The sequence below is a fragment of the Variovorax sp. 770b2 genome, assembly GCF_900115685.1.
Lineage (GTDB): Bacteria > Pseudomonadota > Gammaproteobacteria > Burkholderiales > Burkholderiaceae_C > Variovorax.
This window is the reverse complement of the sequence record NZ_FOXJ01000002.1, coordinates 275341-498894: the sequence shown is the minus strand read 5'-3', so window position 1 is coordinate 498894 and position 223554 is coordinate 275341. Positions and strand designations below refer to the sequence as shown.

Sequence of the window (223554 nt, the reverse complement as noted above, 5' to 3'; positions counted from 1 at the left end):
CTTGCAGATGTGGTCCAGCTTGGCTTCCTGCGCCTCGGCCAGCGTGAGCTCGGGCGTACGGAAGTAGGCACATGAATAGACCCGGCGCGCATCGAGCCACAGCGCGTAGAAGTCGTCCGAGACGTCGTAGTGGAATTCGATCTGCGCGGCGTCCTTGCGCAGCGAATGCGAGCCATGCGACTTGGCTCGGTGCTGCAGCCGGCTCCACCAGCCGGTGTCGGTTTCGGCCGGGTTGCCGGGCAGCATGCCGACGGTGGCGTCGATCAGGTCGCGCATGGCGCCTTCGATCTGCACCTTGCCCTCGACATAGGCCTCGCCAATGGCGCCCACCTGCCGGGCGGCCAGCTTGGCCAGCACCGTCCACTCCTTGAAAGCCAGCGTGACGCGGGCCCCGGCCTGCGCCACCCGCCGGCCATCCGGCAGCTCCAGCGCGATGGGGACAGGCAGCGAAGCCAGCTGCGACTCGATCTTGGGTATCAAGTTTTGCATGGGGCCCATGGTATTGATTTTTGCAAGTGTTTGCATCCCTGCCGGCACCGGGCTCGGGCAGGCCCCGTTACGAAACCAGCATTGACAGCAGATTGTTTATGCCTAAACTATTCAACCATGAACAGCCTCAGCCCGGTCAAAACCGCTCCCGCCTCGGACCTCCAGCGCATCCTGTGCATCGGCGGCGGCCCGGCGGGCCTGTACTTCGCCCTGTTGATGAAGGCGCGCAACCCCGCGTTGCAGATCACGGTGGTGGAACGCAACCGGCCCTTCGACACCTTCGGCTGGGGCGTGGTGCTGAGCGACCAGACGCTGGGCAACCTCAAGGCGGCCGATGCCGACACCGCGGCGCTGATCGGCAACGAGTTTCATCACTGGGACGATATCCAGGTCTTCTTCAAGGGCCGCCAGGTGCGCTCGGGCGGCCACGGCTTCTGCGGCATCGGGCGCAAGCGCCTGCTCAATATCCTGCAGGAGCGCTGCCTCGAACTGGGCGTGGACCTCGTGTTCGAGACCGACGCCACCGACGACCAGGCGATCGCCGCGCAGTACAACGCCGATCTCGTGATCGCCAGCGATGGCCTCAACAGCCGCATCCGCCAGCGCTATGCGGACGTGTTCAAGCCCGACGTGGACCTGCGCAACTGCCGCTTCGTGTGGCTGGGCACGCACCAGACCTTCGACGCCTTCACCTTCGCGTTCGAGGAGACCGAGCACGGCTGGTTCCAGGCGCATGCCTACCAGTTCGACGACAAGACCTCGACCTTCATCGTCGAGACGCCCGAGGCCGTGTGGAAGGCCCATGGGCTCGACCAGATGGAGCAGCCCGAGGCCGTCGCCTTCTGCGAGAAGCTGTTCGCCAAGTACCTGGGCGGCCACGCGCTGATCAGCAATGCCACGCACCTGCGCGGCTCGGCCAACTGGATCCGCTTTCCGCGCGTGGTGTGCGAGCGCTGGACGCACCGCATCGACGTCGAAGGCCGCTCGGTGCCCGTGGTGCTGATGGGCGACGCGGCCCACACGGCGCACTTCTCGATCGGCTCGGGCACCAAGCTCGCGCTCGAAGACGCGATCGACCTTGCCAACGAGTTCGCGCAAGGCGGCACGCTCGACCATGTGCTCGAAGGCTACGAGGCACGCCGCAGCGTCGAGGTGCTGAAGATCCAGAACGCCGCGCGCAACTCCACCGAGTGGTTCGAGAACGTGCCGCGCTACACGGGCATGGAGATCGAGCAGTTCGCCTACTCGCTGCTCACGCGCTCGCAGCGCATCAGCCACGAGAACCTGCGCGTGCGCGACACGCAATGGCTCGGCGGCTACGAGCAGTGGCTTGCGGGCGGCAAGGCGATGGCGCCGATGCTCATGCCCTACAAGGTGCGCGGTCTCACGCTGAAGAACCGGATCCTGGTGTCGCCGATGGCCACCTACAGCGCGGTCGACGGCGTGCCTCAAGACTTCCTGCTGGTGCACCTGGGCGCACGCGCACTCGGCGGTGCCGCGATGGTGTTCGTCGAGATGACGAGCCCGACGCCCGAAGGCCGCATCACGCCGGCCTGCACCGGCCTCTACAACGACACGCAGCAGGCGGCTTTCCAGCGCATCGTCGATTTCGTGCACACGCAGTCGAGCGCGAAGATCGCGATGCAGCTCGGCCACAGCGGCCCCAAGGGTTCCACGCGCGTGGGCTGGGAAGGCACCGACGAGCCGCTGGAAGACGGCAACTGGCCGGTGCTCGGCGCCAGCGCGCTGCCCTACGGCGAGCAGAATCAATTGCCGGCCGCCATCACGCGTGCCGAGATGGACACGCTGCGCGACCAGTTCGTCGATTCGACCCGCCGCGCCGCCGAATGCGGCTTCGACTGGCTCGAACTGCACTGCGCGCACGGCTACCTGCTGTCGGCGTTCATCAGCCCGCTTACCAACCAGCGCACCGACGAATACGGCGGCGACATCGAAGCGCGCTGCCGCTATCCGCTCGAAGTGTTCCGCGCGATGCGGGCCGTGTGGCCCGTGGACAAACCGATGAGCGTGCGCATCTCCGCGCACGACTGGGCGCCCGGCGGCAACACCGATGCGGATGCAGTCATCGTCGCGCGCCTGTTCAAGGAAGCCGGCGCCGATTTCATCGACGTGTCGTCGGGCCAGACCACCCGCGCCGCCAAGCCGGTCTACGGCCGCATGTACCAGACGCCGTTCTCCGACCGCATCCGCAACGAGGTCGGCATCTCGACCATCGCCGTGGGCGCGATCACCGAAGCGGACCAGGCCAACAGCATCATCGCGGCGGGCCGCGCCGACCTCTGCGCCATCGCACGCCCGCACCTCGCGGACCCCGCATGGACGCTGCACGAAGCGGCCAAGCTACAAAGCCGCGACGTCGACTGGCCCAAGCAATACCTGAGCGGCCGCGACCAGATGTACCGCGAGATCGCCAAGCAGCAGCAGATCGCCGCGGCCAACGCCGCATTGGCCATGGCGCCGAACCCCGAGGAGACACACTGACATGGACCTCGAAGCGCGCGCGCACAGCGAACACCCCGAAGCCTTGCGGCTCTGGCTGCGGTTGCTCACCTGCACCCAGCTGATCGAGAAGCAGGTGCGCAACGAGTTGCGCTCCCAGTTCGCCACCACGCTGCCGCGCTTTGACCTCATGTCGCAACTGGAGCGCTCGCCCGAGGGCCTGAAGATGAACGAGCTCTCGCGCCGGATGATGGTGACCGGCGGCAACGTCACCGGCATCACCGACCAGCTGGTGACCGAAGGCGTGGTCGAGCGCATCAACGTCGAGGGCGACCGCCGCGCCTGGCGCGTGCGGCTCACTGCGCGGGGCCGCAAGCTCTTCAACGACATGGCGCAGCAGCACGAAGACTGGATCGTCGAGGCCTTCGCGGGCCTCAGCAGCAAGGAGATCGGGCAGCTGCACAAGCTGCTCGGCAAGGTCAAGCAACACTCACACAGCCAATTGGCGGAGACCTCATGAAGCATTACATCGGCGCGGGCAATCCCATGCGCGCGCAATTCGAAGCCAAGGCCGCCTACAAGGCCGAGCACTTCGCATGGAGTTATGAGGCCGGCGTCGGCACCGTCACGCTGAACCGCCCCGAGCGCAAGAACCCGCTGACCTTCGACTCGTACGCCGAACTGCGCGACCTGTTCCGCGCGTTGAACTACGCGACCGACGTGAAGGCGATCGTGGTGACCGGTGCGGGCGGCAACTTCTGCTCGGGCGGCGACGTGCACGAGATCATCGGACCGCTCACGGGCATGCGCATGCCCGAGCTGCTCGAGTTCACGCGTATGACGGGCGACCTGGTGAAGGCGATCCGCGCGTGCCCGCAGCCGATCGTGGGCGCCATCGACGGCGTGTGCGCCGGTGCCGGCGCGATGATCGCGCTGGCCTGCGACCTGCGCTACGGCTCGCCGGCCACGCGCACCGCATTCCTCTTCACCCGCGTGGGCCTCGCCGGCGCGGACATGGGTGCATGCGCACTGCTGCCGCGCGTGATCGGACAGGGCCGTGCCTCGGAACTGCTCTTCACCGGCCGCGCGATGACGGCACAGGAGGGCCACGCCTGGGGCTTCTTCAATGCACTGCACGAAAGCGATGCGCTGCTCGACGCAGCCACCAAGATGGCGCGCGAACTCGCCGAAGGCCCGAGCTTCGCGCACGGCATGACCAAGACGATGCTCGCGCAGGAATGGTCGATGACCATCGACCAGGCGATCGAGGCCGAGGCGCAGGCGCAGGCGATCTGCATGCAGACCGAAGACTTCAAGCGCGCCTACGAAGCCTTCGCGGCGAAGCGCAAGCCCGTGTTCGGTGGGGACTGAAGCCATGATGACGAAGATCCCCGCACCGCCTTCGACGGTGCACCTCGCACTGCCGTTCTTCGACGAAGCCCATCGCTCGCTCGCGCGTGACCTGCTGCCCTGGTGCGCGGCGCAAGAGATCGACGAGCGCGACGACCGCGCGGCCTGCCGCGAATGGGTGCGCCGCCTCGGCGATGGCGGCTGGCTGCGCTACGCCGTGCCCGGCAGCGCGGGCGGCGCGCTGGAGCGCCTGGATTCGCGCGCGCTGGTGCTGCTGCGCGAGACGCTCGGCTACCACTCGCCGCTGGCCGACTTCGCCTTTGCGATGCAGGGGCTGGGCAGCGGCGCGATCACGCTCGCGGGCACGCCTGAGCAGCAGTCGCAGTACCTGACGGCTGTGGGCAAGGGCAACAAGATCGCGGCCTTCGCGCTCAGCGAACCCGATGCGGGCTCGGACGTGGCCGCGATGGCCATGCGCGCCGAACCCACGGCCGACGGCTGGCTGCTGAACGGCCAGAAGACCTGGATCAGCAATGGCGGCATCGCCGACTTCTATTGCGTGTTCGCGAAGACCGATCCGACAGGCGGCACGCGCGGCATCACCGTGTTCATCGTCGATGCGACGACGCCCGGCCTCGATACCTCCGAGCACATCGACGTCATGGCACCGCACCCGCTGGCCACGCTGCGCTTCGAGAACTGCGCCGTGCCGCGCACCGCGCAGCTGGGCGACCTGAACGGCGGCTTCAAGCTCGCGATGCGCACGCTCGACATCTTCCGTGCGTCGGTCGCGGCTGCGGCACTGGGCATGGGCCGGCGCGCGCTCGCCGAAGCCATCGCGCATGCAAAGAGCCGCCGCATGTTCGGCCAGACGCTCGCGGACTTCCAGCTCACGCAGGCCAAGCTCGGCGAGATGGCAGCGCTGATCGACAGCGCGGCACTGCTCACCTACCGCGCCGCATGGATGCGCGACGACGCCGAGCAACGCGGAGCAGCGGCGGTGGGCGATGTGTCCGCCGCGGCGGCGATGGCCAAGATGTGCGCGACCGAAAACGCGAGCCGCGTGATCGACATGGCATTGCAGATGCACGGCGGCCTCGGCGTGAAGGTTGGCACGAAGATTGAAAGCCTCTACCGCGACATCCGCTCGCTGCGCATCTACGAAGGCGCGACGGAAGTCCAACAACTGATCATTGGCAAATCCGTTCTGCGGGGATAAATACCGTGTCTGCCCAAGTCGACCGCTTCGTTCACGACCGCCTGCCGCCTGCCGAGCAGTTGCCGGTCTTTCGCTACGACCTGCCCGAGCTGCAGTTGCCCGACCAGCTGAACCTCGTGGAGGAACTGTTGGACAAGGCGGACGCCAAGGGCTTCGGCGACAAGCCGATGCTGCGCTCGCCGAGCGGCACGCTCACGTACAGGCAGGCTGCTGTCGAGGTCAACCGCATCGCGCAGGTGCTGACCGAAGACCTTGGGCTCGTGCCCGGCAACCGCGTGCTGCTGCGTGGCGGCAACTCGGCAGCGATGGCGCTTGCATGGCTCGCAGTGGTGAAGGCCGGGCTGATCGCGGTGGCGACGATGCCGTTGCTGCGCGCCAAGGAACTTGGCGAGATCATCGAGAAGGCGCGCCCCGTTGCCGCGCTGTGCGACGGTCGTCTGCTCGATGAATTGGCGACTGCGCAGACGGAACATCCGGTGCTTGCGACGGTGATCGCATTCAACAAGCCCAATGCGGCGGACTCGCTCTCCGCGCGCGCCGCGGGCAAGAGCGGCGTGTTCACTGCGTGCCCTACGGCCGCGGACGACATCGCACTTCTCGCCTTCACCTCGGGCACCACGGGCAAGCCCAAGGCCCCCGTCACCACGCACCGCGACGTGCTCGCGATGTGCGAGACCTGGCCGCGCCATGTGCTCAAGGCGCGCAGCGACGACATCGTGGTGGGATCGCCCCCGCTGGCCTTCACCTTCGGCCTGGGCGGCCTGCTGGTGTTCCCGATGTGGGCCGGCGCATCCGTGTATTTCGCCGATGCGCCGTTCACGCCCGAAGGCCTGGTGAAGCTCATCAACGAGATCGGCGCGACCATCTGCTATACCGCGCCCACGTTCTACCGCCAGATGGCGCCTTTCGTGAAGCAGCACGGCATGCCGGGCCTTCGCATCAGCGTGAGCGCAGGCGAGGCCTTGCCCGATGCGACGCGCCAGCTCTGGAAGGAAGCCACCGGCATCGAGATGCTCGACGGCATCGGCGGCACCGAGGTGTTCCACATCTACATTTCCGCCGCGGGCGACGACGTGCGCAAGGGCGCGGTCGGCAAGGCGGTGCCCGGGTTCACCGCGAAGGTGGTGGACGACAAGGGCAACGAAGTGCCGCACGGCACCGTCGGCAAGCTCGCGCTGCAGGGGCCTGTCGGCTGCCGGTATCTGGACGATCCGCGCCAGGTCGACTACGTGAAGAACGGCTGGAACTACCCCGGCGATTCGTTCGTGCAGGACGACGACGGCTACTTCTTCTACCAGGCGCGCGCCGACGACATGATCATCACGGCCGGCTACAACGTCGGTGGGCCGGAGGTCGAGGACGCCCTGCTCAAGCACCCCGCGGTGGCCGAGTGCGGCGTGATCGGCAAGCCCGACGCCGACCGCGGCATGATCGTGAAGGCCTTCTGCGTGCTCAAGCCCGGCAACGAGGGCGATGCCGTCCTCGTGAAGGCGCTGCAGGACCATGTGAAGGCCACCATCGCGCCCTTCAAATACCCGCGGGAGATCGAGTTCGTGACGGTGCTGCCGCGCACCGAGACCGGCAAGCTCCAGCGATTCAAACTGAGACAACTCAACAGCACACCATGATCAACAAACTCCTGCAGCCCGAAGGCTGGCTGCCCCCCAAGGGCTATGCGAACGGTGTCGCCGCGCGCGGCACGATGCTGTTCGTCGGCGGCCAGATCGGCTGGAATGCGCAGCAGCAGTTCGAGTCGGACGACTTCATCGAGCAGTGCGGCCTCGCGCTGCGCAACATCGCCGAGGTGCTTCGCGCAGGCGGGGCGGGTCCCGAGCACATGGTGCGGATGACCTGGTACGTGACGGACCGCGACGAATACAGCCGCCGGCTTGCCGAACTGGGCCCGGTCTATCGCGATGCGATGGGACGCAACTTTCCGGCGATGACCTGCGTGCAGGTGGCGGCGCTCGTCGAGCACCGGGCGAAGGTGGAGATCGAGGTCACGGCGGTCATTCCGGACTGATCGCCTTCTTCGCGCATCACGCCTTCATTCGACGGCGTGTGCGTAGCGCTTGCGGTACTCCGCCGGCGTGATGCCGACCTGGCGCTGGAACGCGCGCCGCAACGTGTCGGCATCGGCAAATCCGCATTGGGCCGCCACCTGCTTCGGTGCGGCATCCCCGGCCTCGAGCAGGCGGCGCGCGGCGGACACGCGAATGCCTTCCACCCAGGCGGCCGGTGTGGCTCCGACCTCCTGCGTGAACAGCCGTGCGAAGTGGCGCGGGCTGAGGCTCATGCGGCCGGCAAGGTGGGCCACGCTGTGGTCTTCTGCAGGGTTCGCCGCGATCCAGCGTTGCACCTCCTGCAATGCCGATCTGCCGGTGGGCGCGGCTTCGCCCTTGCGGCTGAACTGCATCTGGCCGCCGGGGCGCTTGAAGAACATCACGAGCTGGGCGGCGACTTTCATCGCGATCTCGCGGCCGAGATCCTCCTCGACGAACGCGAGCGACAGGTCGAGCCCTGCAGTCACGCCAGCGGCCGTGCGCAGGCGGCCGTCGCGCACGTGGATGGCGTCGGCATCCACCTGCACTGCGGGGAAGGCCTGTGCGAGTTGATCGGCCACCGCCCAGTGCGTCGTGACTCGCCGGCCGTTGAGCAACCCCGCCTGCGCCAGGACGAAGGCGCCGCTGCAGACGGAGCCGAAGCGGCGTGCCTTGGGCGTGAGCTTGCGCAGCCACGCGGTGACATCGAGGTTGGTCGCCGCGCTCGCAGCATGCGGCGTGCCGGCCACCAGGAGCGTGTGAATCGGTTCGCCGATGTCCTCGCCGATGACGGCGTCGGGCATGAGCCGCACGCCCGATGAACTGCGGATCGCCCCGGGCTGGCTCGCGATGACGCGCAGCCGGTAGGCCTCGGTGCGCGCCTGCACGTTCGCCTCGGCGAACACGTCCAGCGGGCCGGAAACGTCCAGCAGCTGGACGCCGGGCATGGCGAGGATCGCGATGGTCTTCGTGGTGGGCATGGCTGTTCTCCGTGTCTCTTTCGTGGAGGCAATGGCAGTAATTGCCGCCTCACGTTCATTGAAGACACTGTAGCCGACTCCTAAAGTTGCTCTCACACACACAGGAGAAATCCACATGGCTTTGACGACGACGATCGACGGGGTTCGCATCCCCGACAGCAAGCTCGCAAACGAGATCACGGAGCTGGTCCGGGACACGGCACCTTCGCTGCTGTTCCACCACTCCAGCCGGGTCTATTACTTCGGCGCGCTGGCGGGCAAGCGCCGCGGCCTCACCTTCGACCCGGAGCTGCTGTACGCGGGCGCGATGTTCCATGACATGGGGCTGGTGAAGGCGCACAGCAGCGCGAACGAGCGCTTCGAGGTCGATGGGGCGAACGTGGCGCGCGATTTCCTGCGCGGCCATGGGATCTCGCAGCAGGACGTCGACCTGGTCTGGACCGCGATCGCACTGCACACGACGCCGGGGATCCCGCAGCACATGCATCCGGTGGTCGCGCTCGTGACGGCCGGCGTAGAGATGGACGTACTGGGCTTGACCTATCCCGAGTACAGCGAAGCCGAGCGCACGCAGGTCGTGCATGCACACCCGCGCACCGAGCACTTCAAGGAAGACATCATCCAGGCCTTCTACGACGGCATCAAACACAAGCCGGAGACCACCTTCGGCAACGTGAAGGCCGATGTGATCGCGGACAAGGAACCGCATTTCCACCGGGGCAATTTCTGCAGCGTGATTCGCTGCTCGGCCTGGCACGGCTGAGAAATCCGGGAAATAAAAAAGCCCTCGAAGCGAGGGCTTTTTCTATTCAATTCATCGACCAAAGAAAAAAGGCCCTTTGAAATTCAAAGGGCCTTTTAAATTGGTTGCGCGAGCAAGATTTGAACTTGCGACCTTTGGGTTATGAGCCCAACGAGCTACCAGGCTGCTCCATCGCGCGGCAAGATGGAATTATACCTTATTCAGCAGCGCCTTGGTCAGCATCTGCTTCTTTAATTTCAGGGCGGTCGACCAGTTCGACCAGGGCCATCGGCGCGTTGTCGCCGACGCGGAAACCCATTTTCAGGATGCGCGTGTAGCCGCCCGGACGTGCCGCGAAACGCGGGCCCAGATCGGCGAAGAGCTTGACGACGCTGTCGCGGTCGCGCAGGCGGTCGAAGGCCAGGCGCTTGTTGGCGAGCGTGGGCTTCTTGGCGAGCGTGATCATCGGTTCGATGACGCGGCGCAGTTCCTTGGCCTTGGGGACCGTGGTCTTGATGACTTCGTGCTCGATGAGCGAATTCATCATGTTCTGCAGCATCGCAAGGCGGTGCGAGCTGGTGCGGTTGAGTTTGCGAAGTCCGTGTCCGTGACGCATGGTGCTTTTCCTTTACTTTATTCAACAGGCAGCCGTATCAGGTACTGCCCGGGCACGAGCCCTCAGGGGCTCAATTCAAAACAAAAATCAACGCTTGTCGAGACCGGCCGGCGGCCAGCTTTCAAGCTTCATACCCAAGGTCAGGCCGCGCGAAGCGAGGACTTCCTTGATTTCGTTGAGCGACTTGCGACCCAGGTTCGGGGTCTTGAGCAGCTCGTTCTCGGTGCGCTGGATCAGGTCACCGATGTAGTAGATGTTTTCGGCCTTCAGGCAGTTGGCCGAACGCACGGTGAGCTCGAGCTCGTCGACAGGGCGCAGCAGGATCGGATCGAATTGCTGTGCGCTGCGCGGTGCCGGTGCATCGAATGCAGCCAGTTCGCCGCCTTCCAGCTGTGCGAACACTGCCAGCTGCTCGACCAGGATTTTAGCCGAGGCACGAACTGCGTCTTCAGCGGTGATCGCACCGTTGGTTTCGATCTCGACCAGGAGCTTGTCCAGGTCGGTACGTTGTTCGACACGGGCGCTTTCGACCGTGTAGCTCACACGCTTGACGGGCGAGAACGACGCGTCGAGGACGATGCGGCCAATCGACTTGGTCGGCTCGTCGGCGTAGCGGCGCATCGTGCCGGGCACATAGCCGCGACCCTTTTCGACCTTGATCTGCATGTCCAGCTTGCCGCCTTGCGACAGGTGCGCGATCACGTGGTCGGGGTTGATGATCTCGACGTCGTGCGGGGTCTGGATGTCCGATGCCAGGACCGGGCCTTCGCCGTCCTTGCGCAGGCTCAGCGTGACTTCGTCGCGGTTGTGGAGCTTGAACACCACGCCCTTGAGATTCAGAAGGATGTTGACGACATCTTCCTGCACGCCGTCGATCGACGAGTACTCATGCAGAACGCCAGCGATCGTGACTTCGGTGGCCGAGTAGCCAACCATGGACGACAGCAGAACGCGACGCAGCGCGTTGCCGAGCGTGTGGCCATAGCCGCGCTCGAAAGGTTCGAGCGTGACTTTCGCCTTGTTGGCGGCAAGTTGCTCGACCTGGATGGTCTTGGGTTTCAGCAGGGTGGTTTGCATGCAGACTTCCTCTCAATACCCCCGGCTCGTTACACCGGTAAGGCTGGTGAAGCACCTGACCCGCAACAAAGCACGGGGCAGGAACGTGAACAACAAAAACTTGTATCCCACACACGCGAGGTGTGCGGGAACAAAAAAATCAACGCGAATAGAGTTCGACGATCAGCGATTCGTTGATGTCGGCTGCGAATTCGTCGCGATCGGGCACCTTCTTGAAGGTACCTTCGGCCTTGTCGGCGTTCACATCGACCCAAGCCGGGATACCGACTTGCTGGGCGAGTTGAAGGGCTTCGACAATGCGGTTCTGCTTCTTGGACTTGTCGCGCACGGCGATCACGTCGCCGGTCTTGACCAGGTACGACGGGATGTTGACCGACTGGCCGTTCACCGTGATCGCCTTGTGCGACACGAGTTGCCGTGCTTCAGCGCGGGTCGAGCCGAAGCCCATGCGGTAGACGACGTTGTCCAAGCGCGATTCGAGGATGAACAGCAGGTTGGCGCCGGTGTTGCCACGGCGACGATCGGCTTCTTCGAAGTAGCGGCGGAATTGCTTTTCCAGCACGCCGTACATGCGCTTGACCTTCTGCTTTTCACGCAGTTGGAGGCCGTAGTCGGAGGTACGCTGACCCGAAGTACGACCGTGCTGGCCGGGCTTGGAATCGAACTTGGCCTTGTCTTGAATCGAGCGACGGGCGCTCTTCAGGAACAGGTCGGTGCCTTCACGGCGGGAAAGTTTGGCCTTGGGGCCGAGGTAACGTGCCACGATTTTTCCTTTGTGTCATCTGCCGCAGTTGCCTGCGGGAGCCATCGGCGGAACGCGGATGGCGGTGGGCTTAGTTAAAAAACAAATGCGCAGCCGCTCGAAAGCTGGCTGCGCCTTGCGAACTGACGATCAGATGCGGCGACGCTTCTGGGGACGGCAGCCGTTGTGCGGAACGGGCGTCACGTCGGCAATGGAATTGATCCGGATGCCGAGCGCAGCCAGTGCGCGCACCGACGATTCGCGACCGGGGCCCGGGCCCTTGATCTCGACGTCGAGGTTCTTGATACCTTGTTCGACAGCAGCACGGCCGGCAACTTCGGAAGCCACCTGCGCAGCGAACGGGGTCGACTTGCGCGAGCCCTTGAAGCCCTGGCCACCCGACGAAGCCCACGACAGGGCGTTGCCCTGGCGATCGGTGATCGTGATGATGGTGTTGTTGAACGAGGCATGCACGTGGGCGATACCGTCCGCAACGTTCTTGCGAACCTTCTTGCGAACGCGCTGTGCGGCGTTGTTTGCAGGTGCTTTAGCCATGCTGGTCTATCCTTATTTCTTCAGGGACTGCGCAGCCTTGCGCGGACCCTTGCGGGTGCGGGCATTGGTGCGCGTGCGCTGGCCGCGCATAGGCAGGCCGCGACGGTGACGGAAGCCGCGATAGCAACCGATGTCCATCAAACGCTTGATGTTCATCGTCGTCTCGCGACGCAGATCGCCTTCGATCGTGAACAGAGCGATCTGGTCACGGATCTTCTCGAGATCGCCGTCGGTCAGATCTTTGATCTTCTTCGAATATTCGATGCCGCTCGCTTCGCAGATTTGACGGGCGCGGGTGCGACCGATACCGAAAATGGCGGTCAGGCCGATTTCAGCGTGCTTGTGCGGCGGGATGTTGATGCCAGCAATACGTGCCATGTGCGTCCTCTAATACTCTTCAATCAACCCTGGCGCTGCTTGTGGCGCGGGTCGGTGCAAATCACACGCACCACACCTTTACGGCGGATGACCTTGCAATTACGGCAGATGGTTTTGACCGAAGCCGAAACTCTCATTTCATTCTCCTAAAACTGTTTAACGTGGCGGTACACCGCCCACTTACCCAATATTCTCAATACTGAAACTCACAGCCCTACGATGTCTTGAAGTTAGCCTTCTTCAGCAGCGATTCGTACTGCTGGGACATCATGTAGTTTTGCACCTGGGCCATGAAGTCCATCGTGACGACCACGATGATCAGCAGGGAGGTACCACCGAAGTAGAACGGTACGTTGTACTTCAGGATCAGGAACTCGGGCAGCAGGCAGACGAAGGTGATGTACACCGCGCCAGCCAACGTCAGGCGAACCAGAATCTTGTCGATGTAGCGAGCGGTCTGGTCACCCGGGCGAATGCCTGGAATGAATGCACCACTCTTCTTCAGGTTGTCGGCCGTTTCCTTGCTGTTGAACACGAGTGCCGTGTAGAAGAAGCAGAAGAAAACGATCGCAGCAGCGTACAGCAGCACGTAGATCGGCTCGCCCGGACGCAGTGCGCCGGCAATGTCCTTGATCCAGCGGAAACCACCTTCGCCGGTGCTGAACCAGCCAACCACCGTTGCGGGCAGCAGGATGATCGACGACGCGAAGATCGGCGGAATCACACCGGCCATGTTCAGCTTCAAAGGCAGGTGCGACGACTGGCCGCCATAGACCTTGTTGCCAACCTGGCGCCGCGCATAGTTCACGAGGATCTTGCGCTGGCCGCGTTCGACGAACACCACGAAGTAGGTCACCAGGACCACGACAGCGATGATGAAGAGCGCGACGATCGGATTCATCGCACCGGTGGTCACCAACGAACCCAGACCTGCCACGGCGCTCGGCAAACCTGCCGCGATGCCTGCAAAGATCAGGATCGAGATGCCGTTGCCCAGCCCGCGTTCGGTGATCTGCTCGCCGAGCCACATCAGGAACATCGAACCTGCCGTCAGGCTCACCATGGCGGTCAGTCGGAAGCCGAAACCGGGTGCGATGACCAGACCGGCCGACGACTCGAGTGCCACTGCAATGCTGAACGACTGGAACAGTGCCAGACCCAGTGCGCCGTAGCGCGTGTACTGCGTGATCTTGCGGCGGCCGGCCTCGCCTTCCTTCTTCAATTGCTCGAAGGTCGGAAGCACGTAGGTCATCAGCTGCATGATGATCGACGCCGAGATGTACGGCATGATCCCCAACGCGAACACGGTGAAGCGCGACAGCGCCCCGCCCGAGAACATGTTGAACAGGCTCAGAATGCCGCCCTGCTGGCCCTGGAAGAGCGCGGCCAGCTGGTCCGGGTTGATACCCGGCACAGGAATGTGCGCACCAATCCGGTAGACCACGAGCGCGAGCAGCAAAAAGACGAGCCGACGACGGAGGTCGCCGAACTTGCCTGTTTTTGCGATCGTTGCCGCGTTAGTTGCCACGAAGAACTTCTTTCAGTCCGATGGTGATCAGGCGATGCTGCCGCCGGCTGCTTCGATCGCAGCCTTGGCGCCAGCCGTTGCACCCACGCCCGTCAGCTTGACGGCCTTGGTGAGTTCACCGGTCTTGATGATCTTGACGACCTTGGCGAGCTGGCCCACGAGGCCGGCTTGCTTCAGTGCCAGGACATCCACTTCGGCCAGGCCGAGCTGCTCGAGGGCAGTCAGCGTGACTTCGGCGTTGAACTTCAGCAGGTGCGACTTGAAACCACGCTTGGGCAGGCGACGTTGCAGCGGCATCTGGCCGCCTTCGAAACCAACCTTGTGGAAACCGCCTGCGCGCGACTTCTGACCCTTGTGACCGCGACCTGCGGTCTTGCCGATGCCAGAGCCGATACCACGGCCAACGCGACGCTTGGCGTGCTTGGCGCCGGCTGCCGGCTTGATGCCATTGAGTTCCATATCAGTCTCTCTTACAGAACTTTGACCAGATAACTGATCTTGTTGATCATGCCGCGCACCGCCGGGGTGTCTTGCAGCTCGCTCACGCTGTTGAGCTTGCGCAGGCCGAGGCCACGCACGGTCGCGCGATGCGATTCCTTGGTGCCAATCGGGCTCTTGACCAATTGCACCTTGAGGGTTTGTTGTTGCGTCGTCATTTGAATGCTTCTTTCAGGCTTGCGCTTAAGCGAAGATTTCTTCGACGGTCAGGCCGCGCTTGGCAGCCACTTCCGACGCGGTCGTCGAGTTCTTCAACCCGTCGAGCGTGGCGCGAACCATGTTGTAGGGGTTCGACGAACCATGGCTCTTGGCCACGATGTCGGTGATGCCCATGACTTCGAACACGGCGCGCATCGGGCCGCCGGCGATGATGCCGGTACCCTTCGGGGCAGGGATCATGACGACCGAAGCGGCGCCATGGTGACCCGTCACGCGGTGATGCAGCGTGCCGTTCTTGATCGAGATCTTGGCCAGGTTGCGGCGAGCTTCTTCCATCGCCTTTTGCACGGCAGCAGGCACTTCCTTGGACTTGCCCTTGCCCATGCCGACGCGGCCTTCGCCATCGCCCACGACGGTGAGTGCTGCGAAACCGAGGATACGACCACCCTTCACCACCTTGGTGACGCGGTTGATCGCGATCATCTTCTCGCGCAAACCGTCTTCAGGGCCTTCGTTCTGCGTTCTTGCTTGAATCTTTGCCATTTTGAATCTCGTGTCCGGTTAGAACTGCAGACCGGCTTCGCGAGCCGCCTCGGCCAGCGCCTTGACGCGGCCGTGGTACGCAAAACCAGCGCGGTCGAAGGCGACCTTCTCGACGCCGGCAGCCTTCGCCTTTTCAGCGATGCGCTTGCCAACGGCGGTGGCTGCAGCGGCATTGCCGCCCTTGCCCGAACCGCCGCCGAGCGAGGTACGCACTTCGGCTTCGGCCGTCGATGCGGTTGCGATCACCTTGGTGCCGTCGTCGGAGATGACGGTGGCATAGATGTGCAGGTTGGTGCGGTTCACCGTCAGACGGGCCACGCCCTGCGTCGCGATGCGAATGCGGGTCTGGCGCGAGCGGCGAAGGCGCTGTGCTTTTTTGGTCAACATCATTTTGCTGCCCCTTACTTCTTCTTGGTCTCTTTGATCACGATCTTCTCGTCCGAATAACGGATGCCCTTGCCCTTGTAAGGCTCAGGCGGACGAACAGCGCGGATCTCAGCGGCGATTTGACCAACGCGCTGACGGTCAGCACCCTTGATCACGATTTCGGTCGGGGTCGCGGTGGCCACCGTGATGCCTTGCGGCATGTCGATGTTGACCGGGTGCGAATAACCGACTTGCAGGTTCAACTTGTTGTTGGACGCTGCGGCCTTGTAGCCGACGCCGACCAGGTTGAGCTTCTTCTCGAAGCCCTTGGTCACGCCAACCACCATGTTGTTCACCAGCTGACGGATCGTGCCGCTCATCGCATTCGCTTCACGCGATTCGTTGGCCGGCTCGAAGTTCAGCTTGCCGTCATTGCTGACGACCTTGACCAAGGGGTTGCGTGCAAGGTTGAGCGTGCCGCCCGTGCCCTTGACGCTGATCTGGTCTTCCTTGATCGACACATCCACGCCTGCGGGGATGGTGATCGGCATTTTTCCTACTCGGGACATTTCAGTGACTCCTCGATGTCTCGGTTAGGCGACGTAGCACAGGACTTCGCCACCGACACCGGTAGCGCGTGCCTTGCGGTCGGTCATCACGCCCTGGGGGGTCGTGACGATCGCAACGCCGAGGCCGTTCTGGACTTGCGGAATGGAAGCACTGGCCTTGTAGACGCGCAGGCCAGGACGGCTCACGCGCTCGATGCGCTCGATGACCGGACGGCCAGCGTAGTACTTCAGGACGATTTCAAGTTCGCTCTTGCCGGCTTCGGTCTTGACCTGGAAGCCGTCGATGTAGCCCTCGTCCTTCAGGACTTGTGCGATCGCGATCTTCACCTTGGAAGACGGGACCGACACGGTGGGCTTCGCCACCATCTGCGCGTTACGGATACGCGTCAGCAGGTCGGCAATGGGATCACTCATGCTCATGTTGTTTGCTCCTGCCTGGCTTACCAGCTGGCCTTGGTGACACCGGGGATGTCGCCAGCGAAAGCCAGTTCACGGATCTTGGCGCGAGCCAGACCGAATTGACGGAAGGTGCCACGCGGACGACCGGTGATCGCGCAACGGTTGCGTTGGCGGGTCGGGTTCGCGTTGCGCGGAAGCTTTTGCAGGCCCAGGCGGGCGGCTGCGCGTTCTTCGTCGCTCTTCTTCAGGTCGTTGGAAGCTGCCTTCAGTTCAGCGTGCTTCGCAGCGAACTTGGCAACCAGCTTGTCGCGCTTGAGTTCGCGCTGGATCAAAGATTGTTTAGCCATGGTTCGCCTCAGTTCTTGAACGGGAAACGGAAAGCAGCGAGAAGCGCCTTGGCTTCTTCGTCGGTCTTGGCCGTCGTCGTGATGCTGATATTGAGACCGCGCAGGGCATCGACCTTGTCGTACTCGATCTCAGGGAAAATGATCTGTTCCTTGACGCCGATGTTGTAGTTGCCACGGCCGTCGAACGCACGGCCGGAGATGCCGCGGAAGTCGCGAACACGCGGCAGCGCGATGGTCACGAAACGGTCCAGGAACTCATACATCTGCACGCCACGCAGCGTGACCATGCAGCCGATCGGCTGGTTTTCGCGGATCTTGAAACCGGCGATAGCCTTCTTCGACTTGGTGACCACGGGCTTCTGGCCGGCGATCTTGGTCAGGTCGGCGACAGCGTTGTCGAGAACCTTCTTGTCGGCGACTGCTTCACCCACACCCATGTTCAGGGTGATCTTGGTGAGGCGGGGGACCTGCATCGGCGACTTGTAGCCGAACTTTTCCGTCAGGTCTTTCGCGATCTTTTCGCGATAGTGTTGTTGGAGACGTGCCATGTGAGTACCTCTTAGGCGAGCTTGATTTCGTCGCCGCTGGACTTGAAGACGCGAACAGCCACGCGCTTGCCGTCAGCACCCTGGGTGATCTTGATGCCCACGCGATCGGCCTTGCCGGTCGCGGCATTGAAGATCGCCACGTTGGATTGGTGAATGGGCATGGACTTCTCGACGATGCCACCGGTCGTACCCTTGAGCGGGTTCGGCTTGGTGTGCTTCTTCACGAGGTTCAGGCCTTCGATGACGATGTGCGCGTCGTCCTTGCGGAGCGACACGGTACCGCGCTTGCCCTTGTCACGACCGGCCAACACGATGACCTGGTCGCCTTTGCGAATCTTGTTCATGGCGTTGTTGTCCTTACAGAACTTCGGGTGCCAGCGACACGATCTTCATGAACTTCTCGGTGCGCAGCTCGCGCGTCACCGGTCCGAAGATGCGGGTGCCGATAGGCTCCAGCTTGGCGTTGAGCAACACGGCTGCGTTGCTGTCGAATTTCACGAGCGAGCCGTCGGCGCGACGGATGCCCTTGGCGGTGCGGACCACCACTGCGCTGTAGATCTCGCCCTTCTTGACGCGACCACGCGGAGCGGCTTCCTTGATGCTGACCTTGATGACGTCGCCCACGCTGGCATAACGCCGCTTGGAGCCACCGAGCACCTTGATACACAGGACGGATTTCGCGCCCGTGTTGTCGGCCACTTCGAGCCGGGATTCAGTTTGGATCATTTCTTGATATTCCCAACTTGTACCGATGAGCCTCCAGGAGGGAGACACCGCGGTCAGTCTTGGGCCCGTCGTCGGCACCTCGAACCACTCGAGGCACTTCCGCTTTGGGCTGAAAGCTTCGCCTTTTGGAAGCGAAGCCCGCGATTATTGCAGGCACTTCTGCCGATGTCAACCGACTCATTACACCACTGCGTGCTGGCACTAGACTCCGAGGCGTGCGCGCCGCTGCCAAAACCCATCTTTTGCTCCCCCTCCCCAGTCGCCGCAGCCTCCTGGGAGGCGCGGCCGCCGCGCTGGCGCTGGGCCTGGCCGGCTGCAGGAGCGCAACGCCGGTTCCGGACACAGGGCGCCTGCGGCGCATCGCCGAGGCGCGCTGGTCGCACAGGTTGCATATAGAAGACACCACGGCGGGCGGCCTCTCCGGCATCGACTACGACGCCAAGCGAGGTGAGTACCTGCTTATCAGCGATGACCGGTCAGACCTGGCGCCCGTTCGCTACTACACCGCTCGCTGGCCCTCACCGCAAGCCGCCCAGCCAGAGCCGACGGGCGTTGTTCAACTGCAACGCCCCGGTGGTGGCCCCTGGCCCGACCGCCGCCACGCGGTCAGCGGGCTCCCAGTTCCGGATCCCGAAGCCATCCGCCTGCGCCCATCCACCGGCACCTTGCTCTGGACCAGCGAAGGCGACATCGCCCGAGGTTTCGGCCCTGCGCTGTATGAATCGGCGCGTGACGGCCGCTTCTTGCGCGAATTCGCCCTGCCCGCCATGTTCACGCCCGATCCGGCCCAGCGCCGCGGCCCGCGCGACAACCTGACTTTCGAGGGCATTGCCCTCACGCCCGACGGCCGTTTCGCCTGGCTCTCGATGGAAAACGCCCTGGTCCAGGACGGCCCCATTCCCACCATCGGCACGCCCGGCGGCCCCTGCCGCTTCACCCAGGTCGACCTGGAGACCGGCCAGGCCACCCGCCAGATCGCCTACGTCCCCGACGCCATCCCCCTGCGCCCCCTCATCCCCGGCAGCTACGCCGACAACGGCGTGAGCGAGGTGCTGATGCTCGATGCGCATCGCATGCTGGTGCTCGAGCGCGCCTATGCCACGGGCGCCGGCAATTCGCTGCGCCTCTACGAAATCGACACCCGCGCCGCCAGCGACGTCTTGGCCATCGATGCGCTGGCGCCAGGCAACCACCAGCCCGTCGCCAAGACCCTGGTGGCCGATTTCGCCGCGCTCGGCCTGTCCCGCCTCGACAACACCGAGGGCATGTGCTGGGGACCGCCGCTGGCCAACGGCAACCGCCTGCTGGTGGTCGTGAGCGACGACAATTTCAATCCGCTGCAAGTGACCCAGTTCGCCGCCTTCGAATACATCGACCGACCATGACCATCGCCGTGACCTTCCTGCCCCGCACCGCCCCCGCGCCGCTGCCGCCCATCGCCTTCATCGGCGGCGGCAACATGGCCAGCGCCATCATCGGCGGACTGATCCAGCAAGGCACGCCGGCCGGCGCGTTCGATGTGGTCGAGCCTTTCGAGGCGGCGCGCACGAAGCTCGCGCAGTCCTTCGGCATCACGGCGCAAGCCGAGGCGAGCGAGGCACTTTCGCGCTGCGGTGTCGTCGTGTGGGCCGTCAAGCCGCAGGCCTTCGCGGAGGCCGCCAAGTCGGTGCGCGCTTTCGCCGCGGACGCGCTGCACCTGAGCGTGGCCGCAGGCATTCCGTCGGACAGCATCGCCCGCTGGGTCGGCACCGAACGCGTGGTGCGCGCCATGCCCAACACGCCCGCACTGGTCGGCCAGGGCATGACCGGCCTGTTCGCGCGGCCGGACGTCACCGGTGCAGATCGCGCGCTCGTCGGGCAACTGCTGACGCCCACGGGCGAACTGCTCTGGGTCGATGCCGAACCGGCGCTTGATGCGGTCACCGCCATGTCCGGCTCGGGCCCGGCCTACGTGTTCTATTTCATCGAGGCGATGACCGAGGCCGGTGTCGAGATGGGCCTCACGCCCGACCAGGCCCAGCGACTGGCCATCGGCACCTTCACCGGCGCCTCGGCGCTGGCGCACAGCGCGACCGAGCCGCCCTCGGTGCTGCGCGGGCGGGTGACCTCCAAGGGCGGCACGACCTACGCGGCGATCACCTCGCTGGAAGGCGCGGACGTCAAGGCGCAGTTCAAGACCGCCATTCGCGCCGCGCAGAAGCGCGCTGCCGAGTTGGGCGAGGAATTCGGGCGCGACTGAACCCGGTCAAACAGGCAATGCGCGCGGCCCGAGAAAGAACAGCCACTCGGCCGCCAGCGTGACGGTGCCGTCCTCGAGTTCGAGCAGCACATCTTCCTTCAGCAGAAAGCTGTCATCCGCCTTGGGCGTTGCGCCCAGGATGCGCACCCGGGCCCGGAAGCGCGCGCCGACCGGCATCGGCCTCACGAACCGCAGGCGGTCGAAGCCGTAGTTCAGCGCATGGTTCGCATCGAAGGGCAGCAGCGTGCGCATCGCCTCGCCGGTCAGCCGGATCAGGTGCGACACCTGGAAGAAGCCCGGCACGATCGTGCCGCCATAGCTCGCCTCGCGCGCCGCGCGCTCCGGGTCCAGGTGGATCCACTCGCCTTCGCCGTCGCCCGAGAGCGCCGCGTAGCGGTCGACCATCTCCTGAGTGATGGCATGCCATTCGGACAGGCCTTCCTGGCCGATCTTCTGGGTCAGGCGGTCGAGCATGTGCGTCCCTTCAACGGATGGCGTAGCCGGCCACGACGCCGGCGAACACGGTGAAGCCCAGCCAGTGGTTCAGCCGGAAGGCCTTGAAGCAGCCATCGCGAGTCCGCTCGCGAATCAGCCACCAGTGCCAGAGCGCCTGCCCCGCGGCGATGGCGATCCCCGCGAAGAACAGCACGCCCAGCGACCGGCTGGCACCGGCCCACGCCCAGGTCGCCAGGAAGATCGCGTAGCTCAGCATCACCGCCGCCACGTCGAAGCGGCCAAAGGTGATGGCCGAGGTCTTCATGCCGATCTTCAGGTCGTCGTCGCGGTCGACCATGGCGTATTCGGTGTCGTAGGCCAGCACCCAGAACAGGTTGCCGGCCAGCAGCCACGCGGCGAACGCGGGCACGGTCGCCTGCACCGCCGCAAAGGCCATCGGAATGCCGAAGCTGAAGGCGATGCCCAGCACCGCCTGCGGGATCGACACGAAGCGCTTGGCGAACGGATAGATCAGCGTGATGGCCAGCGCCGCGAACGACCACAGCACCGTCACGCGGTTGGTGGTGAGCACCAGACCGAACGCCATCAACGCCAGCACGGCACCGAGCGCGAGCGCTTCCCTGACCGATATCGCGCCGCTGGTCACGGGCCGCTGGGCGGTGCGCTTGACGTGGCGGTCGAAGTCGCGGTCGGCCACGTCGTTGATGCAGCAGCCCGCGCTGCGCATGAGGAAGGTGCCGAGCGTGAACACCACGACCAGCTGCCAGCCCGGCCAGCCGTCGGCCGCGAACCAGAGCGCGCCCAGCGTGGGCCAGAGCAGCAACAGCCAGCCCGCCGGGCGGTTCCAGCGGATCAGGTCGAGGTAGAGCGCGAGGCGACGGGCAAGCATGCGGCAAGAAAAAAAGAACGAAAACGACGGACGAAAAAAGAGCGGCCATTGTGCCGCTCTCGGTTTTCGCTTCCCGGATTCCGGGACGCCTGTTGACTCAATCCTCGAGCAGCGAGCGCAGCATCCAGGCCGTCTGGTCGTGCACCGTGCAGCGCGCGGTCAGCATGTCGGCGGTCGGGTCGTCGCCGGCCTCTTCCGCCACGGGGATGAATTCGCGCGCGATGCGGGAGACCGTCTCATGGCCCTTGACCAGGATGCGCACCATCTCCATCGCCTTGGGCGGGGTCTGGGGCACGTCGGGCACGGTGGCGATCTTGCTGAACTCGGCGTACGAGCCCGGCGCGTAGTGGCCGAGGGCGCGGATGCGTTCGGCAAGCACGTCGGTCGCGCCCCACAGCTCGGTGTACTGGCCCATGAACATCGCGTGCAGCGAGTTGAAGTGCGGGCCGGTCACGTTCCAGTGGAAGTTGTGGGTCGTGAGGTACAGCGTGTAGGTGTCGGCCAGCACGCGGCTGAGGCCCTCGGCGATGGCCGCGCGGTCCTGGCGCTCGATGCCGATGTTGATGATCGGCGCGTTGCGGCTGCCGGACTCCTGCGCGACGACGGTACCGCCCTTCTTGGGCACCTTGCCCGAGGAGGGGGTGGACGCTGGCTTGGTTTTCTTTGGAGCTTTGGCCATGGCGAGTGGTCTTTCTTCAAGTGGAGAGGAACATGTCGATTCTCGAAGCCGGCACGCGGCTTCGCAACAGCGTCACTCTATCCCAGCGATCAACGATTCAAAACCGTCGGCGCGTAGGTCAACGTCGCAAATCGTTGCGACAAACCGCTATGACAAGCGCTTGACGCCCGGCAGCTCGCAGGCATAGATCGCATTGCGCAGCGCCGCGATCGCCTCGTAGCGCGTGAAGGTGCGCCGCCACGCCAGCACCACGCGGCGCGTGGGCGGGTCGCGGTCGTGTGCATCGCGCACCGGCAGGTAGCGCACCATTTGCTCGGAGTCCTTGCGGCCTTTGCCCTTGGGCTTGAGCGCCTCGGCCGGCACCGACAGCCGCGGCACCAGCGTCACGCCCATGCCCGAGGCCACCATGTGCTTGATGGTTTCGAGCGACGAGCCCTCGAAGCTCTTGCGGATGCCTTCGGCATTGCTGGAGAAGCGGGCGAACTCGGGGCACACCTCGAGCACATGGTCGCGAAAGCAGTGGCCGGTGCCCAGCAGCAGCATGGTCTCGTTCTGCAGCTCGTCGGAGGTGATCGATTCGCGGCTGGCGAACTTGTGGTTGACCGGCAGCGCGGCCATGAAGGGCTCGTCGTACAGCGGCGCCATCGCAAGGCCCGTGTCCGGGAAGGGCTCGGCCATCACGGCGCAGTCGATCTCCCCGGCGCGCAGCATTTCCAGCAGCTTGGCGGTGAAGTTCTCCTGCAGCACCAGCGGCATCTGCGGCGTGCGTGCGATCACCTGGCGCACCAGGTCGGGCAGGAGGTACGGGCCGATGGTGTAGATCACGCCCAGGTTCAGCGGGCCGGCCAGCGGGTCCTTGCCGCGCTTGGCGATTTCCTTGATGCTGGCGGCCTGGTCGAGCACGCTTTGCGCCTGCTGCACGATCTGCTCGCCCAGCGGCGTGACGGTCACTTCGCCGGCACTGCGCTCGAAGAGCTTGACCTCCAGTTCGTCCTCCAGCTTCTTGATGGCCACCGAGAGGGTCGGTTGGGAGACGTAGCAGGCCTCGGCCGCCTTGCCGAAGTGCCGTTCGCGGGCTACTGCGACGATGTATTTGAGTTCGGTGAGAGTCATAGCTTGCGTCAATTATGCGCAAGCCTCCGTGACCCGGCGTTGTCAGGGGTCGATGCCAGCGTCATCCTTGCCCCCGACGGACGCTCCTGGATCGCCCCCTCACCACTTCACGCGCATCCCCAGGCTGGCATTGATGCCGCTCTTCACGCGCGCGCTGCCGCCGGAGGCGAACAGCTTGCCCGCTTCCGCATAGAGGCTGGTTAGCTCGCCGACGGCCAGGGTGGCGCCGGCTGCGAGTTCGGTGCTGGTGCCGCCCGTGCGGGTGCCGATGTCGGTCCAGCCTGCAGGGCCGATGAAGCGCGCCACGTCCGTGCCGCTGGAGGTGCGGTAGACGTTCAGCCGCGCATACGGCTGCAGCACGCCCGCCCCGGTGGCGATCTGGCCCTTCACCCGCACGCCGGCGCGAACCGTCCAGCCGCTGTCGGTGTCCTGCGAGACGCGAGCGCCGAAGAGCGTCACGTCCTCCAGGTTCACGCGCTGGTGCACCAGCTGCAATTGCGGCTCGATCTTCCAGTCGCTGCCGAGCGCGAAGCTCTGGCCCACTTCCAGCGACAGCAGCGTGCTCCTGCCCTTGCCGGAAGCAGACGGCGAGCTGTCGAACGGGCCCGTCGTGTAGCGGTGGCGGCCGCCCTGCAGCACCGCGTCGGCGTAGAAGCCCGCGTCGCTCGTGAAGTTGCCGTACAGGCCCAGGTAGTCGCTGCGCAGGTCGTTGCTGCCGACGGCAAGGTCGAACACGCCGCGCGCGAAGCCACGGGTGCGGGCATCGCCTTCGAGCCGGCCGACGTACACGCCGGCGCGCCAGTTGCGGTCGGCCCACAGGTCGGTGCCGGCCTGCAGGCCCGTGAGGCGCCCCTCGCTCCTCGGGCTCACCGTGCCTTGCTGGCTGATATCGATGTTCGTGCTGATGACCCGGCCCCAGGCGCTGCGCAGCGGCACGCCGGTCTCCTCGCCCGCATCGTTGCGGCCGACCCGGGCGTCGTCGTCGCCCATGCGCACGCGCGAACTGCCCAGCATGGCGAGGTTGCCCTGGCGCAGTTGCTCGGGCAGCGCGGCGAGCATCGGGACCTCCGTGCGGTAGGCCGGCAGTTGCGATCCTGGGAACGGCGCCGTTGACCGCAGATACCAGTTTTCACCCGCGCCATTGACGTCGGCCGCGTGCAGCCTGTATTCGTAGGCGCCCGCATCCACGTGACCGCCTGCGAGCGCGAAGGCATCCTTGGTGGTCTGCGCCGTTGTCGTCGCACCATTGATTGCGCTGATGAGTTCGACGCCGTTGCCGATGGTCATGGCGCCGAGGCTGCCGAAGTTGGCGATCTGCACCGACGTACGGCCGCTGGCGCTTGCACCCACGCCATCAAGGACGAGCCGGTCGCTTGCGGGGCTACCAAGGCCCGGGACGATGCCCAGCCGCAGCGTGCCGTTGTTGCCCACATAGGCGCCGGTGATGGTGAGCGTCGTTCCCGGCGCGGCGCCAACCAGCGAGACCACGCCGCTGTTCGCCAGCGAGGGCAGCTTCTGGCTGAAGCCCGCCAGGTCGAGCGTGCCGCCCGCGCCCACGCTGTGCGCGGACGCACCGCTGAACGCGTTGACCGCTCCCGCCTTGAGCGTGCCGCCGTTCACCGCGGTGCTGCCCGTGTAGCTGTTCTGGCCGCTCAGGGTCAGCGTGCCGGCGCCCAGCTTCTCCAGGCTGCCTGCGTAGACCCGCGTGCCGCGCGCGGCTTCGCGGGCCACGCCCGTGGCGTACTCGCTGCGGTCCGCATCGCTCGCGCCGCCGGGCAGGCCCGCGGTCCAGCCGCGCGTCTGCTTGGTCGCTTCCCAGGCGGTGGCCTCGGCGGCGTCTTCCGCGCGGCGCGCCCTGATCGCGACATCGGAGATGTCGTTCGACCAGGTGTCGTTCTGCCCCTGCGTGTCGATCGCGAACGGCCCGATGAACTGCCCCGGCCCGTTCATCGCGCGCCGCAGGCTCGGCGTGCCCCAGCCGTTGACCACGTCGGGCACCTTCACCTGCTGGCCCGCCTCGGGGTTGGCCATCGTGCCGGTGCCGGCCGCGTCGACGATCGTCGCGTTCTGCGTCGCGGTGGTCTTGAGCACCGTGAGCACCTGCTCGTTGGTCATGTAGCTGAAGCGCTCCATGATCAACGCGAGCGCGCCCGACGCATGCGGCGCGGCCATCGAGGTGCCCGACAGCGACGCGTAGCCGCCGGCCAGCACGGTGCCGTTGATCTGGAAGCCCGGCGCGGTGACGCAGGTCCACTTCGCCACGCCGCACTTGTTGTAGCGCTGCGTGCCGGGCACGTTGACGGAGCCGTCGGCATTGAAGGTCTGCCCGATATTGCTCAGCGCGGAAACCGCGAGCCAGTTCGTCTCGAGCTCGGGGTTGAAGTACGGCGCGGCCGCCCGTGGGCTGGGGTTGAGCCAGCCGCCGTTGCCCGCGCTGAACACCATCAGCGTGCCCGTCTTCGCGGCATCGAACGCGCCCTGGATCCAGGTGTTGTTGGCCACGTAGTAGCCGTTGGCGGTGTGCAACTGCGCGAGGGTGTTGTACTGCTCGCCGGTCGGCGGACTGCCCCAGCTGGTGCTGATGATGCGCACGCCCTGCGCGTTGGCCGCGCGGTAGGCATCGGCGATGTGCTGGTTGTCCACCGTGATGACCGGCGAATCGCCGGGCAGCGGCCGCCCGAAGTTGGCGCCGTCGGTCTTGGCCGTGTTGGCCACGAAGAGGTCCGCGTTGAAGGCCACGCCATGCATGTTCTCCACAGCGGTCCCGCCATCGCGGTTCGCAGCGATGGTGCCGCCGACATGCGTGCCATGGCGGTCGTTGTACGCGCCGTTGTAGGCGCCGGGAATCGCGCCCACCGGCACGCCGTGATAACGCGAGACCGGGAACTCGGGATGCGAGGCGTCGTAGCCCGAGTCGACCTCGCCGATCCTGATGCCCGCGCCGCTCACGCCTGCCGCGTAGGCGTATTCGGTGCCCATCGCGACGAGGCCCCAGTCGCGCATGAACTCGGCGGTGCGCCAACTGGCCGGCGCACCGATCATTCCCGGGTCGCCGGCGTAGGTCTGGATGGCCCATGCCTGGTGCGATGCGAGGCCGGCAACGGCCATGGCGAGCGCGAGTCTGTTCATCCTCTTCGAAGTCATTGCGACTTTCCTCCGTGCAGTGTGTTGTTCGAATAGTCAGCGCGTGAACCGCGCTGCGAAACGCGTGCAAGACGCGGACCAGTAGCGAAAAAGTCTGAAGAAAAAAGCAGCCCCGCACCGCCATCGAAAGCCGTGCGAAAAGGCATCGCGGCGCAGTCTAGAAAACAAGCCGCGCAACAAGAACCCCGCGTAAACACCGTGGCGCTAATGCAGCGTTGTTGCATCTGCAGGCTTTCGTCGTACACATCGCGAAGGCTGCGGATAATGGCGAACCTTCGTCATCGCGGTTATCTACGTAGCAGGATGCAACCATGAGCTTGTCCACCTATCTGTTGTTTCTTCCGGCCTGCTTTGCCATCAACATGGCCTTCGGCCCCAACAACCTGCTGTCGGTCACCAACGGTGCGCGGCACGGCGTGTCGCCCGCAGTGATCGCGGCCGGCGGGCGCCTGGTGGCCTTCGCACTCATGATTGCCGTCGCGGGCCTGGGCATGGGCGCGGTGCTGGTGGCCTCGGAGCTGGCCTTCGATGTCATCAAGTACATCGGTGCCGCGTATCTCGTGTGGATCGGCATCCGCCTCTTGCGCGCACCGGCGCCCACGGCCGATGTGCAATCGCTGGGCACCGCCGCACCGCCTTCGCTGCGCGCGCTGGCGCGGCAGGAGTTCACCGTGGCGGCCGGCAATCCGAAGGCCATCCTGGTGTTCACCGCGTTCTTCCCGCAGTTCGTGGTGCCCGGCGCGTACGCCTCCAGCTATGTGCTGCTGGGCGCGACCTTCCTGGTGTTCGAACTGGTCGCGATCGCGCTCTACGCCATGCTCGGCGCGCGCATGCGCCGGCTGGCGAACGGCAGCCGCGCGATGCGCTGGTTCAACAAGGTGAGCGGCAGCATGATGGTCGGCTTCGGGCTGATCCTCGCCTTCACGCGTCGGCCCTCGGCGTAAACAGCGCGAGGCCGCTCAGGCCTTCAGGTACTCGGCCTTGGTGCCGAGCCAGCGATCGATGTGGCGCTGGGCCAGCTCGGCGTGCTTCTCGAGCATCACGGGGGCGAGTTCGCGGGCCCAGTCGAGCAGCAGCGTGTCGGTGGTCAGGTCGGCGAAGCGCAGCAGCGGCGCCCCTGACTGACGCGCACCCAGGAATTCACCGGGCCCGCGAATCTCCAGGTCGCGCCGCGCGATCTCGAAGCCGTCGCCCGTTTCGGCCATCGCCTTGAGCCGCGCGCGCGCCGCCTCGCCCACGCGGCCGCTGTCGCCCGGTGCGTAGAGCAGCACGCAGGCCGAGGCTGCGGCGCCGCGCCCCACGCGGCCGCGCAGCTGGTGCAGTTGCGAGAGCCCGAAGCGCTCCGCATGTTCGATCACCATCAGCGAGGCGTTCGGCACATCGACGCCCACTTCGATCACCGTCGTGCTCACCAGCACCTGGATCTCGTTGGCGGTGAAGGCCGCCATCACGGCCTGCTTCTCGGCCGTCGGCATGCGCGAATGCAGCAGGCCGACGTGGATGGCCTCGCCGAGCGTGCCGGCCAGTTCGTCGCGCGTCTCGGTGGCGTTGCGCAGGTCGACCGCTTCGCTCTCTTCGATCAACGGGCACACCCAGTAGACCTGCCGGCCCTGTGCGATCTGCGCCTGGATGCGGTCGATCACCTCGTCGCGCCGGTGATCGGCCACCAGCTTGGTGACGATGGGCGTGCGGCCCGGCGGCAACTCGTCCAGCGTGGAGACGTCCAGGTCGGCGTAGTAGCTCATCGCCAGCGTGCGCGGAATCGGCGTGGCGCTCATCATCAAGAGGTGCGGCTCGAGATGGCCGACGGCCTTGCCGCGCAGCGCGAGCCGCTGCGCGACGCCGAAGCGGTGCTGCTCGTCGATGATCGCGAGCGCGAGGTTCTTGAAGCGCACCTTCTCCGAGATGACGGCATGCGTGCCGATGACCAGCGCAGCCTCGCCGCTCTCGACCGCGGCCGACATTGCATCGCGCTCTTTTTTCTTCTGGCTGCCGGTGAGCCAGGCCACGCGCAAGCCGCGTTCGGCAAGCAGCGGATCGAGCCAGCCGACCAGCTTGCCGAAGTGCTGGGCCGCGAGGATTTCGGTCGGCGCCATCAGCGCGCATTGAAAGCCCGCATCGATGGCGCGCGCCGCCGCGAGCGCCGCCACCACGGTCTTGCCCGAGCCCACGTCGCCTTGCAGCAGCCGGTGCATCGGGATCTCGCGGCCGAGGTCGCGCGTGATCTCCTCGCCCACGCGCTGCTGCGCATCGGTCAGCCCGAAGGGCAGCACGGCGAGCAGTTGCGCATGCAGCGAAGTCGCCACGGGTTCCGGCGACGAAGGCAGCACCGGCGCGCGCTGGGCCGCACGTTCCAGCCGGGCCTGCAGCTGCGAGAGCTGTTGCGCGAGCAGTTCCTCGGCCTTGATGCGCTGCCACGCCGGGTGGCTGTGGTCTTCGAGCGTCGCCATCGCCACGTCGGGTGTGGGGTAGTGCAGAAAGGTCAGCGAACTGCGCAGGTCCCACGCGCCGCGCAAGCCGATCTGCACCGGAATCGTCTCATCGAGCACCGCGCGTGCGAGGCCCGAGCGCACCTCGCGCCGCAGCACCGGCTGCGCCAGGCCCGCGACGGTCGAGTAGACCGGCGTGAGCGCCTCCGGCAGCGAAGTGCCCGCGGCCTTGACCGTGGGATGCATGATCTGCCGCCCCACGAAACCACCGCGCATCTCGCCCCGCACGCGCACCCGCGCGCCGACCGCGAGCTGCTTTTGCTGCGAGGGATAGAAGTTGAAGAAGCGCAACTGGCAGGTGTCGCTGCCGTCGTCGATGGTGCAGATCAACTGGCGGCGCGGGCGAAACACCACCTCGCACTCGGTGACCACGCCCTCGACCTGCGCCATGTCGCCGTCGCGTGTGTCGGCGAGCTTGACGATCCGCGTTTCGTCCTCGTAGCGCATCGGGAGGTAGAGGGCGAAGTCGATGTCGCGCACGAGGCCCAGCTTGCGCAGGGCGCGCTGCACGAGGCTCAGGCCCGAACCCGGCGCGGCGGGTGCGGCAGCAGGCGCCGCAACGGGCTTTTCAGGGGGCAGGGACTTCGCGGCAGCGGGCATGGGACAATTCTGCCCGGCTCCCGCCTTCTTTTTCTTCTTTTCCCATGCCTCCTTGGCACGGGCCCGTCCGGCCCTCAAGCACCATGCGCGCCTTCACGCTTTCCGATTTCGATTTCGACCTGCCCCCCCAATTGGTGGCGCAACACCCGGCCACCGAACGCACATCCTCCCGTCTCCTCGACGGCACGGGCGACGCACCGGCCGACCGCATCTTCAAGGACCTGCCCTCGCTGCTGCGCGAGGGCGACCTGCTGGTCTTCAACGACACGCGCGTGGTCAAGGCGCGCCTGTTCGGCGAGAAGCCGACCGGCGGCAAGCTCGAACTGCTGGTCGAGCGCGTGCTGCAGGGCCACGAGGTCGTGGCGCACATGAAGGTGAGCAAGAAGCCGCCGGTGGGCACCACGCTGCAGATGGTCGGCGGCTTCCGCGCGACGTTGCTCGGCCGCTGGCCCGAGGAAGACGGCGCGCTGTTCCGTTTCGGCTTCGAGAGCGATGCGGGCGAAGACCCCTACGCATTGATGTCGCGTTGCGGCCACGTGCCGCTGCCGCCCTACATCACGCACACCGACTCGGCCGACGACGAGAGCCGCTACCAGACCGTGTTCGCGCGCGTGCCCGGCGCGGTGGCTGCGCCGACCGCCGCATTGCACTTCGACGAAGGGCTGCTGGCCAACCTCGAAGCGCGCGGCGTGCAGCGCGCCAGCGTCACGCTGCATGTGGGCGCCGGCACCTTCCAGCCGGTGAAGACCGAGAACATCGCCGAGCACACGATGCACGCCGAGCGCTACGAGGTGCCCGAGGCCACGCAGCGCGCCATCGCCGAATGCAAGGCGCGCGGCGGCCGCGTCGTTGCCGTGGGCACGACCACCGTGCGCACGCTCGAATCGTGGGCCAGCAGCGGCGAGGCCGCGGGCGACACGCGCATCTTCATCACGCCGGGCTTCGCCTTCGCGCACGTCGATGTGCTGGTGACCAACTTCCATCTGCCCAAGAGCACGCTGATGATGCTGGTCTCGGCCTTCGCGGGCTACGAGCGGGTGATGGCGCTGTATGCCCACGCCATCGCCAACCACTACCGCTTCTTCAGCTACGGCGACGCGATGCTGCTCGCCCGGCAAGTGGACTGAACGGACTGAACGACATGCTGAACTTCGAACTCCTCAAGACCGACCCCGACAGCCACGCGCGCCGCGCCACGCTCACGCTCAACCACGGCAAGGTGCAGACGCCGATCTTCATGCCCGTGGGCACCTACGGCACCGTCAAGGGCGTGATGCCGCGCAGCCTGGAAGAGATGGGCGCGCAGATCATCCTGGGCAACACCTTCCACCTGTGGATGCGCCCCGGCCTGGACGTGATGGCCAGCTTCGGCGGGCTGCACCAGTTCGAGAAGTGGACCAAGCCCATCCTCACCGACTCGGGCGGCTTCCAGGTGTGGTCGCTGGGCGCGATGCGCAAGATCAGCGAGGAGGGCGTGAAGTTCGCCTCGCCCGTCAACGGCGACAAGCTCTTTCTCACGCCCGAGGTCTCGATGCAGATCCAGACCATCCTGAACAGCGACATCGCGATGCAGTTCGACGAGTGCACGCCCTACGACACCAAGGGCCACATCACGACCGAGGCCGAGGCGCGCATCTCGATGGAACTGAGCCTGCGCTGGGCCAAGCGCTGCCAAAGCGAATTCACGCGACTGGAGAACCCCAACGCGCTCTTCGGCATCGTGCAGGGCGGCATGTTCGAGAACCTGCGCGAAGAGTCGCTCGCCGCGCTGGTCGACATGGACTTTCCCGGCTACGCCATCGGCGGCGTGAGCGTGGGCGAGCCCAAGGAAGAGATGCTGCACATCATGGGCCACACGCCGCACCGGCTGCCCGCGAACAAGCCGCGCTACCTGATGGGCGTGGGCACGCCCGAGGACCTGGTGCAGGGCGTGGCCGACGGCGTGGACATGTTCGACTGCGTGATGCCGACCCGCAACGCGCGCAACGGCACGATGTTCACGCGCTTCGGCGACCTGAAGATGCGCAACGCGCGCCACAAGAGCGACCCGCAGCCGGTGGACCCGAGCTGCACCTGCCATGCGTGCGCGGGCACCTCGGGCGTCAGCTGGAACGACGGCGGGCGCGAAGGCTTCAGCCGCGCCTACCTGCATCACCTGGATCGCTGCGGCGAAATGCTCGGGCCGATGCTGTGCACCATCCACAACCTGCACTACTACCTGAACCTGATGACCGAGATTCGCGCGGCGCTCGACGCGGGCACGTTCACGGAATTTCGCGCGCGGTTCAAGTCCGAGCGCGCGCGGGGCGTCTAGCGGCGAAGGCGGCACGGCCTCCCCGGCGCTCCGTCTATTTCGCGGCGCCCGGCGCCTTGATCGCCAGCGGCGTGGTGTACGGCTCGATGCGCAGCAGCTCGTTCCTGAAGACCACGACCTGCCGCAGCGGCGCCTGCACCAGCGCGCCACCCTCGCCGTGCTGCGAGGCGTATTGCCAGAGCGTGAGCTGGCCCTTGTCGGCCAGCATCGCGGCCAGGCGCTGCACGGGCGGCGTCGCGCCGGCGCCGAGCTGGGCCGCCTCGATGCCGACGACGACGTCGTCGCGCGGCGAGACCACCTTGAACAGCAGGATGGGCGCCGCCGCCTGGGCGCGCACCTGCCGCGCCACGATGAGGGCGGGGAGCAGCGCAAAGCTGACGAGGGCGCGGCGATGGAAGGAGTTCATGCCGGCAAGCCTATCCACGCCGGGCCTTCCTGCACACATGCCGGAAGCCATACGCCGGGCGGAAGCCCGCGTTTCCACCATGGCCGCCGCATCCGGTACGCTCGTGCCCTGTTTCCACCGCCGTCGTCTTCATTTCCCATGACCACAGCCTCTCCCACTTCCCCCTACACCGCCCGCTATCCGTCGCTCGCCGGGCGCACCGTCTTCATCTCGGGCGGTGCCAGCGGCATCGGCGAGGCGCTGGTGCGGGCCTTCCATGCGCAGGGCGCGAAAGTAGGCTTCTGCGACCTCGATACGGCGGCCGGCACCGCGCTCGCCGCCCAGCTGCAGGGCGAATCGCCCGCGATGTTCACCGCCTGCGACGTGACCGACGCCGCGGCGTTGGCCGCCACCATCGCCGGTGTGCGGGCGCGCTTCGGGCCCATCGGCGTGCTGCTGAACAACGCGGCCAACGACCGGCGCCATGAAATGGCCGATGTCACGAGCGAAGATTTCGACCGCCTGGTGGCCGTCAACATCAAGCACCAGTTCTTCGCAGCGCAGGCCGTGGCCGGCGACATGCGCGCGCTGGGCGGTGGATCGATCATCAACTTCGGCTCGATCAGTTGGATGATGAAAGGCCGCGGCTACCCGGTCTACCAGGCCTGCAAGGCCGGCGTGCGCGGCCTCACGCGCTCGCTGGCGCGCGACCTGGGCAAGCAGAACATCCGGGTCAACACGATCATGCCGGGCTGGGTGATGACCGAGCGGCAGATCAAGCTGTGGGTCAAGCCCGAGTCGGCCGCCGAGATCGATGCCGCGCAGTGCCTGCCGGGGCGCGTGATGGCCGAGGACATTGCGGCGATGGCGCTGTTCCTGGCGGCTGACGATTCGAAGATGTGCACCGCGCAGGACTACGTGGTGGATGCCGGCTGGACCTGAAGCCTTTGGCTTCCTTTCTCCTCTTCGTCGAGGCAGGAAGCAAGAAAGAGGCAGAAAGCAAAAAAGCCCGGCATGGCCGGGCTTTTTCGTTGGCGTGTTCCGGGGACCGGATCAGTCGCGCAGTTCGGCTGGCAGCGTGCCGCCATTGGCTGCGATGCGGCTCATCACCTGCTTGTGCAGGCCGATGTTCCATTCTGCCGAACCCGGCTCGCCGTCGCTGTAGAGAATTTCGCTGGCCAGTTCCTTGCGCGCGGCGAGGCTGCTGTCCAGGCCCAGCAACTTGAGCAGGTCGACGATCGAGGTGCGCCAGTTCAGGCCGGCGGCACCAGGCATCGCGTCCAGGATGGCGGGCACGTCGCCCAGCGGGATCGAGGGCGGTGGTGCCGCAACGGCCGGTGCGCCCGATGCAGCCGCCGGCGGTGCGGCGACGACTTCAGCGGCGTTGGCCGACGGAAAAATCTTGGAAAAAATCTTGCCGAAAAAGCTCATGGTAGGAGGTCCTCGTCGTGCGTGGTAGAGGCCGGGCGACGCATGAAAGTGAACGCCGGCTGCGTGCGAAATGCAGCGCAGGCCAAGGTTCTAACACCTTGCGGCGACAGCTTCGCCAAAATTGGCCATGCAGCGTGCGGAATACCCGCTTGCGTTGGAAAGATGCAGCGCCCCCGCGCGCCCTCAGGCCGGCGCTGTGCCGCCACCGGGCCCCGCATGGGCCGAGGTGCCGCAGGCATGGCAGAACTTGGAGAACGCGCTCTTGCGCGCCTCACAGACACCGCAGTGGTCGAACAGGCCGATGCCGCAGTGCGGGCAGAAATCGATCTCGCCGTTCTTCAGGTCCACCGGCCGCTCGCAGCCGGGGCACACGCCCTTGCCCAGCCGCGCGAGCGCGACGTCGTAGCTCAACTCTTCGCGGCGCACCTGGTCGGGCTGCTGCTCGGCGAGCTTCTGGCGCGCAAGGTACGCGTTGAGCGCGACGATCGCGTAGCGCCCCACCAGCACCGTGAGCACGATGCCCACCACGTAGCGCACATAGCCGCCGTAGCTCGGCAGGTACGGCACCAGCTCCACGAAGAACGCGAACAGCGCAAAGAAGATGAAGCCCCACACGAACGGCCAGTAGGTGCTCTTGCGCTTCTTCGCGAACAGCCAGCCGGCCACGATCAAAAGCGGCAACGTGAGCGCCAGGCGGTAGGCGAACACGCGCAGCTCGACGCGGCGGTACTCGGCATCGAGCTTCACCTGCGCGGCGCGCTCCAGTTCCGCGAGCGTCGTGCGGGCGCGCTGCTCGGCCTGGCGCGCGTCGAGCATGATCTTCTGCTGCGCGTTGACCTGGCGCTGAACGGCGTTTTCCTTCTGCTTGAACGCATCGAGCGCCTTGGTGCGCGCGATCAGCTCGGTGTCCTGGTCGGGCTGCGCGGTGGCGCGGCGGGTGGCGATCCAGTTGCCGAAGGTCTCGCGCGCATTGGCGCTGGCCTGCTGCGCGGCGGTGAGCTGCAGGCGGATCTGGTCCAGGTCGCGCGCGGCCTGCTCCTCGGTGGCCTCCGACGCCTTGATGGTGCCCCGCAGCGGCTCGGCCGCGCGCAGGTCGATGAAGTCGTCGATCCCGCGCACGCGCTCGACCTGCGGCAGGTCGCCGACGACCGTGCTGCCCAGCCCGATCAGGAAGCTCGCGAACACCAGCGCCACGAGCCAGAGGCCGCGGCGGAACCATTTTTCGGACAGGCGCAATGACTTGCTCATTCGATGCTTTCTTCTGGATTTGTAGTTACTGCAGCTTGAACGCCACCGGCGCCTCACCCAGCCCCGCGCGCGGCATCCACGCGAAGACCGAGTCGACCGTCACCGTCTCGATGCGGTCCGAGAACCGCTTCTCGTTCGGATGGTCGTCGAAGGCGATGTTGGCCGAGCCCACGCGGCCGCCCAGGCGCGTGAGCGGGCCCAGCTTCAACGTGGTCGGCTCGTAGCCCTTGAACTGCATCCACGCCTGCGCCTGCGCGCGGCTGTGGATGGTGGCCGGCTCCATGGCCGCGGCCAGCGTCTCGATGGCCCACTGGTTCGACTGCTGGTACTTCTGCCCCCAGGCGTAGCTCACGATGCTGTAGGGCGCCACGTTCAGCCGCACGATGCGGGACGGCGACTCGTTGAGCGCGGCCAGCAACTGCGCCTGCACCTGCGGCGTGGGCACGACCCAGGCGGCCTCGTAGCGCCACAGGTCGTCCAGGAAGAATTCGCCGAGTCCCTGGCGGTAGACCGCGGCCACCGCGGTGCCGCACTGGTTCAGCTTGTGCACCACGCGCCACGGGCCTTCGTCGGTCTTGTAGGCGATGCCCAGGTGCGAATAGCGCAGGCCGTACTTGCTCAGGTCCTGGCCGGCGCGCGCCAGCAACACGACGCGCGCGCCGCTCGCGTCGAGCTGCTGCGAGGTGCGCTCGGCGAGTTGCATTCCCCGGACGATGAGCCCCGGGCTCGGCTTGACCTGCTCGCAGGAGCGCCCCGCCTGCGCTTGCAGCGGCAGCACCACCGCGAGCGCAAGGAGCAGGGACGCAAGCACCCCGAGCGCGCGCTTCATGACAGCCTCTCGTTGTGCAGCAGCGCGCGGCCGATGGCGTTCGGAACGAAAGCCAGCACCTCGCCCGCGGCCGACAGCACGACGCCGCTGCCGATCACGCTGACCACGACAGCCGTGCCCACAGAGGCGGAGACGCCGTTGGCCGCGCGCCCCATCACCTTGACGCTGGCGCGCGCGCCGTCCGACGCGCGTTCCAGCACATAGACGGTGCCGTCGGCCGACGCCTCGATGGCGACCACGGCGAGCGTCGAGCCGCCCACCGACAGCGCCGCGGGCACCGCGACCACCGCCGTGGCGGAAGCGCCGACGACGGACGCCGCGCCGATCACCGAGGCGACCGGCAACATCGAGAGTGCGATCGAGGCATCGCTCTGGGCCTGTGCGTGAAGAGGAACCGCGACACCCGCGAACGCGGTGCAGACGGCGAGAGCGAGCGTGGCAATCGACTTTTTCATGACGTTCTTTCGTTGGTTGACGGTGGTTGGAAAAACGGCGGCGTTCATTCGGCCGAGACGGAAGCGGCGGCTTCCTGGCGGGCGGCGCGGCGGCCTTGCAGGCGGGCGTCGATCAGGTCGGCTTCATGGCGGTCGCGCAGCGTCTTGGCCAACGTGAAGGCCGAGCTGATGAGAAACAGCCAGCTCACGCCCAGGAAGGCCTTGTAGGCGTCGTTGATCTCCATGCGGACCAGGCCCCAGCCCGTGAGGCCCATGGCGGTGAAGAAGCTGCCCCACACCACGAGGCGCCACATCGGCACGTCGCGGCTGGCACTGTTGCTGCTCGCTTCTGCCTGCTGGCTGTCACGGATGAACTTGGCCAGCATGAAGGCGGTGCTCAGGCAGAACACATAGCCCATCACCATGAACGCCCGGTCCAGCGCCTCGCCCGGCAGCCAGCTCAAGCCGGTGGCGCAGAGGAAGACGGCGATCGCGAAAGAAGCCCAGACCTGGAACTGCCAGGCCCGCGTGTCGCGCTGGATCGAAACGGTGGTGGATGAGAAGGGTTGCATGAGTGCCTCGCGGCGTTGTGAAGGTGGGCGAATGATGGTTCGCCACCGCACCGCGGGACTCGAATGCTTCGACCAGTTGCGGTTTGAGCCGCTACCGGTATCTCACAAGGATACTTTTCAGGCCGCCAGCAACCCGCTCACGCGCTGCTGCAGCGCCTCGGGCTGCACCTCGGGCGGCGGCACGGCGTGGCCGACGTTCAGGCCCACGCGGCTGTAGAAGCCGCGGCGGAAAGGCTTGGCCATGGCGACCTGCTGGCCGCCGCGCAGCTCGATGCGGCTGAAGTACGAGCCCCAGAGGTTGGTCAGCGCCATCGGGATCACCGGCGGCTCGATGCCTTCGGCGCGCGCGCTCTCCACGATCTTCATCACGCCGCCCTTGAAGGGCTGCAGCGCGCCGTCGCGGGTGATGGCGCCCTCGGGGAAGATCGCGAGCAGGTCGCCCTCGCGCAGCACGGCCAGCGCCTTGGCGAAGGCCGCTTCGTAGGCCGCCGGGTCTTCCTTTTGCGGCGCGATGGGAATCGCCTTGGCCAGCTTGAACAGCCAGCCGAGCACCGGCACCTTGAAGATGCGGTGGTCCATGATGAAGCGGATGGGCCGCGGGCTCGCCGCCATCAGCAGCACCGCGTCGATGAAGCTCACGTGGTTGCACACCAGCACGGCCGCGCCCTCGGTGGGGATGTGCTCGTCGCCCTTGATGTCGAAGCGGTAGACGAAACGCGACAGCACCCAGGCCACGAAGCGCAGCAGATACTCGGGCACCAGCATGAAGATGTAGAACGCCACCACCGCGTTGGCGATGCCGGTGAACAGGAAGATCTGCGGAATCGTGAAGCCCGCGCCCAGCAGCGCGCCCGCGATGACCGAACTGCCGATCATGAACAGCGCATTGAGGATGTTGTTCGCCGCGATGATCCGCGCCCGGTGCGTGGGCTGGCTGCGCAGCTGGATCAGCGCGTACATCGGCACGCTGTACAGGCCCGCGAACAGCGACAGCAGCCCCAGGTCGGCCATCACGCGCCAGTGCGCGGCCTGGTGCACGAAGGCGCCCAGGCCCATCTCGGCCACCTGGGGCAGCGCGCGCGAGGCAAAGTACAGGTCGATCGCGAACACGCTCATGCCGATGGCGCCCAGCGGCACGAGGCCGATTTCCACCTGCCGGCGGCTGAGCGTCTCGCACAGGAGCGAGCCGACGCCGATGCCGATGGAGAACACCACCAGCAGCAGCGAGGCCACCTGCTCGTCGCCATGCAGCACTTCCTTGGCGAAGCTGGGGAACTGGCTGAGGAACACGGCGCCGAAGAACCACATCCACGAAATGCCCAAGAGCGACCGGAACACCACCACGTTGCCGTGCGCGAGCTTCAGGTTGCGCCAGGTTTCGCTGAAGGGGTTCCAGTTGATCACCAGCCCCGGGTCGGTGGCCGGCGCCTGCGGAATGGCCTGCGCCACGCCGCGCCCGACCAGCGCGAGCAGCACGCAGGCCACGGCCACGCTCGTGTGGCCGATCTGCGGCACCGCCACCAGGAGGCCGCCCGCCACCTGGCCCAGCAGGATGGCGACGAAGGTGCCCATCTCGACCATGCCGTTGCCGCCGGTGAGTTCGCGCGAATCGAGCACCTGCGGCAGGTAGGCGAACTTGACCGGCCCGAACAGCGTGGAGTGCAGCCCCATGAGGAACACGCAGCCCAGCAGCACCACCGCATTGGCGGTGACGAAGCCCCAGGCCGCGATCAGCATGATCGCGATCTCCAGGTTCTTGACGAAGCGGATCATCTTCGTCTTGTCGAACTTGTCGGTGAGCTGCCCGGCCGTGGCCGAGAACAGCAGGAAGGGCAGGATGAACAGCGCCCCGATCGCCAGTCCCGCCATGGCCGGCGGCATCCAGCTGAGTTGCAGCTGGTAGGTCACCATGACGGTGAAGGCGAACTTGAAGAGGTTGTCGTTCGCCGCGCCCGCGAACTGCGTCCAGAAGAAAGGCGCGAAGCGCCGCTGCTTGAGCAAGGCGAACTGGTTGGCGTGGGCGTTCGCTTCGTGAAGCGCCACGGGGGTGGCGGCAGCGGCGGGGGTTGTCATTCGAAGCAATCTCCTCTTGGTTTTCTACTGCACCTTCGGGAAACACCGCGGAACCGGCTTTGCCGGGCCGCTGGTGGTGCCCCCTCCAGGGGGTTGGCACAGCGACACGCAGTGCGCCAAGCCTGGGGGTGGTTCCATTTCACGCCGTCAGGGCGGCTGCGTCGGGATTGTGCCGCAGCAGCCTGGCTTCCCAGCCCTTCTCCAGCGTGCGCAGCGCCAAGAGCACCGGCAGCCCCGCCAGCGCCGCCGTCAGGTGCTTGAGCGTGTGGCCCGAGACCAGGTGCTGCGTCGCCTCGTAGATCTGGCGGTCGCCCAGCTCGAAGCCCTTGGCCAGTGCGTAGAAGAAGATCACCCAGCCCAGCTTGAGCCCCACTGCCCCGCGCATCGGCGCGGCCAGCGCCAGGGTGAGCACCAGCGCCATGCCGCCGAACTGCACCAGCGCCCAGGGCAAGACGTTGCCGGATTCCTGGGACACCTCGGCCGCCAGCAGGCCCGCCGTCAGGATGAACCACGCCGCCGGCCAGCCGGCGCGCTGGCTCACCCGCTCGCACACCGCGATGCCGATCAGCCCCGCGAAGGCCACCGCCATGCCGGCGCGGTCCGCGGCGAGCCGGGGGGCGTCGGGCATCAGGTGATAGAAGGCCGAGCCGGCGGCGGTGGCGATGAGGCCGGCGAAGAAGAGCCAGGCGCAGTCCAGCGTGTTGTCCGGCGGATCGTTGGCGGGCGGGGCGAGCGGGAACTCGGACAGCGCCTCCTGGTGCGAGCGGTCGATCCGGTTCAGGCGGTACAGCCCGAGGAAGCCGATCACCACGAAAGGCAGGTTGCTCAGCACGTCCATCGCGTTCGGCAGGCCGTGCCAGCCCCGGTCGTCGGCAAAGACCGCGGCGAACGCCACCTCGGCGGCCGGCAGCGCCGGGCCGAAGAAGGCGATCAGCGTGAGCAGCGCGAAGGTGAAGAACAGTGCGCGTTCACGGCGGCTGAAAGTGGGCAGGAGCATGGCGGACCTCGGTTGGGTGGGTAACGAGCCGCGGAATTTAGTTGCCAGTCGCTCTGCAGGCATCGAGAATCGATACGAGGCACTAATTCACACCCTACGGTATCCTTTTCTAATACCCACCCAGCGCCCCGCACCCTTCATGAGCACCACCGTCGACCTCGTACTCGCCCTCAAGAACGAACTCAAAAGCGCCCGCATGACCTACGCCGACCTGGCCCGGTCGCTCGACATGGCTGAATCCAGCGTCAAGCGGATGCTGGCCAAGAGCGACATGCCCCTGTCGCGCGTGGACGCCATCTGCCGCGCCCTGAAGATCGATTTCGCCGAACTCGCCCGCCGCGTGGCCGACGCCCAGCCGCTGCTCAAGGAGCTCACGCACGAGCAGGAGAAAGCGGTGGTCAAGGACAAGAAGCTGCTGCTGGTGGCCATCAGCGTGCTGAGCCAGTGGACGCTGGAGCAGATCGTCGCGGCCTACCGGATCAGCGAGGCCGAGTGCATCGGTTGCCTCGCGCAGCTGGACCGCATCGGCATCATCGAGCTGCGCCCGCTCAACCGGTACCGCCTGAAGCTGGCCAAGACCTTCCGCTGGCGGCCGCACGGCCCGGTGATGGAGTTCTTCCGCGAGAACGTGGTGCTGGACTACTACCGCGGCGGCTTCGACGGCCCGGCCGAGGGCCTGCTGCTGGTGCACGGCTCGATCAGCCGCTCGCTGGCGCCGGCTTTTCTGGAGCGCCTGCAGCGCGTGGCGCAAGACTTTGCGCAGCAGCACCAGACCGACCAGAAGCTGTCGGCCAACGACCGCGAGGGCTACACGCTGCTGCTGGGAATGCGCAATTGGGAGTTCGAGCTCTTCACCCGCCTCCGGAGAGCCTGACGGCTCAGGGCTTGGCGGCTTCCAGGGCGTCGCGGGTCGCGCGGGCCGCGTTCTTGGCCGCATCGGCGAAGTCTTCGCCCGACGAGGCATAGATGATCGCCCGCGACGAGTTCACGATGATCGGCGCGTCGGCGCGCCAGCCGGCGCGCACGGTGGCGACCGCATCGCCGCCCTGGGCGCCGACGCCCGGAATCAGCAGCGGCACCGTCGGCGCGAGTGCGCGCACCCGCTCGATTTCCGCCGGGTAGGTCGCGCCCACCACCAGGCCGAGTTGGCCGTTGAGGTTCCACGGCCCCTGCGCCAGCTTGGCAACGTGCTCGTAGAGAAAGGGCTGGCCCTCGATGTCTGCCAGGCGCTGCCCCTGCAGGTCGGCGCCGCCCGGGTTGCTGGTGCGGCACAGCAGGAAGGCGCCCTTGCCTTCGTGCTTGAGGTAGGGCGCCACGGAGTCGAAACCCATGAAGGGCGAGAGCGTCACCGCGTCGGCGCCGTAGCGCTCGAAGGCCTCGATGGCGTACTGCTCGGCGGTCGAGCCGATGTCGCCGCGCTTGGCGTCCAGGATCACGGGCACGTGGGGCGCATTGCGGCGCATGTGCTCCATGAGTTTCTCGAGCTGGGCTTCGGCGCGGTGCGCGGCGAAGTAGGCGATCTGCGGCTTGAAGGCGATGACCAGGTCGGCCGTCGCGTCGACGATGCGCGCGCAGAAGTCGTAGATGCTGGCGGCGTCGTCCTTGTATCCCCCGGGGAACCTGGCCGGCTCGGGATCGAGCCCCACGCAGAGCAACGAACCGTTTTTTTGCTGTGCGGCGGCCAGCTTGTCGAGAAAAGTCATGGGGCCTGATTTTAAGGACCCCATTCGTCAGTCCTGGCTCGACGGCGTTTGCTGTTCCGCCGCGAGGCAGAGATCGGCCCAGGCGCGCGCCTTGTCGGCGGGGTTTCGCAGCAGGTACGCGGGGTGGTAGGTCGCCACCACCGGCACCCCGTTGGCCGATGCCAGCGGCACCGCGCGGCCGCGCAGCTTGCCCAGCGGATCGCCGCTCTGCATCAGGCTTTGCGCGGCCAGCGGGCCCATCGCCAGCACGACGCCGGGCGCGAGCGCCGCAGCATGTTCCCCGAAGGCTTCAGCCATCTGGCGCGGGCTGCCGGGCTGGCCGGCGGCCACGCCGCGGTGCGTGCGCATGAGGTGAACCGGCGTCCTGCCGTCGTGCAGCTTCAGGGCGCGCAGCATGTTGTCGAGCAGCCGGCCGGCGTCGCCCGAGAACGGCTCGCCGTGGCGGCCGTCGGCCTCGGGGGGCATGTCGGCCACGACGAGCCAGCCGCCTTGCGCGGAGGCCGGGGCTTCGGCCGCGTCGGCATAGAGGCGGCAGGGCGCTTCGACGAACACTTCGGCGCCGTGCATGGCGGGCGTTGGCGTCGCGACCGGGCGCGCGACCGGTGCGGGTGCCGCCGCGGGCCTTGCAGCAGGCGCCGGCGCAGCGACCGGCGCTTGCGGCACATGCCGTTCGGCGACCGGCTCCGGCGCCACGTCGACCGCGTCCTCCACCACGGGCGCGGCCTCGACCACTTCGGTCACCTCAGGCACCGGCCACCAGACCTTCACGCCCATCTCGTCGAGCATCGCGCGCTGGCGCGCATCCAGCTTCAATGTCTGCACCGCACTCATTACTTCAGGGCTCCCCAGGCGGAGCCTGTTTCGTTCAAACGCAAACTCATCACGACCGCGTCTTCGCGCTTGCCCTCGAACGCCGGGTAGTAGCCCTTGCGCACGCCGACGCTGCGAAAGCCCTGGCGCGCATAGATCTCCAGTGCGCGCCGGTTGCTCTCGCGCACCTCCAGCCAGAGCCACTGCGCGCCCTCGGCGCGCGACCAGCCGGAGAGCGCCTCCAGCATCAGCGGCGCCCAGCCCTGGCGCTGGAAAGCCGGCGCCACGGTGATGTTGAGCAGATGCACCTCGTCCACGCCCTTCATGGCGACGAAATAGCCGATGAGCGTTTCGCCCAGGCCCGTGACCGGCGAGGTCACGCCCTTCGCCAGCCCGGGCGCCAGCAGGCACTGGCAGTGGTAGCCGACGGCCATCGAATCGGTGAAGTTCGCGCGCGTCCAGGGGTGCGTGTAGGCCGTCAGCTCGACCGCGCAGACGGCGTCGATCCGCTCGACGGTGAGCGGCTCGAGGCGGGCTTCGACGGACTGGAGGACGGCGCTCATGCGGTGGTGGGTGGCGTAACGGCTGCTGCGGCAGCGGCCGCCTTGATGGCGGCGCGCTCCTCGGTGGTTTGCGCCACTTTATCGCGAACATAGAGCGGCCAGGCCTCGGCCGCCGGAACGGTTCGCCCGGCCGCGAGCAGCGCGGGGGCCAGCCGCAGCATCGCGGTGGCGGTGGGCAGCACCTCGTGGCGGGCGGCGGCGGACGCCAGGCGCGGGCCGTAGGCGGCGAAGGCATTGCCGGCGATCGACCAGCCGGGGGGCACCTCGAGCGCCTCGGGCGAGAGCAGCAGCGGCTCGCTGTCACCGCCGCCGCCGCCGAGCGGGCCGGCGGCATCGAAGTCGCAGCGGGCGGCGTAGAGCTGGTCCATGCGCGCATCGAGCACGGCAACGACCTGCCGGGCGCCGAAGGCGTGGCGCGCCTCCTCGGCCACGGCCAGCAGCGTGTCGACCGGCAGCAGCGGCACGTTGGCGCCGAAGGCCAGGCCCTGCGCCACCGAGCAGGCGGTGCGCAGGCCCGTGAACGAGCCCGGGCCGCGGCCGAAGACGATCGCATCGAGATCGGCCAGCTTCAATCCCGCATCGGCCAGCAGCTGCTGGATCAGCGGCAGCAGCGTGGTCGAGGCCTGCGCGCCGCCCGCGCCGCTGTGCGCGAACAGCCGCTCGCCGTTCTGCACCGCCACGGACAGGTGCTCGGTGCTGGTGTCGAAGGCGAGGAGGCGGGACGCGAGAGGCATTCCCCGATTATCGAGGGCGCCCCGGGGCCGCGCCCGTCCAAGGCAAATCAGCCTGCACCCGGGTCGTCGCTGCGCAGGATCGCGAGGCCCGCCTTGCGCAGCGGCGCCAGCGCCTTGGGCGGAGCGTCGGGCGATACCAGCAGGCTCGTCGCCGCGGTGACCGGGTTGATCACCCAGGCCGACGCCACGCCCAGTTTTTCGGACGAGGCCAGCACCACCGTCTCGGCCGCGGCGGCCATCAGCGCGCGCTTGATCTCGGCCTCCTCGATGTCGCCGGTGGTCAGCCCCGCCTGGGCATGCACGCCCGCGACGCCCATGAAATAGGTGTCCGCATGGACCCGCGCGATGGCGCCCATGGCCGCGGCACCGACCGCCACCAGCGAATGCTTGAACAGGCGCCCGCCGATCAGCACCACCTCCAGCTGCGTGTGCGAAACCAGCTCGATCGCCACCGAGGGGCTGTGCGTCACCACCGTCGCCTGCAGGTTCTTCGGCAGGTGGCGCGCGAGCTGCACGGCCGTGGTGCCGCCATCGATGAAGACCACCTGCCCCGGCTTCACCAAACGCGCGGCGGCGCGGCCGATGGCCACTTTCTCCTCGGGCGCGAGCTGCTGGCGGCTCGCGAAATCGGTGTCGGCCGGCGCAATGGGCAACGCGCCGCCGTGCACGCGCTGCAACAGGCCTTCGGCCGCCAGCTCGCGCAGGTCGCGGCGGATGGTGTCTTCGGAGAGCGCCAGTTCTTCGCTGAGCGACTTGGCGACGACGTTGCCGTCGCGCTGCAGGACCGAGAGGATGTGTTGCTTGCGCTGGCGGGTGAGCATCGGTCGATGGTATCGGGCCTGCACGATTTCTGCACGAATTTTCTTGTTATTGCACGAAACTGAATTTATGCTCGCCGCCCATGACCCTCCAAGACCGCGTCCGGGTGCACGAAGTCACCCTTCTTTCCGACAACTGGTACGTGCTTCGGACCACCCGCTTCGAGTGGCTGCGCAACGACGGCCAGTGGCAGCGCATGGACCGCGAGACCTACGACCGCGGCAATGGCGCCACGCTCCTGCCCTACAACCTCGCGCAGCGCACGGTGCTGCTGACGCGGCAGTTCCGCTACCCGGCCTTCGTCAACGGGCACGACGACCTGCTGATCGAGGCGGCCGCGGGCCTGCTCGACAACGCGGCGCCCGAGGAGCGCATCCGCGCCGAGGTCGAGGAAGAACTGGGCTACCGGCTGGGCACCGTGCAGAAGATCTTCGAGAGCTTCATGAGCCCCGGCTCGGTGACCGAGAAGCTGCACTTCTTCGTCGCGCCCTACGAGCCCGCGATGCGCATCGGCAGCGGCGGCGGGCTGGCCGAGGAGGGCGAGGACATCGAGGTGCTGGAACTGGGCATCGACGAGGCGCTCGCGATGGTGGCCGAAGGCCGCATCGTCGATGCCAAGACGGTGATGCTGCTGTATCACGCGAAGCTGCACGTCTTCGCGCCAACGTAGCCGAACGCCCTTCAGCGCAGCCAGCCCGCGGGCACCAGGATCAACTGCGGAAACAGCACGAAGAGAAACATCAACGCCGTCAGCGACAGCAGGAACGGCCACACGCCCTGGATCACGCTGTCCAGGCTCACGCGCGCCGTGCCGGCCACGACGTTGAGCACGGTTCCCACCGGCGGCGTCAGGAGGCCGATGGCGTTGTTCATGATGAACATCACGCCGAAGTACACCGGGTCGATGCCCGCCTTGGTGATCACCGGCATCAGGATGGGCGTCATGATCAGCACCGTGGGCATCAGGTCCAGCGCGGTGCCCACGACGATCACCAGCACCATGATCACGAACATCAGGAGGATCTTGTTGTCGACAAAGGGCTCCAGCAGCTCGGTCACCTGCGCCGGGATGTTGGCGATGGTGATGAGCCAGGCCGACACCAGCGCGCAGGCCACCAGGAACAGCACCGTGCTCGATGTCTTGGCGGCGCTCAGCACCAGTTCGGGCATGCGCCTGAACTGCAGCTCGCCGTAGACGAAGCGGCCGACCACGAAGGCGTAGACCACCGCCACCACCGCGGCCTCGGTCGGCGTGAACACGCCGAACTTCATGCCGCCGATGATCACGACCGGCAGCACCAGCGCCCAGATGCCGTCGAGCAGGCAGCGCCCCAGCTCGCGAATGTCGAAGCGGCGCACCTCCACGTTCTTCTCCTTCTTCGCGCACAGCCACCAGGTGGCCGTGAGCGTCAGCGCCATCATGACCCCGGGGAACAGGCCCGCCAGGAACAGCTTGGTGATCGACACCTGCGCGACCACGCCGAACACCACGATGGCGATCGACGGCGGAATCACCGGCGCGATGATGCCGCCCGCGGCAATGAGCCCCGCCGCGCGCGGCACGTTGTAGCCCGCGTTGCGCATCATCGGGATCAAGAGCGCCGCGACCGCCGCGGTGTCGGCCACCGCCGAGCCCGAGATGCTCGCGACCACCGTGGCCGCGATGATGGCCACGTACCCGAGGCCGCCCCGCACATGGCCCACCATCGCATCGGCCACCTTCACGATGCGCGACGACAGGCCGCCCGCGTTCATCAGCTCGCCGGCGAGCATGAAGAAAGGCACCGCCATCAGCGGATAGTTGTTGACGCCCTCGAGCATGTTCTGCGCGAGGATCTGCGTGTCGAAGCTGCCCAGGTGCACCATCAGCGCCACGCCGCACACGAGCAGCGCGAACGCGATGGGCATGCCGAAGGCCATGGCCCCCAGCAGCGAGGTGATGAAGACGAAGATGGTCATGGGGGATGTCTCGCGGCCTCGTTCATTCGCCCGCGCTGGCGGTGTCGTTCACCAGCTCTTCGCGCGTCATGCGCCCCGTCGCGAGGCGCCAGAGCGAGCCCGCCAATATCAGCGCCATGCCCGCGCTGCTCACCAGGAGGCACGCGTACACGAGGCCGATCGGCACGCCGGTCACCGGCGCGCGGTCGTCCATGCCGATGGCCACCAGCTTCCAGCTGCCGTGCACGAGCATCAGGCAGCACGCGAGCGCGCCCAGGTCGGCCACGCCGCGGCACACGCGCTGGCCGCGCTCGCCCAGGCGCGCGACGATGGTGGACATGCCCAGGTGCGCGTTGTCCTTCATCACCAGCAGCGCGCCGATCAGCGTGAGCCACATGAAGACGAAGCGTGAGGCTTCCTCGGAAAAGACGATGCCCGAGTTGAAGGCGTAGCGCAGCACGACGTTGCCGAACACGAGCGCAACCATGACGGCCATCATCGCGATCATCAGCAGGTTGGCGCCGCGCTCGAAGAGGCGGGAAAGCATGGGGGGATGTCTCCGGTTGTCGTTGTTTTTTCAGCGGCCGCGAAGGCCGATGGCTTCTGCCGGATCGATGCGGTAGAAGCGCATCGCGTTGCCGCGCCAGACCGCGTCGCGCGCGTCGTCATCGAGGGCTTCGAGGCCTTCGGCCACGGTGCGCACCACCTCGGCCATCGGCGCGCGCAGCCCCGACACCGGCAGGTTGCTCGCGAACATGCAGCGCCCGGCACCGAAGATTTCGACCGTCTCGCGGACCACGCGCACCGTGCTGGCGGCGTCCCATGGCGCATCGGGCAGGCCGAACTCCGAGAGCTTCACGTGGACCTCGGGCAGCGCCGCCAGCGCGGTCATGCCGCGCCGCCAGATCGCCAGGCCCGCCTCGCTGCGGTCCCACGGCAGGCCGGCGTGTTCGACCGCCACCCGCAAGCCCGGAAAACGCGCGATGGCCTCGGCCGCTTCCTCCAGGTGCCAGTACGGCACACGCACGTCCCACAGCAGGTCGTGGTCGCGCAAGAGGCCGAGGCCGGCGAGCCAGCGTTCGTCCTGCAGCGTGCCCGGTTCGCCGCGAACGCTGTGGCCGGGTGCGCGCGCGATGCGCGGCTTGCAGCGCACGCCGCGCACCAGCGGCCACTCCTTGTGCTGGTGCATCTGCGCATCGGCATCGGGCGCGAGGAACTCGACGTTCGCGATCACCGCGTTCGGAAAGCCGTGCGCCGCATGCACGGCGTGCAGCCAGCGCGTCTCGGCCAGCGACTCGGCGCGCGAGCGCTCGGCCTCGACGTGCACGGTCGCCACCACCGGCAGGTCTTCGACGGCCGTGCGGTAGTCGTCCACGCCGAAGTCGCGCCGCAGCACAGCGTAGTCGCCGAGAAAGAACGCATCGGCGTCGTAGCCCTCCTGCAGCCACGGGAAGTGGCCCTCGGACAGGTGCCAGAGATGATGGTGCGCGTCGACGACGGCGCGGGGCAGCGTGCTCATGAAGTTCTGCGCCTCGCGTCAGGGTTGCGCATCCATCGCCTTGAGCACCGCATCGCCGTTCTTCTCGATGTAGAGCTTGCGGGTCTCGTCGCGCACCACATTGCGGATGCTCGCGACGTCGGGGGTCTCGTTGATCTGCATGCCCTTGGCGCGCAGCTGGGCGATGGCTTCCTTCTCGCCGTCGTTGTTCAGCTTGCGCTGGAAGTTCGCGGCGCTCGCGGCCTCCTCCAGCACGATCTTCTGGAACTCGGGCTTGAGCGCATCGAAGCGGGCCTTGTTCATGATCACCACCAGCGGCGTGTAGGCGTGGCGCGTGAGCGAGAGGTACTTCTGCACCTCGTACATCTTGGAGGAGAGCATCAGCGTGGGCGGGTTCTCCTGCCCGTCGACCGCGCCCGATTCGAGCGCGCCGAACACTTCGGCAAACGGCATCGGCTGCGGGTTGGCGCCCAGCAGCTGGAAGGCCTTCAGGTGCGACGGATTCGGCGTGGTGCGGATCTTCAGGCCCTTGATGTCGCCCGCGTTGTTGATCGGCCGCTTGTTGTTGCCCAGGCTTCGAAAGCCGATCTCCCAGAAGGCCAGTCCCTTGATCTGGTGCGCCGCGAGTTCGTCGAGCAGCGAGCGGCCCACCGGGCCGTCGAGCGTGCGGTAGGCCTGCTGCGCATCAGCGAACTGATAGGGCAGGTCGAGCGCGTTGAGCCGCGGCGCCAGGCCCGTGACGAACGGGTTGCCGGTCGCGCCGATGTCGATGGTGCCGCTGCGCACGCCGGTCACCAGCGTCACGTCGTTGCCCAGCTGGCTGTTGGCGAAGACCTGGATCTCCACGCCGCCCTGCGTGCGCTCCTTCACCCGTTTGGCGAATTCGAGCGCGGCCTTGTGCTGCGAATCGGTCTCGGGCACGGTGTGGCTGAAGCGCAGCTTCACGGGCGATTGCGCAGCGGCGGTGCCTGCTGCACCTGCAGCAAAGGCCATCGTCGCCGCCAGCAGCACCGATGAAAGCGCCTTGAGGTTCTTGTTCATGTCTCTTGTCTCCTGTCGTTGAAATCCGCGGGCACACACACTCTCTCTCGGCTCAGACCGTGACCTTGGCTTCCTTCACCACCTGCGCCCACTTGTCCTTCTCGGTGGAAATGAACGCCGTGAACTTCGCGGCCGTGCCGCCGCCGTCCTCCGCGCCGTAGCTCGCGAGCTTGGCGGCCACGTCGGGCATCGCGAGCACATGGTTGAAGTCGTCGTTCATGCGCTGCACCATGTCGGGCTGCATCTGCGCCGGCCCGACCAGGCCATACCAGGTGCTCGCGTCGAAACCCGGGTAGCCCAGTTCGGCGACCGTCGGCACCTGCGGGTGCGCCGGGGAGCGCTGCAGGCGCGTCTGCGCAATCGCCACCAGCTTGCCGCTGGCCACGTGCGGCGTGGCCGAGGTCATGGTCTCGAAGCTGTAGTCGATCTGCCCGCCGATCAGGTCGGTGAGCATCGGCCCCGAGCCGCGGTAGGGCACGTGCAGCGCATCGACCTTCGCGCGCAGCTTGAAGAGCTCGATCGCCATGTGCTGCGAGGCACCGGTGCCCGACGAGCCGAAGGTCACCGTGCCGGGCTTCGCGCGGCACAGCGCCACCAGGTCCTTCACCGTGCGCGCCGGCTGGCTCGGGTTGCAGATCAGCAGGTTGGGCGTGACGCCCACCAGCACCAGCGGCGTGAAGTCGCGCTCGACCACGTAGCCCAGCGTGGGGTAGAGCGCCGGCGCAATCGCATGGTTGCTGATGTTGGTCATCAGCAGCACGGTGCCGTTGGCCGGCTGCTTGGCGACGTACTCCGCCGCGATCACCCCGCCCGCGCCGGCCTTGTTCTCGACCGTGACCGGCACGCCCCATGCAACGGCGAGCTTCTGCGCCATCACGCGCGCCATCACGTCGGTGCCGCCGCCGGGCGGGAAGCCCACGACGATGCGCACCGGCGCGGTGGGCAGCGGCGATGCCGCGGCGAAAGAGGGAACGGCCGCCGCGGCGGTTGCCGCGAGGCCCGAAGCGATGAAGTGGCGTCTTTGCATGGTGCGTTTGTCTCCGTCTTTTTTGGGAATGAATCCGTTGGCCACGTGCCGGCCCGCGCCCTACATCGACGCGGCCAGCATCGCCTCGTAGTCGGTGGGGCTCGCCTCGCGCGGGTTGGTCTTGTGGCAGTGGTCCTTGAGCGCGCCTTCGATCACGCGCGGAAAGATCGCGGGCGAAACGTCCAGCGCCGCGAGCCCGGTCGGCAGGCCGAGCCGCTGGCTCATGGCGTGGACCGCGGGCGCCACGTCGTCGGCGCCGGCCAGGCCCATGGCCTGCGCCATGCGCGCGAGCCGCTCGTCCTTCTGCATCGAGGGCGCCTCTGCGTTGAAGCGGATCACCGCGGGCAGCAGGATGGCGTTGAGCGTGCCGTGGTGCAGTCGCGGCACCAGCCCGCCCATCGCATGGCTCAGGCTGTGCACGCAGCCCAGGCCCTTCTGGAACGCGAGCGCGCCCTGCATCGAGGCGCTCATCATGTTCAGCCGCGCCTCGCGGTCGCCGGGCGTGGCGGTCGCGCGCTCGATGTGGCGCCACGCGCGGCGCAGGCCATCGAGCGCGATGCCGTCGGCCGGCGGATTGAAGGCGGGCGCCATGAAGGTCTCCATGCAGTGCGCGATCGCATCCATGCCGGTGGCCGCGGTCAGCATCGGCGGCAGGCCGAGCGTGAGCTCCGGGTCGCACAGCGCGACGCGCGGCACGAGGTACGGCGACAGCACGCCGACCTTGCGGCCGTCGTCCAGGATCAGCACCGCGCCGCGGCCGACCTCGCTGCCGGTGCCGGCAGTGGTGGGCACCGCGATGACCGGCGCGGTCGCGGCGGTGATGCGTGCGGCGCCGCCTTCGATAGCGGCGAATGACTTGAGCGGCCCCTCGTGCGTGGCGCACACCGCCACGCCCTTGGCCAGGTCGATGGCCGAGCCGCCGCCGACCGCGACGATGCCGTCGCAATCGTGCGCCGCGTACATCGCCACGGCGGCGCGCATCGCGGCCTCGGTGGGGTTGGACGGCGTGCCGTCGAACACCACGAACGCCCGGCCCGCGCCGAGGTGCGCGGTGACGCGGTCGAGCACGCCGGCGGCGCGCACGCCGGCGTCGGTCACGACCAGCGGGCGGCGGATGCCGATGTGATCGCACTCCTGCGCGAGCAGTTGCACCGCGCCGAAGTCGATCTGGATCTGGGTGATGTAGTTGATGAGGGCCATGCGGTGTCCGGTTCGCTGTGTTCGAGGTACTCGAGGGTTCGTTGTGGGGCGCGAGTCTAGGAACGGGGCGGTGGCGCGGCAACGTGGAATTACTTGAAGTGCGGCCGAGAAAATTTCACAAGGCCGGGCCCCTGTCATGACGCGAGTTTTTCTTGAACGCTGCCCCAGTTTTTTTCGTTTGGCCGCGGCCTGCGCGCTCCCTAGACTTCGCCGCATTCGCAACCCGGCCTCCTTGCCGCAGGCCCCCCAACGAAAGAGACACGCCCGCATGACTTCCCTGATCCAGGTCGAGCGCGACGACCGCATTGCCACCGTCGTCCTCAACAAGCCCGACAAGATGAACGCCATGGACAAGTCCATGTGGCAGGGCCTGGCGGACGCGTTCGCCGAGCTCTCGGCCGACGACGAACTGCGCTGCGTGGTGCTGCGCGGGGCCGGCGGCAAGGCCTTCTCGGCCGGCGCCGACATCGAGGAGTTCCGCACCAGCCGCGCCAACGCGGCGCAGGCCGCGGCCTACGGCGAGATCACGCACCGCGCGATGCACGCCATTGCACACAGCAAGCACCCCACGGTCGCGGTGATCGAGGGCGCGTGCGTGGGCGGCGGGCTGGAGATCGCCTCGGTGTGCGACATGCGCATCTGCGGCACCGCCAGCCGCTTCGGCGTGCCGGTCAACAAGCTGGGCCTGGTGATGTCCTTCGGCGAACTGGGCGGCCTGGTGAGCCTGGTCGGCAGCGCGACCGCGCTGGAGATCGTGCTCGAAGGCCGCGTCTTCGACGCCAGGGAAGCGTTCGAGAAACGGCTGGTCAACCGCGTGGTGGAAGACGCCGAGGTGCTGGAGCAGGGCTACGCCGCGGCGCGGCGCATCGCCGCGGGCGCGCCGCTGGTGGCGCGCTGGCACAAGCAGTTCGTGCGCCGCCTGGCCGAGCCCGCGCCGCTGACCGATGCCGAGAACGCCGAGGCCTACGCCTGCTTCGATACCGAGGACTTCCAGATCGGCTTCCAGGCCTTCCTGGCCAAGACCCGGCCGGTGTTCACCGGCCGCTGAGCCGTTCGTTCGCTCCACACAACCCCACGGAGTTCCCGCGTGCCCCTTCCCCTTCCTCTCTCCCGCATCAAGGTCCTGGACGTCAGCCAGATCATGGCCGGTCCCTTCTGCTGCATGCTGCTCGGCGACATGGGGGCGGACGTGATCAAGGTCGAGACGCCCGGCATCGGCGACCAGACGCGCCGCTCCATGGGCTTTCGCCTCAAGGGCGCCGACAGCGGCGGGTTCCTGGCGCTCAACCGCAACAAGCGCAGCGTGGAGATCGACCTGAAGAACCCGGCCGGCCTCGAAGCCTTCTACGCGCTGGTGAAAGACGCCGACGTGCTGGTGGAGAACAACCGCCCCGGCGTGGCCGCGCGGCTGAAGATCGACTACCCGACGCTGCGCAAGCTCAACCCGCGCCTGGTGTACGCGAGCATCTCGGGCTTCGGCCAGACCGGCCCCTGGGCCAGGCGCCCGGGCCTGGACCTGATCGCGCAGGCCATGACCGGCGTGATGAGCGTGATGGGCCACGCGGGCGATGCGCCGGTGAAGTCGGCGATTCCGCTGGCCGACCTGGGCGCGGGCCTGTTCGCGGCCTACGGCATCCTGAGCGCGGTGATCGGGCGCGGCATCACGGGCGAAGGCCAGTTCGTGGACGCCTCGCTGTTCGAGACGGCGATGAGCCTGTCGGTGTGGGAGTCGGCCGAGTACTGGGGCACGGGCGAGGTGCCGGTGCCCATCGGCAGCGCCAACCGCATGAGCGCGCCCTACCAGGCGGTGCGCGCGTCGGACCGCCACTTCGTGATCGGCGCGGCCAACCCGAAGCTGTGGAATGCGCTGTGCACGGTGATCGGCCGCGACGACCTCACCAAGGACGCGCGCTTCACCGACAACGTGCTGCGCATCCGCAACCGGGGGGTGCTGATCGAGGAACTGGAGCGCGAGTTCGCGCGCCGCACCGCCAGCGAATGGGTCGACGCGCTCCTCGCCGCGGGCGTGCCGGCCGCGCCGATCCTCGACTACGCCGAGGCGCTGGCCAGCGAGCAGGCGGTGGCGCGCGAGATGGTGCTGAAGATCCATCACCCGGTCGAAGGCGAAACCCGCGCGCTCGGATTTCCGGTCAAGCTCGGTGGCACGCCGCAGCAGGTGCGGCATCCCGCGCCGCTGCTGGGGCAGCACACCGACCAGGTGCTGGGGGAAATCGGCATGACGCCAGCGGCCATCGCAGCCTTGCGCCAGAGTGGCGCCTTCGGGGCCGTGACGGCCGAAGCGAGCGCGGCGGCAGACTGAAGACGCGCCAGCCGGACAGCACACAAGAACATGCGACGGAGACAAGACAACCAATGAACACTGCATCGACAGACCCTGCGCGCCGCCGGCTGCTGCGCGCCATTCCTTCGGCCCTGCCCTTTGCGCTCGGTCTGCCCCTCGCAGCGCTCACCGGCGCCGCGTGCGCCCAGGGCGGCACCTATCCGAACAAGCCGATCGAACTGGTCGTGCCCTGGCAGGCCGGCGGCGGCGCCGACGTGGTGGGGCGCTCTTTCGGCGCGGCCGTCGCCAAGTACCTGCCGCAGCCCCTCGTGGTCATCAACAAACCCGGCGCGAGCGGCGTGCTGGGCCTGGGCGACGTGGTGAACGCCAAGCCCGACGGCTACCGCATCGTGCTGTCGTCCACCGAACTGACCTTCCTGAACCACCTGGGCCTTGCAAAGTTCTCGTACAAGGACCTGCGCCCCATCGCACGGCTGAACGCCGATCCGGCCGCGGTGGTGGTGCGCGCCGACGCGCCCTACGCCACGCTGGAGCAGTTCGTCGAGGCCGCGCGCAAGGCCGACGCGAACATCCGCGTGGGCAACGCCGGCCACGGCTCCACGTGGCACATGGCGGCCGCGGCGCTCGCCGAGAAGACCGGCGCGAAGTTCAACCACATTCCCTATGCCGGCGGCGCGCCCGCGGTGCTAGCGCTGCTGGGCGGGCACATCGACGCGGTGACGGTGAGCACGGCCGAGGTGTCCAGCTACGTGGCGGCCGGCAAGCTCAAGGCGCTCGCGGTGATGGCCGACCGGCGCGTGGCCGATGGCTTCGAGAAAATCCCGACGTTGAAGGAGCGCGGCATCGACCTGTCGATCGGCATCTGGCGCGGTCTCTCCGCGCCGCGCGGCACGCCCGACGACGTGATCGCCGTGCTGAAGGCGGCGACGGCCAGGGCGGTGAAGGAGCCGGTGTGGCTGGACGCCCTCAACAAGCTGCACTTCAGCACCGACACCTACGCCGACGACGTGGCGCTCGAAGCGGTGATGGCGCGCGAGAGCGATTTCTTCAAGGCGCTCGCGGGCAAGATCAACCTGACGGGCTGAACGCCGAAAATCCGGCGATGAATTCGATGGACAGTGTCTTCACGTTCGACGAACCCTTCGTCGACGCGCACCAGCACTTCTGGAATCTCGCCCTGCACCCCTACCCCTGGCTGCAGGACGAGACCGTGCCGAACTTCCGCTACGGCGACTATTCGGCGCTGCGCCGCAACTACCTGCCCGCCGACCTCGCGCGCGACACGCGCGGCCACGCGCCGGCGCTGACGGTGCACATCGAGGCCGAATGGGAGCGTAGCGACCCGGTGGCCGAGACGCGCTGGCTCACGGCACTGGCCCTGGCCGCTACCGAAGGTTGGCCTTCGGCGATCGTCGCGCACGCGGCGCTGGACCGCGACGACGCGCCCGAGGTCCTCGCCGCGCAGGCCGGCTTCGCGCTGGTGCGCGGCATCCGCCACAAGCCGGTGACGGCCACGTCGTCGGCAACGGCCCGGCGAGGCCTCGCGGGTTCGATGGACGACGCGCGCTGGCGCCGCGGCTATGCGCTGCTGCAGGCGCACGGGCTGTCGTTCGATCTGCAGGCGCCGTGGTGGAACCTCGACCAGGCCGCGGATCTCGCCCGCGACTTTCCGCGAACGCTGCTCGTGCTGAACCACACCGGCCTTCCATCCGACCGCAGCGACGAAGGGCTCGCGGGCTGGCGCCACGCGCTCGAAGGCCTGGCCGCGCAGCCAAATACAGCGATCAAGATTTCCGGGCTGGGCCAGTCCGGCCTGCCGTGGACCGAGCAAGCGAACGTGCCGCTCGTCCGCGATGCGGTCGCGATCTTCGGTGCCGGGCGCTGCATGTTCGCGAGCAACTTCCCGGTCGACAGCCTGGTGGCGGACTACGCGACGATCTTGCGCGGCTTCCTGGCCGCGATTGCCGATCGCCCCGCGCCGCAGCGCCGGCAACTGCTGCACGACAACGCCGTGCGCTTCTACCGGCTGGGCTGAAGCGCGCGCCTTCGCGAACTCAGGCCGGCGCGGCGCCCGCGTCGCGCTCGATCTCCTCGTGCACCCAGGCCACGAAGGCCGCGATGCGCGGGTCGGCGCGCCGGTCCTGCGGGTACACCATGAAGTAGGAAAACTCCACCGGCAGCGCGAGCTCGAAGGGCCGCACGAGCAGGCCGTCGGCCAGGTCCTTGAGGACCCAGTTTTTCTTCGCCAGCGCAACGCCGAGTCCGTCGATGGCGGCGTTGATGACCAGGTGGCTGGGCCAGAACGAGGGGCCGCGCGTCGCGTCCACGTCGGTCACGCCCGCGCGGTCCAGCCACACGCCCCAGTCGGGGTTGCTCACGTCGCTGTAGGTGCTGTGGTCGTGCAGCAGCACGTGGTGCCTGAGGTCGGCCGGCGTCTTCAGCGGATGCGGGCCCTGCATCAATGCGGGGCTGCACACCGGGAACATCTCCACCGGCAGGCACAGCTCCGAATGCAGGCCGGGGTAGATGCCGCGCCCGTAGCGCACGGCCATGTCGAAGTCCTCGCGGGTGAAGTCGACCATGTGCTTGGAGGTGGAGATCTCCAGGTCGATGTCCGGGTGCGCCTGCATGAAGCGGCGCATGCGCGGAATGAGCCACTTCACCGCGAAGGTGGGCGGCAGGTTGATCTTGAGCGAGGGCGTGCCCTGCGACTGGCGCAAGCGCTGCGTGGCGTAGATGACCTGCTTGAAGGCCTCCTGGATGCCGGGGAGGTACGCCTTGCCCGCCGCGGTGAGCGTGAGCGACTTGGTGTCGCGCACGAACAGCGCGATGCCCAGGTTCTCTTCGAGCGTCTTGATCTGGTGGCTCACGGCCGAGGGCGTCACGAAGAGCTCGTCGGCTGCGCGCGTGAAGCTCAGGTGCCGCGCCGCGACCTCGAAGGCCCGCAGCGGATTGAGCGGAGGGATGGGACGCGACATGGTCTGGCGGTTCTTTCGGGAGCGAATGAAAAGCGGGCAGGGGGCGGGCAGGGAGTGGACTGGAAGGCGCGACGGCGCTTCAATATTTTCTCGGCAATCGTTCGAGAAAAACTCGTTTGCCGCAGTGCGCCGACGTTCCTAGACTGCCTCGCAGAACGACACGCAACCAGTCGGGACAACGTCAATTGACGCGCCGGCTCCATCGGAACATCGCATGAAAAAAGAACTGCACCCCGGCGCCACGCTGCAACGCGTGCTCGCGGTGGACCGCGCGCGCACGGTCGACTTCCTGGGCGAGGACCTGCGCATCTACGCGACTCCCGAGCTGGTGCGCGACGTGGAGCAAGCCTGCCTGGATTTCCTGCTCGCTCACGCGGACGAAGGCGAGTCTTCCGTCGGCACGGCCATCGCGCTCAAGCACGTCGGCGCGACGCTGCTCGGGCAGACGGTGCGCATCGATGCACGCGTGCGCGCAGTCGAAGGGCGCGGCGTGGACTTCGATTTCAGCGTGCACGAAGGCGACGAGGAAGTTGCCAGCGGCACGCACAGCCGTTTCATCGTGAACGTGGCGCGCCTGCGCGCCAAGGTGCATGCGAAGGTGCAAGCGGGCCGCGTGCAGGCGGCGCCCGCGCACTAGGCATCCACCGCCTCTCCAACTGCCCGCGGCTGCGCGGGCCACCCCGTGTCGAACATCGGCGCGCCGGGATCGATTCCCGGTGCGCGGGCGTTCGCCTTCCGCGGCGCGAGCCGCAACCGTGCATCCGCTGAGATTTTCATCACAACGAAACGACAAACCATGTTCATCAAGACCATCGCATCCACCCTGTTCGCCCTGGCCACGGCCTGCGCGGCGCTTGCCGCCAGCGGCTCGGCCATGGCGCAGGACCTGACCGGCAAGGTCACGCGCACACCCACCGGCTACCTCATGGTGCTGCGCAACGGCGACGACGTCATCGCGCACATCGAGAGGCTCGCGGTGGTCGAGCAGATTCCGAGCGCCACCATCGTGGGCATCGGCTTCATGCGCGAGGCGACCTTCGGCTTCTACGACTTCGCAAAAAAGGTCTTCAACCCGAAGACCTTCAAGGACGTGGAGCTCGCCAACCTCACCGGCTCCATCGCCTGGAAGGAGGGCAAGCCCTCGATCCATGCGCACGGCATCGTGACGGACGGCACCTTCATCGGCGCGGGCGGGCATCTGCTGGGGCTCACGGTGGGCACGGGCTCGTGCGAGATCACGGTGATCCTGCATCCGCAGCGGCTGGAGCGCTTCGTCGATCCGGCCATCGGCGCGAACGTGCTGGGGCTGCATCCGGGCGCGCGATGACCGGGGGGCTGTTTCGGGCGCGGTCCGTTCGCGCCGGGATAATCGCCGGATGCCTTTCGCCACCCGCCTGATCCCGTCACTCTTTATCTGCCTCGCCGCGCTGGCCTCGGCCAGCGCCTTCGCCCAGCAGGCCCTTCCCACCGAAGTCGAAGCCGCCTTGGCGCGCGCCAAGGTGTCGCGCGACACGGTGACGATGCTGGTGGCCGATGCCGACGGCATCCGCCCGGCGCGCCTGGCCTGGCGCTCGCAGGTGCCGGTGAACCCGGCCTCGATGATGAAGCTGGTCACCACCTACGCGGCGCTCGACCTGCTCGGCCCGGCCTACAGCTGGAGCACGCCGGTGTACGTCGAGGGCACGGTGAGCAACGGCGTGCTCAACGGCAACCTCTACATCAAGGGCCAGGGCGATCCGAAGCTGGTGCTCGAGCGCGTGTGGCTGATGCTGCGCCACGTGCAGGGCCTGGGCATCACCACGGTGAGCGGCGATATCGTGGTCGACCGCAGCGCCTTCGAGAACACGGTGGAGAACGACCCGAGCGCCTTCGACGGCGAGCCGCTGCGGCCCTACAACGCATCGCCCGATGCGCTGCTGATCAACTTCAAGTCGGTCAACATGACCTTCGCGCCCGACCGCGCCGCACAGATCGCGCGCGTGAGCTACGAGCCGCCGCTCGCAAGCGTGGCGATGCCGGCCACCGTGCCGCTTTCGCCCGGCGAATGCGGCGACTGGCGCACGGCGCTCAAGACCGATTTCAGCGACGTCAACCGCATCCGCTTCAACGGCGGCTTTCCGGCCGCCTGCGGCGAGAAGAGCTGGGCCGTGGCGTATGGGGATCCGCGCACCTACAGCCTGCGCGCGCTGGGCGGCATGTGGGCCGAGATGGGCGGGCGCGTGGGTGGCCAGATGCGCGAGGGCCGCGTGCCCGCGGGCCTGAAGCCGGCCTTCGAGTTCGAATCGCCGCCGCTGGCCGAGGTGGTCCGCGACATCAACAAGTACAGCAACAACGTGATGGCGCAGCAGGTGTTCCTCACCATCGGCGTCACGCAGAAGAACCGCGGCAACTTCGAGGCCTCGCGCAGCGCGCTGGGCCAGTGGTGGCGCGAGCGCATCGGCACCGGCGAGGCGCAGCCGGTGTTCGAGAACGGCTCGGGCCGCTCGCGCGACGAGCGCATCAGCGCCGCCGCGCTGGGCAAGATGCTGCAGGTGGCGTGGCGCTCGCCGGTGATGCCGGAGCTGATGTCGTCGCTGCCCGCCTCGGGCGTGGATGGCACGCTCAAGAAGCGCGCGCTGCGCTCGGGCGGTGCCGCGCACCTGAAGACCGGCACGCTGCGCGATGCCTCGGGCGTGGCCGGCTACGTGCACGGCGCGAGCGGCCGGCGCTATGTGCTGGTGGCCATCGCCAACGGCGAGAACGCGGGCGCCACGCGCGCCGCGTTCGACGCGCTGGTCGACTGGGCCGCGCAGGACAACTGACCACCAACGGCTGCATCAGCCAGGGATGTACTGAAAACTTCTGTAGGCGTACGCCGCTTGCGCGTGGCCATGGCGCTGCCCAGAATCGGACGCTCGTTCGATTCATACACAGCGCCACCGCGACACAGCAGGAGACACGCCTTGAACACGCCGCAACGACAACAACGACCCTCCACCCCGCTGCACAAGGTGGCGGCCCTTGCCGGTGTCACGCTGCTGCTCGCAGCCTGCGGTGGAGGAGGTGGTGGCGGCGGCATCGGCGTGGGTTTTCCGCCGCCCGTCACCGACACCGGGCGCGGCTCGGTCGTCACCAATCCGCCCGAGCAGGTCACGCGGCTGTCGGTGGACCAGTTCAAGACGCTGCTGGGGGCCGACGACAAGGGCCGCGCGCTGCTGCAGGTCTCGGGCACGCCCAAGTGCGGCATCGACACGCGCTACCTCGAATACCGCACCGTCGGCGGCAAGGGCGAAGCCACCACCGCGACCGCCGCGATCATGGTGCCCTCGGGCACCGACGTGGCCTGCAACGGCGCGCGCCCGGTGGTGCTCTATGCGCACGGCACCAACACCGCGCGCGACTACAACTTCGCCAAGTGGACCGACATCAACCAGGCCGCTGCAGGCGAAGGCGTGGTGGTGGCCGCCATGCTCGCGGCGCAGGGCTTCATCGTGGTGGCGCCCAATTACGCGGGCTACGACAAGTCGACGCTGGCCTATCACCCGTACCTGAACGGCGACCAGCAGGGCAAGGACATGGTCGATGCGCTCACCGCGGCGCGCAAGACCTTCTCGGGCATCGATGCGAACGATGCGGGCTCGCTCTTTATCACCGGCTACTCGCAGGGCGGCTACGTGGCGATGGCGGCGCACCGCGAGATGCAGGCCACGGGCAAGGCGGTGACGGCCTCGGCGCCGCTCTCGGCGCCCTCGGCCATCAGCCTCCTGACCGACTACACGTTCCTCGGCTGGCCGGCGCTGGGCTCGACGATCTTCGTGCCGCTGCTCTCGACCAGCTGGCAGCAGCAGTTCGGCAATGTCTACAACGCCACCAGCGACGTGTATGAAGCGCAGTACGCCACCGGCATCGACACCCTGCTGCCGAGCCTCACGCCCACCAGCACGCTCTTCGCCCAGGGCAAGCTGCCGCAGCTGGCGCTCTTCCCGGCCAATGCCACGCCGGGGCCGGTGAGCCCGGACCTGTCGATCTTCTACGGCGCCAACAACCTGATCCGCCAGAGCTACCTCACGCAGGCGGCCACCGACATCCAGTCGAACGCCTGCCCGGGCAACGCGCTGCCCGCGACGGCGGCATCGCTTAGCGCGACGTCGCCGCTCAATTGCAGCCCCTCGACCGGCTTTCGCAAGGCGGCGCTCGCCAACGACCTGCGCAACTGGGTGCCGACCCGGCCGGTGCTGATGTGCGGCGGTGCCAACGACCCGACGGTGAATTTCGTGAGCACCCGCGCCACGGCGGGCTACTTCCGCGCGAAGGGCATGCCGGCCGCCGCGCTGTCGGTGGTGGACCTGGAGGATTCGGCCGCGACCGACGCCTACTCGGCCGCCCGCGCCGGCTTCGCGCAGGCCAAGGGCACGCTGGCGCAGAACACGCCGGGCAGCGACGCCGACAAGGCACGCGCGGTCACCGCCGCGTACCACGGCACGCTCGCGCCGCCGTTCTGCCTGGCGGCAGCACGCGGGTTCTTCCAGGGTGTGCTGGCAGCCGGAGGCTAGGGCTCGCCCCCAAGGCGCGCGCACTTCGTGTCGCTTCGCCAACCCCCTGCCGGGGGGCAACACCGGGGCCCGGCACAGCCGGTTCCACGGTGTTTCCAGATCAGGCGGCCGAGGCTCTTTGCAGTCGGTCCCGCACGCCTTCCCATTCGGGCGTGTCTGGCGGCGTCTCGACCCAGATCAGCTTGACGCCCTCTGCATCGAACTCGCGCAGCACCGCGAACAGCTGGTGCGCGCTGGCCGCCGCGTCGTCGGGCATGCGCCGCTGCAGTACGCGCTGCGAGCGGCAGCGCAGGCTGCTGCGCGACCAGACGGCGATGTGCGCGGCATTGGCGCCCAGCACGTCCAGGCCGGTCTGCAGCGCCTTGGCGTCCATCAGCCGCAGCTTGGCGTTCGGTGCGTAGTGCGCCTCGAGCGTGCCCGAGGCGCGCGGGTCGGGGGTTTCGAGCACGTCGCGGTCGCTGAGCTTTTCGCCGCAGGCCGCTTCGATCTGCGCGCGCGTGATGAGGCCCGGGCGCAGCAGCACGGGCGCGCCGCGGCTGCAGTCGACGATGGTCGACTCGATCCCGACTTCGCAGGCACCGCCGTCAATGACCGGTACGGCCTCGCCGAACTCGTCGTAGACATGCTGGGCCGTGGTCGGGCTCACGCGGCCGAAGCGGTTGGCGCTCGGCCCCGCGACGCCCGGCACGCCCTGCTCGGCGCAGGCTTCCAGCAGCGCCTGGGCCACGGGGTGCGAGGGGCAGCGCAGGCCGATGGTGTCCTGCCCACCGGCCGCCGCGGCGCCCACGCCGGGCTGGCGCGTGACGATCAGCGTGAGCGGACCGGGCCAGAAGGCCTGCACCAGCTTCTGCGCAAAGAGCGGCAGCGGCTGGGCGAAGCGCGAGAGCGCCTCGGTGCCCTTCATGCCGGCCGCGACGTGCACGATCAGCGGATGGTCGGCGGGCCGCCCCTTGGCCTTGAAGATGCCGGCCACGGCCATGTCGCTGCTCGCGTCGGCGCCCAGGCCGTAGACGGTCTCGGTCGGAAAGGCGACCAGCCCGCCCGCGCGCAGCACGCGCACGGCCTCGGCGATGGCCTCGGGGGATTGGCCGTCCAGGATCATGCGAGCCCGATCATGCGAGCCCCGTCACGTCCACCGCCGGCAGGCCCAGCAGCAAGGCGGCCTGCGAGGCGTTGGCGCGCACGCTCTCCAGCGTGGCGCCGGTGAGGGTCAGGTGGCCCATCTTGCGGCCGGGGCGCGGCTCGATCTTTCCGTAGAGGTGCAGGTGCACGCCCGGCAGCGCGAGCACGTCGCTCCAGCGCGGCGAAACCGGCTTTTCTTCGCCGGAGGTGAACCACAGGTCGCCCAGCAGGTTCAGCATGATCGCGGGGCTGTGCTGGCGCGGCGGCGCGAGCGGCAGGCCGGCGAGGGTGCGCACCTGCAGCTCGAACTGCGACACGTCGCAGGCTTCCATCGTGTAGTGGCCGCTGTTGTGCGGGCGCGGCGCCATTTCGTTGACCACCAGCGAGCCGTCGGCCAGCGCGAAGAACTCGACGCACAGCACGCCGACGTAGCCCAGGCCGTTGGCGATGCTTTTCGCGGAATTGACCGCGCCCTGCGCCACCGTCTTGGGCATGTTCAGCGCATGCACCTCGGTGACGGCCAGGATGCCGTCGCGGTGCAGGTTGCGCTGCGGGGGAAAGTGCACGATCTGCCCGTCGCGGCCGCGCGCAAGAATCACCGAGCATTCGAATTCGAGCGGCAGCAGCTTCTCGAGCACGCAGGGCACGCAGCCGGTGGCCTGCCAGGCCTCGACCAGCTCGGCGCGCGTCGCGACGCGCTGCTGGCCCTTGCCGTCGTAGCCCAGGCGCGCGGTCTTCAGGATGCCGGGCAGGAGGCGGTCTTCGACGGCCGCGAGCTGGGCGGCCGTCTCGATGGCCGCATAGGGCGCGCAGGGCACGCCGCAGCGGGTGAAGTGGGCCTTCTCGGCGATGCGGTCCTGCGCGATGGCGATGGCCGAGGCGCCGGGCGCCACCGGCCGCGCGACCGCCAGGTGCTCCAGCGAGGGCGCGGGCACGTTCTCGAACTCGGTCGTGACCGCGTCGGCCAGGCCGGCCAGGCGGGCGAGGCCGTCGACATCGGCGTAGTCGGTGTGGATGTGGTGATGGCTCACCCGGCCGGCGGGGCTGTCGGCATCGGGGTCGAGCACCGCCGTGAAGTAGCCCATGCGCTGGGCCGCGTGCGCGAACATGCGGCCCAGCTGGCCGCCACCGAGCACGCCGAGCGTGGCGCCCGGGAGGATGGGCAGGTCGCCGTTCTGGGTCACAGGGCACCTCCGCCTTGCGGCGAGAAAGGGGAAACGGCGGGAGGGGCCGCAGGGGCCTCGCCGGCGGGGGCCGGCGGCAGCGTCATGGCTTCGGCGGCGGCGGTCTGGGCCGTGCGGAAGGCGTCCAGCTTCGCGCGCAGCGCGGGATCGTTCACCGCCAGCATCGCCACCGCGAACAGCGCGGCGTTGGCCGCGCCGGCATTGCCGATCGCAAAGGTGGCCACCGGCACGCCCTTGGGCATCTGCACGATGCTGTAGAGCGAATCGACGCCTTGCAGGTGGCGGCTGGCCACCGGCACCCCGAGCACCGGCACCGTGGTTTTGGCGGCCAGCATGCCCGGCAGGTGGGCCGCGCCGCCCGCCCCGGCGATGATCGCGGCCAGGCCGCGCCCGGCGGCGCTTTCGGCGTACGCGAACAGCGCATCGGGCATCCGGTGGGCCGAGACCACCTTGGCTTCGTGCTTGATTCCGAATTGCTGGAGAATCTCGACCGCGTTGCGCATCGTCTCCCAATCGGAGTTCGAGCCCATCACTACACCGACCTGAATGGTTTCGTTCATGGTTTCAATTTTACGTTTCACCCCCAGCTGGTTCCGATGATCGACATCACTCTCGAAAATTTCCAGGCCGAACTGGTCGAAGGCTCGGTCGCCACGCCGGTGCTTCTCGACATCTGGGCCGAATGGTGCGGCCCCTGCAAACAGCTCGGACCGGTGCTCGAAAAACTCGAGGTCGAGTACGCCGGCCGCTTCACGCTGGCCAAGCTGGACGCCGACAAGGTGCCGCAGATTTCGTCGCAGCTGTCCGAGATGTTCGGCGTGCGCAGCATCCCGTTCTGCGTGATGTTCAAGGACGGCCAACCGGTGGACGGCTTCGTGGGTGCCATTCCGGCCGAGAAGATCCGCGAATTCCTGGACAAGCACGTGCCGGGCGCCGACGAGGCCGAAGCAGCCTCGGAAGAAGCCGCCGCCCAGGAAGCGCTGGCCGAGGGCGACACCCTGGGCGCGCTCGAGAAGCTGCAGCACGCCGTGGTCACCGACCCGGCCAACGACGACGCCCGCTTCGACTACATCAAGCTCTTGTTGCAGGAAGGCCGCCTGGACGACGCCAAGGTCGCCTTCGCCCCCGTGATCGCCAGGACCGGGCTGGTGCGCCGCTTCGATGCGCTGCAGCGCTGGATGGACGCCATCGATTTCGCCGCGCCCGTCACGGGCGCCGCACCCGCGATCGCCGAGTTCGACACGAAGATCGCCGCCAACAAGCGCGACTTCGACGCCCGCTTCGGCCGCGCCCGGCTGCTGATGGCCGAACAGCGCTGGACCGACGCGATGGACGAGCTGCTCGACATCCTGATGCGCGACAAGAGCTGGAGCGAAGAGCTCGCCCGCAAGACCTACATCGCGATCCTCGACGTGATCGAGCCGCCGAAGGTGAAGGTGGCCGACGGGCAGATTCCGCCGGACGACCCGGTCGTGGCGACGTACCGCCGCCGCCTGAGCAGTGTCGTGCTGAGCTGAAATCACAAAATGCGCAGTTTGATGCGCATTTAATTGAAAAAGCGACTCAAGGGTCGCTTTTTTATTGTCTTCTTGGCCTTAGATAGATAGCATTGCTACTCAATCTGAAGAAAAAGCGTACGCCAATGCTCCAACTGACCGAAGAACTCGAAAAGGCCCGCAAGGCCGGCGGCCTGAGCCAGGAGGCGCTGGCCACCCAGGCGGGGCTCTCGCGCATGACGGTGCAGCGCATCGAGAGCGGCCAGATCGATCCGCGCCTGTCGACGCTGCTCGAAATGGCGCGCGTGCTGGGGCTGGAGCTGATGCCCGTGCCCGCCACCTTGCGCCCGCAGCTGGAGGACTTCGTGCGCTCGGGCGGCCGCCTGCTCGGCCAGCCGGCGGGCGTGGGCGCGCCGCCTTCGATCGCGCAAAGCCTGGCTGACGAAAGCCGGTGAGCACCAGCGCCGCCTTCAACACCGGCATCCGCTACCTGCGGATGTACCTGCATGCGCCGGATGGCGATGCACAAGGCTCCCGCGCTTCCGCACTACCTGCCGGCGCGGCCCCCCAAGGGGGCTCGCCCGCCCCGGGGCGGCCCACCGGCGGCGGGCGGCGCGCCATCGGCTACCTCTCGCAGTACGGCGACATCCTGCGCGTCTCTTTCGACGAGGCGTACATCGCCGACCCCGGCCGGCCGACGCTGTCGCTTGCCTACCGCGGCGCCGACGAGGCCGCAACCCGCGCCATCCTGGCCTCGGCGCGCGACACCCGCGTCTCGCGCAGCGACGGCCACTGGCCCAGCTACTTCCAGAACCTGCTGCCCGAAGGCCACAACCGCGAGCGCCTCGCGCAACAACGCGGCTGCGCGGCCGACGACGAGTTCGAACTGCTCGCCGCCGCCGGCCACGACCTGATGGGCGCGCTCGAGGTCGAGCCGGTGCCCACGTCCGAAGGCATTCCCGACACCGTGCGCCACTGGCACACGGCGCTCGGCCTGGACGTGCTGGAGCCCGGCTTCGTCGAGATGCCGGTGGAAGATGCCGCCGCCATTCCGGGCGTCGTGACCAAGTTTTCAGCGGTGCAGGACGGGCGGCGCTACGTGGTGCGGCGCCACGGCGCGGCCGGCTCCTTCATCCTCAAGCTGCCGAGCACGCGGCATCCGGACCTGGTCGACAACGAGTTCACCGGCTATCGCCTCTGCGGCGCGCTGGGCCTGGACTGCGCCGAAGCCAGCGTGATCGGCCGCGCCGACGCCGACCTGCCCGAGCAGGTGCGCTTCGAGCAGATCCTGGCGGTGCGCCGCTTCGACCGCACCCCCGAGGGCGGGCGCGTCCACATGGAGGAGTTCGCGCAGGTGCTGCAGTACGAGCCCCGGCAGAAATACGGCCGGGGCCTGGCGCTCGACTGGCCCGCGATGCTGCGCGTGCTCGACCGGCTCTCGCCCAACCCGGTGGCCGACGTGCGCGAGTGCGTGCGGCGCATCGTCGCCTTCATCCTGCTGGGCAACAGCGACGCGCACCTGAAGAACTGGGCGCTGCGCTACCCCGACGGCGTGGCCCCGGTGCTGGCGCCGCTCTACGACCCGGTGTGCGTGGCCGCCTTCTTCGAGGACGTGCCGGCCGGCGACTACGGCGTGAACCGCGCGATCGACGCCAAGCTGCGCGCCTTCGACGGGGCCGCGCTCGACGCCCTGCTGCGCTCGGCAGGCCTCTTGCGCCCCGCGCGGCTCATGGCGATTGCCCGCGACACGGTGCGCCAGGCGCAGGCCGAATGGCCCGCGCTGCTCGCCCGGGACGGCACGCCCGCCAGCGTGCGGCGCTGCGTCCAGGCCCGGTTGGCGGGCGGCGTGGCGCTGGCGTCATTGGCGAGCTAGGCCGCGTCGCATACGATGGCGCCCGATTTCATCTTGTTGCAGATTCAAAAGGAAAGACTGGCCATGCGTTCCTTCGCCCGCCACATTGCGCTCCCCGTGCTTGCCACGGCGGCGCTGCTGACCACCTTGACCGGCTGCGGGAGCGGCATCAGCCTGGACGAACCCATCGAAGGCCCGGTGTGGCGCCTCGCACAGCTGGGCGACGAATCCATCACACCGGGTGGCGATGCGCAGATCCAGTTCGACCGCAGCAGCGGCCGCGTCAGCGGCTCGGGGGGATGCAACCGCGTGTCGGGCACCTACACCCGCAGCGGCATCACGTTGAAGATCGGGCAATTGGCCGCCACGCGCATGGCCTGCGCCGACCCGGTGCGCGGCGCCAACGAAGCGCAGTTCCTCTCGGCCCTGCAGAGCACCGCGAGCTACAGCCTCGCGCCGGGACGGCTGGCGCTGCTGGACACCGGCGGGCGGACCGTGGCGACGCTGAGTTCGGGAACGCGCTGAAGGCGGCGACCGCCGGGCTCGCCCCATGGCGAGCCGCGCCACCCCTCGGGAGTTACGCGCAGCGAAGCGAAGTGAAAAGCCGGGGGCCTGTAGCTCTACAGATCAGCCGGTGAGGCGCTCCAGCGCCTCGCGGTACTTGGCGGCGGTCTTTTCGATCACCTCGGCCGGCAGGCGCGGCGCGGGCGGTGTCTTGTCCCAGGGCTTGCCGTTGATCTTGGTGGCCTCGAGCCAGTCGCGCACAAACTGCTTGTCGTAGCTCGGCGGATTGGTGCCGGCAGCCAGCGCGGCTTCGTAGCCCTCGACGGGCCAGTAGCGCGAGCTGTCGGGCGTGAGCACCTCGTCCATCAGCACCAGCGTGCCGGCCTCGTCCAGGCCGAACTCGAACTTGGTGTCGGCAATGATCATTCCCTTGGTGAGGGCGATCTGCGCGGCGGTTTCGTAGATCGCGATGCTGGTCTCGCGGATCTGCTGCGCCAGCTTGGGGCCGACGATCTCGACCACGCGCTCGTAGCTGATGTTCTCGTCGTGCTCGCCGGCCGCGGCCTTGGCGGCGGGCGTGAAGATCGGGCGCGGCAGCTTGCTCGCGTTGGTCAGGCCCTCGGGCAGCGGCACGCCGCAGACCGATCGGCTTTCCTGGTATTCCTTCCAGCCGCTGCCGGCCAGATACCCGCGCACCACGGCCTCGACCGGGATCGGCTTCAGGCGCTTGACCAGCATCGAACGGTGGGTGACCTGCGGCACCTCGTCGGCGGCGACCACGCTCTCGGGCGCATCGCCGGTCAGGTGGTTGGGGCAGAGCGGGCCCAGCCGCTCGAACCACCACAGCGCCATCTGCGTGAGGATCTCGCCCTTGCCGGGAATCGGCTCGCCCATGATCACGTCGAAGGCGCTCAGCCGGTCGCTCGCGACCATCAGGATGCGGTCTTCGCCGACGGCGTAGTTGTCGCGCACCTTGCCGCGCGCAAGCAGGGGCAGGCTCTGGATGGAGGAGGTGTGGACGGTGGTCATGGAACAGGTGCTCTGGGGAACGGGAAAACGGGTGACGGGGAAAGCGGATTGTGCGCGCAGAAAAAAGCCACCGCGAACGGTGGCCTTCGAATCGCCGGGGAGTTTTAAACGACTTCCTGCGCCAGTTCGCCCTTGGCGTACTTGGCCGCCACGATCTGCAGCGTGTCGCCCTTGATCTTGGCGCCCTGGCCTTCGCAGCCGAACTCGATGTAGCGCTGCTTGCAGATCAGCCTGGCGGCTTCGCGCGCCGGCTTGAGCCATTCGCGGGCGTCGAACTTCTCGGGGTTCTCGGCCAGGAACTTGCGCACCGCGCCGGTCATGGCCAGGCGAATGTCGGTGTCGATGTTGATCTTGCGCACGCCGTGCTTGATGGCTTCCTGGATTTCCTTGACGGGCACACCGTAGGTTTCCTTCATGTTGCCGCCGTACTGGCGAATGATCGCCAGCAGCTCCTGCGGCACGCTCGACGAGCCGTGCATCACCAGGTGGGTGTTCGGAATGCGGCGGTGGATTTCCTTGATGCGGTCGATCGCCAGGATGTCGCCGGTGGGCTCGCGGGTGAACTTGTAGGCGCCGTGGCTGGTGCCGATGGCGATGGCCAGCGCGTCGATCTGGGTGCGCTTGACGAAGTCGGCGGCCTGCTCGGGGTCGGTGAGCAGTTGCTCGCGCGTCATGGTGTCGTCGGTGCCGTGGCCGTCTTCCTTGTCGCCCTTCATGGTTTCCAGCGAACCGAGGCAGCCGAGCTCGCCTTCGACGGTCACGCCCAGGCGGTGGGCCATGTCGGACACCTTCTTGGTGACGTCCACGTTGTAGTCGTAGCTGGCGATGGTCTTGCCGTCGGCCTCCAGCGAGCCGTCCATCATGACCGAGCTGAAGCCCAGGTCGATGGCGCCCTTGCAGACGTCGGGGTTCTGGCCGTGGTCCTGGTGCATGACCAGCGGGATGTTCGGGTACTGCTCGATCGCGGCCTGGATCAGGTGCTTGATGAAGGCTTCGCCGGCGTATTTGCGGGCACCGGCGCTGGCTTGCAGGATGACGGGCGCGCCGGTTTCCTTGGCGGCCTCCATCACGGCCTGGACCTGTTCGAGATTGTTGACGTTGAAGGCCGGAATGCCGTAGCCGTTGGCTGCGGCGTGGTCCAGCAGTTCGCGCATCGAGACGAGTGCCATGGAAATACCTCGCGGGAAATAGGGAAAGAAGAAGGCGGAAAGACGAGAGAAAACTACCGCAATTCTACCGAGGCCCCTTGTGGGACAGGACTGACGCCAACCCGAGGAAGTCCAAGACCGGCGGCAGCACCGGCCCTCCGAGCCACTGGATCGGCTTGGCGAACGCGCCGATCAGCGTGACGTGGCTCAGGTTGTCGAACAGCCGCACCTGCACCGGCACGCCGGCGGCGCGCAGTGCCGCGGCCATCTGGCCGGTGTTGCGGTCGGGATAGACCAGGTTGTCCTTCGATGCCGCCATCAGCAGCGCGCGGGGCGACGCGGCGCTCGCATGCGCGAGCGGCTGCGAGTCGCGCGGCGTGTCCGGCCAGTTGAAGGCGGCCTGCGCCTGTGGGTCGCCGATGGGCAGGAAGTCGTAGGGGCCGGCCAGGCCGATCCAGCCCGCGAGCTGCTTCGGGCTGGCGCCCAGTTCGCCGAGCCAGCGCTCGTCCAGCGCCACCATCGCGGCGTTGTAGCCGCCCGAGCTGTGGCCCATCACGTAGACCTGCCTGGGGTCGGCGCCGAGTTGGGCCGCGTTGTCGAGCGCCCATTGGACGGCCAACGCGCTGTCGCGCACGAAGACCGGGTAGGTGAAGGCCGGCGAGAGGCCGTAGTCGGGAATCACCACCACCGCGCCGCGCGCGGCCAATGCCTCGCCGACGAACTTGTAGCTGGCGCGGTCGCCGCTCGTCCACGTGCCACCGAAGAAGAACACCACGAGCGGGCGGGCGCCGCGGGCCGGCTGCGTGGCGGGCAGCGGCTGGTAGACGTCGAGCTGCTGCCGCGGTGCGGCGCCATAAGCGATGCCGCCCTGGAACTGGTAGGTGTCTTCGGGCACGAGGCCATTGAGCACCTTGATCGGGGAGCAGGCCGAGAGCACGGCGGCTGTGGTGACGGCAATGGCGGTGGTGATGGCGCCGCGGCGCCGGCGCAGGGACGCGAAGGTGGGAAAGCTCATCGCTCCAGTACGCACGCGGGCGCGCCGCGGTTTCGTCAGATCGGAAGCTGCGTGGTCGACAGCACCTGCTTCAGGACGACGAAGGTGCGGATCTGCCGCACGCCCGGCAGGTACAGCAGCTGCTCCGCGTGCAGGCGGTTGAAGCTGTCGTTGTCGCGCGTGCGCACCAGCATGAAATAGTCGAACTCGCCCGAGACCACGTGGCACTCGAGGCAGCCCGACACCTTCTGCGCGGCCTTCTCGAAATCGGAGAACGAGTCGGGCGTGGAGCGGTCGAGCACCACGCCGATCATCACCAGCATGCCGACCTCCAGCGCATCGGGATCGAGCAGCGCGACGATGCCCTTGATGAACCCGGCCTCCTTCAGCCGCTCGACGCGGCGCAGGCACGCCGGCGCGCTCAGGCTCACCTTGGCGGCCAGCGCCACGTTCGATACCGAGGCATCGCGCTGCAGCGCGCGCAGGATCGCGCGGTCGGTGCGATCGAGTTCCAGCGGTGGACGCAACTTTGTTGTGCTCATGGCGAATTCCTCAAAACGAAGACCGTTTATTGGCGCATCTTGCCTTCTTTTTTCCTGGAATCCATACGAACTTCGCAAGCACGTTGCGGGCCCTTCTTCCTACGATCGACAGCTTCCACCCACTCCGGAGCCGCGTCGATGAACCTGACGAAATTTCCCCGCCACGCCCTGACCTTCGGCCCCACGCCGATCCATCCGCTCAAGCGCCTCGGTGCGCACCTGGGCGGCAAGGTCGACCTGTACGCCAAGCGCGAGGATTGCAACAGCGGCCTGGCCTTCGGCGGCAACAAGACCCGCAAGCTCGAGTACCTGATCCCCGAGGCGCTGGAGGGCGGCTACGACACGCTGGTGTCCATCGGCGGCATCCAGTCGAACCAGACGCGACAGGTGGCCGCGGTGGCGGCGCACCTGGGCCTGAAATGCGTGCTGGTGCAGGAGAACTGGGTCAACTACTCGGACGCGGTGTACGACCGGGTCGGCAACATCGAGATGTCGCGCATCCTGGGCGCCGACGTGCGGCTCGATGCGGCCGGTTTCGACATCGGCATCCGCAAGAGCTGGGAAGAGGCCATGAGCGACGTGCGCAAGGCCGGCGGCAAGCCGTTTCCGATTCCGGCCGGCTGCTCGGAGCACCCGCGCGGAGGCCTCGGCTTCGTCGGCTTTGCCGAGGAAGTGCGCCAGCAGGAGGCCGAGCTCGGCTTCAAGTTCGACTACATCGTGACCTGCTCGGTCACCGGCAGCACGCAGGCCGGCATGGTGGTGGGCTTCGCGGCCGACGGCCGGGCCGACCGCGTGATCGGCATCGACGCCTCGGCCAAGCCGCAGCAGACCTTCGAGCAGATCGTGCGCATCGCGAAGAACACGGCCGAACTGGTCGAACTGGGCCGCGACATCACCGAGAAAGACGTGGTGCTGGACCGCCGCTTCGGCGGGCCGGAATACGGGCTGCCGAACGACGGCACGCTGGAGGCGATCCGCCTCTGCGCACGCTTCGAAGGCATGCTGACCGACCCCGTGTACGAGGGCAAGTCGATGCACGGGATGATCGAGAAAGTGCGGCTCGGGGAATTCCCGGCCGGCTCGAAGGTGCTGTACGCGCACCTGGGCGGCGTGCCCGCCCTGAACGCCTACAGCTTCCTGTTCAGGAACGGTTGAGCGGAGGCTTCAGCTCGCCCTGCAGATCTTCAGCATGTTGGTGCCGCCGGGGGCGCCCATGGGCTCGCCGCAGGTGATCGCGTAGACGTCGCCGCTCTGCACGATGCCGCGCTTCTTCAGGTGGGCTTCGGCCTGTTCGAGCGCGGTGTCGCGGTCGGTCTGCGAATCCATCAGGAGCGGACGCACGTTGCGGTACAGCGCGAGCTTGCGCTGCGTGGCCAGGCGCGAGGTCAACGCGTACATCGGGATGTGCGCGCGGTGGCGGCTCATCCACAGCATGGTGGAGCCCGACTCGGTCAGCGCCACGATGGCCTTGGCGCCCAGGTGGTGCGCGGTGAAGAGCGCGCCCATCGCGATCGACTGGTCGATGCGGCTGTAGGCACGCCCGCTGAAGTCGGCGTCGAGCGTCTTGTCTTCGGCGATTTCGGCGGCTTCGCAGATGCGGCTCATCTCCTGCACGGTCTCCAGCGGGTAGCGGCCCGAGGCCGTTTCGGCCGAGAGCATCACGGCATCGGTGCCGTCGAGCACGGCGTTGGCCACGTCGCTCACCTCGGCGCGGGTGGGCACGGGGTTGGTGATCATCGACTCCATCATCTGGGTCGCGGTGATCACCACCTTGTCCATGTCGCGCGCCATGCGGATCATCTTTTTCTGCAGCGCGGGCACGGCGGCATTGCCGACTTCGACCGCCAGGTCGCCGCGGGCGACCATGATGCCGTCGCTCGCGCGCAGGATCTCTTCGAGCTTCGGAATGGCTTCGGCGCGCTCGATCTTGGCGATCATGCCGGGCTTGTGGCCGAACTCGGCCGCGGCCACGTTGCACAGCTGGCGGGCCATTTCCATGTCGGTGGCGTTCTTCGGAAAGCTCACGGCCACGTAGTCGGCCTGGAAGCTCATCGCGGTCTTGATGTCTTCCATGTCCTTGGCCGTCAACGCGGGCGCCGTGAGGCCGCCGCCCTGCTTGTTGATGCCCTTGTTGTTGGAGAGCTCGCCGCCCAGCTTGACGGTGGTGTGGACCGCCTCGCCCTTGACGCCGTCGACCGTGAGCACGATCAGGCCGTCGTTCAGCAGCAGCCGGTCGCCGGGCTTCACGTCGCGCGGCAGGTCCTTGTAGTCCAGGCCCACGGCATCGATGTCGCCGAGCTCGGTGCGCGAGGCGTCGAGCACGAATTTCGCGCCCGCTTCCAGCAGGACCTTGCCCTGCGCGAACTTGCCGACGCGGATCTTCGGGCCCTGCAGGTCGGCCATGATGGCCACTTCGCGGCCCGTCTTGCGGGCGGCCTCGCGCACCATGAGGGCGCGGTCGATGTGGTCCTGCGCGGTGCCGTGGCTGAAGTTGAGCCGCACCACGCTGACCTTGGCCAGGATCATTTTTTCCAGCAGTTCCGGCGTGTTGGACGCCGGGCCGAGCGTGGCGACGATCTTGGTGGCGTGGCGGGGGATGCGATCCGTGCTCATGAAGTTGGTCTCCGTTTTGTATTCGCTACTGTATACACTTTGTGTGTCTGACGGAAGTCACCCCGATGAGATTTCCCCGCCGCCCAGGTCACCCCGCCGCGCGCTTGGCCAGGATCTCGAAGGCCGGCAGGGTCTTGCCCTCCAGCACCTCGAGGAACGCGCCGCCGCCGGTCGAGATGTAGCCGACCTGTTTTTCGATGCCGTACTTGGCAATGGCCGCGAGCGTGTCGCCGCCGCCGGCGATCGAGAACGCGCTGCTCTCGGCAATCGCTTGCGCAATGGCCTTGGTGCCGCCCGCGAAGGCGTCGAACTCGAACACGCCGACCGGGCCGTTCCACACGATGGTGCCGGCTTCGCGCAGTTGCGCCGAAAGGATCGCGGCCGTCTTGGGGCCGATGTCCAGGATGAGGTCGTCGTCGGCCACGTCGCTCGCGTCCTTGACGGTAGCGGGCGCGTCGGCCGCGAAGGTCTTGGCCGTGACCACGTCCACCGGAATCGGCACATCGGCGCCGCGCGCGCGCATGGCCTCGATCACCGCCTTGGCCTGGTCGACCAGGTCGGGCTCGGCCAGCGACTTGCCGATCTTCAGACCGGCTGCCAGCAGGAAAGTATTGGCGATGCCGCCGCCGACGATGAGCTGGTCGACGTTGGCCGACAGGCTCTTCAGGATGGTGAGCTTGGTGCTGACCTTGGAACCGGCAACGATGGCGACCAGCGGCCGCTTGGGTTGCGCCAGCGCCTTGGTGATGGCGTCGATCTCGGCCGCGAGCAGCGGGCCGGCGGCAGCGATCTTTGCGAACTGCGCGATGCCGTAGGTGGTGGCCTCGGCGCGATGCGCGGTGCCGAAGGCGTCGTTCACGTAGATGTCGGTGAGCGCGGCGAGCTTGCGGGCCAGGCCCTCGTCGTTCTTCTTCTCGCCCTTGTTGACGCGGCAGTTCTCCAGCAGCACGACCTGTCCGGGCTTCACGTCGACGCCGTCGACCCAGTTGGCGACCAGCGGCACTTCGCGGCCGAGCAGCTCGCCCAGGCGCTTGGCCACGGGGGCGAGCGAGTCTTCGGGTTTGAATTCGCCCTCGGTCGGGCGGCCCAGGTGCGAGGTGACCATCACGGCCGCGCCGGCGTCCAGGGCCAGCTGGATGCAGGGCACCGAGGCGCGGATGCGCGTGTCTTCGGTGATGTTGCCGTGGTCGTCCTGCGGCACATTGAGATCGGCGCGGATGAAGACGCGCTGGCCGGCGGCCTTGCCCTGCGCGCAGAGGTCGGTGAATCGAATGACGTTCATGGGTCTCTGGAGATAGTGGAAAACAGGTCGTCTTGCATTGTAGGTATCGCCCCGCGGCCGCTCTATGCGCCTCTTGCAGCGTTCCGATGCTTTTCAGCCCTTCGGCTGCGCCTTGGCGAAACGCTCCAGGAGCTCGACGAAGCTCGCCGCGGCCGGCGAGAGCGCGCGCCGCGCCGCGCGGTAGACGCACACCTCGCGGTGGAAGTCGGGCGACTCGAGCCGCACCATCTGCAGCCCATGGGCGCGCACAAGCGGCGCGGAATAAGTCGGGCACACGGTGAGCCCCAGCCCCGCGGCCACCATGCCGAGCGCGGTGGTCATGTACGACACCTCCTGGGTGCCGGGGCGCAGCATGAGCGCGCGGTCCGCCGGGGCGAGCTCGGGCAGCACGCGCTGGCGAAAGTCGCGCGTGGGCGCGATGAAGGTGTAGGGGCCGAGCTCGTGCCAGCGCACCTTGCGGCGCCTGGCGAAGGCGTGGTCGGGCGGGCAGATCAGCCAGTGCCGGTCGCGCAGCAGCGTGCGGCGCTCGATGGTGGCGTCGACCGCCACGTCCTGCCCCACCGCCAGTTCCACATCGCCGGCCGCGACGCCCGCGAGCAGGTGCTCGGGCAGCGTATCGGCCAGGCGCACCTCGACATCGGGATACGCCGCGCGATAGAGCGCGATCACGCGCGGCATCAGCGTGCAGGCCATGAGCTGCGGCGCCGCAAGCCGTAGCAAGCCTTTCTTCTTGTCACGCAGATCGGTCACACCGGCCACCGCACTTGTCAGGTCCCCGAGCAGGCGATGCACCGAGGGCAGGAACTCGCGCCCCGCCTCCGAGAGCTGCACGCGCCGGGTGTGGCGGTCGAGCAGCTGCACGCCCATCTCGCGTTCGAGTTCGCGCACCAGCACGCTGAGCGCCGACTGCGTGAGATGCAGCTGCTGCGCCGCAGCGGTGAAGCTGCCGGCTTCGGCGACGGCGGCGAAGGCGCGCAGTTGGCGCAGGGTCAGATTCATATGTTTATTTCATCAATCGATGAATTAATTTCGATTGCATCATAAGACGCGGCATCGCCCAATGACGGCTCACCGGAGACACGCATGCCGACGACGATTGCCAACACCGCCCCACCCCCTGTGCGCGGGCTGCACCACTTCGCCTGGCGCTGCCGCGACAGCGAAGAGACGCGCCACTTCTATGAAGACCTCCTGGGCCTGCCCCTCGCCCACATCATCCAGAGCGACCACGTGCCGAGCACCGGCGAGTACTGCCCCTACGTGCACATCTTTTTCCAGATGCGCGACGGCTCGTACATCGCCTTCTTCGACCTGGGCGACGACACCGCCGCGCTGCCCTCGCCCAACACGCCCGCGTGGGTGAACCACATCGCGCTGCGCGTCGACTCGGTGGACGACCTGCGCGCCGCCAAGGCGCGCCTGGAAGGCGCGGGCGTCGAAGTGCTGGGCGTGACCGACCACCACATCATCGAGTCGATCTACTTCTTCGACCCCAACGGCATCCGCCTGGAGCTGACGACGCCGACCGTGCCGCAGGCGGAGATGGATGCGCATGCGCGGCATGCACATGCGGACCTCGATGCGTGGACTGCGCGCAAGGCAGAAATGCGCGCAGCGAAGGGTGCCCCGAATGCCTGAGCTGCAACTCGCCGTCATCGACGTGAAGGCCGGCGCGGCGATGGAGAGCCAGTCGGGCCTGCAGCTATTGCGTCCGCGCATCTACGGCGCGTTCCGCGCGCCGCCGGGTCCGAAGAAGGTCGCGGCCATCGTGATGCACCCGACCAGCAACTTCATGGGCCACTACCTCATCGGCCCGCTGGCCGAACGCGGCATCTGCTGCATGGGGCTGAACTCGCGCTTCGTGGGCAACGACACGGTGCTGCTGATGGAGCGCGCCATCCAGGACCTGGGCGCCGGCGTGCAGCACCTGCGCGAAGCCGGCTACGAGAAGGTGATCCTCGTCGGCAACTCGGGCGGCGCGGCACTCGCGGCCTTCTACCAGGCACAGGCCGAGAAGCTCACCGCCACGCACCTGCCCGATGGCGACCCGACGCACCTGCACCCCAGCGATTTGCCACCGGTGGACGGCATCGCGCTGTGCGCCGCGCACCTGGGCCGCACGCGGCTGATGCGCGACTGGATCGATCCTTCGGTCACCGACGAACACGATCCGCTGTCGGTGGACTCCGACCTCGACATGTACGACCCGCGCCATCGCATGCCCTACGACAGCGACTTTCTCGCGCGTTTCAGCACGGCGCAGAAGGCGCGGCTGGATCGCATCGAGCAGTGGTGCATCGACCGCCTGGCGCTGCTGCGCAGCACGCCGGGCGCGCCGCGCGACCAGGCCTTCATCGTCTACCGCACGCATGCCGATCCGCGCTGCGTGGACCTGTCGCTCGACGCCAACGACCGCCTGCCCGGCAGCGTGTGGGGCGATGCGCGCCAGGTGAACTACTCGGCCAATGCGATGGGCCGCACCACCTCGCTGACCGCATTCCTCTCGCAATGGTCGTCGCGCTCGCAGGCCGACGGGCCGGCCAACCTCGCGCGCACCACGGTGCCCAAGCTGTTGCTGACCTACACGGGCGACCAGTCGACCTTTCCGAGCACGCGCGATGCCTGGATGGCCGCGGGCGGCGCGCGCATCCGCAATGTCGACATCGTGGGCGGCAACCACTATCTGGCGGGGCAGCCCGAACTGATCCCGAAGGCGGCGGACGCCATCGCCGAGTTCGCCCACGCGCTGTAGCCGAGCCATGGAAACCTTCGCGTTCGCGCCGGCCTACGAATTACCGGCCTGGCCCTTCACGCCGCCGCCCGAACTGGGCAGCAAGGAGATCGTTCGGCATCCGATCGTGATCGTCGGCGCCGGCCTCTCGGGCCTTACGCTGGCCTGCGACCTCGCACAGCGCGGCGTGCGCGCCGTGCTGCTGGACGAGGACGACACCGTCGGCGTTCGCGGCGCCTCGTCGCGCGGCATCTGCTACGCGCAGAAGAGCCTGGAGATCTTCGAGCGCCTGGGCATCCATGAGCGCATCGCGGCCAAGGGCATCACCTGGTCGTTCGGGCGCACCTTCTCGGGCGACCAGGAGGTCTACAACTTCAACCTGCAGGCGGCGAGCGTCTCCAGGCAGTCGCCGTTCATCAACCTGCAGCAGTTCTACGTCGAGTGGTTCCTGGTCGAGCGCATCCTGGAACTCGGGCTGACCGACGTGCGCTGGAAGAGCCGCGTGACGCAGGTCGAGCCGCTCGGCGACGGCGTGCGCATCGGCATCGAGACGCCCGCAGGCAGCTACGCGATCGAAGCCGACCGGCTGATCGACGCGACCGGCGCCCACAGCCCGATCCGCACGCAGCTGGGCATCGAGGCGCACGCCTCCCGCAGCACCGACCGCTGGTGCATCAGCGACGTGCGTTTCAGGAAGCCGCTGCCCACCGAGCGCTGGACCTGGGTCGACGCGCCCTTCAACGAAGGCCGCGGCGTGTGGCAGCACCTCATGGCCGATGGCGTGTGGCGCATCGACTACCAGATGCCCGAGGATTGCGACACGGCCCACATCAGCCGCCCCGAAGTGGCGGGCGCGCGGCTGCGCGAGCAGCTCGGGCCGGGCGTGGAATTCGAGTTCGTGTGGATCGGCCCGTATGGCTACCGCGACCATCTGCTCGAGCGCTTTCGGCATGGCCGCGTGTTCTTCATCGGCGATGCCGCGCACGTGGTGAGCCCCTTCGGCGCGCGCGGCGGCAACAGCGGCATCCAGGATGCGGCGAACCTCGGCTGGAAACTGGCGCTGGTCGCGCAGGGGCAGGCGGGCGACGCGCTGCTCGACAGCTACGACGCGGAACGGCAGCCCGCCGCGCAAGAGAACCTGCGGGTGACCAGCCGCTCGGCGCGTTTTCTCGCGCCGCGCTCGCCGGCCGAGCGCTTGCTGCGCAGCGCGGTGGTGGCGCTGGCGGCGCGCCATCCGTTCGCGCGTGCGCTGTTGAACACCGGGCGCATGTCGGTTGCCAACGACTACCCGGCCGCGCCGCAATTGCCCGAAGGCGGTCGCTCGATGCAGAACCTGCCGCTGCGCTGGGCCGATGGCGGCGAGACGACGTTGATGCAGTTGCTGGCCGATGGCACGCAATGCATCGGCCTGTGGTTGGCGCCCACGCGCGCCGACGCCGATGCAGCGCTGGTTGCAACGGCATCGCTGCCGCTGCGCCTGCTCGCGATCGGCGGAGACAGCGGCTTGCCGACGCTGCAAGCCGACGAGACGCTCATGAACCATCTCGGCCTCGATGGCGCAGGCTTCGTCCTCGTTCGCCCCGATGCCTATCGCGCGGCGACGCTCCCGCGCGTCACGCCCGATGCCATCGCCGCCGCGCTGCGCACGGCCCTCGCCCTGCGCTGAAGGCCTACCAGCGCGCCCAGAGGTGCAGCGGCAGGTACACCGCCATGCCGGCCAGCATCGTGCCGAGCACGCCGCGCCGCCAGTAGTAGTAAGCGCCGCCGACGATGGCCGCGTACAGGCGCGCGTCGTGCAGCGTGGTGATCAGGTGGCCCTGCGTCATGACGATCTCGGGCGCGATCACGCCGGCCAGCGCGGCCGCCGGCGCGTAGTGCAGCGCGCGGTGCGCCCAGTCCGGCAGGCCCCATGGGCGGTCGAGGATGAAGAAGAAGCAGCGCGTGAGCACCGTGATGAGCGCCAGGCCGATGATCACGCCCATCGTCCACAGGTCGGCGCCCCTCACTTGTCGTCCTCCGCGTTCGGGTCGAGCCCGAACTGCTTCTCGAGCCAGAAGCACAGCAGCACCGCGGCGCCGATGGCCACGACGATGTTTAGCTTGAGCGGCAGCGCATAGGCCGCGACCGCGGTGGCGCCGGCGATCAGCGCGGCCAGGATGCGCAGCGGGGTCGTCGCCATCGAGCAGACGATCGCCACCAGGCTCAGCACGCCCGCGAAGCCCAGGCCCCAGGTCTGCGGAATGAAGTTGGCCAGCGCAATGCCCAGGAGGCTCATGCCCATCCACGAGCACCAGGTCACGAAGTAGTTGCCGGTGAGGTAGGCCTCCTGCGACTGCTGCTCGGCGGCGGTCACGGGCGGCGCCGGGTACTGCTTCGTGAAGAGCGCGTAGCTCAGGTCCGCCGTCAGGTAGCCGTGCGTGAGGCGCCGCCAGCGCGGCATGTGCATGAGATAGGGCCGCAGGTGCAGGCTGAAGACCACGAAGCGCAGGTTCACGCAGAAGCCCGTCGCCAGGATCACCCACGCCGGTGCGCCCGCGAACAGCAGCGGAATGGCCGCGAGCTGGGAGCTGCCGGCGTAGACGAACAGCGTCATGGCCACCGCCTCCACCACGCTCATGTTCGACTTGACCATGGCCACGCCGGTCATCAGGCCCCAGGCGCCGATGCCCAGCGCGGCCGAGGACATGTCGCGGATGCCCTTGCGGAATTCGGGGCGCTGGCGGATTGCCGAGGAGAGAAACATCAGCCGAACACCTGCCCGGGCTTCAGGTCGAAGCCGCGCAGGAAATCGGCCACGGGCAGGCGCTTGCCGCCCGGACGCTGGAGTTCGGTGAGCATCACGCCGGCGTTGCCCGCATGACCGGCCGCCACCGCGACGCCGGTGTCGCTGACGGCCAGGATCGTGCCGGGCGCGGCCGGCGCGCCGGCAGGCACCGCGTGCGCGGTCCAGAGCTTGACGGTCTCGCCGTCGAGCGGGCTGTTGGCGCCTGGGAACGGATCGAAGGCCCGGACGCGCCGCACGATGGCCTCGGCCGGCTGGGTCCAGTCGATCTGCGCCTCGTGTTTTTCGACCTTGTTGGCGTAGGTGACGCCTTCGGCGGGCTGCGGCGTGCGGGTCAAGCCGCCGAGGTTCGCCAGGGCTTCGACGATCATCCGGCCGCCGAGCGCGGCCAGGCGGTCGTGCAGGCGCGCGGTGTTGTCGCTGCCGATGTCCACGGCTTCGCGCAGCAGCATGTCGCCGGTGTCCAGGCCCGCGTCCATCTGCATGATGGTGATGCCGGTTTCTGCGTCGCCGGCCTCGATGGCGCGGTGGATCGGCGCCGCGCCGCGCCAGCGCGGCAGGAGGCTCGCGTGGATGTTCAGGCAGCCGTGCGTCGGCAGGTCGAGCACCCACTGCGGCAGGATGAGCCCGTAGGCGGCGACCACCATCACGTCGGGTGCGGCCTTTTGCAGGGCGTCGCGACCGATGACGGCTTCGTCCGGGTACTTGCCATCCAGGCGGAGGCTGCGCGGCTGCGCCACCGGCCAGCCGTTGGCGACGGCGCACTGCTTGACGGGGGAAGCCTGCAGCTTCATGCCGCGGCCCGCGGGCCGGTCGGGCTGGCTCAGCACCAGCACGACCTCATGGCCGGCGGCGGCGATGGCCTCCAGCGCGACGCGCGCGAACTCGGGCGTGCCCGCAAAGGCGACCTTCAGCCGGCTCAATCCCGGACTCGCTCGAATTCGAGGTCATCCCCCGTGTGATAGCGGCGGACCACGCCGGTGGGATCCATATAGATATAGAGCATGCGGCGCTCGTTCACGGCCTTGTAGCGCCAGGTCCAGACCACGCCGTCGAAGGAGCTGACGCGGTCGATCTGGTAGGGCCTGCCGTAGAACGCCATGACATCGTTCTGGCGCCACTGGTTGACCTTGATGTCGTAGCCGAAGCGCGCCTCGCTGAGCACCTGCGTCACCGAGACGACCTTGCCCGCGGCGTCCACGTCGATGTCGGTGACCTCGAAGCCGGCCGGCATGCGCGAATACTGAAGGCGTTCGCCGCCGTTGTTGAGCGGATAGCGGCCGGTGGGCGCACCCAGGCGCTGCAGGGTGTCGGCGGCGGTGGCGCCGGGCTGGATGCGGGTGGGCTCGTTGGCGCAGCCGGCGATCGCCGCAAGAACCGTCAACGCCGCAAGGCAAGCGAGGCTGCGCATGGTCATGGCGGTCAGGCCCGTTCGCGCGTTTCTTCGCGCTGTTGCTTGAGCAGCTTGCTCTTGATGCGGTTGCGCTTCAGGGGGGAGAGGTATTCGACGAACACCTTGCCCAGCAGGTGGTCGAGTTCGTGCTGGACGCACACGGCCAGGAGGCCGTCGGCCTCGATGGTGCGCATGTCGCCGTTTTCGTCGAGCGCCTGGACCTTGACCGAGGTGGAACGCATCACGCCGTCGTAGATGCCCGGCACCGAGAGGCAGCCCTCTTCATTGAGCACCTTTTCGTCGCTCGCCCAGGTGATTTCGGGATTGATCAGCACGATCGGCTTGTTGCGCTCTTCGGACACGTCGATGACGACGAGCCGCTCGTGCACGTCGACCTGGGTCGCAGCCAGGCCGATGCCTTCGGCGTCGTACATGGTCTCCAGCATGTCGGCGACCAGGGCCTTGATGCGCGCATCGACGCCCTGCACCGGCTTGGCCACCGTGTGCAGGCGCTTGTCCGGGTAACTCAGAATGATTCGTTTGGCCATGAAATCGGGGGGAAGTTGTGGCTATTTTCGCCAATTCCGCGACGCCGGGCGCCCCGCGGGCCCGAAAACGTTGCCCTCTCAAGGGCTTCGGGCGCAGAATTCGTAGCAAATTGTGAGATTCGTATGCGCAACGATACGTCGTGCGCTCACCCATCCAGACATGAAAAAGCTCAGATCCACCGAACGCCAGCGCCCCAATCTCTTCGCCACGCTGACCGCCCTGGCGGTAATCGGCAGTTGCGGCGCCACCACGGCCTGGGCTCAAAACTACCCCGTCACGCCCCAGCAGCGCGCCACGGCCCAGCAGACCGCCCAGGCGGGCGTGCCGCTGAGCGAGCTGTCGCCCAAGGCGCCCGACGAGTACACGGTCAAGCCCGGCGACACGCTCTGGGCCATTTCCCGCCTGTACCTGCTGCGCCCCTGGCGCTGGCCGGAGCTGTGGGGCATGAACATCAACGAGATCGCCAACCCCCACCGCATCTACCCCGGCCAGGTTCTCTACCTGGACAAGAGCGGCGGCCGGGCGCGCCTGACCACCCGCCGCGGCGGCGTGAGCGGCGACGGCGGCACCATCAAGCTGTCACCCCGCACCCGTTTCGACTCGCTGGCCGGCATGGCATTGCCCACGCTCAACCCCAGCCTGATCGAGCCCTTCCTGAGCGAGCCGATCGTGGTGGACGCCAACACGCTCGAGAGCGCGCCGCGCATCGTCGCCGGCAACGACAGCCGCGTGCTGCTGTCGCGCGGCGACCGGGCCTACGCCCGCGGCAATCCCGAGTCGCCGCTGGTCGAAGTGCCGGGCCCGGTCCAGCACTTCCGCATCTTCCGCAACGCCACGCCGCTGAAGGACCCCGGAACGGGCGAGATCCTCGGCTACGAGGCGCAGTACCTGGGCAAGGCCCAGCTGCAGCGCGGCGAATCGACCACCATCGAGACGGTCGACGACAAGGACATCATCACCGTCGTGCCCGCCAGCATCGACATCGTGGCCTCGCGCGAAGAAATGCGCGCCGGCGACCGCCTGCTGCCCGAGCCGCCGCGCCAATTGCTGAGCTACGCGCCGCGCGCGCCTTCGACCCAGGTCGACGGCCGCATCATCTCGGTCTACGGCAACGCGGTGCAGTTCGCGGCACAGAACCAGGTGGTGGCCATCAACAAGGGCACGCGCGACGGCATCGACAGCGGCCACGTGCTGGCCATCCTGAAGAACGGCGAAACCATCCTGGACCGCACCGGTGCGCGCAAGGAAACCATCAAGCTGCCGAACGAACGCATCGGTCTCCTCATGGTGTTCCGCACCTTCGAGAAGGTCTCCTACGCCCTGGTGCTCGAGATCAACGACACCCCGAAGGCCGGCGACTACCTGGTCAACCCCTGATCGGCTTTCCGGCGCACACGTCCACGCCCGTACCCGTTTGGAACGCGCAGAACTCGCAGGCTGGCTGCGGCTTTCACTGACGCCGGGCATCGGCGACGGCGCCGCGCGCAAGCTGCTCGCGGCCTTCGGCCTGCCCGAAGGAGTCTTCGCGCAGGGCGATGCCGCGCTGCGGCAGGTCGTGAGCACGGCGCAGGCCGAGGCGCTCCGACAGCCGCCCCACGGCCTGCAGGCATCGATCGACCAGGCCTGGCAGTGGCTTCAAACGGCTGACATCGGCGGCGTCACCCGCCGCCTCGTCACGCTCGGCGATGCCGGCTACCCCGCCTCGCTGCTGGAGATGGCCGACCCGCCGCTGATGCTCTATGTGCTGGGCGCATCGGACTTCGACCTCACGCAATTGCAGAACAGCATCGCCGTTGTCGGCAGCCGCAATCCGACGCCGCAAGGCGCCACCAACGCACGCAGCTTCGCGCGCGCGCTGGGCGATGCGGGCCTGCCCGTGATCTCGGGCCTCGCGCTGGGCGTCGATGGCGCGGCGCACCAGGGCGCGCTCGATGCCGCCGGCGATGCGCCGCGGCTCGCCACGGTGGCCGTGGTCGGCACCGGACTGGACCGCGTGTACCCCGCGCGCCATCGCGACCTGGCGCACCGCATCACCTTGCAGGGGCTGATCGTGAGCGAGCTGCCGCTCGGCACGCCGCCCCTCACGCAGAACTTTCCCAAGCGCAACCGGCTCATCGCGGGCCTCGCGCGCGGCACGCTGGTGGTCGAGGCGGCACTGGCGTCGGGCTCGCTGATCACCGCGCGGCTCACCTCGGAGCAGGGCAAGGAAGTGTTCGCCATTCCGGGCTCGATCCACTCGCCGCAATCGCGCGGCTGCCATGCGCTGATCCGCCAGGGCGCCAAGCTGGTCGAGTCGGTGGCCGACATCCTGGAGGAGCTGCCGCCGCTGCGCACGGACGGCGCAGCAAGTGCCCAGCCCTCGAACGGCCGTGCAGGCAACGACACATCGGCCAGCGAAGACCCGCTGCTGGACGCGCTCGGCTTCGAGCCCGTGAGCCTCGATGCGCTCAGCGCACGCACCGGATGGAGCGCAGCCGCGCTGCAGGCCAGGATGCTCGAACTCGAACTGGACGGGCACATTTCACGCCTGCCTGGCGGGCTCTTTCAACGAATGGCATCCACCTAGCGGGTGGCCCCGCAGTCATTTGCGGGGCAACACACTAGCCTGGCTTGCACATTCGTGGGCTATATTGGGCTCATGTTCGAAGTGCTTGTTTTTGTCTACGAAAACTATTGGCGCGGCGATGCCTGCCCCGAACCCGAGCAGCTGGGCCGCAAGCTCAGCGCCCACGGCTTCGAGGCAGACGAGATTCGCGATGCCCTGCACTGGCTCGACGGCCTGAGCCTCGCAACGCAGGGCATACAGCTGGAGCTCGATCCCGACGACGATGCCGCCGCCACGGTCAGCTTCCGCGGCGCGCCCGAAGCCTCCCTGCCCCAATCGGACGACGCCATGCGCGTCTACTCGCAGGCCGAGCAGGAGCACCTGGGCGCCGAATGCCTCGGCTTCATCCGCTTTCTCGAATCGTCGAACGTGCTGTCGTGCGGATTGCGCGAGATCGTGATCGAACGCGCGATGGCGGCACCGGGCGATCCGGTGGCCCTGGACGAACTCAAGATCATCGTGCTGATGGTGCACTGGAGCACCGGCATCGAGCCCGATGCGCTGGTGCTCGACGAGTTGTGCGAAAGCCGCGAAGGCCGTATCGCACACTGAGCCAGCGGCAGCAGCCGGCTAGTTCAGCAAGCGCTCCGGATTGGCATCCAGCTTCGCCAGCGCCTCGCGCGTGGCGCGCACCGTGAGCGTCTCTTCCTCGGCCGGCACCAGGAGACCCGCCTGCAGGTACGTTGCCAATCGGCCCGCCTGGATCAGGAAGCTGCGGCCGTCGGCCGTCGCGAACAGGTGCAGCTGCTTCCTGTCGCTGCGCCAGACGAACTGCACCTGGCTCACGCGGTCGTTGTGGTCCAGCATGAACCAGTTGCCCACCTGCAGCTCGTGCGCCCAGGCCAGCATGTCCTCGGGCACCGGCACGCCCGCGGCATCGGGCACCACCTCGATGGAGGCGGCGTCCACGCCCAGCAGCAGTTCGATGCTGTGGGCATCGAGCGGCAGGTCGGCGGTACCGCCGATGTCGCTCACGAAATCTTCCAGGTGCGCCAGGCGCTCGGCCATGGCTTCGATCTTGGCCTGTGGAATGGCCTCGGTCTTCGAGAGGAACGCGTCGGACAGCGTGGCCCCGATGGTCTTGATGTGCGCCTCCTGCGGCTCGTCGACGATGCCCAGGAGCGCCATGCCCTGGCGCAGGCGCTGCAGGAGTTGCGGCAGGTCCTGGATGACGCGGGCGCGGTCGGTGCGGTTGGGCTTGGCGCTCGCGGCCCACACCAGTTCGGAGGCCACGCGCTTGAGCATGACCGTCTGCTCGCCCTGCGCGCCGTAGCGCAGCGCGGCGATCGCCAGCACCTCGGCCCAGACCTTGAACAGGAACTCGCGGATCTCGTCGCGCACCGGCATGTCGTTGAGCATCTTGCGCAACTCGATGGTGTACTGGATCGCCATCGTTTCCTTCTGCTCGACCTGCTGCGCCACGCTCATCACGCGCTGCGTGCTGTCGCTCTGCGTGAGGTAGCGATTGAGGAAAGCGACGAACTCGTCGAACACCAGCTTGAACACGCGCTGGCCGGTCTCGGGGTACTGCTCGATCACCTGCACCACGCGCTTGATCTCGCCTTCGAGCGCGCTGCCGGTGATGGCCGCGGCATCGAAGCCCATCACGCACGAACCCATGCGGTCGATCAGCATGCGCGCGGGATGCTGCAGCGTGCCGAAGAACTCGGGCTCGGCGATGGCCACGCGCAGCACCGGCATCTGCAGCCGCGCAAACCACACGCGCGCCGAGAACGGAATCCGCTCCTCGGCCAGGATGGCCTGGAACATGAGCGCGACGATCTCGACGGTGGCCTTGTCGGCCGTGGTGGGTGCGCGCTTCTTGAGTTCGGCGCTGCGCCGGCGCAGGTCGACCGCGGTCTGCTGGATCAGCGTGGCCTGCTCGCCCGACGCCTCCATGTACTGCGTGGCCGCCATGCGGTAGGCGGCCTCGGCGTCGGCAATGGCGCCGGCGAAAGTCCTGGAGAACGCGCGGGGCGCGGTGTTGCCACCGGCGCCGGCGCCGGCATTGCCGCCACCCGGGCCGGGACCGGTCGCGCGGCCCGCCGGGGCGGTGGCCGTGATCGAATTCTGGGCGGTGACGGTGGTGGTGTCCCCGCCGATGCGCGCGGTGACGAAACGCTTGAGGCTCAGGAGCGCGGTCTGCGCGCGCTGCCGCGCGACCGTCAGCGGGGAACCGCCGATCGTCGACGACGCGGCGGGCATCGGCACGGAGGCCTGCTGCTGTTGCGGCGCCTGCGCGCCGAAGCCGGGCCGCTGCTGGCCACCACCGTTATCCATCGTCGGCGCGGCCCCGCCCGCGAACGAACTGTTGAAGCCGCCGCTGTTGCCACCGCCGGCATTGCCGGCATTGCCGGTGCGCCGCACGAAACTCTTGAGGTCGATCTCCTGCATCACGCCATTGGCGATCAGGAAAGCATTGGCGCCCTCATAGGCCTTCACGACCACATCGAGCAGTTGCTGCTGCACCGTGTCCTGCACGCGGCTCCAGAGCTCGCGGCCGAGGCCCGCCGCGAGCCACTGCTCCACCAGGAGCTTGGCCAGCGTCTCGGGCTTGAGCACGTCCTTCGCATCGAGCTCGCTGGTGCCTTCCAGGGACTGGATGCGCAGGCGCAGGTCGCTGAGCTCGAAGCTCGCCTTGTCGTGGATCACCTGCGCCAGGCGCGAGGCGAGGATGTTGGTTTCGACCACCTCGTCGCCGATCAGCTCGAGCCGCAGCGCCGTGGGAAAGGTCGTGAGGCCGCCGGTTTGCGTGGAGGCGCCCAGCGCCTTGCGCCAGCCCGTCTGCGCGAGCGTCACCCACTGCGTGGCCTGCCCCTGGAACGCCACGAAATCGTCGCGATGCTCCTGCATCGCGCGGGCGTTGCTCACCTCGGAAGCCAGCTGCGTCAGCCGGTCGCGGATCGCGCGGGCCAGCGGGACGATGGCCCCTTCCGTGGCCAATACGAAACGCTCACGCGTCTCGCGTGCGAGCTGCAGGGAAGAGGCGGACCGCGCAATGCTCATTGAAAGATCGGGAAGGCCAAGGGGAACTGTTCGTCAGCAACAACCGCGAGCTTGCATCGGGAAACGCCACCGCACAAGTGCGGAGAATGCCCGGCGTTGCATACGAACAGCGGTGCGGCAGTGCCGCCCGCTTTGTTGAACCCTGAAGTATCCGTCAGACCACGGCGCCGGCGTTCGGGTCGTCTTCCGATTCGCCGTCGCGCTTGGTCGGGCCGCCCTTGATCAGGTCTTCGCGCTTCACGCCCAGCCACATCGCGATGGCCGCGGCCACGAAGCACGAGGAGTAGATGCCAAAGCAGATGCCGATGGTCAGCGCCAGCGCAAAGTAGTGCAGCGTGGGGCCGCCGAAGAAGAACATCGACAGCACCACCAGCTGCGTGGAGCCGTGGGTGATGATCGTGCGGCTGATGGTCGAGGTGATCGCGCTGTCGATCACTTCGGCCGTCGTCAGCTTGCGGTAGCGGCGGAAGTTCTCGCGCACCCGGTCGAAGATCACCACCGATTCGTTCACCGAGTAGCCCAGCACCGCCAGCACCGCCGCCAGCACCGCCAGCGAGAACTCCCACTGGAAGAAGGCGAAGAAGCCCAGGATGATCACCACGTCGTGCAGGTTGGCCAGAACGGTAGCCAGTGCAAACTTCCATTCGAAGCGAAACGCCAGGTAGATCATGATGCCCGCGACCACCATCGCGAGCGCCTTCAGGCCGTTGCTGGTGAGCTCGTCGCCCACCTGCGGGCCGACGAATTCGTTGCTGCGCAGTTCCACCGTCGGCTCGACCGCCTTCAGGGCGCCCATCACCTGGTCGCTCTGCTGGGTCGAGGTCATGCCCTTGCTCACCGGCAGGCGGATCTGCACCGAGGTGCCGAAGCTCTGCACCTGCACCTCCTGGTAGCCCAGCTTGGCGACGACGTCGCGCACCTTGCCGACGTCGGCCGACTGCTTGTAGGCCACTTCCATCACCGTGCCGCCGGTGAACTCCACCGACAGGTGCAGCCCGCGATGGAACAGGAAGAACACGGCCAGCGCGAAGGTGACGAAGGAAACGATGTTCAGCACCAGCGCGTGGCGCATGAACGGGATGGTCTTGTGGATCCGGAAGAATTCCATGGCTCTCTGCTGCCTCTTACTTGGTTTCGGCCACGGCCACGGCCACGGCGTCAGCGCCATCGGTCTTGGGACGCCAGACCGTGCCGATCGACACGCTCTTGAGCTTCTTCTTCTGGCCGTACCAGAAGTTCACGAGGCCGCGCGAGAAGAACACGGCCGAGAACATCGAGGTGACGATGCCGATGCAGTGCACCACCGCGAAGCCGCGCACCGGGCCCGAGCCGAAGGCCAGGAGCGCGATGCCCGCGATCAGCGTGGTCACGTTGGAGTCAAGAATGGTGCCCCAGGCGCGCTCGTAGCCCGCGTGGATCGCCGCCTGCGGCGAGGCCCCGTTGCGAAGCTCTTCGCGCACGCGCTCGTTGATCAGCACATTCGAGTCGATGGCCACGCCGATGGCCAGCGCCATGGCCGCGATGCCGGGCAGCGTAAGCGTGGCCTGCAGGATCGAGAGGATGGCCACCAGCAGCATCAGGTTGACCGCCAGCGCGATCGACGAGAACACGCCGAACAGCGCGTAGTAGATGCACATGAACACCATGATCGCGGCGAAGCCGTACATCACGCTGTCGAAGCCCTTCTTGATGTTCTCGGCGCCCTGCGTCGGGCCGATGGTGCGTTCCTGGATGATCTCCATCGGCGCGGCCAGCGAGCCGGCGCGCAGCAGCAGCGCGAGGTCGTTGGCCTCGGACACGGTCATCGCGCCGGACACCTGGAAGCGGTTGCCCAGCTCGCCGTTGATCGAGGGAGCGGTGAGCACTTCGCCCTTGCCCTTCTCGAAGATCAGCATGGCCATGCGCTTCTTGTAGTTCTCGCGGCTCACGTCGCGCATGATGTTGCCGCCCTTGGAGTCCATGGTCAGGTCGACCTTGGGCTGGTTGGTCTGCTGCTCGAAGCCGGGCTGCGCGTCGGTCAGGTTCTCGCCGGTGACCAGCACCTGCTTCTTCACGATCACGGCGCGGCCCGAGCGGTCCAGGAATTTCTCGGAGCCGAACGGCACCGGCCCCGTGCCCTGTTCGGCCGCGCGGCCTTCGGTGCTTTCGTCCACCAGGCGCATCTCCAGCGTGGCGGTGCGCCCGATGATGGTCTTGGCCTGGGCCGGGTCCTGCATGCCGGGCAGCTGCACGACGATGCGGTCGATGCCCTGCTGCTGGATCACCGGCTCGGCCACGCCCAGTTCGTTGATCCGGTTGTGCAGCGTGGTCACGTTCTGCTTGAGCGCCGCGTCCTGGAAGCGGCGCGCCGCCTCGGGCTTGATGCTCGCCACGATGCGCGACTCGGTGCCCTGTTGGCTCTCCACGGTGCTCAGGTCGGGCATCTGGTCCTGGATCATGCGCCGGGCGATCTCCAGGCTGTCGGCGTCGCGCAGCGTGATCTCCACGGTCTGGCCGTTGCGGTTGACCGCGCTGCCGCGCACCTTCTTGTCGCGCAGGCCCGTGCGGATGTCGCCGGCGAAGGACTCGGCCTTCTTGTCCAGCACGCCGCGCATGTCCACCTGCAGCAGGAAGTCGACCCCGCCGCGCAGATCCAGGCCCAGGTACATCGGGAAGGCATGCAGCGCCGTCAGCCAATGGGGCGAGCGGGACACGAGGTTCAGCGCCACCACGTAGGAGGCTTCGTCCGCATTGGGCACCAGGGCCTGCTGCAGCGCGTCGCGCGCCTTGATCTGGTCGTCGGTGGAGACGAAGCGCGCCCGCACGGCGGTCGGCTCGAGCGTCAGCAGGTCGGGCGCGAGGCCCGCCGCCTTGAGCACGCCCTCGACCCGGGCCTGGGTCGACGCATCGATCTTGATGGTGGACTTGGCCGCCGACACCTGCACCGCAGGCGACTCGCCGAAGAAATTGGGCAGGGCGTAGACGAGCCCCACGAGCAGCACGATCACGATGATCGTGTACTTCCAGACCGGGTAACGGTTCATGAGAAGGCGCTTTTCACAAGCGTTCAGAAAGGGGACACGGCGTGAATTGGGGCCCTGCGCCGCAAAGCGCAAGGATCAGCTCACGCCTTTATTTGACGGCGCCCTTGGGCAGGACCTGAACCACGGCGCTGCGCTGGATCTTGATCTCGATGCCGTTGGCGATTTCCAGGCCCAGGTACTGGTCGCCGATCGAGGTGATCTTGCCGAGCACGCCGCCGGCCGTGGCGACTTCGTCGCCCTTGGCCAGGGCCTCGATCATGGTGCGGGCTTCCTTCTGGCGCTTCATTTGCGGGCGGATCATGACGAAATACAGCACCACGAACATCAGCACCAGGGGCAGCATGCTGCCCAGCGAGGACAACATGTCGCCACCGCCGGTGGCTGCGGGCGCGGTCTGGGCGAAAGCAGAGGAAATGAACAAGAGAGTCTCCAGCAGAGAGATAGGGAATAGGAAGCGAGAGGAGTGCGGGCCGGGCCTGCCATTCCATCTCTTCGCGGCCACGGGAACGGGCCGCAAGTCAAAGCTCGGCGGGGCTTGGCGCCGCGCACAGCACCGGGCATTGTATTCGGGGCACGCAGCCCTTTCACCGGCTTATCCGGCGCGGCGGGGAGGGCTTTCCGGGTATCCGGCCCGGCCGTTCTTTGCTACGTTTTGAATAGCAAAGAGCGCCCATCGGGCGCTCTTTGAAGGCCAGGTCGGCTGAAAAATCAGGCCGCCGCGCGCTGCCCCTGCGGATTGCGCCACTTGGCCATCAGCTCGCTCCAGCGCGTGCGGGCGGCCACCAGGTTGCGGTCCTTCACGTGGCCGTAGCCGCGGATCTGCTCGGGCAGGCTCGCGATTTCCAGCGCCAGCGCGTGGTTGTCGGCGCGCAGGGCGCCGATCACCTCGTCGATGCTCGCGCGGTACTCGCCGATCAGCGCGCGCTCGGTCTTGCGCTCTTCGGTGCGGCCGAAGATGTCCAGCGCCGTGCCGCGCACGCCCTTGAGCTTTGCGAGGAACCTGAAGCCCGTGAGCATCCAGGGGCCGAACTTCTGCTTCTGCAACTGGCCCTTGGCGTTCTTCTTCGCAATGAGGGGCGGCGCGAGGTGGTAGTTGAGCTTGTAGTCGCCCTCGAACATGCCTTCGACGCGGTCCAGGAACGTGCGGTCGGTGTGCAGGCGCGCCACTTCGTACTCGTCCTTGTAGGCCATCAGCTTGAACAGGTAGCGCGCCACGGTTTCGGTCAGCGCCGTCTTGCCCGGCAGCGACGATTCCGCCTGCTGCACTTTGGCGACGAACTGCTTGTATTCCTCGGCATACGCAGCGTTCTGGTAGCCGGTCAGGAACTCGGCGCGGCGTGCCACCAGGCTCTCGACCGTTTCGCGCTTCTTGAACTCGATGACCTGGCCCGGGCGCACGCGCTTTTGCAGCTCCTCGGGACGAACGGCAGCCTGGCGGCCCCATTCGAAGGCGGTCTTGTTGTTCTCGATGGCCACGGCGTTCAGCTCGATGGCGCGCATCAGCGACTCGTGCGCCAGCGGGAGCCAGCCCTTCTGCCACGCGTAGCCCAGGATCATCGGGTTGACGTAGATGCTGTCGCCCATCAGCGTGGTCGCGGCCGCATCGGCGTCGAAGGTGCCGATGCCATCGATGCCGACAGCGCGCGCAATTTCAGCGGCGCAGGCGTCTTCGGGGTTCTGCCAGTTGGCGTTGCGCACGAAGGCGGCCGTCGGCGAACTGTGGCTGTTCAGCGCCACGTGCGTGCGCCCTTCGCGCATGCGCGCCATGGTCTCGCCGTTGACCGTGACCAGCGGATCGCAGGCCAGGATCAGGTCGGCCGCCGCCGTGCCCACGCGCGTGGTGCGGATGTCGTCCTGCGTGTCGCCGATGAGCACGTGGCTCCAGGTGGCGCCGCCCTTTTGCGCGAGACCCGCCGCGTCCTGCGTGACGATGCCCTTGGCCTCGATGTGCGCGGCCATGCCCAAGAGCTGCCCGATGGTGATGACGCCGGTGCCACCGACGCCCGCCACCACCACGCCCCAGACCTTGCCACCGTCCAGCGACGGGATCACCGGCTCGGGCATCAGGCCGAACTCGGCGGGCGTCGCGCCCTTGCTCTTGCTCTTTTTCTTGAGCTGGCCGCCCTCGACGGTCACGAAGCTCGGGCAGAAGCCCTTCAGGCAGCTCATGTCCTTGTTGCAGCTGCTCTGGTTGATGGTGCGCTTGCGGCCGAATTCGGTTTCCAGCGGCTCCACCGAAAGGCAATTGCTCTGCACGCTGCAGTCGCCGCAGCCTTCGCAGACCAGTTCGTTGATGACCACGCGCTTGGCCGGATCGACGGCCGTGCCCCGCTTCCTGCGGCGGCGCTTCTCGGTCGCGCAGGTCTGGTCGTAGATGATGGCCGTGGTGCCGGCCATCGCGCGGAACTCGCGCTGGATTTCGTCGAGCAGGTCGCGGTGCTTCACCTGCACGTGATCGCCCGGGATCGAGACGCCCTCGTACTTCTCGGGCTCGTCGGTGACGATGACCACCTTCTTCGCGCCCTCGGCATGCAGGCTCTCGGCGATCTGCAGCACCGAGTGCCCTTCGGGCCGCTCGCCGACCTGCTGGCCGCCGGTCATCGCGACCGCGTCGTTGTAGAGGATCTTGTAGGTGATGTTCACACCGGCCGCGATGCTCTGGCGAATGGCCAGCAGGCCGCTGTGGAAGTACGTGCCGTCGCCCAGGTTCGCGAAGATGTGCTGGTCGGTCGTGAAGGGCTGCTGGCCCACCCATGGCACGCCCTCGCCGCCCATCTGCGTGAAGCCGATGGTGGAGCGGTCCATCCAGGTCGCCATGAAGTGGCAGCCGATGCCGCCCATCGCGCGCGAACCTTCGGGCACCACGGTGCTGGTGTTGTGCGGGCAGCCCGAGCAGAACCACGGCTGGCGCGTGGCGTCGGCCACGCTGGTGGAGGCCTGCTGCACCACCATCGAACGCTCCTTGGCTTCCAGGATGGCCAGCTGCGCTTCGATGCGGGCGGTCATGTCGGCGCCGGCCGCGGCCAGGAGGCCGGTCTTCTTCAGGCGCGCGGCGATCGCCTTGGCGATGAGCGCGGGGTTCAGGTCGGCGTTGGCGCGCAGCAGCGTGTGCGCGGTCGGGTTGGGCATCGACCATTCGCCGCCGGAGTAGCCCTCGGCCACATGCACTTCGCCTTCGTCGAACTTGCCGACCACGTTGGGCCGCACGTCGGGGCGCCAGTTGTAGAGCTCTTCCTTCAGCTGGTATTCGATGACCTGGCGCTTCTCTTCGACCACCAGGATTTCCTGCAGGCCGGTGGCGAATTCGCGCGTGAGCTGCGCCTCCAGCGGCCACACCACGCCCACCTTGTGCAGGCGGATGCCCAGCTGGCGGCAGGCCGCGTCGTCCAGGCCCAGGTCCAGCAGCGCCTGGCGCGTGTCGTTGAAGGCCTTGCCGCTGGCCATGATGCCGAAGCGATCGTTCGGCCCCTGGATGACGTTGTGGTTCAGGCGGTTGGCGCGGATGTAGGCGAGCGCGGCGTACCACTTGTAGTGCATGAGCCGGGCTTCCTGCTCCAGCGCATGGTCGGGCCAGCGGATGTGCAGGCCGCCGGGCGGCATTTCGAAGTCGGTGGGAATGACGATCTCGACGCGCTCGGGATCGATCATGGCCGTGGCGCTGGACTCGACGATCTCCTGGATCGTCTTCATGCCCGACCACACGCCCGAGAAGCGGCTCAGCGCAAAGGCGTGGACGCCCAGGTCCAGAATCTCTTGCACGCTGGTCGGAAAGAACACCGGCGTGCCGCAGGCCTTGAAGATGTGGTCGCTCTGGTGCGCGGCCGTGCTGCTCTTGGAGATGTGGTCGTCGCCGGCCACCGCGATCACGCCGCCGAATTCGGTGGTGCCCGCCATGTTGGCGTGCTTGAAGACGTCCGAGCACCGGTCCACGCCCGGGCCCTTGCCGTACCAGATGCCGAAGACGCCGTCGAACTTGTTGGTGCCAGCAGGCGAGAAGCCCAGTTGCTGGGTGCCCCAGAGCGCGGTGGCCGCGAGCTCTTCGTTCACGCCCGGCTGGAAGACGATGTTCTGTTCCTTCAGGAACTTGCTGGCCTTCCACAGCGCCTGGTCGTAGCCGCCGAGCGGGGAGCCGCGGTAGCCGCTGATGAAGCCGGCGGTGTTCTTGCCGGCCTGCTTGTCGCGCAACTGCTGAAGCATGGGCAGCTTCACGAGGGCCTGGACGCCGCTCATGAAGGCGCGGCCGTAGTCGAGGGAGTATTTGTCGTCGAGCGTGACGGTCTCTAGCGCGCGGCGAATGTGCTCGGGCAGTGGGGCGTTCATGTGGTCTGTCTCCGTTCTGCGAATTGGCAGGGCCTTGTGGGCCTGGCTGGATTGGCTGTGGGTCTGTGCCCGGTAGGGCGCGAGCCCATGATCACGCAAAGTGTATGCCGGGGTCCGCGACAGGTGTTTGCGTTCTTTGCCCCGAAAAAGCAGGTTCCAGAAAGAATCTTGCTTAATATCGACGCCCATGGAAAGCATTGACAAGTTCGACCTCGCAATCCTGCAAGAACTGCAGGCCGACGGCCGCCTCACCAACGCCGAGCTTGCGCAGCGCGTCGGGCTCTCGGCCGCGCCCTGCTGGCGGCGCGTGCGGGCGCTGGAGGAAGCCGGTTTCATCAAGGGCTACCGCGCCGAGATCGACCGCCACAAGATCGGGCTGGGCGTGCTCGCCTTCGTGCGCGTGGACACCGAGCGCGTCACCAACGAGGCCACGCGCAAGCTGGAAGACGCGATCCGCAAGATGCCCGAGGTGGTGGCCTGCCACTACATCAGCGGCACCGGCACCTTCGAGCTGCAGGTGGTGGCGCAGGACCTGAACGGCTTCTCGGCCTTCGCGCGGCAGCACCTGATGAACCTGCCGAACGTGAAGGACCTGCACACGAGCTTCTCGCTGGGGGAGGTGAAGGCGAGCAGCGCGTTGCCGCTGGGGCACCTGGCCAAATAGCGGCGCAGCCTCGGTCCGACCCATGACTTTTGCCCGCTTCGCGCGGGTTTTGTGCGAGCCCCGCCCACAGGGGTGACCATTGTTTGCAGTGCGAAATCGGTGAGCCGACAAGACTGTGGAGCCCCGGCCGGGATGCGCCCGGCCTTCCACTTTCTTCATGGTTCGCATGATCCTCAGCCCACCCTTTCTGCCCGCCCGGACGTCGCAATCCGAAGCCGCCTGGCTCGACGCCGCGATGGCGCAGCCGACGTCCCGCCTCTGGAGCACCAATGCGCCCGAGGGCTCCTTTCCCCTCAGCCTCCAACTGGCCTGGCACAACGGCATCCACATCCAGGCGCCGCAGGAGGCGGGGGCGTACCTGCCGGTGCGTGCCATCGCCGACGGGACCGTCGTCTTCGCGCATCCGCCGACCGAACGCAACAACGACGTCACCCACGCGCTCAACTACAACCCCTTCCACAGCGACACGCCCAGCGCCGCGTGGACCAGCGACGGCTTCGTCGTCATCGAACACAAGGGCGAGATCGGCGCGGCGGGAACGGTGCCCACCGAGTTCGTCTACTACAGCGCGTGCATGCACCTGGGCAGCCTCGCCCGGCACGCGAGGACGCACGCGCCGCTCAAGGCGGGCGACCGGGTCTTCCGCAAGGAGGAGTTGGGCACGCCCGGACAGATCTACGGCCACGAAGGCCAGGTCCATTTCGAAATCTGCTGCGACGAAGCGAATCTCGAGAAGCTCACCACCCGAAAACGCAACTGGGTCGATCCCCTGGACCCCCGGCCGCCGACCGCGAACGGCCGCACCGACAGCGTTTTCGGGAGCCTCTACATCTATCTCCCGGCGGGCACGCCGACCCGCTCGAGCCAGCCGGCCAGCCACCTGCGCTCGACAGCCCATACGGGCGGCGCGGCGAGCGCCGCGACCGACCACTTCCCGCCCGACACCTTGCGCGCGGCGCAGTGGGTCCAGATCAGCTACGAGCGCGGAAGCGCGACCCTGACCAGCCATGACCGGCTGGGCGCGCCGATCGGCCACCCCCGCAACGACAGCCGCTACGACTACATCTCCGGTGCCGCAGCCCGCCCCGGCGCCTCGCAGAGCTTCGAGTACGACCTGTCCGCCGTCGCCAACGACCGGCACGGCTCCCTGGATGCGGCCACGCAAGCCACGAGCAGCCCGAGCGGCTGGTACGAGCTCCTGCGCTTCGGCCGCAACCTGGGGCCCGATGCATTGCCGGCCAGCGCCGCCCACTGGCGAAAGATCGTCACGCCAGACGGCGGCCTCTGGGTCGACCTCCACGCGCCGGGCACCTTCCAGTTCAGCGATGCCGATTTCCTGCCGGTCACGGGGTGGAACTGCATCGACGACGACCCGACGAAGAACGACCAGCGCTGCGATTCGCTGCATCTGAAGACCCTGATCCGCGACCCGGACCGGACCAACGACCGGCGCATGGAGCGCGCGCAACTGGCGCGGCGCCTGGGAGAACCGGAGGTGCGCAACAAGCTGCGCCGGACGATCTGCAAATTTCCAAGCGAGTGGGACCAGAAGGATGTCGAAAAACGGTATGGCTGGCTGGAGACGGAGGACTTCAAGTCAACGGACGACGACGCGACGGGGGCGCAGAAGTGGGAGCGGTTCGTGAAGCACGCGAAGGCGGTCACGTTTCTTGAATTACCTGAGGCTTTTCTGAAGGCAGACTGGCGGTTTCATCCGAGGGAATTCGTGGGGCACATGAGGAAATGCGGGTGGTTGAGCCAAAATGAAATGAAGCAAATCTATGGGAACCATGTTCGCTCCATAGATAAACCCTCAATATTTCTCGCGATCGAAAAATATCAAATATCTTTCAATCGAATGACGGAAAAATATCTGCTGAATACAAGAAAAAGGCTGCCGCACATTCTCGGCCAGGGAGCTACAGAATCAGATTTTCTGAGAGTCATGCAGGAAACGGCCATGTCCGGCAGTGCCGTCAACGGAGAGGTGCATGGAGTGGTGGGTGCAATCAACTCCCAATCTGCCGCCGATGAAAATCGATTCGGGCATTGGTGGGGATTGAATTCGAACGAACGCGTCGATTGGTATAACTCAAAAAAATTCAGCAGCACGGGGACTTTGATCGCAAGCTCCTACAACTGGCGGATGGGAAATCTCGGAGATCCGGACGCTCAAAAATTTCGCGGCAGAGGATTCAAGCAATTGACCGGCAGGGACAATTATGTTCAGTACTGGGTTTATCGAGGTTGGCTGACCACCACCAGCTTTGATGCGCATTGGTGGAGCGATCCACAGTACGTCGCCAAAAATCCTTCCGGCATGCGCAAGGTCCCGGGCGTGGTCGACAACCCTCAAGTCGTCGGGACGGTGCCTTATAACTGCATGGACGCCGGAGGTTGGTATATGACTTTCCAGCGCTCCGCCGTAATTCGAACGATGGACAGCGACATGGATTATTTTGCCGTCGGTCCCAGTGACCAAGCACAGGAAATGGGAATATCTAAAGCGGTCACTCGTGCCATCAATGGAGGAGAAAACGGCTGGAACCAACGCTTGATGAATACCAGAGCCGCAAAGAAAATTTTGCCCGATCAATGAGACTTGCAATGCCAAAAAGAATAATTCCCCTTATCCTGCTCCTTTTAATTCCTTCGTTTTGCTTTGCGCAAGAAATAGTCGCGACAAAAACCGATGTTCGAACGCTATCCCTCAAAAAAGGCTCGGAATTTCACAAGTGCCCAACTGAATTCAATTTCGAGAACTTCAATTATTCGAGTGATCACAATTTTTTGCTTTTCAATTATTTTGATGAAAAGTTGAACTCCATTCTTTTTCTAGGGTTCATAAAATTATCAACGGCTTACAACCAATGCAGCAAAAATATAAAAATCAAAATTTCACGCGACTCGGCCGGAAAAAATATTCTGGACATAAATGAAGCTGGCCAAATCTACTTGACCTACCTGCAAGACATGTATCGCGTTGGAGGCAACACACTGGGCGTTCGAACCTCCATCGCCGTCAAACATCTGAGCACTTCCAGAGAGATTATTTTCCCATTCAGCATCAAAAATCACGACTCCGAAAAAACGACAATGCGAAAAATTGATCGCATTGGAGGCTTGTCTTCTTTTGATCCGTCCGCCATTTCGTCAGAATTTCGATTTATATCAAAGGACGGGAAGTACATCGTGCCCCTTGGAACTTCATGCAGCATGGAAGATTTCTACATGGGTATTTGGAATGTTGAAACGAGAAAAGAAATTTCTGCAAAGGAAATCCGCGACCTGATCCGAAAAGGCTTTCGATGCAAGGACATGTTCGGCTGATGTCCTTCAGCGATATGCGAGCATCCACCCCATCACCGAGACAAGAAGAGGGAGCCGCATGCATCTCGACCCCAGCCGCCGCGCACTGGACCATCTGCAGGACATCCGCCTGCTGACCGACGCCGAACACACAACGGCCACCAACGATCCGGAGTTGCCCAACGCCCCGTTGCGCACGCCCGCCGAAGCCCTCGCCTGGGTCGTCGCCCGCGAGATCGTTCCGCAGGCTCAACTCGCCGGGCTCCCCACTCGCGCCGCCGCAGGCCGGGAGAACGAAGCCCAGGCCATCGTCTCCGAAGCCACCGACCTCATCAGCGGCGAATTCCCGCTGCCGCCCTGGGCGCAGTTGCATATCCGCCTGCTGGACCGCCGCGTGCAGGACGGCGTCAGCGCCAGCGCGCTGGACCAGTTGCTGAACCTGCAATTGATCGACGCGGCGCAGCACGCGCACAGCCTCTCCATGCTGCCCACCCACCAGGAAGCCTGGGCCGCGCCCGACTCGCTGCCCGCCACGCTCGCCTGGACGGTGCTCCGATCGGGCGCGCTGGGCGAGGACGAGCTCAAGGCGCTGGCCGGCCGCGGCGCGCACCAGGACATCGTCGCGGACGCCATCGCCCGCATCGACGGCGCGAAGACGACGAAGCGCGTGACATCGACCTCGACGACGTTCTCCCTCGATTCGCTGGACTTCGACACCTCGTCGTCCTCGTCGACGACTGCCTCGCCGTCCGTGCCGTTCACCCTGCCTTCGTCTTCCTCGTCTTCTTCTTCGTCGTCTTCCTCGTCTTCGTCGTCTTCGTCGTCCTCCACCTCGCAGACGCGGACATTCACCTGGACGTCCTCGTCCTCGACCTCGGCGGCAGCCCCGGCGAGCCGCTGGAAGCAGATGATCGGCGTCGTGGTGGTCGCGCTGATCGCGCTCTACATCCTCTTCGGCCGCTGAAACCGAAGACCCGGCGCCGCGTCAGCGCCGCTCGCTGCGGCTGGCCTCGCGCGTCGCACGGAACTCCGACCCCTGTCCCCATTCGGGCCAGCGCTTGCTGTTGGCCAGCATCTGGCCCACGCGATAAAGCAGCGGCAGGTCGTGCGCCATGCCGGTGAAGGACCAGTCGGCCCGCCACTCGTCGGCCGGCTGGTGGTAGCGGTCGGCGGTGTAGGCCTTGCTGGCCGCTTCGCCGGCCGCCAGACCGCCCGCCACCCAGTCGTCGCCGGAGTCGAAAGACAGCGCCGGCACGCCGCGCTTGGCGAACGAGAAATGGTCGGAGCGGAAGAAATAGCCGGCCTCCGGATGCGGGTCCGGCGCGTAGGCCAGGCCAAAGCCCTTGGCCTCATCGACCAGCAGGTCCTGCAGCTGCGACGCGGCGCTGCCCGAGGTGCTGAAGTTGCGCGACGGGCCTTCGGGGCTCAACGCGTCCATGTTGATCACCGCCACGGTTTTGGCCAGCGGATACAGCGGCTTGGCGCCGTAGTACTCGGAGCCCAGGAGGCCGCGCTCCTCGGCCGTCACGGCCAGGAAAACGACGGAGCGTTCGGGCTTCTTGGGCGCGCTCGCGAAGGCGCGGCCCATCTCGATCAGCGCCGCGAGGCCGGTGCCGTTGTCGACCGCGCCGTTGTAGATCCTGTCGCCCTTGGCATCGGGCGCGCCCACGCCCAGGTGGTCCCAGTGGGCGCTGTAGATCACGGTCTCGCCGGGGCGCTTGCTGCCTTCGATGCGGCCCACCACGTTCCTGGAGACGATCACCTCGCGCGCTATCGCGTACTCGGCCGTGAGGCTCGCGTCCTTCAGCACCTGCGGCTGGAATTCGCGCGTCTGCGCGAGCTTTTTCTGCGCCTCGAAATCCAGGCCCGCGCGGCGCAGCAGTTCGACAGCCACGTCGCGCTGGATCCAGGCCTCCAGCTTCGGGTGCACCGCCGCCGGCCGGTCGCGCTCGATGTCGAGCATGGTCGCGGTGTTGGAGTTCTTCACCGTCGCCCAGCCGTAGGCGGCGGGCGCGGTCTCGTGCACGATCAGCACGCCCAGCGCGCCGCGGCGCGCGGCCTCCTCGAACTTGTAGGTCCAGCGGCCGTAGTAGGTCATGGCCTTGCCGCCGAAATCGCCTTTTCCGGTTTCGAAGTCGGGGTCGTTGACCAGTACGACCGCGATCTTGCCCTTCAGGTCGACGCCCTTGTAGTCGTCCCAGCGCCGCTCGGGCGCGCTCACGCCGTAGCCCACGAACACCAGCGGCGCCTCTCGGATCGAGACGGCCGTGGAGCCGTCCATCGCAGCGCGCACCGCGATCTGCTCGCCCTGCACCAGCGCATCGCGTTGCGTGCCCACCTGCAGCGTGAACTGCGGCGCGCCGCGGAATTCGGTCTTCACGAGCGGCACCGATTGCGTCCAGCCGCGCTGGCCGCCTTCCAGGTCGCCGCCGGGCACGAGGCCCGCGGCCTTGAACTGGGCCACGAGGTAGTCGACCGTCCTGGCCTCCGCCGGCGTGGCCGGCGCGCGGCCTTCGAAGTCGTCGCCGGAGATGGTCTTCACGATCTGCGACAGGCGCTGCGGATCGAAGCGCGGCGCCGGGTCGGCAGCCAGCGCGCTGGCGGTGCCCCATGCGAGGCCGAGGCCGAGGCCGAAAAGAAACGATGAAAGGGCGGGCCGCAGGGTCATGCAAGGCTCCTGAATGGGGATGCCCCGGATGCTAGTGAGCAAGCCGCGGCCGCCGCGCTATGCCCTCGCTCGCTCCCGGAGAACCTTAGTTAGCTCGCGCGCCCTGGCACGCTCCGTGCGGGCGGTGCGATAGCGCAAGCCTAAAATCCCCGCCCACCACATGCATCCCGCCACCGCGGACAAAGAGGACCCTCGAATGAACCCCATCCGCCGCGCCCTGGCTTCCGGCCTTGTTGGCCTTGCCGCCGTCACGCTCGCCTTCGGCGCCCAGGCGCAGACTCCGAACCGCGAACTCACCGTCGCCTCCAGCGCCACCTACGCCCCGTTCGCCTTCGAGAACAAGGACAAGCAGATCGTGGGCTTCGACATCGACATCATCAACGCCATCGCCAAGCAGCAGGGCCTGAAGATCAAGATCGTCAACACGCCCTTCACCGGCATCTTCGGCGCGCTGAACAACGGCGACGTCGACCTGGTGATCTCGGGCGTGACCATCAACGACAAGCGCAAGCAGAGCTACGACTTCACCCCGCCCTACTTCGCGGCGCGCCAGCTGATCGCGCTTCCCAAGAACAGCACGGTCGCCTCGCTGAAGGACCTGGCCGGCAAGAAGATCGCGGTGGTGAGCGCCTCCACCGCCGACGACATCGCCTCGCGCGAGTTCGGCAAGACCAGCCCCAACATCCGCCGCTTCGAGAGCACGCCGCTCATCATTTCGGAGTTGGCCGGCGGCGGCGTGGATGCTGCCATGGGCGACAACGGCGTCATCGCCTACCGCGTGGCGCAACACGCCGACCTGAAGACGCTGGACGACAAGTCCTTCCCCGAAGAGGGCTTCGGCATCGTCGTGAAGAAGGGCGACAAGGCGCTGCTGGACAAGCTCACGGCGGGCCTGGCCGCCGTGCGCGCCGACGGCAGCTACGTCACGATCTACAAGAAGTGGTTCAACAAGGACCCGAACGTGCGCTGAGCCGCACGGCACCTGTGACCCGATCACGGCCGCCCTCGAAGCGGCCGTTTGTTTTTCAGACAGATGACGTGAAGGCAACGTGATGGAACAACCCATTCTCTTGTTCGGATGGTTCCGCTGGGACATCCTGGTCGAATACAAGGACCTGTTCTGGCAAGGCGCGTGGATGACGCTGCGCATGACGGTGGTGTGCGTGCTGCTGGGTTCGAGCTGGGGCCTGTGTCTCGCGCTCGCGCGCCTGGCGCAGCCGCGCCATGCGCCGTGGACCTGGGTCGCGCGTTTCTTTTTGCGCTGGCCGGCCACGGTGTACGTGAGCTTCTTCCGGGGCACGCCGCTGTTCGTGCAGATCCTCTTGATCCACTTCGCGGTGATGCCGGTGTTCATCCATCCGGCCACCGGCATCCTCATCGACGGCGAGCTCGCGCGCACGCTCAAGCAAGAGCACGGCGCGCTCATCTCGGGCGTGGTGGCGCTCACGCTCAACTCGGCGGCGTACATCTCCGAAGTGTTCCGCGCGGGCATCCAGTCGATCTCGCGCGGGCAGTTCGATGCGGGCCGCTCGATCGGCTTTTCGCCCGCGCAGGTGATGCGCTACGTGGTGCTGCCGCAGGCCTTCCGCCGCATGCTGCCGCCGCTGGGCAACAACGCGATCGCGCTGCTGAAAGACACGTCGCTGGTCTCGGCCATCGGCCTGGCGGAGCTGGCCTACGCGGCACGCACCGTGGCCGGCGCCTATGCACGCTACTGGGAGCCGTACCTGGCGATCTCGGTCATCTACTGGGTGATGACGCTGGTGCTCACGACGATGCTGCGACGGCTCGAGCACCGCCTGGCACGCAGCGACCGCGGCTGAGTAAAAAACCGCGCGCCACAATAGCGCCACATGCCACCCATAACGACCGAAGAGACGCCCCTTCCGCCCACGCGGCCGCAACCCTCGAAGTTCGCGGCCCTGGAGCCCCTGAAGCTCCCCGTGTTCCGCATGCTGTGGAGCACCTGGCTCATCGCCAACATCTGCATGTGGATGAACGATGTGGCCGCCGCGTGGATGATGACCTCGCTGACCACCTCGCCGATCTGGGTCGCGCTGGTGCAGTCGGCCTCCACGCTTCCGGTGTTCCTGCTGGGCCTTCCGAGCGGCGCGCTGGCCGACATCCTCGATCGCCGGCGCTGGCTGGTGGCCACGCAGTTCTGGCTGGCCGGCACGGCCATCGTGCTGTGCGCGGCGCTGGCGCTCGACCTCATGACCGCGCCGCTCCTGCTCGCGCTCACCTTCGCCAACGGCATCGGCTTGGCGCTGCGCTGGCCGGTGTTCTCGGCCATCGTGCCGGAACTGGTGCCGCGCCCGCAGCTGCCCGCGGCACTGGGCCTGAACGGCATCGCGATGAACGCCTCGCGCATCATCGGCCCGCTCACGGCCGGCATGCTGATCGCGAGCGCGGGGACCATCTGGGTGTTCGCGCTCAACGCGGTGCTGTCGGTGGCCTCGGGCTTCGTGGTGCTGCGCTGGCGGCGCGAGCACACGCCCAATCCGCTGGGCCGCGAAAAGCTCGTGAGCGCCATGCGCGTGGGCGTGCAGTTCGTGCGGCAGTCGCAGCGCATGCGCGCGGTGCTCACGCGCATCTCGATCTTCTTCTTCCACTCGACGGCGCTGCTCGCGCTCTTGCCGCTGCTGGCGCGCAACTTGAAAGGCGGCGACGCGGGCACCTTCACGCTGCTCCTGGCCGCGATGGGCTCGGGCGCGATCGTCGCGGTGCTGTTCCTGCCGCGGCTGCGCCAGGCGATGGGGCGCGACCAGCTGGTGCTGCGCGGCACGCTGCTGCAGTCGGGCGCCACGGCGGTGATGGCCTTCGCGCCCAACGCGTGGGTGGCGGTGCCGGCGATGTTCTTCGGCGGCATGGCGTGGATCACGGTGGCCAATTCGCTCTCGGTGTCGGCGCAGCTCGCGCTGCCCGACTGGGTGCGGGCGCGCGGCATGTCGATGTACCAGATGGCCATCATGGGCGCGAGCGCGATCGGGGCGGCCATCTGGGGCCAGGTGGCGACCGTCACGGCGCTGAACCTGAGCCTGGCGGTGGCCGCCGTGAGCGGCACGCTGATGATGCTCATCGCCCTGCGCTGGGTGACCGACGTGACCGGCGAGGACGACACCAGCCCCGCCGAAGCCGGCTGGACCGCCGGCCCGCCGGCCGAGGCGCCGCAGGAAGAAGGGCGCGTGGTGATCACGGTCGAATACCTCATCGAGCCCGCGCGCGCCGCGGCCTTCCACATCGTCATGCAGCAGACGCGCCGCGCGCGCCTGAGCCAGGGCGCCATCGGCTGGGAGCTGCTGCACGACATCGCGCAGCCCAGCCGCTACGTGGAGCAGATCGTGGACGACTCGTGGACCGACCACCTGCGCCGCTTCAACCGCGCGACGGCCAGCGACATGGCGCTGCGGGAGCGCCGGCTGGCGTTCCACATCGGCGAGACGCAGCCGGTGGTCACGCGCTACATCGTGCGGCGCTGAGGGGCGATACAGGGCGGACACCGGGCCGCGCCCCGGTGAGTACGGAAGTTCGTGTGTTTCCCAAATGTGAATTGCACTGAATAATCGATCGCTCCCGGCCCCTGCGGCCGTGCAAAAACAAGAAGGAGCAAGGACATGCGTCTGGAGCAGCGCGCCCGATCTTTCCGCCGCACGCCGGCATTTCCCCTGACCTGCATCGTGGCCGCCCTCGCGGGGCTGACGGGCAGTGCGGCCCACGCGGCGTGCGGCCCCACCGCGACGCCCGCCACCGGCCAGAGCGTGGTCTGCAGCGGCGCGACGACCGGCTCGGCCAGCGTGATCGCCGCGCCGGGCAGCACCGGCGTCGCCATCACCGTGGACAGCGGCGCCACGCTGACCACCAATGCCACGCAGGCCCTCCTGGTGCGCGATGCCAGCAGCATCACCAACAACGGCACCCTCACCGTCTCGGGCGGTTCGGGCTCGGCGCGCGCGGCGATGGTCGCCACGGGCAACGACAACACGATGACCAACAACGGCGCCATCCGCACCACGAGCGGCGGCACCTCGGGCATCCTGGTGACGTCGAACAGCAGCACGCGCACGCTCATCACCAACAACGGTTCCATTGCGACCACGGGCGGCAGCTCGCACGGCATCTCCACGCTGGGGCCGGGCAACACGATCGTCAACAACGGCACGATCACGACCAGCGGCAACTCGGCCAAGGGCGTCTACCTGCAGGGCGGCAACCTCGCGGCCAACCTCTTGGTCAACACCGGCACCATCGCCACCACGGGCGCCAATTCGCCCTCGGGCGGGGCCGACGCGGTGCATGCCAACACGCTGGGCCTGAGCTTCTTCTCGCGCGTGGAGAACCGGGCCGGCGCCCTCCTCTCGAGTGCCAACGGCTACGGCTACCGCGGCCAGAACGGCAACGACGTGCTGGTGAACGCGGGCACCATCGAAGGCCACGGCGGCGCCGGCAACAGCGACGCGATCTACATGGGTGCTCTCGGCAACGGCACGCTGATATTGCAGACCGGCTCGGTCATCCGCGGCGGCGCCGATGGCGGCAATGCGATCGCGAACACCTTTCTGGAAGGCAGCGGCACGGTGGACAACGCCTTCCGCAATTTCCAGAATCTGACGATGCGCGGCGCCGAATGGTCGTGGCTCACCGATGCGACTTTCTCGGACGGGATACGCATCGAATCGGGCCGCTTCAACCTGCCCGCGACGCTGACAAGCCCGGTCATCGCCGTGCTCCCCGGCACCACAGTCGCGGGCACCGGCACGTTCGCCGGCAACGTGACGAACCAGGGCACGCTTTTGCCCGGCCCGAACGACGGCGTGAATTTCGGCGCCTTCACGGTGCGGGGCAACTACCTGGGCAACGGCGCGCTGATGCAGATCAACACGGTGCTGGCCGGCGACAACGCGCCCTCCGACCGGCTGGTGATCGACGGCGGCGCAGCCTCGGGCGGCACCGCCATCCGCGTGCTCAACCGCGGCGGCCTGGGCGCGCCGACGCTGGCCGACGGCATCCTGGTGGTGCAGACGGTCAACGGCGGCACCACGGCAACGCACGCGTTCTCGCTCACCCAGCCGGTCGAGGCCGGCGCGTACACCTACCGGCTCTTTCGCGGCGGCGCGGCCGGCAACAACCCGGACAACTGGTACCTGCGCAACAACGGCTACCTGGTCGGCGGCGTGGTGGTGGGCTCTCTCGCCGAGGCGCTCGAAGTCATCGCCGAAACGCCAGGCGTGCCGGGCGCGCCGGGCGCGTCAGCGCCCGTCGTCGAGCAGGTCAAGCTGTACCGGCCCGAGGTGGCGCTCTACAGCAGCGTGCCGCTGGTGGTGCGCCAGCTCGGGCTCGCGCAGCTGGGCAGCTTTCACGACCGGCAAGGCGACCAGCAGCTGCTCGCGGAAGGTGAGCAAGGCGAAGGCCGGCAGGCCTCGTGGGGCCGCGTGTTCGGGGAAAGCACGCGGCAGCGCCTGCGCGGCGATGCGAATCCGCAGTTCGACGGCAACATCCACGGGCTGCAGCTGGGCCATGACTTTCTCGTAGGCACGGACGCCTCGGGCGGACGCCACCGCATCGGCGTGCTCGGCGGCTACACGCGTGCGAGCGGCGACACGAGCGGCGTGGCCGGCGGCGCGACCAACGCCGCCACGGGGCGCCTGAGCGTGGAGGGCTACAGCCTCGGCGCGTACTGGACCCGCGTGGCAACCAGCGGCTGGTACAGCGACGCCGTGCTCATGGCCACGCGCTTCAAGACCGAGGCGCAGTCCACGCTCGGGCGCGGCGGCCGGCCGCACGGCAAGACCATCACCGCGTCGCTCGAAGCCGGCTATCCCTTCGCGCTCGGCGACAACGTCTCGCTGCAGCCGCAGGTGCAGCTGATCTGGCAGCGCAGCTCGGTCGACGATTTCGACGATGGTCTTTCCACCGTGCGCTTCCAGCGCGACAACGCCGTCACGGGGCGCCTGGGCGCGCGGCTGGAGGGCAGCTTCAGCGCCGCGGGCGGCACCTGGAAGCCCTACCTCAAGGCCAACCTCTGGCACACCTTCAGCGGCACCAACGCGCTCTTCTTCGGTCCGACCGACCAGGTCGGCAACCGCCGCAACGCGAGCGCGCTCGAAGTCGGCGCGGGCGTGGTCGGGCAGGTGAGCAAGACGGTGGCGGTGTACGGCGGGCTCGCGTACACGCGGGCCATCGGCAACGACGGCGAGCAGTCCGGCATGCAGGGGCAGGTGGGGATGCGGCTGCGCTGGTAGCCGCGCGCCATTGACCAGTTGATCTGGTTTGGATGGCGATTTCGGGCGGGCGTACAGGCGTACGGGTAATTGCTGAGCTACTTTTTTTGACCGAATGGATGATTTAAGTCATCATCCGGCCGTCGCGTCACAAGGACCACCCCGATGAATCCGCCCCCCCTGCGCAGCCGCTTCTGGTCCGACCTGACCAGCGAAGAGTTCTCCCGCCTGGACCGCGAACGGCTCATCGCCGTGTTGCCGGTGGGCGCCACCGAGCAGCACGGCCCGCACCTGCCGATGTCCACCGACACCGCCACCATCGACGGCATGGTGCGCGCCACGCTCCCGCACCTGCCCGACGACCTGCCGGTGCTGTTCCTGCCCACCGTGCCCTACGGCAAGAGCAACGAGCATTCGCGCTACCCGGGCACGCTGACCGTGTCGGCGAACACGCTGATCTCGCTGTGGAAGGACATCGGCGCCTGCGTCGCGAAGGCCGGCGTGCGCAAGCTGGTGCTCTACAACAGCCACGGCGGCCAGATGAGCGTGATGGACATCGTGGCACGTGACCTGCGCGAGGAACACGACATGATGGTCGTCGCCGCCAACTGGTACACGCTGGGCCTGCCCGAGGGCCTGTTCACCGCGCACGAGGGCAAGCACGGCATCCATGCGGGCGACCTCGAAAGCTCGGTGATGCTGCACCTCACGCCCGACTACGTGCGGCGCGACCAGTTCCAGAACTTCAGCTCGATGACCGAGCAACTGGCCGCCGAGAACAAGTTCCTCTCGATCACGCCCAGCGGCAAGCTCGGCTGGCAGATGCACGACATCAACCCCTCGGGCGCGGCCGGCGATGCCACGCGCGCCACGGCCGAGAAGGGCGCCGCGGTGCTCGACCACGTGGGCCGGCGCTTCGTCGAATTGCTGCACGAGGTGGACCGCTTCCCCTTGTCGCGCCTCGCCAACGAACCCGCCTGGCGCTAGGCTCGCCCCCACCATGGAAAGCACCACGCCATCCACCCCGCCGCTGGTCAGCCTGCGCCACGTCAGCAAGCGTTTTGCCAACGGCACGCTCGCGCTGCAAGGCATGACGCTGGATATCGGCGAGCACGACTTCATCAGCTTTCTCGGCCCCTCGGGCTGCGGCAAGAGCACGGCGCTCAGGCTCATCGCCGGGCTCACGCGCCTGAGCTCGGGCGAGATGCACTGGTCCGGCGCCAACACCGGAAAGACACAGAGCGACCGCGACCTGGGCTTCGTGTTCCAGGAGCCCACGCTCATGCCCTGGGCCAAGGTGTTCGACAACGTGTGGCTGCCGCTCAAGCTGGCCGGCCAGGGCCGCGATGCGGCGGCGCCGGTCGTGCAGCAGGTGCTGGAGATGGTGGGCCTCTCGCGATTCGCCGACGTGTACCCGCGCGAGCTCTCGGGCGGCATGAAGATGCGCGTGTCGATCGCGCGCGCGCTGGTCACGCACCCGCGCCTCCTGCTGATGGACGAGCCCTTCGCCGCGCTGGACGAGATGACGCGCATCAAGCTCAACAACGACCTGCTGGCCATCTGGCGCGAGCACCGCTTCTCGGTGGTGTTCGTCACGCACAGCGTGTACGAGTCGGTGTATCTGTCCAACCGCATCGTGGTGATGGCCGCGCGCCCGGGCCGGGTGATCGACGAGATCCGCATCGACGAGCCTTATCCGCGCGGCGAAGAATTCCGCACCTCGAGCCGCTACAACGCGCATTGCACTGCTGTCTCGCAATCCCTGCACGGAGCCCTGCATGGCGTCGACATCGATCACTGAACCCGTCGCCCTCGCGGCCGTGGACACGGCGCCGTCCGAGGCCTCGCTGCGCGCGCATGAAGACAGGCTGCGCCGGCGCGAATCGTTGCTGCGCATCGTCGTGCCCGCGGCCATCGTCGCGCTGCTGCTGCTCGTCTGGGAATGGACGGTGCGCGCCAACAACATCCCGCACTACATCCTGCCCGCGCCCTCGCTCATCCTGAAGACGCTGTTCGACAACTGGGACACGCTCTCCAGCGCGTTGTGGTTCACGGTGAAGCTCACGCTGCTCGCATTGCTCGCGGCCATCGTCGGCGGCGTGCTGCTGGCGATCGCGTTCGCGCTTTTCAAGTGGGTGGAGATCGGCCTCTTCCCGATCGCGGTGATCCTGCAGGTGACGCCGATCATCGCGATCGCGCCGCTGATCCTGATCTACGTGTCGAGCACCACCGCGGCATTGCTGCTGTGCGCGTGGATCGTGGCGTTCTTTCCGATCCTGTCGAACACCGTCATCGGCCTGAAGAGCGCCGACAGCAACCTGCGCGACCTGTTCCAGCTCTACAAGGCCTCGCCCTGGCAGACCTTCCGCTACCTGCTCGCACCGAGCGCGCTGCCGTACTTCATGGCGGGGCTGAAGATCGCGGGCGGGCTGAGCCTGATCGGCGCAGTGGTGGCGGAGTTCACGGCCGGCACGGCGGGCAAGGAGACGGGTCTGGCCTCGCGCATTCTCGAATCGAGCTTTCGCACCGAGATCCCGATGATGTTCGCGGCGCTGCTCCTGGTGTCGTTGCTCGGCATCGTGATCTTCATCGTGTTCGCCGCGTTGTCGCGCATGGTGCTTGGGCACTGGCACGAGAGCGAGATGCGCCGTGAACGCTAGGACGATGCACACCGCCGCCATCGACTGGGATGCCGTGCGCGAAGACCTGCGCGGCCTCAACCTCGTCACCGCGCCGAGCCAGAGAAAGCAGCTGTCCAAGGACTTCTACTGGTACAGCCCCATCCTCACCGCGCAGCTCGCGGGCTGCGTGGCCGACCTCGTGGTCAAGGTCAGCACCGAGGACGACGTGCGCCAAGCCGCGGCCGTGGCCGCGAAGTGGAAGCTGCCCCTCACCGTGCGCGCGGGCGGCACCGGCAACTACGGCCAATGCGTGCCGCTCGAAGGCGGCATCGTGCTGGACGTGACGCTGATGTGCCGCGTGCTCGACATCCAGGACGGCCGCATGCGCGTGGAGGCCGGCGCGCGCATGCACGACATCGACCTCGCCGCGCGCGAGACCGGGCAGGCGCTGCGCATGTGGCCCTCGACCTGGCACGTGGCCAGCATCGGCGGCTTCATCGCGGGCGGGTTCGGCGGCATCGGGTCGTTTCGCCACGGCATCCTGCGCGACCCCGGCAACCTGCTGCGCGCGCGCGTGATGACGGTGGAACGCGCGCCGCGCGTCATCGAACTGCAGGGCGACGAGATCCAGCAGGTGCACCACGCCTACGGCACCAACGGCGTGATCCTCGACGTGGAAGTGGCATTGAGCCCGGCCGTCGAATGGGTGCACTGCACGGTGCTCTTCGAGACATATCGGGGGGCGCTCGACTTCGGCATCGCCGCGCAGGCGCCAACGCTCGATATCTTTTTGCTCTCCACGGTGGAGGCCCGCTTCTCGCCGTACTACACGGCGATGCGCGACCGCTTTCCGACCGACCGGCATGCGGTGTTCACCATGGTCTCGCCCGAGTCGATGGCCGAGTTCCGCGCGCTGGCCGATGCGCACGGCGGCACGATCTCCGTCGCCGGCACCGAGGCCGAACTGCTCGCCGACGGCCTGCCGCCCGCCTACGAGTGCGCCTTCAACCACACGACGCTGCAGGCGCTGAAGGCCGACCGCGGCTGGACCTACCTGCAGGTCGCCTATTCGCAGCCTTTCGATCCCTCGGTGGTCGAGCGCCACTTGAAGATCTTCGGCGACGACGTGCTGCAGCACCAGGACTTCGCGCGCGCGGGCGGCGAGTGCGGCACCTTCGGCATCCTGCTCGTGCGCTGGAAGGGCGAGGCGCACCAGTACGAGGTGATCCGCGAGATCGAATCGCAGGGCGGCTGCCAGATCTTCAATCCGCACGTGGTCACCATCGAGGACGGCGGCATGAAGACCATCGACACGCAGCAGATCGAATTCAAGAAGCGCAGCGACCCGATGGGTTTGATGAACCCCGGAAAAACGCGCGGATGGCATCCGGACATGGCCGTCGAACGCTGAGAAAAAGATTTAGTCTCCGCATCCCGTACTTTCAAAACCTCCACAGGAGCACGTCCCCATGCGCATCCCCGCTTTCAACGTCCGACCGCTCGGCAACCTTGCCATGGGCCTGGCGCTCGCTGGCGCCGCCTTCGCCGTGCAGGCGCAGGAAAAAGTGGTGTTCGCCACCAACTGGAAAGCGCAGGCCGGCCACGGCGGCTTCTACCAGGCGCTGGTGGACGGCACCTACAAGAAGTACGGCCTGGACGTGGACATCCAGCAGGGCGGCCCGATGGTCAACAACCGGCCGATGCTGCCGGCCGGCAAGGTCGACTTCCTCATGACCGGCAACCTGCTGCAGTCCTTCGACAACGTGAAGAACGGCGTGCCCACCGTGGTGGTCGCGGCCTTCTTCCAGAAGGACCCGCAGGCCATGTTCGCGCACCCGGGCCAGGGCTTCGACACCTTCAAGGACATGACCAAGGCGCCCGTGGCCTTCATCGGCAAGGATGGCCAGTTCAGCTTCTGGCAGTGGATGAAGTCCGAGCACGGCTTCAAGGATTCGCAGCTCAAGCCCTACACCTTCAACGTCGGCCCGTTCCTGGCGGACAAGAAGTCGATCCAGCAGGGCTACGCGATCTCCGAGCCGCTGTCGATCAAGGCGCAGGCCGGATTCGATCCGGTGGTGCAGCTCCTGGCGGACAACGGCTTCTCGACCTACTCGACCACCGTCGAGACGCGCGCCGACCTCATCAAGAACAAGCCCGAGACGGTGCGCAAGTTCGTCGAGGCCTCGATCATCGGGTGGAACAACTACCTCTACGGCGACAACAAGGCCGCCAACGAGATGATCGCCAAGATCAACCCCGACTCGCCCGTGGCGGCATCGCAGGGCTCCATCGAGCTGATGAAGAAGATGGGCATCGTGGACAGCGGCGAGTCGCTCGCCAAGGGCATCGGCGCGATGGACAAAGCCCGCGTGAAGGACTTCTACGACAAGATGGTCAAGGCCGGTCTCTACAAGACGGGCGAGGTCGATCTCTCCAAGGTCGTGACCACGCAGTTCGTGAACAAGGGCGTCGGTGTCGACGTTCGCAAGAAGCTCACCGGCAAATAAGCCGTCCCGCTTCATCATTGTTTTTCCCGTGGGCCGCGCGGGGCTTGCGCCGGGGTCAGATGCCGGCGCCTGGGTTGCCATAAGGCACCGCGCGGCCTTTTGTTCCTTGGGCTCTGACCCTGTCTCGCCGATAGGCGATGCGGCCCTTCTCATGAAAACGCTAGTCGTCCACTGCCATCCGAACCCTGACAGCTTCAATCACGCGCTCTATCGCACCGCTCTCGAAGCGCTCGAACCCCGCCATGCCGTGCGGGCCATCGACCTGTACGCCGAGGGGTTCGACCCGACGCTCACCTGCGAAGAGCGCATCGCTTACCTGGACAACCCCGACCTCATCCGCGAACGCGTGAAACCGCATGTCGAAGCGCTGCTGTGGGCCGAGCACCTCGTGTTCGTCTACCCCACCTGGTTCCATGGACCGCCCTCGATGCTCAAGGGCTGGCTGGAGCGGGTGTGGCTGCCGGGCGTGGCCTTCCTGCCTGCGGAGCGCAAGGGCCAGCTCGCCAAGTCGGGCATGCGTCACATCCGGCGGCTGACGGTGGTGACCACGGGCGGGTCGCCCCGCTGGTTCGTGCTGATGATCGGCGACCCGGGGCGGCGCCTGTTCACGCGCGCACTGCGGGCGCTGTTCGCGTGGCGCTGCAAGGTGACGTGGCTGCAGCTGCACGACATGAACGCCGTCACCGCGCGCGACCGCACGCATTTCATCGAGCGCGTTTCGCGCAAGCTGCAGAACATCTAAGCAGGGAGACAACAACCATGAGCCTCGAACGCACGCTGACCGTCCGCGTCGAACGCATCTCGCGCGAGACGCCGGAGATCCTGGCCTTCGAGCTCTCGCATCCGTGGGGCCGCGCGCTGCCGGTGTACGAGGCCGGGGCGCACATCGATGTGCACATGCCGGGCGGGTTCTCGCGGCAGTACTCGCTGGCACGATGGCCGGGTGCGCCGTCGAACACGCCGTCGAACACGCCGTCGAATGCGCCGTCGTATGTCATCGGCGTGAAGCGCGAGGTGGCGAGCCGCGGCGGATCGGCCTCGATGCACGAGCGCGTGCGCGAGGGCGACCTGATCGCGATCAGCACGCCGCGCAACACCTTTCCGCTGCGCGAAGAGGCCGCGCACCATCTGCTGATGGCCGGCGGCATCGGCATGACGCCGCTGCTTGCGATGGCGCAGGCACTGGCGGCGCGCGGCGCGTCGTTCACGCTGTGCGTGTTCGCGCGCAGCGAAGCGCACCTGGCGTTTGCCGGTGCGCTGCGAGACCCCGCGCTCGCGCCGCACCTGCGCCTGCATCTGGACCAGGGCGATGCATCGCAACGCATCGACCTGCAGGCGCTGCTGGCCGATCGCGCGCCGGACACGCACCTCTACGTCTGCGGCCCCGGCGGCTTCATGAAGGCGGTGCGCGACGCGGCTGCAAAGACCGATTGGCCCGAAGACGCGCTGCACACCGAGTACTTCGCAGCGCCCACCGATGCCAACACCACCACCGGCCTGCCCTTCACGCTGAAGCTCGCGCAGCGCGGCATCACGGTGCCGGTGGCGGCCGACCAGACCGCCGTCGATGCATTGCATGAAGTGGGCATCGACATTCCCGTGTCGTGCCAGCAGGGCCTGTGCGGCACCTGCGTGGTCGAGGGCGATGGCGAGGGCGCCGAGCACCGCGACTTCTGCCTCACGGGCACCGAGCGGCGCAGCAAGGTGGCGCTGTGCTGCTCACGCGCCAAGGGCCTGGAACTGGTGCTGCAGCTGTGAGCGTCGAGGAAGCTGACAGCGAAGCACCGGCCACGCGCGGCCGGTCGCGCAAGTACACGCAGGTGCTGGGCGTCATCTACCAGGCCGCCATCGAGGTGTTCGCGAGCGAAGGGCTGGCCGGCGCATCGACGCAGGCCATCGCCGACAAGGCCGGGCTCTCGAAGGCGCAGCTGCACTACTACATCGACAGCAAGGAGGCGCTCTACCGGCTGGTGCTGCAGGACATCCTCACCGACTGGATCGTGGTGTTCGGCTTCAGCGACGAAGCCTTCGGCCCGCGCAAGGTGCTCAGCGATTTGATCCATCGCAAGATGGTGTTCTCGTTCCAGCACCCGCTGCGCTCGCGCATCTTCACCGCGGAGATGATGCGCGGCGCGCCGGTGCTCAACACCATGATGGACACGAGCAAGGCGCGCACCGACCAGGCCGCCGCGGTGATCCAGAACTGGATGAACCAAGGGCTGATGGACAAGGCCGACCCGATGCTCGTGCTGTTCCACATCTGGGCGGTGACGCAGTTCTACGCGGACCACGCCACGCAGGCCGCGTACTTCCGCAACACCGCGCAGGACGGCGACGACAAGGACCGGCGCTACCTCATCGAGCAGGTGACGGATTTCCTGCTGAAGGGTGCGGGCGTCAAGTAGCTGCGCGTTGCGGAAGGTACATCGTGGCTTCGACTTCGATAAGCACCTCGTCGCCCGGCAGGAAGCGCGACACCTCGACCACCGTGCTCACCGGCGGCTCGCCCGGATAGAAGAGGCCGCGCACGCGGTTGTAGAACGCGTAGTGCGGCAGGTGGCGAAAGTACTGCACCAGCTTGACCACGTCGTCCATCGTGCCGCCATGCTCGGCGGCGATCTGGCGGATGCGCTCCAGCACGAACCAGCTCTGCGCGACGATGGCCGCCTCGAACACATCGACCGACATCTGGCCGGTGGCGTAGCCCACGCCCTGCAAGGCAGTGCGGGCTTCTTCGGGAATGTCGTCATAGCCCGCGACCGCGCGGCGCCTGGCCGGATCGACCGCGACCACGCCGCTCATGAAGACGAAATCGCCGACGCGTTTCGCGGCGGCGTAGTTGGCCATTGGCTTGCCCATGCTCATTGTGTTTTCTCCAGAATTCGACCGGCACGGATCACAGTGCGTTCGCGCCCCCGCGGGCCGACGAGCTCGTGCTCGTCGGTCGCCGCGAGCAGCACCAGGTCCGCGGGGCAGCCCGGCGCGATGCGGCCGTCCCACGCGAGGCCGAGCGCCTTCGCGGGGCTGACGGTGATCGCATCGAGCCAGTCGCCTGCGGGCGCGAGGTGCGCCATCTGCACGCCGAGGCCGAAGGTCTCCAGAAGATCGTAGCTGCCGTAGGGATAGAAGGCGTCCTGCACGTTGTCCGTGGCCAGGCTCGCACGCAAGCCCCGTGCCGCCGCCTCGTGGATGCGCGTGATGCCGCGCGGCACGGGGGTGCGGTCCCAGGCGCCTTGCAGATAGAGGTTGGTGGTCGGCAGCGCGACGATGTGGATTCCGGCGCCGGCGCAGAGCGCGAGCGTTTCGTTGGCGACGGCGGCGTCCTGCATGGCGAGCGAGCAGCAGTGGCCGCAGACGACGCTGCGCTTGAAGTCGCGTGCGCGCACCAGCTGGGCGATGCTGCGCAGGCCCGTGGCTTCGGCATCGAGCCCTTCATCGACGTGGAAGTCGAGGCCGAGGCCGTGCTGCTGCGCAAGATCGAACACGCGGCCCAGCTTGTGCACGATGCCTTCGTTGCGATAGACGAAGGCGCCGAGCACGCCGCCCGCGCGCTTCACTTCGCCGGCGATGCGCTCGCCCGCCGCGAGGTCCGCGAACACGTCGAGCGGCGTCAGCGAGACGAACTGCAGTTCGATGCGACCGCGCCATTCCTCGCGCAACGCCTCGAACACGGCCAGCGCGGCCGGGGGCTCCGGCTGCACCCAGTCGATGTGCGTGCGCAGCGCGCGCGTGCCCGATTGCCAGGCGTCGTGCAGCGCGCGTTCCATGCGCAGGCGCAGCGTTTCGCCGGTCCAGCCGGCGCGATGTTTCTCCATCCGTTCGATGGCTGCGAACAGGTTGCCTTGCGCGGCGCCCACCTCCTGCACCGTGTAGTTCTTGTCGATGTGCGCGTGCGCCTCGACCAGCGCGCTCAGCAGCGTGCCGCGCGCCTGCGTCTGCGAGGCACTGGGCACGATGGCAGCGACCTTGTCGCCATCGAGCGTGACGTCGAAGACCCGTGCATCGCCCGCCGCGAAGCCGCGCAGCGGCGCCGGAATGCGCAGCGCCTCCAGCTTCATGCGCGCTGTTGCAGTGCGCGCAGCCAGCCCAGGCCCGCGGAGGTGCCGCCGGGCTCCGCGCCGCGCTTGGGCTTGTACTCGCAGCCGACCCAGCCCTGCCAGCCGCTTTGCCTGGAGATCTCGTCGATCACGTCGAAGAGGTAGGCGTAGTTCTGCTCGCCGATGTCGGGCTCGTGGCGCTCGGGCACGCCGGCGATCTGCAGGTGGCCGACGCGGCCGGTCGGCAGGTACTTGCGCAGTTTCATCGCCACGTCGCCTTCGACGATCTGGCAGTGGTACAGGTCCATCTGCACCTTGAGGTTGGGCGCGCCGACGGTCTCGACGATCTCGTGCGCGTGGTCCTGCCGGTTGAGGAAGAAGCCGGGAATGTCGCGCGTGTTGATCGGCTCGATCAGCACGTCGCGGCCCGCCTTCGCGGCCTCTTCGGCGGCCCAGCGCAGGTTGTCCAGGTACACGGGCTGCACCGCATCGCGCTGCAAGTCTTGCGGCACGAGGCCGGCCATGACGTGGATGCGCGGGCAGTCGAGCGCCACGGCGTAGTCGATGGCTTTCGCGATGCCGTCGCGAAACTCGGCGTCGCGGCCGGGCAGGCACGCCAGGCCGCGTTCGCCGCCCTCCCAGTTGCCGGGCGGGCCGTTGAAGAGCACCTGCTGCAGGCCGTTGTGCTTCAGGCGCGCGACGATGTCTTCCTTGGCGAAGGCATAGGGGAAGAGGTATTCGACGGCCTTGAAGCCGTCTTTGGCGGCGGCGTCGAAACGGTCGAGGAAATCAAGCTCCGGATAGAGCATCGAGAGATTGGCTGCGAATTGGGGCATGGCTTGTTTCTACTACCAGCGCGCACCGAAGGTGGTGCGCAGTTCATCGATCTGAGCGGCGTCCAGCGGCGCGGGCCTTGCGGCGCCTGTGAGCATCTGGAGCCTGGCGGTTTCCTCGAGTTCCTCGAGTACGGCCATGGCGGCGGACGGCGTCTCGTGCCACACGTTGGGACCGAGGCGTTCGAGCATCACGGCGCGGATGGGCGTGCCCGCGGCGCCGAAGCGTTCGATGGCTTGCGCCACCTGCTCGGCCGCTTCTGGCGCGCCGGGGCGGTGGTACGGGATGAGCGGCACATGGCCGACCTTCATCACGAAGTACGGCGTGAGCGCGGGCAGCAATTCATCGCCCGGCGCGCTCAGCGTGAGCGCGACGCAGTGCGTGCTGTGCGTATGGATCACGCAGGCGGTCTGCGCATCGAACTTGCGTGCGGCTGCGTAGATGCGCGTGTGCAGCGCGATGGTCTTGCTGGCTCGGTCGCCGCCGACCTGCTTGCCATCCGCGTCGAGCCGCGCAAGCCGCACCGGATCGAGAAACCCGAGGCACGCATCGGTCGGCGTGATGAGGAAGCCATCGTCCAGTCGCACGCTGATGTTGCCCGCCGTCGCGTGCACGTAGCCGCGCTCGAACAGGCTGCGGCCGACGCGGCAGATTTCTTCGCGTGCTTGGTTCTCGGTCATGCCAGCACTGTAAAGGCCTTGGTGAAGAAATCGTCGCCGCCGAAGTTGCCGGACTTGAGCGCGATGTGCACGCCCGCACCCTGCTCGGCTTTGGCGGCCTCGGCGCGCGCGTGGCACCACGGCACGCCGGGGTCGATCTGCGGGCCGATCTGCATCTGCGCGATGCCCAGCGCCTGCACGCAGGCGCCCGAGGTTTCGCCGCCTGCGACGACCAGTTGGCGCACGCCCTGGTCGACCAGGCCGCGTGCGATGGCGGCGATGGCGCGCTCGACCATCGCGCCCGCTTCCTCGACACCGAGCCTGCCCTGCACCGATTTCACGGCGCCGGCCTCGGCGGTCGAATAGACCAGCACCGGCTGCTTGCCGACCAGCGGCGCAGCCCATGCCAGCGCTTCGGCCGCGACATCGACACCCGCCGCGATGCGCAGCGGATCGATCGCCAGCGCCGCACCGCCGCGCTGGATGAAATCGAGCACCTGCCGGTTGGTGGCGAGCGAGCAGCTGCCCGAGACCACCGCGCGCAGGCCGCTCGCTGCCGGCAGTGCACTGGCCTGCGAAGAAGGCGAGAGCCCGAAGTTCGCGGGCAGCCCGATGGCGACGCCCGAGCCCGCGGTGACCAGCGGCATCTTCGCGAGCGCCGGGCCGAGGCGCAGCAGGTCGTCGTTCGACACCGCATCGACGATGGCGATCGAGATGCCCTCGCTCTTGAGCTGCGCGATGCGCTCGGAGATGGCCGCATCGCCGCGCGCCACCACCGTGTGATCGATCAGACCCACCTTGCGCGTGCACTGCGCCTGCAGCACGCGCACGAGATTCGCATCGGTCATCGGCGTGAGCGGATGGTTCTGCATGCCGCTCTCGTTGAGCAGCACGTCGCCCGCGAACAGGTAGCCCTTGAACACGGTGCGCTTGTTGTCGGGGAAGGCCGGCGTGGCAATGGTGAAGTCGCATTGCAGCGCGTCCATCAGCGCCTCGGTGACGGGGCCGATGTTGCCTCTGACCTCGCCGGTGAACGTGCTGTCGAACGTGGAGCAGTACTTGAAGTAGATCTGCCGCGCGCCCTGTGCCTGCAGCCAGCGCAGCGCGTCCAGCGACTGCGCGATGGCCTCGGCCGGCGCGATGGTGCGCGACTTGAGCGCGACCACCACCGCATCGACATCCGCATCGAGCGGCGTGGCCGGCACGCCGATGGCCTGCACCACGCGCATGCCGGCGCGCACGAGGTTGTTGGCGAGGTCGGTGGCGCCGGTGAAATCGTCGGCGATGCAGCCGAGCACTAGCTTGCCCATGAATCAGTCCTTGGTAACGACAGGCAGAACAGGCAGCTTCACCGCCTGCGGGTTCTCGCGCACGTAGTCGCGCAGGATGGCATCGAAGCTCGCATCGGCCGCGAGGCCCAGCGCTTCGGCGCGCGCGGCGTGGATGCGGCTCGGCCAGCTGGTCACGATCTTCGCAACCTGCGCATCGGGCGTCCAGTCGATCAAACCCGTGGCGTCCTTGCCCGCGAGGCGTTCGAGCGCATCGGCCATCTCGCGCACGGTGGTGGTCAGCGCGGGCAGGTTGATGGCGGTACGCGCACCCCACTCGGCGGCGCTCGCGGCGGCCGCGCGCACGATGCCCGCGACGGTGTTGCCGGGCGAGGCCAATGCGACGGCCGTTTCCGGCGCCACGGGACAACGCGCACGCTCCCCGGCCAACGGTTCGCGCAGCATGCCGCTCAGGAAGCTGGAGGCCGCGCCGTTGGGCCGGCCGGGGCGCACGGACACCGTCATGAGCCGCACGTTGCGCCCCTGCACGAAGCCCTTGCGCGTGAAATCGGCCACGAGCTGTTCGCCGATGAATTTCTGGATGCCGTAGCTGTTCTGCGGCGTGGGCAGCGTGGTGTCTTCGATCACCGCGGGCAGACGCTGCTCGGGCGAATCGCCGAACACCGCGACCGAGCTGGAGAACACGAACACCGGTGCATGGCCCGCGCGGCGGCAGGCGTCGAGCAGGGCGCGGGTGGTGTCGAGGTTGCTGCGCATGCCCAGGTCGAAGTCGGCCTCGCATTCGCCGCTCACTGCGGCGGCGAGGTGGAACACGGCATCGGTGTCGGCCAGCGGCAATGCGCCGTTGGCGGCCTGCTCGTACAGGTCGCCTTGCACGAACCGGATGCGCGCATCGGCTGCAAGGTCGGCGGGCGGCGGCACGCGGTCTGCCAGCGTGATGCGCGTGATCTCCTTGGCCGCGCCGCCAGCCAAGGCGAGCGGGCCACCCGCAAGCAGTGTGCGCGCGAGCCGTGCGCCGAGAAAGCCGCAGCCGCCGGTGATGAGGATGTTCATGGTCTGGTGATTCCTTCTTCAGGCTTTCTTGTTCGGGGCGGGCAGTTCGATGCCCGGGAAGATCTTGATGACCGCGCTGTCGTCCTCGCGCGCGAAGCCCGCGGTCGATGCCTGCATGAACATCTGGTGCGCGGTGGACGAGAGCGGCAGCGGAAACTTGCTCGCGCGCGCCACGTCGAGCACGAGCCCCAGGTCCTTCACGAAGATGTCGACGGCCGACAGCGGCGTGTAGTCGCCCGCGAGCACGTGCGCCATGCGGTTCTCGAACATCCAGCTGTTGCCCGCGCTGTGCGTGATGACCTCGTAGAGCGCGTCCGGGTCCACCCCTTCGCGCAAGCCCAGCGCCATCGCCTCGGCGGCCGCGGCGATGTGCACGCCGGCCAGCAGCTGGTTGATGACCTTCACCTTGCTGCCCGCGCCGGCCGAGTCGCCCAGGCGGTAGACCTTCGCGGCCATCGCATCGAACAAGGCGCCGGCCCGGGCGTAGGCGGCGGGGGTACCGGCGGTCATCATCGTCATCTGGCCGCTCGCGGCCTTCGCGGCGCCGCCGGAGATCGGCGCGTCCAGGTAGAGGAGGCCCTGCGCGGCCAGGCGCGCCTCGAGCGCGACGGACCAGTTCGGATCGACGGTGGAACACATCACGAAGAGGCTGCCGCGCTTCATCGACGCTGCGCAGCCGGGGGTCGTGCCGTCGCCGAACAGCACCGACTCGGTCTGCGCCGCGTTGACGACGACGCTCACCACGATATCGCACTGCGCGCCGAGCGCGGCCAGTGTGTCGCACGCCGTGCCGCCATCGCGCGCGAAGGCTTCGGCGACGCCGGGGCGCACGTCGAACACGTGCGGCGCATGGCCCGCGCGGCGCAGCGATTGCGCCATGCCGTTGCCCATGGCGCCAAGGCCCACGAGGCCGACGACGGGGGTGTTGTCTTGGTTCATTGGCTCGGGCTCCATCGGATTTTTGAAAGATTGGACAACACGCAGTTGGGAGTTCCGCGAGGACCGGCTTTGCAGGCGTTGCCCCGGGGAGGAAATTCGCGGAGCGCCTCCGGTGCGCAAGGCGCAGAAAGGAGGCAAATGCAAGAAGCGAGGTCGCGTGTCGCCATCCCGCGCAGCCATCCAGATTTGTCAGGTCATCATACAAGTTGAGACCCCATTCGTTCAGCCGGGGCAAACCCGCAGGAACACTGCGCGCTCCTTGCCGGCTCACAGGCCGGCCTTGGCGCAGCGCCGCGAATTGGGCACCGGAAATGCGAGCCCGCACCCCACCTCACGTCCCCGCGAAGGCCGGTTCGCATGGCGTGCCGCGCGTTTCAGGAATGCGAGTAGACGAATGCGAGTGCACGCTCGTATTCTTTGGACACCCAAATCATTCAACGACTTGACTGGAGATCGAACGCATGGAAACCCGATTCAAAGGCCGTCCTCATTTCAGCGAGGCAGGCACTGCCTGAATACGCCGATGCTGTACACGACTGCCCTGATGATCCACACCGGCGCGACGCTCGCGGCACTTCTGTCGTTCATGGCCGGCGAGCTGCTTTTTGCCATGGCCCGCAAAGGCCAATGGCGACCCGCGAGGATGGCGCTGCGCGCCGGCCGCTCGGCACACTTGCTGCTGAACCTGGGGGTGCTCGCCGGCATCGTCCTGGTGTTCCTCGGCGGCTGGCCGCTGTGGACACCGTGGCTGCTGGCGGCATTCGCCGTCATCGCGGTGGCCGTGGCGGTGCGACACGGATTCGTCGCCCCCTGGGAACTGCGGGTCGAATCGGCGCTCGGCCGCGAGGCTTCGGGTGCGCAGATCGGGGCGTTCGCCAGCGAGAAGTCCGCCCTCGCTGCGCGCGTGGGCGTGATCGCCCTCTTCGGCGTCGTCGCGGCCTTGATGACGATGAAGCCGAGCTTGCCGCTCCTGTTCGGCAGTTGATCCCGGCGCCCACGCGCGGGGCCCGCACGGATCGACGGACCCGTGCGGGTCGCAGGCGCTAGCATGAGCGACGGCTCGCATTTTTTCATTCGTCTTCAGGAACGCCGACATGCCACGCAAGGCCATCACCAGACCCAGGAAACACGCCACGCAGGAGCGCTCCAGAGTGACCGTCGATGCACTGGTCGAAGCGACGGCCCGCATCCTGGTGAAGGAAGGTTTCGACAAGGCCAGCACCAACCGGATTGCCGAAGCGGCAGGCGTCAGCGTCGGCTCGCTCTACCAGTACTTCCCCAGCAAGGAGGCGCTCGTGGCGGCCGTCATCGATCGACACAACGAGGAGATTGCGCAGCTCGTGCGCGGTGCCATGGTGGAGGTCGCCACGCAGCCGGTGGCCAAGGCGGTGCGCAGGCTCGTTGCCGTGGCCATCGAGGCGCACCGCATCGATCCCAAGCTGCACCGCGCCCTCGCGGAGCAGATTCCGCACACGGGCCGCTTCGAGAACGCGGTGGGCCTCGTTCGCGAAACCCATTCCTTTTTCGTCGGCTATCTCCAGGCCCACCGCGACGAACTTCGCGTGACCGACCTCGAACTCGCGGCCTTCATGTGCGTGACGGCCATCGAAGCGCTGGCGCACACCGCGGTGTTGCACCGCGCCGAGATGCTGTCGGACAAGGCACTGAAGAAGCTCACCGACGAGACCACGCGCTTCGTGGTCGGCTACCTGCAATAGGCCTGCGCCCGGACGGGCTCGGCTTCGAGAAAGTCGGTGATTCCATCCCGGCTCGGCGTCATTTCCCTCAGTTGCAGAAGGGCCCCGGCATTGCCCCGGTGGTAGCTGCCGTGCAGGCACACATGCAGGATGATTTCGCCCCGCGTCATGCGCGCGGGCTTTCCGCTGGTGAAGACGAAATCGACCGGCTCGTCGGCGTCGCCGGCCGCGAGGCCGTCTACGTAAGCGACATACCAGTCGTCGACTTCGCGTGTGCCGTTCGCGAGCGCACCGATCTCGGGCAGTTCTTCAGAGCGTGCCGCTCGGAACGTGTGGGGCAACCCTTGCAGGTGGTGCTGGAAGATCCGGTCGACCGCATGCATATGGTCGAGGACGCGGCGCATGAGGACAGCGTCCTGCGGACTCAACTTCCCGAGATTCCGGTCCGCGGCTTCGTAGAGGCCGCGATCGGCCCAGCGCTTCATGGCGACCAGCTGCGCGTAGGGATGCGCAGCGCCGGCGGTTGCATGCATGCGCTGTGTGGATGCAATTTTCTCGACGCTCATGGTGACTCCTGTTCGTTGTGTCGTCAGGAAAATAATATGAGCGGAGACTCGCTTTGGATACTCGCGTTCGGAACGCGCCCGCGGACCGTTCTTCCTCTGATGGAAAACGGCGCGCGCCTTTTCACAACTCGCATTTCGCCCGGAAAAAAGGGCCGCAACTGACGCGCCAGAGGCGCGCCGAAGCTCAGGAGGCGGTGCCGAGCGCGTAGCGCGCGGCCCGCGCGATGCTCGCCGCGTCCACGCCGAAGAACGCGCGCAGCGCGGCGCGCGTGTCGCTGCGCCCGAACCCGTCGGTGCCGAGCGTGAGGTAGCGGCGCCCTTCGGGGAGGAAGGCGCGCACGCTCTCGGGCACGGCGCGCACGTAGTCGGTGGCCGCGACGATCGGCGCCTTGCCCTTGCCCAGTTGCTGCGCGATGAACGCTTCGCCGGCTTCTTCGCCGGCCTCTTCACCGGCGATGGCGCGCTGCTCGCAAGCCAAGCCATCTCGCGCGAGCTCGCTCCAGCTCGTGACGCTGAACACCTCGGCCTCGATGCCTTCGTCGGCCAGCAACTGCGCGGCTTTCACGACCTCGGTGAGGATCGCGCCCGAGCCCATCAGCGTGACCTTCTTCTTGGCCTTTCCTGAAGCCGGTGCGTACGTGCCGAAGCGATAGCACCCGCGCAGGATGTCGGCCTCCGCGCCCGCCGGCACATCGGGCTGCGCGTAGTTCTCGTTCATGAGCGTGACGTAATAGAAAACGTCCTTCTGCTCGACCATCATTTCGCGGATGCCCGCATCGACGATCACCGCCATCTCGCCCGCATAGGCCGGGTCGTAGGCCTTGCAGTTCGGGATGGTCGCGGCCACCAGGTGGCTGCTGCCGTCCTGGTGCTGCAGGCCTTCGCCGCCGAGCGTGGTGCGGCCCGAGGTGGCGCCGAGCAGAAAGCCGCGCGCGCGCTGGTCGGCCGCGGCCCAGATGGCATCGCCCACGCGCTGGAAGCCGAACATCGAGTAGTAGATGTAGAAGGGCAGCATCGCCAGCCCGTGCACGCTGTAGCTGGTGGCCGCGGCCGTCCAGCTCGCGATGGCGCCGGCTTCGCTGATGCCCTCTTCCAGGATCTGCCCGTCGGTGGCTTCGCGATAGCTCAGCACCGAGCCGATGTCCTCCGGCGCATAGCGCTGGCCCACGCTCGAATAGATGCCCACCTGCTTGAACAGATTCGCCATGCCGAAGGTGCGCGCCTCGTCGGCCACGATGGGCACGATGCGCGGGCCCAGCGCCTTGTCCTTCATGAGGTTGCCCAGCATGCGGACGAACGCCATGGTGGTGCTCATCTCCTTGCCTGCGGCCGCGGTCGCGAACTGCGCGTAGCTCGCGATGTCGGGCTTGGGCACGACGTCGCACGCGGTCTCGCGGCGCGGCATGGCGCCGCCGAGCGCTTCGCGGTGCTGGCGCAGGTACCGCATCTCGGCGCTGTCCTCGGCCGGGCGGTAGAAGTCCATCGCGGTGGCCTGCGCATCGGTGAGCGGCAGGTTGAAGCGGTCGCGGAACTCGATCAGGTCGACGTCGCCCATCTTCTTGTGCGAGTGCGTGGTCATCTTGCCCTGCGCGGCGCTGCCCATGCCGTAGCCCTTCTTGGTGTGGGCGAGGATCACGGTGGGCTGGCCCTTGTGCTTGGCCGCCGCGGCGTAGGCCGCATGAATCTTCACGAGGTCGTGGCCGCCGCGCTTCAGGCGGTCGATCTGCTCGTCGGTCATGCCTTCGGCCAGGCGTGCGAGTTCGGGGTTCTGGCCGAAGAAGTTGTCGCGGTTGAAGCGGCCGTCCTTCGCGGCGAAGGTCTGCATCTGGCCGTCGACGGTGTTGGCGAAGACGCGCGCCAATGCCCCGCTCACGTCCTGCGCGAAGAGGCCGTCCCAGTCGCTGCCCCACACGAGCTTGACGACGTTCCATCCTGCCCCTGCGAAGAGCTTTTCGAGCTCGTCGATGATGCGGCCGTTGCCGCGCACCGGGCCGTCCAGGCGCTGCAGGTTGCAGTTGACGACCCACACGAGGTTGTCGAGCTTCTCGCGCGCGGCGAGCGTGAGCGCGCTCATCGATTCGGGCTCGTCCATCTCGCCGTCGCCGAACACGCCCCACACCTTGCGCCCTTCGCAGTTCAGGAGGTTGCGGTGCGTGAGGTAGCGCATGAAGCGCGCGTGGTAGATCGAGCTGATGGGGCCGATGCCCATCGAGCCGGTGGGGAACTGCCAGAAGTCCGGCATCAGGTACGGATGCGGGTAGCTGCTCAGGCCGCGCGCGCCGCGGCCTTGCGTGAAGGCCGGCGCGGTGAGTTCCTGGCGGTAGTGCGCAAGGTCTTCTTCGCTCAAGCGGCCTTCGAGGAACGCCCGCGCATAGACGCCCGGCGCGCTGTGCGGCTGGAAGAACACGAGGTCGCCGCGGTGCTGCTCGCTGCGCGCGTGGAAGAAGTGGTTGAAGCCGGTCTCGAACAGGTCGGCCGCGCTCGCGTAGCTCGCGATGTGGCCGCCGAGTTCGCCATACGCCTGGTTGGCCTTGGCCACCATCGCGAGCGCGTTCCAGCGCATCAGCGAAGCCAGGCGCTCTTCCACCGCGAGGTCGCCGGGGAACGGCGGCTGGTCTTCGGCGGCGATGGTGTTGACGTACGGCGTTGCCAGTTCGGGCTGCCAGCCGATGCGCTGCTGGCGTGCGACGCGGGCCAGTTCGACCAGCATCTGTCGCGCGCGCTGCGGACCGTGCGCCTGCGCGAGCGCCAGGAAGGCATCGCGCCATTCGGCGGTCTCTGCGGGATCGGGATCGTGCGACATCGGGCTGTCGAGCAGCAGGGCGCGCATCTGGTCGGCTGAAATCGGGGCGTTCATGACGGCACTTTAAGCCGGCATGCGGAAAATTAGCTACCGGCGCCGGCAATCCCGCGCCGACGTCGCAGCATAAAATTCCGCCATCCCTCAATTTCGAAGCATTTCATGCAACTCGATGCCATCGACCTGCGCATTCTCGACGAGCTGCAACGCGACGGCGCGCTGTCGAACGTGGAACTCGCGCGCCGCGTGCACCTGTCGCCCTCGCCGTGTCTTGCGCGCGTGAAGGTGCTCGAAGCCCATGGCGTGATCGACCGCTACGTGGCGCTCGCGAGCGCGAAGGCGCTGGGCCTCGGGCTCAATGTGTTCATCTCGATCAGCCTCACGACGCAGAGCAAGCAGTCGCTGGCCGACTTCGAGCAGCGCATCGCCGAGCACGACGAGGTGATGGAGTGCTACCTGATGACGGGCGACAGCGACTACCTCATCCGCATCGCCGTGGCCGACATGGCGGCGCTGGAGCGATTCATCATGGAGCAGCTCACGCCGATTCCGGGCATCGAGAAGATCCGCTCGAGCTTCGCGTTGAAGCAGGTCAGATACAAAACGGCGCTGCCGTTGCCAGCAGCGCCGTCCTGAATCCTGATCGGCCGAGAGGCTGCCTTACTTCTTGAGCTTCGGCTGGATCGGGTCGGCCGTGAGGTAGCCGACGACGGCGCTGAAGCCTTCCTTGTAGTTGGTCTTGATGAGCGGACCGACCGCGTCCTTCACGCCCTGCGCCGTGGTGCCGATGAACTCGCCCGCGTGCTGGAAGTTGCTCATGATGTAGGTCCAGCCGTTGATCTCGTCCACGGCGTGCAGGCCCGTGCACTCGGCGCCGGCCGGGGTCGAGAGGATGCGGCTGAGCTTCTTCGTGTCGACGTTGTAGGCCCACAGGAAGTTGTTCACGTGGTTGCCGCTGTCTTCGCCGATGAACAGGGTGCGCATCTTTTCCGAGAACTTGATGTTGTCGGGGCTGGCGATCTTGTCCGGGTTGGCGGTGTTGCCCAGCGCGTCGGCGGCGATGTCCTCGCCCACGATCAGCGCCTTGGTCGAGAAGGGCACCCAGTCGCTGTTGATCGCGGTGCCGCCGATGTCCTTCTTGCCGCCGGCCATCGAGTGGGCCAGCACGCCGCCGGCCTTCAGAAGCTTGTCGAGCGAGACGTTCATCTCCGCGCGCCAGGCCTTGCCGTTCTTGACCATCGAGTCCTGGATGTTGGCCAGCGCCGAGTAGGCGACCTTGTCCTTGGCGTTGACGGTGGTGCCTTCCATCTTGGTGAAGGCCATGCTGGCGCCCACCAAGTTGGCGTAGCGGTGCGTCTCCAGGAACGCAGCCGCCTTCTCCATGCCGGCCACGAGCTTGACCCACTGCGCGACGCCGTCGGCGAAGATCTTCGTGTAGCTCGGATCGACCGGGTCGACGAACTTCACATCCATGATGTCGGTCGGGGCGATGGTGTTGGCCAGCGTCTCGATCTCGGCGCTGGTGGCGTGGCCCAGCTTGATCCAGGTCAGCTCGGCGCCGGCGGCGGCGGGGTCGATCGAGAAGCCCGTGCCGACCTTGGCGACGTACAGCGTGCCGGCCGAGAGGTCCTTCTCCTTGTCGGCCACGAACATGAAGAGGCCGCCGTTGGTGTAGTCGTCGCCCATGAGCGCGGTGCGGTTGTCGGGCATCACCTGGATCAGCTCGTGCGAGATGCGGCCGAGGCAATAGTGCTTCTTGACGCTGCCGGTGCCGTCGGGGTTCACGGTGACTTCGGGCAGGTGGCCGTAGTGGTAGGCGCGGGCGGTGGTCTCGCTGCCGAACACGTTCTTGCTGTAGGCCTTGAACTGCGCGTTGGTCGAGACGGTGAAGGCATCGGGCTCGTACTCTTCGCTGGACAGGTGCGTGCCCCAGGGCGAGAGGCTCGCGCCGCAGGTGATCCACAGGCCGTGGGCGCTGGACATGTCCACGTTGTGGTACTTCACCAGGTCGAGCTTGCCGGTGGCCTGGTCCTGGTCGAGCGTGAGCACGGCAATCGGCGAGGGCAGTTGGCCGTAGGTGCTGTCGCCCTTCTGGTTCTTGGTCGTGTATTCGAACTGGACGACGGCGAACACCGGCTTGCCCTTGACGCCGGGCACGTTGGCATTGGGCAGGCTCAGGAGCGAGCTGCCGTCGGGTGCGTCCGAGAAGAACTGGCGCTCCTTGCCGGCCACGGAGGCATCGACGATCGGCTTGTTCTGGATGTCGACGTAGCCGCCCGCGAGCACCTTGCCGCCGTTGCCGTCGGACACCATGTCGCCGGTCAGGAAGAAGGGCTGGTAGGCCAGCTTGTATTCGGTGGAGCTGCCGTTGTCGAACGACACCTTGAGCGTGGAGCCGACCGTGGTGGTGGCCATGGCGGCGGCGTCCGCGAGCGACGGTGCGGCCATGCTGCTGAACTCGGCCGAGACGAAGTTGACGGCCGGGGCCGGTGCGGGCGGTACCGGCGGGGGCGCGGGCGGCAGCGCGATGGGCGGGAATGCCTGGCCGCCGCCACCACCGCCACCGCAGGCGGTGAGGAAGGCGACGCCGCCCAGCGGGAGCATCGGGGCCGCGCTCATCAGCCTGAGAACGTGGCGGCGGGAGGCGGTGGGAGCCTTGGTGGATTCAGTCATTTGTTTTCCGCAGATCGTGGGGTGGTTGCGGTGAGGCTAAAAGTCAGCCTCCCGTCAGACCGTGGACCTTAAAAGGCGCCCGTGACGGAACCGTGCATCGCGCATGACAAAGCGATGACACCGCGCGCCCTGCAAGGACGCACGCACCAGCGGAAAGAGAAAAAGGGCGCGGGCTACTTCGGCCAGAGCGCCCACAGGCGCAGCGGCTGGTTCATGCTCGCGGCGAACCGGCCCGCATCGGGACCCGTGCCTGCGAAGTAATCGGCGCGCACTGCGCCCAGGATCGCGCTGCCGGTGTCCTGCGCCACCACCAGCTTCTGCAACTGCGCCGCCGGCCCGCTCGAGGCGAGCCACACCGGCGTGCCGTAGGGAATGCTGTCGCGGTCGACCGCGATCGAGCGCCCCGCCGTGAGCGGCACGCCCTGCGCACCGCGCGGGCCGAAGGCGGCATCGACCTCGCTCATCGTTTCCTCGCGGAAGAACACGTAGCGCGGATTGCTCCACAAAAGTTGCGACACGCGCTGCGGGTTCTGCACGGCCCAGGCCTTCGTATCGTCGGGCCACTTGCCGACCTTGCTCACGCCCTGGCTCATGAGCCACTGCTGCACGCTGCGGTAGGGCTGCTCGTTGGTGGCCGAGAAGGCCACGCGCACGGTGTGCTGGAACCCGTTGGCCTCGGTGATGCGCAGGCGCCCCGAGCCCTGGATGTGCAGCATGAGCGCATCGATGGGATCGGCCATCCACGCGATCTCGCGGCCGCGCAGGGCCGCCTGGGCTTCGGGCAGGGTCTCGATTTCCTGGCGCGTGTACCAGGGGCGCTTGGGCACCAGCCCGTCCGGCGCCTGGTAGAGGGGCACGTTGAAGGTGGCGTTCGGCATGCGCGAGGCTTCGTACACCGGCTCGTAGTAGCTGGTGAGCTTGCCTTCGCTCTGGCCCGCGAGCGATTCGACGCGGTAGGGCTGCAGCCGGTCGGTCATCCACTGGCGCTGCTCTTCGGGGGTCGCGATGGCCAGCTGGCGCACCTCGCGGCACAGCGGCGCGAAGGCGGCGTTGGGGCGCGAGCAGTTGGCCAGGAGCGCGATCCACGCTTCGTGCAGCGGGTCTTCGCCGAAGCCCGGGAGCTCCGCCCAGCCGACGGGCACCCAGCGGCTCTTGGGGTGCGCGAGCGAACCGGTCAGCGGCCCGAGGTCGCGCGGCGGGGTGGCGGAAGGGCGGGTGGGGGCGTCGGGCACGCGGGGGCCGACGGAACAGCCGGCAAGCGTTGCTACGATCGCAAGCCCGACCAGCCACTGGAGTCCATTTCTCATGGGTTTGATTCTGCTTGAAGCCCTCGCCGCGGGATTCGTGTTCATCTTGATCATCTGGTGGACCATGTTTTCCGGCCGCAGCAAGGGCGAATTGCACGACGACGCCGAGGTCGAAGCCGATCGCGCCGCCGATGACCGGAACCCGCCGCCCAAACCGTGAATTGCTTGTGTAGCCGCGGGCCGCGCGCACATGTCGGAGAAGTACCTGTTCGCTATTACTTTAGTAGCAATCATCGCAGCAAAGATGCGGAACGGCGAAGGTTTTCTTATTTTCCGTAGGGCCTTGAGCCCGTACCATCGCGTACTCTCCCGGGGCTAAGCTCTGGCCCGCTTGATTCAACATCGAAAGGGATCTCCATGAAAAAGTTCGTACTCGCCACCTGCGCCACCGCCATCGTCCTGTCCGGCTGCGCCGGCGGCATGACCGACACGCAGCGCAACACCGGCATCGGCGCCGGCATCGGCGCATTGGGCGGCGCCGCCATCGGCTCGGCCACCGGCGGCAACCGCGGTGCCATCGGCACGGGTGCAGTGGTCGGCGCGGCAGCCGGCGCGCTCGGCGGCTACCTGTGGTCGCAGCGCATGGAAAACCAGAAGCGCCAGATGGAAGCCGCCACGCAAGGCACGGGCATCGCCGTCACGCAAACGCAGAACAACGAGCTGAAGCTGGCCATTCCGAGCGACGTGTCGTTCGACGTGGGCCGTGCCAACATCAAGTCGAACTTCGCACCGGTGCTCGACCAGTTCGCCAACGGCCTGCGCAACAACCCGAATGCCGAGGTGCGCATCATCGGCCACACCGACAGCACCGGCTCGGACGCCATCAACAACCCGCTGTCGGTCGACCGTGCCACCAGCACGCGCGACTACCTGGTCGCACGCGGCGTGAACGCCGCGGCCTTCCGCATCGAAGGGCGCGGCTCGCACGAGCCGCTGGCCGACAACAACTCCGACGCCGGCCGCGCGCAGAACCGCCGCGTCGAAATCTACGTGGGTGAGCGCGGCCCGCAGGGCTGAAAAGGCACGCCCACAGGGGAAACCGGCCGCGTCGAACGGCCGGTTCCCATCACCGTTTTTTCAATGGTCCATTAGAGGGAAATCTCATGAGGAAGCTTCTTGTCTCGGGTGCAGCAGCAGCGGCTGCGTTGATGTTCATTGCAGGCTGCGCGTCGCAGTCGGCACCGCCGCCGGCGCCCGCGCCGGCCGCACAGCCGGCACCGCCCGCCAACAGCTGGACCGCGCGCCTGGCCGCCCTGAAGACCGACCTGGAAGCCTCGACCAAGGGCACGGGCGTGGTGATCGAGCAGACCGCCGACAACCAGCTGCACCTGGTCATTCCGAATGAGCTCTCGTTCGACACGGGCCGCGCCAACGTCAAGCGCAACCTCGCGCAGGTCCTGGACAAGGTCGCCGAAGGCCTGAAGACCGCCACCGCCGCCAGCGTGCGCGTGGTCGGCCACACCGACAACACGGGCAGCGAAGAAGGCAACGAGCGCCTCTCGGTGAGCCGCGCCGACAGCGTGCGCAACCACCTGGTGGGCCGCGGCGTGTCGACGACCGCCATCACGACCGACGGCCGCGGCTCGCGCGAACCGCTGGCCGACAACGGCACGCCCGCCGGCCGCGCCCAGAACCGCCGCGTCGAGATCTTCGTCGCGGAAAAGGCCTGATCTCCTAGAGATCCCGAAGTCGGTTGGCCAGCTCCACGGCCGACTTCACTTCCATCTTCTCGAACACGCGCGCCCGGTGGACCTCCACCGTGCGCACGCTGATGGCCAGCTGATCGGCGATCAGCTTGTTCGGCAGCCCCTCGACCACGAGCCGCATCACGTCGCGCTCGCGGTCCGTCAGTTCAGCGATGCGCCCGGCGAGGCTGCGGCGCACGCTCTGCACCTCCAGCGCCCGCAGCGAGGCACCGAGCGCCTGCTCGATGCGGTCGACCAGCGCGTTGTCCGAGAACGGCTTCTCGCAGAAATCGAAGGCGCCGCGCTTGACCGCATCGACCGCCGTCGGCACGTCCGCATGGCCGGTGAGGAAGATCACCGGCATCGCGTCCAGCAGGCCGCGCTCGGCCAGGCGGTCGAACAGCACGAGCCCGCTGGTGCCCGGCATGCGCACGTCCAGCAGCAGGCAGCGCGGCTGGTCGGGCAGCGGGCCCTCTGCAAGCAACTGCTCGAACGCCTCGGCACTGCCGAAATGCTCGCTCGCCAGGCGCCGCGAGCGCAGCAGCCAGGCCAGCGCCTCGCGCACGCTGGCGTCGTCGTCGACGATATAGATGAGTCCATCGATCAGCGGTTGCATATCAACAATTCCAGGAAGAGCGAAGGCAGCGAGCGCGTCATGTGCTCGGCAGGGTAAAGCGAAAGATGGTGCCGCGCGGCCGGTTGGGTTCGTGCATCAGGGCGCCGCCATGCTGCTCCACCACCGTGCGGCACAGGCTCAGGCCGAGCCCCATGCCGTCGGCGCGCGTGGTGAAAAAGGGCGTGAAGAGCCGCTCGGCGACGTCCTCGTCGATGCCGCAACCCAGATCGGCCACCGAGAACTCGAGCCAGCGCCGCGCGTCCTCGGTGCCCGGGCCGCCCACCGCCACGGCACGCGCCACGCGCAGCCGCAGCACGCGGCTGCCGATGTTGTCGGGGCTGTCCATCGCCTGCATCGCGTTGCGCGCGAGGTTGAGCAGCACCTGCTCGACCAGCGTGCGGTCGCACATGGCCGCGGGCAGCCGGTCTTCGAGCACCACCTCGATGATCACGCCGAGCTTGCGCGCCTGCAGCCGCACCAGCGGCAGCACCGCGTCGATCAGTGCCTGCGGCGCGACGGCCTCGCGTGTGCGGTCGCGCCGGCGCACGAAGTCGTGCACGCTGCGGATCACCTGGCCCGCGCGGTCGGCCTGCTCGGCGATGCGCCTGACGGCCATCGCGACTTCGCCCTGGTCGCCCTTCGCGTTCGGACCCAGCAGGTTGAGCGAGCCGCTCGCATAGCTCGCGATCGCGGCCAGCGGCTGCGTGAGTTCGTGGCTCAGCAGCGACGCCATTTCGCCGACCGTGGCCAGGCGCGCGCTGGCCTGCAGGCGCTCCTGGCTCGCGCGCGAAAGCTCCTCGATGCGGCGCTGCTCGCTCACGTCGATGAACGCGCTCATCCAGCCGGTCTGCACGCGGTGCGCGTTGATCAGCGGCGCCTCGAAGATCAACACCGGAAAGCGCGTGCCGTCCTTGCGCATGAAGACCGATTCGAAGCCTTCGCGCGGCGGCATGCCGCCGGCCAGCCGCCGCGCCTGTCGCTGCTGGTATTCGTGCGCGAGTTCGGTGGGCCAGTAAGGGGCTTCCGGCGCGTCGGCGTTGTCGGCCATGAGCTCGTCGGGGCTGAAGCCCACCATCTCGCAGAAGGCCGGGTTCACGTAGGTGATGCGCCCCTGCAGGTCGCGTGCGCGCAGACCGGTGATGACCGAGTCTTCCATGGCCTTGCGAAAGGCGAGCGCATCGGCCAGGTCGCGCTCGGCGCGCAGGCGCCGCCGCGTATCGCGCGCGAGCAGCACCAGCACCGACACCAGCGCGATCGAGATCGCGGTGACCAGCGCCGTGAGCATGTTGGGAAACAGGTCGGGCGCGGCGCGCCAGCCATCGACGCGCAGCATCAGCGCGGTGCCCGGCAGGTCGATCAACTGCTGCGAGGAGAAGACGCGCGTGCCGACGCGGCGCGAACTGCCCAGCGCCACCAGCCGCGTACCGTCGGCCTCGGTGAACGAAACCTCCTGCCCGCGTGTGAGCGTGGGGCCGACCAGCTCGATGAGCGCATCGCGCAGCGAATAGCTCGCCACCAGGAAGCCGCCGGCGTCGATCGGCACGCAGAACTCCATCACCTCGACACCGCCGCCACCGGCAATCGGCACGTAGTGGCTGGGCGAGTACGCGCCCGCGCCGAGCTTGCGGGCGGCCGCGCAGGCCAGCATCACGTCGGACTGCTCGGGGCCGCGGCTCGCCTCGTCGAGAAGGCGCATGCGGTAGGGCGTGTTGATGCCCTCCAGCGGGCGCAGGCCCGCGTCGCGCCATTCGAGCCTGAGCCATTCGCGGTGCTCGCGCAGCAGGGCGGCCGCGGCATCGTTCCATTGCGCGCGATCCGTGCCCGGCGTCTGCGTGGCGCGCAGGCTCTGCGCGTTGCGCTGGAAGCCGCTGCGCAGATCGGAAACGGCGTCGGCGGTGTCGCGGTCCAGCTGCGCCTGCACCTGCTCGACCTCGTGCCGCCCCGCCAGCCACACCACCGTGACCAGCAGCACCGACACCAGCACCGCGAGCAGCAGCCACAGGAACCAGCGCTGCCACAGCGAGCGCAGGCGCGCGAACGCGGAGCGCGCCCACCGCTGCGGTGCGACGGTCAGCAGCGCATCGGACATCGCTAGAGAACGCAGTGCGACAACACGGGCAGTTGCGTGCGCGTGCGCTCGATCTGCCGGGCGTCGATGTCGAACAGCACCACGCCCTCGTCGCTCGCCTGCTCGGCCACCACCGTGCCCCAGGGGTCGACGATGAGCGACTGGCCCCAGGTCTGGCGGCCGTTTTCATGCGTGCCGCCCTGCGCGGGCGCCACCACCCACGCGAGGTTCTCGATGGCGCGGGCACGCAGCAGCACCTCCCAGTGGGCGGCGCCTGTCGTGCGGGTGAAGGCGCTGGGCACCAGGAGCAGGTCGGCGCCCTGCCTGGCCAGCGCGCGGTACAGCTCGGGAAAGCGCAGGTCATAGCAGACGCTCATGCCGATGCGCCAGCTGTGGCCGTCGCGTGAAGGCAGGTCGAACACGACAGGCTCGGTGCCCGGTGCGATGACGCGGCGCTCGTCGTAGCGCTCGGTGCCGTTGTCGAAGAAGAAGAGATGGATCTTGTCGTAGCGCGCCACGCACTTTCCTTCGGGCGAGAAGGCCAGCGAGCTGTTGAAGACATGCTCGGCATCGGTGCTCTCGATGGGCAGCGTGCCGCCCACGATCCACAGGCCGAACTCGCGCGCCGCGTCGGCCAGAAAGCCCTGCACCGTGCCCGCGCCGGCCGTCTCGCGCAGGCCCAGCTTGTCGGTGTCGCGCGCCCCCATCATGCAGAAATACTCGGGCAGCACCGCGAGCTCGGCGCCGGCCGCGGCCGCCTCCGCGAGCAGGTCGTGCGCGCGTGCGAGGTTGGCTTCGCGGGCGATGGCCGACACCATCTGGATGGCTGCGACTTTCATTGCGTGGTCTCCGTTTTCTTGCGTTCTTCCGCGGCCGCCGAGCCGGTCTGGCCCGGCAGGGCCGGGAGGCTGGGCAGTTGCAGCGTGCGCGGCACCTTGGCGATCTTGGGGTCGGCCCAGGTGCCCTCGATATGGAACTCCTGCGTGGCGGCGGCTGCGAGCGGCTTGCTCAGCACCCACTGCGCGAGGAAGGTGCCCAGGCCGATGGCCGGGTTGATCGCGGTGGCCACCAGCGCGGCGGTGCCGGCGTTGATCTCGGGCACCACCACCACGCGCAGGTTCTGCGTCTCGCGCACGATGTCGGCCGAGCCGTCCATGAGCGCGGCGGCATTGACGCCCTTCATCTGCAGGTTGTTGGTGCTCGCGATGCCCTTGTTGATCCTGGCGTCGCCGCGGATGAAGTCGAAGGCGAAGCCTTCGCTGAACACGTCGCGAAAGTCCAGCGTGAGCCGTCGCGGCAGCGCCTGCAGGCTCAGCACGCCCAGCAGCTTGGCCAGCCCCGGGTCGGCCTTGAGGAACTGGCCCGATTCCACATCGACCTGCAGATTCCCGCCCAGGCTCGGATAGTCGAGCGAGAACGGCGAGCCGCGCCAGTTCACGTCGCCTTCGAGGCGCCCCTTTCCGCGCCGCAGCACGCCGGGCATGCCGAAGCGCCCGAGCAGGTCGCCGGCATCGGCGATGTCCAGCTTGAAGGTCATGGCCGTGCGGCGCTGCCCCGCGGCGGCGCCGGGGATGGCGGCCCAGGTGCCCTTGGCCGCGAAGCTCGCCTCGGGCATGGTGAAGGTCAGCTTGTTCAGGAGCCACTCGCGGCCCGCGCCGCCGCGGTTGACCGCATCGATCTCGGCACGGCCCAGGCGCTTGCCGAGCAGCTCGAAATCGTCGATCACGATGTCCAGGGCCGGCAGCGTGCCCGGCTGCTCGTCGAGCAGCGCTTCCACCTGCGTCGCCTCGGAGGGCGCGATCTTCAGCCGCGCGAGCCGCGCGTAGAGCCGGCCGGCCTGCGTGTGGCGGTACTCGGCGTAGCCGCTCAATTCGGTGGCGTCGATGTTGGCGCGCCAGAGCGCGCCCTCGCGCGTGCCGCCCAGCACCACGTTGTGCAGCGTGCGCCCGGCAATGCCCAGCTCCTGCGCGCGCACCGCGATGCGCGTGGGCAGGTAGGCCTGCGCGGCGTCCTCGGCGGCGCCCGGGGCTTCGCTCGGGGTGCTGCTCGCGGCGGCGCCCAGGAGGGCGTCCCATGCGGCGATGTCCAGCTTGGCCACGTTGACGTTCGCGAACACGCCCTTGTCGGGCAGGCTCGCGGTCTCGCCCGCCGCGAGGCCGACGCCGATGCTGCCGCGCAGCACGCGCGCCTCGGCGCCCGAGATGTCGCGAACGAACTGCACCGAGCCGACGCGGCCCAGCTCCAGCGAGAGCTGGTCCTGCGTGGCGACGGTGACGCCGCCCTGGCGGCTCTCGCGGTTTTCGCGGGTTTCACGGGTCTCGCGCGCCAGCACCTTCTTCTCGATGCGCAGCGCCATCTGCTCCTCGGCCGTCTTCACCAGCGGTGCCGGCAGTTGCAGGGCCAGGCCCTGCAGGCTGCTCGTGAGCAAGAGCTCGGAGGCGCCATCGCGCACCGAGAACGCGGCCGCGTAGGGCGTGCTGCCCGTGGCCTTGGCGGCAAGGCGCGCGAGCCATTCGGCCTCGCGCGCACCGCGCAGGCCCTCGGCGGTGGCCGTGCCCTGCGCCTTCAGCGCGACCTCGCGGTTGGGGCCGGTGAAGCGGCCCTTGCCTTCGATGCGGATGTCGCCGCCCAGCAGCCTGGCCTGCACGCCGGACAGCGCAAAGCCGGTCTCGGTGAAGTTCAGCGTGCCCTTGGCGTGCGTGAGCGAGGGCGCCTCGGGCACGAGCTGCAGCTCGTTGTCGGCGAGCGCGATGCTGGCCTGCACCTTGGCGTTGTCCATCGCCGCGAGCGGTAGCTCCAGGTGCAGCTTGTAGTCGGCCGAACCGGTGGCGCGCGCGCGCAGCATGAGTTCGCCGGTTTCACCGGCCAGCGGCGCGCCGACGCGCAGCACCTCGCCCAGCGGCCCCTTGGCCTGTGCATCGACGCGCAGCAGCGAGGCATGGTGCGACATGTCGGCGATCTGCGCCTCGGCCTTGGTCACCTCCACGCCGTTGGCGCCGGCCAGCTTTCCGCGCGCATTGCGCACCAGCATGCCGGCGCGCTCGAACACCAGTTCGCCCGACAGGCCCGTGAGCGCAGGCCAGGCCGGCGCCGGCGTGCCGGTGCGCGCGGGGATGGCGGTGGCGGTCTGCGGCACGTAGGCGTAGTTGACGTCGGCCACCTTGGCCGCGATGCGGAAATCGCCCTGCTTCGGGTCCATGAAGGGCATGTCGTGCAGGTCGCCGCGCACGCGGAAATCGACGGTGCTGGCGGTGCCCTTGGTGACGGCATCGCGCACGTAGTCGCGCGTGTGCTGGGGAATGTCCAGCGGCAGGTAGCGGAACACGCGCGTGCCGTCGGCGCGGGTGAGCTTGCCCTGCAGGTCGAGCACGCCGGGAAAACGGCCCTTGCCGCTGGAGACGGCCGGGTCGCTGGTGCGCCAGCTGGCTTCGGCATCGCCCTCGGCGTCGGTGTTGGCAAAACGCAGCTTGGCGACCTGCACCTGCGCGTTGCCGTTGTCCAGCTTCCACTGGAGTTGCGTGGAGAGCCGGTCGATCGGGATGACGGGCTCCTCGAACACGCCGGGGAATTCGAGCGTGCCCTGCGCGATGGCCAGCGAGGCCGTGCCGCCGGCCTGGGTGGCATCGAAATCGATGGTGGCGCCGCTCAGGCCGGGTGTGCCGGGATGGGCGCGAGGGGGTGTTGCGGCGGCTGTCGCCGTGGGGGGCGTTGCCGGCGAAGCTGAAGACGCGGGGGGTGTTGCCGGCGCCGGCTGCGAGGCCACGCGCAGGCCGCTCACGCGACCGCGCGCCTGGTACTTGTCGGGCGCGCCCAGCGAGCCCTGCCAGCTCAGGTCGATGTGCTCGACCAGTCCGCGCGGCGCGTAGCTGTCGAGCACGCGGTGCGTGGCGTCGCCCAGCGGCAGCCGGTCGGCGATGAGCGCGAGCGCGGCCAGGTCGAGGCGGTCGGCGCGCAGGGCGCCCCGCTCGGCCGCGCGGCCCTTGGCCGGCGTGTGCTGCAGCCAGAGGTTGCCGCCGGGCCAGCGCAGGCCCTCGGAGGTGTCGAACTGCAGCGCGGTGGTCGAGAACTCGAAGGTCTGGTCGTCCAGCTGGCCCGCAAGGCGCCCGGTGACCGAGCGCAGCACCAGCGGCTGCAGCTCCTTGCCCAGCGAGACGTCGACCCGGTCCAGCCCCAGGTCGGCCGCGCCGCCCACGAACTGGCCGTCTTCCACGTCGGCCCAGAGGCGCACCGCGCCGTTGCCTTCGCGGATGCGCGCGTCGAGCGAGACGTACTGGCCCAGGCGGGTGACGTCGATGTAGGGCAGGTCGGCGTAGATCTGGCCGTCCCAGGTCTGCCAGCGGCCGGTGCGCACCGACAAGAGCGGTTGGCGGAACTGCCCGCGCAGCGTGAAGCGCTCGCCCCAGCCGGCCGGCGGCGTGGCGTCGAGCCTGAGGCCGTGGCGGCGGCCGCCGTTGCGCGCGACGAAGCGCACATCGGTCAGGAGCAGCGGCTCGGCCTGGCGCTGCTCGTCGGTCCAGCGCACCGTGCCGCCTTCGATGACCAGCTCGCGCTGCGCGAAAAACCAGTCGGCGGCGCGGGTCTCTCCGGTCGTGTCGGTCGACATGTGCAATCCAGCCACATGGAGTTTTCCCTGAGCATCGCGGCGCACATCGAGCTGCGGACCCTCGATGTAGAGCTGCTCGAAATTCAGGCGCCAGAGCGAGCGCGGCGACACGCTGGCCACCACGCGCACGAGGCGAAGGGCCTCGCGCTGGCCGGCATCCTGCAGCACCACGTCGCGCAGTTCGAAGGCGGGGAAAAGCCCCTCGGGGCGGGCGGTGATAGAGCCGATGCGCACCGGCACGCCGATGGCCTTGCTAGCCTGTGCCTCCAGTGCGCCGCGAAAATCACCGATTCGCGGCACAATCCACGCGTGTAGGACAACGACTGACAGCGCCAGCAGAAGCCATGCAGCGATCAGCAAACCCAACAGCCAGCGCGCCGTCACAGCGGTGATTTTGAGCAGACGTGAAGGGGTAGACGCCGTGTCGTTCATTGAGGATCGCGCTGTGTCGGGAATTATGACCGCCAGCATTCAGAGGGGTTCCACGGAAACCGATAGCAGTGTGAACCAGTTGCCAGCCACTTCGACGCAGATCGCACAGATCGCGTTCTCTTCCTACTCCCGTTTCGTCCAGCGCCTGCGTCGCAGGTATGCGGCCGAGCTTGCATTGCTTCCCCCGGGCGAGCCGCGGCGCGAATCGATGACCGTGGCCTTCGAGGCATTGCGCCAACGCGGTGACGCGGTGGGCGATGCCTTGCGCATTGTCAGGCAGCTGGTGATGGAGCGGCTGGTCACGCTCGATTGCGACCAACAGGCGCCCCTGGCCGTGGTGACCACCGCGGTCACCGAGCTTGCCGAACTGGCGCTCGACATCGCCTGCGCCGACGCCTGCCACGAGCTCGATGCCGTGCACGGCGCGCCGCTCGGCCCCGACGGCCAGCGCGCGCAGCTCTGGGTGATTGGCATGGGCAAGCTCGGTGCGCGCGAGCTCAACGTGTCCAGCGACATCGATCTCATCTACCTGTACGACCTGGACGGCGAGACCCAAGGCGACGCCGACGGCCGCGGGCGCCTTGCGAACCAGGAGTACTTCTCGCGCGCGGTGAAGCGCATCTACGCGCTGGTGGGCGACACCACCGAGCACGGCTTCGTGTTCCGCGTCGACCTGGCCCTGCGGCCCAACGGCAACTCGGGCCCGAGCGTGGTTTCGCTCGATGCGCTCGAGGAATATTTCCAGGTGCAGGGCCGCGAGTGGGAGCGCTTCGCGTGGATGAAGAGCCGGGTGGTGGCGCCGCGCGACATCGTGCAGGGCGGCCATGCCGACGGGCTGCGCGGCGCCGTGCTGCCGTTCGTGTTCCGCCGCTACCTGGACTACAGCGTGTTCGATTCGCTGCGCACGCTGCACCGGCAGATCCGCGAACAGTCGGCGCGCCGCAGCGCCGGGCGGCCCGAGCGCGCGAACGACGTCAAGCTCTCGCGCGGCGGCATCCGCGAGATCGAATTCACCGTGCAGCTCTTGCAGGTGGTGCGCGGCGGACAGTTCCCCGAACTGCGCACGCGGCCCACGCTCGATGCGCTGCAGCGGCTCGCACGCGCCAACCTCATGCCGCAGGAAACCGCCGATGCGCTGGCCCAGGCCTACGAGTTCCTGCGCCGCGTGGAGCACCGCATCCAGTACCTGGACGACCAGCAGACCCACGTGCTGCCGGTGGCCGACGACGACCTGCGCTGGATCGCGCAGTCGATGGGCTACGCCGACTGCTGCCCCTTCCTCGCGCAGCTGGACACTCACCGCGAGTTCGTCGCACAGGAATTCGACAAGCTCTTGGGCGGCGAGAAGCCCTGCAACGGCAAGTGCAACGGCAAGAAGGCCGCGGCGCCCGCCGACCTGGCGGACCTGCTGGACGACCTGCCCCCCGTCTTTGCCGAGCGCATCCGCGACTGGTGCGAAACGCCGCGCGTGCTCGCCCTGCGCGAAGAGACGCGCGGGCGGCTGCGCCAGCTGGTGCAGCGCACCGGCCAGTGGCTGAAGGAACCCGATGGCGACGGTGCGGGGCAGACGCCGCGCCACGTGGATGCCGCGATGCGCTGGGCCGACTGGATCGAGCCGCTGATGCGCCGCGAGAGCTACCTGGCGCTGCTGGTCGAACGGCCCGCCGTGCAGGAGCGCCTGCTGCGCCTCCTGGGTGCCGCGAAATGGCCCGCGCGCTACCTGATGCAGCACCCGGGCGTGATCGACGAACTGGCGAGCGACGAGATGCTGTCCGGCCGCTTCGTGGCCGAGGAATTCGAGCGCGAGCTCGAAGCGCGCCACGCATCGCTCACCCGCACCGGCGAGGCCGACGAAGAGCGGCTGCTGAACCTGCTGCGCCACGCCCACCATGCCGAGGTGTTCCGCACGCTGGCGCGCGACGTGGACGGCCGCATCACCGTCGAGCAGGTGGCCGACGACCTGAGCGCGCTGGCCGACACCACGCTGCGCGTGACCGCCCGCTGGTGCTGGCCGCATGTGCGCAACCGCCACCGCGAGGTGGCGCAGTTCGCGATCATCGGCTACGGCAAGCTGGGCGGCAAAGAGCTGGGCTACGGCAGCGACCTGGACATCGTGTTCGTCTACGACGATGACGACGAGCGCGCCGGCGAGGTCTATGCGGCCTATGTGCGCAAGCTGATCAACTGGCTCACGGTGAAGACGCGCGAGGGCGACCTCTTCGAGATCGACACGGCGCTGCGGCCCAACGGCAACTCGGGCCTGCTCACCACCAGCTTCCAGGCCTACGAGAAGTACCAGCTCGGCCGCGGCAGCAACACCGCATGGACCTGGGAGCACCAGGCCATGACGCGCGCGCGCTTCGTGCTGGGCAGTGCGGACCACGGCGCCGAACTGGGCGCGCGCTTCGACCAGGTGCGCGAGGCCGTGCTGGTGTCGCCGCGCGACCGCGAGGCGCTGAAGGCCGAGATCATCGCGATGCGCGACAAGCTGCGCGGCGCCCGGCCGGTGAAGGCCGGCCGCTTCGACGTGAAGCACAGCCCCGGCGGCATGGTCGATGCCGAGTTCGCGGTGCAATTCCTGGTGTTGTCGTCGTCGGGCGAGCACCCGGAGCTGATTCCCAACCTGGGCAACATCGCGCTGCTGTTGCGCGCCGAACTGGCCGGGCTGCTGCCCGAAGGCATAGGCCGCAGCGCGGCGCGTGCCTACCGCGAGCTGCGCCGCGTGCAGCATCGCGCGCGCCTGAACGAAGAGCCGACCCAGGTCACGCCGCCCGCGCTGGCCGCGGAGCGCGACGCCATGCTGGCGCTGTGGAAGGCGGTATTTGGCTGAAGGCGCCCGCTCTCCCGCCTCTACCGTGCTGGCGGCCTGCGCGGTAGCGGTGGCCCTCTTTCTCGCCGGCTGCGCAAGCGGCCCGCGCAGCGGCGGCAGCGCCTCCAGCGGCCGCGACGGCCCGGGCACGAACATCCCCTCGGACCTGGCCCGCGTGCCCGACGCCGAGCCCCGCATCGAGCCCATCCGCGGCAGCGGCGGCACCAGCAAGCCCTACACGGTGCTGGGCCGCGCCTACCAGCCGATCACCGACGACCGGCCGTTCCAGGAGTCCGGCATCGCCTCGTGGTACGGCCGCAAGTTCCACGCGGCATCGACCGCGAGCGGCGAGCCCTACGACATGTACGCCATGACGGCCGCGCACAAGACGCTGCCGCTGCCCAGCTATGTGCGGGTGCGCAATCCGGCCAACGGGCGCGAGGTGATCGTGCGCGTGAACGACCGCGGGCCCTTCGTCGAGGGCCGCGTCATCGACCTGAGCTACACGGCCGCGCTCAAGCTCGACCTGCTGCGCGGGGTGGCGCCGGTGGAGATCGAACGGATCACGAACGAGGACATCCGCACCGGCGCGTGGCGACGGGATTCGGGGACCGCGTATGCCGCAGCGGCTCCGCCTGAGCCGCAAGGCGCCGTGGCTGTGTCGGTGCCCGTGCCCTCGGCATGGGTGGCGCCCGTGGCGATGAGTGCGCCGGTGGCTTCGACGATGCCGCTCGTGCCCCAGGCATCCACGGCACCGATCGCGCCTGCGGAGCAGCCAGAGGCACAGGCGGCACCGCCGGCCGCCGAGCCGGGCGCTGCATCGTCTTCCGCCGCGGTGGCAGGCTTCTGGGTGCAGCTGGGCGCCTTCCGCGAACGCGACGGCGCAGAGAGCATGCTGAGCCAGGCCGCGCGCGGATTGCCTTCGCTGGCGCCGCAGCTGCGCGTGTTCAGCGAGGCCGGCACGCACCGGCTGCAGGCCGGGCCGTTCGCCTCGCGCAATGCCGCCGGCGAAGCCGTCACGCAATTGCGCGAAAGCCTGCGGATCGCGCCGATGGTGGTCGAGCGGCGCTGAGAAAACCGCTCGGAAGGCGTGAAGAAACCGTGGCGAGCGGTTCGAGCTTGCACCGAGGACCGGGCCGTACTCTGTACGGTGAGAACCGCAGGTGCGAGATCGGGCCGCGCAGGTTCATTCACACCTTCTCAGTCCAGTGCCTTCACGGCGACGGGCATGCGCATGGCGACGTTCATGCGGTTCCAGGTGTTGATCTGCGCGATCGCCAGCGTGAGTTCGGCGATCTCGACGTCGCTGAACTGTGCCTTGAGCGCTTCGAATTCGGCCTCGCGCTCGTCGTGGTGGTCGGCCAGCCGCGTGAGCGATTCAGCCCAGTCCAGCGCAGCGCGCTCGCGGGCGTCGAAAAGGCTCACTTCACGCCAGGTGGCCACGCTGTTGATGCGCTGCCAGCCTTCGCCTTGTTTGCGCAGGTCGCGCACGTGCATGTCCAGGCAGTAGGCGCAACCGTTGATCTGCGAGACACGGGTGAAGACCAGGTCCATCAGCACCTTGCCGATGGTGCTGGACTCGATGCTGCCGCTGACGGCCAGCATGGCTTCGAAGGAATTGGGGACGAGCTTGAACCAGTTCAGGCGGGGGGTCGTGTTCATGAGAGGACTCCAGTGGGTGGGTTGAAAAATCTGCTTCCTACCCACTGAAGACGGGCCAGCCATCGGCCCTGTGACACGCCGCGCGAACTATTTCGAGGCAACGATCTGCGCGATGCGGGCGAGCTTGTCGGGATTGCGCTGCACGCGGATGCGCGCGATGCGCTCGTCTTCGATCTCGAAGGTCTGGGCCGATTCGAGCTCGCCATCGACGAAGCGCAGGAGGCCGGGCTCGCCGTTGATCTCCACGAGCTCCATGCGCACCACCGGGCCCATGCGGCGCCAGAGCGAGTAGTAGAGCTGCGCCAGGCGCTGGTTGCCGCGCAGCACCTTGCTGAACGACTGCACCTTGCCGCCGCCGTCGCCGATGAGTTCGACGTCCTCGGCCATCAGCGCCTTCAGGTCCTGCATGCTGCCGCGCGCGGCGGCATCGGCAAAGGCGCGCAGCAGGCGCTGGTGGGTTTCGCGCGAGACCTGGTAGCGCGGGCGGGCGTCCTGCACCTGCGCCTTGGCGCGGTGCACCAACTGGCGGCAGGCGGCTTCGCTCTTGCCGAGCGTGAGCGCCACTTCGTCGTAGTCGGCGTCGAACACCTCGCGCATCAGGAAGGCTGCACGCGCCTCGGGCGCCAGGCGCTCGAGCACGGCGAGGAAGGCGACGGAGATGTTGTCGGCGCGCTCCAGCGATTCCTCGGGCGTGTCGGGCGATTCGGTCAGCGTCGGCTCGGGCATCCAGGCGCCGATGTAGTGCTCGCGCTGGACCTTGGCGGTGCGCAGCCGGTCGATCGACAGCCGCGTGACGACGGTCACGAGCCAGGCTTCGGCGCTGTCGAAGCTGGCCTTGTCGGCCTCATGCCAGCGCAGCCAGGCGTCCTGCACGACCTCTTCGGCCTCCGCAACGGAGCCGAGCATGCGGTAGGCGATGCCCTGGAGGCGGCGGCGGTGGCTGTCGAAGGTGAGGGTCGGATCGTCGTCCATGCCCGATTAGACGTTCGGTGCCCGCGGGCTGTGACACCCGGGCCCCAAAAAAATCGCCCCGGGGTGCGGGGCGATTTTCTTGCTGTTCAGGCGCCCTGGTATTCAGGCTTGGGGCCGAGCGTGGCGGCCACTTCCTTGCGGTACCGGTTCAGCTCCTGCACCGTCTTGAAGCTGCGGTTCATCAAGAGGCTCAGGTTGTGCAGGATGCGCTCGCCGACCTTGGTTTCCCAGACGGCATCGAACTTGATCTGCTTGTCGAGCCAGTGCTCCAGCCAGTCTGGATCGGGCATGCGGCTCTGGATGGTGTCGTTCGGGAACAGCGCCTTGTTGACGTGCAGGTTGGTCGGGTGCAGGGCCTGGGCGGTGCGGCGGGCGCTGGCCATCAGGACGCCGACCTTGGTGAACGCGGCACGGGCCTCGTCGCCGAACTTTTCCAGCGCGCGCTTCATGTAGCGCAGGTAGGCACCGCCGTGGCGGGCTTCGTCCTGGCTCAGCGTGGTGTAGATGTGCTTGATGACCGGCTCGGTGTGCCACTGGGCGGCGCGGCGGTACCAGTGGTTCAGGCGGATCTCGCCGCAGAAATGCAGCATGAGGGTTTCCAGCGGAGGCGCCGGGTCGAAGTCGAAGCGCACTTCGTGCAGTTCAGCCTCTGTGGGGGCGTGCTTGGGGCTGAAGCGCTTCAAGTACTCCATCAGCACCAGGGAGTGCTTCTGCTCCTCGAAGAACCAGATCGACATGAAAGCGGAAAAATCGCTATCGTGGCGGTTGTCGCGCAGGAACATCTCGGTGGCCGGCAGCGCCGCCCACTCGGTGATGGCATTCATCTTGATGGTCTGGGCCTGCTCTTCCGTCAGCAAGGAAGCATCGAACGACTGCCAGGGAATGTCCTTGTCCATGTCCCAGCGGACGGATTCGAGTTGTCTGAAGAGTTCCGGATAGAGCATCAAAGTCTTTCTATGGCCGCCGATTTTAGTCGGCCCGTTTGGCGCGCCCGTGACAGACGCGCGATGATGCGGATACGTGCGCCGTGGCGGCACGGATGCACACCCCCCTTTTTGAACCAGGAGCCCGCCATGCGAACCCTTTTCTTATTGTCGACGCTCTGGCGCTGCGCACCGGCTGTTTCCCTCGTGGCGGGGCTGTTTGCGACGCTTCCGGCGAGCGCCCAGACACCGCCCGCCGCGCCCGCTGCGGCAGAGGCTGCCGGATGCCCGGTGATCCTTCAACACACCTTCCCGCGCCTGCAGGATGAAAAGCCCCAGACTTTGTGCCAGTACTCGGGCAAGGTGGTCCTGGTGGTCAATACGGCGAGTTTTTGCGGCTTCACCCCGCAGTACAAGGGCCTGGAGGCGCTAGACCTGAAGTACCGCACCCGCGGCTTGGTGGTGTTGGGCTTCCCCTCCAACGATTTCTCCCAGGAATCGGGCTCCAACAAGGAAATTGCCGATTTCTGCGAAAGCACGTTCGGCGTGAAGTTTCCGATGTTCGCCAAGTCGTCGGTGCGCGGAACGGACGCCAACCCGCTGTTCAAGCAACTCGCCCAAGCCTCCGGCACCACGCCGAAATGGAATTTCTACAAGTACCTGATCGGGCGCGACGGCAAGGTCGTGCAAGCCTGGTCGAGCATGACGGCGCCGGACGAGAACGGCTTCGTGAACGTCATCGAGAAGCAACTCGGGACAAATTAAGACTGATCAGTTCACAAAAATACGAATCGGTAATATTATTTACCGATGGGTCCATATCATTGTGAACTGAACGTCACAAACGCTTACCACTGCACAGGGAACCGTGCCGCCGAGGGCGTGCTCATAATTTGCGTGGGTGGCAAAAGCCCACCGGTTTTCATGTTGCGAGGTCTTCCAGGCGCTTGCCGTCTGGTCGAAATCCCGAGGCGATTCTTCTCCTCCTCCCTCCCTCCCTCCTTCGCGTCGGGGCGCCTCGCAGCATTTTTGTATTCCCGCCGGAACGGGGGCTCGCGATGACGCAGCCCCCTCGAATCGCCATCATCGGCGCCGGCATTTCGGGACTGGCTGCAGCGCATGCCCTCCGCGACGCAGCCCGCATCACCCTCTTCGAAGCCAGTGACTACTTCGGCGGCCACGCGCACACGGCAACGATCGAGTTGCCGCGTTCGGCCCGCGATGCCACCCCGATCGCCCACGGCGTGGACACCGGCTTCCTGGTCTACAACGACCGCACCTACCCGAACCTGATCCGCCTGTTCGCCGACCTGGGTGTGGAGACGGCCCTGTCCGAGATGTCGTTCTCGGTCCAGGCCGCCCGCGACAACGGCGGCCGCCTCGAATGGAGCGGCAACAACCTCTCCACCGTGTTCGCCCAGCGGCGCAACCTCGCCGACCCGCGCTTCCTCGGCATGCTGGCCGACCTCCTGCGCTTCAACCGCCTGACCACGCGCATCGCCCAGGCCGGCACGGAAGGCGAACTGGCCCAGCCGCTCGGCGAGTTCCTGGACGCCCACCGCTTCGGCGCCGCCTTCCGCGACTGGTACTTCCTGCCGATGATGGGCTGTATCTGGAGCTGCTCGACCGCGCAGATGCTGGCGTTCCCCGTCGCGACCATGATCCGCTTCTGCCACAACCACGGCCTGATCCAGATCGCCAACCGGCCGCAGTGGCGCACCGTGCGCGGGGGCTCCCGCCACTACGTCGAGAAGATCGTCGCGGGCCTGGACGACAAGCGCCTTCGCACCCCCGTGCGCCGCATCACCCGCACGGACGAAGGCGTGCTCGTCGCCACCGACGCCGGCACCGAGCGCTTCGACCACGCGATCCTCGCCACCCATTCCGACCAGTCGCTCGCCCTGCTCGGCGACACCAGCCCAGCCGAGGCGGCCGTGCTCGGCGCGATCCGCTACCAGCCGAACCACGCCGTGCTCCACACCGACGCTGCCGTGCTGCCCCAACGCCGATCCGCCTGGGCCGCCTGGAACTACCAGCGCGCGGTCGCCAGCGAGCGCGAGTCGGGCCGGGTCTGCCTCCACTACCTGCTGAACAAGCTGCAGCCGCTGCCCTGGGAGCAGCCGGTGATCGTTTCGTTGAATCCGGTCGACGAAATCCAGCGTAGTCAGGTCATGGCCGAATACGACTACGACCACCCGGTGCTCGACCTTGCCGCGATCCGCGCGCAGGCCGAGGTTCCCGCCCTGCAGGGCCAGCGCAATACCTGGTTCGCCGGCGCGTGGATGGGCTATGGCTTTCACGAGGATGGCCTGAAGGCCGGCCTGGCCGCAGCCGAAGGCCTGCGCGCGCACCTCTCGCCAATCGACGCAATGGCGAGGTCGCCGGCATGAGCGCAGCGCAGCCGGTGCCGCTGATGGGCTTCGGCGAGGTGCGCCACGCGCGGCTGCGCCCGGCGCGCAACGTCTTCGTCTACCCGACCTATTTCCTGATGCTGCCGATGCGCGCCATCAAGGCGCGCGCCGCGGGCAGCGAAGCGCTCGCCCTCAACCGGCGGGCGGCGCTGTCCTTCCACGACGTCGACCACGGCGACCGCCGCACGCCCGCGCAAGGCGGCGCGCTGGCCTGGCTCGACGATCTCCTGGCCGCCCACCACATCCACGACGCCACCGGCGAAGCCTGGCTGCACTGCTACCCGCGCGTGTTCGGCTACACCTTCAAGCCGGTGAGCTTCTGGTACTGCCACACGGCCGAAGGCGCGCTGCGGGCCATCGTGGTCGAGGTGAACAACACCTTCGGCGAGCGCCACTGCTATCTGCTGGACCGCCCGGTCTACGCCATGGAACTCAGGGCGACCAAGGCCTTCCATGTCTCGCCGTTCTGCCAGGTCAGCGGCGACTACCGCTTTCGCTTCTTCGTCGATGCCGAGTTCGCGCACACGGTGGTGCGCATCGACCACGACAACGCCGACGGCCCGCTGCTGCAGACCAGCGTGAGCGGCGAACTCGGCCCGCTGACGGCGGCCAGCGCACGGCGCGCGCTGTGGCGCTATCCCGCGATGACCTTCGGCCTCATCGCACGCATCCACTGGCAGGCCGCGAAGCTCTGGTTCAAGCGCGTTCCCTTCGTCGCCAAGCCGGCGCCGCCCCTTCATTTCGTGTCCAGCGACACCCCGCAGCAGCAGGCGAATCCATGACACCGACCACCACCGCCTCACCGGTTCCGCGTTTTTCGCTGCCGCAGGACGCGCCCGGCGCCGCGCGCACGGTGCTCGGCCTGTTGCAGCGCCTTGCGCACGGCTCGCTCACGGTGCGGCTGCCCGACGACTCGGTGCGGCACTTCGGCGCCGCGCCCGGCAGCAGCCATCTCACGGCTTCGCTCACGCTGCGCAACTGGGAGGTCTGCAAGGCGGCGCTCAAGTCGGGCGACATCGGCTTTGCCGAGAGCTACATCGCGGGCGACTGGACCACGCCGAACCTGGTCGAACTCATCAAGGTGTTCATCGCCAACCGCCGCGCGATCGAGGACGTGGTCTACGGCAGCTGGTTCGGCCGCCTCGTGTACCGCGTGCGGCACCTGATGCACCGCAACAGCAAGGCCGGGAGTTCCCGCAACATCCACGCGCACTACGACCTGGGCAACGCCTTCTACAAGCTCTGGCTGGACGAGACGATGAACTACTCGTCGGCCTGGTTCGAGGGCGACCTCGGCAAGCCGATGCCCGATGCGCAGCGCGCCAAGGTGCGCCGCGCCCTCGACATGGCGGGCGTGAAGGCGGGCGACCGCGTGCTGGAGATCGGCTGCGGCTGGGGCGCGCTGGCCGAGATGGCGGCCAACGACTTCGGCGCCTCAGTGACGGGCGTGACGCTCTCCACCGAACAGCTCGCCTTTGCCCGCCAGCGCACCGCGGGTCTCTCGGCCGACCTTCGCCTGCAGGACTACCGCGACATCGGCGATGCGCCCTTCGACGCCGTCTGCTCCATCGAGATGGTCGAGGCCGTGGGCCGCGCGTACTGGCCGACCTACTTCCAGAGCGTGAGCCGGCTGCTCAAGCCCGGCGGCCGCGCCTGCGTGCAGAGCATCGTGATCGACGACCAGCTCTTCGACCGCTACATCGACTCGACCGACTTCATCCAGCAGTACATCTTCCCGGGCGGCTGCCTGCCCTGCCCACGCGAGTTCCGGCGCGAGGCCGAGGCGGCGGGGCTCGAGGTGGTGGACGAGTTCGCCTTCGGTGCCGACTACGCCGAGACACTGCGCCGCTGGCGCGAGCATTTCCTCGCGCAGCGAGGGCAGATCCTGCAGCTGGGCTTCGACGAGCGCTTCATGCGCATCTGGGAGTTCTACCTCGCCTACTGCGAGGCGGCGTTCTCGCAGGCCAACATCGACGTGGTCCAGTACACGCTGCGCAAGCGCTAGAGACGGCACGGCCTTTTCGTGTCCTCCTTCGGTCCCCTCGACGGCTTGCGCTACGGACTGCTCGGGCTGCCGCTCGCGTTCGTCGCGCTGCCGCTCTACGTCTTGCTGCCCAACCACTACGCACGCGCCTTTGGCGTGCCGCTCGCGACGCTCGGCGCGGTGTTGCTGGGCGCACGTCTGCTCGATGCATTGATCGACCCACTGCTCGGGCGACTCAGCGACAGGCTCCATGCGCGTTCGCCGCAGGCGGTGCTGGGCTGCGGTGCCGTCGCGGCGGGCGTGCTGCTGCTGGGTTTCGGCCTGCTGTTCTTCCCGCAGCTGCTGGTCGATCCCGCGCGCCAAGGCGCGCTGCTCGTGGTCGCCGCCGTGCTGCTCGCGCTGACCTACGCGGGCTACAGCATGCTGAGCATCGCGCACCAGTCGTGGGGTGCGATGCTGGGCGGCGACGCCGTGCAGCGCGGCCGCATCGTGGGCTGGCGCGAAGGCATGGGGCTCCTCGGCGTGGTGCTCGCATCGGTGATGCCGGCGTTGGCGGGCCTGCCTGCGACGGTGGGTTTGTTCGGCGTGTTGCTGGTGATGGGCTGGGCGTTCTGGACACGGGCGCCGCGGCCGGTGCTCGGCGCCGCGCCGCATGCAGCGGTCGACCTGCGGCTGCCGCTGCGCCGTGCGCCGTTTCGCCGCCTGCTCGCGGTGTTCGTGCTCAACGGCATCGCGAGCGCGGTGCCGGCCACGCTGGTGCTGTTCTTCGTGCAGGACCGGCTGCGCGCGCCGGCTGCGATGGAGCCCGCGTTCCTCGGCCTCTACTTCGTGGTGGCCGCCGCGTCGATCCCGGCGTGGCTGCGCATCGTGCGCCGCTGGGGGCTCGCCCGCAGCTGGCTCGGCGGCATGTGCATGTCGGTGGCGGTGTTCGCATGGGCCGGTGCGCTGGGCGCGGGCGACGCGGTGCCATTTCTCGTCGTCTGCGCGCTGTCGGGTTTCGCGATCGGCTCGGACCTCGTGCTGCCGGGCGCCCTGCTCGCCGGAATCATTGCCGAGGCCGGCGACCAGCCGCATGCCGGCGCCTACTTCGGCTGGTGGAATTTCGCGACCAAGCTCAACCTCGCGCTGGCCGCCGGCCTCGCGTTGCCGCTGCTCGGGCTGGCCGGGTACGTGCCCGGCGCACGCGATGCGCCGGCGTTGCAGGCGCTGTCGCTCGCCTACTGCCTGCTGCCCTGTGTGCTCAAGGTGATTGCGGGCGTGGCGCTGTGGGCGCTGGTGATTCGATCGCCCGCCTGCGCATCGCCCCTGCCGCTTCCGGCGAAGGCTTCGCCGTGAGGCCTTTCAATCCGCCGCTGGCCGACTGGCACGGCAAGACGGCGTGGATCGTCGGCGCCTCCTCGGGCATCGGCCGCGCGACGGCGCTGGCGCTGCTCGAGGGCGGCGCGCGGGTCGCGGTGTCGGCGCGCAACGGCGACGCACTCGAAGAACTTGCGTCGCTGCACAACGACGCCGCGCTGCCGCCGCGCGTGATCGTGCTGCCGCTGGACGTGCGCGATGCCGCCGCGGTCGCCGCGGCGTATGCACAGCTGCAGGCGATGGCCGGCACCGTCGATCTCGTGCTCTTCAACGCGGCCACCTACGGCGTGCTGCGCGCCGACGCATTCGCGCTCGACGAGATGCTCGCGCACCAAGAGGTCAACTACGTCGGCGCATTGAACGTGCTGGCCGCCGTGCTGCCCGGCTTCGTGGCGCGCGGCGCGGGGCACATGTCGCTCACGGCCAGCGTCGCGGGCTTTCGCGGGCTACCCAAGAGCTTGGCCTACGGCCCGACCAAGGCCGCGCTGACCCACCTGGCCGAGGTGCTCTACATCGACCTGCACGCGCGCGGCATCGGCGTGAGCGTGATCCAGCCGGGCTTCGTGACCACGGCGCTCACTGCGAAAAACGACTTTGCGATGCCGGCACTGATCACGCCCGCACAGGCGGCAGAGGCCATGCTCGACGGCTGGCGGCGCGGCGCGTTCGAGATCCACTTTCCCAGGCGCTTCACGTTCTGGATGAAGCTGATGCGGCTGCTGCCGTACCGGCTCTACTTTCCCGCAGTCGCCAGGTTCACCGGACTTTGAAAAAGAAAAAGGCGCCGTGTGGCGCCTTTGTTCGGGGCTGTGCCGTCTCAAGGCTTCGTGTCTATGAAACTGGGACGGAGCATGAGCTTGTCGTAGAGCTTGGCCAGGTTGCCGTGCTCGCCGCGCCAGTCGATATCGGGAAAGCGCAGGCTCAGCCAGCCCAGCGTGCAGCCCACCGCGATGTCCGACAGGCTCAGGTGGATGCCGCTGCAAAAGGGCTTGTCGCCCAGGCCCTTGGACATGGCGGCCACGCCCTCCAACACCTTCGTGCGCTGGCGCTCGATCCAGCTCGTGCTGCGCTCGTGGTCGTTGCGGCCGGACCAGGTGGCCTCCAGGCGCCAGAGCACGCCGGCGTCCATGACGCCATCGGCCAGCGCTTCCCAGGTCTTGACCTCGGCGCGCTCGCGGCCCTGCTGCGGAATGAGCTTGCCTACAGGAGACAGCGTGTCCAGGTATTCGACGATCACGCGCGAATCGAACATCGCCTCCCCGCCTTCCATGATCAGGCAGGGCACCTTGCCCAGCGGATTGGAGTTGGAGATGGTGGTGTCGGCGGACCAGACGTCCTCGATCACGAACTGGTAATCGAGCCGCTTCTCGGCCAGCACCACGCGCACCTTGCGCACATAAGGGCTGGCGGCGGATCCGATCAGTTTCATGAAGGCTCTCTCCCTTTGCTCTTGGCTGTATGACACTTGTTCATAATCATTTTAGGTGAACGGGAAAGCCGCAGGCCCGGATCCACCCCAATGTGTCGGTACGGCCCCACGGACCGCCGGCCGCCTAAAATTCGGGCATGAGCTTTTCCACCGTCTCCGCCCTCTCCCCCCTTGACGGCCGCTATGCGGCCAAACTCGCGGCCTTGCGTCCGCTGATGAGCGAACAGGGCTATATGCACCGGCGCGTGCAGGTCGAGGTGGCGTGGTTCATTGCGCTGTCCGACTGCGGCTTCGCCGAATTCAAGCCCCTCACGGGCGGCGCCCGCAAGTACCTGCTGGGCCTGGTCGCCCACTTTTCCGAGGCCGATGCGCTGGCCATCAAGGAGATCGAGAAAACCACCAACCACGACGTGAAGGCGGTCGAGTACTGGATCAAGTCCAGGTTCGAAGCCCGGCCCGAGTTGCTGGCCGCCGCCGAGTTCGTGCACTTCGCCTGCACCAGCGAAGACATCAACAACACCAGCCACGCCCTGCAGATCCAGGCCGCGCGCGAGAAGGTGGTGCTCCCGGCCATCGACGGCCTGATCGCCAAGCTGCGCGAAATGGCGCACCAGTTCGCGGGCGTCTCGATGCTCTCGCGCACCCACGGCCAGACCGCCAGCCCGACCACCGTCGGCAAGGAAATCGCCAACGTGGCGGTGCGCCTGTCCAAGGCGCGCGCGCAGATCGCCTCGGTGCAGCTCTTGGGCAAGATGAACGGCGCCGTCGGCAACTACAACGCCCACCTGGCCGCCTGGCCCGACTTCGACTGGGAAGCCTTCAGCCGCAAGGTCATCGAGACGCCCGCCCCGCTCGGCCTGGGCCTGAGCTTCCAGCCGTACAGCATCCAGATCGAGCCGCACGACTACATGGCCGAACTGTTCGACGCGGTGGCGCGCGCCAACACGATCCTGGTCGACTTCTCGCGCGACGTGTGGGGCTACGTGAGCCTGGGCTACTTCAAGCAGCGCCTGAAGAAGGGCGAGATCGGCTCCTCGACGATGCCGCACAAGGTCAACCCCATCGACTTCGAGAACGCCGAAGGCAACCTGGGCCTGGCCAACGCGGTGCTGCGCCACCTGAGCGAGAAGCTCCCCATCAGCCGCTGGCAGCGCGACCTGACCGACAGCACGGTGCTGCGCAACATCGGCGTGGCCTTCGGCTACGCCACGCTGGCCTACGCGAGCCTGGCCACCGGCCTTGGCAAGCTGGAGCTCAACGAAGAAGCGCTGGCCGAAGACCTGGACACGTCGTGGGAAGTGCTGGCCGAACCGATCCAGACCGTGATGCGCCGCTACGGCGTGCAGGGCGCCTACGAGCAACTCAAGGAAGTGACGCGCGGCAAGACCGTCACGGCCGAGGCGCTGCACGGGCTGATCCGCTCGCTGGCCATTCCGGAAGAGGAAAAGGCCCGCCTCCTGGCCATGACTCCCGCCAGCTACGTCGGCAAGGCTGCGGAACTCGCCCGTAGAATCTGAAGTTCTTGTGCATCGATCTACCAACCGCAGCGAACGGTTGGTGCGATCTGCACACAGACCCCGACTTCCCAGCCAACGCGCCCTTTCACGGGCCCGCCAGCCAACAACCATGACGGGACTCCTCGAGGTCCCCGTGATTCATGCTGCGCGTTCCGCTGCGACGTCTCTGGCTGAAGATCCACCGCTGGACCGGGCTCACGCTCGGCCCGATCCTGGCCCTCACGGCGCTGCTCGGCGCGGTGCTGGTGGTGTCCCGGCCGATCGACCGCCAGGTCCATTCCGACTTCTTCGTCGCGCGCAGCGCGGGTGATGCCATTGCGGCCACGGCCGCGTTGCCGCTGGAGCCCCTGCGCCAACGCATCGTGGCCGAGTTCGGCCCCGACACCAGCTTCACGCTGCGGCCGCCCCACCATCCCGATGAAACGCTCTGGGTGCTGGTGCGCGGCAAGTGGGACGGCACCCTCTACCTGGACCCCGCCACCGGCGCCGAGCAGGGCCGGCGCGGCACCGAAGAGGGCTTCTACAACCTGGCCTACAAGGTCCACAACAGCCTGCTGCTCGGCAGCACCGGCAAGGGCATCCTGGCGTTCGTGGCGCTGTCCTACCTGTTCCTGCTGGTGACGGGCCTGGTGCTGTGGTGGCCCACGCGCTGGCCGCCGTCGCTGCGCATCGTGCTGAACCGCGGATTGCTGCGCGGCCTGTTCGACCTGCACCGCACGGGCGGCGCGGTGCTGGGCCTCCTGATCGCGGTGTCGGTGGCCACGGGCGCCTACATGGCGTGGCGGCCGCTGGGCGGCTTCATCTCCGCCGCCCTGGGGCAGCAGCCGGTCAAGGCACCGACGATTCCCAAGGGAAGCGCTAGCGGCCCGCGCATGCCGTTGGACGAACTCGTCGCGCGCGCGCAGCAGGTGTACCCGGGCCAGCCGATCGGCTACCTGCTGGTGCCCGGCAAGGCGGACCGGCCGATCCGCGTGCGTTTCCGGCTGCCCGACGACCCGCATCCCAACGGCATCAGCTCCGTGTGGCTGAACCCGGTGAGCGGCCAGGTGCTGGCCGCGCGCAAGTGGCAGGACCTGGACACCGGCAACGGTGCGGTGGCGGTGATCTTTCCGCTGCACACGGGCGAACTGGGCGGCGTGGCCCACCAGGTCGTCACCGCGCTGCTGGGTCTCGCGCTCGGCGGCCTGGGTTTCAGCGGCATCTGGCTCTGGTGGCGCCGGCGCGCGATGGCCGCCGCGGCACGCAACAACGACAACGCGCTTTCCAGCCGAACGACGTCCTGAGGGCGTCCCGACCCTGAAGAAGACGCCCCACGTCCTGCGCACACGGTTTTCCTGTTTTTTTCATTCCCGGAGGAGTTCCCCTTGTTCCCGCACAAACGCACAGCCATTGCGATGGCGCTGTTACCCCTCAGCCTGCAGAGCTTCGCCGCCGACGCCGAGCCCGCGGCCGATCCGTCCAAATCGTCGCTGGACGCCATCACCGTCACCGGTGACTGGCTTGCCAACCCCAGCGAGAAGAAGGTGCTCGAACACGCCGGCGCGCGCAGCATCGTGGAGCGCAAGCAGATCGAGGAAAGCGGTGCCTCCAGCGTGCGCGACGTGCTGCGCCAGATTCCGGGCGTGCAGGTGCAGGAGAGCAACGGCACGGGCGGCAGCGACATCTCGCTGAACGTGGGCGTGCGCGGCCTGACCTCGCGGCTCTCGCCGCGCTCGACCGTCCTCCTGGACGGCGTGCCGCTGGCCTACGCGCCCTACGGCCAGCCGCAGCTGTCGCTCGCGCCGCTGTCGCTGGGCAGCATCGAGACGGTCGACGTGGTGCGCGGCGCGGGCTCGGTGCGCTATGGCCCCCAGAACGTGGGCGGCATCATCAACTTCGTGACGCGCGCGATTCCCAAGCAGTTCTCGGGCGAGGTGGGCGTGGGCCTGGAGAGCGCCGGCCACGGCGGCGGCACCAAGACGACGCCCACGCTGTTCGTGGGCGGCACCAACGACAAGGGCCTGGGCCTTGCGCTGCTGTATTCGGGCACGCATGGCAACGGCTTTCGCCAGAGCAACGACCACACCAGCATCGACGACCTGATGCTCAAGGGCGCCTACCGCATCTCGAGCACCGACGACATCGCGGTGTCGCTGCATCACTTCGAAGGCAGCGCGCGCATGCCCGGCGGCCTGACGACGGCGCAGTTCGCGGCGAACCCGTTCCAGTCGGACCGCCCCTTCGACGAGTTCACCGGCCGGCGCACCGACGGCTCGATCAAGTACACGCACAACGACGGCGTGAACAAGTTCGAGATGCTGGGCTACTACACCGACTCGTTCCGCGGCAGCCACCTGGAGCAGGAAGGCACCGGCGCCAACGCCGGCAAGCGCCGCCTGACCAGCGCGCCGCGCAACTACAAGACCTTCGCGATCGAGCCGCGCTATTCGCGCCTGATCGATTCGGGCGACGTGGTGCAGGAAGTCAGCGTGGGCTTCCGGTACCTGCGGGAGGAAGCCTCCGAGGTGGCGACGCGCAGCGCCTACTACACGCCCCGCCCGGGCTTTGACGCCTACAGCCTGGCCAACCCCGCCTACCAGACCAGCAAGGGCGGCACGGTGGCGCATGCGTTCTACATCGACGACCGCATCGACATCGGCAGCTGGACGATCACGCCCGGCGTGCGCTATGAATCGTTCCGCTCGCACAACGACGTGTTCACCGTGGCGAACAACCGCATCACGAACGCGATCTATCCGAAGATCGATTCCAACGAAGTGCTGCCCACGCTGTCGGTGCTCTACCGCATGAACGAGCGCTGGTCGCTGTTCGCGAATGCCGGCGTGTCGTTCGGCCCGCAGCAGTACGCCCAGCTCGCGCAGTCCACCACCAGCCTGCACCCCGAGAAGGCCAAGACCTACGAAATCGGCACGCACTACAAGGGCGAGGCCTGGAGCGGCGAGCTGACGCTGTTCAACATCAACTTCGACAAGGAGCTGCAGCTGGCGCGCTCCATCACCGGCGACGTCGGCCAGTGGACCGACCTGGGCGCCACGCGGCACCGCGGCGTCGAATCGGCGCTGCGCTACGAGCTGGGCGACCTGAGCGCATCGCTCAAGGGGCTGTCGGTGTCGGGCACGTACACCTACACCCAGGCCACCTCCAAGGCCGGCAACTTCGCCGGGCGCGACCTGCCGTTCTATTCGCGCCAGATCCTGACGCTGGGTGCGCGCTACGAGCGCGGCCCGTGGACGCTCAATGCCGACGTGTACGCGCAATCCAGGCAACGTTCGCCCGGCTCGCCGGACGACGGCGCGAGCTACGTCACGCTGGAAGATTCGACCGGCCGGCTGGGCAACATCCCCGGCTACACCACGATGAACCTGCGCGCCGCGTACGACTTCGGCCCGTCGATGAGCCACCTGAAGCTGGCCGTCGGCGTGAAGAACCTGTTCGATCGCCGCTACTACAACCGCTCGGTGGACAACAACGGCGGCAAGTACGTGGGGCAGCCGCGCACGGTGTACCTGCAGGCGTCGGTGGCGTTCTGAGGCCGGGGGTGCACGCCTGCAGATGCATGCGCGCACATCTGCCTCATCTGCGCGCGTGTGCGGCAGGCATACTCGCGCACCCATGGCCCTCAAATCCACCATCTTCAAGGCCACCCTCGCGGTGGCCGACATCGACCACGGCTACTACGCCGACCATGCGCTGACCCTGGCGCGCCACCCGAGCGAGACCGACGAGCGGATGATGATCCGGCTCGTCGCGCTCGCGCTCAATGCGCACCAGCTTCAGGACGTGTGCAACGGCGACGGCACGCTGGCCTTCGGCGCAGGCCTCTCGAACGTCGAGGAGCCCGATGTGTGGCTGCGTGACTTCACCGGCCAGATCAAGATCTGGATCGAGGTCGGCCAGCCCGAGGACAAGCCCGTCCTCAAGGCCTGCGGCAAGGCGGACGAGGTGATCGTCTACTGCTTCAACCACGCGGCCGAGATCTGGTGGCGCGGCATCGAGAACAAGCTCACGCGGCCGCAGAACCTGAAGGTCTACCGCGTGCCGACCGAGGCCTCGCAGGCGCTGGCCGCACTCGCGCAGCGCAGCATGCAGCTGCAGGCGACGATCCAGGAAAACACGCTCACGCTGGGCGACGGCACGAACAGCATCGACGTCGAGCTGTTGCGCTGGAAATAGCGCTCCGGCCCCCGCAGGGCTAGGCCACCGGCATCATCTCGCCGCACTGCCAGCACTGCTCGAACCCGCCTTCGATCCGCTCGCCGCACACGCACTGCCAGTTGCGCTGCGGCCGGTGCTGCACCGCGTGCAGCAGCTCTTTGGCACGCTCGAACTGGGCGTCGTCGTCGATCCAGATTTCCGGCAGGCACTGATCGGGCGGCAGCTGGCCCATCACGGCGCCGAGGAATTCGCGCTGCACCGAGGCCTGGACGCCGTCCTCGCGCAAGGCGTGCACCCAGAGGGTCGCGATCGCGAGATTGGGCGCTTGGGCGAGGCGACGCACGGGTGCTGCCGCTTCAGGGCGTGTCGTCGGGGCCGACGGGCTCGGCGGGGTCGTCCGGCCACTGCGGCGGCTCGGCTTCGCGCGCCCGCTCGGCGTACTTGTTGAAGCGCCAGGCCGAGTCTTCCATGGTGATGCGGCGCCAGGTCACGCGCTTCTCGACCGGGGTCATGGCGGGCCAGTGCTGCACTTCGTCGAAGGTGCGGCCGCACCCCTTGCATTCGTCGTCGCCCTGGCTGGTGGAGCAGATCGCGATGCAGGGCGTGTCGGGGGTGCTGTGGTACCAGTCGAGCCACGCGGCCCAGGCCTTGGGCGGAAAGCCGACCTCGTCGACCTCGTCCTCGTGGTGGAACACCATGAGCGCGTAGACCTCGGCCAGCGCGCGCAATTCGGGCGCCAGCGTGATGCCGTCGGGCGAGGGACTCCTGGCGCGCCAGTGGTTGATGGCGGCCTCGATGTCTGTGATGTGGATGGCGGCCATGGGGGGAGTGAAAAAGCAGCGAGCGGCGATCATAGTCCGCCAATGTCCCGCAGCTGCGAAGGGACATGAGTGCTACAAATCAGATAGCGCCAGAGCCCCTGTTCATGAGCCCTGCCGGGCGGTTCTCTTTAAATCCCTGAAAACTTTCGGTTGCCACGCCGCGGCCTTCGATGCTCTAATCCCGCCCACGAAGGGGAGTAGCTCCCGACCGCCGCACAACGGCGGAAATCGACAGGTCGTCAATACGAAGCACAACACTTCCGGCCTTTCGGACAACGCATGCGCACTGGCGCAGGCGCTGTCGAGCAAGACCTTCGATTTGAACCTGCGCAGGTTTGGTCGAAGCGTTCGCAAGTCCCCGGTGTCACCCGGCGTCTTCGTTTCCTCGCTTTCGACCCGCCCCGCGCGGGATGAATCGAAACGCATCGGTATGCGCCTGCCTGTCGAGATCCAATCAAGGAACGGCAGGAACGGCGCGAAGACAAAGAGGAATCTATGGAACTGTTCATGACCCCGGAGTTCTGGGTCGCTGTCGGTCAGATCATCATGATCGACATCCTGCTGGGTGGCGACAACGCCGTCGTCATCGCGCTGGCTTGCCGCAAGCTCCCGCCGGCCCAACGCACCAAGGGCATCCTGTGGGGCACCGCCGGCGCGATCATCCTGCGCGTGATCCTGATCTTCTTCGCGCTCACGCTGCTGGCCATTCCGTTCCTGAAGCTGGTGGGTGCGATCCTGCTGGTGTGGATCGGCATCAAGCTCCTGGCGCCCGAACATGACGACGCGCACGGCAACATCACCGGCAGCGACAAGCTGTGGGGCGCGGTCAAGACCGTGATCATTGCCGACCTGGTGATGAGCGTGGACAACGTGATCGCCATCGCCGGCGCCGCACAGGGTGCGGGCGAAGGCCACCAGATGCCGCTGGTGATCTTCGGCCTCCTGGTGAGCATTCCGATCATCGTCTGGGGCAGCCAGCTGGTCATCAAGCTGATGGACCGCTTCCCGCTGATCATCACGCTGGGCGGCATGCTGCTGGGCTGGATCGCTGGCACGATGGCCGTCTCGGACCCGGCCCTGGCGAACCCCGCCAACTGGACCTGGGTGCCGAAGGTGCCGCAGACCGACACGATCAAGTACGCAGCCGGCATCGGTGGCGCGCTGCTGGTGCTGGCGGTGGGCAAGTGGGTGGCCATGCGCCAGGCCCGCAACAAGCCGGCAACGGCCGTGACGACCGGTTGAGCACTGGCTTACCCCATTGATCGCCAGAAACTTCGCTGAGAAACTTTCCTGTCCAAACCAGTCTCTGCCACTCTAACTATCCGAAGGAGCACTCATGGAAAAGATCATTCTTTATGTCGACGACGCCGTGTATGCCAGCGAGCAGTTCGCCGAACTCGCCCCCGATGCCAACAGCGTCGTGGCGCGCCATTGGGTGCTCGTGGCCTGCGCGCCGCGCATGACGCATCGCATCAGCAAGTGGGTGAGCCACAGTGCCCGCGAGAACTGGCGCGCCAAGTGGTTCAGCAAGGTGCAGGCACAGATGCTTCCCCTGCTCGAGCGCAACGGCGGGCAGGTGACGGCGGTGCTGGCCAAGGGCCCGCTGGCCGAGCTGACGCAGCAATTGAAGCGCGAGCATTCGGCCACCCACGTGGTCGATGCGCGCCGCCCGAAGATCGGCGTCGACCTGGAGCCGGTCACGCCCGAGCAGACGCCGGCCCACCAGTCGGGCTGGGCTTTTCCCGGCGCAGTGATGGGCATGGGCGCATTGCTGGTGCTGGCGAACGAACTGGCTGAATAGGCAAGGCAGACACCCCCCGACGAGCCCCGGCGCGGCAACGCTCCGGGGCTCGTTGTTTTGGGGGCTCTGGGGTATCCTGCGCCGCATGCGCATCATCATCAAATGGCTGCTCAGCGCCGTCGCGCTGCTGGCGGTGGCTTATCTCTACCCCGGTGTCCAGGTTGCAAGCTTCGGCTCCGCGCTCATCGCGGCCGCGGTGATCGGCCTCCTGAACATGATCGTGCGGCCGGTGCTGGTGGTGCTGACGCTGCCGGTCACCATCGTCACGCTCGGGCTCTTCCTGTTCGTGATCAACGCGCTCCTGTTCTGGGCCGCGTCGGGCCTTTTGGGCGGCTTTCACGTCAACGGCTTCGTGGCCGCGCTGATCGGCTCGCTGATCTACTCGCTGCTGGGCCTTCTCATCGAAGCCGCCCTGGGCGGGCTGCTCTCCAAGCGCTGAGCTCGGCAGCGCACGGCTACTTCAGCGGCGGCTCCTCGGCCTGCTGCTTCACCAGCACGTCGATGGCCCGCGCGCGGGTGTCGATGATCGACGCCTCGTAGTGATCGATGGGCGCACCCGACTTGCGCACCAGCTCCTGCGCCGCCTTGAAGCGGTCGCGCGCCGCGGGGTAGTCCAGGATCGCCACATTGGCTTCGGCATCGGCGCGCACGGCGCGCAGCGTGTCGTTCTGCGCGCCATACAGGTTGCCCAGCACGCGCCACGCCGTGGCATCGCGCGGGTTGGCCGCGACCCAGTCGCGCAGCACGGGAATCATCGGCGCGGGCTGGCGCGTGGCGGCTGCGGCCTCGGCCGCGAGGATCATCTCGGGGCGCTCCTTCGACTTGGCATCGAGCAGCGCGGCGGCCTTGGCCGGCGCGCCGGCGGCCAGTTCGATCTCGGCATCGAGCCAACGCGCCTGCTTGGCTGCCGCCGGGTCTTCCGCGGTGCGTGCCACGAGCCGCTCGGCCAGGGTGCGCGCGGCCTTGTAGTCGCGCAGTTCCTTGGCCGCGAGCGCCGCTGCGTAGAGCGTTCCGGCCTGCTGTGCTGGCGTGCTTCGGGCGAACTCGCCGCTGGCGGCGGCGTCGACCCAGAGCCGCAGCACATCGACGCCGGGCCGCGTCAGCACCCGGGCGCGCGAGGCGATCATCGCGTGGTCCATGGCGAGCGGCAGCGCGGGCGCCGTGTCCATGCGGAACTGGAACCGGCCCTGCATGTCGGAGATGCGCTCGGTCGTGAGCGGGTGGCTGCGCAGGTACGGGTAGGAGCCGTTGTCGTTCAGGCGCGAGGCGTACTGCAGCTTCTCGAACATGGCCGCCGCGCCCTGCGGCGCGAAACCCGCCTGCGTCATCACGCCGAAGCCGATGCGGTCGGCCTCGCGTTCCATGTCGCGCGAGAAGCTCAGCTGGTTCTGCATGAAGAGCGCCTGGCTGCCCATGATCACGGCCTGGCCGGCGTCGGAATTGCGGCTCTTGCTGGCCGCGATCATCCCCAGGATGAGGCCGGCGATCATGAGCGGCATCTGCTTGCCCTGCTTGCTCATGATCCGGGAGATGTGGCGCTGCGTGACGTGCGAGAGCTCGTGGCCGAGCACCGTCGCCAGCTCGTCGCGGCTGCCGACCGCGGCCACCAGCCCCAGGTTCAGGCCCAGGTAGCCGCCCGGCAGCGCGAAGGCATTGATGTTGCGGTCGCGGCCCAGGAGGACGGTCCAGGCAAAGCGCTCGTCCAGCTCGGGCGTGAGTTCGCCACGGGCGCGGGCGGCGGCGAGCAGGCGCTGCCAGATGTCCTGGACGTAGGCGGCGATCACCGGATCGTCGATGTAGTCGGTGTCGCGGTAGAGCTCGCGGGCGATCTGGTCACCCAGGCTGCGCTCGGCGCTGGCGGTCATTTCGCCGCCGTCGCCCAGGCCGGGCAGGATCTGCTGCATCTGCGCACTGGCGGGTATCGGCAGCAGGGCCTGGGCCGCTATCAAAACGGAAGCGCAGATCGCGCGCAGGGCGGGCGTTGCGGTGGTCTTTGGCTTTGCTAAGGGAGTCAAGCGCAGCATTCCTCGTCCATGGCTGGGGCTCGTATGATGCATCTTCAAAACGAACGTTCACCCATGAGCGCCGCGCCGGGCAGCCAAGCTCGCACCGCAGTGCGAAGCACGAAGGTATCCCCATGAGCACACTCACCCATTTTGACGCCCAGGGCCAGGCCCACATGGTCGACGTGGCCGCCAAGCCGGCGACCCACCGCGTGGCGGTTGCCACCGGACGCATCGAGATGCAGGCGGCGACGCTGGCGCTGATCGAATCGGGGACGGCGAAGAAGGGGGACGTGCTGGGGGTTGCGCGGATCGCGGGCATCCAGGCAGCCAAGAAGACGAGCGACCTGATTCCGCTGTGCCATCCGCTGGCGCTGACGCGGGTGGCGATAGGGTTTGCGCTGGCTGAAGGTGGGGGTGCGCCGCAGGTGGCTTGTACGGCGACTGTCGAGACTGTCGGGCCTACCGGGGTGGAGATGGAGGCTTTAACGGCGGTGCAGGTGGCGCTGCTGACGATTTACGACATGTGCAAGGCGGTGGACCGGGGGATGCGGATCACCGATGTGCATGTGGTGGAGAAGCATGGGGGGAAGTCGGGGAGTTGGGTGGCTGACTGACCGCAAACTTCAAGAAATACGAATAAAAAGAGAGCTAAAGGCCTCTCAGCGATCGGAAATTGAGGGACGAGCGGCACATCGCCCCTGACGAGCGGTTTTTGCCGCGGGCAAACATCTGGTGACAATCTGTGACTAATGTCAACAGATTGCTCCCCCTCGGATCGAGCGGGAAGCACCTCAGGAAAGCCCGCCGTGAATCACTCGCCTTCTTGCAGTCGCATCCCGTCCTCCCGCCATCGCGTGCGGGGCTTCACCCTGATCGAAATCATGATCGTGGTGGTGATCATCGGGGTGCTGTCGGCCATTGCCGTGCCGTTGTATGGCGAATATGTGCTTCGTGGGCGCATTCCCGACGCAACGTCGAATCTGTCGGCATTGGCGGTCAAGATGGAACAAGGTTTTCAAGACAACCGCACCTACAACCTGACAGGCTCCACAACCAAGTGTCTGGTCGATGATGCGACCACGGGAGACATCGTAAAGCTCAACAACACGAACAAGAGCTTTCAGTTCTCGTGCGTTGCAACGTCCGACACATTCACGATTACGGCCGGAGGCAGGGCAAACACCATGTCCGGCTTCGAGTTCACACTCGATCAGAAGAGCGGCAAGACCTCCAAGGGCAAGACGGGCTGGACCGCCGGCACCAACTGCTGGATCACCAACAAGGGCGGGTGCTGAATGCCAGCGCGTCCATCTCCGCGATCGCATTTGGCGATCGCCCAGCGCGGTGTCTCGCTGATCGAGTTGCTCGTTGGCATTGCGATCATCGTGATTGCCGTGGCCCTCGGCGCGCCCTCCTTCACCGAATGGATCTACAACTCGCAGATCCGCAGCACTGCCGAATCCGTGCAGAACGGCTTGCAGTCCGCTCGCTCGGAGGCCGTTCGGCGGAACACGCCCGTGCGAATGCAGCTCACCACCTCGCTGGACGACTCCTGCGCCATCGCCACGGCGGGCCCCAACTGGGTCGTTAGCACTGCATCGCCCGTATCGAAATGCGGCAGTGGCAACACCGACATCTCCCAGATGGGGCAGTCAGTATCCGGTCGCGCAAGCGCCACCATCGATAGCGGGCACGCGGGCGTTTTCGGTTTCAGCGGTTTGGGACGCATGACCACGACGACATCTCCCGACACAAAGCTGGAAGACGCTGTCATCAATATTCAGTCCAGCAAAGGCACCTGCGCTGCGGACGGCGGCAACTTGCGCTGCTTGCGGATCCTGGTCTCCGCCGGGGGCCAGATTCGCATGTGCGACCCCAAACGAGGCAGCGGGGATCCGATGGCCTGCATTCCATGAAGAAGACCATGAACGCCAATCTTCACCATCGAAGCGCACGTTGCGCCCGCGTCTCTCGCGCATCCAAGAATCAACGAGGCATCGTGCTGCTGGAAGCTCTCGTCGCACTGTTGATCTTCTCGGTCGGCGTGCTCGGACTGATCGGCCTGCAAGCCACCTCCGTCAAGCAGGCGTCGGCTGCGGAGTATCGATCGACTGCGGTGCTCCAGGCCAATGACCTGGTCAGTCGCATGTGGGTCAGCGACCGCACAGACCTGATCCTGCAAGCTCAGTTCGTCACGGACGGCGACGGATACAAAGCTTGGAAAGATGCCTGGGCCAGCGCATTGCCGGGCACCAGTGTGACGGGCAACAAGCCCACCGTCAGCATTGCCAGCCAGCCCAAGGGCTCTACGGCGACGCTCGGCACCAATCTGGTCACCATCACCATCTACTGGCAGGCGCCGGGCGATGACCAGCGCAAGTACGTCATGGTCGCGCAACTCGACCAGCCGCAGAAGTAAGCCCAGCAATGAACCCACCTATCCGCTCCCGCCAACGCCAGGCGACCTCAGGCTTCAGCCTGATCGAGATTCTGGTCGGCCTGCTGATCGGCATGCTGTCCGTCATCGTCATCATGCAGGTCTTCGGCGTCTTCGAAGGCAACAAGCGCACCACCACCGGCGGTGACGATGCGCAGATCAACGGCACCGTCGCGCTGTACGGCATCGAGCGCGACGTGCGCGAAGCCGGCTACGGCATCAACACCTTCAGCCTGCTGGGTTGCAGCCTGAGCTTCAAGACGAGCGAGGACACCAAGACGGTCAAGCTCGATGCACTGGCACCTGCGATGGTCAACCCGGTGGCGACGATCGTTCCAGCTGGAACTGCGGGGACCGATACGCTGCTGGTTATCTTCGGCACCAGCGACAGCCCCTCCGAAGGCGACCTCATTGCCACCGCGCCTTCCACCAAGAGCTATCCGATCACCACGGCGAAGTCGTTTGCTGCTGGCGACTACGTGGTTGCGCAACCTTCGGCCCGGCCAACCCCCTGTGATTTGACTCTCGACAAAGTCACCGCTGTCAGTGGCACCACGCTTACCGTCGACCCGGGGGATGCTACCGGCCTGGCATTGGGCAGCATGGTCTACAACATGGGCAAGGGACTCGTCGTCCGCGCCTACGCTGTGCGCGACGGCAATCTCACCGTGTGCGACTACACGGCCTACAACTGTGGTGACGCAACCTATGCGACACCGAATTCGGTCGATCCGAAAGTCTGGGTTCCCATCGCGCCCAACATCGTCGGCTTGCGAGCGCAGTACGGACGCGACACCTCGGGCATCGCGTCCAACAAGTTGTCCGGCATCGTCGATACCTACGACCAGATCACACCCGGCAGCACCGCGGACAAGAGCGGACTGGCCGTGCAATGCGCTTGGGCACGTGCGCTTGCCTTGCGTGTGGTGTTGGTGGCACGCAGCGGCCAATACACCAAGTACGACGCGGCCGCCGGTGAAGCTCCGTCGACGAGTGCAGCTCCCACATGGGCTGGCACGTCGTCCACGCCCATCGACCTGAGCGGCAATTCGGAATGGAAGAACTATCGCTACAAGACACTGCAAACCACGGTCCCGGTCCGCAACCTGGTCTGGCAGGGGTCGCAGACCACGGCGCAAGGAGGGACCGGCGGATGCTGAGCAATGAATTTCGAATGGGACGCCCAAGCATGAGCAAAGGTCGCGCGAACGGCCGCCGGTCTCGCCAACGCGGCGTGGTGCTGATCCTTGCACTGATCGTCCTGGTTGCGCTGACACTGGCGGCCGTTGCACTGACGCGTTCGGTCGGCACATCCAACAGCATCGCCGGCAACCTGGCGTTCCAGCAGGCTGCCACGCACTCTGCCGACCGCGGGGTCGAAGAGGCCGTGAAGTGGCTGGAGGACAACGTCAACGTAGCGACTGGCTGCAGTTCCGGCAGCGCTGTTGCTTGCGACCAAGCGGCAGCCGGCTACTTTGCCGCGAGAGCCGATCCCGCAGCGGACCAGAGTTGGGCCGATTACTGGAAGGCAACGCTCACCTCCAAGGCCAAGTCCTTGGACAAGGATGCGTCGACCAGCAATACGGTGCGCTATGTCATTCACCGGATGTGCGAAACCACTGGCGAGGCCAACACCAGTGCGAACGTATGCGCCACGTCACCTCGCGCCGTAGCGGGCAGTTGCCCCGGCGGCACCTCTTGCACCGGCGGCGGCGGGCGCGGCGGCACAGGCAGCAACGTGGATTCGCCCAAGCAGACCTACTACCGCATCACCGTGATCGTCGACGGTCCACGCAACACCCAGAGCATGGTCCAGGCCATGGTGGCGATCTAGTCGCCGCAACAGGAAGAACCAACCCATGAAACGTAGCACTACTCATTTCTTGCAGGCGACCTTCTGCATCGTGCCGTTGCTGGCGGCGATGTACACCGCCATCGCAGCGCCCACCGATCTGGCGACCGCGCCGCTCGAAACCTCTAGTCCCACCCTAGTCAACCCCAACCTCTTCTTCGTGCTGGACGACTCGGGCAGTATGACCTGGGACTTTCTGCCCGACTGGGCTGGCAGCGATACCGACTACACAGGGATTCCTGGCCTCGTTCGCAACAGCGGCTACAACAAGATCTACTACAACCCGCGAAACACGTATGCACCGCCGGTGAAGTACAACGGCGGCACCTATGATTCGATGGGGTCGGACAAGTGGGCAGCAGTGCCGTACGATGGCTATAGCGTACAGATAGCAGACACTGGGAACCCCGGTGGCTTGGCAAATCTTTTTACCAACAAGAACTCCGGCCCCGCGCAGAACCTTGTGGGCAACGCCTACTACTACACGTTCGTGGCGGGCGAGTACTGCACGGATCAGAGCCAGCGTAGCTGCACCGCGCAGCCCGACCCGACACCAGCAAACCCCGTGCTCGCCACTTTGCGCTGGTGCACCGACAACACGCTGACCGATTGCCAGGCGACTCGAATCGATACGGCACCAAGCGGAGGCAGCGCCTATACCTATGCGCGCTATCCAGGACAGCGAGTCATTGGAGCGAAGAGCGCGACCAGCAGGGTGAGTCTCAGCAACGCCACGACCAAGACATCCGTCACGGGTATTACCGTCAATTCCGCGCAGATCATGGCGGGGGCAACAGACAGCTTTACCAATCGCGGCGACATGGCGACGGCGATTGCAAACAGCATCAACAAGTGCACCACGACCGTCACCGGCAATTGCACTGTCTCGGGTTTCAGCGCCACCACCGGGAACAACACGGTGACGATCATTGCGCCCGACTCCATGGGCGCCATCACGTACACACCCGCAGTCACCAAGACAGGAGGAAACATGGGCTTCACACCCGCCGCTTTCAGCGGCGGCGTGACGGCCGTCTATGTGCCTGGGCAGAACGTGTTGACGACCATCGCGAGTGGGGGAAGCTACCCTCAGACCGGCACGCGCTCGGATTGCGTCAGCACCACGTCGTGCACCTACACCGAGGAGATGACCAACTTCGCGAACTGGTGGGCGTACTACCGCACCCGGATGCAGATGACAAAGACCGCCGCAGGCCTTGGCTTTTCAGGCCTCACGAGCAGCTACCGCATTGGCTACATGAGCCTGAACAACAACACGGGCTCCGATTTTCTCAATCTCGCGGACATCACCACCGCAGAGAACGGGCAGAAAGACCTGTGGTACCGAAAGCTGGTGGCGGCCAAGCCGAACAACGGCACCGGCCTGCGCGTGGCGCTGTCGACAGCGGGCCGCATGTACGCGGGGAAGCTCACGGGAAGCCAGAAACTCTGGCAGGACGCCTCGAGCGGTAACACGACATCCGTGACCGTCAACGACCCGATGCAGTTTGCCTGCCAGCGCAACTACACGCTGCTCTCGACGGACGGTTATTGGAACGAAGCAGAAACCGTGAATCGCAACAGGGTCACATCCAACACCATCACGAAGGTCGACGGCACAACCGCCATCGGCGACCAGGACAGCGACAGCGCGATTCCACGGCCGTATTACGACAACGACAAAGTCTCGAACACGCTTGCAGACGTTGCGCAGTACTACTACACCACCGACATTCGTTCGTCTATTCTCGGCACCGACAAGAACGCAGCGGGCGTGGACGTCGGGGCAGACGACACCCTGATCGGCCAGCAACGCATGTACACCTACACCATCGGTCTCGGCGTGTCGGGCTACATGCAGTACCAGCCCGATTATCAAACAGCAACCAGTGGCGATTACTACGACGTTCTCAAAGGTACGACTGCATCGAACACGAAGTGCCGCTGGCAAAGTTCGGGGGATTGCAATTGGCCAAAACCCGTGAGCGGCTCGCAGACCACCGTGGACGATCTGTGGCATGCCGCGGTGAATGGCCGAGGCACCTACTACAGTGCGGGCGATCCGATTGCCGTGAAGGACGGCATCACCAACTTTCTCAACAGCGTTGCCGCGATGAACAGTGCGGGTGCGGCAGTTTCGCCCAGTACCGCCAACGTGACGAACAGCGACAACTTCCTTTTCGACGCTGGGTTCACTTCGGTGCAGTGGTTCGGCGAGTTGGCACGCTATTCCATCGATCCGGTCACGGGCAAGCCGGGTACGGTACCGGCATGGACGCAATCGGGCGTGGCCAACTCCACATCTGGAACGGCGCCCACGCCACTGCTGGACAACAGGGCCTGGGCCACGCGCAAGATCTACACCAATGACGGGACCACGCTGAAAGACTTCACCTGGGATTCTTTGTCCGCCACGATGAAGAACTACTTCAGAAAGGCTGCCATCGGCTCGCTCACGCAGTTTTGCGCGAAGGGCAGCGCTTGTGTGCCGGCGACCCAGCAGATCGACAGCACGACCCCGGGCACGGACACCGGCATGGCCGGCGTCAACCTGGTCAACTTCCTGCGCGGCGACCGCACCAATGAGGGCGACGCAGGCGGCAAGTACTACTTCAAGCGCACGCACGTGCTGGGAGACATCGTGGGATCGCAGTCGGCGTACGTGAAGAAGTCGAACTTCAACTACACCGATACGGGCTACGCCCTTTTCAAGAAGGACAACGAGACGCGGCAAGGGATGCTTTATGTCGGGGCCAACGATGGCATGCTGCATGCGTTCAACGCCGACACTGGCGCCGAAAGCTGGGCCTATATCCCCTCGGTGCTGCTGCCCAATCTCTACCAGCTCGCAGACAAGAGCTACGACCGCAAACACACCTACTTCGTGAACGGCTCGCCCCAACAAGGCGAGGCCTATTTCGATGGTGCGTGGCACACACTACTGGTCGGCGGCCTCTCGGCCGGCGGTCGAGGCTACTACGCTCTCGACGTCACCACGCCCGACACGCCCAAGGTGCTGTGGGAGTTCAACGTCAACAGCGACAACGACCTCGGCTACACCTATGGCATCCCGATCATCACCAAGTTGAACGACGGCACCTGGGTTGTGCTCCTCACCTCGGGCTACAACAACGTCTCGCCGGGCAATGGCGGCGGATACCTCTGGGTGCTGAACGCGAAGACGGGTGCAGTCATCAAGAAGATCGGTACGGGTGTCGGCAGCGCCACGGCGGCGGTTGCGGGTTCGGGTTGCACGGTGGCCCCATGCCCCAGTGGCCTGTCGCGCATCAGCGCGTGGATGGACAACATCAACCTCAACAACACCGTGACCCAGGTGTACAGCGGAGATCTCTACGGCAATGTCTGGCGCTTCGACCTCAGCAAGCTGAAGGCAGATGGCGCCAACGAGCCGACCGTTCAATTGCTCGCCACCTTGCAGGACGCCACCAACAACCCGCAGCCTATCACCAGCTGGATCGAACTTGGCTTTGCCGCCAGCAGCCACATCATCTATGTGGGCACGGGCAGCTATCTCGGCGTTTCAGATCTCGACCTGAGCAGCGACCAAGGCAAACAGGTTCAGACCATCTACGCCATCAAGGATCCACTGACAGGCAGCAGCAAGACCACCAGCCTGTACGAAAGCCCGCGCAACACAGCTTGCTCAACAACGCTCAAGAACAACTGCTTCATGAAGCAGACGTTCACTGACAAGGATGGGGTGCGCACTGTTGCGAGCACGATGAGCTATGCCACCAACCTGAGCAACATGTATGGCTGGTTCATCGATCTGCCTAACAAGGGCGAGCGGATCAACACCGACTCAACGCTGCAATTGGGCGTGCTCGTTTTTGTGTCGAACATGCCGAGCACCGAGAATGCATGCGGCATTGGCGGATCCAGCTACCTGAACTACGTGGACTACAAGACCGGTCTGTCGCTGTATCCCGCGACGAAGGCACAGGTCGTTGGCACCCTCCTTTCCGGTGGCAACGGACTGGGTGCTTCCGCAGCGGTCTTTGCACGAAAAGGAAGCCAGCTGATCGGCAGCGTGAAGCTCTCGACCGGCAAGCTGGAGAACATCGAGTTGCCCCCGGGCGCAGGTGGTCCGGGTACGCGCCGTGTGTCGTGGCGCGAACTTGTCGCCAGATGATGTCCTGGCGATGACCCCCGGCAAACGCCGAAATCAGGGCGCCGACGAATCGATCGGCTTGCCCTCCAGCCACAGCCCGTACTCGAGCGGAAACGCGATGCTGAATCGCTCTGCTTCGGTACGGGCTTCTTCATGCCGGCCCAACAGTTGCGCGCTTTCGATCAGCTTGACGATCACGCGTGGTTCCGGAGAGAAATGCAGGACGCGTTGGGCCAGGGCATGCACCTCTGCGGCATTCGAAGAACTGACGCTTGTCAACGTGAGCTTGGCGAAGCCCACTTGATTCGCAAACAGCCAAGAACCTTGTAGCTTGGCGAGCGTGTCCTCTTCATAAGCGGGCAATCGCTCGTCACGCGGAAGATAGATCTGGCTGATACGGATGTAGTCCCAGCTCGCGTAGCCGACGATGGCGAGTAACACGGCAGCTGCCACCGTAGGCAGCGTGCGGGCCCAGGGCCACGCTGAGGCTTCACTGTGATTTTCGGCCGACCAGAGAATGCCGAGGCAGAGACCGAACACCATCTGGAAGGGGCCGTACCACAGCGGATATTCGAGCAGGCTGTGCAATACGATCACGCCAAGCAGTCCCCAGGCCATGAGCCGAAACGGGTCACGCTCGCGCCAGGGTCTCGCAGTGATCACCAGCCAGAGAAAGCCGCCGCAGATCAATGCGGCCGCAGGGATGCCGAGCTCCACCGCGAGATGCAGCGGCAGGTTGTGCGCGTTGTCGAGGATTTCGACGAAGCGCTCGCCGGGGTAGAGCGTGCTGTGCATGTAGTGCGCGAAGCTCAGCTCGCCCCATCCCCAGCCGGTCCATGGATGCTCGGCGACAAGCGTGAGGACGTTGCCCCAGAGGATCATCCGGCTGTGCCCGACAGGCGCGCCTTCGCTCAGGCGCTGCACCATGCTGTCGACGCCGCTGCCCGCAAGTTGAGGCAGGAGCCAGGCGATGGCGAAGTACAGCGGGATCCACGACAGCAGAGTCAGCGGTGCTGGCAGGCGTAGCGGGGACTCCGGATCGGCGCGGCGTGCCTGCCGTTCGCGTCGCGCGATGAAAGCCGAAACTCCGACGATGGCGAGGACCTCGAGCAAGCCGGTGCGCGATGTCGAGGCCGCGGCGGCGACCAGCAGAAGCGAGACGATGCCGACCCACAGCAGGCGTCGCTGCGGCGGCCCGGTGCGATAGCGCTCGTAAAGCCAAAGCGCCGCGATCAACGCCATGCTGATCAGGCTCGCGAACTGATTGCGTTGCCGCAGGTTGCCGAAGGCCTGGCCGGCGCCGGGCTCAGTGGTCCAAGGATGGAGAAGGCCTGCGAGGTCGTAGTACTGGAGCAGTCCCAGCACTGCGCTGATGGCGCCTGCCCACAGCAGGCCGTGAGCCAGAACCGCTTGCATTTGGGCGCGGTCCTTCGGCACCAGAGCAGCACCAACAAAGGCGGCCGTGCCGGCAGCGAAGACCACCGCGACGGCGGATAGCCAGGGGGCGGCTCCAAGATAAGGGCTCTGGAAGACTGCGATGAGCACCGCGCTCGCTGCGAGCCACGCCATGACAAACGGGTAAGGCTTGAAACGCATCGCTCCTGCAAAGAGAAGCAAAGCTGCGATGCACAACCAAGACGCCAGCTGTTGCCAGACGTTGACTGAGGGACCTGCTGTGATCGGAAAGAGAAATGGCAGCGCGATCAGCGCGTGGCAAATCGGGGGGGAGAAGTCTTGCTTGGCAGGGTCGTCAGCGCTGGCGTGCGTTGCGAAGGAACTCATTTAGGAGATTCTGCCCGCGCCCGTTGAACCGAGGAAGGTTACTCATCACAGCGGGCAGGCCAACGAAACGTACCTCGCATCAATGTTGGCAGCCTTGCAACTCCAGGTGCCGTTCAAGTCACGAGTCCATGTGATGGTTCCAGCCGTTGCGCTCTGCAACGGGGTTCCCGCGAGATTTCCAAAGGTTGCCACGATTTTTGATGGAACGGTGGTGGACAGGGTGACTTGTGGCACGCCGGTACCGGACGTCGACCACAACTCGGCAATCGTCGGCGCCGCATTTCCTGCGGTCGCCTGCAGGTTTGAGCCGGTCGCTTGAGGGTCGCAGTTGCTGGCGATGGCCGGATCTCCGACATTGATCTTCCCATTCAGCAAGCAAATTTCCACGGCAGGTTTAATAGATCCAGATTCACCAACCACGCGCTGAACTTGCGATCGGAAAACATGATTTTGATATTGCGGGATCGCAATAGCTGCAAGTATTCCAATGATCGCGACAACAATCATCAATTCAATTAACGTGAAGCCTTTATTCGCCTGATTTTTCATGCGTCAGTCTCTTCAATACTAGTTACTGAATACATAAGAATTTTTTGCCGTCTAGTTTGACCTTGAAACTGATCACGCGAGCACGAGCCTATATTTTTTAACAAGACTCTGCCTATTTGTTATTGGTCAATGTCGGAAAATGAATTGATTAGCGCCCGAAGTGTTATTTCATCTTCATTTTAAAGTTAATTGAAAATCCCGATCCAGTCTCGATGCGAGACGTCAATTTTTCGAACTTATTTTTAACCCCAGCGACCACCATAAAATTAATTTACGAAAGAGTCATTCCAGAGTCCATCTTCAAATAGCGGAGTATTTTTGAAATATCAATCCAACGACGCCCGCCTACAGCAGTCAGTTGCGGCAAACTGTAATGTGGAAGAGCCTTTAAAGAGAATTATCCACACCCAATAGTCTATCAACGAGATGCTGCACAGCTTCAAATCGGTCTGAAGGCTGGACTTCAAAGGCATTGAGCTTCTGCTCGGGACTCAGTGGCGCAGGCGCGCAAAAGGCATCTGATGGAGACTGAAATGAAATGCCGAGATGACGCCGAACCACAGCGCTGATGACCATGCTTGTGCAGCTACACCAGTACGGTCGATTGCCCCCGATATCGCAGTTGCCTCAACCTTACAGGACTTTTCCATGGGTCATCCGCACAAAACTCAAAGCCACGCGAGGTCTGCTGCGCACGTTTGATGCCGAATTTTCCATTAGCTTGCCTTTTTTTAAAGCTCAGCGCACTTCCGTACGGATAAAAAAAAGCAGCGCTGAAGCGCTGCTTTTATGGGTGCCTACTAGACGAGATTAGGTGGCCGAGAAGGGGCAAGAAACTGGAGCGAACTTCGCGTCAGCGCCGGTTTTGCAGGTCCAGGTGCCAGCGATATCGCGAGTCCAAGTCACGGTCTTGGTCTTGAGAACCTGAGCTGCACTGTTGCCAAAAGTTGCAACGATGGTTGTGGGGGTGCTAGCACTGCCCCAAGTGACGTTAGGCACGTCGGTACCGGACGGGAGAGCAGTAATAGTCGGGGCAGCATTGCCCGTCGTACCGGCGCCCTGAATGTTGGATCCGGTGGCTTGCGGATCGCAATTGGTTGCTAGCGTTGCGGGATCACCGACTGCGAGCTTTCCATCCAGAATGCAAGCTTCAACCGCAGACTTGATAGCGCCAGCTTCAGCCACAACGCGGGTAACTTGCGACTTCGCTACATACGTCTGGTACTGCGGAATCGCGATAGCAGCCAAGATACCAATGATCGCCACAACGATCATCAATTCGATAAGGGTAAAGCCGGCCTGTGCGCGGCGAGCAATCTTGCGAACGTTCATGAGAAAAACTCCAGGTTGGTTTGTAAAGCCCGGGAACCAGCCCGGAGCGAAGTACCTTCCGCAGCATCCATGCCACCCGGTTTCCTACCCTTGCAGTGACCGAATGCGTCACCTTTGTTCACATTGGCGTTACAACAGGTGACACAACTTGCTTCAAGATGCTACAAGCAGTGACAAATTTGTCATGCCGCGCAGCCCCGGCAAGACTCAGAAAGTCAGAATCCCATCCGCCTTCAGCCAGCGAATGTCCCGCTGCGCCAAGCCGGCCACCTGCCGCCCGGCCAGCGTCTCGATCTGGCTCATGATTTCTTCGGTTTCCGCCGGCTTGGTGTGGGTGATGTAGATCGGGTAGTCCTTCCCCGGATCGATGTGCGCCAGTTCGTCGGCCAGCACCGCGGGCGACAGGTGCAGGCTGCGCTCCGCCAGCGCCTGCTCGCGGCTACTGAAGGCCGTTTCGATGACCAGCATCGCCACGTCCAGCGCATTGACGCGGTCCCAGAAGGGCGCGTTGCGCTCGGTGTCTCCGCTGAAGACCCAGTGGGCGCCCCCGGTGGCGCGGCGCACGGCGAAACCGCAGGCCGGCACGGTATGAACGGCCGGGAGCACCTCGATCAGCTTGGGCGCCCTGGTGCCCAGCTGCAGCATCTGCCCCACCGAGATGTCGTGGAAGCTCACGAACGGCGCTTCGGCGCTCGGAATGCTCTCGAAATCAGGCCAGATGACGTTGTTGAACACGTGCGCGCGCAGCGCCTCGATGGTCGCGCGCAGCGCATGCACGCGCAGCGGCTGGGTGCGGCGGCTGCCCACGGCGTCGAGCATCAGGGGCAATGCGGCGATGTGGTCCAGGTGGCTGTGCGTGAGCACGACATCGTCGATGCGCGCCATCTCGTCGAGCGTGAGGTCGCCAACGCCGGTGCCCGCATCGACGAGCAGGTCCGTGTCGACCAGGAACGAGGTCGTGCGGCAGTCTTTGGCGATGGCGCCTGAGCAACCCAGCACACGAACCTGCATTGTGAGAGACCCCTCGTCTGTGTCTGTCGTCATTTGGTTTCGAACCGGGTTGCGCCGTCCCAGCCCGGGTCTTGCGGACGCAACGCCATCGAGGCTAATCGCTGGGCGTAGAGCTGGTAAAGGACTTTTTTGGCATCCGCGGCGAGCAGGGGAGCGAGCAAGTTTCGGCCCACGGCCCAATCCTGGCGGCGGTAGGCCGCCAGCACCTGCGCCCACCGCTGGAGCTGCCCCGTGCGCTGCGCCGCAATGGCCGCTTCCGTGGTGAGCGGCGTGAAGATGGCCACGGCCTGCGCCTTGCCTTTGACGAGCACGCTGTCCAGCTCCTGCCAGGTGTAGCCGGGCGTCAGGTCGCGCGTCGTTCCGCTGGCCACGACTTCGACGCCGTAGTGCCCGCTGAGGCCCTCCAGCCGCGACGCGAGGTTGACCGCGTCGCCGACCACGGTGTAGCTGCGGCGCGCGGTCGAGCCCATGTCGCCGACGCTCATCACGCCGCTGTTGATGCCGATGCCCACGCTGATTTCGGGGCGCCCGCCCGCGCGGTGGATCCGGTTCATGTCGCGCACGGCATCGGCCATGTCCAGCGCCGCGCGCACGGCCAGCGCGGCGTGGTCGGGCGTGTCGATCGGCGCGCCCCAGAAAGCCATGACGCAATCGCCCATGTACTTGTCCACGGTGCCGCGGTGCGCGCTGATCACGTTGGTGAGCCGGCTGAAAACGGTGTTCAGGAAGGCCTGCAGTTCGGCCGGCGCCATCTGCTCCGACAGGCGCGTGAAGTCGCGCATGTCGCAGAACAGCACGGTCATTTCCTTGCTCTCGGCGCGCATGCTGTAGCGGCCCGGGCGCTGCAGCATTTCATTGACCAGCTGCGGCGGCACGTAGGTCCCGAAGAGCCGCACCAGCCCGCGCCGCGTGCGCGACTCGACGAAGTAGCCCCAACTCATGTTGAGCGCGAAGGCCAGCGCCACCATGACGAGCGCCGAGGCGAGCGGCAGCACGAGGCTGTGGCTCGCATAGAGCCAGGTGTTCAGCGCGACCAGCACCGCGGCCGTTCCCGCGCCCAGCAGCACGGCCCGCGGCGCCGACAGCAGCGACAGTCCGAATGCCAGCACGAGCCCCGCGATCAGCACCGTCAGCACCTCGTAGCCGGGCGCGTAGTCCGGCACGGCGAGCAGGCGCTGATCGAGCAGGCCCGAGACGATGTTGGCGTGCACCTCGACGCCCGGAAACGCCGCGCCCACCGGCGTCGCGCGCAGGTCCTGCAGGCCCGGCGCGGTCGCGCCCATGAGCACGATCTTGTCCTTCAGCTCGCCGGGCGCGAGCCGGCCTTCGACCACATCGGCGGCCGCTATGTAGCGGAACGACCCCCCGGTCGCGCCACCGGGTCCGCGAAACGGCACCTGCATGCTGGCGGTTTCATCGACGGGGATGCGCAGGCGCCCCATCGCCAGCGAGTCGAGCCGCGGCACGCCGCCGCCCGGCGCCAGGAGCGGGCGCACCGGCGGCGACCCGTTCGCGAGCCGGTAGACGGCAAGGCCCAGCGATTCGTAATACCCCGGCTGCGCGTGGTCGCCTTCGTAGCGCGCGATGAGCGGCACGCTGCGAATGGCGCCGTCGCCGGTCTCCCCGACCAGCGTGTTGAGGAAACCCGCGGCGGGCGCGGCCTGCGCCAGCATCGGCAGGCTGGCGCCGAAACCGTTCCAGCCCGTGGCGTAGGCGGTGCCTCCCGGAAAGGTGCCGGGCGGCAGCAGCGGCGCCGCCGGCAATTGCCCTTTTGCGCTCGGCGTCGGCGTCCGGGTGAAGTAGTAGCCGAGCGCGACCGGCCGGTTGCGCAGCGCCCCGGCGAACGTGATGTCGTGGTCGAGCGTGGGCGCGAGCCGTTCGATTTCGGCGGCAAGACCCGGCATGTTGCGCAGCGGCCCGCTCGCGATCTGGCGCAGCCTCTCGGTGCTGGAGCTGCGGTCGGGCTCCAGGAACATGACGTCGAACCCGAGCACGGCCACCTGCTGGCGGACCAGGAGCTCGGTCGTGAGGCGGGCCATCGTGTTGCGTGCCCAGGGCCACTGCCCCTGGCGCGCGAGGCTCACATCGTCGACGTCGACGATCACGACGCGCGTGTCCAGCGTGCGCGGCATGGTGGCACGCAGGCGGATGTCGTAGATCAGGTGATCGAGGCGCTCGAACGCCGTCAGCTGCCAGATGCCGGTGGCATGCGCCAGCGCCAGCAGAACCGGCAGCAGCGTGATGGCAATGCGCGGCCAGTGCCGCCGCAGCGCTTTCATGAGGTCTCGCTCAGGCGGCCCGTGCTGCGCAGGTAAAAAAGAAAAGGCTCAGACCCGGACGAACTGCATGCGCGTGACGCCGCCGAGTTCGAGCACGTCGCGCTCCTGCAATGCGACGGCGTCGGTGCCGAGCACCGCGCCGTTGAGCGTGACGTTGCCCATGACGCTGGCGGCCACGTAGCCCTGCCGGCGGCGCGTGACGACCGCGACGGCGACGCCGGGCTTGCCGATGGTGGTGACCACCTTCTGCAGCGGCACGTCCTGGGCGTCCGGGCCATCCTGGCCATTCGGGGCGTGGCCGCTACCGGAGAGTACGCGAAGCATTGGGATGCCCAGCTCGATGAGCGCGCCGGATTCAGTGGGCGCCGACGAGAGCGGAATGGACGTGGAGAACTCGCCCGGGGCACTGCGCGCCGAGCCGGGGCCGATGGCCAGGTTGCTGCGGGCGCGAAAGTGGATGCGGCAACCACCGACCTCGACGACGTCGTTGTCCTTGAGCGTCTGCTTCTGGATGGCCAGCGCGTTGACGTAGGTGCCGTTGGTGCTGTTGAGATCTTCAATTTGGACTTCGCCACCGCTCATGTGCAGCACGGCATGCTCGCCGCTGACCGCCAGATTGTCGATCACGATGTCGTTGTAGGCGCGCCGGCCCAGCGTCGTGCGGTCCTTGGCGAGCGCCACTTGTCCGATGACCACGCCATCGACCGAAATGATCATCTTCGGCATTGCCGGCTCCCCAAGTGCAAAACTGTATCGAGCGCAAGCCGGACGGCTGGTTGCCGCCGGGGCCTGCTACCTGGCCATCCGGGACGTGTCGCCAACGTCCGCCCTTGCCAGAACAACCGAAATGTTGTCCCGGCCGCCATTGTCGTTTGCAATTGCAACCAAAAGTTGTGCTTTTTTCTGAAGGCCGACATCGTGTCCTAAAAGCGTGAAAAGCTGCGCATCCGTGATCATCTCGCTCAACCCGTCGGAGCAAAGCATATAGAGATCGCCGGGTCTTGCGCTGTGCTCATGCATCTCCAGCAAGACCTGGGCCTCCACGCCGACCGCCCGGGTCACGAGGTTGCGGGTGGGCGAATTCAGCGCTTCCTCGGCGGTGATGGCGCCGGCGTCCAGTTGCTGCTGGCGCAGCGAATGGTCGCGCGTGAGCAATTCCAGCTTGTTGTTGCGCAGCCGATAGCAGCGCGAGTCGCCGATGTGGCCGACCAGCACGCGCTGGGGCCGGAAAGCCGCCAGCACCAGCGTCGTTCCCATGCCCTGCAGCTCCGCGTTGGTCGTGCCGGCATGCAGGATCGACGCATTGGCCTCGTCCGTGGCGGCCTGCAGCGCCCGGCGCACCACGCGCGCCGGCGCTTGGAGCCCGGCCTGGGCGAACCAGCGGGCGAAGCTGGCGTGCAGCAGCGAAACGGCCATGGCGCTGGCCACCTCGCCGCCCTTGTAGCCGCCCATGCCGTCGGCCAGCACGGCGATCCCGAGCTCGGGATCGACATGAACGGCGTCTTCGTTGTGGGCGCGCACGCGCCCGACATCGGTCAGCGCCGCGAACTCCCAGCACAGCGCCGGCCGGCTCGAGAAAAGGGAAGCGCCGACGCTCGCCATGGTCTGCAGGCGTCGGCCGAGCGAACGCTCAGTGTGCAGCGGCGTGCGAACGCCGTTGCAGCAAGCGGCCCACGGCCACGACGAACACCGCACCGGCCGCAGCCGCTGCATAGTGCAACCAGGGGTTGGCCACCAGCACGTCGCGCAGCGCGACGTCGCTCACGATGGTTTCGCCGCCGACCCAGCCGATCAGCGCGGCACCCAGCATGACGATGATCGGGAAGCGTTCCATGAGCTTGATCATGAGGGTGCTGCCGAAAATGACCAAGGGAATGCTGATCGCCAGGCCCAGGATCAGCAGAACCATGCTGCCCTGCGCGGCTGCCGCAACGGCGATCACGTTGTCCAGGCTCATCACCAGGTCGGCCAGGAGGATGGTGCGCACCGCAGTCATCATGCTGCCGTATTCCTTGGACTCGCCCTCGCCCTCGTCTTCTTCACCCAGGAGCTGCAGGCCGATCCACAGCAGCAGGATGCCGCCGATGATCTGAAGGTAAGGCAGCGCCAGCAGCTTGGCGGCCACCACCGTCAGCACGATCCGCAGCACCACGGCCGCGCCCGAGCCGAACAGCACGGCCTTTTTCTGTTGCGCGGGTGGCAACGACCGGGCAGCCATGGCAATCACCACGGCGTTGTCGCCCGAAAGAATGATGTTGATCCAGATGATCTTGACCAGACCGATCCAGAAATCTGTGCTTTGAAGGAGTTCCATGTCTCTGATCCCACTGTGTTTTATTTGAAAAAAGCGCCCGCAATCCAGTGCGGGCGCTTTTTTATTTCTGTGGTCCTCGCATGACCCGGCTCTGTGGCCGGTGTCCTGCAGCCGTCTCTTAGAGCCTGGCCTTGAGCAGCTTGGCCAGTTCCGAGAAATTGCGCGTCACGGTGAAGCCGGACTCTTCCATGATGGCGAGCTTGGCATCGGCCGTGTCGGCACCGCCCGAGATCAGCGCGCCGGCGTGGCCCATGCGCTTGCCGGGAGGAGCGGTGACACCGGCGATGAAGCCGACGACCGGCTTCTTCATGTGTTCCTTGCACCAGCGGGCGGCGTCGGCTTCGTCGGGGCCGCCGATTTCGCCGATCATGATCACGGCGTCGGTGTCCGGATCGTCGTTGAAGGCCTTCATCACGTCGATGTGCTTCAGGCCGTTGATCGGGTCGCCGCCAATGCCCACCGCCGACGATTGGCCGAGGCCGATCTCGGTCAGTTGAGCCACGGCTTCATACGTCAGCGTGCCCGAGCGCGAGACCACGCCGATGCGGCCCTTGCGGTGGATGTGGCCGGGCATGATGCCGATCTTGATTTCGTCGGGCGTTATGAGGCCGGGGCAGTTCGGGCCCAGCAGCAAGGTCTTCTTGCCGCCGGCCGCTTCCTTGGCCTTCATCTTGTTGCGCACTTCGAGCATGTCGCGAACCGGGATGCCTTCGGTGATGCAGATCGCCAGGTCCAGGTCGGCTTCGACGGCTTCCCAGATGGCGGCCGCGGCGCCTGCCGGCGGCACGTAGATCACCGACACGGTGGCGCCGGTTTGCGAAGCGGCTTCCTTCACCGAACCGAAGATCGGGATGTTGAAGATCGACTCGCCGGCCTTCTTCGGGTTCACGCCCGCCACGAAGGCGTTCTTGCCGTTCGCGTATTCCTGGCACTTCTCGGTGTGGAACTGGCCGGTCTTGCCGGTGATGCCTTGGGTGATGACTTTGGTGTCTTTGTTGATGTAGATCGACATGACTTGTTCCTTAGGCCTTCTTGACTGCTGCCACGACCTTCTGGGCCGCTTCCGCCATGGTGTCGGCGCTGATGATCGGCAGGCCCGAATCGGCCAGCAGCTTCTTGCCTTCGACTTCGTTGGTGCCCTTCATGCGCACGACCAGCGGCACTTGCAGGTTCACGGCCTTGCAGGCTGCGATCACGCCGGTGGCGATGGTGTCGCACTTCATGATGCCGCCGAAGATGTTCACGAGGATGGCTTCCACGTTCTTGTTCTTCAGCATGATCTTGAAGGCTTCGGTGACCTTCTCGGGGGTGGCGCCGCCGCCCACGTCCAGGAAGTTGGCCGGCTCGCCGCCGAACAGCTTGATGGTGTCCATGGTGGCCATGGCCAGGCCCGCGCCGTTCACCAGGCAGCCGATGTTGCCGTCCAGCGAGATGTAGGCCAGGTCGAACTTGGAGGCTTCCACTTCGGCCGCGTCTTCTTCGTCCAGGTCGCGCAGCGCGACGATGTCGGGGTGGCGGAACAGCGCGTTGCTGTCGAAGTTGAACTTGGCGTCCAGCGCCATGACATTGCCCTTGCTGTCACGGTTGAGCGGGTTGATCTCGACCAGCGAGGCGTCCGTCTCCATGTAGCAGGTGTAGAGCTTCTTCAGGATGTCGACCGTTTGCGCGGTCGAGTCGGCCGGCATGCCGATGCCGTCGGCGATCTCTTTGGCCTGTTCGTCGGTCAGGCCCTTTTCGGGGTCTGCGAACACCGTGATGATCTTTTCCGGCGAGGAGTGGGCCACTTCCTCGATGTCCATGCCGCCTTCGCTCGAAGCGATGAACGCCACCTTCTGGGTGGCGCGGTCGGTCACGGCCGAAATGTAGTATTCCTTGTTGATGTCGGCGCCATCTTCGATGTAGAGGCGGCGCACCTTCTGGCCTTCGGGGCCGGTCTGGTGGGTCTTGAGCTGCATGCCGAGGATTTCGCCGGCGAGCTTCTTGACGTCTTCGATCGACTTGGCGACCTTGACGCCACCGCCCTTGCCGCGACCACCCGCGTGGATCTGGGCCTTGACGACCCAGACCGGGCCTCCAAGTTTCTGGGCGGCTTCGACAGCCTCCTGAACCGTATAGGCCGGAATGCCGCGCGGCACCGGCACGCCGAACTTGGCAAGGATTTCCTTGCCTTGGTACTCGTGAATCTTCATGAGGGTTGTCTCTCGGAAGGAGGAGGTTGAGAACGGGAGATCTGGGGAGGCTGTTTCTGCTCTGTTGTTCGCGGGCGACGGCAGCCTGACGGCTGGGGGCGGCGAACAACCGCGGACTGTATCATGGTGCGCCGCACCAATACTCGACGTGCGGTTGCGGTCAATACGTACTTTCTTCTAGCCACTCTACGCATACTCCGATATGGCCAAGGTTTTCATCGACGGCGAAGCCGGCACCACCGGCCTTCAGATTCGCGAGCGGCTGCAGACGATGCCCCAGGTCGAGCTCGTGAGCATCGCACCCGAGTTGCGAAAAGACGTGAACGCCAAGCGCGAGTTGATGGCCAGCGTCGACCTCGTGGTGCTCTGCCTGCACGACGACGCGGCCCGCGAATCCGTCGCGCTGATCGATCAGCTGTCCGGCAAGAAACCCAAGATCATCGACGCCTCCACTGCGCACCGCGTGGCGCCCGGCTGGGTGTTCGGCTTCCCCGAATTGGCCGAAGGCCACTGGCAGGCCGTGGCGCAGGCCGACCGCGTCGGCAACCCCGGTTGCTACGCGACCGGCGCCATCGCCATGGTGCGTCCGCTGGTCGATGCGGGCATCCTGCCGGTCGACTTTCCGGTGTCGCTGCCCTCGGTGAGCGGCTACTCGGGCGGCGGCCGGGCCATGATCGAAGAGTACGAGAGCGGCAAGGCGCCGCTGTTCGAGACCTACGCGCTGGGCCTCAAGCACAAGCACATTCCCGAAATCATGGCGTACACCGGCCTCACGCGCCGGCCCGTCTTCATTCCTTCGGTGGGCAATTTCAAGCAGGGCATGCTGGTGCAGTTGCCGCTGCATCTGGACCTGCTGCCCGGCAGGCCGAAGTCCGGCGACCTGCAGGACGCGCTTGCCGCGCACTACGCGCGCAGCAACACGCCCGAGCAGTTCGTGAAGGTGCTGCCGCCCACCGACAACGGCAAGCTCGACGCGCTGGCGCTCAACGACACCAACCAGCTCGAGATCCGCGTGTTCCCGAACGAAGACCACCGCCATGCCGTGGTGATCGCGCGCCTGGACAACCTCGGCAAGGGCGCCAGCGGCGCCGCGGTGCAGAACCTGAAGCTGATGCTGGCGCTCTGAGCGCCACGCGCCTTTTCTTTTCTTACTTGACGAGCCAGAGGCCCACGCCCAGCAGGACGGCGTGTGCGCCCAGCGCAATGTAGAGCGGCTTGCGCGACGGCGTCGACATCTCCTGCAGCGTCTCGTTGATGCGGCGCGTGAGCAGCGCGCGCAAGGCCGGGTCTTGCGCCACGCCCTCCCCCGCCACCGGTTCGCCATGTTCGACGCGGCCTTGCTGCCACTCGGCCAGCATGTCGCTCAATGGCAGGCGGTTCACCACGAACGCCACCACCGACCGCACCGCCCTGCCCTCGCCCAGCACCGGCGCGAGCTGCTTGGTCAGTGCGTCGACCGACAGCCAGTCGGCCGTGCGCTGCAGCGCGCCGTGCGTGCGCGGCATCGCTTCGATGCGGCCCGCGACGGCGCCGGCCAGCCGCTGCGACACCGCCTCGCCGCGCGCCGCGACCAAGTGCTGCATCGCCTTGGCGCGCCCCTGCTGCACGCCCAGCATCGCGTAGACGACAACGAACAGGAGCAGAAGCACCGCGACCAGCACCGGCGGCGAGGTGACGAGCGCCACGATGGCCCCGGCACCGCCGGCCCGTGCCGCCGGATTGCCCGGCCCGTTCAGCTGACTCAGGTAGAAAAAGAAGACCCCGCCACCGAGCACGATGCCGAGCAGCACGCCCTTGATGACCGAGCCGGCGAAGCTGAGGCCGGCCTTGGCGCCGGTGCGAACGAGAGACGGTTGGCTGACAGGTTCAGACGGCATGAAGACTCCTCCGGGATTTTTTTGGAAAACCGGCGCATGCAACGCCGCTCGCCGCAGATCATGCCATCGCCGCCCCGCACCGCCCACCCCACCTTCCCACAGGCGCGATCGGCTCAGTCCGCTTCGAGCAGCCGCTGCAGCGATTGCAGATCGCGCGCGATCCAGCCGGCATCGCGCTCGAAGGCCGCATCGTCCATGTGCGGCTGGCGCAGCAGCGTGAACTGCAGTTCGCAGGCATCCGGCGCGACGCCGATCACGCGAAACGGCAGATAGACCTCCGGCACGCCTTCGGGCGCGACCCAGTGGTCGAGCACGCCGAAGTCGTTGGCGGGCGCGAAACGCATGCGGGCATCGCCGCTCTCGGGCGTGCGCACGATCCAGTGGTCGCCCTGCGGCAGCAGCGCGCTCTTGGCGAGGCCGCTGGCCCAGTCGGGCAGGCGCGCCGGATCGGCGGCAACTTTGTAGGCGCGGCGCCATTCGCAAGCCACGCGCTGCGTGATGACGCGCGACTGCACGCCGTGATCTTCATTCGTCTGCTGTTTCATCGAAATCGCTCCTGAGCACCCTGGACACGACGGCGCCCGAGAAACCGCGCGCCATCAGGAATCGCATCTGCTTCGCCCGCTCCTTCGCATCGGCCGGTGCAGCGTCGAAGCGGCGGCGCCACAGGGCCGTGGCGCGTTCGACTTCCGTCTCCTGCAGGCCGGCCACCGCCTGGGCGATGGCCTCGGGCGCGATGCCCTTGGCCTGCAGCTCTTGCCTGACCCGCAGCGCGCCCGATCGGGCGGCGCGCTGGTTCAACACCGAGGCCACGACGCGCGGCTCGCTGATGAAGTCCTTGGCCACCAGCTCGTCGAGTGCACGGGCCAGCGTGCCGGGTTCTTCTTCATGCTTTGCCAGCTTGCGCTCCAGCTCCGCGCGCGAATGCTCGCGCTGGCTCAGGAGCCGCAATGCACGGCCTTTGAGGGAGGGGGCGCCGAAAGCCATTCGGGGGTCGCTCGCGCGGCCCGCGAAAGGCCGCTATCGAGAACTTACTCCGCTGCCGCCTTGTCGGCCTTGGGCGCCTTGGCAGGCTTCTCGGCCTTCTCGGGCTCGGACCCTGCATCGGCGGCCAAGAGCGGAATGCCCAGCGACTCGCGCACCTTGTTCTCGATCTCGCGCGACAGCTCGGGGTTCTCGCGCAGGAACTCGCGGGCGTTGTCGCGGCCCTGGCCGATCTTCTCGCCGTTGTAGGCGTACCAGGCGCCCGATTTGTCGACGATCTTGGCCGTGACGCCCATGTCGATGACCTCGCCTTCGCGGCTGATGCCCTCGCCGAACAGGATGTCGAACTCCGCCGTCTTGAACGGGGGCGAGACCTTGTTCTTCACCACCTTCACCTTGGTTTCGTTGCCGATGGCCTCGTCGCCCTTCTTGATGGTGCCGATGCGGCGGATGTCCAGGCGCACCGAGGCGTAGAACTTCAGCGCGTTGCCGCCGGTGGTGGTTTCGGGCGAGCCGAACATCACGCCGATCTTCATGCGGATCTGGTTGATGAAGATGACCATGCAGTTGGTCTTCTTGATGGTGGCGGTGAGCTTGCGCAGCGCCTGGCTCATCAGGCGGGCCTGCAGGCCGGGCAGCGAGTCACCCATTTCGCCTTCGATTTCGGCCTTGGGCGTGAGCGCGGCAACCGAGTCGATGACGATCAGGTCCACGGCGCCCGAGCGCACCAGCGAATCGACGATTTCGAGCGCCTGCTCGCCGGTGTCGGGCTGGCTGATCAGCAGGTCGGACAGGTTCACGCCGAGCTTCTGGGCGTACTGCACGTCCAGCGCGTGCTCGGCATCGACGAAGGCGCAGGTGCCGGCCTGCTTCTGCATGGAGGCGATGACCTGCAGCGTAAGCGTGGTCTTGCCCGACGATTCCGGGCCGTAGATCTCGATCACCCGGCCGCGCGGCAGGCCGCCGACGCCCAGGGCGATGTCCAGGCCGAGCGAGCCGGTGGAGACCACCTGGATGTCTTCCAGCGCCTCGCCTTCGCCCAGCCGCATGATCGTGCCCTTGCCGAACTGCTTTTCGATTTGCGCCAGCGCGGCCTGCAGGGCCTTGGCCTTTTCACTGTTGGCGACCGAGATGCTTGCGCCCTTGACGACTGCGTCCATGTGGAAATCTCCTTGAAAATCAACGGTTTGTGTCTGGTTTCAATCCATCTGCTTTTAATCACAGGCTGGATGCTTGAACAGTAGTGTAGAGGCTGATGGATTCGAGTAAACCCATTTTTTGGTCAGTTTGCTTTACCATCTGGCACCATGGCAGAAGCCGCTTTCCCGACCGATCCCGACGCCTGGCGCCAGACCCACCTGGGCCGCCTGCTGGGCCACGCGATGCGCCGTTTCGACGAGCGCGTGCTGGCGCTGATGGCGCACGACGTGGACGTGCCGCTCGCCCTCTCGAACCTCGCCGCGCGCGCCCAGGTGAGCGCCGCGCACATCCACATCACGCGGCATCTGGCGCGAGAAGGTTCGCGCCTGACCGAGATGGCCGAGCGCGCCGGCATGACCAAGCAGGCGATGGGCGCGCTGGTGGACCAGTGCGAGGCCTGGGGCCTGGTCACGCGCGGCCCCGACCCGCTCGATGCGCGCGCGCGGCGCGTGCTCTTCACGGCCGACGGCCTGGCCTGGCTGGACGCCTTCCGCAGCGCCGTGACCGAGGCCGAGCGCGAGTTCCGCAGCAGCGTCGGCGACGAGATCGCCACCGTGGTAACCATCGGTCTCGAAGCCTACACAGCGGGCTAGACTCGCCCAGAGAGACAAATGTGAACGGCGCCGGCATGGCGCCCGAACCGGCCGGAGGTGGCTCATGCGAATACTGATTGCCGAAGACGACCAGGTGCTCGCCGATGCCCTGCTGCGCAGCCTGCGCACCTCGGGCGCGGCGGTCGATCACGTGGCCAACGGCTCGCAGGCCGACACCGCGCTCATGACCCACAGCGAGTTCGACCTGCTGATCCTGGACCTGGGCCTGCCCAGCCTGCACGGCATCGAGATCCTGAAGCGCCTGCGCGCCCGCGGCTCGCAACTGCCCGTGCTGGTGCTCACCGCGGCCGACAGCGTCGAGGAGCGCGTGAAGGGCCTGGACCACGGCGCCGACGACTACATGGCCAAGCCCTTCAGCCTGCAGGAGCTCGAAGCGCGGGTGCGCGCCCTCACCCGCCGCGGCATGGGCGCCACCAGCAATGCGATCCGCCACGGCCCGCTGGTCTACGACCAGGCCGGCCGCGTGGCCACCATCGACGGCAAGATGATCGAACTGTCGGCGCGCGAACTCGGCCTGCTCGAGGTGCTCTTGCAGCGCGCCGGCCGGCTGGTGAGCAAGGACCAGCTGGTCGATCGCCTCTGCGAATGGGGCGAGGAGGTGAGCCTGAACGCGATCGAGGTCTACATCCACCGCCTGCGCAAGAAGATCGAGAAGGGCCCGGTGCGCATCGCGACGGTTCGGGGCCTCGGCTACTGCCTCGAGAAGATCCAGTCCTGATGCACCCGTATGTGCGGGAAATGCCGCGGAACCGGCTTCGCCGGGCCGCAGGCATTGCCCCCGGCAGGGCGTCGATCAAGCGACACGAAGTGCGCAAAGCCCGGGGGCAAGTCAGGTGAAGCTCTTCCAGCGCGCACAGCGCTCCCTGTTCGGCGAGATCCTCGACTGGATGCTCACGCCGCTCCTGCTGCTGGTGCCGGTGAGCATCGGCGTCACCTGGCTGGTGGCGCAGGGCATCGCCAACGCGCCCTTCGACCGCGCGCTGGAGCACAACGTCAAGGCGCTGGCCGAACTCGTGACGGTGAAGGACGGGCAGACGCAGTTCGTGCTCTCGCAGCCGGCGCGCGAGATCCTTCGCGCCGACAACGCCGGCCACGTGTACTACCAGTTGCTCGACGGCCACGACACGTTGTTGAGCGGCGATCGCGAGCTTCCGATGCCAGGCCTGGAAGAGCCGCTGCCGCCCGGCCAGGTCTTCCTGCACAACAGCGCCCTGCACGGCAAGGAAGTGCGCGTGGCCTCGCTGTGGATCGCGAGCGGCGTCGAGGACGTGCCGCCCACGCTGCTGCAGCTGGCCGAGACGCGCGAGAAGCAGTCGGTGCTCGCCATCGAGATCATCAAGGGCGTGCTGCTGCCGCAGTTCGCGATCCTGCCGCTCGCGGTGCTCTTGATCTGGCTCGCGCTGGTGCGCGGGATCAAGCCGCTGTCGGTGGTGGAGGCGCGCATCCGCGAACGGCGGCCCGGCGACCTGAGCCCGCTGGACGAATCGTCGGTGCCGCTGGAGGTGGTGCCGCTGGTGTCGTCGGTCAACGAGCTGCTGAACAAGCTCAACGATTCCATCGATACGCAGAAGCGCTTTCTTGCCGACGCGGCCCACCAGCTCAAGACGCCGCTCGCGGGCCTGCGCATGCAGGCCGACCTGGCGCAGCGCGAAGGCGCCAATGCCGACGAGCTCAAGCAGTCGCTCAAGCAGATCGGCCGCGCCAGCGTGCGCGCCACGCACACGGTGAACCAGCTGCTGTCGCTCGCGCGCGCCGAAGGCAACAGCGCCAGCACCCACCGCCAGCCCTGCGACCTCGCGCGGCTCACGATCGAGGTGGTGCGCGAGGCCGTGCCGCGCGCGATCGAGAAGCGCATCGACCTGGGCTACGACGGCGCGGAGGCTGGCGCACCCGGCGTGATGTTCGATGGCAACCCGACGCTCCTGAAAGAGCTGGTGCGCAACCTCGTGGACAACGCGCTCAACTACACGCCCTCCACGCCCGATCACCCCGGCGTGATCACCGCGCGCGTGCTGGCCGACCCCTTCGGCCATGTGCTGCTGCTGCAGGTGGAGGACAACGGCCCGGGCATCGCCGAGTCCGACCGCGAACTGGTGTTCGAGCCCTTCTACCGCGTGCTGGGCAACGAGGCCGACGGCTCGGGGCTGGGCCTGCCGATCGTGCGGGAGATCGCGAACCAGCACCACGCGCAGGTGAAGCTGGAGGACGCGCATCCCGGCAAGCACCCGCCCGGTGCGCGCTTCACGGTGCGCTTCGAGAACGGGGCGCTGCCCTGACTGCGACGTGCGCGACCCGCGCGACCCGCATGACCCGCGACGCGGTCAAGGCGCCGGCGCGCCCGCCTTCGCTTCCTTGCGCACCTGCACCCACTCGGGCTTGATCTGCCGTGCCATGCGCTGCGGCTCGCGCTCGTTGAGGCTGGCCGGCGCAAGGCCGAAGCCCACCAGATCGCCGCGTGCCCACAGGAAGTAGCCGGCGTTGGCCAGCAGCAGGACGATCAACGCCAAGCGCAGTTTCATGGGTGTTGTTCAGAGCGCCATGCCGCGAGGGCGCACGCTCACTTCGTCGCTCGTGATGGTTTGCAGGCCCGCGCGCGTGCGCACCTGCAGTTCGCCGCTCCAGGCCACGCCTTCGCAGACGCCCTCGGTGCCGTCGCTGAGCACCACCTCGCGCCCGCGCAGCACGTCGCGCGCGGCAAAACGTTCGGCGAACTGCGCGAAGCCCTGGGCCTCGAAGGCGAGCACGCTGCGCACCAGCGGCTCGGCCAGTTCGCGCAGCACTTCGGGCGCGGTCGCATCAGCGCGCCACTGGCGCAGCCAGGCCGGCGGCGTGCGCATGCCGTCGGATTCGCGCGCGCCGATGTTGATGCCGATGCCGATGACCACGTAGCGCTGCGCGCCCGGTCCGGCGGTGTGCGGCGATGCGGTCTCGATGAGGATGCCCACCAGCTTGCGGTCGTTCACCCAGACATCGTTGGGCCACTTCAGGCCCACCTTGTGTGCTCCCGAAGGGTCGAGGCCTTCGGCCACGCTGACCCCGACGGCGAGCGACAGGCCCGACCAGTCGGCCGGCGCAAGCGGCAGGCCGACCGAGAACAGGAGCGACGTCTGCTCCTGGCTCTGCGGCGCGCTCTGCCACGCGCGGCCGAGGCGGCCGCGGCCCGCGGTCTGGCGCTCGGCCACCAGCAGCACCGGCTCGATGCGGCCGGCGCGCGCGCGGCGCATCAGCTCGGTACTGGTGGAATCGATCTCGGCCACGGCCTCGACCGTGAACCCGGGCAGGAGCGGCGCCACCGCCGCAGTGATCCTGTCTTCCTGCCAGGCGACCGTGGTGTTGCCCATGCTCAGTCCTTGCCGGACTTGTCCTTCCTGGACTTCTTTTTCTCGTCTTTTTTCTCAGCCTTCTTGTCGGCTTTCTTGTCGGCCTTCCTGGCTTCTTTCTTCTCGGCCTTTTTCTTTTCAGCCTTCTTTTTGGCTTTTTTCTTCTTTTTCTTTTCTTCGTCCTTATCCTTGGGTGTCAGCAGCGTGCCGCGGCACTGCTCGGAGCCGCACCAGCAAGGAAATTCGGACAGGAGCTTTTCCGTGTAGGGCTCGTCGATGATCAGGCCGTAGTCGTAATTGAGCTCTTCGCCTGCAGCGATGTTGCGCAGTGCCTTGATATAAACGCGCCCATCGGTTTCGTCGGCCTCGCAGTTCGGCTCGCACGAGTGATTGATCCAGCGGGCATCGTTGCCCTTGACGTTGCCGTCGATCACGCGACCGTCGTCGATGTGGAAGTAGAAGGTGTGGTTCGGCTGGGCCGGGTCATGCGGATGGCGGCGCAGCGCCTCTTTCCAGTTGATGACCTCGCCCTTGTATTCGATCAGCGTTTCGCCTTCGGCCAGGTCCTGCAGGGCGAACACGCCGTTGCCGTGGACATCCGAGCGCCGCATCTGAATGCGGCGGCCGGCGAGTTGTGGGGATTTGGAAGGCATCGCCGAAGTCTGTTAGTTTGAATATGCACACATGCGTGTGCGCGCGTGCGCACACGCGGGAAGCCGCAGAGTATAGAGAGCCCTTAGATGACAAAGACGTTGGTAATCGCAGAAAAGCCGTCGGTGGCACAGGACATCGTCCGTGCCCTCACGCCGGTGGCCGGCAAATTCGACAAACATGACGAGCATTTCGAGAACGACAGCTATGTCGTGACCAGCGCCGTCGGTCACCTGGTCGAAATCCAGGCGCCCGAGGAATTCGACGTGAAGCGCGGCAAGTGGAGCTTTGCCAACCTGCCGGTGATCCCGCCGCACTTCGACCTGAAGCCGGTCGACAAGACCAAGACGCGCCTGAACGCGGTGGTCAAGCAGGCCAAGCGCAAGGACGTGACGCAGCTCATCAACGCCTGCGACGCGGGCCGCGAGGGCGAGCTGATCTTCCGCCTCATCGAACAGTACGCCGGCGGCAAGACGCCGCTGGGCAAGCCGGTCAAGCGCCTGTGGCTGCAGTCGATGACGCCGCAGGCCATCCGCGACGGCTTCGATGCGCTGCGCACCGAAAAGCAGATGCAGGGCCTGGCCGACGCTGCGCGCTCGCGCTCCGAGGCCGACTGGCTGGTGGGCATCAACGGCACGCGCGCCATGACGGCGTTCAATTCGCGCGACGGCGGCTTCTTCCTGACGACCGTGGGCCGCGTGCAGACGCCGACGCTCTCCGTCGTCGTGGAGCGCGAGGAGCAGATCCGCAAGTTCGTCTCGCGCGACTACTGGGAAATCCACGGCAGCTTCGCGGCCGAAGCCGGCGAGTACCCGGGCAAGTGGTTCAACCCCGACTGGAAGAAAGCGAATGCGCCGCTGCTGGCCAATGGCGAGCCCGATGCCGAGCAGCGCGCCGACCGCGTCTGGAACGAACAGGACGCGGTGGCCATCGCCAACGCCGCGCGCGGCAAGCCCGCCACGGTGACCGAAGAGAGCAAGCCCACCACGCAGGCCTCGCCGATGCTGTTCGACCTGACCTCGCTGCAGCGCGAGGCCAACGGCCGCTTCGGCTTCAGCGCCAAGACCACGCTCGCGCTGGCCCAGAGCCTGTACGAACGCCACAAGGCGCTGACCTACCCGCGTACCGATTCGCGCGCGCTGCCCGAGGACTATCTGCCGGTGGTCAAGGACACCATGGAGATGCTCGCCAACAGCGGCATGAAGCACCTGGCGCCGTTCGCCAAGCAGGCGGTCGACGGCAACTACGTCAAGCCCAACAAGCGCATCTTCGACAACGCCAAGGTGTCGGATCACTTTGCGATCATCCCGACGCTGCAGGCCCCGAGCGGCCTGAGCGATGCCGAGCAGAAGCTCTATGACTTCGTGGTGCGGCGCTTCATGTCGGTGTTCTTCCCGAGCGCCGAACACCAGGTGACCACGCGCATCAGCACGGTCGAGCAGGGCGGCAAGAAATACCCGTTCCGCACCGACGGCAAGGTGCTGGTGAAGCCGGGCTGGCTGGCGATCTACGGCAAGGAAGCGCAGGACGACGAGAAGGAAGACGACAAGGACGGCAAGCGCCTCGTGCCGGTGAAGCCGGGCGAGATCGTCCACACCGAATCGGCCGACACCAAGGGCCTGAAGACGCGCCCGCCCGCGCGCTATTCCGAAGCGACGCTGCTCGGTGCCATGGAAGGCGCGGGCAAGACCATCGACGACGATGAGCTGCGCGAAGCCATGCAGGAGAAAGGCTTGGGCACGCCAGCCACGCGCGCGGCCACCATCGAAGGCCTGATCACCGAGAAGTACATGCTGCGCGAAGGCCGCGAGCTGATCCCGACGGCCAAGGCCTTCCAGCTCATGACGCTGCTGCGCGGCCTGGGCGTGGAGGAACTCTCCAAGGCCGAGCTCACAGGCGAGTGGGAATACAAGCTCGCGCAGATGGAGAAGGGCGCCTTGAGCCGCGACGCCTTCATGCGCGAGATCGCCCAGATGACGGAACACATCGTCAAGAAGGCCAAGGAATACGACCGCGACACCGTGCCCGGCGACTACGCCACGCTCGCGACGCCGTGTCCCAACTGCGGCGGCATCGTGCGCGAGAACTACCGCCGCTACGGCTGCGTCGGCAAGAGCGGCACGGGCGAAGACGCCTGCGGCTTCTCGTTCGGCAAGTCGCCGGCAGGGCGCACCTTCGAGGTGGTCGAGGCCGAGGCGCTCCTGCGCGACAAGCACATCGGCCCGCTGGAAGGCTTCCGCTCCAAGGCGGGCTGGCCCTTCACCGCCGAGATCATCCTCAAGTACGACGAGGAAGAATCCAAGAACTGGAAGCTGGAGTTCGACTTCGGCGACGACAAGAACGGCGACACCGGCGAGATCGTCGACTTCAGCGAGCAGGACACCGTGGGCCCGTGCCCGGTGTGCGGCGCGCCGGTGTTCGAGCACGGCAGCAACTACGTCTGCGAGAAGTCGGTGCCGACCAATGCGCAACCCACGCCCAGCTGCACCTTCAAGACCGGCAAGATCATCCTGCAGCAGCCGGTGGAACGTGCGCAGATGGAAAAGCTGCTGGCCACCGGCAAGACCGACCTGCTCGACAAGTTCGTGAGCATGCGCACGCGCCGCGCCTTCAAGGCCTTCCTCACGTGGAACGCCGAAGAAGGCAAGGTGACCTTCGAATTCGCGCCGCGCGAAGGCGGCAGCAAGTTCCCGCCGCGCAAGACCTTCGGCAAGCCGGCGGCCAAGACCGCAGCCGCCAAGAAGGTCGCTGCGAAGAAGACGCCCGCAGCCAAGAAGGCACCGGCTGCGAAGAAGGCGGCTGCGCCGCGCAAGCCCGGCGCGGGCCTGAAGCCCAGCGACTCGCTGGCCGCGGTGATCGGCGCCGATCCGGTGGCGCGCACCGAGGTCATCAAGAAGCTGTGGGACTACATCAAGGCCAACGGCCTGCAGGACGCGACCAACAAGCGCGCGATCAATGCCGACGCCAAGTTGAAGCCCGTGTTCGGCAAGGACCAGGTGACGATGTTCGAACTCGCGGGCATCGTGGGCAAGCACCTCTCGGCGCTCTGAGCCATGCGGCGCAGACGCCTTGCCGCTGGTCTGGCTGCAGCGATGCTGCTGGGCGGCGCGGGCCTGGCGCAGGCGGCTGCGTGGCCCGACAGGCCCGTCAAGCTGGTCGTGCCTTTCCCGCCCGGGCAGGCCACCGACATCTTCGCCCGCGCGCTCGCCGAGCAACTCGGCAAGCGGCTGGGCCAGCCGGTGATCATCGACAACAAGGCCGGCGCGGGCAGCAACATCGGCACCGAGTTCGTGGTGCGTGCGCCGCCCGACGGCTACACGCTGGTGGTGGCGGGCAGCGCGATGGCGGTGAACCAGACGCTCTACGCCAAGCCGGGCTTCGATCCGCGCAAGGATTTGGTCGGCATCTCGCTCATCGCCAAGGTGCCGCTGGTGTTCCTGGCCACGCCCGAGAGCGGCATCCGCACGCTGGCCGACCTCACGGCGCGCGCCAAGGCCGAGCCCGGGCGCCTGAGCTACGCGAGCGCCGGCATCGGCGGCACGCAGCACCTGTCGGGCGAGATGTACAAGTCGGCCGCGCATGTGTTCATCACGCACATTCCGTACCGCGGCAGCGGACCGGCGCAGTCGGATTTCCTGGGCAACCAGGTGCAGTTGATGGTCGATTCGGTGACGGCTGCGCTGCCGCACATCAAGTCGGGCAAGGCCATTGCGCTCGCGGTGACTTCGGCGACGCGCTCGTCGCAACTGCCAGAGGTGCCCACCGTGCGCGAGAGCGGCGTGGCCGGCACGAAGAACTTCGAGGCCGTCGGCTGGCTCGGCCTGATGGCGCCGCGCGGCACGCCGCCCGACATCGTGGAACGGCTGAACCACGAGGTGAACGACCTATTGAAGAGCGAGCAGATGGCGCGCTTCATCCGCGAGCGGGGCGCCGAGCCCGCACCCACGAGCGGTGCCGAGTTCGACCGCTTCGTGGCGAGCGAGATCGGCCTCTGGGGCGCGGCGGTCAAGGCCTCGGGCGCGAAGCCCGAGTAACCCAGGCCGCTCAGGCCTGGGAGAAGTCGGTCGAGACCGACAGCGCTTCCCACGCCTTGATCTCTTCCTGCAGCAGGCCGAGCTTCTCGCGCACCACCTTCACCGCATCCGGGCCGAGCAGGAGGTGCGCGGGCGGGTTGGCCACTTCGGTGATCCGGATCATGGCCTGCGCCGCCTTCACCGGATCGCCGTCCTGCTTGCCGCTGCGGGCCAGGCGCCGCTCGCGCACCGGGCCCATCACCGAGGCGTAGTCGGCAATGCTCTGCGGCGCGCGCACCATCGAGCGGCCCGCCCAGTCGGTGCGAAAGCCGCCGGGCTCCACGGCCGTCACGTGGATGCCGAAGCTCGCCACTTCCTTGCCCAGCGCCTCGGAGATGCCCTCCAGCGCGAACTTGCTGCCGTGGTAATAGCCCAGCCCCGGAAAGGTCACGATGCCGCCCATCGAGGTGATGTTGAGGATGTGCCCGCGGCGGCGCGCGCGCATGAAGGGCAGCACGGCCTTGGCCATGGCGACGGCGCCGAACACGTTCACCTCGAACTGCTGGCGCAGTTCGTCGAGCGACGATTCCTCGACCGTGCCTTCGTGGCCGTAGCCCGCGTTGTTGACCAGCACGTCGATAGGGCCGACCGAGGCCTCGACCTCGGCGACCACGCGATCGACATCGGCGGAATGCGTGACGTCGAGCAGGCGGCCGAACGAGCGGCCGGGCTGCAGCGCGTCGAACTCGGCGCGGGCGGCCTCGTTGCGCAGCGTGCCGACCACGCGGTGGCCGGCGGCGAGGGCTTCTTGCGCCAGCGCACGGCCGAAGCCGCTGCTGACGCCGGTGATGAACCAGGTCCTGGGGGTGCTTGAAGAAGTGGGAGCGGAAGTCATGGCGATGTCCTTTGTGCGAGGGATGAAAGGTCGATGGACAGACTTTGCGCGCGCCGCTTCGCTTTGATAACCCATCCAATCGACGAAGCACCTTGAAGGTTTTCTTCAAGATCGACCAGAATCGAAGCCATGCGCCAGGACCAGCTCGACGGACTCGTCACCTTCGTGGCCGTGGCCGAAACGCGCGGTTTCTCGGCCGCGGCGGTGCGGCTCGGCGTCTCGCCCTCGGCGGTGAGCCAGGCCGTGCGGCTGCTCGAAAAGCGCGTCGGTGCGCCGCTCTTCAACCGCACCACGCGCAGCGTGAACCTCACCGAAGCCGGCGCTCGCTTTCTCGAACGCATACGCCCGGCGGTGCAGGAACTGGCCTCTGCATCCGACGAACTGAGCGACAACGCGGCGCGCCCCTCGGGCCTGCTGCGGCTCACGGTGCCGCGCGCGGCCTACCTGTTCGCGCTGCAGCCGGTGCTCGGCGAGTTCCTCCGCACGCATCCGCAGATCGACGTCGAGGTGTCCATCGACAGTTCACTGGTCGACATCGTGGGCATGGGCTTCGACGCCGGCATCCGCTTCGGCGGCATGGTCGAGCGCGACATGGTGGGCGTGAAGGTCGGGCCGCCGCTGGCCAACTGCATCGTCGCCGCGCCGCGCTACCTGGCCGCGCGCGGCACCCCGACACATCCGCGCGACCTGCTGGCGCACGACTGCATCGGCTTTCGCTTCGCGAGCTCGGGCCAGATGGAACGCTGGGAGTTCGAGAAGAACGGCGAGGCGATGACGCTCGCGGTCACGGGCCGCCTGGTGATGAACGACGTGGCCGTGATGCTCGATGCGGCGGTCGACGGCATCGGCATCGCCAACCTGATCAGCAGCTACACCGAGCGGCACATCGAAGACGGACGCCTGGTGCAGCTCTTGGCCGACTGGACCACGCCGCTGCCCGACCTGGTGCTGTACTACCCCGACCGCAAGCGCGTGCCGCCCAAGCTGCGCGCGCTGATCGACTTCCTGCATGGCGCCCACGGATCCCAGCCAACAACCCTGCCGCTGGCGGGTGTGTTGTTACAGGGGCGGAAAAGCGCCGGCCTATAGTGGCCGCAGTCCCACCATTGCCTGGAGTTTGACGTGAAGCCATTCATTGCAGCCGTTCTTGCCATCGCGATGGGCGCCCTGATTGCGGGCTGCGCCGGCACGGGATCGGCAGCGGGCAACGGCGACCGTGCGGCCTCGTCGGGCAGCGGCGTCACGGTGTTCGGCACCATCGACGCCAGCGTCAGCGGCAGCACGAGTCGCTCCGACCGGCGCTGAGCCGGTCGACGCGTCAGCGCCGCAGCAGCGCCTGGCGCAGCACCCGCGCGGCGCGGTCGCGGATCTTGCCGGAGCCCGAGCCCGGCGACGTCTTCGGCGCAACCTTGGCGGTGGCGCAGGCCCACAGGAAGTCATGCAGGATCGGCGTGTCGTCGACCGTCTCGGTGCTGCCGTACTTGTGGAATTCGGGGTGCCACTGGGTCGCGGCGATGTAGCTGCGGCCGCGGTCCGGCCGGCGGCGAATGGCCTCGGGCACGCGGTCGGGCACGCTCCAGGCCTCGATGTCGAAACCCGGTGCGATGTCCTTCACGCCCTGGTGGTGGATGCTGTTGACGCGCGCCGTGTCCACCTGCGGATAGAGCTTGGACAGCCGCGTGCCCTTCACGATTTCGATCTCGTGGAAATTCTGGTCGTAGGTCACCGGGTCGCGGTGCCGGAGGCCCCCCTCGTGCTGCTCCTCGATGTCCTGGTAGAGCGTGCCGCCGAAGGCCACGTTGATCAGCTGCAGTCCGCGGCACACGCCGAAGACGGGCTTGCCGGCCTGCTCGAAAGCCTCGACCAGCGCGAGGTCGTAGAGATCGCGGATCTGGTCGCCGATCCACGCATCCTTGAGCGGCACCTCGCCGTAGCTGCCGGGCCAGACGTCGGCGCCGCCGTGCATCACCACGCCATCGAGCCACTCCGCGTAGTGCGAGAGCTTGGTGTCGCCGCGCGCCGTTTCGCCGGTAGGGCAGGGCACCATCACCACCATGGCCCCGGCCGACATGAGCCAGTGCGCGATCGATTGCTCGACGTATTGCAGCGTCTTGTTGGTGAAGAGCGAGCGGGCCGGATCGGCGTGCGAGAAGCAGGCGGACAGGCCGATCTTGAGCCGGGCGGAAACGGGTTGCGTCATCGCGGGACTGTCAGCATGAACTGATCGGAAAGTGCGGGAGGGGCGGAAAGGAAAGTCCATTGTGGCTCGTTGGCCTCTCGCACGGGGTCGGACGACACGCCAAGTATGCTTTCAACGCCGCCACGACGCATAAGGAAGACAAGCCATGAAAACGATCAAGGGCCCCGCCATTTTTCTGGCCCAGTTCGCCGGAGACACCGCCCCCTTCAACACGCTCGACGGCATCGCCGGATGGGCCGCCGGCCTCGGCTACAAGGGCGTGCAGATTCCAAGCTGGGACGCGCGCCTCTTCGACCTGAAAAAGGCCGCCGAGAGCAAGACCTACTGCGAGGAGGTGAAGGGCACGCTCGCCAAACACGGGCTCGAAATCACCGAGCTTTCGACGCACCTGCAGGGCCAGTTGGTCGCGGTGCATCCGGCCTACGACGCGGGCTTCGATGGCTTCGCGGCGCCCGAGGTGCGCGGCGATCCCGTGAAGCGCCAACAGTGGGCGGTGGCGCAATTGCACTTCGCGGCCAAGGCCTCGGCCAACCTGGGGCTCACGGCGCACGCGACCTTCTCGGGCGCGCTGGCATGGCCGTACCTCTACTCGTGGCCGCCGCGCCCGCCGGGGCTCATCCAGGAAGCCTTCGACGAACTCTCGCGCCGCTGGCGTCCCATCCTCGATGCCTTCGATGCGGCGGGCGTGGACGTGGGCTACGAGATCCACCCCGGCGAAGACCTGCACGACGGCGTGAGCTACGAGATGTTCCTGGAACGCGTCGGCAACCACCCGCGCGCCTGCCTGTTGTACGACCCGAGCCACTTCATGCTGCAGCAGCTGGACTACCTCGCCTACATCGACCACTACCACGAGCGCATCAAGATCTTTCACGTGAAGGACGCCGAGTTCAACCCGACCGGCAAGCAGGGTGTGTACGGCGGCTTCCAGAGCTGGATCAACCGGGCAGGGCGCTTCCGGTCGCTGGGCGACGGGCAGGTCGACTTCAAGGCGATCTTCTCGAAGATGGCGCAGTACGACTTCCCCGGCTGGGCGGTGCTCGAATGGGAGTGCTGCATCAAGCACCCGGAAGACGGCGCGCGCGAAGGGGCGACCTTCATCGCCGACCACATCATCCGCGTGGCCGACCGGGCCTTCGACGACTTCGCGGCGGGCGGCGTGGACGTGGCATCGAACCGGAAGATGCTCGGCCTGGGCTGAAGGGCTGAACCCGCTCAGCGGTGCAGCGGACAGCCGTTGCGTTCGCTTCGGTAGTTCGACGAGGCGGCGTACGCGGCCTTGCGCGCACGCATCACGTGGCCCAGCGGCCGGTGCGCGGCCAGCGCGTGCCAGGGGTTGAAGGCCATGCCGTCGTCGATCTCGCGCGCAAGGTCATCGCTCCAGCCGGCCTGCGGGCCGATGCCGATGCGCGCCACGGGCACGAAGGGGCTCAGGTCCTGCGGCCATTCGACCGAGGCGTCCTCGACCGGCATGCGTTCCAGGTCCACGCACAGCTGCACGCGCAGTTCCCATTCGGCGGCCTGCTGGCGCACGGCGTCCATGACCGCTTCGCGCGTGCCGTCGGGCTTGCCGTCCAGGTCGATGGGCTGGCCCTCCAGCGCCACCAGGTTGGGCGAGACCGGCACCAGTTGCAGCTTCGCGATGTAGTTGCCGTAGCGGATCGGCACCTGCGTGAAGAAGGTCGCGCCCAGCGGATGGACCTCGGGGTGGCCGCCCATGGCGATCAACTTGCCGCTCTGGCCGCCCACCGCTTCCACGGCTTTCTCCACGCCCTGCAGCACGCTGGAGAGCACGCGCTTGGCGTTGGGCGCCTTGTCGGTGGTGCCGGCGAGCAGCTTCAGGCTCTTGAGGAACCCCTTGGCGTCGGGCGCGAGGAACACGGGCCCGTCGACGAACAGGAAGTCTTGCGTGGTGTGGGCCTCCGAGCCTTCCACGCGTTCGCCTTCGACGTCCATCACCTTGAGCGCCATGCCGCGCGGCAGCGAGACGCGGTCGTCCAGCATTTCGGCGGGCGGCGTGGAGATGCGCATCGCGACCGCATGGCGGCCCGGCGTGGCGAAGAGGCCCTGCGCCAGCGGCTCGGGCAGGCCATCGAGCACGCGCAGTTCGCCACGCAGCAGGCCGTGGCTCTTGGCATGCACGCTGCGCGCCGCGTGGCCGGTGTGGTCGGCCATGGTGCGGGACATGCCCAGGAGCGTGGCGACGAGTTCGGCCTGGGTCTGGAGCTCGTCGTCGGCCAGCGTCTCCACGGACGGGTCGAAGCGCACGGGGGCGGTGGAAAGCGTGGCGGTGTTCATCGGCGGTCTTTCTTCTGCGTGGGACGTGCAGCGACGATCCGGCGCCCCCGCGAGCCGCCTTGTAGGAGCGCAGCGCCAATGCGTGCGCGAAGGGCGGCGCTCAGAGCAGTGCGGCGAGGCGGCGGATCGCGCCGTCGATCTGCGATTCGTCGATCAGCCCGTAGCCGAACGCGAGGCCGTTGGGCACATCGGGCGCCTGCGGGTCCAGCGCGAAGCGCGAGAGCGGCGGCAGCGTGATGCCGGCCGCGGCGGCGCGCTCGACCACGGCGTGGTCGCGCGTGCCGGTGCGCAGCCAGGCCGACAGGTGCAGGCCCGCGTCGGACGGAATCACTTCGAGCCGACCCGCGCAGTGCCTGGCCAGCGCGTCGAGCAGCGCGGCGCGGCGCGCGCCGTAGACCTTGCGCATCTTGCGGATGTGGCGCGCCAGATGCCCTTCGGCGATGAAGGCGGCGAGCGCCTCCTGCCCGAGCACCGGCCCGTGCCAGTCGGCCAGCTCGCGCGCCCGCACCAGCGCCGCGCGCGCCCACGGTGGCGCGACCACGAAGCCGAGCCGCAGCGCGGGGAACAGGCTCTTGGAGAACGTGCCGACGTAGCAGACCGATTCGGCGCGATCGAGCGTCTGCAGCGCATCGAGCGGGCGGCCGGCGAAGCGGAATTCGCTGTCGTAGTCGTCCTCGATGACGACTGCGTTGCGCGCCCGCGCGAACGCCAGCAGCGCGGCGCGGCGCTGCGGCGACATCGCGACGCCCGTCGGGAACTGGTGCGAGGGCGTCACGCAGATCACGCGCGCCTCGGGCGGCAGGCGGTCGACGCACAGGCCTTCGACATCGGTCGGCACGGTGATCACCTTCGCGCCCGCGGCCGTCATGGCCTCGCGCAGCGAGGGATAGAAAAGCTGCTCGACCGCAACCACGGTGCGCCCCGGCACGACCAGGATGCGCGCGAGCAATCCGAAGGCCTGCTGCGCGCCGGCGGTGACCACGATGTCGTCGGCCGTGCAGCCGACCGCGCGCGTGAACGACACGTGCCTGGCGATCGCCTCGCGCAGCGCGGCCTGGCCCTGCGGCTCGGCGTAGTCGGCCGGCTTCCGCGCAAGGCGGCGCAGCGCGCGGTCGGACAGGCGGCGCCAGATGTCGAAGGGAAACGCGCCGGTGTCGGGCAGGCCGACGCGGAAATCGTCGCGCGCGCGTTGCGGCTGCAGCGTGGGCGCGAGGTCGGCGCCTGGCACGTTCAACGGCACCAGCCGCGGGTCGCGCCGGGTCGATGTGCCCTTGGACGCGCGGCCGCGGCGCGACTGCGGCAAGGTGTCGGCCACATAGGTGCCGGCGCCGGGGCGCGCGAGCAGGTAGCCCTCGCTCAAGAGCAGGTCGTAGGCCGCGAGCATGGTGTTGCGCGACACGCCCAGCCGCCCGGCGAGCGCGCGCGTGGCGGGCAGGCGCGCGCCGGGCTGCAGCCGGCCATCCAGGATGGCGGCGCGCAGCTGCCGGTGCACCTCGCGCAGCAGATCGCGCGAGCCAGTGCCCGGCAAGCGGATGGCGAGTTCGAAAAGTGGCTCCATGAAGTTCGAGGATTGTGGTTCTTTTGCAGAGCCAATCACAAGCCTATTCTGAAGGCCTCAGAACGCTCACCGGAGTCCCGCCATGAACACCGAACCCCTCGCCGCGCAACCCGCCGAACGCTTGCCTCTCAGCCTGGCGTGGCTGGCGCTGGGCGCTTTCGCCCTGGGCACTGAAAGCTTCATGGTGGTCGGCCTGCTGCCCATGCTGGCGGCCGACCTGCAGGTGAGCGCCACGCGCGTCGGGCAACTGGTGCTGCTGTTCGCGCTGAGCTACGCCATCGGCTCGCCGCTGATGGCCGCGCTGCTCGCGCGCTTCGGCCGGCGGCCGCTGCTGGTCGCCAGCCTCGCGGCGTTTTCCGGCATCACGCTGGCCGCGTCGATGGCGCAGGGCTTTGCGCAACTGGCGCTGGCGCGGGTCGCACTCGGATTGGTGGCCGGCGTGTTCCTGCCGACCGCCAGCGCGGTGGCGGCCTCGATGGTGTCGCCCGCGCTGCGCGGCCGGGCGCTCGCCATCGTGACGGGCGGCGGCACGGTGGCGGTCGCCCTCGGCGTGCCGCTGGGCGCGTGGATTGCGGGCTGGGGCGGCTGGCGCACGGCCTACCTGCTGGTCGCCGCAGTGGCGGCACTGGCCGCCTGGGGCGTGGCCATCGGTCTGCCGCGCGGCCTGGCTTCGGCGCCGGCCCCTGCCGCGCGCGCGCCGTCCTTCGCGGTCACCCGCGCGCCCGGCGTGCTGCCGGCGCTGCTGACCTCCGTGCTGTGGACCACCGGCGGCTTCAGCTTCTATACCTACATCGCGTCGTTCCTGTCGGGCACGGTGGGCTTCGGCGCCCAGGGCGTGAGCGCCGTCTTCTGCGCGATCGGCGTCGCGGCGGCCCTGGGCACCGCGACCGGCGGCTGGGCCACCGACCGCTTCGGCGCCGACCGCGTGGCGCAGGCCTTCGCACTGGTGCTGGTGGCGATCTTCGGCGGGCTGTCGTTCTCGGCGCAGATGCTGCCGCGCGACGTGGCGCTGCCGCTGATCGTGGCGTTGTCGGCGCTCTGGGGCTTTGCAGGCTGGGGGTTCGGTCCGGCGCAGGCGGTGCGGCTGATCCGATTGGCGCCGGACCGCGCGCCGATGACGCTGTCGCTCAACGCCTCGGCGATCTACCTGGGCATCGCGGCAGGCTCTGCGCTGGGCGGCGTGGTGATCGAGCTGTTCGGCGTGAGCGCCGTGGGCTGGGCCGGCGCCGCCAGCCAGCTCGCGGGGCTGGGCCTGATGTTGCGCGCCGCCCACAGGTCGCGGGCCGCGCTTTCGTCGGCAACATCGCCGCTGGCTGCCTGATTGCGCGGTGTTTCGCTATATTTTCAATAGCAAACTTCGCAGGAACGATCGTCCTTCGCGGGCCCATCCGGGGCCCGCTTTCTTTTGAGGCGGGCAACTGTCATGCCCGTCAAGCTATAATGGCGGGTTCGTTTCGATACCACGACGAAGCACTTCGTCATATTGCCGGCTGACCTGCACTGTCCCTTGGATTCTTCAGGCCCCCCACACTTTCAGCCGGCTCCACAGTGTGTTGGAGCGCCAGACCGGGCGCCCATGATTGCCACCACTGCCTTCGTTCTTGTTGAAGCGAATAGCGCGTCCGCCGCGCCATTCCGGCCGGCCCACGCCCGTTTTCAATTATTTTTCAGGCACTTCGCGTCCAACATTCGCGCGCTGTGCCAAGGCTCCATGGACATCATTCAACACAGTATCGCGGTGGGCAAGTACCTTGTTTCCCCGCTCATTCGACACCAGGACGACGGCCATTTCGCCGCCTCCGTCTCGATCCGCTCCGGACACGGCAGCGGCATGCACGACCGCGTGATGCGTTTCACGCCGCGTTTTGCCAGCCATGCCGCCGCCCTGCGCTATGCCATCGACCAGGGCCTTTGCTGGGTGCGCGAGCGCAACACGCGCCAGGCACCGCTCGCCTTGCCGTGCGCAGGCTGAAACAATCACGCCCATCTTCATATCCAACACACATCGAACGAGATTCAGAGGTAACCAAGCATGCCCAAGGAAGAACTGATCGAAATGAACGGCGCAGTGACCGAAGTCCTGCCCGACTCGCGCTACCGCGTCACGCTGGACAACGGCCATCAGCTGATCGCCTACAGCGGCGGCAAGATGCGCAAGCACCACATCCGCATCCTGGCGGGTGACAAGGTGTCGCTCGAACTCTCGCCCTACGACCTGACCAAGGGTCGCATCACCTTCCGCCACCTGGAACGTCGCGGCCCGCCGCCGACCGGCGGCAACAACTCCCCCCGCCGCTGATCCGCGACGGACAAGAGGCCTTGCGGCACCCCGCGATGGGTGCCGGCAAGGCCTTTGTTTTTCCCGGGCCCCGGCTGCTGAAACGATGACAACGACCAATCCCACAGCCGACGGCCCGCAAGCCCCGGCCGACACCCACGGCTTCGCCACCCTGGCGCTCTCGCCCCAGATGCTGGCCAACCTCACCCAGCTGGGCTACACGCAGATGACGGCCATCCAGGCCGCCGCGCTGCCGCCGGCGCTGCTCGGCAAGGACCTGATCGCCCAGGCCAAGACCGGCAGCGGCAAGACCGCCGCCTTCGCCCTTGCGCTGCTCGCCAACCTCAACGCACGCCGCTTCGCCATCCAGGCGATGGTGCTGTGCCCGACGCGCGAGCTGGCCGACCAGGTCACCACCGAGATCCGGCGCCTGGCGCGCGCGGAAGAAAACATCAAGGTGGTCACGCTCTGCGGCGGCGTCGCGCTGCGCGGGCAAATTGCCAGCCTGGAGCACGGCGCGCACATCGTGGTGGGCACGCCGGGCCGCATCATGGACCACCTGGAGCGCGGCAACCTGGACCTCTCGGCGCTCAACACGCTGGTGCTCGACGAAGCCGACCGCATGCTGGACATGGGCTTCTTCGAAGACATCGTGAAGGTCGCCCGCCAGTGCCCGAAGGAGCGCCAGACGCTGCTCTTCTCGGCCACGTACCCCGAAGGCATCGCCAAGCTCGCGCAGCAGTTCATGAAGAGCCCGCAGCAGATCACGGTGCAGGCGCAGCATGAAGGCAGCAAGATCCGCCAGCGCTGGTACCAGGTGAAGGACAGCGAGCGGCTGCACACCGTGAGCCTGCTGCTCGACCATTTCCGCCCCGTCAGCACGCTGGCCTTCTGCAACACCAAGCAGCAGTGCCGCGACCTGGTCGAGGTGCTGCAGGCGCAGGGCTTCAGCGCGCTGGCGCTCTTCGGCGAGCTGGAGCAGCGCGAGCGCGACCAGGTGCTGGTGCAGTTCGCCAACCGCAGCTGCTCCGTGCTCGTGGCCACCGACGTGGCGGCGCGCGGCCTGGACATCTCGCACCTCGAAGCGGTGATCAACGTCGACGTGACGCCCGATTCCGAGATCCACATCCACCGCGTCGGCCGCACCGGCCGCGTGGGCCAGTCGGGCGATGCCGAGGGCCTCGCGCTGAACCTGGCCAGCATGAACGAGATGGGCAGCGTCGGAAAGATCGAGCAGCTGCAGGGCCGCGAATCCGAATGGCATGAACTGGCCGAGCTCACGCCCGGCAAAGGCGCGCCGCTGCAGCCGCCGATGGCCACGCTGCAGATCGTGGGCGGGCGCAAGGAAAAGATCCGCGCCGGCGACGTGCTGGGCGCCCTCACCGGCGACTGCGGCTACACCAAGGACCAGGTCGGCAAGATCAACGTCAACGAGTTCTCGACGTACGTGGCCGTGGACCGTGCCATCGCTGCAGAAGCGGCGCACAAGCTCGGCAGCGGCCGCGTCAAGGGCAAGTCGGTCAAGGTGCGGCTGCTGACGCTGCAGGACCAGTAACGGCCGCCGGCTGCGGCGTGGCGAGCGCCGCGGCATCTCCATGCGCCGAGGTCGGCGCCACCGGGGCGTCGAGCACCGGTGCGAGTGCAGGTGCAGATGCAGGCGCCTTCATCGACGGCTCCTGCCGCGCCAGCTTGGCCGCCAGCCGGAACGCCACCACCACCGCCAGCAACCCGAAGATCGACGAGCCCACGGCCTGTCCGACGAGCACGCCGGCCGCGCCGTGGTGCGAGCCCCACCAGGCGAACGGAATCGTGCCCAGCGTGGCGCGCCCCCAGTTGAAGAAAGTCGACAGCAGCGGGTGCCCGAGGTTGTTGAACGACGCGTTCGCCACGAACAACCCGCCCGAGAAGAAGAAGCTCGCCGCGAGCCACGTGCAGAAGAGCGCGATCAGTTCGGCCGCCTGCCCCTCGGCCGAGAACGCGCGGATCAGCACGCCCTGGCCCAACGCCAGCACCAGCCAGGCGACGGCCACCGAGGCCACCATGAACAGCAGGCTGTCGCGCAGCCCCTCCTGCACGCGGCGGTACTGGCCGGCGCCGAGGTTCTGCGCCAGGATCGGCCCGACCGCGCCGCTCAGCGCATAGACCAGCCCGAAGGCCACCGGGCTCAGCCGGTCGATGGTCGCCGCGCCCGCCACCGCCGAGGGCCCGAACTGTGCGATCGCATGCGTGACGAACGCAGCGCCCACGGGCGTCGCCAGGTTCGTCAGCACCGCCGGCCCCGCAACGCTCGCCAGCGCACGCGCGTCGCCCGCCAGCCGCGATGCCTCGAAGCGCCCGAGCATCCGGTGCTTCACCATCACGCCATGCAGCCCGATGGCCGCGAGCACCATGCGCGAGACCACCGCGCTGATCGCCGCGCCGTCGAGTCCCAGGCCGAAACCGAAGATCAATATCGGGTCGAGCACCGCCGTCACGAAGGCCGCCGCGAGCGTGACCGTCATCGAGCGGCGCGCATCGCCGATGGAGCGCAGCAGCGCCGAGCACGCCATGCCGAGGCCCAGGAGCGGCAGCGTGTGCACCGTCACCGCGAGGTAGCGCTGCGCGAGCCGCGCCGTCTCGCCCTCGGCGCCGAGCGCGTGCAGCGCCGGGTGCAGGAAGAAGGCCGTGCCGCTGCCCACCACCACCGATGCGGCCGTCATCAGCACGAGGCTCGAGGTGGCGATGCGCCGCGCATCCGCCGCACGGCCGGCACCCACCGTGCGCGACACCACGGCCGCGATGCCGATGGTGAGGCCGATGCACAGCGACGCATGAAAGAACCCCACCACGCCCGCGAAACCGACCGCCGCCGCCGTCTCTTTCTCCCCGAGCAGCGAGATGTAGAAGAGGTTGATCAGGTCGACCGCGAACACCGCGATCAACCCGATGGCACCGGTGCCCGCCATCACGCAAACGTGGCGCAGGAGCGAGCCCGAAACGAAGCGCGGACGCTCGACGGCACCCGCCGTTTCGGTTATTGGCATATGAAATCCTCGATGTGGCCTAATTGCAGGTTCGAACATCACTTTTACCCGAGCTTTTCATGCCCAAGACATTCCGTACCGAAGCCGAACGCGTTGCCACCCCGAAGCCGACGCCGCTGCCCGGCTACGCCCTGCCCAAGACCGGCGGTGGCCAGAAGGTCAGCCTGGAACGCGGCACCGCAACGCGCAGCAAGAAGAACCCTGGCAAGCGCGCCAAGAAGGGCGGCTGATCCAGCCCCTCTGGCTCCCCGGGAGCCACGACGAACGCGCCCCCGGGCGCGTTTTGTCATTGGGCCAGCTATAAACAAGGCCGCGATGTCCGACGACAACCAGATCTTCATTCCGCCCTCGTTCTTCGCGGTCTACAGCGATGCGCGCCAGCGTTTGAGCGAACCGATCGGCGTGGTGCGCGAGCGCTACGAGATCTGCGAGGACCTGGCCAACCACCTCGTGGGCCACGCGCAGATCCAGCACCACACCGAGGTGCCGGTCGAGAGCGAGATCCTGCGGCGCATCCACGCGGGGCTGGCGACGCCGGAATCGGGCGTGTCGCCCGCCGAGGCCGGCTGGATCGTGCAGCGCCTGGCCGAGCTGCTGGGCTGGCAAGGCCCCGAGCCGGCGCCTGCCGACGACTGACACAAGAGGCGCAAGGTGCTGCTCAAGGTCGGCGAACTCGCCAGACACACCGGCCTCACGGTGCGCACGCTGCACCACTACGACGCCATCGGGCTGCTCGCCCCCTCGGCGCGCTCGGACGCCGGCTACCGGCTCTACAACGCCGCCGACATCGGCCGGCTGCACGCCATCCAGGCGCTGCGGCTGCTGGGGCTCCCGCTGGCGGAAATCGCCGGACTGCTGGGCGCGGAAAGCGGCGCGCTGCCCACGATCATCCAGCGCCAGATCGCATCGCTCGACCAGCAGATCGCACAGGCCACGGCCTTGCGTGAACGGCTGGGCCTGCTCGAACAGCGCCTCGCAGAAGGCGCGCAGCCCGACATGAAGGACTGGCTCGCCACGCTGGAGCAGATGACCGCCTATGGCCGCTACTTCAGCCCCGCCGAGATCAAGTCGCTGATGGCCAACTCGAGCGCCGTGGCCAGCCAGTGGCCGCCGCTCATCGCCGACGTGGCCGCGCTGATGGCGCGCGGCGTGCCCGCCGATGCACTCGAGGTGCAGCCGCTCGCCGCCCGCTGGATGAACCTCATGGGCCAGTGGATGGACGGCAACCACGACCTCATCGCACGCTGGGGCGAGATGTACCGGCGCGAGCCGGTGGCGCGGCGCGACGACGGGCCGCCGGCCGAACTGATCGACTACATCGAACAGGCCATCGGCCTGCGGATGGCCGCGCTGCTGCGCCACCTGGACACCGAAGACTTCGCACGCCTGGGCAAGCCGCCCGAAGACGAATGGCGGCGCCTGGGCGAAGCGCTCGCGGCGCTTCAGGCCCGCAACGTGCCGCCCGGGGACGATGCGGTGCAGGCCATCGCGCTCGCCTGGGTGCGGCTCTTCGATGCCTTCACCGACCACGACCCGGCGCTGGCCGCGCGGCTGATGAAGGCCATGGCCACGGAGCCGGTGCTGCAGGCGGCCGCCGTGGTCGGCCCCGCGGTGCGCGACTACCTCCTGCAGGCCATCGCCGTGCGCCAGCAAAAAAATCCGGCGCCCGGCCCCGCCACCCCTTGACCCTGACGTTGCGTGAGGTCCAACAGTCGGCCCCATGAACAACGCCCACACCCCCCAACGGCTCCACGCGCTCGACAATCTCCGCGCCCTGATGATGTGGCTCGGCATCGTGCTGCACGTGGCCATCAACCACCTCACCGTCGCCTCGCCGCTGCCCTGGCGCGACCCGAAGACCTCGCCGGTGGCCGACATGCTGCTGCTCTTCATCCACAGCTTCCGGATGCCGGTGTTCTTCGTGCTGGCCGGATTCTTCGTCGCGCTGCTGGTCGCACGGCGCGGCGCGGACGGCATGCTGAAGAACCGCGGCCTGCGCCTCGCGCTGCCCTTCGCGGTGTTCTGGCCGCCGCTCTTCGTGCTGACCACGGTGCTGGCGATGGTCTACATCCACCTGACCGTGCGCGGCGTGCCGGGCATCGACACCGCGCTCACGCCCGCGCGGCAGCCCGGCGGCTCGCCCTTCAACACGATGCACCTGTGGTTCCTCTACCAGCTGTTCTGGTTCAGCGTCGTGGCCTGGGCCGGCGTGCGGCTGCAGCGCTTCGTGCCGGTGCGGCTGCGCGATGCCGTCGCCCGCGGCTTCGCCTTGCTCGCGGAACGCCGCTGGGGCTTCGTGGTGCTCGCGCTGCCGCTGGCTGTGACGGGCGCTTTTCAGCCGTCCGGGTTCGTGATGGAAAGCAGCGCCTTCCTGCCTTCTTTCTCCGAGTGGGTGCAGAGCGGCCTGTTCTTCGTGTTCGGCTGGTACCTGCACCGCGACCAGGAGCGCCTGCTCGCGCGCTTCGCTGCGCGCTGCAAGGGCCATGCGCTGGCCGGGCTGGCCTTCTTCATTGCGACGATCGCGCTGCTGGGCGCGCTGCACGAGCCCGGTGCGCACCGCCTGCCGCACCCCGAGTTCTGGATCGCCTTCGCCTACAACGCGACCTCGTGGCTCTGGAGCCTGGCGCTGATCGGCGGCTTCGTGCGCTATGTGCCGCGCCAGAACGCGGTGCTGGCGTACCTCTCGCAAAGCTCGTACTGGGTGTACCTGGTGCACATGCTGGGCACCATCGGCTTCGGCATCCTGCTGTTCAACGCGCCGCTCGGCGCAGTCGCGAAGATGGGCCTCAACATCGGGGCCACCTCGCTGGTGGCGCTCGCAAGCTACCAGTTGCTGGTGCGCTGCACGCCCATCGGCACGCTGCTGAACGGCCGGCGAGTCACGCGGGAGCAGCGGCAGTCGCCTGCCTCAGCAGGTGCAGGTAGCCAGGCTGCACTTCCATCCGATCGGTGATGCCCCGGCGCAGCAGCAGGCGATGCGCCTTCGGCAGCGCCCAGCAGGGCAGGCTGGTGAACATGTGGTGCTCGCAGTGGTAGTTGACCCAATAGGGCGCGATGAAGATGCGCTCGACCAGGTTGGCATGCGTGGTGCGCGCCTGGCGCAGCGGGTCGGACTCGTTCTGCGCCACCAGCGCATGCTCGGCGATGTTGCGCACGCGGCTCACGAGCGGGAGCCAGGTCGCCATCGGCAGCAGCCACATGAGCACCCACGCCCACCAGTAACCGGCCAGCGCGAAGGCCAGCAGGCCGAGGCCGTTGCCGATGAGGAAGCGCCGGTCCTTCGCGATCTCGCGGCCGAGCACCTTCAGTGCCGACTCGCCCGGCGCGCGCCGGCGGATGCCCTCGGCGATGTGCCCGAAGCGCTGCTTGTAGAAGGTCTGCCCGCTCAGGTCGCGCACGACCTTGCGCCACATCGATTCGCGCGTGATCGGGAAGGGCGCCGACAGCACGAGGTCCGGGTCCTCGGTCTGCTGCACGAAGCGGTGGTGCTGCAGGTGATAGGGCCGGTAGTCGCGCAGCGTGTACGAGCACAGCCAGTGGCCGACCCAGTCGTTGACCTTGCGGCTGCGGTGCAGGCCCGCATGCGCCGCGTCGTGCATGAGGATGAAGAGCCCCAGCTGCCGTGCGCCCACGACCGGCACCATGAGCGCAACGGTCCACGGCCACACGATGCCCGCGAGCATCGCCGCGCCGACGACGCCCCAGCAATGCGCCACCAGCCACAGGCCTTTCCATGACGAACGGCTGGTGAGCGATTGCCACTCTTCGGGCGTGAAGAAGTCCTCGGGTTGGGCGCGGGGTGCGACGGCCATCGGGCCAGTATGCGCTGGGGGCCGCGGCAAATCACGCGTAGTTCCCCGGTAGTCCTTCGACCTATTTGTCGATGATCTTGCGGGCGAAAAGCTCCAGGTAATCCATGAGCCGCTCGGCACCCGCGACCGCCGCGGCTTCGTCGCCGGTCGCGATGCCCTGCGCGAGTTCCAGGTGCGCATTCGCGCCTTCGACGATCTCGCCCTCGTGCTGGTACGCGTACCAGAAGCGGCGGCACTGCACGATCGGCGGGATCACCGCCTTCACGGCCGAATCGTTGTGGCTCGCCTGGTGGTTGACCAGGTCCAGGGCATGGTCGGCGCGCATGTAGCCGGTGAGGTCGCCGCGGCCCGCGGCCTCGACCATTTCCTCGGCGCAACGCACGATGTCCTTGCGCTGCAGCGCCGTCGCGCGGCGCGCCGAGCAGGCCGCGATCAGCCGCTCGAGCACGCGCCGGGTCTGGATCACATCGAGGTGGTCGGCCAGGTCGATGGCCGACACCAGGAGCCCGCGGCGCGGTTGCTGCACGATGAGCCCGATCGACACCATGCGCATCAGCGCCTCGCGCACCGGCGTGCGGCCCAGGCCCGTGCGCTCGGCCAGGTCGGCCTCGACGATCTGGCTGCCGGGCTCCAGCTGCATGGTGGACAGCAGCGTCTCGATGGCGTCGTAGGCCACGTCGGCGGCGCGGCGCTTGGGCGGGGGGCGGAGGGTGGTCTTCGGGGGGGCCATGGTTGTCTTCGGATGCGGCCTCATTGTCGGGCGTCGCCTTCATCCGCCTGGCCCGCCAGGCCGGCCAGCGTCGAGATGCGCACCGGCGACAGCGGCGGGCGCGGCGCGGGCGGCGTCCAGCCGAAGAGGAACTGCGCCGCATCGCCGCACACGCGCCCCTGGCAGGCGCCCATGCCGCAGCGGCGATGAAGCTTGGCATCGGTCCAGCCGGTGCAATCGGCGAGCGCGGAGAAGGGCACGTCTTCGCAGCGGCACACGAGGGTGTCGGGCTGCGGCATCTGCCTGATCGCCGGGGCCAGCGCGAAGCTGCGGTGCAGTTGCGCAGCAAACGCATGCCAGCGGGCGCGTTCGCCTTCATGTTGCTTTGCGGCGCGCTCGTTGCCCACAGCCGCATGACCGGCGATGGTGCCCTCGGCGAGCGCGCGCTCGCTGCCGCCGAAGCCGGTGCATTCGCCGGCAGCGTAGACGTCGGGCAGGCTGGTGAGCTGCCGCGCATCGACGGCCAGTGCGTGCGCGCCTTCGGCCGCGAGGGCACAGCCGAGCAGCCGGCCGAGCTGCGTGTTGGGCGTGAGGCCGAAGCCGCAGGCCACGCGGTCGCAGGCGATTTCCACTTCGCGGCCACCCTGGAGAAGCCGGACCGATTCGACCTGCGTGCCGCCTTGCGCCGAGACGATGCGCGAGGCGGTGCGGTACTGCGGATCGGCCAGCGTCACCGACTGCGCGGCCTTGCCCGGCCAGCGCCAGAGGTTCGCGGCAAAGCCCGCGACGGCAGTGAGCGTGGCCTGCTCCGCGATGCGCACGACCTTCGCGCCCGCCGCGCGCGCCGTCGAAGCCGCGGCGAGCAACAGCGGGCCGCTGCCCGCGATCACGATGCGCTCGCCTTCGACCGGCAGGCCCGCCTTGATGAGCGCCTGCAAGCCGCCCGCGCCCGTCACGCCGGGCAGTGTCCAGCCCGGAAAGGGCAGCAGCAGTTCGCGCGCGCCGGTGCAGAGGATCAATTTTTTCCACCGCATGCGCCAGCCGCGTTCGTCTTCGAGCAGCAGCTCGTTGCACGCGGGCGTGGCGATCACGCGCGTGCCGCTGCAGACGCGGATGTTGGCGTGGCGTGCGAGCGCATCGCGCCACTTGCGCGCGGCAGCGGGCAACGAAGCGCCGGGGCCGTCGCGCCAGATCTGTCCACCGGGCGCGGGGTTGTCGTCGATCACGACGATCGATGCGCCACCCGACGCGGCAGCGACTGCCGCCGCCATGCCGGCAGGGCCGGCGCCGACGATCAGCACATCGCAATGTTCGAGCGCCGTCATTCCGAGGTCTCCACGCGCATGCCTTCGCTGCACACGGTCTGGCATGCGAGCAGGCGCCGGCCGTCGACGAGCACGCGGCATTCCTGGCACACGCCCATGCCGCAGAACGGCGCGCGCGGCTGGCCCGTGACGGAAGTGCGTGCCACGCCCATGCCGCCCGCGATGCGCAGTGCGGCAGCGACCGAACTGCCTGCCTTCACGCGCACGAGGTTGCCGTCGATGTGCAGCAAGGTGTGGGCGCTCATGCCACCTCCAGCAGGCCGCGCGGCGCATAGGGCGCCGCATCGAAATCAGGTGCGGCGCCGGTCATCAGCGCCGCGAGCACATGCGCGCTCCCGGGCGCTGTGGTCACGCCCAGGCCTTCGTGGCCGACGGCGAGCCAGAGCTTCTCGCGCCATGGATGCTTGCCCAGCAGCGGGAGGCCATCGGGCGACGCGGCGCGCAGGCCGGTCCATGCGCGCACCGCGTTGAGGTTCGCGAGCCCCGGCAGGTAGTCGAGCGTGCGCTGCAGCATGCGCGCGAGCATCGGCGCTTCCACGGCCGGATCGGTCGTGTCGAACTGGCGCGAAGAGCCGACCAGCAATTGCCCCGTCGGACGCGGCTGCACGTTGAACGCGACCGAGTCGCCGTCGCTATGGTGCGCACTGGTCACGTAGCCGAGCTCGACGAGCTGGTGATGCACCGTGCCCGGATAGCGGTCGGTGATCAGCAGGTGCCCTTTCTTCGGGCGGATGGGGAGTTCGGGGCAGAGCGTCGTCGCTTCGATGCCGTTGGCCAGCACGATCTGCGCCGCGTTGCGGCGGGTGCCGTCGGCGAGGCGCAGCGTGCCGTCGTCTTCGATGGCATCGACCTTCGCGTGCGCGACACGGATCGCATCGCCGCCCTGGCCGAGCAGCCAGTGCGCCGCGTTCGGCGCGTAGAGGATGCCGTCGCCCGGCACTTCGAGCGCGCCCGCGAGGCCTTTGCGCAATGCGGGTTCGGCGCGCGCCAGTGCGGCTGCGTCGAGCATGCGGGCATCGATGCCGTGTTCGCGCAGGCGCTGCTGCTTGCGTTCGGCCTCGGCCATTTCTTCTTCGTTCGCGGCGATCCAGAGCGTGCCGCAAGCGCTGTACGCGCAGTCTTCGGGCATGTGCGGCGCAAGGGCGCGCCACCGCGCCGTCGAGTCGCGGCTCAGTGCGAGCTCGGCCGGGTTGTCGTCCATCACCACGAGGTGGCCCATGCCGGCGCCCGTGGCGCCGCCGATGCGCGCATCGAGCACCAGCACCCGGCGGCCGGCCTGCGCCAGCGCGTGTGCGCAGGCGGCGCCGACGATGCCGGCGCCGATGACGATCACATCCGCGTCCATGCCAGCCGGCGTCAGAGCCGGATGCCCCATCCGAAAGGATCTTCGTCGTCGACCAGCAGCGTGGCCTCGGCGCTGATGTGCGCGCGGCCGCGCAGGGTCGGGATGACCTTGTCGCCGTCCATCGCGTAGCTGGCCTCGAAGCGGCTGCCGATCACGCTGGCCTGCGTCCACGTCTCGCCCGGCGCGAGCTTGCCGTCGGCCGCGAGGCAGGCGATCTTGGCGCTGGTGCCGGTGCCGCAGGGCGAGCGGTCGTAGGCGTTGCCGGGGCAGAGCACGAAGTTGCGGCTGTCCGCGCCTTCGTCGCTTTCCTCGGCTGGCGCGAAGAGCTCGATGTGATCGATCTCCGCGCCGTCCGCGCCCGTGATGCCCTGCGCTGCGAGCGCTTTGCGCAAGGCGGCCGTGTAGTCGGTCAGTGCCGCGAGGTTGTCGCTCGCCACGCGCTGGCCGTGTTCGCTCACCAGGAAGAACCAGTTGCCGCCATACGCCACATCGCCGCGCACCGTGCCGTGGCCCGGCAACTCGACCGCCACCTGGCGCAGGTGCCGGTACGCCGGCACGTTGCGCACGCTCACCGAGCCGTCGGCATGCAGCGTGGTCGTGACCGTGCCGACCGGCGTCTCGATGCGGTGCTCGCCCACGCCGATGCGCCCCATGTGCGCCAGGCTTGCGACCAGCCCGATGGTGCCGTGGCCGCACATGCCCAGGTAGCCGGCGTTGTTGAAGAAGATCACGCCCGCGGCAGCGTCCGGCGACACCGGCTCGCACAGCAGCGCGCCGACCACCACGTCGCTGCCGCGCGGCTCGAGCACCGTGGCCGCGCGCCACTTGTCGTGCCGCTCGGCCAGCAGCGCACGGCGCTCGGCCATGCTGCCGCCCCCCAGGTCGGGAAACCCGCCGGTCACAAGGCGCGTGGGCTCGCCGCCCGTGTGCGAGTCGACGATCTGGATGCGTTGCATGTTGGGGCGTTGTCCGTTCAGTAGCTGGCGATGGGCACGGGCGCCGCGTTCTTGAACGTGAACACCGTGATGGGCGCCTGCTTCATGTTGCCCTTGTCGTCATACGCATAGGTAGCGGCCACGCCCTTGTAGGTGTCCTTGTAGAGCTGCGCGCCCACCTTGTCGGGGTCGAGCGAGTTGGCCTTCTTCATCGATTCGCCAATGAACAGCACCTGGTCGTAGTAGGAGGCGGCGTACGCATCCGCATCGGCGTTGAAGCGCTTCTTGAACTTCTCCTTGAACGCCGGGCCGCTTTGCGCCTTCTCCAGGATCGAGCCGCCCTGCGCGCAGTACACCAGGTCGTTGACCGCATCGCCGCCGAGCTTGCCGGTGGCCGGGCTGCAGACGGTGTCGCCGCCCAGGAGCTTGCCGGGCACGGCCAGTTGCTTCATCTGGCGTGCCATCGGCGCGGCCTGCGGCGCATAGCCGCCGAAGAAGATCGCCTCGGGCGCCTTGGCCTTCATGTTGGTGAGGATGGCGGTGAAGTCCACGGCCTTGTCGGTGGTGAACTCCTTGCCCACGATCGTGAGGCCCTGCTTCTGCGCTTCCTTGGTGAACTCTTCCGCCAGGCCCTGGCCGAAGGCGGTGCGGTCGTCGATGACGCCGACCTTTTTCACCTTCAGTTCCTTGGCTGCGTACACGGCCATGCTGGAGCCGATCTGGTTGTCGCTTGCGATGATGCGGTACAGGTTCTTGTAGCCGCCCTGCGTGACCTTCGGGTTGGTGCCCACGGTCGAGACCAGGGTGCCGCCGTCGCTGTAGATGCGCGAGGCCGGAATGGCCACGCCCGAGCAGTACGGGCCCATGACGAACTTCACGCCGTCGTCCACGAACTTCTGCGCCACGCTCACGCCGGTCTTGGCATCGCACTGGTCGTCTTCGGAGACCAGCTCGAACTTCAGCGTCTTGCCGCCGACGCTGAGCTTCTTCGCATTGAGCTCCTCGATCGCCAGGCGCACGCCGTTTTCATTGTCCTTGCCCGCGAACGCGTTGGGGCCCGAGAGGGGACCGCTGTGCCCAATCTTGACGACCTGCTCCTGCGCATTGGCATGACCTGCGATGGCGAGTGCCGCGAGCCCGACGACGCCGATGAATGGAACCATGCTTGCTTTTGTCTTCATGCTTCTTCCTAGGTTGGGACAATGAAAGGGCGGTTATTACACAACCGATTGGTACTGCGCCGGACGCGTCGCGAGCGCCTTCTTCACGATGCCTTCGATGAAGGCGCGCTCCTGGCCGATGAGCGGCAGGCGCGGGCGGCGCATGTGCTCCGTGCCCACGCCGACCAGCAGGTCGATGAGCTTCAGGTTCTGCACCAGCTTGGTCGAGACATCCAGGTGCAGCATCGGCGTCATCCACTGGTAGAGCTTGAGCGCCTCGGCGAACTTGCCGGCCTTCATGAGGTCGTAGAGCGCCACGGTCTCGCGCGGGAACGCGCAGCCCACGCCCGCCAGGAGGCCGTCGCAGCCGAGCGCCAGGCCCTCGTAGGCCAGGTCGTCCACGCCCAGGAACAGCTGGTAGCGCTCGCCCACCGTGTTGCGCAGGTCGGTGATGCGGCGGATGTTGTCGGTGCTCTCCTTGATGGCGGCGATCCACTCGCAATCGGCCAGCTCGACCATGTGCTCAGGCTTCAGGTCCACGCGGTAGGCCACCGGGTTGTTGTAGACCATGATGGGTTGCTGCGCCGCGTTGGCGATGGTGCGCACGTTGAGCATGGCCTCGCGCGCATCGGCCACGTAGATCACCGAGGGCATCACCATGAAGCCGGCCACGCCCAGCTTGTTGGCGCCGTCCACGTAGCGCAGCGCCTCGCGGGTGCTGGTTTCCGACACGTTGGCCAGCACCGGGATGCGGCCGTCGGCGGCTTCGAGCGCGATCTTGGCGACCTGCAGTTTTTCTTCCAGCGTCAGCGTGCTGGCTTCGCCCAGCGAGCCGCAGGTGACCAGGCCGTGGATGCCGTTGCGGATCTGGAAGTCGATGTGGCGCGCGGTGCCCTCGGCATCGATGCTTTCATCGGCGTGGAACTTGGTGGTGATGGCGGGAAAGATGCCTTGCCAGCGGGGATTGCTCACGGGGTGCTCCTGGGGGATGACGGTGGGAAAGGTCCGCACTTTAAATATATTAGGGATATATCGTCAAGTTTTACGTGGGGCAAGCGCTCTTCCGCGGCGGGTGGCTTGTGTGATATCGCCGGGCGGCCCGCGAGCCGCCGGCGCTGCGCCTACTTGCGGCCGTCGGCCGGGCGCAGCAGGCCTTTGCGCAGCGTGACCGGCTTGCCGATGGGCGGCGCGGTCTTCGTCTCGACCGTGCGCAGCGAGCCGTTGTCCATGCGCACCGCGACCTCGTAGACCGTGACGGTGCGCACGTGCTTCTCGACCTCGTTGCCCGCGAAGCCGCCACCCACCGCGCCGAGCACGGTGGTCGCGACGCGGCCGTTGCCATGGCCGAACTGGTTGCCGACCAGGCCACCCACCACGCCGCCGGCCACGGCGCCTACGCCGGTGGTGTTCTGCGCGCGCTTTTGCACCGGGCGCACCGATTCGACGTGGCCGCAGACCGCGCAGGGCGGTGCAGCAGGTGCGGCAGCAGTAACGGGAGCGACGCCAGGGCTTGGCGACGGCGCAGGTGCAGCAGCCATGGCGTGCGGCACAGCGCCCGCAGCCACCGGCGGCGCGGCCGGCACGGGCGCCGGCGGCATTGCTTCAGACTTGAAGTCGTCCGGCGCGATGGGCGATCCGGCCGATGCGGCGGGCACTGCCGCAACGGTCGATGGCGGCGCACCCGCATCCTGTCGATGCAGCAACACGCCGCCGAGTGCAGCGACGGCCACGGCCAGCGCGCCGATCACACCCCACAGAACCTTCGGGGATCTGCTCGCGGGAGCGCCCGAAGGCAGGTTGGGTGGCGAAATCGAGTCCATGAAAAGTCCTCTTGCAGTCCGGGGCGGATGTCCCGGCACTCCTGGAGGAGCATGAGCGCGGCGGGCGCGTTGTCAATTGACCGGCGTCCTACAAGCGGCGCCGAATGCCAGACCGCCAGACCCGCCAGCCCGCCGACTCAATCGATCTTCGCGCCCGACGCCTTCACCACCACCCCCATCGCGTCCCAGTCCGCGCGCAGCAGCTTCTGGAACTCTTCCGCGCTCTGGCTGCGCGGCTCCACGCCCAGGCGCTTGAAGCGCTCCTGGATCACCGGGTCCGCCAGCACCTTGTTGGCCGCGGCGTTGATGCGCTCGACCTCGGCCTTGGGCGTGCCGGCCGGTGCGAGCAGGCCGATCCACGAATCGAAGGCGTAGCCCGCAAGGCCGCTCTCGGCCACGGTCGGCAGCTTCGGCAGGAAGACGCTGCGCGTCTGGCCGGTGGAGGCGAGCAGCTTCATGCGCGCGTCGTCCTGGAAGCCCATCACGCCGATGCTCGAGGAGATGACCGCCTGCACCCGGCCCGCGAGCACCTCGTTGACGGCCTCGCCGGTGGACTTGGTCGGGATGTGCGTCATCTGCAGGCCGGCCTTCGCGAGGAACGACGCCATCGCCAGGTGCGTGGCGCTGCCGTTGCCGGCCGAGGCGTAGTTGTACTTGCCCGGGTTGGCCTTGACCTCCTTGATGAAGTCGGCCGTGGTCGACACGTTCATGCCGCTCGCCACCGCCAGCACATAGCCCGCGTTGCCCACGTTGGCCACGCCGACGAAGTCTTTCAGCGGGTCGTAGCTCAGCTTGTTGTACAGAAAGCCCGCGATGTTGTGGCTCGCGGCCGCGAGCACCAGCGTGTTGCCGTCGGCCGGCGCGCGCGCCACGATGGCCGCGCCCACGGTGCCGCCCGCGCCCGCGCGGTTTTCCACGATGGCGCTGGCATTGAGCGCCGCGCCCAGTTCGTTGTTGAAGGCGCGCGCCACCGTGTCCTGCACGGCGCCGGTGCCGAAGGGCACGATGAGGTGGATCACGCGCTGCTGCGCATGGGCGGCGCCGAAGCTGCAGAGGGCCGCGACGGCTGCAACCGCAGCCAGCGAACGTCGGGTGAACAGGGTGGAAGTCATCGAGGTGGCCGCTTTCGTCATCATCAACAGGGAAAGAATTCAGGTGCCCGACGGCAGCCAGCGCTGCACCAGTTTCACGAAATAGCTGGCACCGATCGGGATGATCTCGTCGTTGAAATCGAACGAGGTGTTGTGAATGATGCAAGGGCCGGGCCCGTGGCCATCGAGCCGGTGGTCGCCGTCGCCATTGCCCAGGAACGCATAGCAGCCGGGCCGCGCGAGCAGCATGTGGGCGAAGTCCTCGGCGCCCATGACGGCGGGGAAGTTGTCGGTGACCATGTCGTCGCCCACCACCTCGCGCATCACGCCGGCGGCAAAGCGCGCCTCGGCCGGATGGTTCACGGTGGGCGGCGAGGAGCGGTTGAAATACACCTCGGCCGTGCAGCCATGCGCCGCCGCCACGCCGGCGGCCACTTCGCGCAGCCGCGCCTCGATCTTGTCGATCGCCTCGATGGAGAAGGTGCGGATCGTGCCGCCGACCGAGGCCACGTCGGGAATCACGTTCGGCGCATCCGAACCCTGCAGCTGCGTGACCGCGAGCAGTGCGCGCTCGGTGCTGGGAATGGTGCGCGGCACGATCGTCTGCAGCTGCTGCGCCAGCGTGACCACCGCGGCCACCGGGTCGATGCCCGTGTGCGGCATCGAGGCGTGCGTGCCGCGCCCGTGCACGGTGATCTTGTAGGTGTTGCTCGACGCCATCAGCGCGCCTTCGTTGAGCGCGAAGCGGCCCACGTCGCCGACCGGGAAGTTGTGCAGCCCGAAGACCGCGTCGCACGGAAAGCGCTCGAAGAGGCCCTCGTCGATCATCTTCCTGGCGCCGGCCTTGCCCATCTCCTCGGCGGGCTGGAAGATGAAATGCACGGTGCCGTCGAAATCGTCGGGCCCTTGCTGCGACAGGTGCCAGGCGGCGGCCAGCAGCATCGTCGTGTGGCCGTCGTGGCCGCAGGCGTGCATGCGGCCTGGGTTGGTGGACTTGTGGGCGAAGTCGTTGGCTTCGTGCAGCGGCAGCGCGTCCATGTCGGCGCGAAGGCCGATGGTGCGGCTGCCCGTGCCCTTGCGCAGCACGCCGACGAGCCCGGTGCCCGCAATGCCGCGGTGCACCTGGATGCCCCATTCGGCGAGCAGGTTGGCGACCTTCTCGGAGGTGCGGTGTTCTTCGAAGCCCAGCTCGGGGTGGGCGTGGATGTCGCGTCGGATGTCTACGAAGCGGGCGGCGTTGCTGGCAAAGGCGTCAACGATGTTCATGGCGGGTGGGGCTGCGGGAGTCGTTCGAAGCGAACGATTCTGGCGCAGCCGCCCGCCGGGCGCACGCTGGTTTGCGCGCGGTTTTCTCGCGCCTGCGAGCGGGATCAGCCCAGCCGGCCCTCCTGCCGCAGCTTCGCGCCGATGCGCCGGATCTCGGCCTCGCCCTGGTCCAGCGTCGCGCGGCTCGTGTGCACCGAGTAGTGGCCCATCACGAGTTCGTGCGGATGCTTCACCGCCGAACCCAGCACGAACGACGTGTCGCCGCGGGCCGTGAAATCGATGGCCGCGCCGGATTCCTCGAACACCGCCAGTTCGCCGGTGGCGATCGGCCCGCCGGCGCTGTCGCCCGCATCGAGCGCACCGCCATTGACCGCGACCCAGCCGACCGTGTGGCCGGCGGGCGGCGTGTAGCGCCACCGCTCGCCGTCCTTCAGTTGCACGGCCAGGTAGTTCATCGGCGCCGGTGCCGGAATGGGGCTCTGCGCCGCGCCGTAGCGCCCGAGCAGCACGCGTGCCGGGCCGTCCTGGGGCACCTGCGAGGGCGCGAGGTAGATGCTTTGCGCCGGGGCGTTTTCTTCCGCTGCGGGCAAAGCCACCCAGAGCTGGAAGCCCTGCACGCGCTTCACGCCCGGCGCCGGCGCGCCCGTGTGCCACACGCCGTTGCCCG

217 protein-coding genes and 1 tRNA gene (2 of these 218 cut by a window edge) are annotated in these 223554 nt (G+C 67.3%); 95 read left to right on the top strand and 123 right to left on the bottom strand.

The window, feature by feature from the left end:
* On the bottom strand, positions 1 to 489 hold the start of the coding sequence (locus BM133_RS17935; RefSeq protein ID WP_093436382.1) for an SAM-dependent methyltransferase. It extends 783 nt beyond the left edge of the window; the window shows 489 of its 1272 coding nt (coding positions 1-489); its start codon is at positions 487 to 489; the stop codon falls past the left edge of the window.
* A gap of 117 nt (positions 490 to 606) precedes the next feature.
* On the opposite strand from BM133_RS17935, the gene BM133_RS17930 reads away from it, so the two are divergent.
* The 6 genes from BM133_RS17930 to BM133_RS17905 are packed head-to-tail and all read left to right on the top strand — an operon-like array spanning position 607 to position 7541.
* A complete protein-coding gene (locus tag BM133_RS17930; RefSeq protein ID WP_093436379.1) occupies positions 607 to 2991 on the top strand; it encodes a bifunctional salicylyl-CoA 5-hydroxylase/oxidoreductase in 2385 nt (794 codons plus the stop codon).
* Position 2992: 1 nt separating this feature from the next.
* Positions 2993 to 3469, top strand: coding sequence for a MarR family winged helix-turn-helix transcriptional regulator (locus tag BM133_RS17925; protein WP_093436377.1), 477 nt, complete (start codon positions 2993 to 2995; stop codon positions 3467 to 3469).
* A complete protein-coding gene (locus tag BM133_RS17920; protein ID WP_093436374.1) occupies positions 3466 to 4320 on the top strand; it encodes an enoyl-CoA hydratase family protein in 855 nt (284 codons plus the stop codon). Before BM133_RS17925 ends, BM133_RS17920 begins: the two co-directional genes overlap by 4 nt.
* Before the next feature lie 4 nt (positions 4321 to 4324).
* A complete protein-coding gene (locus BM133_RS17915; RefSeq protein ID WP_093436371.1) occupies positions 4325 to 5518 on the top strand; it encodes an acyl-CoA dehydrogenase family protein in 1194 nt (397 codons plus the stop codon).
* Between the two features lie 5 nt (positions 5519 to 5523).
* Positions 5524 to 7146, top strand: a complete 1623-nt coding sequence (locus tag BM133_RS17910; protein WP_093436368.1) for an AMP-binding protein — start codon at positions 5524 to 5526, stop codon at positions 7144 to 7146.
* Positions 7143 to 7541: a RidA family protein gene (locus BM133_RS17905; RefSeq protein ID WP_042577483.1), complete on the top strand. Its 399-nt coding sequence runs from the start codon at positions 7143 to 7145 to the stop codon at positions 7539 to 7541. The genes BM133_RS17910 and BM133_RS17905 overlap by 4 nt, the downstream gene beginning before the upstream one ends.
* Before the next feature lie 24 nt (positions 7542 to 7565).
* Here BM133_RS17905 and BM133_RS17900 read toward each other — a convergent pair whose 3' ends face one another.
* Positions 7566 to 8540, bottom strand: a complete 975-nt coding sequence (locus BM133_RS17900) for a GlxA family transcriptional regulator (protein ID WP_093436365.1) — start codon at positions 8538 to 8540, stop codon at positions 7566 to 7568.
* A 115-nt stretch (positions 8541 to 8655) separates the two neighbouring features.
* Here BM133_RS17900 and BM133_RS17895 point away from each other — a divergent pair, with 115 nt between their 5' ends.
* Positions 8656 to 9303 (top strand): HD domain-containing protein, encoded by a 648-nt coding sequence (locus tag BM133_RS17895; protein WP_371286342.1) that lies wholly within the window; start codon positions 8656 to 8658, stop codon positions 9301 to 9303.
* Between the two features lie 101 nt (positions 9304 to 9404).
* Here the strand turns inward: BM133_RS17895 and BM133_RS17890 are convergent.
* From BM133_RS17890 to rplN, 18 genes are all read right to left on the bottom strand, one after another.
* Positions 9405 to 9481 (bottom strand) — tRNA-Met (locus tag BM133_RS17890).
* A gap of 18 nt (positions 9482 to 9499) precedes the next feature.
* The gene (gene rplQ / locus BM133_RS17885; RefSeq protein WP_093436362.1) at positions 9500 to 9898 is read right to left on the bottom strand and encodes a 50S ribosomal protein L17; all 399 of its coding nucleotides are present in this window, start codon (positions 9896 to 9898) and stop codon (positions 9500 to 9502) included.
* 87 nt (positions 9899 to 9985) lie between these two features.
* Complete coding sequence (gene rpoA, locus BM133_RS17880) at positions 9986 to 10975, bottom strand: DNA-directed RNA polymerase subunit alpha (protein WP_009124827.1); 990 nt, start codon at positions 10973 to 10975, stop codon at positions 9986 to 9988.
* A 139-nt stretch (positions 10976 to 11114) separates the two neighbouring features.
* Positions 11115 to 11738, bottom strand: coding sequence for a 30S ribosomal protein S4 (rpsD, locus tag BM133_RS17875; protein WP_009124826.1), 624 nt, complete (start codon positions 11736 to 11738; stop codon positions 11115 to 11117).
* 129 nt (positions 11739 to 11867) lie between these two features.
* Entirely contained in the window at positions 11868 to 12272 is a 405-nt protein-coding gene (gene rpsK / locus BM133_RS17870; protein ID WP_009124825.1) for a 30S ribosomal protein S11, read from the bottom strand.
* A gap of 12 nt (positions 12273 to 12284) precedes the next feature.
* Complete coding sequence (gene rpsM, locus BM133_RS17865) at positions 12285 to 12650, bottom strand: 30S ribosomal protein S13 (protein WP_093243005.1); 366 nt, start codon at positions 12648 to 12650, stop codon at positions 12285 to 12287.
* A 23-nt stretch (positions 12651 to 12673) separates the two neighbouring features.
* Positions 12674 to 12787 (bottom strand): 50S ribosomal protein L36, encoded by a 114-nt coding sequence (gene rpmJ / locus BM133_RS17860; protein WP_013544106.1) that lies wholly within the window; start codon positions 12785 to 12787, stop codon positions 12674 to 12676.
* A gap of 77 nt (positions 12788 to 12864) precedes the next feature.
* Positions 12865 to 14178: a preprotein translocase subunit SecY gene (gene secY, locus BM133_RS17855; protein ID WP_042577480.1), complete on the bottom strand. Its 1314-nt coding sequence runs from the start codon at positions 14176 to 14178 to the stop codon at positions 12865 to 12867.
* Positions 14179 to 14205: 27 nt separating this feature from the next.
* Positions 14206 to 14637, bottom strand: coding sequence for a 50S ribosomal protein L15 (gene rplO / locus BM133_RS17850; protein WP_013544108.1), 432 nt, complete (start codon positions 14635 to 14637; stop codon positions 14206 to 14208).
* 11 nt (positions 14638 to 14648) lie between these two features.
* Positions 14649 to 14834 (bottom strand): 50S ribosomal protein L30, encoded by a 186-nt coding sequence (gene rpmD, locus BM133_RS17845; protein WP_009124818.1) that lies wholly within the window; start codon positions 14832 to 14834, stop codon positions 14649 to 14651.
* A 25-nt stretch (positions 14835 to 14859) separates the two neighbouring features.
* Positions 14860 to 15378 (bottom strand): 30S ribosomal protein S5, encoded by a 519-nt coding sequence (gene rpsE / locus BM133_RS17840; protein WP_042577478.1) that lies wholly within the window; start codon positions 15376 to 15378, stop codon positions 14860 to 14862.
* Positions 15379 to 15396: 18 nt separating this feature from the next.
* Positions 15397 to 15765, bottom strand: a complete 369-nt coding sequence (gene rplR / locus BM133_RS17835; protein ID WP_093437096.1) for a 50S ribosomal protein L18 — start codon at positions 15763 to 15765, stop codon at positions 15397 to 15399.
* Between the two features lie 14 nt (positions 15766 to 15779).
* A complete protein-coding gene (rplF, locus tag BM133_RS17830) occupies positions 15780 to 16313 on the bottom strand; it encodes a 50S ribosomal protein L6 (protein ID WP_013544111.1) in 534 nt (177 codons plus the stop codon).
* Between the two features lie 24 nt (positions 16314 to 16337).
* Positions 16338 to 16733 carry a 30S ribosomal protein S8 gene (gene rpsH, locus BM133_RS17825; RefSeq protein ID WP_013544112.1) on the bottom strand — a complete coding sequence of 132 codons (396 nt, stop codon included), beginning with the start codon at positions 16731 to 16733 and terminating at the stop codon, positions 16338 to 16340.
* A 20-nt stretch (positions 16734 to 16753) separates the two neighbouring features.
* Positions 16754 to 17059, bottom strand: coding sequence for a 30S ribosomal protein S14 (gene rpsN / locus BM133_RS17820; RefSeq protein ID WP_093436359.1), 306 nt, complete (start codon positions 17057 to 17059; stop codon positions 16754 to 16756).
* Positions 17060 to 17067: 8 nt separating this feature from the next.
* A complete protein-coding gene (rplE, locus tag BM133_RS17815; RefSeq protein WP_093436357.1) occupies positions 17068 to 17607 on the bottom strand; it encodes a 50S ribosomal protein L5 in 540 nt (179 codons plus the stop codon).
* A gap of 11 nt (positions 17608 to 17618) precedes the next feature.
* Positions 17619 to 17951, bottom strand: coding sequence for a 50S ribosomal protein L24 (rplX, locus tag BM133_RS17810; RefSeq protein ID WP_093436354.1), 333 nt, complete (start codon positions 17949 to 17951; stop codon positions 17619 to 17621).
* A 13-nt stretch (positions 17952 to 17964) separates the two neighbouring features.
* Positions 17965 to 18333: a 50S ribosomal protein L14 gene (gene rplN, locus BM133_RS17805; RefSeq protein ID WP_013544116.1), complete on the bottom strand. Its 369-nt coding sequence runs from the start codon at positions 18331 to 18333 to the stop codon at positions 17965 to 17967.
* A 242-nt stretch (positions 18334 to 18575) separates the two neighbouring features.
* On the opposite strand from rplN, the gene BM133_RS17800 reads away from it, so the two are divergent.
* Together BM133_RS17800 and proC are read left to right on the top strand one after the other, a co-directional pair.
* Complete coding sequence (locus BM133_RS17800) at positions 18576 to 19718, top strand: esterase-like activity of phytase family protein (protein ID WP_256219245.1); 1143 nt, start codon at positions 18576 to 18578, stop codon at positions 19716 to 19718.
* Entirely contained in the window at positions 19715 to 20572 is an 858-nt protein-coding gene (proC, locus tag BM133_RS17795; RefSeq protein WP_093436352.1) for a pyrroline-5-carboxylate reductase, read from the top strand. The genes BM133_RS17800 and proC overlap by 4 nt, the downstream gene beginning before the upstream one ends.
* Positions 20573 to 20578: 6 nt before the next feature.
* Here proC and BM133_RS17790 read toward each other — a convergent pair whose 3' ends face one another.
* From BM133_RS17790 to BM133_RS17770, 5 genes are all read right to left on the bottom strand, one after another.
* Entirely contained in the window at positions 20579 to 21046 is a 468-nt protein-coding gene (locus BM133_RS17790; protein ID WP_093436349.1) for a MaoC/PaaZ C-terminal domain-containing protein, read from the bottom strand.
* A gap of 10 nt (positions 21047 to 21056) precedes the next feature.
* Positions 21057 to 21917: a 4-hydroxybenzoate octaprenyltransferase gene (gene ubiA, locus BM133_RS17785; RefSeq protein ID WP_093436348.1), complete on the bottom strand. Its 861-nt coding sequence runs from the start codon at positions 21915 to 21917 to the stop codon at positions 21057 to 21059.
* A 97-nt stretch (positions 21918 to 22014) separates the two neighbouring features.
* Positions 22015 to 22596, bottom strand: coding sequence for a Dps family protein (locus BM133_RS17780; protein WP_093436345.1), 582 nt, complete (start codon positions 22594 to 22596; stop codon positions 22015 to 22017).
* Positions 22597 to 22743: 147 nt separating this feature from the next.
* The gene (locus BM133_RS17775) at positions 22744 to 23709 is read right to left on the bottom strand and encodes a LysR substrate-binding domain-containing protein (RefSeq protein ID WP_093436343.1); all 966 of its coding nucleotides are present in this window, start codon (positions 23707 to 23709) and stop codon (positions 22744 to 22746) included.
* A 99-nt stretch (positions 23710 to 23808) separates the two neighbouring features.
* Positions 23809 to 26853 carry an autotransporter outer membrane beta-barrel domain-containing protein gene (locus BM133_RS17770; RefSeq protein ID WP_093436340.1) on the bottom strand — a complete coding sequence of 1015 codons (3045 nt, stop codon included), beginning with the start codon at positions 26851 to 26853 and terminating at the stop codon, positions 23809 to 23811.
* Positions 26854 to 27164: 311 nt separating this feature from the next.
* On the opposite strand from BM133_RS17770, the gene BM133_RS17765 reads away from it, so the two are divergent.
* Complete coding sequence (locus BM133_RS17765) at positions 27165 to 27797, top strand: LysE family translocator (protein ID WP_093436338.1); 633 nt, start codon at positions 27165 to 27167, stop codon at positions 27795 to 27797.
* A 15-nt stretch (positions 27798 to 27812) separates the two neighbouring features.
* On the opposite strand, the gene recG is transcribed toward BM133_RS17765, so the two are convergent.
* On the bottom strand, positions 27813 to 29942 hold the full coding sequence (gene recG, locus BM133_RS17760) for an ATP-dependent DNA helicase RecG (protein ID WP_093436335.1): 2130 nt from the start codon (positions 29940 to 29942) through the stop codon (positions 27813 to 27815).
* Between the two features lie 83 nt (positions 29943 to 30025).
* On the opposite strand from recG, the gene queA reads away from it, so the two are divergent.
* Both queA and tgt read left to right on the top strand, forming a co-directional pair.
* Positions 30026 to 31069, top strand: a complete 1044-nt coding sequence (queA, locus tag BM133_RS17755) for a tRNA preQ1(34) S-adenosylmethionine ribosyltransferase-isomerase QueA (RefSeq protein ID WP_093436333.1) — start codon at positions 30026 to 30028, stop codon at positions 31067 to 31069.
* 14 nt (positions 31070 to 31083) lie between these two features.
* Positions 31084 to 32256: a tRNA guanosine(34) transglycosylase Tgt gene (gene tgt, locus BM133_RS17750; RefSeq protein WP_093436330.1), complete on the top strand. Its 1173-nt coding sequence runs from the start codon at positions 31084 to 31086 to the stop codon at positions 32254 to 32256.
* Between the two features lie 34 nt (positions 32257 to 32290).
* Here the strand turns inward: tgt and BM133_RS17745 are convergent, their stop codons facing one another.
* A complete protein-coding gene (locus BM133_RS17745) occupies positions 32291 to 32662 on the bottom strand; it encodes a hypothetical protein (RefSeq protein WP_256219243.1) in 372 nt (123 codons plus the stop codon).
* A gap of 138 nt (positions 32663 to 32800) precedes the next feature.
* Here BM133_RS17745 and BM133_RS17740 point away from each other — a divergent pair, with 138 nt between their 5' ends.
* Entirely contained in the window at positions 32801 to 33583 is a 783-nt protein-coding gene (locus BM133_RS17740; protein ID WP_093436326.1) for an SDR family NAD(P)-dependent oxidoreductase, read from the top strand.
* 111 nt (positions 33584 to 33694) lie between these two features.
* Here BM133_RS17740 and BM133_RS17735 read toward each other — a convergent pair whose 3' ends face one another.
* From BM133_RS17735 to BM133_RS17705, 7 genes are all read right to left on the bottom strand, one after another.
* A complete protein-coding gene (locus tag BM133_RS17735; RefSeq protein WP_093436324.1) occupies positions 33695 to 34072 on the bottom strand; it encodes a DUF3597 domain-containing protein in 378 nt (125 codons plus the stop codon).
* 183 nt (positions 34073 to 34255) lie between these two features.
* Positions 34256 to 35320: a zinc ribbon domain-containing protein gene (locus BM133_RS17730; protein WP_093436321.1), complete on the bottom strand. Its 1065-nt coding sequence runs from the start codon at positions 35318 to 35320 to the stop codon at positions 34256 to 34258.
* A gap of 25 nt (positions 35321 to 35345) precedes the next feature.
* Entirely contained in the window at positions 35346 to 36149 is an 804-nt protein-coding gene (locus tag BM133_RS17725; protein WP_093436320.1) for a DUF2145 domain-containing protein, read from the bottom strand.
* On the bottom strand, positions 36146 to 36604 hold the full coding sequence (locus BM133_RS17720; RefSeq protein WP_143100148.1) for a hypothetical protein: 459 nt from the start codon (positions 36602 to 36604) through the stop codon (positions 36146 to 36148). Before BM133_RS17720 ends, BM133_RS17725 begins: the two co-directional genes overlap by 4 nt.
* 44 nt (positions 36605 to 36648) lie before the next feature.
* Entirely contained in the window at positions 36649 to 37155 is a 507-nt protein-coding gene (locus tag BM133_RS17715) for a YiaA/YiaB family inner membrane protein (protein WP_093436315.1), read from the bottom strand.
* A 117-nt stretch (positions 37156 to 37272) separates the two neighbouring features.
* Complete coding sequence (locus BM133_RS17710; RefSeq protein ID WP_093436313.1) at positions 37273 to 39228, bottom strand: MFS transporter; 1956 nt, start codon at positions 39226 to 39228, stop codon at positions 37273 to 37275.
* Positions 39229 to 39367: 139 nt separating this feature from the next.
* Positions 39368 to 40225 (bottom strand): hypothetical protein, encoded by an 858-nt coding sequence (locus tag BM133_RS17705; protein WP_093436311.1) that lies wholly within the window; start codon positions 40223 to 40225, stop codon positions 39368 to 39370.
* 139 nt (positions 40226 to 40364) lie between these two features.
* On the opposite strand from BM133_RS17705, the gene BM133_RS17700 reads away from it, so the two are divergent.
* On the top strand, positions 40365 to 41099 hold the full coding sequence (locus BM133_RS17700; RefSeq protein WP_093436309.1) for a helix-turn-helix domain-containing protein: 735 nt from the start codon (positions 40365 to 40367) through the stop codon (positions 41097 to 41099).
* A 4-nt stretch (positions 41100 to 41103) separates the two neighbouring features.
* Here BM133_RS17700 and pyrF read toward each other — a convergent pair whose 3' ends face one another.
* The 5 genes from pyrF to BM133_RS17675 are packed head-to-tail and all read right to left on the bottom strand — an operon-like array spanning position 41104 to position 44856.
* Positions 41104 to 41928: an orotidine-5'-phosphate decarboxylase gene (pyrF, locus tag BM133_RS17695; RefSeq protein WP_093436307.1), complete on the bottom strand. Its 825-nt coding sequence runs from the start codon at positions 41926 to 41928 to the stop codon at positions 41104 to 41106.
* A gap of 27 nt (positions 41929 to 41955) precedes the next feature.
* Entirely contained in the window at positions 41956 to 42759 is an 804-nt protein-coding gene (locus tag BM133_RS17690) for a uracil-DNA glycosylase (RefSeq protein WP_093436304.1), read from the bottom strand.
* The gene (gene rimI, locus BM133_RS17685) at positions 42759 to 43301 is read right to left on the bottom strand and encodes a ribosomal protein S18-alanine N-acetyltransferase (protein WP_093436301.1); all 543 of its coding nucleotides are present in this window, start codon (positions 43299 to 43301) and stop codon (positions 42759 to 42761) included. The genes BM133_RS17690 and rimI overlap by 1 nt, the downstream gene beginning before the upstream one ends.
* On the bottom strand, positions 43298 to 44035 hold the full coding sequence (tsaB, locus tag BM133_RS17680; protein ID WP_093436298.1) for a tRNA (adenosine(37)-N6)-threonylcarbamoyltransferase complex dimerization subunit type 1 TsaB: 738 nt from the start codon (positions 44033 to 44035) through the stop codon (positions 43298 to 43300). The genes rimI and tsaB overlap by 4 nt, the downstream gene beginning before the upstream one ends.
* A gap of 47 nt (positions 44036 to 44082) precedes the next feature.
* A complete protein-coding gene (locus BM133_RS17675; RefSeq protein ID WP_093436296.1) occupies positions 44083 to 44856 on the bottom strand; it encodes a DeoR/GlpR family DNA-binding transcription regulator in 774 nt (257 codons plus the stop codon).
* Between the two features lie 80 nt (positions 44857 to 44936).
* On the opposite strand from BM133_RS17675, the gene BM133_RS17670 reads away from it, so the two are divergent.
* On the top strand, positions 44937 to 45524 hold the full coding sequence (locus BM133_RS17670) for an NUDIX hydrolase (RefSeq protein ID WP_093436293.1): 588 nt from the start codon (positions 44937 to 44939) through the stop codon (positions 45522 to 45524).
* An 11-nt stretch (positions 45525 to 45535) separates the two neighbouring features.
* Here BM133_RS17670 and BM133_RS17665 read toward each other — a convergent pair whose 3' ends face one another.
* The 6 genes from BM133_RS17665 to BM133_RS17640 are packed head-to-tail and all read right to left on the bottom strand — an operon-like array spanning position 45536 to position 51558.
* Complete coding sequence (locus BM133_RS17665; protein WP_093436291.1) at positions 45536 to 46813, bottom strand: TRAP transporter large permease subunit; 1278 nt, start codon at positions 46811 to 46813, stop codon at positions 45536 to 45538.
* Positions 46814 to 46835: 22 nt separating this feature from the next.
* Positions 46836 to 47339, bottom strand: coding sequence for a TRAP transporter small permease (locus BM133_RS17660; protein WP_093436288.1), 504 nt, complete (start codon positions 47337 to 47339; stop codon positions 46836 to 46838).
* Between the two features lie 30 nt (positions 47340 to 47369).
* Entirely contained in the window at positions 47370 to 48311 is a 942-nt protein-coding gene (locus BM133_RS17655; protein WP_093436286.1) for an amidohydrolase family protein, read from the bottom strand.
* 18 nt (positions 48312 to 48329) lie between these two features.
* A complete protein-coding gene (locus BM133_RS17650; protein WP_093436283.1) occupies positions 48330 to 49331 on the bottom strand; it encodes a TRAP transporter substrate-binding protein in 1002 nt (333 codons plus the stop codon).
* Positions 49332 to 49383: 52 nt separating this feature from the next.
* The gene (locus tag BM133_RS17645) at positions 49384 to 50358 is read right to left on the bottom strand and encodes a Bug family tripartite tricarboxylate transporter substrate binding protein (RefSeq protein ID WP_093436282.1); all 975 of its coding nucleotides are present in this window, start codon (positions 50356 to 50358) and stop codon (positions 49384 to 49386) included.
* Between the two features lie 60 nt (positions 50359 to 50418).
* Positions 50419 to 51558: an iron-containing alcohol dehydrogenase gene (locus BM133_RS17640; protein WP_093436279.1), complete on the bottom strand. Its 1140-nt coding sequence runs from the start codon at positions 51556 to 51558 to the stop codon at positions 50419 to 50421.
* A gap of 268 nt (positions 51559 to 51826) precedes the next feature.
* Here BM133_RS17640 and BM133_RS17635 point away from each other — a divergent pair, with 268 nt between their 5' ends.
* From BM133_RS17635 to BM133_RS17620, 4 genes are read left to right on the top strand one after another with little or no spacing between them, the layout of a single operon-like run.
* A complete protein-coding gene (locus tag BM133_RS17635; RefSeq protein WP_093436277.1) occupies positions 51827 to 52606 on the top strand; it encodes an enoyl-CoA hydratase-related protein in 780 nt (259 codons plus the stop codon).
* 39 nt (positions 52607 to 52645) lie between these two features.
* On the top strand, positions 52646 to 53878 hold the full coding sequence (locus BM133_RS17630) for a CaiB/BaiF CoA transferase family protein (protein ID WP_093436274.1): 1233 nt from the start codon (positions 52646 to 52648) through the stop codon (positions 53876 to 53878).
* A gap of 53 nt (positions 53879 to 53931) precedes the next feature.
* Entirely contained in the window at positions 53932 to 54945 is a 1014-nt protein-coding gene (locus BM133_RS17625) for a Bug family tripartite tricarboxylate transporter substrate binding protein (protein ID WP_093436273.1), read from the top strand.
* 17 nt (positions 54946 to 54962) lie between these two features.
* Positions 54963 to 55895, top strand: coding sequence for an amidohydrolase family protein (locus tag BM133_RS17620; RefSeq protein ID WP_093436270.1), 933 nt, complete (start codon positions 54963 to 54965; stop codon positions 55893 to 55895).
* A 19-nt stretch (positions 55896 to 55914) separates the two neighbouring features.
* On the opposite strand, the gene BM133_RS17615 is transcribed toward BM133_RS17620, so the two are convergent.
* Positions 55915 to 56838 carry a transcriptional regulator GcvA gene (locus BM133_RS17615; RefSeq protein WP_093436267.1) on the bottom strand — a complete coding sequence of 308 codons (924 nt, stop codon included), beginning with the start codon at positions 56836 to 56838 and terminating at the stop codon, positions 55915 to 55917.
* A gap of 214 nt (positions 56839 to 57052) precedes the next feature.
* Here BM133_RS17615 and BM133_RS17610 point away from each other — a divergent pair, with 214 nt between their 5' ends.
* The 4 genes from BM133_RS17610 to BM133_RS17595 all read left to right on the top strand — a co-directional run bounded on the left by BM133_RS17610 (position 57053) and on the right by BM133_RS17595 (position 61370).
* Positions 57053 to 57475, top strand: coding sequence for a thioesterase family protein (locus tag BM133_RS17610; protein ID WP_093436264.1), 423 nt, complete (start codon positions 57053 to 57055; stop codon positions 57473 to 57475).
* A gap of 159 nt (positions 57476 to 57634) precedes the next feature.
* Positions 57635 to 58165 (top strand): PPC domain-containing DNA-binding protein, encoded by a 531-nt coding sequence (locus tag BM133_RS17605; protein WP_093436262.1) that lies wholly within the window; start codon positions 57635 to 57637, stop codon positions 58163 to 58165.
* A 49-nt stretch (positions 58166 to 58214) separates the two neighbouring features.
* Positions 58215 to 59639 (top strand): D-alanyl-D-alanine carboxypeptidase/D-alanyl-D-alanine endopeptidase, encoded by a 1425-nt coding sequence (gene dacB, locus BM133_RS17600; RefSeq protein WP_093436259.1) that lies wholly within the window; start codon positions 58215 to 58217, stop codon positions 59637 to 59639.
* 141 nt (positions 59640 to 59780) lie between these two features.
* A complete protein-coding gene (locus BM133_RS17595) occupies positions 59781 to 61370 on the top strand; it encodes an alpha/beta hydrolase family protein (RefSeq protein WP_093436257.1) in 1590 nt (529 codons plus the stop codon).
* Between the two features lie 100 nt (positions 61371 to 61470).
* Here the strand turns inward: BM133_RS17595 and BM133_RS17590 are convergent, their stop codons facing one another.
* The 3 genes from BM133_RS17590 to purE are packed head-to-tail and all read right to left on the bottom strand — an operon-like array spanning position 61471 to position 64236.
* A complete protein-coding gene (locus tag BM133_RS17590) occupies positions 61471 to 62472 on the bottom strand; it encodes an L-threonylcarbamoyladenylate synthase (RefSeq protein ID WP_093436254.1) in 1002 nt (333 codons plus the stop codon).
* 10 nt (positions 62473 to 62482) lie between these two features.
* The gene (locus tag BM133_RS17585) at positions 62483 to 63676 is read right to left on the bottom strand and encodes a 5-(carboxyamino)imidazole ribonucleotide synthase (protein ID WP_093436251.1); all 1194 of its coding nucleotides are present in this window, start codon (positions 63674 to 63676) and stop codon (positions 62483 to 62485) included.
* Positions 63673 to 64236, bottom strand: coding sequence for a 5-(carboxyamino)imidazole ribonucleotide mutase (gene purE, locus BM133_RS17580; protein WP_093436249.1), 564 nt, complete (start codon positions 64234 to 64236; stop codon positions 63673 to 63675). Before purE ends, BM133_RS17585 begins: the two co-directional genes overlap by 4 nt.
* 36 nt (positions 64237 to 64272) lie before the next feature.
* Here purE and BM133_RS17575 point away from each other — a divergent pair, with 36 nt between their 5' ends.
* The 4 genes from BM133_RS17575 to BM133_RS17560 all read left to right on the top strand — a co-directional run bounded on the left by BM133_RS17575 (position 64273) and on the right by BM133_RS17560 (position 67549).
* Positions 64273 to 65193, top strand: coding sequence for a tetratricopeptide repeat protein (locus tag BM133_RS17575; RefSeq protein WP_093436246.1), 921 nt, complete (start codon positions 64273 to 64275; stop codon positions 65191 to 65193).
* A gap of 125 nt (positions 65194 to 65318) precedes the next feature.
* Positions 65319 to 65627 carry a helix-turn-helix domain-containing protein gene (locus BM133_RS17570; protein WP_013544157.1) on the top strand — a complete coding sequence of 103 codons (309 nt, stop codon included), beginning with the start codon at positions 65319 to 65321 and terminating at the stop codon, positions 65625 to 65627.
* Positions 65624 to 67045, top strand: coding sequence for a type II toxin-antitoxin system HipA family toxin (locus BM133_RS17565; protein ID WP_256219242.1), 1422 nt, complete (start codon positions 65624 to 65626; stop codon positions 67043 to 67045). The genes BM133_RS17570 and BM133_RS17565 overlap by 4 nt, the downstream gene beginning before the upstream one ends.
* Before the next feature lie 63 nt (positions 67046 to 67108).
* Complete coding sequence (locus tag BM133_RS17560) at positions 67109 to 67549, top strand: META domain-containing protein (RefSeq protein WP_093437086.1); 441 nt, start codon at positions 67109 to 67111, stop codon at positions 67547 to 67549.
* 102 nt (positions 67550 to 67651) lie between these two features.
* On the opposite strand, the gene BM133_RS17555 is transcribed toward BM133_RS17560, so the two are convergent.
* From BM133_RS17555 to BM133_RS17540, 4 genes are all read right to left on the bottom strand, one after another.
* On the bottom strand, positions 67652 to 68557 hold the full coding sequence (locus BM133_RS17555) for a phosphoribosylaminoimidazolesuccinocarboxamide synthase (RefSeq protein WP_093436244.1): 906 nt from the start codon (positions 68555 to 68557) through the stop codon (positions 67652 to 67654).
* A gap of 104 nt (positions 68558 to 68661) precedes the next feature.
* Entirely contained in the window at positions 68662 to 69726 is a 1065-nt protein-coding gene (gene fba, locus BM133_RS17550; protein WP_093436241.1) for a class II fructose-bisphosphate aldolase, read from the bottom strand.
* Between the two features lie 64 nt (positions 69727 to 69790).
* A complete protein-coding gene (locus BM133_RS17545; protein WP_093436238.1) occupies positions 69791 to 70720 on the bottom strand; it encodes an alpha/beta hydrolase in 930 nt (309 codons plus the stop codon).
* A 35-nt stretch (positions 70721 to 70755) separates the two neighbouring features.
* Complete coding sequence (locus BM133_RS17540; protein WP_093436236.1) at positions 70756 to 71241, bottom strand: Lrp/AsnC family transcriptional regulator; 486 nt, start codon at positions 71239 to 71241, stop codon at positions 70756 to 70758.
* Between the two features lie 138 nt (positions 71242 to 71379).
* On the opposite strand from BM133_RS17540, the gene BM133_RS17535 reads away from it, so the two are divergent.
* On the top strand, positions 71380 to 72396 hold the full coding sequence (locus BM133_RS17535) for a 1-aminocyclopropane-1-carboxylate deaminase (RefSeq protein WP_093436233.1): 1017 nt from the start codon (positions 71380 to 71382) through the stop codon (positions 72394 to 72396).
* A 9-nt stretch (positions 72397 to 72405) separates the two neighbouring features.
* On the opposite strand, the gene pyk is transcribed toward BM133_RS17535, so the two are convergent.
* The 3 genes from pyk to BM133_RS17520 all read right to left on the bottom strand — a co-directional run bounded on the left by pyk (position 72406) and on the right by BM133_RS17520 (position 76135).
* The gene (gene pyk / locus BM133_RS17530) at positions 72406 to 73854 is read right to left on the bottom strand and encodes a pyruvate kinase (protein ID WP_093436231.1); all 1449 of its coding nucleotides are present in this window, start codon (positions 73852 to 73854) and stop codon (positions 72406 to 72408) included.
* Positions 73855 to 73942: 88 nt separating this feature from the next.
* On the bottom strand, positions 73943 to 75136 hold the full coding sequence (locus tag BM133_RS17525; protein WP_093436228.1) for a phosphoglycerate kinase: 1194 nt from the start codon (positions 75134 to 75136) through the stop codon (positions 73943 to 73945).
* Between the two features lie 93 nt (positions 75137 to 75229).
* On the bottom strand, positions 75230 to 76135 hold the full coding sequence (locus BM133_RS17520) for a LysR family transcriptional regulator (protein WP_093436226.1): 906 nt from the start codon (positions 76133 to 76135) through the stop codon (positions 75230 to 75232).
* An 84-nt stretch (positions 76136 to 76219) separates the two neighbouring features.
* Between BM133_RS17520 and BM133_RS17515 the strand changes: the two genes are divergently transcribed.
* Genes BM133_RS17515 through BM133_RS17505 form a run of 3 tightly spaced genes read left to right on the top strand, consistent with a single transcriptional unit; the run spans position 76220 to position 79533 of the window.
* A complete protein-coding gene (locus tag BM133_RS17515) occupies positions 76220 to 76774 on the top strand; it encodes a VOC family protein (RefSeq protein ID WP_177224866.1) in 555 nt (184 codons plus the stop codon).
* Positions 76767 to 77888: an alpha/beta hydrolase family protein gene (locus tag BM133_RS17510; RefSeq protein ID WP_093436223.1), complete on the top strand. Its 1122-nt coding sequence runs from the start codon at positions 76767 to 76769 to the stop codon at positions 77886 to 77888. The genes BM133_RS17515 and BM133_RS17510 overlap by 8 nt, the downstream gene beginning before the upstream one ends.
* A 7-nt stretch (positions 77889 to 77895) precedes the next feature.
* Positions 77896 to 79533 carry an FAD-dependent oxidoreductase gene (locus BM133_RS17505; RefSeq protein WP_093436221.1) on the top strand — a complete coding sequence of 546 codons (1638 nt, stop codon included), beginning with the start codon at positions 77896 to 77898 and terminating at the stop codon, positions 79531 to 79533.
* A gap of 4 nt (positions 79534 to 79537) precedes the next feature.
* Here the strand turns inward: BM133_RS17505 and BM133_RS17500 are convergent, their stop codons facing one another.
* The 5 genes from BM133_RS17500 to def are packed head-to-tail and all read right to left on the bottom strand — an operon-like array spanning position 79538 to position 82590.
* Positions 79538 to 79873 carry an AzlD domain-containing protein gene (locus tag BM133_RS17500; RefSeq protein ID WP_093436219.1) on the bottom strand — a complete coding sequence of 112 codons (336 nt, stop codon included), beginning with the start codon at positions 79871 to 79873 and terminating at the stop codon, positions 79538 to 79540.
* Positions 79870 to 80610 carry an AzlC family ABC transporter permease gene (locus tag BM133_RS17495; RefSeq protein ID WP_093436217.1) on the bottom strand — a complete coding sequence of 247 codons (741 nt, stop codon included), beginning with the start codon at positions 80608 to 80610 and terminating at the stop codon, positions 79870 to 79872. Before BM133_RS17495 ends, BM133_RS17500 begins: the two co-directional genes overlap by 4 nt.
* Entirely contained in the window at positions 80610 to 81572 is a 963-nt protein-coding gene (fmt, locus tag BM133_RS17490) for a methionyl-tRNA formyltransferase (RefSeq protein ID WP_093436214.1), read from the bottom strand. Before fmt ends, BM133_RS17495 begins: the two co-directional genes overlap by 1 nt.
* Positions 81569 to 82066 carry a hypothetical protein gene (locus BM133_RS17485; RefSeq protein ID WP_093436212.1) on the bottom strand — a complete coding sequence of 166 codons (498 nt, stop codon included), beginning with the start codon at positions 82064 to 82066 and terminating at the stop codon, positions 81569 to 81571. Before BM133_RS17485 ends, fmt begins: the two co-directional genes overlap by 4 nt.
* Before the next feature lie 5 nt (positions 82067 to 82071).
* Positions 82072 to 82590, bottom strand: coding sequence for a peptide deformylase (gene def, locus BM133_RS17480; RefSeq protein ID WP_093436209.1), 519 nt, complete (start codon positions 82588 to 82590; stop codon positions 82072 to 82074).
* A gap of 160 nt (positions 82591 to 82750) precedes the next feature.
* On the opposite strand from def, the gene BM133_RS17475 reads away from it, so the two are divergent.
* The 3 genes from BM133_RS17475 to BM133_RS17465 all read left to right on the top strand — a co-directional run bounded on the left by BM133_RS17475 (position 82751) and on the right by BM133_RS17465 (position 85748).
* Positions 82751 to 83968 carry a LysM peptidoglycan-binding domain-containing protein gene (locus tag BM133_RS17475; RefSeq protein ID WP_093436206.1) on the top strand — a complete coding sequence of 406 codons (1218 nt, stop codon included), beginning with the start codon at positions 82751 to 82753 and terminating at the stop codon, positions 83966 to 83968.
* A 37-nt stretch (positions 83969 to 84005) separates the two neighbouring features.
* Positions 84006 to 85157, top strand: a complete 1152-nt coding sequence (gene dprA / locus BM133_RS17470) for a DNA-processing protein DprA (RefSeq protein ID WP_093436203.1) — start codon at positions 84006 to 84008, stop codon at positions 85155 to 85157.
* A 72-nt stretch (positions 85158 to 85229) separates the two neighbouring features.
* Positions 85230 to 85748: a Smg family protein gene (locus tag BM133_RS17465; RefSeq protein ID WP_093436200.1), complete on the top strand. Its 519-nt coding sequence runs from the start codon at positions 85230 to 85232 to the stop codon at positions 85746 to 85748.
* 18 nt (positions 85749 to 85766) lie between these two features.
* Here BM133_RS17465 and BM133_RS17460 read toward each other — a convergent pair whose 3' ends face one another.
* The 5 genes from BM133_RS17460 to BM133_RS17440 all read right to left on the bottom strand — a co-directional run bounded on the left by BM133_RS17460 (position 85767) and on the right by BM133_RS17440 (position 95545).
* The gene (locus BM133_RS17460; protein WP_093436197.1) at positions 85767 to 88202 is read right to left on the bottom strand and encodes a DUF1631 family protein; all 2436 of its coding nucleotides are present in this window, start codon (positions 88200 to 88202) and stop codon (positions 85767 to 85769) included.
* Positions 88203 to 88356: 154 nt separating this feature from the next.
* On the bottom strand, positions 88357 to 89310 hold the full coding sequence (gene secF, locus BM133_RS17455; protein WP_093436194.1) for a protein translocase subunit SecF: 954 nt from the start codon (positions 89308 to 89310) through the stop codon (positions 88357 to 88359).
* Between the two features lie 16 nt (positions 89311 to 89326).
* On the bottom strand, positions 89327 to 91225 hold the full coding sequence (secD, locus tag BM133_RS17450; protein ID WP_093436191.1) for a protein translocase subunit SecD: 1899 nt from the start codon (positions 91223 to 91225) through the stop codon (positions 89327 to 89329).
* Between the two features lie 88 nt (positions 91226 to 91313).
* Positions 91314 to 91646 (bottom strand): preprotein translocase subunit YajC, encoded by a 333-nt coding sequence (yajC, locus tag BM133_RS17445; protein WP_093436189.1) that lies wholly within the window; start codon positions 91644 to 91646, stop codon positions 91314 to 91316.
* Between the two features lie 287 nt (positions 91647 to 91933).
* On the bottom strand, positions 91934 to 95545 hold the full coding sequence (locus BM133_RS17440) for an indolepyruvate ferredoxin oxidoreductase family protein (protein ID WP_093436186.1): 3612 nt from the start codon (positions 95543 to 95545) through the stop codon (positions 91934 to 91936).
* Between the two features lie 187 nt (positions 95546 to 95732).
* Between BM133_RS17440 and BM133_RS17435 the strand changes: the two genes are divergently transcribed.
* The 4 genes from BM133_RS17435 to BM133_RS17425 all read left to right on the top strand — a co-directional run bounded on the left by BM133_RS17435 (position 95733) and on the right by BM133_RS17425 (position 100482).
* Entirely contained in the window at positions 95733 to 96209 is a 477-nt protein-coding gene (locus BM133_RS17435) for an Lrp/AsnC family transcriptional regulator (protein ID WP_042577412.1), read from the top strand.
* 166 nt (positions 96210 to 96375) lie between these two features.
* The gene (locus tag BM133_RS17430; RefSeq protein ID WP_143100147.1) at positions 96376 to 98808 is read left to right on the top strand and encodes a M23 family metallopeptidase; all 2433 of its coding nucleotides are present in this window, start codon (positions 96376 to 96378) and stop codon (positions 98806 to 98808) included.
* Between the two features lie 8 nt (positions 98809 to 98816).
* Positions 98817 to 99539 (top strand): hypothetical protein, encoded by a 723-nt coding sequence (locus BM133_RS34665; protein ID WP_143100146.1) that lies wholly within the window; start codon positions 98817 to 98819, stop codon positions 99537 to 99539.
* A gap of 58 nt (positions 99540 to 99597) precedes the next feature.
* Positions 99598 to 100482 carry a hypothetical protein gene (locus BM133_RS17425; RefSeq protein ID WP_093436180.1) on the top strand — a complete coding sequence of 295 codons (885 nt, stop codon included), beginning with the start codon at positions 99598 to 99600 and terminating at the stop codon, positions 100480 to 100482.
* A gap of 21 nt (positions 100483 to 100503) precedes the next feature.
* Here BM133_RS17425 and BM133_RS17420 read toward each other — a convergent pair whose 3' ends face one another.
* Positions 100504 to 102186, bottom strand: a complete 1683-nt coding sequence (locus BM133_RS17420; protein ID WP_218158385.1) for a M28 family metallopeptidase — start codon at positions 102184 to 102186, stop codon at positions 100504 to 100506.
* A gap of 196 nt (positions 102187 to 102382) precedes the next feature.
* Between BM133_RS17420 and BM133_RS17415 the strand changes: the two genes are divergently transcribed.
* From BM133_RS17415 to BM133_RS17360, 12 genes are all read left to right on the top strand, one after another.
* Positions 102383 to 103156: a basic amino acid ABC transporter substrate-binding protein gene (locus tag BM133_RS17415; protein WP_093436176.1), complete on the top strand. Its 774-nt coding sequence runs from the start codon at positions 102383 to 102385 to the stop codon at positions 103154 to 103156.
* Positions 103157 to 103238: 82 nt separating this feature from the next.
* Positions 103239 to 104009 (top strand): amino acid ABC transporter permease, encoded by a 771-nt coding sequence (locus BM133_RS17410; protein ID WP_093436173.1) that lies wholly within the window; start codon positions 103239 to 103241, stop codon positions 104007 to 104009.
* Positions 104010 to 104039: 30 nt separating this feature from the next.
* A complete protein-coding gene (locus tag BM133_RS17405; protein WP_093436170.1) occupies positions 104040 to 105665 on the top strand; it encodes an MFS transporter in 1626 nt (541 codons plus the stop codon).
* 135 nt (positions 105666 to 105800) lie between these two features.
* The gene (locus BM133_RS17400) at positions 105801 to 108425 is read left to right on the top strand and encodes an autotransporter family protein (RefSeq protein WP_093436167.1); all 2625 of its coding nucleotides are present in this window, start codon (positions 105801 to 105803) and stop codon (positions 108423 to 108425) included.
* Between the two features lie 144 nt (positions 108426 to 108569).
* Positions 108570 to 109391 (top strand): creatininase family protein, encoded by an 822-nt coding sequence (locus BM133_RS17395; RefSeq protein WP_093436165.1) that lies wholly within the window; start codon positions 108570 to 108572, stop codon positions 109389 to 109391.
* A gap of 13 nt (positions 109392 to 109404) precedes the next feature.
* Positions 109405 to 110205 carry an ABC transporter ATP-binding protein gene (locus BM133_RS17390; RefSeq protein WP_093436163.1) on the top strand — a complete coding sequence of 267 codons (801 nt, stop codon included), beginning with the start codon at positions 109405 to 109407 and terminating at the stop codon, positions 110203 to 110205.
* Positions 110183 to 111064 carry an ABC transporter permease gene (locus BM133_RS17385; RefSeq protein ID WP_177224865.1) on the top strand — a complete coding sequence of 294 codons (882 nt, stop codon included), beginning with the start codon at positions 110183 to 110185 and terminating at the stop codon, positions 111062 to 111064. Before BM133_RS17390 ends, BM133_RS17385 begins: the two co-directional genes overlap by 23 nt.
* A 4-nt stretch (positions 111065 to 111068) precedes the next feature.
* On the top strand, positions 111069 to 112436 hold the full coding sequence (locus tag BM133_RS17380; RefSeq protein ID WP_093436160.1) for an FAD-binding oxidoreductase: 1368 nt from the start codon (positions 111069 to 111071) through the stop codon (positions 112434 to 112436).
* Positions 112437 to 112494: 58 nt separating this feature from the next.
* Positions 112495 to 113532, top strand: a complete 1038-nt coding sequence (locus tag BM133_RS17375) for an ABC transporter substrate-binding protein (protein ID WP_093436158.1) — start codon at positions 112495 to 112497, stop codon at positions 113530 to 113532.
* Between the two features lie 151 nt (positions 113533 to 113683).
* A complete protein-coding gene (locus BM133_RS17370; RefSeq protein WP_093436155.1) occupies positions 113684 to 114274 on the top strand; it encodes an NAD(P)H-dependent oxidoreductase in 591 nt (196 codons plus the stop codon).
* Positions 114275 to 114291: 17 nt separating this feature from the next.
* Entirely contained in the window at positions 114292 to 115290 is a 999-nt protein-coding gene (locus BM133_RS17365) for a PDR/VanB family oxidoreductase (protein WP_093436153.1), read from the top strand.
* Positions 115287 to 115937 carry a TetR family transcriptional regulator C-terminal domain-containing protein gene (locus BM133_RS17360; RefSeq protein WP_093436150.1) on the top strand — a complete coding sequence of 217 codons (651 nt, stop codon included), beginning with the start codon at positions 115287 to 115289 and terminating at the stop codon, positions 115935 to 115937. Before BM133_RS17365 ends, BM133_RS17360 begins: the two co-directional genes overlap by 4 nt.
* Here the strand turns inward: BM133_RS17360 and BM133_RS17355 are convergent.
* From BM133_RS17355 to ltnD, 7 genes are read right to left on the bottom strand one after another with little or no spacing between them, the layout of a single operon-like run.
* Positions 115930 to 116397: a RidA family protein gene (locus tag BM133_RS17355; protein ID WP_093436147.1), complete on the bottom strand. Its 468-nt coding sequence runs from the start codon at positions 116395 to 116397 to the stop codon at positions 115930 to 115932. The two genes, BM133_RS17360 and BM133_RS17355, sit on opposite strands and share 8 nt — an antisense overlap.
* The gene (locus BM133_RS17350; RefSeq protein ID WP_093436145.1) at positions 116394 to 117590 is read right to left on the bottom strand and encodes an amidohydrolase family protein; all 1197 of its coding nucleotides are present in this window, start codon (positions 117588 to 117590) and stop codon (positions 116394 to 116396) included. Before BM133_RS17350 ends, BM133_RS17355 begins: the two co-directional genes overlap by 4 nt.
* Positions 117587 to 118405: a 2-oxo-tetronate isomerase gene (gene otnI, locus BM133_RS17345; protein ID WP_093436142.1), complete on the bottom strand. Its 819-nt coding sequence runs from the start codon at positions 118403 to 118405 to the stop codon at positions 117587 to 117589. The genes BM133_RS17350 and otnI overlap by 4 nt, the downstream gene beginning before the upstream one ends.
* 12 nt (positions 118406 to 118417) lie before the next feature.
* Positions 118418 to 119083, bottom strand: coding sequence for a class II aldolase/adducin family protein (locus BM133_RS17340; RefSeq protein WP_093436140.1), 666 nt, complete (start codon positions 119081 to 119083; stop codon positions 118418 to 118420).
* Positions 119080 to 120372, bottom strand: a complete 1293-nt coding sequence (otnK, locus tag BM133_RS17335; RefSeq protein ID WP_093436137.1) for a 3-oxo-tetronate kinase — start codon at positions 120370 to 120372, stop codon at positions 119080 to 119082. Before otnK ends, BM133_RS17340 begins: the two co-directional genes overlap by 4 nt.
* A 3-nt stretch (positions 120373 to 120375) precedes the next feature.
* On the bottom strand, positions 120376 to 121404 hold the full coding sequence (gene denD, locus BM133_RS17330) for a D-erythronate dehydrogenase (RefSeq protein ID WP_093436135.1): 1029 nt from the start codon (positions 121402 to 121404) through the stop codon (positions 120376 to 120378).
* Between the two features lie 18 nt (positions 121405 to 121422).
* Positions 121423 to 122343 carry an L-threonate dehydrogenase gene (gene ltnD / locus BM133_RS17325; protein WP_093436132.1) on the bottom strand — a complete coding sequence of 307 codons (921 nt, stop codon included), beginning with the start codon at positions 122341 to 122343 and terminating at the stop codon, positions 121423 to 121425.
* Positions 122344 to 122866: 523 nt separating this feature from the next.
* Between ltnD and BM133_RS17320 the strand changes: the two genes are divergently transcribed.
* Both BM133_RS17320 and BM133_RS17315 read left to right on the top strand, forming a co-directional pair.
* The gene (locus tag BM133_RS17320; RefSeq protein WP_093436129.1) at positions 122867 to 123328 is read left to right on the top strand and encodes a hypothetical protein; all 462 of its coding nucleotides are present in this window, start codon (positions 122867 to 122869) and stop codon (positions 123326 to 123328) included.
* Positions 123329 to 123437: 109 nt separating this feature from the next.
* On the top strand, positions 123438 to 124061 hold the full coding sequence (locus BM133_RS17315; protein WP_093436127.1) for a TetR/AcrR family transcriptional regulator: 624 nt from the start codon (positions 123438 to 123440) through the stop codon (positions 124059 to 124061).
* On the opposite strand, the gene BM133_RS17310 is transcribed toward BM133_RS17315, so the two are convergent.
* Both BM133_RS17310 and mdeB read right to left on the bottom strand, forming a co-directional pair.
* Positions 124049 to 124606, bottom strand: coding sequence for a DinB family protein (locus tag BM133_RS17310; RefSeq protein WP_256219241.1), 558 nt, complete (start codon positions 124604 to 124606; stop codon positions 124049 to 124051). The genes BM133_RS17315 and BM133_RS17310 overlap by 13 nt on opposite strands.
* Positions 124607 to 124790: 184 nt before the next feature.
* A complete protein-coding gene (gene mdeB, locus BM133_RS17305) occupies positions 124791 to 127463 on the bottom strand; it encodes an alpha-ketoglutarate dehydrogenase (protein ID WP_093436125.1) in 2673 nt (890 codons plus the stop codon).
* Between the two features lie 105 nt (positions 127464 to 127568).
* Between mdeB and BM133_RS17300 the strand changes: the two genes are divergently transcribed.
* Positions 127569 to 128042, top strand: a complete 474-nt coding sequence (locus BM133_RS17300; protein WP_093436122.1) for an Lrp/AsnC family transcriptional regulator — start codon at positions 127569 to 127571, stop codon at positions 128040 to 128042.
* 24 nt (positions 128043 to 128066) lie between these two features.
* On the opposite strand, the gene BM133_RS17295 is transcribed toward BM133_RS17300, so the two are convergent.
* Positions 128067 to 130079 carry a PhoX family protein gene (locus BM133_RS17295; protein ID WP_093436120.1) on the bottom strand — a complete coding sequence of 671 codons (2013 nt, stop codon included), beginning with the start codon at positions 130077 to 130079 and terminating at the stop codon, positions 128067 to 128069.
* A gap of 173 nt (positions 130080 to 130252) precedes the next feature.
* The gene (locus BM133_RS17290; RefSeq protein ID WP_093436117.1) at positions 130253 to 131386 is read right to left on the bottom strand and encodes a murein transglycosylase A; all 1134 of its coding nucleotides are present in this window, start codon (positions 131384 to 131386) and stop codon (positions 130253 to 130255) included.
* Here BM133_RS17290 and BM133_RS35180 point away from each other — a divergent pair.
* From BM133_RS35180 to BM133_RS17280, 3 genes are all read left to right on the top strand, one after another.
* Positions 131385 to 131546, top strand: coding sequence for a hypothetical protein (locus tag BM133_RS35180; RefSeq protein WP_177224864.1), 162 nt, complete (start codon positions 131385 to 131387; stop codon positions 131544 to 131546). The two genes, BM133_RS17290 and BM133_RS35180, sit on opposite strands and share 2 nt — an antisense overlap.
* A 197-nt stretch (positions 131547 to 131743) precedes the next feature.
* Positions 131744 to 132403: a YiaD family glycine zipper/OmpA-like lipoprotein gene (locus tag BM133_RS17285; protein WP_093436115.1), complete on the top strand. Its 660-nt coding sequence runs from the start codon at positions 131744 to 131746 to the stop codon at positions 132401 to 132403.
* Between the two features lie 86 nt (positions 132404 to 132489).
* The gene (locus tag BM133_RS17280; RefSeq protein ID WP_093436112.1) at positions 132490 to 133056 is read left to right on the top strand and encodes an OmpA family protein; all 567 of its coding nucleotides are present in this window, start codon (positions 132490 to 132492) and stop codon (positions 133054 to 133056) included.
* A 4-nt stretch (positions 133057 to 133060) separates the two neighbouring features.
* On the opposite strand, the gene BM133_RS17275 is transcribed toward BM133_RS17280, so the two are convergent.
* Genes BM133_RS17275 through BM133_RS17260 form a run of 4 tightly spaced genes read right to left on the bottom strand, consistent with a single transcriptional unit; the run spans position 133061 to position 140790 of the window.
* Positions 133061 to 133687, bottom strand: coding sequence for a response regulator transcription factor (locus tag BM133_RS17275; RefSeq protein ID WP_093436110.1), 627 nt, complete (start codon positions 133685 to 133687; stop codon positions 133061 to 133063).
* A 37-nt stretch (positions 133688 to 133724) separates the two neighbouring features.
* Positions 133725 to 135776 (bottom strand): two-component system sensor histidine kinase NtrB, encoded by a 2052-nt coding sequence (locus BM133_RS17270; RefSeq protein ID WP_093436107.1) that lies wholly within the window; start codon positions 135774 to 135776, stop codon positions 133725 to 133727.
* Between the two features lie 2 nt (positions 135777 to 135778).
* Entirely contained in the window at positions 135779 to 136594 is an 816-nt protein-coding gene (locus tag BM133_RS17265) for a carbon-nitrogen hydrolase family protein (RefSeq protein WP_093436105.1), read from the bottom strand.
* Positions 136591 to 140790: a YhdP family protein gene (locus BM133_RS17260; RefSeq protein ID WP_093436102.1), complete on the bottom strand. Its 4200-nt coding sequence runs from the start codon at positions 140788 to 140790 to the stop codon at positions 136591 to 136593. The genes BM133_RS17265 and BM133_RS17260 overlap by 4 nt, the downstream gene beginning before the upstream one ends.
* 25 nt (positions 140791 to 140815) lie before the next feature.
* Here BM133_RS17260 and glnE point away from each other — a divergent pair, with 25 nt between their 5' ends.
* Together glnE and BM133_RS17250 are read left to right on the top strand one after the other, a co-directional pair.
* Entirely contained in the window at positions 140816 to 143620 is a 2805-nt protein-coding gene (gene glnE, locus BM133_RS17255; RefSeq protein WP_093436100.1) for a bifunctional [glutamate--ammonia ligase]-adenylyl-L-tyrosine phosphorylase/[glutamate--ammonia-ligase] adenylyltransferase, read from the top strand.
* Positions 143613 to 144671 (top strand): septal ring lytic transglycosylase RlpA family protein, encoded by a 1059-nt coding sequence (locus BM133_RS17250; protein WP_093436097.1) that lies wholly within the window; start codon positions 143613 to 143615, stop codon positions 144669 to 144671. Before glnE ends, BM133_RS17250 begins: the two co-directional genes overlap by 8 nt.
* A gap of 128 nt (positions 144672 to 144799) precedes the next feature.
* On the opposite strand, the gene BM133_RS17245 is transcribed toward BM133_RS17250, so the two are convergent.
* The 3 genes from BM133_RS17245 to BM133_RS17235 all read right to left on the bottom strand — a co-directional run bounded on the left by BM133_RS17245 (position 144800) and on the right by BM133_RS17235 (position 147177).
* A complete protein-coding gene (locus BM133_RS17245; protein WP_093436095.1) occupies positions 144800 to 145261 on the bottom strand; it encodes a carboxymuconolactone decarboxylase family protein in 462 nt (153 codons plus the stop codon).
* Between the two features lie 87 nt (positions 145262 to 145348).
* On the bottom strand, positions 145349 to 146233 hold the full coding sequence (locus tag BM133_RS17240) for an RNA polymerase sigma-70 factor (RefSeq protein ID WP_093436092.1): 885 nt from the start codon (positions 146231 to 146233) through the stop codon (positions 145349 to 145351).
* An 86-nt stretch (positions 146234 to 146319) separates the two neighbouring features.
* Positions 146320 to 147177: a ferritin family protein gene (locus BM133_RS17235; RefSeq protein ID WP_041943094.1), complete on the bottom strand. Its 858-nt coding sequence runs from the start codon at positions 147175 to 147177 to the stop codon at positions 146320 to 146322.
* A 129-nt stretch (positions 147178 to 147306) separates the two neighbouring features.
* Between BM133_RS17235 and BM133_RS17230 the strand changes: the two genes are divergently transcribed.
* From BM133_RS17230 to BM133_RS17205, 6 genes are all read left to right on the top strand, one after another.
* Positions 147307 to 147921: a glutathione peroxidase gene (locus BM133_RS17230; RefSeq protein WP_093437071.1), complete on the top strand. Its 615-nt coding sequence runs from the start codon at positions 147307 to 147309 to the stop codon at positions 147919 to 147921.
* Positions 147922 to 148214: 293 nt separating this feature from the next.
* Positions 148215 to 149546 (top strand): NAD(P)/FAD-dependent oxidoreductase, encoded by a 1332-nt coding sequence (locus BM133_RS17225; RefSeq protein ID WP_093436090.1) that lies wholly within the window; start codon positions 148215 to 148217, stop codon positions 149544 to 149546.
* Positions 149543 to 150349 (top strand): DUF1365 domain-containing protein, encoded by an 807-nt coding sequence (locus BM133_RS17220; RefSeq protein WP_093436087.1) that lies wholly within the window; start codon positions 149543 to 149545, stop codon positions 150347 to 150349. The genes BM133_RS17225 and BM133_RS17220 overlap by 4 nt, the downstream gene beginning before the upstream one ends.
* Positions 150346 to 151572, top strand: coding sequence for an SAM-dependent methyltransferase (locus BM133_RS17215; protein ID WP_093436085.1), 1227 nt, complete (start codon positions 150346 to 150348; stop codon positions 151570 to 151572). The genes BM133_RS17220 and BM133_RS17215 overlap by 4 nt, the downstream gene beginning before the upstream one ends.
* A gap of 18 nt (positions 151573 to 151590) precedes the next feature.
* On the top strand, positions 151591 to 152886 hold the full coding sequence (locus BM133_RS17210) for an MFS transporter (protein ID WP_093436082.1): 1296 nt from the start codon (positions 151591 to 151593) through the stop codon (positions 152884 to 152886).
* Positions 152883 to 153677 (top strand): SDR family NAD(P)-dependent oxidoreductase, encoded by a 795-nt coding sequence (locus tag BM133_RS17205; protein ID WP_093437068.1) that lies wholly within the window; start codon positions 152883 to 152885, stop codon positions 153675 to 153677. Before BM133_RS17210 ends, BM133_RS17205 begins: the two co-directional genes overlap by 4 nt.
* Positions 153678 to 153724: 47 nt before the next feature.
* Here the strand turns inward: BM133_RS17205 and BM133_RS17200 are convergent, their stop codons facing one another.
* Positions 153725 to 154336 carry a glutathione S-transferase N-terminal domain-containing protein gene (locus tag BM133_RS17200; RefSeq protein WP_093436079.1) on the bottom strand — a complete coding sequence of 204 codons (612 nt, stop codon included), beginning with the start codon at positions 154334 to 154336 and terminating at the stop codon, positions 153725 to 153727.
* 137 nt (positions 154337 to 154473) lie between these two features.
* On the opposite strand from BM133_RS17200, the gene purB reads away from it, so the two are divergent.
* The 4 genes from purB to BM133_RS17180 all read left to right on the top strand — a co-directional run bounded on the left by purB (position 154474) and on the right by BM133_RS17180 (position 160026).
* A complete protein-coding gene (gene purB / locus BM133_RS17195) occupies positions 154474 to 155853 on the top strand; it encodes an adenylosuccinate lyase (RefSeq protein ID WP_093436077.1) in 1380 nt (459 codons plus the stop codon).
* Between the two features lie 140 nt (positions 155854 to 155993).
* Complete coding sequence (locus tag BM133_RS17190) at positions 155994 to 157136, top strand: PepSY-associated TM helix domain-containing protein (RefSeq protein WP_093436074.1); 1143 nt, start codon at positions 155994 to 155996, stop codon at positions 157134 to 157136.
* 111 nt (positions 157137 to 157247) lie between these two features.
* On the top strand, positions 157248 to 159383 hold the full coding sequence (locus BM133_RS17185) for a TonB-dependent receptor family protein (RefSeq protein ID WP_177224876.1): 2136 nt from the start codon (positions 157248 to 157250) through the stop codon (positions 159381 to 159383).
* A gap of 82 nt (positions 159384 to 159465) precedes the next feature.
* Positions 159466 to 160026 (top strand): YaeQ family protein, encoded by a 561-nt coding sequence (locus BM133_RS17180; RefSeq protein WP_093436069.1) that lies wholly within the window; start codon positions 159466 to 159468, stop codon positions 160024 to 160026.
* Positions 160027 to 160045: 19 nt separating this feature from the next.
* Here the strand turns inward: BM133_RS17180 and BM133_RS17175 are convergent, their stop codons facing one another.
* The gene (locus BM133_RS17175; RefSeq protein ID WP_093436066.1) at positions 160046 to 160351 is read right to left on the bottom strand and encodes a putative signal transducing protein; all 306 of its coding nucleotides are present in this window, start codon (positions 160349 to 160351) and stop codon (positions 160046 to 160048) included.
* A gap of 13 nt (positions 160352 to 160364) precedes the next feature.
* Complete coding sequence (locus tag BM133_RS17170; RefSeq protein ID WP_093436064.1) at positions 160365 to 160829, bottom strand: DUF3717 domain-containing protein; 465 nt, start codon at positions 160827 to 160829, stop codon at positions 160365 to 160367.
* 495 nt (positions 160830 to 161324) lie between these two features.
* On the opposite strand from BM133_RS17170, the gene BM133_RS17165 reads away from it, so the two are divergent.
* The 3 genes from BM133_RS17165 to BM133_RS17155 all read left to right on the top strand — a co-directional run bounded on the left by BM133_RS17165 (position 161325) and on the right by BM133_RS17155 (position 163069).
* Positions 161325 to 162071, top strand: a complete 747-nt coding sequence (locus BM133_RS17165) for a TerC family protein (protein WP_093436061.1) — start codon at positions 161325 to 161327, stop codon at positions 162069 to 162071.
* Between the two features lie 94 nt (positions 162072 to 162165).
* The gene (locus tag BM133_RS17160) at positions 162166 to 162630 is read left to right on the top strand and encodes a hypothetical protein (RefSeq protein WP_093436059.1); all 465 of its coding nucleotides are present in this window, start codon (positions 162166 to 162168) and stop codon (positions 162628 to 162630) included.
* Between the two features lie 85 nt (positions 162631 to 162715).
* Positions 162716 to 163069 carry a phage holin family protein gene (locus tag BM133_RS17155; protein WP_093436057.1) on the top strand — a complete coding sequence of 118 codons (354 nt, stop codon included), beginning with the start codon at positions 162716 to 162718 and terminating at the stop codon, positions 163067 to 163069.
* 16 nt (positions 163070 to 163085) lie between these two features.
* Here the strand turns inward: BM133_RS17155 and BM133_RS17150 are convergent, their stop codons facing one another.
* Entirely contained in the window at positions 163086 to 164654 is a 1569-nt protein-coding gene (locus tag BM133_RS17150; protein ID WP_093436054.1) for a M48 family metalloprotease, read from the bottom strand.
* A 113-nt stretch (positions 164655 to 164767) separates the two neighbouring features.
* On the opposite strand from BM133_RS17150, the gene moaC reads away from it, so the two are divergent.
* The 7 genes from moaC to BM133_RS17115 all read left to right on the top strand — a co-directional run bounded on the left by moaC (position 164768) and on the right by BM133_RS17115 (position 173078).
* Positions 164768 to 165250 (top strand): cyclic pyranopterin monophosphate synthase MoaC, encoded by a 483-nt coding sequence (gene moaC / locus BM133_RS17145; RefSeq protein WP_093436051.1) that lies wholly within the window; start codon positions 164768 to 164770, stop codon positions 165248 to 165250.
* A 192-nt stretch (positions 165251 to 165442) separates the two neighbouring features.
* Positions 165443 to 165931: a type IV pilin protein gene (locus tag BM133_RS17140; protein ID WP_305728066.1), complete on the top strand. Its 489-nt coding sequence runs from the start codon at positions 165443 to 165445 to the stop codon at positions 165929 to 165931.
* 30 nt (positions 165932 to 165961) lie between these two features.
* Positions 165962 to 166552 (top strand): GspH/FimT family pseudopilin, encoded by a 591-nt coding sequence (locus tag BM133_RS17135; protein ID WP_177224863.1) that lies wholly within the window; start codon positions 165962 to 165964, stop codon positions 166550 to 166552.
* A complete protein-coding gene (gene pilV / locus BM133_RS17130) occupies positions 166549 to 167055 on the top strand; it encodes a type IV pilus modification protein PilV (RefSeq protein WP_143100145.1) in 507 nt (168 codons plus the stop codon). Before BM133_RS17135 ends, pilV begins: the two co-directional genes overlap by 4 nt.
* A gap of 8 nt (positions 167056 to 167063) precedes the next feature.
* Positions 167064 to 168233, top strand: coding sequence for a PilW family protein (locus tag BM133_RS17125; protein WP_093436040.1), 1170 nt, complete (start codon positions 167064 to 167066; stop codon positions 168231 to 168233).
* Complete coding sequence (locus BM133_RS17120) at positions 168227 to 168907, top strand: pilus assembly PilX family protein (RefSeq protein WP_143100144.1); 681 nt, start codon at positions 168227 to 168229, stop codon at positions 168905 to 168907. The genes BM133_RS17125 and BM133_RS17120 overlap by 7 nt, the downstream gene beginning before the upstream one ends.
* Positions 168908 to 168932: 25 nt before the next feature.
* Complete coding sequence (locus BM133_RS17115; protein ID WP_093436034.1) at positions 168933 to 173078, top strand: pilus assembly protein; 4146 nt, start codon at positions 168933 to 168935, stop codon at positions 173076 to 173078.
* A gap of 33 nt (positions 173079 to 173111) precedes the next feature.
* On the opposite strand, the gene BM133_RS17110 is transcribed toward BM133_RS17115, so the two are convergent.
* The 10 genes from BM133_RS17110 to sucC form a co-directional block, all read right to left on the bottom strand.
* On the bottom strand, positions 173112 to 174839 hold the full coding sequence (locus BM133_RS17110; RefSeq protein WP_093436031.1) for a PglL family O-oligosaccharyltransferase: 1728 nt from the start codon (positions 174837 to 174839) through the stop codon (positions 173112 to 173114).
* 45 nt (positions 174840 to 174884) lie between these two features.
* Complete coding sequence (locus BM133_RS17105) at positions 174885 to 175388, bottom strand: pilin (protein WP_093436029.1); 504 nt, start codon at positions 175386 to 175388, stop codon at positions 174885 to 174887.
* 810 nt (positions 175389 to 176198) lie between these two features.
* Positions 176199 to 176720 (bottom strand): pilin, encoded by a 522-nt coding sequence (locus BM133_RS17100; protein WP_093436026.1) that lies wholly within the window; start codon positions 176718 to 176720, stop codon positions 176199 to 176201.
* Positions 176721 to 176927: 207 nt separating this feature from the next.
* Positions 176928 to 177731, bottom strand: coding sequence for a 3',5'-cyclic-nucleotide phosphodiesterase (locus tag BM133_RS17095; RefSeq protein ID WP_093436023.1), 804 nt, complete (start codon positions 177729 to 177731; stop codon positions 176928 to 176930).
* 29 nt (positions 177732 to 177760) lie between these two features.
* On the bottom strand, positions 177761 to 180010 hold the full coding sequence (locus BM133_RS17090; RefSeq protein WP_093436020.1) for a CHASE2 domain-containing protein: 2250 nt from the start codon (positions 180008 to 180010) through the stop codon (positions 177761 to 177763).
* 48 nt (positions 180011 to 180058) lie between these two features.
* Entirely contained in the window at positions 180059 to 180736 is a 678-nt protein-coding gene (locus BM133_RS17085; protein ID WP_093436017.1) for an FHA domain-containing protein, read from the bottom strand.
* 66 nt (positions 180737 to 180802) lie between these two features.
* Positions 180803 to 181612 (bottom strand): Stp1/IreP family PP2C-type Ser/Thr phosphatase, encoded by an 810-nt coding sequence (locus tag BM133_RS17080; protein WP_093436014.1) that lies wholly within the window; start codon positions 181610 to 181612, stop codon positions 180803 to 180805.
* A gap of 28 nt (positions 181613 to 181640) precedes the next feature.
* Complete coding sequence (locus tag BM133_RS17075; RefSeq protein WP_093436011.1) at positions 181641 to 182324, bottom strand: TerC family protein; 684 nt, start codon at positions 182322 to 182324, stop codon at positions 181641 to 181643.
* A gap of 118 nt (positions 182325 to 182442) precedes the next feature.
* Positions 182443 to 183336 (bottom strand): succinate--CoA ligase subunit alpha, encoded by an 894-nt coding sequence (gene sucD, locus BM133_RS17070; protein ID WP_093436008.1) that lies wholly within the window; start codon positions 183334 to 183336, stop codon positions 182443 to 182445.
* 10 nt (positions 183337 to 183346) lie between these two features.
* On the bottom strand, positions 183347 to 184513 hold the full coding sequence (gene sucC / locus BM133_RS17065) for an ADP-forming succinate--CoA ligase subunit beta (protein WP_093436005.1): 1167 nt from the start codon (positions 184511 to 184513) through the stop codon (positions 183347 to 183349).
* Between the two features lie 202 nt (positions 184514 to 184715).
* On the opposite strand from sucC, the gene argC reads away from it, so the two are divergent.
* A complete protein-coding gene (gene argC, locus BM133_RS17060; protein WP_093436002.1) occupies positions 184716 to 185639 on the top strand; it encodes an N-acetyl-gamma-glutamyl-phosphate reductase in 924 nt (307 codons plus the stop codon).
* A gap of 22 nt (positions 185640 to 185661) precedes the next feature.
* On the opposite strand, the gene BM133_RS17055 is transcribed toward argC, so the two are convergent.
* From BM133_RS17055 to recA, 4 genes are all read right to left on the bottom strand, one after another.
* Entirely contained in the window at positions 185662 to 186390 is a 729-nt protein-coding gene (locus BM133_RS17055; RefSeq protein ID WP_093435999.1) for a hypothetical protein, read from the bottom strand.
* A gap of 113 nt (positions 186391 to 186503) precedes the next feature.
* Positions 186504 to 186935, bottom strand: a complete 432-nt coding sequence (locus tag BM133_RS17050; protein WP_093435996.1) for a polyketide cyclase — start codon at positions 186933 to 186935, stop codon at positions 186504 to 186506.
* The gene (gene recX / locus BM133_RS17045) at positions 186916 to 187377 is read right to left on the bottom strand and encodes a recombination regulator RecX (protein ID WP_093435993.1); all 462 of its coding nucleotides are present in this window, start codon (positions 187375 to 187377) and stop codon (positions 186916 to 186918) included. Before recX ends, BM133_RS17050 begins: the two co-directional genes overlap by 20 nt.
* A gap of 44 nt (positions 187378 to 187421) precedes the next feature.
* Positions 187422 to 188534 (bottom strand): recombinase RecA, encoded by a 1113-nt coding sequence (recA, locus tag BM133_RS17040; RefSeq protein ID WP_093435990.1) that lies wholly within the window; start codon positions 188532 to 188534, stop codon positions 187422 to 187424.
* A 147-nt stretch (positions 188535 to 188681) separates the two neighbouring features.
* Here recA and BM133_RS17035 point away from each other — a divergent pair, with 147 nt between their 5' ends.
* The 3 genes from BM133_RS17035 to BM133_RS17025 all read left to right on the top strand — a co-directional run bounded on the left by BM133_RS17035 (position 188682) and on the right by BM133_RS17025 (position 191464).
* A complete protein-coding gene (locus tag BM133_RS17035) occupies positions 188682 to 189167 on the top strand; it encodes a MarR family winged helix-turn-helix transcriptional regulator (protein WP_093435987.1) in 486 nt (161 codons plus the stop codon).
* Positions 189168 to 189231: 64 nt separating this feature from the next.
* Positions 189232 to 189906, top strand: coding sequence for a response regulator transcription factor (locus BM133_RS17030; protein ID WP_093435985.1), 675 nt, complete (start codon positions 189232 to 189234; stop codon positions 189904 to 189906).
* A gap of 115 nt (positions 189907 to 190021) precedes the next feature.
* Positions 190022 to 191464: a sensor histidine kinase gene (locus BM133_RS17025; protein WP_093435983.1), complete on the top strand. Its 1443-nt coding sequence runs from the start codon at positions 190022 to 190024 to the stop codon at positions 191462 to 191464.
* A gap of 45 nt (positions 191465 to 191509) precedes the next feature.
* On the opposite strand, the gene BM133_RS17020 is transcribed toward BM133_RS17025, so the two are convergent.
* The 3 genes from BM133_RS17020 to BM133_RS17010 are packed head-to-tail and all read right to left on the bottom strand — an operon-like array spanning position 191510 to position 193161.
* Positions 191510 to 191707, bottom strand: coding sequence for a sporulation protein (locus tag BM133_RS17020; RefSeq protein ID WP_093435980.1), 198 nt, complete (start codon positions 191705 to 191707; stop codon positions 191510 to 191512).
* Positions 191708 to 191716: 9 nt separating this feature from the next.
* The gene (locus BM133_RS17015; protein WP_093435979.1) at positions 191717 to 192529 is read right to left on the bottom strand and encodes a biotin--[acetyl-CoA-carboxylase] ligase; all 813 of its coding nucleotides are present in this window, start codon (positions 192527 to 192529) and stop codon (positions 191717 to 191719) included.
* A gap of 2 nt (positions 192530 to 192531) precedes the next feature.
* Positions 192532 to 193161, bottom strand: coding sequence for an SET domain-containing protein (locus tag BM133_RS17010; protein ID WP_093435976.1), 630 nt, complete (start codon positions 193159 to 193161; stop codon positions 192532 to 192534).
* A gap of 87 nt (positions 193162 to 193248) precedes the next feature.
* On the opposite strand from BM133_RS17010, the gene BM133_RS17005 reads away from it, so the two are divergent.
* Together BM133_RS17005 and BM133_RS17000 are read left to right on the top strand one after the other, a co-directional pair.
* A complete protein-coding gene (locus BM133_RS17005) occupies positions 193249 to 196209 on the top strand; it encodes a DNA topoisomerase III (protein WP_093435974.1) in 2961 nt (986 codons plus the stop codon).
* 3 nt (positions 196210 to 196212) lie between these two features.
* The gene (locus BM133_RS17000; protein ID WP_256219239.1) at positions 196213 to 197193 is read left to right on the top strand and encodes a tripartite tricarboxylate transporter substrate binding protein; all 981 of its coding nucleotides are present in this window, start codon (positions 196213 to 196215) and stop codon (positions 197191 to 197193) included.
* 10 nt (positions 197194 to 197203) lie between these two features.
* On the opposite strand, the gene BM133_RS16995 is transcribed toward BM133_RS17000, so the two are convergent.
* On the bottom strand, positions 197204 to 198067 hold the full coding sequence (locus tag BM133_RS16995; RefSeq protein ID WP_093435968.1) for an oxidoreductase: 864 nt from the start codon (positions 198065 to 198067) through the stop codon (positions 197204 to 197206).
* A gap of 129 nt (positions 198068 to 198196) precedes the next feature.
* Here BM133_RS16995 and BM133_RS16990 point away from each other — a divergent pair, with 129 nt between their 5' ends.
* Together BM133_RS16990 and BM133_RS16985 are read left to right on the top strand one after the other, a co-directional pair.
* Positions 198197 to 199156, top strand: a complete 960-nt coding sequence (locus BM133_RS16990) for a LysR family transcriptional regulator (protein WP_093435966.1) — start codon at positions 198197 to 198199, stop codon at positions 199154 to 199156.
* Between the two features lie 33 nt (positions 199157 to 199189).
* Positions 199190 to 199372, top strand: coding sequence for a hypothetical protein (locus BM133_RS16985; protein ID WP_093435963.1), 183 nt, complete (start codon positions 199190 to 199192; stop codon positions 199370 to 199372).
* Between the two features lie 13 nt (positions 199373 to 199385).
* Here BM133_RS16985 and BM133_RS16980 read toward each other — a convergent pair whose 3' ends face one another.
* A complete protein-coding gene (locus BM133_RS16980; protein ID WP_093435961.1) occupies positions 199386 to 200267 on the bottom strand; it encodes a gamma-glutamyl-gamma-aminobutyrate hydrolase family protein in 882 nt (293 codons plus the stop codon).
* Positions 200268 to 200412: 145 nt separating this feature from the next.
* Here BM133_RS16980 and BM133_RS16975 point away from each other — a divergent pair, with 145 nt between their 5' ends.
* Positions 200413 to 201468: a sugar phosphate isomerase/epimerase family protein gene (locus BM133_RS16975; protein ID WP_093435958.1), complete on the top strand. Its 1056-nt coding sequence runs from the start codon at positions 200413 to 200415 to the stop codon at positions 201466 to 201468.
* A gap of 14 nt (positions 201469 to 201482) precedes the next feature.
* On the opposite strand, the gene BM133_RS16970 is transcribed toward BM133_RS16975, so the two are convergent.
* Positions 201483 to 202565, bottom strand: coding sequence for a catalase family protein (locus tag BM133_RS16970; RefSeq protein ID WP_093435956.1), 1083 nt, complete (start codon positions 202563 to 202565; stop codon positions 201483 to 201485).
* A gap of 100 nt (positions 202566 to 202665) precedes the next feature.
* A complete protein-coding gene (locus BM133_RS16965) occupies positions 202666 to 204123 on the bottom strand; it encodes a MocR-like pyridoxine biosynthesis transcription factor PdxR (protein ID WP_093435953.1) in 1458 nt (485 codons plus the stop codon).
* Between the two features lie 82 nt (positions 204124 to 204205).
* On the opposite strand from BM133_RS16965, the gene BM133_RS16960 reads away from it, so the two are divergent.
* The 4 genes from BM133_RS16960 to dbpA all read left to right on the top strand — a co-directional run bounded on the left by BM133_RS16960 (position 204206) and on the right by dbpA (position 207956).
* Entirely contained in the window at positions 204206 to 205444 is a 1239-nt protein-coding gene (locus BM133_RS16960) for an MFS transporter (protein ID WP_093435951.1), read from the top strand.
* A gap of 390 nt (positions 205445 to 205834) precedes the next feature.
* A complete protein-coding gene (locus BM133_RS16955; RefSeq protein WP_093435949.1) occupies positions 205835 to 206095 on the top strand; it encodes a hypothetical protein in 261 nt (86 codons plus the stop codon).
* A 60-nt stretch (positions 206096 to 206155) separates the two neighbouring features.
* Complete coding sequence (gene infA / locus BM133_RS16950) at positions 206156 to 206422, top strand: translation initiation factor IF-1 (RefSeq protein WP_093128941.1); 267 nt, start codon at positions 206156 to 206158, stop codon at positions 206420 to 206422.
* Positions 206423 to 206507: 85 nt separating this feature from the next.
* The gene (dbpA, locus tag BM133_RS16945) at positions 206508 to 207956 is read left to right on the top strand and encodes an ATP-dependent RNA helicase DbpA (RefSeq protein WP_093435947.1); all 1449 of its coding nucleotides are present in this window, start codon (positions 206508 to 206510) and stop codon (positions 207954 to 207956) included.
* Here dbpA and BM133_RS16940 read toward each other — a convergent pair.
* The gene (locus tag BM133_RS16940) at positions 207922 to 209424 is read right to left on the bottom strand and encodes an MATE family efflux transporter (RefSeq protein WP_093435944.1); all 1503 of its coding nucleotides are present in this window, start codon (positions 209422 to 209424) and stop codon (positions 207922 to 207924) included. The two genes, dbpA and BM133_RS16940, sit on opposite strands and share 35 nt — an antisense overlap.
* Before the next feature lie 59 nt (positions 209425 to 209483).
* On the opposite strand from BM133_RS16940, the gene BM133_RS35175 reads away from it, so the two are divergent.
* The 4 genes from BM133_RS35175 to BM133_RS16925 all read left to right on the top strand — a co-directional run bounded on the left by BM133_RS35175 (position 209484) and on the right by BM133_RS16925 (position 212377).
* A complete protein-coding gene (locus tag BM133_RS35175) occupies positions 209484 to 209654 on the top strand; it encodes a hypothetical protein (protein WP_177224862.1) in 171 nt (56 codons plus the stop codon).
* A gap of 85 nt (positions 209655 to 209739) precedes the next feature.
* The gene (locus BM133_RS16935; RefSeq protein ID WP_093435942.1) at positions 209740 to 210060 is read left to right on the top strand and encodes a hypothetical protein; all 321 of its coding nucleotides are present in this window, start codon (positions 209740 to 209742) and stop codon (positions 210058 to 210060) included.
* Positions 210061 to 210075: 15 nt separating this feature from the next.
* On the top strand, positions 210076 to 211110 hold the full coding sequence (locus BM133_RS16930; protein ID WP_093435939.1) for a MerR family transcriptional regulator: 1035 nt from the start codon (positions 210076 to 210078) through the stop codon (positions 211108 to 211110).
* A gap of 34 nt (positions 211111 to 211144) precedes the next feature.
* Positions 211145 to 212377: an acyltransferase family protein gene (locus BM133_RS16925; protein WP_093435936.1), complete on the top strand. Its 1233-nt coding sequence runs from the start codon at positions 211145 to 211147 to the stop codon at positions 212375 to 212377.
* Here BM133_RS16925 and BM133_RS16920 read toward each other — a convergent pair.
* The 12 genes from BM133_RS16920 to BM133_RS16865 form a co-directional block, all read right to left on the bottom strand.
* A complete protein-coding gene (locus BM133_RS16920; RefSeq protein ID WP_093435933.1) occupies positions 212304 to 213236 on the bottom strand; it encodes a fatty acid desaturase family protein in 933 nt (310 codons plus the stop codon). The genes BM133_RS16925 and BM133_RS16920 overlap by 74 nt on opposite strands.
* Before the next feature lie 61 nt (positions 213237 to 213297).
* Positions 213298 to 213966, bottom strand: coding sequence for a GntR family transcriptional regulator (locus tag BM133_RS16915; protein WP_256219238.1), 669 nt, complete (start codon positions 213964 to 213966; stop codon positions 213298 to 213300).
* A gap of 20 nt (positions 213967 to 213986) precedes the next feature.
* Positions 213987 to 215270, bottom strand: a complete 1284-nt coding sequence (locus BM133_RS16910; RefSeq protein ID WP_093435928.1) for an NAD(P)/FAD-dependent oxidoreductase — start codon at positions 215268 to 215270, stop codon at positions 213987 to 213989.
* A complete protein-coding gene (locus tag BM133_RS16905) occupies positions 215267 to 215515 on the bottom strand; it encodes a (2Fe-2S)-binding protein (RefSeq protein ID WP_093435924.1) in 249 nt (82 codons plus the stop codon). The genes BM133_RS16910 and BM133_RS16905 overlap by 4 nt, the downstream gene beginning before the upstream one ends.
* Positions 215512 to 216615, bottom strand: a complete 1104-nt coding sequence (locus BM133_RS16900; RefSeq protein WP_093435921.1) for an NAD(P)/FAD-dependent oxidoreductase — start codon at positions 216613 to 216615, stop codon at positions 215512 to 215514. Before BM133_RS16900 ends, BM133_RS16905 begins: the two co-directional genes overlap by 4 nt.
* A gap of 11 nt (positions 216616 to 216626) precedes the next feature.
* Positions 216627 to 217571 (bottom strand): 4-hydroxyproline epimerase, encoded by a 945-nt coding sequence (locus BM133_RS16895; protein WP_093435919.1) that lies wholly within the window; start codon positions 217569 to 217571, stop codon positions 216627 to 216629.
* Between the two features lie 17 nt (positions 217572 to 217588).
* Complete coding sequence (locus tag BM133_RS16890) at positions 217589 to 218731, bottom strand: branched-chain amino acid ABC transporter substrate-binding protein (protein ID WP_093435917.1); 1143 nt, start codon at positions 218729 to 218731, stop codon at positions 217589 to 217591.
* A 36-nt stretch (positions 218732 to 218767) separates the two neighbouring features.
* A complete protein-coding gene (locus BM133_RS16885) occupies positions 218768 to 219682 on the bottom strand; it encodes a dihydrodipicolinate synthase family protein (protein WP_093435914.1) in 915 nt (304 codons plus the stop codon).
* 149 nt (positions 219683 to 219831) lie between these two features.
* The gene (locus BM133_RS16880) at positions 219832 to 220530 is read right to left on the bottom strand and encodes a glycine zipper 2TM domain-containing protein (protein ID WP_093435912.1); all 699 of its coding nucleotides are present in this window, start codon (positions 220528 to 220530) and stop codon (positions 219832 to 219834) included.
* 137 nt (positions 220531 to 220667) lie between these two features.
* Positions 220668 to 221642, bottom strand: a complete 975-nt coding sequence (locus BM133_RS16875) for a tripartite tricarboxylate transporter substrate-binding protein (RefSeq protein ID WP_256219237.1) — start codon at positions 221640 to 221642, stop codon at positions 220668 to 220670.
* Positions 221643 to 221681: 39 nt separating this feature from the next.
* Entirely contained in the window at positions 221682 to 222887 is a 1206-nt protein-coding gene (locus tag BM133_RS16870; RefSeq protein ID WP_093435907.1) for a M20 aminoacylase family protein, read from the bottom strand.
* A gap of 104 nt (positions 222888 to 222991) precedes the next feature.
* Positions 222992 to 223554: the 3' portion of a pirin family protein gene (locus tag BM133_RS16865; protein ID WP_093435904.1), read on the bottom strand. The gene runs 304 nt beyond the window's last position; the window shows 563 of its 867 coding nt (coding positions 305-867); the start codon falls outside the window, past its right edge — the gene reads right to left on this strand; it ends in the stop codon at positions 222992 to 222994.

Coding starts and splice junctions, on each gene's coding strand:
- BM133_RS17930 (WP_093436379.1), top strand. CDS start 607: ATGAACAGCCTCAGCCCGGTCAAAACCGCTCCCGCCTCGGACCTCCAG.
- BM133_RS17925 (WP_093436377.1), top strand. CDS start 2,993: ATGGACCTCGAAGCGCGCGCGCACAGCGAACACCCCGAAGCCTTGCGG.
- BM133_RS17920 (WP_093436374.1), top strand. CDS start 3,466: ATGAAGCATTACATCGGCGCGGGCAATCCCATGCGCGCGCAATTCGAA.
- BM133_RS17915 (WP_093436371.1), top strand. CDS start 4,325: ATGATGACGAAGATCCCCGCACCGCCTTCGACGGTGCACCTCGCACTG.
- BM133_RS17905 (WP_042577483.1), top strand. CDS start 7,143: ATGATCAACAAACTCCTGCAGCCCGAAGGCTGGCTGCCCCCCAAGGGC.
- BM133_RS17900 (WP_093436365.1), bottom strand. CDS start 8,540: ATGCCCACCACGAAGACCATCGCGATCCTCGCCATGCCCGGCGTCCAG.
- BM133_RS17895 (WP_371286342.1), top strand. CDS start 8,656: ATGGCTTTGACGACGACGATCGACGGGGTTCGCATCCCCGACAGCAAG.
- rplQ (WP_093436362.1), bottom strand. CDS start 9,898: ATGCGTCACGGACACGGACTTCGCAAACTCAACCGCACCAGCTCGCAC.
- rpoA (WP_009124827.1), bottom strand. CDS start 10,975: ATGCAAACCACCCTGCTGAAACCCAAGACCATCCAGGTCGAGCAACTT.
- rpsK (WP_009124825.1), bottom strand. CDS start 12,272: ATGGCTAAAGCACCTGCAAACAACGCCGCACAGCGCGTTCGCAAGAAG.
- rpsM (WP_093243005.1), bottom strand. CDS start 12,650: ATGGCACGTATTGCTGGCATCAACATCCCGCCGCACAAGCACGCTGAA.
- rpmJ (WP_013544106.1), bottom strand. CDS start 12,787: ATGAGAGTTTCGGCTTCGGTCAAAACCATCTGCCGTAATTGCAAGGTC.
- rplO (WP_013544108.1), bottom strand. CDS start 14,637: ATGGAACTCAATGGCATCAAGCCGGCAGCCGGCGCCAAGCACGCCAAG.
- rpmD (WP_009124818.1), bottom strand. CDS start 14,834: ATGACGACGCAACAACAAACCCTCAAGGTGCAATTGGTCAAGAGCCCG.
- rpsE (WP_042577478.1), bottom strand. CDS start 15,378: ATGGCAAAGATTCAAGCAAGAACGCAGAACGAAGGCCCTGAAGACGGT.
- rplR (WP_093437096.1), bottom strand. CDS start 15,765: ATGTTGACCAAAAAAGCACAGCGCCTTCGCCGCTCGCGCCAGACCCGC.
- rplF (WP_013544111.1), bottom strand. CDS start 16,313: ATGTCCCGAGTAGGAAAAATGCCGATCACCATCCCCGCAGGCGTGGAT.
- rpsH (WP_013544112.1), bottom strand. CDS start 16,733: ATGAGCATGAGTGATCCCATTGCCGACCTGCTGACGCGTATCCGTAAC.
- rpsN (WP_093436359.1), bottom strand. CDS start 17,059: ATGGCTAAACAATCTTTGATCCAGCGCGAACTCAAGCGCGACAAGCTG.
- rplE (WP_093436357.1), bottom strand. CDS start 17,607: ATGGCACGTCTCCAACAACACTATCGCGAAAAGATCGCGAAAGACCTG.
- rplX (WP_093436354.1), bottom strand. CDS start 17,951: ATGAACAAGATTCGCAAAGGCGACCAGGTCATCGTGTTGGCCGGTCGT.
- rplN (WP_013544116.1), bottom strand. CDS start 18,333: ATGATCCAAACTGAATCCCGGCTCGAAGTGGCCGACAACACGGGCGCG.
- proC (WP_093436352.1), top strand. CDS start 19,715: ATGACCATCGCCGTGACCTTCCTGCCCCGCACCGCCCCCGCGCCGCTG.
- BM133_RS17790 (WP_093436349.1), bottom strand. CDS start 21,046: ATGCTCGACCGCCTGACCCAGAAGATCGGCCAGGAAGGCCTGTCCGAA.
- ubiA (WP_093436348.1), bottom strand. CDS start 21,917: ATGCTTGCCCGTCGCCTCGCGCTCTACCTCGACCTGATCCGCTGGAAC.
- BM133_RS17780 (WP_093436345.1), bottom strand. CDS start 22,596: ATGGCCAAAGCTCCAAAGAAAACCAAGCCAGCGTCCACCCCCTCCTCG.
- BM133_RS17775 (WP_093436343.1), bottom strand. CDS start 23,709: ATGACTCTCACCGAACTCAAATACATCGTCGCAGTAGCCCGCGAACGG.
- BM133_RS17770 (WP_093436340.1), bottom strand. CDS start 26,853: ATGACTTCGAAGAGGATGAACAGACTCGCGCTCGCCATGGCCGTTGCC.
- BM133_RS17765 (WP_093436338.1), top strand. CDS start 27,165: ATGAGCTTGTCCACCTATCTGTTGTTTCTTCCGGCCTGCTTTGCCATC.
- recG (WP_093436335.1), bottom strand. CDS start 29,942: ATGCCCGCTGCCGCGAAGTCCCTGCCCCCTGAAAAGCCCGTTGCGGCG.
- queA (WP_093436333.1), top strand. CDS start 30,026: ATGCGCGCCTTCACGCTTTCCGATTTCGATTTCGACCTGCCCCCCCAA.
- tgt (WP_093436330.1), top strand. CDS start 31,084: ATGCTGAACTTCGAACTCCTCAAGACCGACCCCGACAGCCACGCGCGC.
- BM133_RS17745 (WP_256219243.1), bottom strand. CDS start 32,662: ATGAACTCCTTCCATCGCCGCGCCCTCGTCAGCTTTGCGCTGCTCCCC.
- BM133_RS17740 (WP_093436326.1), top strand. CDS start 32,801: ATGACCACAGCCTCTCCCACTTCCCCCTACACCGCCCGCTATCCGTCG.
- BM133_RS17735 (WP_093436324.1), bottom strand. CDS start 34,072: ATGAGCTTTTTCGGCAAGATTTTTTCCAAGATTTTTCCGTCGGCCAAC.
- BM133_RS17730 (WP_093436321.1), bottom strand. CDS start 35,320: ATGAGCAAGTCATTGCGCCTGTCCGAAAAATGGTTCCGCCGCGGCCTC.
- BM133_RS17725 (WP_093436320.1), bottom strand. CDS start 36,149: ATGAAGCGCGCGCTCGGGGTGCTTGCGTCCCTGCTCCTTGCGCTCGCG.
- BM133_RS17720 (WP_143100148.1), bottom strand. CDS start 36,604: ATGAAAAAGTCGATTGCCACGCTCGCTCTCGCCGTCTGCACCGCGTTC.
- BM133_RS17715 (WP_093436315.1), bottom strand. CDS start 37,155: ATGCAACCCTTCTCATCCACCACCGTTTCGATCCAGCGCGACACGCGG.
- BM133_RS17710 (WP_093436313.1), bottom strand. CDS start 39,228: ATGACAACCCCCGCCGCTGCCGCCACCCCCGTGGCGCTTCACGAAGCG.
- BM133_RS17705 (WP_093436311.1), bottom strand. CDS start 40,225: ATGCTCCTGCCCACTTTCAGCCGCCGTGAACGCGCACTGTTCTTCACC.
- BM133_RS17700 (WP_093436309.1), top strand. CDS start 40,365: ATGAGCACCACCGTCGACCTCGTACTCGCCCTCAAGAACGAACTCAAA.
- pyrF (WP_093436307.1), bottom strand. CDS start 41,928: ATGACTTTTCTCGACAAGCTGGCCGCCGCACAGCAAAAAAACGGTTCG.
- BM133_RS17690 (WP_093436304.1), bottom strand. CDS start 42,759: ATGAGTGCGGTGCAGACATTGAAGCTGGATGCGCGCCAGCGCGCGATG.
- rimI (WP_093436301.1), bottom strand. CDS start 43,301: ATGAGCGCCGTCCTCCAGTCCGTCGAAGCCCGCCTCGAGCCGCTCACC.
- tsaB (WP_093436298.1), bottom strand. CDS start 44,035: ATGCCTCTCGCGTCCCGCCTCCTCGCCTTCGACACCAGCACCGAGCAC.
- BM133_RS17675 (WP_093436296.1), bottom strand. CDS start 44,856: ATGCTCACCCGCCAGCGCAAGCAACACATCCTCTCGGTCCTGCAGCGC.
- BM133_RS17670 (WP_093436293.1), top strand. CDS start 44,937: ATGACCCTCCAAGACCGCGTCCGGGTGCACGAAGTCACCCTTCTTTCC.
- BM133_RS17665 (WP_093436291.1), bottom strand. CDS start 46,813: ATGACCATCTTCGTCTTCATCACCTCGCTGCTGGGGGCCATGGCCTTC.
- BM133_RS17660 (WP_093436288.1), bottom strand. CDS start 47,339: ATGCTTTCCCGCCTCTTCGAGCGCGGCGCCAACCTGCTGATGATCGCG.
- BM133_RS17655 (WP_093436286.1), bottom strand. CDS start 48,311: ATGAGCACGCTGCCCCGCGCCGTCGTCGACGCGCACCATCATCTCTGG.
- BM133_RS17650 (WP_093436283.1), bottom strand. CDS start 49,331: ATGAACAAGAACCTCAAGGCGCTTTCATCGGTGCTGCTGGCGGCGACG.
- BM133_RS17645 (WP_093436282.1), bottom strand. CDS start 50,358: ATGCAAAGACGCCACTTCATCGCTTCGGGCCTCGCGGCAACCGCCGCG.
- BM133_RS17640 (WP_093436279.1), bottom strand. CDS start 51,558: ATGGCCCTCATCAACTACATCACCCAGATCCAGATCGACTTCGGCGCG.
- BM133_RS17635 (WP_093436277.1), top strand. CDS start 51,827: ATGACTTCCCTGATCCAGGTCGAGCGCGACGACCGCATTGCCACCGTC.
- BM133_RS17625 (WP_093436273.1), top strand. CDS start 53,932: ATGAACACTGCATCGACAGACCCTGCGCGCCGCCGGCTGCTGCGCGCC.
- BM133_RS17620 (WP_093436270.1), top strand. CDS start 54,963: ATGAATTCGATGGACAGTGTCTTCACGTTCGACGAACCCTTCGTCGAC.
- BM133_RS17615 (WP_093436267.1), bottom strand. CDS start 56,838: ATGTCGCGTCCCATCCCTCCGCTCAATCCGCTGCGGGCCTTCGAGGTC.
- BM133_RS17610 (WP_093436264.1), top strand. CDS start 57,053: ATGAAAAAAGAACTGCACCCCGGCGCCACGCTGCAACGCGTGCTCGCG.
- BM133_RS17605 (WP_093436262.1), top strand. CDS start 57,635: ATGTTCATCAAGACCATCGCATCCACCCTGTTCGCCCTGGCCACGGCC.
- dacB (WP_093436259.1), top strand. CDS start 58,215: ATGCCTTTCGCCACCCGCCTGATCCCGTCACTCTTTATCTGCCTCGCC.
- BM133_RS17590 (WP_093436254.1), bottom strand. CDS start 62,472: ATGATCCTGGACGGCCAATCCCCCGAGGCCATCGCCGAGGCCGTGCGC.
- purE (WP_093436249.1), bottom strand. CDS start 64,236: ATGAACGAAACCATTCAGGTCGGTGTAGTGATGGGCTCGAACTCCGAT.
- BM133_RS17575 (WP_093436246.1), top strand. CDS start 64,273: ATGATCGACATCACTCTCGAAAATTTCCAGGCCGAACTGGTCGAAGGC.
- BM133_RS17570 (WP_013544157.1), top strand. CDS start 65,319: ATGCTCCAACTGACCGAAGAACTCGAAAAGGCCCGCAAGGCCGGCGGC.
- BM133_RS17560 (WP_093437086.1), top strand. CDS start 67,109: ATGCGTTCCTTCGCCCGCCACATTGCGCTCCCCGTGCTTGCCACGGCG.
- BM133_RS17555 (WP_093436244.1), bottom strand. CDS start 68,557: ATGACCACCGTCCACACCTCCTCCATCCAGAGCCTGCCCCTGCTTGCG.
- fba (WP_093436241.1), bottom strand. CDS start 69,726: ATGGCACTCGTCTCGATGCGCGAACTGCTGGACCACGCCGCAGCCAAC.
- BM133_RS17545 (WP_093436238.1), bottom strand. CDS start 70,720: ATGAGCTTTCCCACCTTCGCGTCCCTGCGCCGGCGCCGCGGCGCCATC.
- BM133_RS17540 (WP_093436236.1), bottom strand. CDS start 71,241: ATGAGCACAACAAAGTTGCGTCCACCGCTGGAACTCGATCGCACCGAC.
- BM133_RS17535 (WP_093436233.1), top strand. CDS start 71,380: ATGAACCTGACGAAATTTCCCCGCCACGCCCTGACCTTCGGCCCCACG.
- pyk (WP_093436231.1), bottom strand. CDS start 73,854: ATGAGCACGGATCGCATCCCCCGCCACGCCACCAAGATCGTCGCCACG.
- BM133_RS17525 (WP_093436228.1), bottom strand. CDS start 75,136: ATGAACGTCATTCGATTCACCGACCTCTGCGCGCAGGGCAAGGCCGCC.
- BM133_RS17520 (WP_093436226.1), bottom strand. CDS start 76,135: ATGAATCTGACCCTGCGCCAACTGCGCGCCTTCGCCGCCGTCGCCGAA.
- BM133_RS17515 (WP_177224866.1), top strand. CDS start 76,220: ATGCCGACGACGATTGCCAACACCGCCCCACCCCCTGTGCGCGGGCTG.
- BM133_RS17510 (WP_093436223.1), top strand. CDS start 76,767: ATGCCTGAGCTGCAACTCGCCGTCATCGACGTGAAGGCCGGCGCGGCG.
- BM133_RS17505 (WP_093436221.1), top strand. CDS start 77,896: ATGGAAACCTTCGCGTTCGCGCCGGCCTACGAATTACCGGCCTGGCCC.
- BM133_RS17495 (WP_093436217.1), bottom strand. CDS start 80,610: ATGTTTCTCTCCTCGGCAATCCGCCAGCGCCCCGAATTCCGCAAGGGC.
- BM133_RS17485 (WP_093436212.1), bottom strand. CDS start 82,066: ATGACCATGCGCAGCCTCGCTTGCCTTGCGGCGTTGACGGTTCTTGCG.
- def (WP_093436209.1), bottom strand. CDS start 82,590: ATGGCCAAACGAATCATTCTGAGTTACCCGGACAAGCGCCTGCACACG.
- BM133_RS17475 (WP_093436206.1), top strand. CDS start 82,751: ATGAAAAAGCTCAGATCCACCGAACGCCAGCGCCCCAATCTCTTCGCC.
- BM133_RS17465 (WP_093436200.1), top strand. CDS start 85,230: ATGTTCGAAGTGCTTGTTTTTGTCTACGAAAACTATTGGCGCGGCGAT.
- BM133_RS17460 (WP_093436197.1), bottom strand. CDS start 88,202: ATGAGCATTGCGCGGTCCGCCTCTTCCCTGCAGCTCGCACGCGAGACG.
- secF (WP_093436194.1), bottom strand. CDS start 89,310: ATGGAATTCTTCCGGATCCACAAGACCATCCCGTTCATGCGCCACGCG.
- secD (WP_093436191.1), bottom strand. CDS start 91,225: ATGAACCGTTACCCGGTCTGGAAGTACACGATCATCGTGATCGTGCTG.
- BM133_RS17440 (WP_093436186.1), bottom strand. CDS start 95,545: ATGAACGCCCCACTGCCCGAGCACATTCGCCGCGCGCTAGAGACCGTC.
- BM133_RS17435 (WP_042577412.1), top strand. CDS start 95,733: ATGGAAAGCATTGACAAGTTCGACCTCGCAATCCTGCAAGAACTGCAG.
- BM133_RS17430 (WP_143100147.1), top strand. CDS start 96,376: ATGATCCTCAGCCCACCCTTTCTGCCCGCCCGGACGTCGCAATCCGAA.
- BM133_RS34665 (WP_143100146.1), top strand. CDS start 98,817: ATGCCAAAAAGAATAATTCCCCTTATCCTGCTCCTTTTAATTCCTTCG.
- BM133_RS17425 (WP_093436180.1), top strand. CDS start 99,598: ATGCATCTCGACCCCAGCCGCCGCGCACTGGACCATCTGCAGGACATC.
- BM133_RS17420 (WP_218158385.1), bottom strand. CDS start 102,186: ATGACCCTGCGGCCCGCCCTTTCATCGTTTCTTTTCGGCCTCGGCCTC.
- BM133_RS17415 (WP_093436176.1), top strand. CDS start 102,383: ATGAACCCCATCCGCCGCGCCCTGGCTTCCGGCCTTGTTGGCCTTGCC.
- BM133_RS17410 (WP_093436173.1), top strand. CDS start 103,239: ATGGAACAACCCATTCTCTTGTTCGGATGGTTCCGCTGGGACATCCTG.
- BM133_RS17405 (WP_093436170.1), top strand. CDS start 104,040: ATGCCACCCATAACGACCGAAGAGACGCCCCTTCCGCCCACGCGGCCG.
- BM133_RS17400 (WP_093436167.1), top strand. CDS start 105,801: ATGCGTCTGGAGCAGCGCGCCCGATCTTTCCGCCGCACGCCGGCATTT.
- BM133_RS17395 (WP_093436165.1), top strand. CDS start 108,570: ATGAATCCGCCCCCCCTGCGCAGCCGCTTCTGGTCCGACCTGACCAGC.
- BM133_RS17390 (WP_093436163.1), top strand. CDS start 109,405: ATGGAAAGCACCACGCCATCCACCCCGCCGCTGGTCAGCCTGCGCCAC.
- BM133_RS17385 (WP_177224865.1), top strand. CDS start 110,183: ATGGCGTCGACATCGATCACTGAACCCGTCGCCCTCGCGGCCGTGGAC.
- BM133_RS17380 (WP_093436160.1), top strand. CDS start 111,069: ATGCACACCGCCGCCATCGACTGGGATGCCGTGCGCGAAGACCTGCGC.
- BM133_RS17375 (WP_093436158.1), top strand. CDS start 112,495: ATGCGCATCCCCGCTTTCAACGTCCGACCGCTCGGCAACCTTGCCATG.
- BM133_RS17370 (WP_093436155.1), top strand. CDS start 113,684: ATGAAAACGCTAGTCGTCCACTGCCATCCGAACCCTGACAGCTTCAAT.
- BM133_RS17365 (WP_093436153.1), top strand. CDS start 114,292: ATGAGCCTCGAACGCACGCTGACCGTCCGCGTCGAACGCATCTCGCGC.
- BM133_RS17355 (WP_093436147.1), bottom strand. CDS start 116,397: ATGAGCATGGGCAAGCCAATGGCCAACTACGCCGCCGCGAAACGCGTC.
- BM133_RS17350 (WP_093436145.1), bottom strand. CDS start 117,590: ATGAAGCTGGAGGCGCTGCGCATTCCGGCGCCGCTGCGCGGCTTCGCG.
- otnI (WP_093436142.1), bottom strand. CDS start 118,405: ATGCCCCAATTCGCAGCCAATCTCTCGATGCTCTATCCGGAGCTTGAT.
- BM133_RS17340 (WP_093436140.1), bottom strand. CDS start 119,083: ATGACCGAGAACCAAGCACGCGAAGAAATCTGCCGCGTCGGCCGCAGC.
- otnK (WP_093436137.1), bottom strand. CDS start 120,372: ATGGGCAAGCTAGTGCTCGGCTGCATCGCCGACGATTTCACCGGCGCC.
- denD (WP_093436135.1), bottom strand. CDS start 121,404: ATGAACATCCTCATCACCGGCGGCTGCGGCTTTCTCGGCGCACGGCTC.
- ltnD (WP_093436132.1), bottom strand. CDS start 122,343: ATGAACCAAGACAACACCCCCGTCGTCGGCCTCGTGGGCCTTGGCGCC.
- BM133_RS17320 (WP_093436129.1), top strand. CDS start 122,867: ATGCTGTACACGACTGCCCTGATGATCCACACCGGCGCGACGCTCGCG.
- BM133_RS17315 (WP_093436127.1), top strand. CDS start 123,438: ATGCCACGCAAGGCCATCACCAGACCCAGGAAACACGCCACGCAGGAG.
- BM133_RS17310 (WP_256219241.1), bottom strand. CDS start 124,606: ATGAGCGTCGAGAAAATTGCATCCACACAGCGCATGCATGCAACCGCC.
- mdeB (WP_093436125.1), bottom strand. CDS start 127,463: ATGAACGCCCCGATTTCAGCCGACCAGATGCGCGCCCTGCTGCTCGAC.
- BM133_RS17300 (WP_093436122.1), top strand. CDS start 127,569: ATGCAACTCGATGCCATCGACCTGCGCATTCTCGACGAGCTGCAACGC.
- BM133_RS17295 (WP_093436120.1), bottom strand. CDS start 130,079: ATGACTGAATCCACCAAGGCTCCCACCGCCTCCCGCCGCCACGTTCTC.
- BM133_RS35180 (WP_177224864.1), top strand. CDS start 131,385: ATGGGTTTGATTCTGCTTGAAGCCCTCGCCGCGGGATTCGTGTTCATC.
- BM133_RS17290 (WP_093436117.1), bottom strand. CDS start 131,386: ATGAGAAATGGACTCCAGTGGCTGGTCGGGCTTGCGATCGTAGCAACG.
- BM133_RS17285 (WP_093436115.1), top strand. CDS start 131,744: ATGAAAAAGTTCGTACTCGCCACCTGCGCCACCGCCATCGTCCTGTCC.
- BM133_RS17280 (WP_093436112.1), top strand. CDS start 132,490: ATGAGGAAGCTTCTTGTCTCGGGTGCAGCAGCAGCGGCTGCGTTGATG.
- BM133_RS17275 (WP_093436110.1), bottom strand. CDS start 133,687: ATGCAACCGCTGATCGATGGACTCATCTATATCGTCGACGACGACGCC.
- BM133_RS17270 (WP_093436107.1), bottom strand. CDS start 135,776: ATGTCCGATGCGCTGCTGACCGTCGCACCGCAGCGGTGGGCGCGCTCC.
- BM133_RS17265 (WP_093436105.1), bottom strand. CDS start 136,594: ATGAAAGTCGCAGCCATCCAGATGGTGTCGGCCATCGCCCGCGAAGCC.
- BM133_RS17260 (WP_093436102.1), bottom strand. CDS start 140,790: ATGAACGACACGGCGTCTACCCCTTCACGTCTGCTCAAAATCACCGCT.
- glnE (WP_093436100.1), top strand. CDS start 140,816: ATGACCGCCAGCATTCAGAGGGGTTCCACGGAAACCGATAGCAGTGTG.
- BM133_RS17245 (WP_093436095.1), bottom strand. CDS start 145,261: ATGAACACGACCCCCCGCCTGAACTGGTTCAAGCTCGTCCCCAATTCC.
- BM133_RS17240 (WP_093436092.1), bottom strand. CDS start 146,233: ATGGACGACGATCCGACCCTCACCTTCGACAGCCACCGCCGCCGCCTC.
- BM133_RS17235 (WP_041943094.1), bottom strand. CDS start 147,177: ATGCTCTATCCGGAACTCTTCAGACAACTCGAATCCGTCCGCTGGGAC.
- BM133_RS17230 (WP_093437071.1), top strand. CDS start 147,307: ATGCGAACCCTTTTCTTATTGTCGACGCTCTGGCGCTGCGCACCGGCT.
- BM133_RS17225 (WP_093436090.1), top strand. CDS start 148,215: ATGACGCAGCCCCCTCGAATCGCCATCATCGGCGCCGGCATTTCGGGA.
- BM133_RS17220 (WP_093436087.1), top strand. CDS start 149,543: ATGAGCGCAGCGCAGCCGGTGCCGCTGATGGGCTTCGGCGAGGTGCGC.
- BM133_RS17215 (WP_093436085.1), top strand. CDS start 150,346: ATGACACCGACCACCACCGCCTCACCGGTTCCGCGTTTTTCGCTGCCG.
- BM133_RS17200 (WP_093436079.1), bottom strand. CDS start 154,336: ATGAAACTGATCGGATCCGCCGCCAGCCCTTATGTGCGCAAGGTGCGC.
- purB (WP_093436077.1), top strand. CDS start 154,474: ATGAGCTTTTCCACCGTCTCCGCCCTCTCCCCCCTTGACGGCCGCTAT.
- BM133_RS17190 (WP_093436074.1), top strand. CDS start 155,994: ATGCTGCGCGTTCCGCTGCGACGTCTCTGGCTGAAGATCCACCGCTGG.
- BM133_RS17185 (WP_177224876.1), top strand. CDS start 157,248: ATGGCGCTGTTACCCCTCAGCCTGCAGAGCTTCGCCGCCGACGCCGAG.
- BM133_RS17180 (WP_093436069.1), top strand. CDS start 159,466: ATGGCCCTCAAATCCACCATCTTCAAGGCCACCCTCGCGGTGGCCGAC.
- BM133_RS17170 (WP_093436064.1), bottom strand. CDS start 160,829: ATGGCCGCCATCCACATCACAGACATCGAGGCCGCCATCAACCACTGG.
- BM133_RS17165 (WP_093436061.1), top strand. CDS start 161,325: ATGGAACTGTTCATGACCCCGGAGTTCTGGGTCGCTGTCGGTCAGATC.
- BM133_RS17160 (WP_093436059.1), top strand. CDS start 162,166: ATGGAAAAGATCATTCTTTATGTCGACGACGCCGTGTATGCCAGCGAG.
- BM133_RS17155 (WP_093436057.1), top strand. CDS start 162,716: ATGCGCATCATCATCAAATGGCTGCTCAGCGCCGTCGCGCTGCTGGCG.
- BM133_RS17150 (WP_093436054.1), bottom strand. CDS start 164,654: ATGCTGCGCTTGACTCCCTTAGCAAAGCCAAAGACCACCGCAACGCCC.
- moaC (WP_093436051.1), top strand. CDS start 164,768: ATGAGCACACTCACCCATTTTGACGCCCAGGGCCAGGCCCACATGGTC.
- pilV (WP_143100145.1), top strand. CDS start 166,549: ATGAAGAAGACCATGAACGCCAATCTTCACCATCGAAGCGCACGTTGC.
- BM133_RS17125 (WP_093436040.1), top strand. CDS start 167,064: ATGAACCCACCTATCCGCTCCCGCCAACGCCAGGCGACCTCAGGCTTC.
- BM133_RS17120 (WP_143100144.1), top strand. CDS start 168,227: ATGCTGAGCAATGAATTTCGAATGGGACGCCCAAGCATGAGCAAAGGT.
- BM133_RS17115 (WP_093436034.1), top strand. CDS start 168,933: ATGAAACGTAGCACTACTCATTTCTTGCAGGCGACCTTCTGCATCGTG.
- BM133_RS17110 (WP_093436031.1), bottom strand. CDS start 174,839: ATGAGTTCCTTCGCAACGCACGCCAGCGCTGACGACCCTGCCAAGCAA.
- BM133_RS17105 (WP_093436029.1), bottom strand. CDS start 175,388: ATGAAAAATCAGGCGAATAAAGGCTTCACGTTAATTGAATTGATGATT.
- BM133_RS17100 (WP_093436026.1), bottom strand. CDS start 176,720: ATGAACGTTCGCAAGATTGCTCGCCGCGCACAGGCCGGCTTTACCCTT.
- BM133_RS17095 (WP_093436023.1), bottom strand. CDS start 177,731: ATGCAGGTTCGTGTGCTGGGTTGCTCAGGCGCCATCGCCAAAGACTGC.
- BM133_RS17090 (WP_093436020.1), bottom strand. CDS start 180,010: ATGAAAGCGCTGCGGCGGCACTGGCCGCGCATTGCCATCACGCTGCTG.
- BM133_RS17085 (WP_093436017.1), bottom strand. CDS start 180,736: ATGCCGAAGATGATCATTTCGGTCGATGGCGTGGTCATCGGACAAGTG.
- BM133_RS17080 (WP_093436014.1), bottom strand. CDS start 181,612: ATGGCGAGCGTCGGCGCTTCCCTTTTCTCGAGCCGGCCGGCGCTGTGC.
- BM133_RS17075 (WP_093436011.1), bottom strand. CDS start 182,324: ATGGAACTCCTTCAAAGCACAGATTTCTGGATCGGTCTGGTCAAGATC.
- sucD (WP_093436008.1), bottom strand. CDS start 183,336: ATGTCGATCTACATCAACAAAGACACCAAAGTCATCACCCAAGGCATC.
- sucC (WP_093436005.1), bottom strand. CDS start 184,513: ATGAAGATTCACGAGTACCAAGGCAAGGAAATCCTTGCCAAGTTCGGC.
- argC (WP_093436002.1), top strand. CDS start 184,716: ATGGCCAAGGTTTTCATCGACGGCGAAGCCGGCACCACCGGCCTTCAG.
- BM133_RS17055 (WP_093435999.1), bottom strand. CDS start 186,390: ATGCCGTCTGAACCTGTCAGCCAACCGTCTCTCGTTCGCACCGGCGCC.
- BM133_RS17050 (WP_093435996.1), bottom strand. CDS start 186,935: ATGAAACAGCAGACGAATGAAGATCACGGCGTGCAGTCGCGCGTCATC.
- recX (WP_093435993.1), bottom strand. CDS start 187,377: ATGGCTTTCGGCGCCCCCTCCCTCAAAGGCCGTGCATTGCGGCTCCTG.
- recA (WP_093435990.1), bottom strand. CDS start 188,534: ATGGACGCAGTCGTCAAGGGCGCAAGCATCTCGGTCGCCAACAGTGAA.
- BM133_RS17035 (WP_093435987.1), top strand. CDS start 188,682: ATGGCAGAAGCCGCTTTCCCGACCGATCCCGACGCCTGGCGCCAGACC.
- BM133_RS17030 (WP_093435985.1), top strand. CDS start 189,232: ATGCGAATACTGATTGCCGAAGACGACCAGGTGCTCGCCGATGCCCTG.
- BM133_RS17020 (WP_093435980.1), bottom strand. CDS start 191,707: ATGAAACTGCGCTTGGCGTTGATCGTCCTGCTGCTGGCCAACGCCGGC.
- BM133_RS17015 (WP_093435979.1), bottom strand. CDS start 192,529: ATGGGCAACACCACGGTCGCCTGGCAGGAAGACAGGATCACTGCGGCG.
- BM133_RS17010 (WP_093435976.1), bottom strand. CDS start 193,161: ATGCCTTCCAAATCCCCACAACTCGCCGGCCGCCGCATTCAGATGCGG.
- BM133_RS17005 (WP_093435974.1), top strand. CDS start 193,249: ATGACAAAGACGTTGGTAATCGCAGAAAAGCCGTCGGTGGCACAGGAC.
- BM133_RS17000 (WP_256219239.1), top strand. CDS start 196,213: ATGCGGCGCAGACGCCTTGCCGCTGGTCTGGCTGCAGCGATGCTGCTG.
- BM133_RS16995 (WP_093435968.1), bottom strand. CDS start 198,067: ATGACTTCCGCTCCCACTTCTTCAAGCACCCCCAGGACCTGGTTCATC.
- BM133_RS16990 (WP_093435966.1), top strand. CDS start 198,197: ATGCGCCAGGACCAGCTCGACGGACTCGTCACCTTCGTGGCCGTGGCC.
- BM133_RS16980 (WP_093435961.1), bottom strand. CDS start 200,267: ATGACGCAACCCGTTTCCGCCCGGCTCAAGATCGGCCTGTCCGCCTGC.
- BM133_RS16975 (WP_093435958.1), top strand. CDS start 200,413: ATGAAAACGATCAAGGGCCCCGCCATTTTTCTGGCCCAGTTCGCCGGA.
- BM133_RS16970 (WP_093435956.1), bottom strand. CDS start 202,565: ATGAACACCGCCACGCTTTCCACCGCCCCCGTGCGCTTCGACCCGTCC.
- BM133_RS16965 (WP_093435953.1), bottom strand. CDS start 204,123: ATGGAGCCACTTTTCGAACTCGCCATCCGCTTGCCGGGCACTGGCTCG.
- BM133_RS16960 (WP_093435951.1), top strand. CDS start 204,206: ATGAACACCGAACCCCTCGCCGCGCAACCCGCCGAACGCTTGCCTCTC.
- BM133_RS16955 (WP_093435949.1), top strand. CDS start 205,835: ATGGACATCATTCAACACAGTATCGCGGTGGGCAAGTACCTTGTTTCC.
- infA (WP_093128941.1), top strand. CDS start 206,156: ATGCCCAAGGAAGAACTGATCGAAATGAACGGCGCAGTGACCGAAGTC.
- dbpA (WP_093435947.1), top strand. CDS start 206,508: ATGACAACGACCAATCCCACAGCCGACGGCCCGCAAGCCCCGGCCGAC.
- BM133_RS16940 (WP_093435944.1), bottom strand. CDS start 209,424: ATGCCAATAACCGAAACGGCGGGTGCCGTCGAGCGTCCGCGCTTCGTT.
- BM133_RS35175 (WP_177224862.1), top strand. CDS start 209,484: ATGCCCAAGACATTCCGTACCGAAGCCGAACGCGTTGCCACCCCGAAG.
- BM133_RS16935 (WP_093435942.1), top strand. CDS start 209,740: ATGTCCGACGACAACCAGATCTTCATTCCGCCCTCGTTCTTCGCGGTC.
- BM133_RS16925 (WP_093435936.1), top strand. CDS start 211,145: ATGAACAACGCCCACACCCCCCAACGGCTCCACGCGCTCGACAATCTC.
- BM133_RS16920 (WP_093435933.1), bottom strand. CDS start 213,236: ATGGCCGTCGCACCCCGCGCCCAACCCGAGGACTTCTTCACGCCCGAA.
- BM133_RS16915 (WP_256219238.1), bottom strand. CDS start 213,966: ATGGCCCCCCCGAAGACCACCCTCCGCCCCCCGCCCAAGCGCCGCGCC.
- BM133_RS16910 (WP_093435928.1), bottom strand. CDS start 215,270: ATGACGGCGCTCGAACATTGCGATGTGCTGATCGTCGGCGCCGGCCCT.
- BM133_RS16905 (WP_093435924.1), bottom strand. CDS start 215,515: ATGAGCGCCCACACCTTGCTGCACATCGACGGCAACCTCGTGCGCGTG.
- BM133_RS16900 (WP_093435921.1), bottom strand. CDS start 216,615: ATGGACGCGGATGTGATCGTCATCGGCGCCGGCATCGTCGGCGCCGCC.
- BM133_RS16895 (WP_093435919.1), bottom strand. CDS start 217,571: ATGCAACGCATCCAGATCGTCGACTCGCACACGGGCGGCGAGCCCACG.
- BM133_RS16890 (WP_093435917.1), bottom strand. CDS start 218,731: ATGAAGACAAAAGCAAGCATGGTTCCATTCATCGGCGTCGTCGGGCTC.
- BM133_RS16880 (WP_093435912.1), bottom strand. CDS start 220,530: ATGGACTCGATTTCGCCACCCAACCTGCCTTCGGGCGCTCCCGCGAGC.
- BM133_RS16875 (WP_256219237.1), bottom strand. CDS start 221,642: ATGACTTCCACCCTGTTCACCCGACGTTCGCTGGCTGCGGTTGCAGCC.
- BM133_RS16870 (WP_093435907.1), bottom strand. CDS start 222,887: ATGAACATCGTTGACGCCTTTGCCAGCAACGCCGCCCGCTTCGTAGAC.